This is a genomic window from Pseudanabaena sp. BC1403 (assembly GCF_002914585.1).
In the GTDB taxonomy this organism is placed as follows: Bacteria; Cyanobacteriota; Cyanobacteriia; order Pseudanabaenales; family Pseudanabaenaceae; genus Pseudanabaena.
In genome coordinates, this window is sequence record NZ_PDDM01000006.1 from 57,672 (window position 1) to 222,305 (window position 164,634).

The 164,634-nt window shown below is 42.3% G+C and carries 121 protein-coding genes, 1 other RNA gene, 1 pseudogene and 1 riboswitch (1 of these 124 cut by a window edge); of the genes and pseudogenes, 57 read left to right on the forward strand and 66 right to left on the reverse strand.

Translation table 11 applies throughout. From position 1 onward, the window contains the following. Together CQ839_RS07510 and CQ839_RS07515 are read left to right on the forward strand one after the other, a co-directional pair. Positions 1–2,032: the 3' portion of an endonuclease MutS2 gene (locus CQ839_RS07510; RefSeq protein WP_103667662.1), read on the forward strand. It extends 17 nt beyond the left edge of the window; 2,032 of the gene's 2,049 nt are visible here — the last part of the coding sequence; the start codon falls outside the window, past its left edge; the stop codon is at positions 2,030–2,032. A gap of 201 nt (positions 2,033–2,233) precedes the next feature. Next, positions 2,234–2,689 (forward strand): nitrate reductase associated protein, encoded by a 456-nt coding sequence (locus CQ839_RS07515; protein WP_103667663.1) that lies wholly within the window; start codon positions 2,234–2,236, stop codon positions 2,687–2,689. A gap of 31 nt (positions 2,690–2,720) precedes the next feature. Here the strand turns inward: CQ839_RS07515 and CQ839_RS07520 are convergent, their stop codons facing one another. Then, positions 2,721–3,398: a response regulator transcription factor gene (locus tag CQ839_RS07520; RefSeq protein ID WP_094536366.1), complete on the reverse strand. Its 678-nt coding sequence runs from the start codon at positions 3,396–3,398 to the stop codon at positions 2,721–2,723. Between the two features lie 411 nt (positions 3,399–3,809). Between CQ839_RS07520 and hemL the strand changes: the two genes are divergently transcribed. The 6 genes from hemL to CQ839_RS07550 all read left to right on the forward strand — a co-directional run bounded on the left by hemL (position 3,810) and on the right by CQ839_RS07550 (position 9,945). Beyond that, positions 3,810–5,120: a glutamate-1-semialdehyde 2,1-aminomutase gene (gene hemL / locus CQ839_RS07525; protein ID WP_103667664.1), complete on the forward strand. Its 1,311-nt coding sequence runs from the start codon at positions 3,810–3,812 to the stop codon at positions 5,118–5,120. A gap of 185 nt (positions 5,121–5,305) precedes the next feature. Continuing rightward, entirely contained in the window at positions 5,306–5,932 is a 627-nt protein-coding gene (locus CQ839_RS07530) for a hypothetical protein (RefSeq protein WP_103667665.1), read from the forward strand. Between the two features lie 147 nt (positions 5,933–6,079). After that, a complete protein-coding gene (ftsH, locus tag CQ839_RS07535) occupies positions 6,080–7,966 on the forward strand; it encodes an ATP-dependent zinc metalloprotease FtsH (protein WP_103667666.1) in 1,887 nt (628 codons plus the stop codon). Positions 7,967–8,792: 826 nt separating this feature from the next. Next, the gene (locus tag CQ839_RS07540) at positions 8,793–9,008 is read left to right on the forward strand and encodes a hypothetical protein (protein WP_103667667.1); all 216 of its coding nucleotides are present in this window, start codon (positions 8,793–8,795) and stop codon (positions 9,006–9,008) included. A 39-nt stretch (positions 9,009–9,047) separates the two neighbouring features. Continuing rightward, positions 9,048–9,500: a hypothetical protein gene (locus tag CQ839_RS07545; RefSeq protein ID WP_103667668.1), complete on the forward strand. Its 453-nt coding sequence runs from the start codon at positions 9,048–9,050 to the stop codon at positions 9,498–9,500. A 184-nt stretch (positions 9,501–9,684) separates the two neighbouring features. Further along, positions 9,685–9,945, forward strand: coding sequence for a DUF6761 family protein (locus CQ839_RS07550; protein ID WP_103667669.1), 261 nt, complete (start codon positions 9,685–9,687; stop codon positions 9,943–9,945). Here the strand turns inward: CQ839_RS07550 and rsmG are convergent. After that, positions 9,906–10,589, reverse strand: coding sequence for a 16S rRNA (guanine(527)-N(7))-methyltransferase RsmG (gene rsmG / locus CQ839_RS07555; protein ID WP_103667777.1), 684 nt, complete (start codon positions 10,587–10,589; stop codon positions 9,906–9,908). The two genes, CQ839_RS07550 and rsmG, sit on opposite strands and share 40 nt — an antisense overlap. 234 nt (positions 10,590–10,823) lie before the next feature. On the opposite strand from rsmG, the gene CQ839_RS07560 reads away from it, so the two are divergent. Together CQ839_RS07560 and CQ839_RS07565 are read left to right on the forward strand one after the other, a co-directional pair. Next, the gene (locus CQ839_RS07560; RefSeq protein ID WP_103667670.1) at positions 10,824–11,069 is read left to right on the forward strand and encodes a chlorophyll A-B-binding protein; all 246 of its coding nucleotides are present in this window, start codon (positions 10,824–10,826) and stop codon (positions 11,067–11,069) included. Between the two features lie 84 nt (positions 11,070–11,153). After that, positions 11,154–11,654, forward strand: a complete 501-nt coding sequence (locus tag CQ839_RS07565) for a hypothetical protein (protein ID WP_103667671.1) — start codon at positions 11,154–11,156, stop codon at positions 11,652–11,654. Positions 11,655–11,700: 46 nt separating this feature from the next. Here the strand turns inward: CQ839_RS07565 and CQ839_RS07570 are convergent, their stop codons facing one another. After that, complete coding sequence (locus CQ839_RS07570; protein WP_103667672.1) at positions 11,701–12,195, reverse strand: phosphoribosyltransferase; 495 nt, start codon at positions 12,193–12,195, stop codon at positions 11,701–11,703. 172 nt (positions 12,196–12,367) lie between these two features. Between CQ839_RS07570 and CQ839_RS07575 the strand changes: the two genes are divergently transcribed. After that, complete coding sequence (locus tag CQ839_RS07575; protein ID WP_258040654.1) at positions 12,368–14,116, forward strand: diflavin flavoprotein; 1,749 nt, start codon at positions 12,368–12,370, stop codon at positions 14,114–14,116. A gap of 28 nt (positions 14,117–14,144) precedes the next feature. Here the strand turns inward: CQ839_RS07575 and uppS are convergent, their stop codons facing one another. From uppS to CQ839_RS07595, 4 genes are all read right to left on the reverse strand, one after another. Further along, a complete protein-coding gene (gene uppS, locus CQ839_RS07580; protein WP_103667673.1) occupies positions 14,145–14,888 on the reverse strand; it encodes a polyprenyl diphosphate synthase in 744 nt (247 codons plus the stop codon). Next, the gene (gene cdaA, locus CQ839_RS07585) at positions 14,885–15,772 is read right to left on the reverse strand and encodes a diadenylate cyclase CdaA (protein ID WP_103667674.1); all 888 of its coding nucleotides are present in this window, start codon (positions 15,770–15,772) and stop codon (positions 14,885–14,887) included. Before cdaA ends, uppS begins: the two co-directional genes overlap by 4 nt. Positions 15,773–15,804: 32 nt before the next feature. Continuing rightward, positions 15,805–17,223: a diaminopimelate decarboxylase gene (gene lysA / locus CQ839_RS07590; RefSeq protein ID WP_103667675.1), complete on the reverse strand. Its 1,419-nt coding sequence runs from the start codon at positions 17,221–17,223 to the stop codon at positions 15,805–15,807. A gap of 119 nt (positions 17,224–17,342) precedes the next feature. Next, positions 17,343–17,864 (reverse strand): cofactor assembly of complex C subunit B, encoded by a 522-nt coding sequence (locus CQ839_RS07595; protein ID WP_103667676.1) that lies wholly within the window; start codon positions 17,862–17,864, stop codon positions 17,343–17,345. A 253-nt stretch (positions 17,865–18,117) separates the two neighbouring features. Here CQ839_RS07595 and CQ839_RS07600 point away from each other — a divergent pair, with 253 nt between their 5' ends. The 3 genes from CQ839_RS07600 to crtR all read left to right on the forward strand — a co-directional run bounded on the left by CQ839_RS07600 (position 18,118) and on the right by crtR (position 24,514). Next, the gene (locus CQ839_RS07600; protein ID WP_103667677.1) at positions 18,118–20,337 is read left to right on the forward strand and encodes a polysaccharide biosynthesis tyrosine autokinase; all 2,220 of its coding nucleotides are present in this window, start codon (positions 18,118–18,120) and stop codon (positions 20,335–20,337) included. A 1,169-nt stretch (positions 20,338–21,506) separates the two neighbouring features. Next, complete coding sequence (locus CQ839_RS07605) at positions 21,507–23,210, forward strand: response regulator (RefSeq protein ID WP_103667678.1); 1,704 nt, start codon at positions 21,507–21,509, stop codon at positions 23,208–23,210. Positions 23,211–23,629: 419 nt separating this feature from the next. Beyond that, complete coding sequence (crtR, locus tag CQ839_RS07610) at positions 23,630–24,514, forward strand: beta-carotene hydroxylase (protein ID WP_103667679.1); 885 nt, start codon at positions 23,630–23,632, stop codon at positions 24,512–24,514. A gap of 90 nt (positions 24,515–24,604) precedes the next feature. Here crtR and CQ839_RS07615 read toward each other — a convergent pair whose 3' ends face one another. From CQ839_RS07615 to CQ839_RS07650, 8 genes are all read right to left on the reverse strand, one after another. Further along, on the reverse strand, positions 24,605–24,904 hold the full coding sequence (locus CQ839_RS07615; RefSeq protein WP_103667680.1) for a DUF760 domain-containing protein: 300 nt from the start codon (positions 24,902–24,904) through the stop codon (positions 24,605–24,607). A 140-nt stretch (positions 24,905–25,044) separates the two neighbouring features. Beyond that, the gene (locus CQ839_RS07620) at positions 25,045–25,416 is read right to left on the reverse strand and encodes a single-stranded DNA-binding protein (RefSeq protein ID WP_103667681.1); all 372 of its coding nucleotides are present in this window, start codon (positions 25,414–25,416) and stop codon (positions 25,045–25,047) included. A gap of 106 nt (positions 25,417–25,522) precedes the next feature. Continuing rightward, positions 25,523–27,229 carry a DUF1565 domain-containing protein gene (locus tag CQ839_RS07625; RefSeq protein WP_103667682.1) on the reverse strand — a complete coding sequence of 569 codons (1,707 nt, stop codon included), beginning with the start codon at positions 27,227–27,229 and terminating at the stop codon, positions 25,523–25,525. Between the two features lie 321 nt (positions 27,230–27,550). Continuing rightward, positions 27,551–28,399 carry a carbohydrate ABC transporter permease gene (locus CQ839_RS07630; protein ID WP_103667683.1) on the reverse strand — a complete coding sequence of 283 codons (849 nt, stop codon included), beginning with the start codon at positions 28,397–28,399 and terminating at the stop codon, positions 27,551–27,553. Between the two features lie 63 nt (positions 28,400–28,462). Further along, the gene (blaOXA, locus tag CQ839_RS07635) at positions 28,463–29,311 is read right to left on the reverse strand and encodes a class D beta-lactamase (protein WP_103667684.1); all 849 of its coding nucleotides are present in this window, start codon (positions 29,309–29,311) and stop codon (positions 28,463–28,465) included. Continuing rightward, a complete protein-coding gene (locus tag CQ839_RS07640; RefSeq protein ID WP_103667685.1) occupies positions 29,304–29,780 on the reverse strand; it encodes a cupin domain-containing protein in 477 nt (158 codons plus the stop codon). The genes blaOXA and CQ839_RS07640 overlap by 8 nt, the downstream gene beginning before the upstream one ends. A gap of 26 nt (positions 29,781–29,806) precedes the next feature. Further along, positions 29,807–30,724 carry a carbohydrate ABC transporter permease gene (locus CQ839_RS07645; protein WP_103667686.1) on the reverse strand — a complete coding sequence of 306 codons (918 nt, stop codon included), beginning with the start codon at positions 30,722–30,724 and terminating at the stop codon, positions 29,807–29,809. A gap of 132 nt (positions 30,725–30,856) precedes the next feature. Continuing rightward, a complete protein-coding gene (locus CQ839_RS07650) occupies positions 30,857–31,195 on the reverse strand; it encodes a hypothetical protein (RefSeq protein ID WP_103667687.1) in 339 nt (112 codons plus the stop codon). A 145-nt stretch (positions 31,196–31,340) separates the two neighbouring features. Between CQ839_RS07650 and gcvP the strand changes: the two genes are divergently transcribed. Further along, positions 31,341–34,349, forward strand: a complete 3,009-nt coding sequence (gene gcvP, locus CQ839_RS07655) for an aminomethyl-transferring glycine dehydrogenase (protein ID WP_103667688.1) — start codon at positions 31,341–31,343, stop codon at positions 34,347–34,349. 52 nt (positions 34,350–34,401) lie between these two features. Here the strand turns inward: gcvP and CQ839_RS07660 are convergent, their stop codons facing one another. From CQ839_RS07660 to cbiE, 9 genes are all read right to left on the reverse strand, one after another. Further along, positions 34,402–34,767, reverse strand: a complete 366-nt coding sequence (locus tag CQ839_RS07660; protein ID WP_103667689.1) for a CpeR family transcriptional regulator — start codon at positions 34,765–34,767, stop codon at positions 34,402–34,404. Further along, positions 34,736–35,359: a chromophore lyase CpcT/CpeT gene (locus tag CQ839_RS07665; protein ID WP_103667690.1), complete on the reverse strand. Its 624-nt coding sequence runs from the start codon at positions 35,357–35,359 to the stop codon at positions 34,736–34,738. Before CQ839_RS07665 ends, CQ839_RS07660 begins: the two co-directional genes overlap by 32 nt. Positions 35,360–35,752: 393 nt before the next feature. Further along, on the reverse strand, positions 35,753–36,286 hold the full coding sequence (locus CQ839_RS07670; RefSeq protein WP_103667691.1) for a phycobiliprotein lyase: 534 nt from the start codon (positions 36,284–36,286) through the stop codon (positions 35,753–35,755). Beyond that, positions 36,286–37,167, reverse strand: a complete 882-nt coding sequence (locus CQ839_RS07675; protein ID WP_103667692.1) for a phycobilisome linker polypeptide — start codon at positions 37,165–37,167, stop codon at positions 36,286–36,288. The genes CQ839_RS07670 and CQ839_RS07675 overlap by 1 nt, the downstream gene beginning before the upstream one ends. Positions 37,168–37,534: 367 nt before the next feature. Then, the gene (locus tag CQ839_RS07680; RefSeq protein WP_103667693.1) at positions 37,535–38,284 is read right to left on the reverse strand and encodes a phycobilisome rod-core linker polypeptide; all 750 of its coding nucleotides are present in this window, start codon (positions 38,282–38,284) and stop codon (positions 37,535–37,537) included. A gap of 133 nt (positions 38,285–38,417) precedes the next feature. Beyond that, positions 38,418–39,278, reverse strand: a complete 861-nt coding sequence (locus CQ839_RS07685; RefSeq protein WP_103667694.1) for a phycobilisome linker polypeptide — start codon at positions 39,276–39,278, stop codon at positions 38,418–38,420. Positions 39,279–39,708: 430 nt separating this feature from the next. After that, the gene (locus tag CQ839_RS07690) at positions 39,709–40,380 is read right to left on the reverse strand and encodes a HEAT repeat domain-containing protein (RefSeq protein WP_103667695.1); all 672 of its coding nucleotides are present in this window, start codon (positions 40,378–40,380) and stop codon (positions 39,709–39,711) included. After that, entirely contained in the window at positions 40,373–40,858 is a 486-nt protein-coding gene (locus CQ839_RS07695) for a DUF2656 domain-containing protein (protein WP_258040655.1), read from the reverse strand. Before CQ839_RS07695 ends, CQ839_RS07690 begins: the two co-directional genes overlap by 8 nt. Positions 40,859–41,057: 199 nt before the next feature. Further along, on the reverse strand, positions 41,058–42,269 hold the full coding sequence (cbiE, locus tag CQ839_RS07700) for a precorrin-6y C5,15-methyltransferase (decarboxylating) subunit CbiE (protein ID WP_103667697.1): 1,212 nt from the start codon (positions 42,267–42,269) through the stop codon (positions 41,058–41,060). 315 nt (positions 42,270–42,584) lie between these two features. Next, positions 42,585–42,728: riboswitch (cobalamin riboswitch) on the forward strand. A gap of 21 nt (positions 42,729–42,749) precedes the next feature. Between cbiE and CQ839_RS07705 the strand changes: the two genes are divergently transcribed. The 3 genes from CQ839_RS07705 to cobG all read left to right on the forward strand — a co-directional run bounded on the left by CQ839_RS07705 (position 42,750) and on the right by cobG (position 46,056). Continuing rightward, positions 42,750–43,424 (forward strand): HupE/UreJ family protein, encoded by a 675-nt coding sequence (locus CQ839_RS07705; RefSeq protein WP_103667698.1) that lies wholly within the window; start codon positions 42,750–42,752, stop codon positions 43,422–43,424. Between the two features lie 102 nt (positions 43,425–43,526). Next, entirely contained in the window at positions 43,527–44,567 is a 1,041-nt protein-coding gene (gene cobW, locus CQ839_RS07710; RefSeq protein WP_103667779.1) for a cobalamin biosynthesis protein CobW, read from the forward strand. Between the two features lie 43 nt (positions 44,568–44,610). Then, positions 44,611–46,056, forward strand: a complete 1,446-nt coding sequence (gene cobG / locus CQ839_RS07715) for a precorrin-3B synthase (RefSeq protein ID WP_181016136.1) — start codon at positions 44,611–44,613, stop codon at positions 46,054–46,056. A 182-nt stretch (positions 46,057–46,238) separates the two neighbouring features. Here the strand turns inward: cobG and gyrB are convergent, their stop codons facing one another. From gyrB to CQ839_RS07735, 3 genes are all read right to left on the reverse strand, one after another. Further along, entirely contained in the window at positions 46,239–48,173 is a 1,935-nt protein-coding gene (gene gyrB / locus CQ839_RS07725) for a DNA topoisomerase (ATP-hydrolyzing) subunit B (RefSeq protein ID WP_181016137.1), read from the reverse strand. Positions 48,174–48,460: 287 nt separating this feature from the next. Beyond that, positions 48,461–48,775 carry a DUF4189 domain-containing protein gene (locus CQ839_RS07730; RefSeq protein ID WP_103667701.1) on the reverse strand — a complete coding sequence of 105 codons (315 nt, stop codon included), beginning with the start codon at positions 48,773–48,775 and terminating at the stop codon, positions 48,461–48,463. A 15-nt stretch (positions 48,776–48,790) separates the two neighbouring features. Next, a complete protein-coding gene (locus CQ839_RS07735) occupies positions 48,791–49,147 on the reverse strand; it encodes a DUF4189 domain-containing protein (protein ID WP_103667702.1) in 357 nt (118 codons plus the stop codon). Between the two features lie 518 nt (positions 49,148–49,665). Here CQ839_RS07735 and ruvC point away from each other — a divergent pair. After that, positions 49,666–50,133, forward strand: a complete 468-nt coding sequence (gene ruvC / locus CQ839_RS07745) for a crossover junction endodeoxyribonuclease RuvC (protein WP_103667704.1) — start codon at positions 49,666–49,668, stop codon at positions 50,131–50,133. A gap of 123 nt (positions 50,134–50,256) precedes the next feature. On the opposite strand, the gene cobJ is transcribed toward ruvC, so the two are convergent. From cobJ to CQ839_RS07770, 4 genes are all read right to left on the reverse strand, one after another. Further along, positions 50,257–51,672, reverse strand: coding sequence for a precorrin-3B C(17)-methyltransferase (cobJ, locus tag CQ839_RS07750; protein WP_103667705.1), 1,416 nt, complete (start codon positions 51,670–51,672; stop codon positions 50,257–50,259). Between the two features lie 79 nt (positions 51,673–51,751). After that, entirely contained in the window at positions 51,752–52,027 is a 276-nt protein-coding gene (locus tag CQ839_RS07755) for a TMEM165/GDT1 family protein (RefSeq protein ID WP_103667706.1), read from the reverse strand. A gap of 5 nt (positions 52,028–52,032) precedes the next feature. Beyond that, the gene (locus tag CQ839_RS07760) at positions 52,033–52,398 is read right to left on the reverse strand and encodes a TMEM165/GDT1 family protein (RefSeq protein WP_103667707.1); all 366 of its coding nucleotides are present in this window, start codon (positions 52,396–52,398) and stop codon (positions 52,033–52,035) included. A 669-nt stretch (positions 52,399–53,067) separates the two neighbouring features. Further along, positions 53,068–54,264 (reverse strand): glycosyltransferase, encoded by a 1,197-nt coding sequence (locus CQ839_RS07770; protein ID WP_103667709.1) that lies wholly within the window; start codon positions 54,262–54,264, stop codon positions 53,068–53,070. A 1,206-nt stretch (positions 54,265–55,470) separates the two neighbouring features. Here CQ839_RS07770 and CQ839_RS07780 point away from each other — a divergent pair. After that, positions 55,471–56,748, forward strand: a complete 1,278-nt coding sequence (locus CQ839_RS07780) for a glycosyltransferase (RefSeq protein ID WP_103667711.1) — start codon at positions 55,471–55,473, stop codon at positions 56,746–56,748. Positions 56,749–56,853: 105 nt separating this feature from the next. On the opposite strand, the gene CQ839_RS07785 is transcribed toward CQ839_RS07780, so the two are convergent. The 4 genes from CQ839_RS07785 to remA form a co-directional block, all read right to left on the reverse strand. Beyond that, the gene (locus CQ839_RS07785) at positions 56,854–57,183 is read right to left on the reverse strand and encodes a hypothetical protein (protein WP_181016138.1); all 330 of its coding nucleotides are present in this window, start codon (positions 57,181–57,183) and stop codon (positions 56,854–56,856) included. Positions 57,184–57,355: 172 nt separating this feature from the next. Further along, a complete protein-coding gene (locus CQ839_RS07790; RefSeq protein WP_103667712.1) occupies positions 57,356–58,672 on the reverse strand; it encodes a D-alanyl-D-alanine carboxypeptidase in 1,317 nt (438 codons plus the stop codon). Between the two features lie 146 nt (positions 58,673–58,818). Next, positions 58,819–59,385, reverse strand: coding sequence for a guanylate kinase (gene gmk / locus CQ839_RS07795; protein WP_258040656.1), 567 nt, complete (start codon positions 59,383–59,385; stop codon positions 58,819–58,821). A 105-nt stretch (positions 59,386–59,490) separates the two neighbouring features. After that, complete coding sequence (gene remA, locus CQ839_RS07800) at positions 59,491–59,751, reverse strand: extracellular matrix/biofilm regulator RemA (protein ID WP_103667713.1); 261 nt, start codon at positions 59,749–59,751, stop codon at positions 59,491–59,493. A 296-nt stretch (positions 59,752–60,047) separates the two neighbouring features. Between remA and trxB the strand changes: the two are divergent. Further along, positions 60,048–60,983, forward strand: a pseudogene (trxB, locus tag CQ839_RS07805) (thioredoxin-disulfide reductase); the annotation flags it as partial. Positions 60,984–61,027: 44 nt separating this feature from the next. Here the strand turns inward: trxB and trpB are convergent. Next, entirely contained in the window at positions 61,028–62,260 is a 1,233-nt protein-coding gene (gene trpB / locus CQ839_RS07810; RefSeq protein ID WP_103667715.1) for a tryptophan synthase subunit beta, read from the reverse strand. Between the two features lie 290 nt (positions 62,261–62,550). Between trpB and CQ839_RS07815 the strand changes: the two genes are divergently transcribed. From CQ839_RS07815 to CQ839_RS07830, 4 genes are all read left to right on the forward strand, one after another. Further along, positions 62,551–63,162, forward strand: a complete 612-nt coding sequence (locus CQ839_RS07815; RefSeq protein ID WP_103667716.1) for a ribonuclease HII — start codon at positions 62,551–62,553, stop codon at positions 63,160–63,162. Between the two features lie 111 nt (positions 63,163–63,273). Then, positions 63,274–64,383, forward strand: a complete 1,110-nt coding sequence (locus tag CQ839_RS07820) for a hypothetical protein (RefSeq protein WP_181016139.1) — start codon at positions 63,274–63,276, stop codon at positions 64,381–64,383. A gap of 290 nt (positions 64,384–64,673) precedes the next feature. Then, the gene (locus CQ839_RS07825; protein ID WP_103667782.1) at positions 64,674–65,840 is read left to right on the forward strand and encodes an exonuclease subunit SbcD; all 1,167 of its coding nucleotides are present in this window, start codon (positions 64,674–64,676) and stop codon (positions 65,838–65,840) included. Further along, positions 65,827–68,838 (forward strand): AAA family ATPase, encoded by a 3,012-nt coding sequence (locus CQ839_RS07830; RefSeq protein WP_103667718.1) that lies wholly within the window; start codon positions 65,827–65,829, stop codon positions 68,836–68,838. The genes CQ839_RS07825 and CQ839_RS07830 overlap by 14 nt, the downstream gene beginning before the upstream one ends. A gap of 171 nt (positions 68,839–69,009) precedes the next feature. Here the strand turns inward: CQ839_RS07830 and CQ839_RS07835 are convergent, their stop codons facing one another. Next, positions 69,010–70,260, reverse strand: coding sequence for a CCA tRNA nucleotidyltransferase (locus tag CQ839_RS07835; RefSeq protein WP_103667719.1), 1,251 nt, complete (start codon positions 70,258–70,260; stop codon positions 69,010–69,012). A 190-nt stretch (positions 70,261–70,450) separates the two neighbouring features. Here CQ839_RS07835 and CQ839_RS07840 point away from each other — a divergent pair, with 190 nt between their 5' ends. Both CQ839_RS07840 and CQ839_RS07845 read left to right on the forward strand, forming a co-directional pair. Further along, positions 70,451–71,164, forward strand: coding sequence for a bifunctional sterol desaturase/short chain dehydrogenase (locus tag CQ839_RS07840; protein WP_258040657.1), 714 nt, complete (start codon positions 70,451–70,453; stop codon positions 71,162–71,164). A 109-nt stretch (positions 71,165–71,273) separates the two neighbouring features. After that, a complete protein-coding gene (locus tag CQ839_RS07845; RefSeq protein WP_103667721.1) occupies positions 71,274–72,137 on the forward strand; it encodes a 3'(2'),5'-bisphosphate nucleotidase CysQ in 864 nt (287 codons plus the stop codon). 362 nt (positions 72,138–72,499) lie between these two features. Here CQ839_RS07845 and CQ839_RS07850 read toward each other — a convergent pair whose 3' ends face one another. Then, positions 72,500–74,107, reverse strand: coding sequence for an iron uptake porin (locus CQ839_RS07850; protein WP_103667722.1), 1,608 nt, complete (start codon positions 74,105–74,107; stop codon positions 72,500–72,502). Between the two features lie 416 nt (positions 74,108–74,523). On the opposite strand from CQ839_RS07850, the gene CQ839_RS07855 reads away from it, so the two are divergent. Next, entirely contained in the window at positions 74,524–74,727 is a 204-nt protein-coding gene (locus CQ839_RS07855) for a hypothetical protein (RefSeq protein ID WP_103667723.1), read from the forward strand. A gap of 110 nt (positions 74,728–74,837) precedes the next feature. On the opposite strand, the gene CQ839_RS07860 is transcribed toward CQ839_RS07855, so the two are convergent. From CQ839_RS07860 to CQ839_RS07875, 4 genes are read right to left on the reverse strand one after another with little or no spacing between them, the layout of a single operon-like run. Beyond that, positions 74,838–75,899, reverse strand: coding sequence for an iron-siderophore ABC transporter substrate-binding protein (locus tag CQ839_RS07860; RefSeq protein WP_103667783.1), 1,062 nt, complete (start codon positions 75,897–75,899; stop codon positions 74,838–74,840). Between the two features lie 19 nt (positions 75,900–75,918). Then, the gene (locus CQ839_RS07865; RefSeq protein WP_103667724.1) at positions 75,919–76,728 is read right to left on the reverse strand and encodes an ABC transporter ATP-binding protein; all 810 of its coding nucleotides are present in this window, start codon (positions 76,726–76,728) and stop codon (positions 75,919–75,921) included. Next, entirely contained in the window at positions 76,728–77,765 is a 1,038-nt protein-coding gene (locus CQ839_RS07870) for an iron ABC transporter permease (protein ID WP_103667725.1), read from the reverse strand. Before CQ839_RS07870 ends, CQ839_RS07865 begins: the two co-directional genes overlap by 1 nt. Further along, positions 77,762–78,772, reverse strand: coding sequence for an iron ABC transporter permease (locus CQ839_RS07875; RefSeq protein WP_258040658.1), 1,011 nt, complete (start codon positions 78,770–78,772; stop codon positions 77,762–77,764). The genes CQ839_RS07870 and CQ839_RS07875 overlap by 4 nt, the downstream gene beginning before the upstream one ends. 619 nt (positions 78,773–79,391) lie before the next feature. Between CQ839_RS07875 and CQ839_RS07880 the strand changes: the two genes are divergently transcribed. Further along, positions 79,392–81,965 carry a TonB-dependent siderophore receptor gene (locus CQ839_RS07880; protein WP_103667727.1) on the forward strand — a complete coding sequence of 858 codons (2,574 nt, stop codon included), beginning with the start codon at positions 79,392–79,394 and terminating at the stop codon, positions 81,963–81,965. A 40-nt stretch (positions 81,966–82,005) separates the two neighbouring features. On the opposite strand, the gene CQ839_RS07885 is transcribed toward CQ839_RS07880, so the two are convergent. Together CQ839_RS07885 and CQ839_RS07890 are read right to left on the reverse strand one after the other, a co-directional pair. Further along, positions 82,006–82,428 (reverse strand): hypothetical protein, encoded by a 423-nt coding sequence (locus CQ839_RS07885; RefSeq protein WP_103667728.1) that lies wholly within the window; start codon positions 82,426–82,428, stop codon positions 82,006–82,008. Positions 82,429–82,465: 37 nt separating this feature from the next. Beyond that, positions 82,466–83,239, reverse strand: coding sequence for a thioesterase II family protein (locus CQ839_RS07890; protein WP_103667729.1), 774 nt, complete (start codon positions 83,237–83,239; stop codon positions 82,466–82,468). A gap of 310 nt (positions 83,240–83,549) precedes the next feature. Between CQ839_RS07890 and CQ839_RS07895 the strand changes: the two genes are divergently transcribed. From CQ839_RS07895 to CQ839_RS07905, 3 genes are all read left to right on the forward strand, one after another. Further along, positions 83,550–83,828, forward strand: coding sequence for an acyl carrier protein (locus CQ839_RS07895; protein ID WP_219817741.1), 279 nt, complete (start codon positions 83,550–83,552; stop codon positions 83,826–83,828). A 397-nt stretch (positions 83,829–84,225) separates the two neighbouring features. Beyond that, positions 84,226–85,773 carry a benzoate-CoA ligase family protein gene (locus CQ839_RS07900; protein WP_103667730.1) on the forward strand — a complete coding sequence of 516 codons (1,548 nt, stop codon included), beginning with the start codon at positions 84,226–84,228 and terminating at the stop codon, positions 85,771–85,773. An 81-nt stretch (positions 85,774–85,854) separates the two neighbouring features. Continuing rightward, positions 85,855–87,174, forward strand: a complete 1,320-nt coding sequence (locus tag CQ839_RS07905) for a salicylate synthase (protein WP_103667731.1) — start codon at positions 85,855–85,857, stop codon at positions 87,172–87,174. 38 nt (positions 87,175–87,212) lie between these two features. On the opposite strand, the gene CQ839_RS07910 is transcribed toward CQ839_RS07905, so the two are convergent. Further along, the gene (locus CQ839_RS07910; RefSeq protein WP_219817742.1) at positions 87,213–88,469 is read right to left on the reverse strand and encodes an MFS transporter; all 1,257 of its coding nucleotides are present in this window, start codon (positions 88,467–88,469) and stop codon (positions 87,213–87,215) included. A 222-nt stretch (positions 88,470–88,691) separates the two neighbouring features. Between CQ839_RS07910 and CQ839_RS07915 the strand changes: the two genes are divergently transcribed. From CQ839_RS07915 to CQ839_RS07940, 6 genes are all read left to right on the forward strand, one after another. After that, entirely contained in the window at positions 88,692–90,242 is a 1,551-nt protein-coding gene (locus tag CQ839_RS07915; RefSeq protein WP_258040660.1) for a 3-oxoacyl-[acyl-carrier-protein] synthase III C-terminal domain-containing protein, read from the forward strand. Between the two features lie 51 nt (positions 90,243–90,293). Next, positions 90,294–93,785, forward strand: coding sequence for a non-ribosomal peptide synthetase (locus tag CQ839_RS07920; RefSeq protein WP_103667733.1), 3,492 nt, complete (start codon positions 90,294–90,296; stop codon positions 93,783–93,785). Positions 93,786–94,137: 352 nt separating this feature from the next. Then, positions 94,138–98,814 (forward strand): type I polyketide synthase, encoded by a 4,677-nt coding sequence (locus CQ839_RS07925; protein WP_103667734.1) that lies wholly within the window; start codon positions 94,138–94,140, stop codon positions 98,812–98,814. Positions 98,815–98,828: 14 nt separating this feature from the next. Further along, entirely contained in the window at positions 98,829–99,893 is a 1,065-nt protein-coding gene (locus CQ839_RS07930) for an LLM class flavin-dependent oxidoreductase (RefSeq protein WP_103667735.1), read from the forward strand. A 224-nt stretch (positions 99,894–100,117) separates the two neighbouring features. Then, positions 100,118–100,864: a COG4280 domain-containing protein gene (locus tag CQ839_RS07935; protein WP_103667736.1), complete on the forward strand. Its 747-nt coding sequence runs from the start codon at positions 100,118–100,120 to the stop codon at positions 100,862–100,864. A 62-nt stretch (positions 100,865–100,926) separates the two neighbouring features. Beyond that, positions 100,927–103,275, forward strand: a complete 2,349-nt coding sequence (locus tag CQ839_RS07940) for a condensation domain-containing protein (RefSeq protein WP_103667737.1) — start codon at positions 100,927–100,929, stop codon at positions 103,273–103,275. 411 nt (positions 103,276–103,686) lie between these two features. On the opposite strand, the gene CQ839_RS07945 is transcribed toward CQ839_RS07940, so the two are convergent. From CQ839_RS07945 to CQ839_RS07955, 3 genes are all read right to left on the reverse strand, one after another. After that, positions 103,687–104,004: a cupin domain-containing protein gene (locus tag CQ839_RS07945; protein WP_103667738.1), complete on the reverse strand. Its 318-nt coding sequence runs from the start codon at positions 104,002–104,004 to the stop codon at positions 103,687–103,689. A 182-nt stretch (positions 104,005–104,186) separates the two neighbouring features. After that, positions 104,187–104,423 carry a hypothetical protein gene (locus tag CQ839_RS07950; RefSeq protein WP_103667739.1) on the reverse strand — a complete coding sequence of 79 codons (237 nt, stop codon included), beginning with the start codon at positions 104,421–104,423 and terminating at the stop codon, positions 104,187–104,189. A gap of 301 nt (positions 104,424–104,724) precedes the next feature. Further along, on the reverse strand, positions 104,725–105,474 hold the full coding sequence (locus tag CQ839_RS07955; RefSeq protein ID WP_103667740.1) for a hypothetical protein: 750 nt from the start codon (positions 105,472–105,474) through the stop codon (positions 104,725–104,727). Between the two features lie 220 nt (positions 105,475–105,694). Here CQ839_RS07955 and CQ839_RS07960 point away from each other — a divergent pair, with 220 nt between their 5' ends. The 7 genes from CQ839_RS07960 to CQ839_RS07990 all read left to right on the forward strand — a co-directional run bounded on the left by CQ839_RS07960 (position 105,695) and on the right by CQ839_RS07990 (position 118,818). Continuing rightward, positions 105,695–105,919: a DUF433 domain-containing protein gene (locus CQ839_RS07960; protein ID WP_103667741.1), complete on the forward strand. Its 225-nt coding sequence runs from the start codon at positions 105,695–105,697 to the stop codon at positions 105,917–105,919. A gap of 199 nt (positions 105,920–106,118) precedes the next feature. Next, positions 106,119–106,853, forward strand: coding sequence for a Sir2 family NAD-dependent protein deacetylase (locus tag CQ839_RS07965; protein ID WP_103667742.1), 735 nt, complete (start codon positions 106,119–106,121; stop codon positions 106,851–106,853). 107 nt (positions 106,854–106,960) lie between these two features. Beyond that, positions 106,961–107,950: a succinate dehydrogenase/fumarate reductase iron-sulfur subunit gene (locus CQ839_RS07970; RefSeq protein WP_103667743.1), complete on the forward strand. Its 990-nt coding sequence runs from the start codon at positions 106,961–106,963 to the stop codon at positions 107,948–107,950. 72 nt (positions 107,951–108,022) lie between these two features. Beyond that, positions 108,023–109,111 carry a glycine cleavage system aminomethyltransferase GcvT gene (gcvT, locus tag CQ839_RS07975; RefSeq protein WP_103667744.1) on the forward strand — a complete coding sequence of 363 codons (1,089 nt, stop codon included), beginning with the start codon at positions 108,023–108,025 and terminating at the stop codon, positions 109,109–109,111. 173 nt (positions 109,112–109,284) lie between these two features. Next, positions 109,285–112,587 (forward strand): DNA-directed RNA polymerase subunit beta, encoded by a 3,303-nt coding sequence (gene rpoB, locus CQ839_RS07980; protein ID WP_103667745.1) that lies wholly within the window; start codon positions 109,285–109,287, stop codon positions 112,585–112,587. Between the two features lie 129 nt (positions 112,588–112,716). Next, on the forward strand, positions 112,717–114,753 hold the full coding sequence (rpoC1, locus tag CQ839_RS07985) for a DNA-directed RNA polymerase subunit gamma (protein ID WP_103667746.1): 2,037 nt from the start codon (positions 112,717–112,719) through the stop codon (positions 114,751–114,753). 87 nt (positions 114,754–114,840) lie between these two features. Next, complete coding sequence (locus CQ839_RS07990) at positions 114,841–118,818, forward strand: DNA-directed RNA polymerase subunit beta' (RefSeq protein WP_103667747.1); 3,978 nt, start codon at positions 114,841–114,843, stop codon at positions 118,816–118,818. 146 nt (positions 118,819–118,964) lie between these two features. Here the strand turns inward: CQ839_RS07990 and CQ839_RS07995 are convergent, their stop codons facing one another. Continuing rightward, a complete protein-coding gene (locus tag CQ839_RS07995; RefSeq protein WP_103667786.1) occupies positions 118,965–119,342 on the reverse strand; it encodes a resolvase in 378 nt (125 codons plus the stop codon). A gap of 196 nt (positions 119,343–119,538) precedes the next feature. Between CQ839_RS07995 and CQ839_RS08000 the strand changes: the two genes are divergently transcribed. The 6 genes from CQ839_RS08000 to CQ839_RS08025 all read left to right on the forward strand — a co-directional run bounded on the left by CQ839_RS08000 (position 119,539) and on the right by CQ839_RS08025 (position 127,214). Beyond that, positions 119,539–122,385 carry a pitrilysin family protein gene (locus CQ839_RS08000; RefSeq protein ID WP_258040661.1) on the forward strand — a complete coding sequence of 949 codons (2,847 nt, stop codon included), beginning with the start codon at positions 119,539–119,541 and terminating at the stop codon, positions 122,383–122,385. A 108-nt stretch (positions 122,386–122,493) separates the two neighbouring features. Beyond that, the gene (locus CQ839_RS08005; RefSeq protein ID WP_103667749.1) at positions 122,494–122,778 is read left to right on the forward strand and encodes a YggT family protein; all 285 of its coding nucleotides are present in this window, start codon (positions 122,494–122,496) and stop codon (positions 122,776–122,778) included. Positions 122,779–122,878: 100 nt separating this feature from the next. Further along, positions 122,879–124,174 carry an adenylosuccinate lyase gene (gene purB / locus CQ839_RS08010; RefSeq protein WP_103667750.1) on the forward strand — a complete coding sequence of 432 codons (1,296 nt, stop codon included), beginning with the start codon at positions 122,879–122,881 and terminating at the stop codon, positions 124,172–124,174. Between the two features lie 189 nt (positions 124,175–124,363). Continuing rightward, entirely contained in the window at positions 124,364–125,356 is a 993-nt protein-coding gene (gene hemB / locus CQ839_RS08015) for a porphobilinogen synthase (protein WP_103667751.1), read from the forward strand. A gap of 17 nt (positions 125,357–125,373) precedes the next feature. Further along, a complete protein-coding gene (locus tag CQ839_RS08020; RefSeq protein WP_103667752.1) occupies positions 125,374–126,081 on the forward strand; it encodes a pentapeptide repeat-containing protein in 708 nt (235 codons plus the stop codon). 35 nt (positions 126,082–126,116) lie between these two features. Continuing rightward, positions 126,117–127,214 (forward strand): tetratricopeptide repeat protein, encoded by a 1,098-nt coding sequence (locus CQ839_RS08025; RefSeq protein WP_103667753.1) that lies wholly within the window; start codon positions 126,117–126,119, stop codon positions 127,212–127,214. A 34-nt stretch (positions 127,215–127,248) separates the two neighbouring features. Here CQ839_RS08025 and acs read toward each other — a convergent pair whose 3' ends face one another. The 11 genes from acs to rnpB all read right to left on the reverse strand — a co-directional run bounded on the left by acs (position 127,249) and on the right by rnpB (position 147,893). Beyond that, positions 127,249–129,219 carry an acetate--CoA ligase gene (gene acs / locus CQ839_RS08030; RefSeq protein ID WP_103667754.1) on the reverse strand — a complete coding sequence of 657 codons (1,971 nt, stop codon included), beginning with the start codon at positions 129,217–129,219 and terminating at the stop codon, positions 127,249–127,251. A 146-nt stretch (positions 129,220–129,365) separates the two neighbouring features. Further along, positions 129,366–129,503 (reverse strand): hypothetical protein, encoded by a 138-nt coding sequence (locus CQ839_RS25075; protein WP_181016140.1) that lies wholly within the window; start codon positions 129,501–129,503, stop codon positions 129,366–129,368. A 51-nt stretch (positions 129,504–129,554) separates the two neighbouring features. Then, positions 129,555–131,375 carry a DNA repair protein RecN gene (gene recN, locus CQ839_RS08035; RefSeq protein WP_103667755.1) on the reverse strand — a complete coding sequence of 607 codons (1,821 nt, stop codon included), beginning with the start codon at positions 131,373–131,375 and terminating at the stop codon, positions 129,555–129,557. A gap of 45 nt (positions 131,376–131,420) precedes the next feature. After that, positions 131,421–137,630: a hybrid sensor histidine kinase/response regulator gene (locus CQ839_RS08040; protein WP_103667756.1), complete on the reverse strand. Its 6,210-nt coding sequence runs from the start codon at positions 137,628–137,630 to the stop codon at positions 131,421–131,423. Between the two features lie 55 nt (positions 137,631–137,685). After that, positions 137,686–140,034: a HAMP domain-containing methyl-accepting chemotaxis protein gene (locus CQ839_RS08045; RefSeq protein WP_103667757.1), complete on the reverse strand. Its 2,349-nt coding sequence runs from the start codon at positions 140,032–140,034 to the stop codon at positions 137,686–137,688. Between the two features lie 65 nt (positions 140,035–140,099). Then, positions 140,100–140,627 (reverse strand): chemotaxis protein CheW, encoded by a 528-nt coding sequence (locus CQ839_RS08050; RefSeq protein WP_103667758.1) that lies wholly within the window; start codon positions 140,625–140,627, stop codon positions 140,100–140,102. Positions 140,628–140,789: 162 nt separating this feature from the next. After that, positions 140,790–141,158 (reverse strand): response regulator transcription factor, encoded by a 369-nt coding sequence (locus CQ839_RS08055; RefSeq protein WP_094532768.1) that lies wholly within the window; start codon positions 141,156–141,158, stop codon positions 140,790–140,792. 593 nt (positions 141,159–141,751) lie between these two features. Beyond that, positions 141,752–143,275 carry a YifB family Mg chelatase-like AAA ATPase gene (locus tag CQ839_RS08060; protein ID WP_103667759.1) on the reverse strand — a complete coding sequence of 508 codons (1,524 nt, stop codon included), beginning with the start codon at positions 143,273–143,275 and terminating at the stop codon, positions 141,752–141,754. Positions 143,276–143,806: 531 nt separating this feature from the next. Further along, positions 143,807–144,088 (reverse strand): hypothetical protein, encoded by a 282-nt coding sequence (locus CQ839_RS08065; protein ID WP_103667760.1) that lies wholly within the window; start codon positions 144,086–144,088, stop codon positions 143,807–143,809. 570 nt (positions 144,089–144,658) lie between these two features. Continuing rightward, a complete protein-coding gene (locus tag CQ839_RS08070) occupies positions 144,659–147,085 on the reverse strand; it encodes an HD family phosphohydrolase (RefSeq protein ID WP_103667761.1) in 2,427 nt (808 codons plus the stop codon). A gap of 337 nt (positions 147,086–147,422) precedes the next feature. After that, positions 147,423–147,893: RNase P RNA component class A (rnpB, locus tag CQ839_RS08075), an RNA gene on the reverse strand. Positions 147,894–148,500: 607 nt separating this feature from the next. On the opposite strand from rnpB, the gene CQ839_RS08080 reads away from it, so the two are divergent. After that, positions 148,501–149,310: a SpoIID/LytB domain-containing protein gene (locus CQ839_RS08080; protein ID WP_103667762.1), complete on the forward strand. Its 810-nt coding sequence runs from the start codon at positions 148,501–148,503 to the stop codon at positions 149,308–149,310. 83 nt (positions 149,311–149,393) lie between these two features. Then, entirely contained in the window at positions 149,394–149,678 is a 285-nt protein-coding gene (locus tag CQ839_RS08085; protein ID WP_103667763.1) for a 4a-hydroxytetrahydrobiopterin dehydratase, read from the forward strand. A 64-nt stretch (positions 149,679–149,742) separates the two neighbouring features. On the opposite strand, the gene galE is transcribed toward CQ839_RS08085, so the two are convergent. The 5 genes from galE to CQ839_RS08110 all read right to left on the reverse strand — a co-directional run bounded on the left by galE (position 149,743) and on the right by CQ839_RS08110 (position 153,895). After that, positions 149,743–150,732, reverse strand: coding sequence for a UDP-glucose 4-epimerase GalE (gene galE, locus CQ839_RS08090; RefSeq protein ID WP_103667764.1), 990 nt, complete (start codon positions 150,730–150,732; stop codon positions 149,743–149,745). Between the two features lie 33 nt (positions 150,733–150,765). Beyond that, on the reverse strand, positions 150,766–151,062 hold the full coding sequence (locus CQ839_RS08095; protein WP_258040662.1) for a YlxR family protein: 297 nt from the start codon (positions 151,060–151,062) through the stop codon (positions 150,766–150,768). 380 nt (positions 151,063–151,442) lie between these two features. After that, the gene (gene nusA, locus CQ839_RS08100) at positions 151,443–152,684 is read right to left on the reverse strand and encodes a transcription termination factor NusA (protein ID WP_103667765.1); all 1,242 of its coding nucleotides are present in this window, start codon (positions 152,682–152,684) and stop codon (positions 151,443–151,445) included. A 155-nt stretch (positions 152,685–152,839) separates the two neighbouring features. Beyond that, entirely contained in the window at positions 152,840–153,301 is a 462-nt protein-coding gene (rimP, locus tag CQ839_RS08105) for a ribosome maturation factor RimP (protein ID WP_103667766.1), read from the reverse strand. 375 nt (positions 153,302–153,676) lie between these two features. After that, positions 153,677–153,895, reverse strand: a complete 219-nt coding sequence (locus CQ839_RS08110; RefSeq protein WP_103667767.1) for a 4Fe-4S dicluster domain-containing protein — start codon at positions 153,893–153,895, stop codon at positions 153,677–153,679. 502 nt (positions 153,896–154,397) lie between these two features. Here CQ839_RS08110 and CQ839_RS08115 point away from each other — a divergent pair. Further along, complete coding sequence (locus CQ839_RS08115; RefSeq protein WP_103667768.1) at positions 154,398–155,546, forward strand: glycosyltransferase family 4 protein; 1,149 nt, start codon at positions 154,398–154,400, stop codon at positions 155,544–155,546. A gap of 22 nt (positions 155,547–155,568) precedes the next feature. On the opposite strand, the gene CQ839_RS08120 is transcribed toward CQ839_RS08115, so the two are convergent. Beyond that, positions 155,569–159,306: a WD40 repeat domain-containing protein gene (locus tag CQ839_RS08120; protein WP_103667769.1), complete on the reverse strand. Its 3,738-nt coding sequence runs from the start codon at positions 159,304–159,306 to the stop codon at positions 155,569–155,571. 237 nt (positions 159,307–159,543) lie between these two features. On the opposite strand from CQ839_RS08120, the gene CQ839_RS08125 reads away from it, so the two are divergent. The 3 genes from CQ839_RS08125 (at position 159,544) to hepC (ending at position 164,360) form a co-directional block, all read left to right on the forward strand. After that, the gene (locus CQ839_RS08125; protein WP_103667770.1) at positions 159,544–160,644 is read left to right on the forward strand and encodes a glycosyltransferase; all 1,101 of its coding nucleotides are present in this window, start codon (positions 159,544–159,546) and stop codon (positions 160,642–160,644) included. 46 nt (positions 160,645–160,690) lie between these two features. Continuing rightward, on the forward strand, positions 160,691–162,895 hold the full coding sequence (locus CQ839_RS08130) for a polysaccharide biosynthesis tyrosine autokinase (RefSeq protein ID WP_103667771.1): 2,205 nt from the start codon (positions 160,691–160,693) through the stop codon (positions 162,893–162,895). Positions 162,896–163,577: 682 nt separating this feature from the next. Further along, complete coding sequence (gene hepC, locus CQ839_RS08135) at positions 163,578–164,360, forward strand: heterocyst development glycosyltransferase HepC (protein ID WP_258040663.1); 783 nt, start codon at positions 163,578–163,580, stop codon at positions 164,358–164,360. Positions 164,361–164,634 lie beyond the last annotated feature (274 nt).

Genomic DNA, 164,634 nt, shown 5'->3' on the forward strand with positions numbered 1-164,634 from the left:
AGATCTGTTGGAATGGAATCGTTTATGTCAGCATTTATCAACATTTACAACGACAAAGCTGGGTGCGATCGCATCGGCGCATTTACCAATACCCGATCGCTATGAAGATACATTAGAGTTACTCACTCAAACTAAAGAAGCCTATGCATTGGAAGAGCGAAATGCAGGCGTATCTCTAGATGGGATTCAAAATATTACAGAGGCGGTATTTCGGGCTGAGAAACAGGGGATTTTGTCAGCCTTAGAGTTATGGGCGATCGCCACGACTTTGGCAGGGGCACGAAACCTCCGCCGTCAGCTAGATAACGTCGATTACTGCCCAAATTTGCAAATCCTCGCTAGCGAATTGCGAACTTATCCTGATGTCGAGCAGGAAATCTATCGCTGTATAGATGAAGGGGGAAATGTTTTAGATCGAGCTTCAGCGCGTTTAGGTGAAATTCGCCATGAGTTGACCTCAGTGCGCGATCAAATTATTACTAAGCTGCAAAATATTATCCAGCGCAATGCTAGCTCGTTACAGGAGCAGATCATTACGCAACGTAGCGATCGCTATGTGTTATCGGTAAAGTCGCCCCAACGAGATCGCGTACCTGGGGTAATTCACGATACTTCCAGCACGGGGATGACCTTATTCGTAGAGCCAAACTCTATTGTGCAGTCAAATAACCGCTTGCGCCAACTTTTGAAAATGGAACAGGCTCAAATCGAGATTATTTTGGCGGAACTTAGTGCCAAGATTACTGCGATCGTTGAAGATTTACAAAGATTGCTGATTATTGTAACAAAGATAGATCTGGCTGTGGCTCGGGCGCGTTATGGATATTGGTTAAAAGGAAATCCACCGCATTTTTTGGAGGATGAATCAATCGTTCTGCGCCAATTGCGGCATCCTTTGTTGGTATGGCAACAACAAAATGAAGAAGGGCGCGAAGTCGTGCCTGTGGATGTATTAATCTCGCCGCAAATTTCCGTAGTCGTGATTACAGGGCCCAATACAGGCGGTAAAACTGCGACGCTGAAAACTTTTGGCTTGGCGGCTTTAATGGCTAAAGCAGGAATGTTTATCCCTGCTAAAGAGCCTGTGGAAATGCCTTGGTTTGATCTTGTGCTTGCTGATATTGGCGATGAGCAGTCATTGCAGCAAAATCTATCGACTTTTTCGGGACATATTCGCCGTATTGGTCGAATTTTAGACTCACTTTCGCCCCAGTCTCTAGTTTTGCTCGATGAAGTTGGCGCTGGTACTGATCCATCTGAAGGCAGCGCGATCGCGACGGCCTTATTAGAATATCTCGGTGAGCATACAAGACTCGCGATCGCGACTACTCACTTTGGCGAACTCAAAGCCCTGAAATACCAAAACCCCAAATTTGAGAATGCTTCCGTAGAATTTGATGATGCTTCTCTAGCTCCTACCTATAGGCTTCTGTGGGGTATCCCTGGGCGTTCTAATGCTCTAGCGATCGCAGGACGCTTGGGCTTGTCACAGGAAATCATCGAAGCGGCTCAAGTGCTCGTGGGCATTGGTTCTACGGAAATGAATGATGTAATCGCCGAATTGGAAGCCCAACGGCGTGAACAAACTCAAAAAACTGAAGCTGCTGCAAATTTACTTGCTGAGACTGAACGTTTGCATAATGAGATTTTGGATCGGGCGGAAAAAATGCGATCGCAAGCTAAAGAGTTGCGTGAGCGTCAAGAAAAAGAAGTGAATGCAGCGATCGCTCAAGCCCAAAAAGAAGTTGGTCGAGTAATCCGTAAGTTGCAAAAAGGTGAACAACTAGGCGAACAAGTGGCGGCTGATGTGCAACGTACTGAGCAGAGAATCGGAGAACTAACCAAGCGTCATCTACCTATTGTCCCTGAAGAAAAAATTGAGGTACAGCTTAAGGTAGGCGATCGGGTGCGGATTCCCAAATTTGGCAAAATCGCGCAAGTATTGACGGTTCCCAATAGTTCTGGCGAGTTTTCAGTACGTTTGGGAACCATGAAACTAACTGTCAATATTACTGACACTGAAAAGGTTTAAACCTTGTACACATAAAATAGCCAAGAACTCAAGTTCTGGGCTAAAAGCTAAAGTCCACTGAAGTGGACTGACTGAAAAAGATTAACCCGTTTCAACGGGTTTTAGCTCTTAGCCCGCACTTGAGTGCAGGGCGTTCGCGATATGTGCAGACAATCTAGACTTGTTTGTACACCGTAGCTTTAATGTTTGTTTTTTAAAAATATGCTGCAATTTTTTGAGTTTGAAGCCGATTTTGTCGCTGCCTTGCGTTGTATCCCTATGCAAGTACGGTACAAACTAGACACATGTGGTATCAAGCTCAAACTGCAACATTGGCATAGTTTTTCCACTATTCAACGTCAAAAACTAATTGATTTGCCTTGTGAGACTAACAAAGAGATTCAAGACTATCGAGAAAACTTGCGATCGCAAGTTTTTCAATATTTCAATACCTATCCGAGCGATTTGCCAATAGACAAAGAACCTGTATGGATGCAAATAGAATCAATCCCCCTAAGTGTGGAGCTGCACGCGCAGGAATTAAACTTTGCGATCGCCCTAAATCAATGGCAAGCTCTCACACCAATACAACGTTTTGCCCTAATTAAGCTAAGCAACTCTAATCACGAAAACAATAATTTTTTGCCAGCTCTACAAGAATTTGGGCTAATACCATAAAGAAAAAGGAGTGCTTTGCACTCCTTTTTCTTTATGAAAGTTGACTCAAACGATAGCCAACACCGTGAATTGTCTCGATCAAATTATGAGGAGCAGCAGCACCCTTTAACTTATTCCGCAGACTCTTGATCGTGGCATTGATCGTGTCCTCTCTAGGTGGATCGGTCAAAGACCAAACATGTTCCACAATTGTGATTCGCTTTAGGACTTGACGACCATGATGGAGTAGCAACTCTAGGATGTTGTATTCCTTAGGAGTCAAGTGCACAGATTGTCCTGCATAGGAAACCTCATGCATACCTGGATCAAGTTGCAGTTCCCCCCAACGTAAAACAGTGGGTTCAGCAATTTGAGCGCGACGTGACAAAGCCCGAATACGAGCCATTAACTCAGGCGGATCGATCGGCTTGACGAGGTAATCATCAGCACCAGCATCTAACCCCTGAACCTTGTCGGTGCTCATATCGAGCGCAGTCACCATCAAAATCGGTATATTGTTGCCATGCGCCCGCAAACGGCGGCATAAGTTAATGCCGTCAAGCTTTGGCAGCATGACATCTAACAAGATCAGGTTGTAGTCGTCAGCTTGAGATTTCTCCCAGCCTTCTTCACCATCTCTTGCGATATCTACAACACAATGCTGACTAGTTAGCACTTCAGCTAAAGTGTCAGCTAAGTTAGCATCATCTTCTACAAGGAGAATTCTCATTGGATCGATCAAATCTCAGTTACTTAAGGTTGATAGGTGCATATTTCTATGTTAACAAATGCCTTTGCAGGTTTATGAAGAATATGAACTTTATAAATCTCATTAACACGATTCACCCCTATCTATTTGCATCATATACGAAAGATCGAATGCTTTTTCAGAAATGCAAAAATTTTAAGTATTATTGCGACTACAACAATCTTGCTCTTTTTTATTTTAGAAAATAAAGATACAAAAATCTTGTTTACTAAGAATTCGCGAAGGAACCAATTTTGGGATGGTACGGCTTCGCCGTACCATCCCAAAATTGGTTCCTTACTTTCTCATGGAATTTTGTGCCGCTTGCATCATTGCTAAGTTAAATTGAGTCTAGAAAGAGTCAAAATTCCTAAAATAAATCTTCGTTAAAAAATGACTGCGAATTTATCTACCTTTAAAACAACCGCATCCCAAGAAATTTTTGCTAAAGCAAAACAATTAATGCCTGGTGGTGTGAGTTCCCCAGTCCGTGCATTCAAATCCGTTGGCGGTGAGCCAATCGTATTCGATCGCGTAAGTGGTGCATACGCCTGGGACATCGATGGCAACAAGTACATTGACTATATTGGCTCATGGGGCCCTGCGATCGTTGGACATTCCCATCCTGAAGTCATTGAAGCATTACATAAGGCTCTTGAAAAAGGCACTAGCTTTGGTGCGCCTTGCGTTCTCGAAAATACGCTCGCCGAAATGGTGATTGAAGCTGTACCTAGTGTGGAAATGGTGCGCTTTGTGAATTCTGGAACTGAAGCTTGCATGTCAGTATTACGCTTGATGAGAGCTTTTACAGGACGTGACAAAATCATTAAGTTTGAAGGATGCTATCACGGGCACGCTGATATGTTTCTGGTCAAAGCAGGATCTGGAGTAGCTACCCTTGGCTTGCCAGACTCTCCTGGTGTACCAAAGTCCACAACTGCTAATACTCTGAATGCGCCCTACAACGATCTCGAAGCTGTCAAGGCATTATTTGCGGCAAATCCTAATGAAATTTCTGGGGTGATCATTGAGCCAGTGGTCGGCAATGCTGGTTGTATTGCACCTAAGGAAGGATTCTTGCAAGGATTGAAAGATCTTTGTCATGCAAATGGTGCACTACTAGTATTTGATGAAGTCATGACAGGATTCCGCGTCTCCTATGGTGGTGCACAGGCTCATTTCGGCGTTACCCCAGATCTAACTACTATGGGAAAAGTCATCGGTGGTGGTTTGCCTGTGGGAGCCTATGGTGGTCGCAAAGATATTATGGCGATGGTTGCTCCTGCTGGTCCAATGTATCAGGCTGGAACGTTATCGGGTAATCCTTTAGCGATGACCGCAGGGATTAAAACTATGGAAATCCTCAAGCGGGCTGGCTCTTATGAGTACCTTGAACAAGTTACTAAGAAGCTGGCGGAAGGAATGTTGGCGATCGCTCATGAAACTGGACATGCTGCTACGGGTAACATTGTTGGAGCGATGTTCGGGATGTTCTTCACTAGTCAGCAAGTTTATGACTATGAAGATGCCAAAACCAGTGACACAGTCAAGTTTGCGAAATTTCATCGTGGAATGCTAGAGCATGGTGTATATCTTGCACCTTCTCAGTTTGAGGCAGGTTTTACATCACTTGCTCATACTGATGCTGATGTAGAAGCGACATTAGCCGCAACTCGTGCTGTATTGTCACAAATTGCCGTTTAAAATAACTTTGATGAGATGAGCAAAGCTCATCTCATCAAAAAAAGTTCATGTTGTAACAGCTTTCGCAAAAAGTCATTTACAATGTTGATTAGTTATTTCTAGGCTGATTCGCTTAAGCACATTTGGCAAGCTAGACAGTCTAGAACATCAAAGCAAAGCATTGAACTTTCTCCTACACAAACCCGATGCTGACAGAAAACTCAACTGCTAGTACTAAATCTAACAATGGTAATTACAACGGCTCCCCTGCGCCTTTACCAAGAGCCGACTACTACATGAGCTTACACAAAGAGCTAGACCATCTTGAAGAAATGGTGCTGGAAAGTGGTCCTCGCGTGATGGGGCATACCGTCATCGACGAAGAAAAACTATGTCAGCAGATCGATCGCGTAAGGCTCTCTGTTCCTGAATCGATCGCTAAAGCTGAAGAGATTCTCCTCTACAAACAAGACCTAGTTACCGAGGCTCAACAATACGCTGAAGATTTAATTAAATCTGCTGAGTTAAGGGCAAGTCAGCTATTAGAAGAATCGGCGATTATTCGCCAAGCAGAGCAAGAGGCAAGTCAAATCCGCCGCGAACTGCAAGAAGAATGCGAACAAGTGCGATCGCAAACTCTCAATGAAGTCAATCAAATGCGCCGTCAAGCTCAAAAGGATCTTGACTTGTTGCATCAGAGAGTGACGGGCGAAGTCCAAGATATGCAGCGCGGCGCAGATGAATATAGCGATCGCGTATTAGGCAATCTTGAGACGCAGCTAATTGACATGATCAAAATCGTCCAAAATGGGCGAAAAGAATTGCGCCTCTAAACCTAATATCTATCAAAAGAAAAACACCCCCATTCGGGGGTGTTTTTCTTTTGATAGATATTTATGATCGCGCTATTACATTGATTGAGGTTCATGGTAAGTTAAGTTTAGTTAAGAAATTATTTTGAACATCAGGCTCTTTGCTATATGAAATCCTCTTGGAGAACTGCACTGCTGTGGTTACTGCCCATAGCGATAATAGGCTTTTTTGGATGGCAGACATTAATTGCCCGTCCCGCACCTAGCCGCCCCACTGTAAATGCGGCAAATACCCGAATCGCCTATGGAAGATTCCTTGAATATCTCGATGAACATCGGGTACGCAAGGTTGATATTTTTGATGGTGGTCGCACGGCGGTAATCGTAGCAAGTGATCCCCAAATTGAGGGCAAAGAGCAACGCGCTAGAGTTGACCTGCCTCTATACGCTCCTGAGTTGATGGAAAAACTCAACGAAGGCGGCGTAGATCTTGCCATTTATCCTCCTAGCAACAATGGAGCAATCTGGGGCTTTATTAGTAATTTAATTTTCCCAGTTGCTCTAATCGCAGGTTTGTTTTTCTTATTCCGTCGTTCCAATCAAATGGGCGGACCTGGTCAAGCGATGGATTTTGGTAAATCCAAGGCACGTTTCGCGATGGATGCCCAAACTGGCGTAATGTTTGACGATGTCGCTGGTATCGAAGAAGCCAAAGAAGAGCTGCAAGAAGTTGTGACTTTCTTGAAGAAACCAGAGCGATTTACCGCTGTTGGCGCAAAGATTCCAAAGGGCGTGTTGTTAATTGGGCCTCCAGGGACTGGCAAAACTTTGCTGGCTAAAGCGATCGCTGGAGAAGCTGGCGTTCCTTTTTTCTCCGTATCTGGTTCTGAGTTTGTCGAAATGTTTGTTGGTGTCGGTGCATCCCGCGTCCGAGACTTATTTAAAAAAGCCAAAGAGAACGCTCCTTGTATCATCTTCATTGATGAAATCGATGCCGTAGGTCGTCAACGTGGCGCAGGTATCGGTGGTGGTAACGACGAACGCGAACAAACGCTCAACCAAATCCTCACTGAAATGGATGGGTTTGAAGGTAACTCAGGCGTAATCGTCATTGCGGCAACTAACCGTGCTGATGTGCTTGACTCAGCATTATTACGTCCAGGTCGTTTCGATCGCCAAATCGGAGTTGATCCACCTGATATCAAAGGTCGTTTGCAAGTTCTAAATGTTCATGCTCGCGACAAAAAGATCAGTCCTGAAGTATCGCTTGAAGCGATCGCCCGTCGCACCCCTGGTTTTGCAGGTGCGGATCTGGCTAACTTGCTTAACGAAGCTGCAATTCTTACTGCTCGCCGTCGCAAGGATGCGATGACCATGGCAGAAATTGATGATGCTGTCGATCGCGTTATTGCTGGTCTAGAAGGTAAGGCTTTAGTCGATAGCCGTAACAAACGCTTGATTGCTTATCACGAAGTTGGTCATGCGATCGTTGGTACATTGCTAAAGGATCATGATCCTGTCCAAAAAGTTACTCTCATTCCTAGAGGTCAAGCGGCAGGTTTGACATGGTTCACCCCCGATGAAGAGCAAACTCTAGTTTCTCGCAGTCAAATCCTTGCTCGGATCACGGCTGCTCTTGGTGGACGTGCTGCTGAAGAAGCAGTATTTGGCGCTGCGGAAGTTACTACTGGTGCAGGTGGAGATTTGCAACAAGTCGGTGGCATGGCGCGTCAGATGGTGACTCGTTACGGTATGTCGAATATTGGTCAACTTGCCCTCGAAGGTCAAAGCTCTGAGGTGTTCCTCGGACGTAGCATGGGCGGCGGTTCTCAATATTCTGAAGATATTTCCGCAAAAATCGATCAGCAAGTTCGTGAAATTGTCCAGAAGTGCTATCAGTCTGCGATTCAGATTGTGTACGAAAATCGCGCAGCGATTGATCGCGTTGTTGATCTTCTAGTTGAGAATGAAACTCTCGACGGTGATGAATTCCGTCGCATTGTTTCTGAGTACACATCTCTTCCTGTAAAAGAACGTTTTGTTCCTCAAATTTAGAATATAGCAATCCAAGCTTTGCTTAGGACATAAAACCCAAATTAATAAAAGCGGAGCTTTACTCCGACTTTATTAATTTGGGTTTTGATTTGTCCTAGCTATCTCTTACATTGCTATATATTCTGCTGATACCAAAAAAAAACAAAATGGCTACGCCATTTTGTTTTTTTCAACCCTTACTGGGTTTGGTTTTTAATTCACGAAAGTGTTGTCACACTTTTGTGAATTGGCATGAAATGTATATCAGGATATAAAGCCACAAATGGAGTAGCGGCGCTAATCTATTTGTGGCTTTGATTTTGTCCTAATACCAATTCACAGAAGTGTTGTCATACCAAAGCACAAAGTGGCGTAGCCATTTTGTGTTTTGGTATTGCATAAATTGCTATAGCTATCTCAATTAAAAGCGCGATAAAAAATTACCGTTATTGATATTGTGTAAAGACTTGCGCAAAGCCATCATTTACAGACCAATTGCAGATGACATTATCCAAACCACACAGCGTTTGCTAGCGACTAAAAGCCTATTAAGAGATCACTCTGGTGCTACTCAGAAGTTACAGGTAACTTTCGGTTGCTTATTGGTCGAACCAGCGAATCGTATTCATTGAGCCTAGAAATCAGTTTACAAGCCTGTTCTTAAAAAATCAGTAGTCCTCCTTATGAAACTAATTCTGGGATTTGCTGGGATTTTGCTGAAATCAAGCTTTCAACAAACCTAATTTTTATAATGAGAATTGCTGTTAAAAAATAATAGGGCTTTGTCTATTCCTCGTTTTGTGTTAGCTTAAATAGACTCAATCTCTAAGGGGTACAGTAGGTTAAAATGGCTAAGCGCCGCAATCAGAAAAAAGAAAAAGCTCTTCGCAACCAAGCGTATGCGCGTAAGTTTCGTAAGCGCACCCCTATGGGTCGCTTTGGACGTAGAAGACCAATGGGCAGCTATAACGATCCTGAAGATTCTGAATCCAATGGAGCAGCCGATACTGGTGCTGCCGATACTGGCGCTGCTGATACTGGCACTGGTGGCAATAAATTCTAATTTGAATTCTGGTTATTATATTCCAGCATTCTACAGATCATGACCACAAGTTTTGCCCTTGCTTTACATACAACGACTACCAAATTAGAGCTTGCGATCGCTGAACTTAACCCAAATTCTGATCGCAATCCTCAAATCTATAGCATTCACAAGCAGCAGTCATGGGAACTAGGCAGAGAACTATCTCTACAGTTACATGACTGCTTAGGTTTGTTTGTGGGTGACCGCGCATGGACTGATTTTGCTTTTTTAGCGATCGCCACAGGTATCGGTAGTTTCACTGGCACAAGGATTGGCATTGTTGTTGCAAGGACAATTGGCGAGCAATTAAATATCCCTGTATATGGGATTGATTGCCCGACAATTGTGTCTAGATCACAGCAGTCTACTCCAAACTTATCTCTGAGCGAAAGCTTGTTAGCGATCGCTCACGATCAATGGCAAGCACGAATTTATCCTAGTTGGCAAGATGCTTTGCCAATCTATGAATAAAAAGCAGAAGGGACGCTATGCGTCCCTTCTGCTTTTACGTATCTCAAAGTGATAGAATAGCAGTGCTAAAAGTACATAAAATTTGAATTTTCTTAACTAGCGATCGCTCGTTAGAACTAGAGGGGAACCATTTTATTACCTAAGCAAAACCCACTTAAGACGGTAGTTATTCCCAGCTTGACCTATGCTTCAAGACGCGATCGCCATTCGTCATTATCAAAAGATTACCGACTCTCTAGTCGAAATGTCAGAACGTGGTTATCGTTCAACCGACGAAATGAGACTTTTTTTAGACGGTTATCTCTCGGCTCTGCGCTTTACTAATGCTGTAGAAGTCCATCATATTCACCGTCTTGAAGAAGAGGTAATCCGATTTCTATATGATTCCTCCAACTTTGCATCTCCTTATGAGTTTGAGTTAGAGGTTGAACGGGGTGAAAGATAAACGCTATGGCGAATGCCTGCTGTAAGCGGAGTTTGAAAGCGATCTTGCTTAACGACTTGTAGCCCTTGTTGCTCACAAAATATATCTAGATGTTCACTCTCTTCGGGTAACCATTGACCACGATAGAGTACTGCTGTGCCGCTTTTTTTGAGAAACGGTAATGCATAATCAGCACAAATATCTGGTTTGCCTACAGCTCTTACAATGGCTAAGTCATACTTTTTTTTATAATCTGAAAGCCTATTAATATCTTCGCTACGTCCTGCTAGGGCGATCGCATTAGATAATTGCAAAGTTTGAATTGTTTCTTCGACAAAGGCAACCTTTTTTTGTTTGCTATCTAGCAAGGTGAATTGCCATGAAGGCTTGGCGATCGCGATCGGTAAGCCAGGAAATCCTGCCCCTGTTCCAATATCAATTACCTTAATATTTTCAAGATCCCAAAAAGCTAATACACCACGTAAAGAATCCCATAAATGCTTTTCCCAAAAATCATCGGCAGCTGTAATCCGAGTCAGATTTTGTTTGCTATTGCCTTCCAGAACAAGTTCGTAAAGCTTTTCAAATTGATCGATTTGATCAGGGTTAGGCGACCATTTAAGGGTAGATTGCCAATGCTGGAATAGGTGGGAAAAGTGGGGCATAAAAAACATTAAGTAGAAATAGCGCCAAGCGCGATCTCTACTTTACTAGCGATTGCGAGATCTCTCATTCGATGTTTGTTGAATTTCGACATTATGACGATAAGATCAAAGAAACATTAAGATTCATGTAGCATTGCTAAGCGATGATAGATGAAGAGCTTCGTGCAGGGCTATCACTCATAGGCTGCTACCGATATAACAAAAAAATATAAAAATATAAGAGGATGAAAACTCATGTCCGAAGAAACTAAAGTGCGTACTGCTTTTACAAAAGATGAGCGCGGCATCTTAAATAATTGGGCGATCGAACCCAAGATGTATTTTGATGACAAAGTTGAGAAGAAGGGTGAACAAAAAGGCGAAGATCGAAGGGAAGAGCCTTTGGGTACTGCAAAACTCCTAAATGGACGATTACCAATGATTGGGATTACCTTAATTGTTTTGGCAATTATTGGGATTACCTTAATCGCCATTGCATAGGTGGCTACTGGTAAAGAATTTTTACAAATTATCGGGTTCTAAAAATGGGGGAAAGCTTGGCTTTGCCCCTGTAATTATAGTGTTATGACAACTCCGCAAGATCCAATTCAGTTCTTAACCCTTGAAGAAGCCCATGCCGTAAACGGTGCGATGCTTTCAACTATGGAAAAATTTATGACCCGCATCACCATTTCTGCAATGCGGCTCATTACCAAAATTGCTCAGGAATTGAATATTCACGCTGAAGAGATCAGAGCTAGCCAAATCGTGCAATGGATTGAGCATGATTCCCAGATTCGTAAAGAGCAAGGTGAAGATGCTGCATTTTTAAAATGGACTTCACCGCATCCTGATTTAGATTTTGAAGACACTCGTCAGGATGAAGTTACACCTGCCAATCTCTCTAGTCATGAGAAATTTCTCACGCGCATGGTCATTTCGGCGATGTCAGCATTAGTTGCGATCGCGAAAGATTGCGGCTCGCATATAGAAGATTTGACCGTAGCACAAATAATTTCTTGGGTGGAACGTGATGCCAAAGTTAAGCGCGAACAAGGTGTCGAAGCTGCATTTTTGTCTTGGTAGTATGAGAAGAGTCGAAGCTTTCACTAAAGATTTACAGAATTAGGGTTTACAGATCGCTAGGATTGAGTTTTTCATATTTCTCAAAAGGCTGATGAATCCAAGGATTGTCCGCCAAAAAATCCACATAATAGTCGGGCTTAGCGATCGAGCATTCTTTGAACCATAGAACCGCCGATCTCACTTCAGTAATTGCAAATTCTTCATGCTGTTGCAACCATTCCAAGATCCTCGCTAGAGTCACACCTGAATCGACTAAATCATCCACTAGCAAAATCCTTTTGCCAAGTGTCGCCGTAGTCATGGTGATATTACTAGCGATCGTCAAGTTGCCTCTTTCCTGAAAATCTTTGCCACCATAGGAAGAAGTCGAGAGAATGGCGAGGGGTTTGTCGTAAATCCGCGAAAGTACATCACCAATACGTAAGCCGCCCCTAGCAAGACAAAGAATTTGATCGAATTCCCATTGGGATTGATGAATTTGGGCTGCCAATCTCTCGATGTTGGCGTGATATTCTTCCCATGAAACGTAAAGATCTGACATAGTAGGAGAGTTGGGTTGTAGCCCAGAAATTAAGTGGCGTTAATTCGTAAAACCACCTAATTTTTGGTTTTTAGTAGGTTACTTATAGTATCAATTAGTACAATCAATTGGACTTGTCGAAAAGTAAGCATTAGACTGGAGATAGTTGAAAATCAGATAGGGAGACAAGATCGTGGTAGATGCTGTTGAGAGTCCTTCTATTGTAAATGTTGCAGAGAAGTCGATTGAACGCCGACTCACTATCCAAGTTGCCGAAATTGCGGCTGACACGACCACAATCCGATCGCTTGATTGGGATCGCGATCGCTTTGATATCGAGTTTGGTTTGCAAAATGGTACTACTTATAACTCTTTTATCATTCGTGGCGAAAAACTTGCGTTAGTCGATACATCCCACGCCAAGTTTCGTGAACTATATCTCAAAACTCTCCAAGGTCTAATTGATCCTGCACAGATTGATTATTTGGTAATTAGCCATACAGAGCCAGACCACAGTGGCTTAGTAAAGGAAATATTGTCCTTAGCCCCCAATGTCACTGTGGTGGCGACCAAAGTGGCTTTGCAGTTTCTGGGTGAGCTGATCAATCAGCCGTTTAAGCAACAAGTTGTCAAAAATGGCGATCAAGTTGATCTGGGCAATGGTCATATTTTGCAATTTGTGAATGCACCAAATCTGCATTGGCCAGACACAATGATGACCTTTGATCTTGGCACATCAATTTTGTATACCTGCGATATTTTTGGAATGCATTATTGCAGTGATGCTGTTTACGATGAGGATTTAAAAAGAATTACGCCAGACTATCGCTTTTATTACGAATGCTTGATGGCTCCCAATGCGCGATCGGTAATTTCGGCGATGAAGCGGATGGATGATTTACCGCAAGCGGAAATCGTCGCAAATGGTCATGGGCCTTTGCTGCGCTATAACATCAAAGAACTGACCGAAAACTATCGCCAATGGAGCCAAGCACAAACTAAGGGCGAAACTAATGTAGTAGTTTGCTATGTGTCCGACTATGGCTATTGCGATCGCCTATCGCAGGCAATCGCCCGTGGTATTGCCAAAACTGGTGTGGCTGTGGAAATGGCAGATCTCAAAGCGATCGATTTACAGGAATTGCGTGAACTGGTCGGTCATGCGGCAGGTTTAGTCGTCTGCACACCGCCAGCAGCCAATAGTCATGTGGAAACGGCGATCGGCGCAATTCTTGCCGCAGCTAGTGAGAAGCAAGTAATTGGTCTGTATGAACCGCATGGAGATCAAGATTCCTCTATCGATTTGTTAAATAACAGATTTAAAGATTTGGGCGTTGTCACCGCGTTTCCAGCGATTCGGGTTCGCGAAAATCCGAACGAGGCAATCTACCAAACCTGTGATGAAGCAGGTACTGACTTGGGGCAAATGCTAACTCGTAAGCAAAACATCAAACAACTAAAAGCGATCGATGCCGATCTTGATAAAGCTTTAGGACGTTTAGCAGGTGGTTTGTATATTATCTCAGCCGCCAAAGGTGGTGCTCGCAGTGCGATGTTAGCTTCTTGGGTGGCTCAAGCCAGTTTCAAACCTCTCGGCTTTACCGTTGCCGTCGCAAAGGATCGGGCGATCGAGTCGTTTATGCAAGTAGGCGATCGCTTTGTGTTAAACGTTCTCGAAGATGGTAATTATTCCAAACTGATGCAGCATTTTCTAAAACGATTTGCTCCAGGGGCAGATCGCTTTGAAGGTGTCAAAACCCAATTATCGTCATTTGGCGCACCAATCCTCACTGATGCCCTAGCATTTATGGAATGTGAAGTGATAAGTCGGATGGAATGCAGCGATCACTGGATCATCTATGCGATCGCTGAGGAAGGCAGGGTTTCTAAACCTGAGTCTCTCACCGCCGCCCACCACCGTAAAGTTGGTAACCATTACTAAAAAAAGAGGGCGCTTCGCGCCCTCTTTTTTATACTTTACCAAATCGGCGATCTCGTTCTTGATAGTCAACCAGCGCTCGGTGAAATTCACTGCGATTGAAGTCTGGCCAAAGCGTATGGGTAAAATACATCTCCGTGTATGCCATTTGCCAGAGCAGAAAATTACTCAAGCGCATTTCGCCACTAGTGCGAATCAATAGATCAGGGTTATGATTTCCTGCCGTATAGAGATGTTGCTCAAAGAGATTTTCATCAATATTTTCAGGATTAACTTCACCAGCCAAAGTTGCTTCCGCAATTTGGCGACATACCTTCACAATTTCGCGTCGGCTTCCATAGTTGATCGCTACCGTAAAGTGAATCGCCTGATTATTTGCCGTCGCAGTTTGCGATCGCTCAATCTCATTTCGCAAAGATTTTGACAAAGAATCTAGATCACCTACAAAGGAAATGCGTACTCCTTCTCGACACATTTCCTCCAATTCACGGCGCAACATCCGCTCAAATAAAACCATCAAGAAATCAACTTCTTGCGCGGGGCGGCTCCAATTTTCCGTAGAAAAAGCATAGACCGTTAATGCCGCAATTCCCCAATCTTTACAGCAGCGCAATAAATCCTTCAGAGCATCTACACCCTGTCGATGTCCCGCAATTCTTGGCATACCCTTTTGCTTTGCCCAACGTCCGTTACCGTCCATAATTACGGCTACATGTTTGGGCAAGCGTTGGTGATCGAGGTCTAGTGGCAAAGTTTGTAATAGCTTAGCAGTCATTTCTTTTCTGACGATTTTCGACTTACCATATTTTTGAGAATTGAGTTTGACCAGAGCCAATTAAAGCGTGGTACTGTTCTTCCTAAAGAAGTTGGACGATAATTACCAAGTTTAGTTTCTAATATTTCTCGCAGACGACTACTGGAAATCGGACGATCTAAGATGCCATTTTCCGCGATCGCGATCGAGCCTGTTTCTTCGGAAACGACAATACAAAAGCAATTTCTAACGCGATCAGTAATTCCCATTGCAGCACGGTGTCTAGTTCCAATTTCCCGCGAGGCGGCTCGTTCAGAAATTGGCAAAATCACACCAGCCGCCAGAATCCGATCTTCTCGAATTAGGATAGCTCCATCATGTAAAAGCGTCGAAGTTTGAAATATTGTATGCAATAGCTCTTTCGATAATAAGGCGTTAAGTCTCACCCCTGGTACTGAAAAATCGCGATCGTCAATGGGTTCACCCGTCTCAATAATCATCAATGCCCCTGTACGGTTTTGTGATAGTTCAATCACAGCATCATTAATCTCTTCAATTACTGAGTCAACCTCAACAGGTGATCTCCGATTTGTTGGCGGTTGAATTAACGAAAGTAGATCTCCACGTCCCAGCCGTTCTAGAAATCGCCGCAGCTCTGGCTGCAAAATCACTGCCATCGCCACGGCTGCACCAATCAATAATTTATCTAGGACAAAATTGAGCAATCGCATACCAAGGCGATCGCTCAATACGCTAGCAATTAGCAAAAAGATGATCCCCCTCACCATCAATAACGTGCGGCGATCATTGCTGAGAGACAGCATGAGGTAGATCAATCCTAATACCGCAAGGATATCGATCGCCCTCATAATGAATGCAATTGAGTTGATATTAAACCACTGCATTCATCGTCCTCTCATTCACAACTGAAATACAACTACTTCCGTAATCTCTCTGGCAGACAATCTTGACGTAATAGATCCTCACGAGTTTCTCGTTTGATAATTAAACTGGATTCCCCAGTCCCCACAACGACCGCCGCAGGTTTTGGCAACCGATTGTAATTCGATGCCATGCTGTAATTGTATGCTCCCGTTCCGAATACAACGAGAATATCGCCAGATTTAGTCTCAGGCAGTTGAATATCTTTAATTAAAATATCACCTGATTCGCAATGCTTACCTGCGATCGTCACAGTTTGAGACAAGGATGCACTCATGTGATTTGCCACCACAGCGCGATATTTCGATTGATAGGTAATTGGACGCGGATTGTCAGACATGCCACCGTCAACGGTGATGTAGGTGCGAATATCAGGAACAGTTTTGCTGCCACCAATGGTATAGGCTGTCACACAGGTGGAACCGACTAGCGATCGCCCTGGTTCACAAAGCAGCTTGGGTAATGGTAAACCTGATGCAATAAATGCATCAGTTACACCAGCACTTACTGTTTGTACCCAATCTTCAATGCTAGGTGGATCGTCTGATTCCACGTAGCGAATCCCCAGACCACCGCCAATATTTAGCTCTGAAAACTTCAAACCATATTTTTCAATCGCAAGTTTAAACCATTGCACCATCACACCGCCAATATCTTGGTGTGGTTGTAGTTCAAAAATTTGTGAACCAATATGAGCATGGATACCAATGCAGTTAAGGCTAGACGCACTAACAAAAGCAAATACTGCTTCGATTTCATTGGGGTCAAAACCAAATTTACTATCAATATGTCCAGTCTGAATATATTCATGGGTATGACATTCAATCCCTGGGGTCAGGCGCAACATGATGCGTGGTGCAATAAAACTCACTGCAAGGGATTGCTCTTTGGCAAGGAGATCCAAAGTTTGTAGCTCATGCCAGTTATCAACTACGATCGTGCAACCAGACTCTAGGGCATAGCTCAGTTCATCGGCAGATTTATTATTGCCATGAAAATAAATCAAACTTGGCGAAACACCTGCCCGAAGAGCCGTCAAGATTTCACCTGCCGATACGACATCGATCCCCAGCCCTTCAGAGCCAACGATCGCACAAACAGCCAGACAGCTCCAAGCTTTGGAAGCATATAAAACCTGTGACTGTCCTTGATAATGCTTAGCAAAGGCATCCCGATATTGCTGACAAGCAGTTCTGAGGCTGACTTCATCCAAAATATATAGTGGTGAACCATATTGCCGCACTAAATCCACCACATCACAACCACCAATTTCGAGATGATCGCTAGAATTAACTACAGCAGTTAATGGTAGAAGTTGTTGATTTGGCGACAAGCTATTTAGATTCGAAGCATTACTTTTTAGGGGATTCGCCACAACAGTCTCTTGTTTTAGACTGGTTAAAACACTAGTCATGAAGCACCAATAATTTTTTGTAAAACTTTTCTAATATCTATTATAAAAAATAGCGGCAATTTTATTTGTCGCTATTTTTATTAAAGACAAAGATAGTTGCAAAGAAACTATCTTTGCCTTTAATAATCTATTTTTTCTAGGTTTAGAGATCTTTGCAATTCTTCGATTTCATCTTTGTGAGCGCGAACCTTAAGTCTTGTTTCAGGTAAAAGTTGCAGGCTAACTTTGCGCTCGCGCGGTGTACCCCGCCAATAAAACACACCAGCGATCGGTGACAAGAGCGTCAACCACAACCAAAGATTTTCTAGCTCAGGGATTAAAATACCTAAAACTACCCCCAAACAAATTAAACCAACTGCCGCTAGTATTGTCAGAAATATTGCCAAAAAAAGACTTGGTTTGACTTGACCTGAGAGATTGGCAACATCCCGTTCTGGATCAATCTCAACTACTTTGTAAGCTCTTTGTTGAAAATGATCGCGAACTTGCTTCAATAGGTGATCGTCCGTAAGGTTTTCTACAGCAAACAATGCATCAGTTGTGCGATCGCGGATTGAACCACGCAAAAAAGAAATTAACCCATAAAACAACAGGATTGTTAAGAACAGGGTGGAATATATTGTCGGAATAGTTGCAGGCATTCGATCTGAGATGTTATTGGCTTTAGATACAGTCTAATAATCACTTATTATAGGTAGACATAATTAAATATAAAACTCTAAAACCTGTTTCACCCGCTGCGCGGGCGAAACAGATTTGGGTTTTGTTTTTTAATTATGCCAATTATGCCAATGTACTTACTCAAATTTTTTAATTTGATATATTATCTTGATTTTGATATAAACATTAACGATTAAGGGCGTAAAGATTAAAGCTACTTAGGTAAAAACAACGATGACTGAATATCCTAAAGCTACCTATGTAGGCAAGTATGTCGATGACTCATTTAAACTTGCCAAATTCCTCAGAGTACTCCGCAAGCGCTGGATCGTCATCGTAGCTGTCTCGGTCACCGTATTTGCTGGAAACACTTACTACACATTTACCAGAACTCCGCAATATCGCTCAAGTGCTTCACTCTTAGTCAACTCAACGATCGCTGTATCAGATATCCAACTCCCAGGCTTGCCCACTAGCTCTACGGTTAATCTTGGTACAGAAATCGCTATTCTGAAAAGTCGGCCTTTGATTGAAATAGCCGTCTCCAAGATGCAGCAATCCCCTTCATCTGCTTACAAAGATCTAGATGCATTGACAATCATGAGCGGATTAGACATCCGTCCTGAAAAAGACACGATGGTTTTGCGTCTTACTTATACAGATAGTAATCCCAAACGAGCGCAGGGAGTTTTAAACGCATTAGCTCAAACCTATGTCGAATATAGCTTAAAAGATCGCCGTACTAAATCCAGTACTGCGATTAAATTTATTCAAGACAAACTTCCCCAAGTCAAGCAACAACTGGATAAGTCAGCTCTAGCAGTTACCCAATTTCGTAAGACCTATAACATCGTCGATCCTGACACTTATGCCGCCTCTGTCTATAAAATGCGTGAGGCTCTAGAAAATCAAGCTCAAGACTTACAAATCAAAATTGCCCAAGTCCAACAGCAATATGAAGTTCTTAGTCGTCAAGTTGGTAAATCTCCAGAAGCTGCGATCGGCGGTGCGATTTTGCAACAAGATGCTCCTTACCAATCCTTGGTTAAGCAATTCCAAGAAGTTGAAACTAACTACTTTTTAGAGCGAACTCGATTTCGAGGTGATCACCCTAGTGTTATTGCCCTTAAAGATCGTCGTGATGAACTCTATCGGCTACTGGAGACTCGCGCTCAGTCAGTAGTAGGCGTTAGAGGCAATACAGCAAATATTACCAATGAACCTAATAGCGCGATTCAACAAAACCTGGCCTCTCAGTTATTTGATGCTCAAACTACCCTTGCTGTGAGTCAAGCTCAACTAGAAAGCATCCGCAATGCCCAGACAGAAGTATCTACGGCTTTTTCTAAGATTCCCCAGATTCAACAAAAGTATGTGGAAATTCAAAGACAACTTGCCCTTGATAGCTCTACCTATAATAAGCTCAGCGAAAAACTAGAAGAATTAAGGATTTCTGAAGCTCAAGAGATTTCATCGTGGAAGGTTTTGGAGCCACCACTTATTCCCATCAGACCATCTTCTCCAGATATCGAGAGAAGTTTGATTACTGGAGCAATTTCTGGCTTAGTACTAGGTGTCCTATTTGCCCTGTTACTCAACCGCTTAGATCAGCGGATTCGTGAGGTCGGAGAAGTTAGAGAAATAATTGATATTCCTTTACTTGCCTCAATTCCGATAACAGAAACAGCCTCTTTGTCGGCAATCAACAGTCAAGGTCTATTGCCCACTAGCAGCTACTATGCTTTTAAAGAGGCGCTAGGTTCTCTCGCATTAAATTTGCGCTACTTGGGTACAGACAACATGATGAAAGTAATTGCTTTCACCTCATCTGTACCTTCTGAAGGCAAGAGTACATTGACTTATAATCTTGCCATCATTCTATCGGCTCTAGGATACAGAACTCTTTTAGTTGATGCAGATATGCGAAAGCCAACCGTTCATAAGTTGGCTGGGCTGAGCAATAAAGTTGGTTTGTCTACGGCTTTAGCAACCCCTAGTCCTTGGCAAGATCTGATTCAGGCAGGAGATGATGATGATCGTTTGCACATTTTAACTTCAGGCTCTCTTCCTCCCAACCCAATGCTATTGCTTGAGTCAAATAAAATGGCAGCCCTACTACAAGAATGGCGACAAGAGTACGATTATGTATTAGTTGACACTCCACCTGTAATTGGCATAACTGACGCTCAGTGTTTGACCTCTAAGGTTGACACCTTCATTTTGGTGGCTGCGATTAATCGCTCTACAAGAAGTGGAATTTCCCGAGCTTTAGAGATTTTATCAACAGCTAGGGCTAATGTTTCTGGATTGTTGATTAATATGATTGGCTCCTCTGACAGCGAATATCACTATGGATACTATGATCGTTATTATCTAAATCCTTCAGAAACTGTCGAAGAAGAACCTGATTCGGAAGAGGATTCAGAAGTTGAAGCAATAGAAAGTCCCTCATAAAGGCATAGCAATCTAAGAGATAGCTAGGACAAATCAAAACCCCAATTAATCAAGGCGGAGCTTTGCTCCACCTTGATTAATTGGGGTTTTATGTCCTAAGAAAAGCTTACATTGCTATAGAACCTACACCTACTACCTTCCCATCGAAAAAATAGGTGTTGTATAGCAAAACTTACATTGCTATTGTTACAGTCACTTGTCTTAGGACAAATCAAAACCCAAGAATTGATTGGCGGTGTTTCTCGCCGCCAATCAATTCTTGGGTTTTATGTGCTAGTACACATAGCGACAGTTATATAAAGAGAAAAATAAGTGGTGCGCAGCAAACAAAACATCGATTGTGACGCAAATCAGTTAACGACAGATTTACGACACAATCGATGTTTATAGGAGGACTTAATCAGACTAAGGACATGATTTACAGCATTTTTCGCTTAACACCGAACCAACAGTTTTTTGAATGTATTGCTTTGTAAAACTTTTAAAAACTTTATTATGGTTTATTTAATCAGAAATTGATGTATATATTATTTCTCATAATAATCAGCCTCAGAAAAGCCAGATAAAACTGTTATGGTGCTAATATATTCTAAGCCTGAGATTCATATCTGGTTAATACCATTACCCTAAGTTTTAATCAGATTCTAGAGAATTAAATACCCTTACTGAGTTGGATTTTTAATTCTCTAATTTACCTCTCTAAGTGGCGTTAAAGTTTTGTGAATTAGGATAACTCAGTCTTTCTAAATCTAAACGTATTGCATTTGTCATTTTTTTCAAAAAGTCTTACTCAATATAGCAATCTAGTATGTATAGCGTTTTTGTAAATGAGTACCCAATCATTTACAAAATAAAAAAATCACATTAAGGGGCGGGAGTTTGTACTTTGCCATAGGCAAAATGCAAACAGCTATAGGAAGTGTAATTTAGTGTGAGCTTCCTACAAATATTACAATCTATTAATAATTGGCAACTCTAATTATGAAAATCAGCTTTGGCAAAAGCTAAACTTTGGTTGGCTTTTACCAAAACCGATTTAGTTTTTGCTGTGCCGAAGGCACAGCAAAAACTAAATCGTATCCACAAGGTGAATTACCAATGAATAATTTTAAATTGCCATATATCAAATAAAAGTGTTAGATTTTGAAAACAGCAGTCAGCCTTAAGTTATGCAAAAAAATACAAATTTCGTTTTAGTAGTTGATGACGAGATTGAGATTCAAAGACTCTTTAAGCAACGTTTTAGAAAAAGAATTTTATCTAAAGAACTAGATTTTGTATTTGCTTCAAATGGAATAGAAGCTTTAGAAATCCTGAAAGAAACAAAACATATCTCGATGATTCTTACTGATATTAGGATGCCTAAGATGGATGGGCTATCCTTAATTTCAAAATTAATAGAAATTGATCAAAATATAAAAGCAGTAGTGGTTTCAGCCTATGGAGATATGCAAAATATTCGGATGGCGATGAATTGCGGAGCTTTTGATTTTGTTACCAAACCCATTGATTTTGAAGATTTAGAAATAACAATTGATAGAACATTTGCTTTTGTTTCTCATTTGCGGGAGCAACAAAAACAACTTGAGGAAACTCTTGCGCAGGTGAGGGTGCTAGAAATGAAGGAAATAGCTTTAGCTCATGATAAAGATTTGGCAGAAGCAGCAAATCGCGCGAAGAGTGCTTTTTTAGCCAATATGAGCCATGAAATTCGTACCCCGATGAATGGAGTAATTGGAATGACGGATTTATTGTCAACCACCAATTTGACAGAAGAACAGAGAGATTATGTAAAAATCATTCGTGATAGTGGTGATTCTCTTTTAACTATTATTAATGACATTCTTGATTTCTCTAAAATTGAATCAGGAATGCTCAAGATAGAAAGCCGATCGCTGGTTCTAGAAGATATCATCAGGTCTGTCTATGAACTTTTGAGTAAACAAGCAAATGATAAAAGTCTTAATATTCAATATTCGATACATCCTGATATCCCTCAGAATTTATTCGGTGATGCGGCAAGAATACGACAAGTTTTAATCAATCTTTTAGGTAATGCGATTAAATTTACTCTGCAAGGCAATGTTGCGATCGCGATCGAGCCTCGGCCGATCGAAAATTGCAATGAATTATGCGAATTAGTCTTTGCAGTTGAAGATACGGGTATTGGTATTGAAGTTAATCAGTTAAATTTATTGTTTCAACCATTCACACAAGCTGATTCTTCCATCAGTCGTCAGTATGGAGGAACAGGATTAGGGCTTGCCATTAGTAAGCGTTTAGTTGAGTTAATGGGAGGGACTATTTGGGTCGAGAGTTTGGGGCGAATTGGGGGGAATCCTCCTGATAGTTGGACATTGGATTCTGAAGCTATCCATCAACAAGGATCAGTATTCTACTTTACTCTTATGCTGAGAACAGCACCTACAGAATCCGATCATTCTTCAATATCTAGCACCACTCAACCAATTTTATCTCCTGTAGCTCAAGCAACTACTCCATCAAGCAGTTTACAAGTTCTTATCGCTGAAGATAATCTCGTTAATCAGAGGGTGCTACAACTATTCTTGGAAACACTAGGTTATATCCCAACGATCGCAAACAATGGGTTAGAAGCTTTAGAGGCAATGAAAACTCAAACGTATGATGTAATTTTTATGGACATGCAAATGCCGAAAATGGATGGAATTACGGCTACTAAACAGATTCGTCAAGATTGCGGCCAACAGCCTTGGATTGTGGCTTTAACTGCTAATGCTTTGCCAGAAGATCGCCAATTATGCATAGATGCAGGTATGAATGACTTTATTACTAAGCCAATTCAGATTGAGAATATTGTGAATATTTTTAATAGATATAACAATCCTAAATAGTTTCTAGAAGAACTTTTAGCCAATAAGTTGGAGTCCTCGGCTAAAAGCTCAAGTCTACTAAAGCAGACTAAATAATACTTCTAAGCACCCCGTTGACAAAAGTGCTTTCACACTTTTGTCATATTAAAAAAACAAACCCAGTAAGGTTGTAAAGACACAAAATGGCGTAGCCATTTTGTGTCTTGGTATAAGTCCTGAGTTTGAGAAAGAGCGATCGCTAACAAAAATAACGAATGGGAAATATTGCCTCAAAATCACAGTTGCAATCTTGCTCTGTTATCGGTAGCATAGGGGATAATAAAAAATGTAATAAAACGCAACAAACAAATATATTTTTGCAATATATTTGAGTTTGTCAGTTGACAAACTCAAAATGCATACATGATTAAAGATAGGAAATTTGAGTAAGGAGTGAAACAATGCAGCAGCAGGGCAAACCCCTAACTGTTCCAATCGGTGTGATGGGTGCAGCACAGGGATTTAATCCGACGATACTACTGCTACTGGGTTCGATCATTTTAGGAACTGCATCGACAACAGGGTATTGGGTATGGGGCTGGGCGCACTGGCTCGTATTTGTTTGTAATTTTTCGGCTCTCTATGTATTAGGGACAGTAATTCATGATGCTTGCCATAATGTTGCTCACCCCAATCGCATCGTTAATGCTGCGATCGGGCATATTGCCGCAATCTTGCAAGGATTTGTGTTTCCCGTATTTACTCGCGTCCACATGCAGCACCACGCCCATGTGAATGATGAAGAAGATGACCCAGACCACTTCGTTTCCACAGGTGGCCCATTGTGGTTGATAGCAGCTCGCTTTTTCTATCACGAAGTTTTCTTTTTCCAGCGTCGGCTATGGAGAAAATACGAGCTTTTAGAATGGGCAATTAGCAGGTTGATTGTAGTAGTCACATTGTTTGTGGGCTATCATTACGGGTTTCTTGGATACATGATGAACTTCTGGTTTGTGCCAGCAGCCGTTATGGGACTTTTGTTAGGCTTATTCTTTGACTATTTGCCCCATCGTCCTTTTGTTGAGCGATCGCGCTGGAAGAATGCCAGAGTTTACCCAGGACGATTTTTAAATATCTTGCTATTAGGTCAGAACTATCACTTAGTTCATCATCTTTGGCCAAATGTGCCTTGGTATTATTACGAAAAGACCTATTATCAAATGAAACCTTTGCTCGATGCTAATGGCTCACCTCAGACATTAGGAATTTTCAAGATGCCTGATCTAGCTGGTTTTATATACGATGTTTTCTTAGGTATTCGTTTTCACGGTCATAAACACAAATAAAAAAGGGAGCGCTAAGCGCTCCCTTTTTTATTTAGAAACCCTAAAAAGTAAAGGCGGCGCTTAGCCGCCTTTACTTTTTAGGGGCAATAGCTATAGTGTTTCTAATGAATGATCTAGCTGCATTCTCGTTTCCATTTGCCGAATGAAATAACCTGTCATCATCGCTGAGCCTATTAGTCCAGCTAAATTTTCGCGATCAGTGGTGATGCTGACGTTGAAATGCTGTGGTGGCAATATGCCCAGCAAGTTTTGAATATTTTGGTTGATAATTTGTTGCGCTTCAGGGGTGACGGACTGAGCAACTGTGGCTAAGGTTTCAGGCGATTGATTTTTGAGATAATCGAGTAAAAGGTTGCTGCTGCTGGAGTTAAGTTCGCCTAGGTTAAACATATGTAGGTTCCTCGAATCTTGGATTCGCTAAGAATATCTACATATATTCTTACTGATGCAATCGCTAAGTTTTGAGTAGGAAAACCGTATTTCAACCGAATAGAGAAGTACAAGAGCCTTGGTTATCAAAGCTCTCGTACTTAAAAATCGTCGTCATAGCTGCCGCTACTACTGCTAGCTGCTTCATTGTCTTTGCGAGAGCCAAGTAGATCTAGCCGATCCACTCGAATTACTGGTTTTTGGCGCTCATCACCAGTAGTTCGATCATTCCAACGATCAAATTTAAGCGATCCTGATATGCCAATTAAGCTTCCTTTTCTGACAAAGTTTTTGGCAACTTCGGCAGTTTTGTCCCACATTTCTAAGTCAAACCAATCGGGTGGATCATCGCGATTGCTGGTATTTCGATTAACAGCGATCGTGAAGTTGCAAACCACTTTGCCAGACTCAAAGTATTTAACTTCAGGATCACGTCCTGCGCGTCCAACTAGGTGAACTTTGTTTAAGGTCATAGGACTATTATCAAAAAAGATTTAGACATCTGTATTTTATCTGTTTTTTAGCAAAACCCAAAAAGGAGATACGTCACTTCGTGACGTATCTCCTTTTTGGGTTTTGCTAAGGATTGATAGACTCAATTCTTGCGGATAAACCTTGTTGCGCGAGGCGAGAAACTTGGACTTCAGCGATACGGCGATCGCTATAGGCTCCAATCTGCACCACTAAATAACCATTAAGTCTAGACGCAAAGGAATTTGGCACAAGCTGCCGTACTTGGGCAACGGCATTTGCCGAGGATACAGGCACAACCACACGATAGCGTGGTGAGTTTGGGGGCTTAAAACTGGTATTAGCGAGAGGAGCGATTTGGATCGGTTGATTGACAGGTTCACCGCTGGGTGGACGCGATCGCACAGGCGGCAAACTAGTACTAATTTCAGAATTAGCGGGGATCGGGGAGCTAAAGCTCTTGGGCGTAATTCTGATGATCACAGAAGTAACAGGCTCATACCAGAAAGGATTATTTGCTTGATTTCCTTGGTTTAATTGATTGTTTGGATTAAGACTATTGCTTTGATTTGAAGAGTTCGTTCTAACCAATGCTGGTGGAGTATCAAGATTAGGCGAAAGATTCATGGGCTGACTGCTGGCAATCTGTTGTTCTAGTTGTTGATTGATATTGGCAAAGCGATCGCTTTTCGGCGTATTGATTGGCGTATTGATTGGCGAAGCCTTACTTACAGCCACAGCTTTTGTAGTTGCCGCATTTGCCGAAGGATTATTAGCAAATAGATTAGATGGCGGCCGCACACCCGACAATTGTAAATTTCCCTTCACTCTTTTACTATCCAATTGATTGCCATTCACAGCAACAGCATTACGGCTGACATTCTGCAAATCAAATGTGCCATTTCCCTGAAAAGTATTGTTGCCCTCATCATTAGGTTTGCCCAAATCTGGCATCGCCATATCAGAAATAGTTAAGCCGTAATTGCGATTATTGACGATCGCATTGCCACGCAAAACTGGTTTAGCATTAGCTTGAATTAAGATTCCATTTTGATTTTGCGTAAAAGTATTTTCCGTAATTTGCGGCGCTGCCTCTTGGCGAATACTCATGCCAAAAGTAGTTTGCTGAAAGAGATTGCCACGAATATCTGGACTAGCCTCACCCTCGATCGCTAAGCCACTTGTGCCATTCCGAAAAAATTGATTTGTCGAAATGATCGCAGTTGATTTGCCTGTGATTAAGCCGCCATCTTGCTTATTATCCAGAAAAGTATTATTAGCGATCGCAGGACTAGCGTTCTCAATCCATAGTCCATAGCCTCTGGGATTAGGATTGGTCACAGTCACGCCTCGCAGTTCGGCGCGATCGCCAACAGAGATCGCCACATTTTGAGGAAATCCTGATCCTGTCCGCAAGGTTCCGCCGCCCAAAATGACGATATCTTTGCCTTTATTAGCTTCATTGCCTCGCAAAGTTACATCCGATCGCAATCGTAAGGGAAACTGCTCACCCGTAGCGCTGCTGTAGGTTCCATAGGCGAGCTGAATAATCTGTCCAGCCTGAGCGCGGCTAATGGCGTAGGTGATTGTCTTAAAAGGGTTGGTGTTGCTACCTTGATCAGCGCGATCGCTACCTGTTTGAGGATTTACATAGATAATATTTTGCTGGGTCGTTAATGAGCTTTGAGTTGTTTGTGATTGCGCGATCGCTGGGGTGGCGATCGCTATGCTGGGAGAAAAGATTGCGATCGGAAGCAAATAAATAAGGTTTTGAAAAATAAAGCCTTGAAATGTCTTACAGATGCTCATTTTCATGTACGAATTGCTTCCCTTAAATTTGCTGAAGTTGCTGAACAGGATAGTTGGCAGAGTGACTAGAAATATTAAATCTAGATTAAATTTAAAACCCAAGTCTTAAGAATCATAAACTACCCTAAGTTCAAAACTATGGCAAGAGCAACAAGTCAAAGGCAGTAATTCTCATTATAAAAATCGGCTTTTTGAAAGCACGCCGTAGGCGTGTTTTCAAAAAGCCGATTTTGGTTTTGCCAGCGCCTTTGGCACTGGCAAAACCAAAATCGGCTTCATAATGAGAATTGTTGAGTCAAAGGATAAAGACGACGCAAAGCGTCGTCTTTATCCTTTGACTCCGATACTAGCTTCGGTAGGAATGATGTAGCGTTGCAAAAATACAAACACGATAAATACTGGAAGCATCGAAATTGCTGAGCCTGCGGCGATTAAACGCCAATCCTCAGAAAAAGCGCTAGCAAGACTGGCAATCCCGCGCGGTAATGTGTAAAGCTCAGCTTTATCAACGATCGCTAATGGCCATAAAAAATCACCCCACATCGCCACAAAGGTAAATACAGCAAGAGTTGTGAGGGCAGGACGTGCCGCAGGCAACATAATGTGCCACCAAATCCCTAAGCTAGAGCAGCCATCCATTCGTGCCGCCTCTTCCATCTCCTTAGGGACGCTTTGAAAGGCTTGACGAAGTAGAAATATGCCAAAAGCAGAAATTACATAGGGAAAAATCAAGCCAGCGTATGTGTTCTTGAGATTTAGCTGAACTGCCAAGATATACAAGGGAATCATCGTGATTTGAAACGGAATCATCGTTGTACCGACGATCGCCCAAAAAATCGGATCACGTCCTTTAAACTCTAGTCTGGCAAGAGGAAAGGCGGCGAGAGAGCAAAATAGCAAATTTAAAATGACGGTGATACTAGAGACAAAAAAGCTATTCCAGAGATAAAGATCGAAACGGGAATTTTTCCAGACCTTGATAAAGTTATCAAAGGTAGGTTGGGCAGGTAATAGCTGTGGTACAGATTGGAAAATATTTTCGTTAGGCGATTTAAAAGCAGTACTGATCAGCCAGAGTAGAGGAAACACCGTTAAAGTTGCGATCGCAATTAAAAGCATAAATTGCGGAATATTTTTAAGGAGATTGAATGATGATTTTGGATTTTTCTTATTCATGATTAAGGGCAATGTGATTTCATAGTATTTCTAGAGAAGAGCCGCGCTTTGCGCGGCTCTTCTCTAGTCAACGAGTTGTAAATCTTTCAAAGTATCAAACAAAATCTTTTTGCGAATAGGAATCATGTCAAACTTTGGATCTTGATTTGTCATATTCAAAGCATAGAAATAGACATTGTCACCTTTTTCAACATAGCCAACGTACCAACCAATATTTTGTAATCCATCAACATTAGTACCCCAGCCAGTCTTCCCTCTAAGTGTGTAATTATCTTGACGCTCAATGATCATGATGTCTTTAACCGTTTTGATCACCGCAGAAGAGAAGGGTAAATCTTCTTTATAAAGTTTGACTAAAAACTTAATCTGCTCCTCAGGTGAAATTCTTAGCTTACCTTTCAACCAAAAAGTATCAATTTTATCTTCTATATCTTGATTGCCATAACCAGCAGCTTGAATATACTTGGTCATTCTTTCCTTGCCAATACGCCGCGCTAAGTCTTGATAAAACCAGACTACCGATCTCGTAAATGCAGTTCGCATGGTTTGGTCTTGATTCCAAGCTAGAAAGGACTGATTACTAACACCATCCCAAGGAATTACGGTATTTTCATCAGCGATCGCTTTAGTTTCTAGGGCAACCAGTGAGTTAAAAATCTTAAATGTGGAGGCAGGAATAAAGCGTTTTTGACAGTGGTTTGAGTTGTAGCGAATATAGCGATCTCGTTTTAAATCATATAAAATAAAACAACCCTCAGATTTTGCTTCTTGGAAGTTCTTCCCAAGATTTCTAGAGAATTGTGATTGAAATATAAGATTAGTTTTGGGCGAAGTGTTTCGAGAGTCTTGAGCCAAAACTGATGGGGCGATCGCTAAAGAAAGCCCTAACATGAATGCAAAAGTTTTAAGCATCAGCAATATTTCCCCAATCTACAATTTGACGTTTCTGATGAATACGGAAATTACTTTTTTGCTGTCTTGGATATTTAGACACATCAAAGTCTAAACGTTCTCCACCCATCAAATATACCAAATCTTCTTCAAAGGGATTTCGCATTCCGTGCGGCAGGGACGGGGCAGTAAATCCCATAAAATCACCTGTGCCAACTTCAATTTCGTGATCGCCAATTTCGGCAATTCCGCGACCAGAGATAATGTAAATAAATTCCTCTTCATACTCATGAAAATGAAACTCAGTTGTTTCTTTGCCAGACTCAACTCTTACTAAATGAACACCCAAGTTTTTCATACCCAAAGTGTCACTGAGAAACTTTGTATTTCTAATAACATTGGAATTGAGGAAATGAATATTTGCAGTTTCAGGCAAATTTTTAATATCATTTGCAGTTAGTAAATGGGGGGAAGTGTTGTTGGTATCCATAGATTTGAAATTGTTGGTCTGTTCTTCTAAGAAATTGTTTGTGCTGGATTAATAAATTTGAAAGTTAGAATCGAAATAATAAAAATAATTAGAAACAAAAATACTCCGATCGCAGAAGCATATCCCATTTCTAAACTTGTAAAACCTTTATCATACAAATAATAAACTACGGTTTTTGTACTATTGGCGGGGCCACCCTGAGACATGATATAAACCTCTTCAAAGACCTTCATTGCCCCAATCGAAGAAATTACAGCTACGAGAATAATATAAGGACGCATTAACGGAATTGTGATATCCCAATGCTTTTGCCAACCATCAGAACCGTCAATTGCCGCCGCCTCATATAAATCTGCGGGAATCGCCTGTAAACCTGCCAGATAAATCACCATATAGTAACCAACGCCACGCCAAATTACGACCGCAATGATTGCAAAGATGGCAGTTTTAGGATCAGTTAACCAAGGGATTTTGACGGATTGCCAAGAGATGATGGATAGAAAATAATTTAAGAGCCCATTCTCTGCGTAGACCCATTTCCAAGCAATTCCTGCAACCACAACCGAAACAATGACAGGGAAATAATAAACAGCTCGAAAAAATTTAATACTACGTAATTTTTGATTCACTAATATCGCTAAAGCAAGCGGCAAAATTACGAGACTAGGAACGGCAAAAACGAGATAGGTTAAAGTATTACCTAATGTCTTCCAAAAAGTTTGATCTTTCCAGAGATTTAGATAATTCTTCCATCCAATAAATTCAGGACTACCAACAAAATCATAATTGGTAAAACTTAAATATATTGCTTGGAATACAGGTAAAAAAGAAGTCAAGCAAAGAAATGCGATCGCAGGCAACAGAAATAGATATGGAGTCCAAGAAAATTTCTTGCCAAAATTTTGCTTTTTGATTTTGAAATTGAGCTTGGCATTGGGCTGCATAGAAAATCTCAAAAGTTATGAGCAGTAAAGGTTTTACGATTTAATAAAGAACCAATTTTTTGTGGCGCGGCAAAGCCGCGCCACAAAAAATTGGTTCTTTATTTTATTCCAAAATGATTGCCTATCGCCTTATCATTCTGCTTTTTGATAGCCACGCTCAGTTAACCATGTATTCAATGCCTCTTCATCAGTTTGAGTATCTTCTTCAACCACTGTAAGCAATTTAGCTTTGCTTTCTTCATCAGCTTTCTGCTCAATTACCTTAGCTTGAGGAGGTTGAGGATAAAGCTCTACACCAAGTACTTGATAAATTTGCCATTTTTGTGCGATCGGCAAAGTCTTTATCACATTCAGCAGGGCATCAAAGGATACTTGAGTTGCGATCGGGATTAGCTCAGATTCATCAAATTTCTGAAACTGTTGAGATTGCTTAGTGTGCCCTGCAATGCTTGGTACTTTTTTGCTTTGCATAACTGCCTCTTGGTGAGCCTAATTATTTAGATTATAGCTATACTCTTTTGGGGCATGGATATAACTAATCTTGGTTATGCTTAACACTCTGTAATGAATTTGTAATAGCATAGGGCTTAACTCTACACAATAACCAATAACCCCTATGTTGGAACCTTCTCTAGCCGTGATAACTCAAGACTCGACCATTGCAGAAACCACCGAAACACCATCATTGAAGGTTCCAGATCTTTCTTTAGCTAAAACAAATCAAGACTATATTGGCGAGACTCTTAGCGATGATGACTTCGCGCCAACCGATAGTTTTGTTAGCCGTCACATTGGCGCAAGTTCTTTAGAAATTCAGCAAATGCTTACAGCGATTGGCTGTGATTCTATCGATGAGATGATTGCCAAGACTGTGCCTGATGCTATCAGAATTAAGCAGCCATTGCAGCTAGGGGAAGCAAGAGGAGAATATGAACTATTGCAAGAACTGAAGGCGATCGCTTCCAAAAATCAAGTATGGCGATCCTATATTGGTACTGGCTATTACAACTGCATTACGCCGCCAATTATTCAGCGTAATATTTTGGAAAACCCTGGTTGGTATACCCAGTACACACCTTATCAAGCCGAGATTGCTCAAGGAAGATTGGAAGCTCTGCTTAATTTCCAAACCATGATTATCGATTTAACGGGTTTAGAAATTGCTAATGCTTCTCTCTTAGATGAAGGAACTGCCGCCGCCGAGGCGATGACAATGGCAGCAGGACTAGCTAAGAACAAGGGTAGTAAATTCTTTGTTTCCGCCGATTGTCATCCACAGACGATCGCAGTGGTTAAAACCCGTGCAATTCCTTTGGGAATAGAAGTAGTTATTGCTAAACACGATCAGTTTGAATTTGATAAACAATATTTTGGGGCTTTATTTCAATATCCCGCTAGCGATGGCGCGATCTATGATTACAGTAAATGTATTACTCAAATTCACGCGCATGGCGGTTTGGCGATCGTGGCAGCGGATTTATTAGCACTAACATTGATTAAGGCTCCTGCTGAGCTTGGTGCGGATATTGCGATCGGCAGTGCTCAAAGATTTGGAGTTCCCTTTGGCTATGGCGGACCTCATGCTGCTTACATGGCAACCAAGGAAGCCTACAAACGTCAAATGCCAGGACGCATGATTGGAGTTTCTAAAGATGTGCATGGTCGTCCTGCTCTACGTTTGGCACTACAAACTCGCGAGCAGCATATCCGCCGAGACAAGGCAACCAGTAACATTTGCACTGCTCAAGTATTGCTAGCAATCATGGCGAGTATGTACGCGGTTTACCACGGTGCAGAAGGCTTACAGCGAATTGCTAAGCGTGTCAATCTGTTAACTGCAACCCTTGCCCAATCCCTAGAGAAGTTAGGTCATACTGTTTCCCATCAAGCCTTTTTCGATACGATTCGGGTTGAGTTAAATGGAATCTCTAGCGATGAAATCAGAACTAGAGCCGCTGCTAAACAGATTAATTTGCGTTACTTCGCCGATGGTGCGATCGCAATTAGCCTCGATGAAACCGTCTCTAAGCAAGATTTACTAGATCTAATGGCTATATTTTCTGGAGATCAATTAGGAATTACGAATTACGAATTACGAGTTCCTGAGGATCAATTCCCAATTCGTAATTCCCAATTCGTAATTCCCAATTCCCTAATTCGTAATTCTCCCTACCTCACCCATCCCGTATTCAATTCCTACCATTCCGAATCAGAACTACTTCGCTATATTTATCGTCTGCAATCAAAAGACTTATCGCTAACTACATCCATGATCCCTCTGGGTTCCTGCACGATGAAGTTGAACGCAACTTCAGAAATGCTGCCAGTTACTTGGGCAGAATTTGGTAATATCCATCCATTCGCGCCTTTAGAGCAAACTCAAGGCTATCAAGTTCTATTTAAACAGCTAGAAAATTGGCTAGCTGAAATCACAGGCTTTGCGGGTGTATCGCTCCAGCCCAATGCAGGCTCACAAGGTGAATATGCAGGTTTGTTAACAATTCGCGAATACCACCAACATCGCGGTCAAACTAATCGTCATATTTGCTTGATTCCGACTTCAGCACATGGCACAAATCCCGCTAGTGCAGTCATGGCTGGAATGAAAGTCGTCACGGTGAACTGTGACAATGAAGGGAATATTGATATTGATGACTTAAAGTCTAAAGCCGAAAAGTATCAGCATGAACTTGCCGCGCTAATGGTCACCTATCCTTCTACTCACGGAGTATTTGAAGAAGCAATTAAGGATATTTGCGACACCATTCACTATTACGGTGGACAGGTGTATATGGATGGTGCAAATATGAATGCTCAAGTTGGTCTCTGTCGCCCAGGGGATATTGGTGCAGATGTATGCCATTTAAACTTGCACAAGACCTTCTGTATTCCTCATGGCGGTGGAGGACCTGGGATGGGACCAATTTGTGTTGCTCCTCAGCTAGTTCCATTTCTGCCTAAACATCCTTTTAACGGAGAGCCAGAGCAAACCACAATTTCGGCAGCTCCTTGGGGTAGTGCTAGTATTCTCACAATTTCATGGGTGTATATTGCGCTGATGGGAGCGAAGGGTTTAAAACTTGCTACTGAAGTCGCGATCTTGAATGCTAACTATATGGCTCAACGGCTTGCACCACATTATCCAATTCTCTACACGGGCAAAAATGGCTTAGTTGCCCATGAATGCATTATTGATTTACATGATTGCAAAGCGATCGCAGGGATCGAGGTGGATGATGTTGCTAAGCGGCTTATGGATTATGGATTTCATGCTCCCACGATGTCTTGGCCAGTTGCAGGAACAATGATGATCGAGCCAACGGAAAGTGAATCGAAAGCGGAACTCGATCGCTTCTGTGATGCGATGATTTCTATCAAAGAAGAAGTCAATGCGATCGCTGCTGGAGATATGGATAAACTCGATAATCCGCTAAAAAATGCTCCTCACACTGCTGAGACGCTTCTTGCTGATTTGTGGAACCATCCCTATACACGCAATCAAGCTGCTTATCCTGCGCCTTGGCTCAAGGATCATAAGTTCTGGACAAGTGTTGGACGCATTGATAATGCATTTGGAGATCGCAATTTTGTATGTTCTTGTTTACCGATAGAAGCTTACGAATAGCCTAAACCAAAACAAGAATTGCGGTGCTTCGCGCCGCAATTCTTGTTTTGGTTTAGGCTTGATCATCAAATCTAGTCCGAAAATTTCCATACTTAATCCAATATTGCTTAAGTTGGTGATGAGGAGTATGCAAACTAGCTTTGGAACGATAGAGTAGTACTTGACGGTGATCGCCCATCCAAATCTTACCGACAGGCTCGACAGATATTACAGTTCCACCCAAAGCAGAAACACACTCTCCAAACCGCTCAACAGCACTATAGTCAACACTTTCAAACACAAAGAAATTACCCGAACAAATTAAATGCCGGCTGCGAATCCAGCATTGCATTTTCTTTTGCGCTTCTGGTGGCAGCATTTTGGCTTCATTTGACTCTAATTGGATTTCAGGAAGTTTGTAAGACAGTTGGGACTTCATTGGCAAAGCTCTCCCTTTTTTCAAATCTTAATGGACCAGTAGTGGAACCCCAAACTTGCTTGTGGGTATTAATATCTAAGCCTTTATCAAGACTTAACCAAGTTGTTTCCGTAACTTCGACATAGCTATCGAGATAGGTTTGACAGCCATTCTTCTCAATGAAGCAACTATTCCCCTCAACTCCGCCGATAAAGCGATCGCCATCTCGTTTAAATACCATTGAGCAGTTATAGCGTCGCTCAATTGCATCAGTTGAGATAGTTTTGAGAATATCTAAATTGCGCCCTGAGCCTGCATAAAACATGGCATTTTTGAGGCTGAAGTTTTCGATATAGATATGATCATCGCGCTCGACTAGGCGATGCACACCTTGCCGATAGGGAGTCCAGAGGTCATAGTCATATACCTGTTCGGAATAAAGACCTATTCCTGAGAAGAACTCAAATGGTAAGGGACGAAAAAAGATATGAATATGGGCGTAATCTTTTGGGCTAGCCGATGCTTGCTGATAATTGCTAAAGTCACCTGCCATCCATTGCGCAAGGATAAGCAAATCACTAGAGATCGCTTCAGATTTATCTATCAGATTCATAAATATTTATTAATCTTTTGATTTTAGAAACTATTTAAGAATTACTTTCTGGCGCTAAAAGCTCTATGAGATTCCCCTCAATCACCCTTTGTAGAGAGCGAAGCTATTAAATTCTCCCCCTTCTACCAAAAAGAGGGTCTGGGGGGATCGAAAGCAATTCTTACAGCAGTGTTCGAGCAAACGCGCCACAAAAAGTGTCACAGGGAGAAGCCCTGTAATGCGCTTTATATTCTATTTGTGGTGGACTTGAAAGCAAATTGCAGTAAATAGATTCTTAGGTATTGCTGCAAAGTAATTTTTGAGTAATTGCGTTGGGTGCGCAAAACGCCCAACGCACAATTACATTGCATAAATACCCGACTTCAAAATCGACAATACATTGCAAGATCTATTCTAATTTTTGGGTGTTTGACGAATTTCTGAAGAGAAGGAAGCAGTGATCACACCAGTGCCTGTATTAGTTTTAATCAATGACACCCGACAACGCAGATTTGGATTAACAAACCAGATTTTTTCCTCAGCGGCGGCGCGATCGTAGGACGTGATTAACACAAATGTTCCATCATCGGTGAAACTATATTCACCAATGGCAGGCATTTCTTCAGCATATCCACGTTCGCGGAGGAGTTTGCCGCAATTTGGGCGATCGCTATCAGGAATTGGGATCAAAACGCAATTACCTTTAACCGCTTCGCTATCTTCCCAATCAGATTGCCCTTCCCAAGCCATCCGAAAAGGTGATACAGCGGTTTGCGGATCGACATCATTAGCTTTGCAAAGTTCAATCACTTCTGGCGCATCAATTGAGAGAGAAGTAATATCAATCTCAGATTGGACGGCTTCAAAATGTCCGAAGGCTAAATGATGAGCGCTGCGTTGCGATCGCCAATTGCCGATCGAATTGCATACAAATTCTTGAATGTCCATTAACTTTTTGGCTGCTTTGGCGCTCTGGGTGATTTGGTGTCACTTTTGGGTTTATTAAAACCATGTCCTGATTTACTCGAGTTTCTGGGCGCTTTTACCTTTGCCAAGGGTGCGCTTGGTTCTTGAGATTCAGTTTTAGGAGGTGTTGGTGAAGTTTCTTCAGATATAGTCTTGAGGCTTGTCTCTGGAATAATTGCACTGATTGACTCAACAACAATTTCTGGCTCAGATTTTAAAACTTGCTCAGATACTGTAATTGTTTCAGCTATTGAGATTGGGGCTTGAGCTTGAGAGATACTATCTTGTTTACTAGATCCATGACTGGCTTTAGTAGTCGCTTTCGTCTTTTTGGAGCTAGTCGTTGATTCAGAGGTGTTTTTTTTCTTCTTGGGAGTAACTACCTGTGATGGTGCTGAGATAGTTTCTGAACTAGCTTCAGAAACCTCTTTAGAATTAATCTCTGAGATGGTCTGAGAAGTAGGTTCAGGAAAGGCTCCTGACGTTATTTCATCAACCTCAACAGCTCCATTTTCTAGAGTCTCAGCAATAGGCTGTTCAACAGATTTTTTAGGTGATTTTTTAGGTGAGATCTCATGATGAACTGCAAGAATGGGTTCATTGATTTGCTCAGAAGCAGTATCTTCAGGATTGACCTTTAATACTTCAAGCTGAGGATGAATAGATACATTAATAATCTTGCCACCAAGTCGCTGGATTGTTTGTAGCTTTCTAGAAAGGGAACTGTAGGGAACAATAACTGTATGAGTTGTAGCGCCTTGAAGTCTTTCTGTGAAATTGCCACCTGTAAATTCAATCAAGAAGCGGCGACTGTTGTAAGCACCAAAGTTTGTGCTAGCAGTATTAATGTCTAAACTTTTCATGTCAAACTCATCCTAGCGATCATAAAAATGCGATCGCGCATCAAAAATATTTTATCTAAACAATCCATATTAACGCGATCTGCAACTAAAAGGCTGGAACCTTTATTTTCCGTATTGAGTTGATCGATTTTTGGGATTCTGAATAGTTCATACAGCCTAAAATCAATAGCTCACAAATAGTTACACATCTCGTTATATTAATTACTCTGTAAAGATGTCTCTGAGGATAAGCTCTTTAAATCAGCAGTATTAAAAGAAAGATTACTTAACAATCTTTCTTTTAATACTGTGTCAGCTGCGTACCAATCAACATAGCAAGAATTGCTTAGAGGGCTAGAAGGTGCACCTCTTTACAATCAGCCTGCAATTAAACAATTTCAGTAATGCTAACGATCTTCCCAGAAGTGCGGTTAATCCGTTGGATTTGGGGAGTCATCTTGCTTGCCGAAACGGTGTACTCGATGGAGCTGACGCGACGACGAGTATCGAATTTTGAACCAGATACCAAAATCTTGAAGCGTTTCTCTGTGCCAGAACCGATGACGGTCGATGTCGAAGGCTTAATGACACTGGTGCTGTTGGTAGCGACAGCATATACAAGCTGTGAGGCTTGGACAGAGCTATCAACTTGAGCTGCGCCGCGATCGAGTGCAAACATGCGATTGTAGCCAATTTGCTTGGCATTACTGGCGCTGCTTGTACCGCGATTGTAAGGTACAACGTTTTCACCAAAGGCTGTTTGATACTCATCACTATCGACATAGGAGTCGATTTCTGCGTCATAGCCTTCAGCTACGGCTCGAACGATATGCGCCGAAACTTCAGTCTGATCTTGAGGAGCACGACCCAAAAGATGCATAAAGTTAAGTTCCACAAAACGATATGGAGCACAGGATGTGAAGTAGCGATCGCGATAAAAATCAGATTTTGCAACTGCGCGTACAAATTCACGCACGGTGATCGAGCGATCGGTGAGCTTAGACTCTGCTGAGGTCAAGCGCTCACTTTCCATAACATGCGGATTGCCCAAAACTTGTTTATAAACTGCACGAATAACAGTTTGGACATCTTCCAAGCTGCTATTTGGCCACAATTCGATAGCTGTTAAAGTTGCCATAAATCTCCTTTTAAATAAGTTGATATTAGGATTCAGAATTAGTGAGGCAAAGCATCGCTAATCCTTCTAAAAAAAGTTTTTAATCAAATGTTGAATAGTTAACGCATTACATTAACTATTCAATGAAGAACAATTACACAGCAGTGATGCTGGCAATTACGCCGCCTTGTTGGTGGATGCGTTGGTATTCTTGAGAAAGTTGGTCGAAAGCCACCAAATAAACTTTGTTGCTACGACGGAACTTGGAAATGCTATTGACAGACTTAGCACGGTAGCCAGTGACTTCAATACGGTAAACCTTGCTGTTAGGAGTACCAAATGAACCACGACGGGTCAAAGGTGCATCAGCAGGATTACGGAAGGTTGCGCCATTGCCAGAAGGTGAAATGACAGCAGTAGCAGTGGGGTTGATCACCAATGAATTAAGCTTGGGTGTAATCCCTGACAGATCGCCCTTGAGGCTGCTGCTAGCCGCGCCGCGCACCAATTCAAAAGTATGCGTAAACTGCACCATACTCTGACAAGCTTCGGTCTTATAGCCACGGATATAAGGAACGAAGTTTTCGCCAAAGGTATTTTGGTACTCATCGCTATCAATGTAGGTGTCGATATCAGCAGCAAATCCTTTGGTGTCAAGAGTTGTGCTGTGTCCGCGCATTTCTTCGAGGTCTAGTGGTGGACGACCTAGTAGATGGCGGAAGTTAAGCTCGATCGCACGATAGCGTGGGCAGTTTGAGAAGAAGCGTGTCATGTATAGATCAGATTTGGCGACGGCTCTGACAAATTCACGGACACTCAATTCACCGCGCTTGAATTGGGATTCAGGAACGGTGAGTCTTTCGCTCTCCATTACATAGGCATTGCCCAATACTTGACGATAGACAGCAAGAATGATCGTTTCGGTTTCTCCTGAAGATTGACCGAGTACCGATTCAATAGGAGGAGTTTCATCAAACAGGCTGACACCCAAGCGTGAAGCTGGTCCAAAAGGCATTACACAATATCTCCTGATTTAACGAAAGGATTTAATAAAAGTGTTTATGAATTGGGCATTTCAGAAGCTATCCTAAGCAAATAATGCTTACTTGAGCCTCTAAATGGTTAAGGTTACTAGCGTAGTAATTTATACGCTTCGTTATAATCGATTTTCGTATAAGTCCGTAACCTTAATTATCAAGATTTGTGAATTTTGATCGGTTTTGCACAAGATTTACACAATCAAGTTTATTCAAACAAGGAAGAGTTGTTGCTGTGCAACGACTCTTCCTTGTTTGAATAAATAGGTAGCTACTCCCTTCCCAGCCAAAGATTAGCGTTGCGGCGCTTCGCGCCGCAACGCTAATCTTTGGCAAGTTAAATATAAGCATCCAAAAACCTGCACCTCTCGCTACGCAGGAGGTGCAGGTTTTTGGATGCTTAGCTACCTATTTAGGTAAGCCTGCTTCTAAGGCTGCTGCGACTACATAGTGGTTTTCGTCTTTTTGGAGCTTAGCAAGTAGTGGCTTGGCTCTGAGATTAGAAGAGAGACTGAGGGTGGTAGCGGCTCGCCAGCGATCGCGCCAAAACTCGGCACTAGCTAATTCGGTCAGTAAATCTAAGGCATCGGATTCATATGGGCTTTTTAGCAGACTACCTAAAGCTAAAATCGCCGTTTCTTTGACGGTTGGAGTCGGATCGAGCAGGGCTAGATTAATGGTGTTCAGCAAGATATCTGGGCGATCGCTATCCATCAAAATCGCCAGAATCGTTTGACGGGTGAGCCAGTTTTGATTACGTTCAAATAAATTTTGGAGAAATGGTATTGAGCGATCGCCAAATTCAAACAGCGTATTTGCAATCTCGGAGATCACGTTGTCATCCTTCTCTTGCTCTAATAGACTAATCAAAACTTGAAACGACTGTTCGGTGCGATGATTGCCTAAACCCATTACCGCAAAGCGCCGACATAAAAAATCAGTACTAATAGTTAGTCCTTGCAAAAATGGCACAACTTCGTCAGATGGGGCTTGTGACAACTCGTCAAGGGCTAACTTGCGATCATAAATCGAACCACTGCGAAATAACAACTCTAGTTGAGCCAAGCGATCGCTATCCATAAGTTAAATCCTTTAGTTCTACCTTAAAAATCTCATCAACGGGTTTCGATGCGATCGTCGATTCCCAAGAAATACCCTGCAAAAAGGTAGCCCCCACTGATGTCTCAACAACATCTACACCCCAATCACCAGTCTGCAAAGCGTCTGGTGAGTCACTGGTGGGAGGCGTGGTTTTGACACCGCCTAAGACTAAAATTTCTGGCAAAGATTGACGATCTAGCCCTTGACGGATACGTTGGTCGGCAAGAGCCTGAGCACAAAATTCGCCAATTTGCTTGGGCGAATTTTGGTCGTGATCGAACAAAATTTCGACAGTCCAATGGGGATGATTAACTAATCGCGTCTGGCAAGATGGGCGATCGCCTAAACCAAGCCGAAATACTTCAGCAAACTCTTCACGGCTAAGGGCTGGTGCTATGTTGGTTGAAACATCAAAGTTGTGGGAGAGCAGCATTCGCCCTTTAGCTGAATTACTCAAGATAGTCCTCAAGGTTTTTAGTGTAGCTATTGCCTATTTTACTTCCTTCCCAGTCAAGAAATAGCAGTGCGTGGCAAAGCCCCGCACTGCTATTTCTTGGTTTTGTATGTCTATTTCGGGAGTAGGGCAGAATCAAAACCAAAAGAATAGTTGTGGCGCTTTGCGCCACAACTATTCTTTTGGTTTTAAAGAGTAATAGTCAAGGCTTAATTGTCTTCCATTGGGTTACAGGTCTCATTGGTTTCCAGCCAAGAAAAGAGCCGATCGCTTCAGCACGACTAATCGAAATTTGGGTCAGCATCCCACCATATTTTTGTTGCCATTGAAATAATTTTTGTTCGCCCTCAAGGGTGACTACGTTAGCAACTAAGCGACCCTGCGATCGCAACTTTTCCCAGCAAGTCTCGAACAAATCGGGAACAGTCGCACCACCACCGATAAAGATTGCGTCAGGAGTGGGTAAACCTTGCAGCACTTCAGGAGCATTCCCTTCGATAATTTTGAGATTGGGAGTACCAAGAGCGATCGCGTTTTCAGCAATGAAATGGGTACGAGATTTTTCGATCGCGATCGCTTGGCAACGGGGATGACTTCGCATCCATTCAATCCCAATGGAACCACAACCAGCCCCCACATCCCAAAGCAATTCTCCAGCATTTGGGGCAAGAGTGGATAGCGTAATCGCTCTAACTTCCCGCTTAGTTAACTGTCCATCATGACAAAAAGCATCATCGGAAAGCCCTACCATCCGCGATAAAATTCTGGCTTCAGGATTGGGAATACATTCCACTGCGATCGCATTAAGATCGACAAATTCAGGAAAGCTTTGATATTGATTAGCAATCGTAGAAATAATTCGCTCTTTAGTTCCGTTTAGATGTTCTAAGACATTAATTTTGCTATTCCCGAAATGGCGATAGCAGAGCATATTTGCCACAATCTGCGGCGTTTCTTTTCCCGAACTCAGAATCAGCAGTTTAGCATTTGGATAAATATAAGACTGTAAAAGTGAAGCAGGACGACCGCACAGACTCAAGGTTTCTACTTCATTCAATGACCATCCTAATCGCGCACAAATCAAACTAAAAGTGGAAGGTGATGGAATAATCGAAATTTCTTCTATGGGAATTCTTTTTAATAAAGTAGTACCAATTCCAAACCAGAGCGGATCGCCACTGGCTAAGACACATACTAATTTGCCGCGATAATTGATGGTTTTCTGAATTGTTTCTTCGATCGGAGATGTCCAAACTAATCGCGATCGCTGATCTTCGGGAAGCATCGCTAAATGGCGATCGCCACCGACTAAAATTTCGGCGCTATCAATTAGCGATCGGGTGGCTGAGCTAAGTCCTGACAGTCCATCTTCACCAATACCAATTAATTTGAGCCATTTTTTATTACAAGTCATTGAGTTTGAATTAATTGAAGGAAGATAATTGATATTTTTTTTGCAGAATCATAAATGTAAGGATAGACAGCAATGCGACTTCATTAATACTACTAAATCATGGGTTTCCATAAAAAAAAGTACCGTAGCCGCACCCACAAATTGCAGAAGGTTTCCATAAAAAAATCTCAAATATCTAGATCAAAAACAACAACAAAACATTCCTCATCCTGCGAAGCTTTGTAAATCTATGAGTATTTGTAAACAAAAAACTACGAATTATTGTAGAGTCAGAAAGCTGTTCTAGTTTTAACGGGGATCAGCCGTTAAAAAAGTGAAATTAAGTAGATAATTTGTATTTGCTTAGTTTTAAAAATGGGGAAAGTTTGGTGAAAGTCCAACGCTGTACCGCAACTGTAAAAGTAGTCAAATTCTAAGCTGCTTAAAGTCAGGATGCCCGCTAGAACTAGTTGCATTGTCTATATCTGCGAGTTACAGAATATGAATTTATCGAAGCTTTTTGCATCAATCCAGTCTAAGGCGATCGCAATCTCGATCGGTTTTAGTCTCTTGGTTGTGGCTAGTCCCGCCTCAGCACACCACGCCATGGACGGCAAAATGCCCAGCACCTTTTTTGAAGGTTTGCTATCGGGCTTAGCCCACCCCGTGATTGGATTTGATCACCTTGCATTTATTGTTGCAGTTGGCTTATTTGCTGCACTTAAGCCCCAAGGTATTCTGATTCCAATTTCCTTCGTTTTATCGGCAATGCTCGGTACAGGAATTCATTTATTAGGTGTAACCTTACCAGTAGTGGAATTGGTCGTATCTGCATCAATTTTGTTGTTTGGGGTTTTGATGGCACTCAAGAATAGCCCTAACGTTTTGATGATGGTTGCGCTCTCCATAGTCGCAGGTTTATTTCACGGCTACGCATACGGCGAAGCGATTTTTGGCGCTCAAACCACAGCTTTAGTAGCTTATCTGTGTGGATTTACTGTAATTCAGTTAGTCATTTCAGGCGCAGCATTTTTTGTTGGTCAAAAAGTCCTGAAGGGCGATTTTGCTCAGGTTGCTCCTAACTTGAGATCGGCTGGATTGGTAATTTGTGGAATTGGTGGAGCATTCCTAGCTTCCAATATTTCATCTCTTATTCTTCCAGCCCCTAAGGGTTAGAGAAGTTTTTCCTTGACAAAAGTAGGGGCAATTCATGAATTGCCCCTACTTTTGATTCCCTACTTACAAAAGAGGGAGCTTTTAAATTTTTTAGAGAAAATTATGGCAGCAAAAATACCTGTAACTGTGATTACTGGATTCTTGGGCAGTGGTAAAACTACCCTCATAAGAGAACTGTTACAAAATAATCAAGGACGGCGCATTGCTGTACTTGTAAATGAATTTGGCGAGATTGGCATTGATGGCGATTTACTTCGTTCTTGTCGTGTGTGCGATGAAGATGGCAAGGAAATCACCCCAAATATTGTGGAATTGACCAACGGCTGTCTTTGCTGCACCGTGCAGGAGGAGTTTCTGCCAACCATGCAAGAATTATTGAAAAGACGCGATCGCATTGATTGCATCCTCATCGAAACCTCTGGTTTGGCTTTACCCAAGCCCTTAATTCAAGCCTTCCGTTGGCAAGAAATTCGCAATGGAGCAACTGTTGATGGCGTAATCGCAGTCGTAGATTGCGAAGCAGTAGCTAGTGGAAGATTAGTAACTGATATTGATGCGTTAAATTCTCAGCGTCTGGAAGATCCTAATCTCGATCATGAGACTCCGATTGAAGAACTATTTGAAGATCAGTTAGCCTGTGCGGATTTAGTTTTATTAACTAAAACAGATTTGGTCGATGCTGAAGCCCAGAACAAAGTACATTCATGGCTCAAACAAGAATTGCGTGATGGGGTTAAGGTTATTGCTTGTGATGAAGGCAAAGTTAGCTCTGAAATTCTGTTGGGTTTCAATGCGGCTGTTGAAGATGATCTTGATGCGCGTCCTAGTCATCACGATACTGAAGAAGAGCATGAGCATGATGATGATATTAATTCAATTAATATTGTTACAGATCAAGCTTTTGAGCCAACTCAGTTACTCGCCTCTCTCAAACAAGTGATCGCCGATCAAGAAATCTATCGCATCAAGGGTTTTGTAAACGTGCCGAATAAACCGATGCGCATGGTCTTACAAGGCGTAGGCGATCGCCTTGAAACTTCCTACGATCGCCTATGGACAAGTGATGAAACTCGCCAAACCCGCTTAGTATTCATCGGTCAAGCCTTAGAGCGATCGCAAATTGAAGCGGCGCTAAGTTTATAGACATTGTGAAGGCGCGTTGCGCCTTCACAATGTGATTATTTTTTTGGAATTTTCTCAATTGCAATCTACTACAGCTATTTGTCCCAGTCTCTTTAATGCTGCCACTGCCCAAGATGGCATTCTTTCGCGTATCCGTTTACCTGCGGGGCTGATTAGCTCTACACAATGCGAGGCACTTGTACAAGTTGTTAATCAATTTGGTAATGGCGAAATCCAAATTACTAACCGTGCGAATCTGCAAATCCGCACCAGTCACGCCCTGAGTTTGGAAATTCTCCAAGATCTGCAAGACTATGGGCTTGCATCCAGTGAGTCCAGCACTGACGGCTTGAGGAATATAATGGCTAGCCCTACCGCAGGCATTGATCCTCTTGCCAAAATCAATACAATTCCCTTTGTCAAACAATGGAATCTTTATTTAGTAAAGCATCCAGAATTAGGAATCCTATCTAATAAATTTAGTATCTGCTTTGATGGTGGCGAAACGATTAGCGTAGGCGATCGCCCTAATGATATCTGTTTTAAAGCCGTAGAAATTAATGGCGAGATTTACTTTAGCCTGCATTTAGGAATAGGCGATCGCGGTGATTCTCCATCGGCAGTAGGTAGATTAATTCACTCTAAACAGACTTTAGAGGTTCTTACCGCATTAACCGAAGTTTATCGCGTCTATACGGAACAAAAATTAAATCAAACCCATTCTTGCGCTCGTCCTCCTCGATCAAGAGAAATGATCGGGGCTTGGGGTGTAGAAAATTATTTGCAGCTTGTTGAAGAGAATTTGGGCTATTCATTAAAGCCTTTACCTCTATGCTCTCTCCCGCAAGAACGGAGTACAAGATTCGAGTATAAACATTTGGGTATTCATGCTCAAAGCCAATCAGGACTCGCTTATATTGGTGTGGCGATTCCATTGGGAAGATTAACTGCAATTCAATTTCAAGGATTAGGAGATTTGGCGAGACAATATGGTGGCGGCGCTCTGCGGTTAACTCCTTGGCAAAACATTCTGATTACAGATATTGCGGAGGCTCAAGTTGAACAGCTAACGCGAGAAATTAATGGCTTGGGCTTATCTATTTCTGCCAATCATCCCTATGCTGCGATCGCAGCTTGTTCTGGTTACATGGGCTGTAAAGCAGCTCATACGAATACACAAGTGGATGCTAAACAAGTTGCCGTTTATTTGGAAAGCTGCATCCAACTTGATCACCCAATTAATATCCATTTTTCAGGATGTGATAAGTCTTGTGCTCAGCACCATCCAAGTGATATTGCTTTGGTGGGAATTCAAGGAAAAGAAAAAAAGTGTCCCGAAGCTTACAGAGTTTATGTTGGCGATGGAAATACTAATTTTGGCAAAGAACTATATACAGAATACTCTGCCCAAGATATCCCCAATCTAATCGCACAATTATTAAAGACCTATCAAAATAATCGTCGCGATCATACACAGACCTTTCGAGAATTTGTCAATCAACAATCATAAAAAACAGCAATTCTCATTATAAAAATCGGTTGTTTGAAAGCCCGCCGTTGGCGGGCTTTCAAACAACCGATTTTAGTGTTTCCAGCGCCGAAGGCGCTGGAAACACCAAAATCGGTTGCATAATGAGAATTGCAAACAAAAAAGGCGGCGCATTGCGCCGCCTTTTTTGTTTGCATATCAAACTAAATATCTAGATCCGCAAGTCCTAGCTTCGAGCCATAAGTTTCAATAAATTCTCGACGCGGTGCAACCTTATCACCCATCAAAATTGTGAAGATGTGCTCAGCTTCGGCAGCATCTTCGATGGTCAGACGTTTTAGCGATCGCGTAGCAGGATTCATCGTGGTTTCCCATAGCTGCTGCGGCATCATTTCGCCTAGCCCTTTAAAGCGCTGAATGTTGTAGTTCGCATTAGGAGGGAAAGATGCGATCGCCGCTTGTAAGTCGTTATCGGTGTAGCAGTACTGAGCAGTTTTACCACGCTCCAATTTATATAGCGGAGGGCAACCGATATAGATAAATCCGCGATCGAGTAGTTCTCGTTGATAACGATAGAAGAAGGTCAGCAGCAATGTGCGAATGTGCGCCCCATCCACATCCGCATCAGCGAGGAGAATAATTTTGTGATAGCGCAGTTGTGACTCATTAAAGTCTTCACCTTTAATACCCAAACCACAGCCTGTAATTAGCGCTTGGATTTCATTGTTTTTATAAATCTTGCTATCATCGGCTCTCTCAATATTGAGAACTTTACCGCGCAATGGGAGGATAGCTTGATAATGGCGATCGCGTCCTTGTTTGGCACTTCCGCCCGCAGAATCTCCCTCAACGATAAAAATCTCTGATTCTTTAGGATCGCGAGAACTACAATCAGCGAGTTTACCTGGCAAAGTCGAAGACTCTAGCGCCGACTTACGTCGAACTAGCTCACGGGCGCGACGAGCAGCTTCGGCGGCATTAAAGGCTTGCAGTGCTTTATCAATAATCGAAGTGGCTACCGCAGGATGAAACTCCAAATATTCATTGAGAACCTCACCAACAAAAGAATCAACAATACCGCGTACTTCTGTATTACCTAACTTCGTTTTGGTTTGCCCTTCAAATTCTGGATCAGTAACCTTAACCGAAATTACGGCTGTTAAACCTTCACGAACGTTTTCTCCAGCGAGATTCGATTCACCCTCTTTGATCTTTTTCAGTCTTCGCGCCGTAGCATTCATCGTGCGCGTGAGAACCGTTTTTAAGCCCTCAAGGTGAGTACCACCATCGATGGTGCGAATGTTATTGGCAAAGCCAAGAACGTTGTCGTTGTAGGAATCAATACACCATTGCAGGGCAACTTCCACTACGACATTATCGCGTTCGCCATTTACATAAATAATGTCAGGATGGATTGGCTCTTTGTCGCGAGTCATGTAGGCAACATATTCGCGGATACCACCTTCATAGCAATAGATATCGGTGCGAAGTTCTGCGCCACGGCGATCGCAATATTCAATTTTTACGCCCGCATTGAGGTAGGCAAGCTCTTTGAGGCGGCTAGCGAGAATGTCGTATTCAAATTCAGTTTGGGTTGTAAAGATTTGGGGGTCTGGCTTGAACCGTACCTGTGTGCCGCGCCTTACTTCCTGACTCTTACTAGGAATGAGTTCGCTAACAGGAAAACCTCGCTCATATCTTTGGGTATAGACTGTTTCCAATCGCCATACTGATACCTCTACCCATTCCGATAAAGCGTTAACTACGGAAATACCAACGCCATGCAAGCCGCCTGAAACTTTGTAGCCCCCATCGCCAAATTTACCACCAGCATGAAGAACTGTGAGTACAGTCTCAAGGGCAGATTTACCAGTTTTGGGGTGAATATCAATGGGGATGCCGCGCCCATTATCGGAAACTTGGACAGAGCCATCGGGCATTAGCTCTACTAGGATGCGATCGCAATGTCCTGCAAGGGCTTCGTCTACGCTGTTGTCAACAACTTCAAAAACGAGGTGATGTAATCCTTTTGGCCCCGTTGTGCCGATATACATCCCAGGTCGTTTACGAACTGCTTCTAGACCCTCAAGTACTTGGATCTGATTGGCATTGTAAGTTTCTGTAATGATCTCAGGCATGAAGGTAAACAACTCCAGAAATTATGTCGTTTGCAAGAGGTTTTTAAGAAAAGTCTTTGATATTAAGAAAAACTTTGTAGACGCTCTTGATAGTGTTTTTAGGATGTGTTTTGAGCAAAGACTCAAAAACACTCTGCCATTATAGCTTAAAAGCCTTACAGATATATCAAAACCATCTCAGATCAAGTTTTTACATGCCTTATGCAAATACAAAAAAGCAAAAAAAATAAAAAAATAGAGGAGGTGCTTTGCGCCTCCTCTATTTTTTTGGAATTAAAGACTTTACTTTAGCGATCAGTACAAGCCCAAACAGCGAGCTCACAACTACCATTACCGCAACTTGCTAGAGCGTTGGCTTGAGCTAAGTCTTTGTCAACGTTCCAAGCCCAGCCTAAGTAGCCGCCGCCTTTGGCGACAGCGCCACAAGCATTTGCAAACCAAACTTGGACATCACAGCTACTACCGCAATTGGCAAGTGCTGCATTTTCTGCTTCTGCTATAGCTCCTAACGCTTCAAAAACGAGGTGATTTAATTCTTTTAACCTCGTTTTGCAGATATACATCCTAGTTTGTTTATGAGCCACCGTTATTTTTGGAGGCATGTCCTAGTCAAAAAACTAATGATCAGTACAAGCCCACACTTGAATAGCGCAGCTACTATCGCCACAGTAACCAAGGGCATTGTCTTTAGCAGTCGCTTCGTCACCAGCAGCAGCCCAGCCAAAATAGCCACCACCTTTCGCTACAGCAGCACAACCATTGCTAAATGTAACTACTTCTGTACAACTGCCCTCACAGGCGGAAAGTGCATAAGCTTTTGCATCTTCTCCATTATCAAAGTTATAAGCCCAACCATAAGCCCCACCAGGTCCAGTGGCGACAGCACCATATTTGCCCCCTGCGATCGCAGCTCCAGCACCAACACCTTCAATTAAAAGAAAAGCTGCTGCAATAAATCCTAGATATTTTTTCATTTGTTCTCCAATTTGCGGGTAAGTTTTCTACCAATTTGATGCTTTCGTTTAAATAAGCCGACTATTCCCATGCCCTTGTAAATTGTACCCATTAAAAAAAGATTTCTTTTCACTTTAAAAAATTTTTTCAAATGGTTACATTCGAGAAGCCCTGCAATGGATTTTGTGTTTTTACTTGTGATGGATTGGACAGTAAATTACGGCAAAGTTTATTTTTTTATCGAAAATTGCTGTTATTACTATACTTTTGTCGTAATTTTCGAGGAAATTACGACAAAAATTTTTGAAAGTGTTGCAACACAACACTTTCAAAAATTTTTTTGGTTTGAGTTTGAGTTCAAAGCGCTGTAAAGAATCTGCGATTTAATAAAGTACCAAATATAAAACCAGAATTCAGTGGGGCAGCGAATCCGCCCCACTGAATTCTGGAAAATCTAGATTGGCACTTTATTTTTTCGCAAGTCCCTAACATAGCAATTGCGATATATCAGGATTTGAATTCTGGTAAGATTACCTATATGAAAATTTTAGGAATCGACCCAGGATTAGCAATAGTTGGATTTGGTTTAATTGAGGTTGAAAAACCTGCTTCACCAAAACTATTAGAATTTGGCACAATCGTCACCCCCAAACACACACCAATTGGCGATCGCCTTAAGACTATTTATGAAGATATGCATACTCTAATCGAGCAGTTTCAACCACAAGTGGTGGGAATGGAGAAGCTATTTTTTTATCGGATGGGAAACTTAGTTAATGTGGCTCAGGCTAGGGGCGTGATTGTATTAGTTCTCAACCAACACAATATTGAACCGATTGAGTTTTCACCTCCGCAAATCAAGCAAGCGTTGACGGGGCACGGTAATGCAGATAAAAGCGATGTACAGGAAGCCGTGAAACGAGAACTCAGTCTCGATGCAATTCCGCGTCCTGATGACGCTGCGGATGCGATCGCAGCGGCGCTCACTTGTTGGCTAATTGCGTAATCAAGGAAAAAGGAAAAAACAAAGCTAAAACCTGTACCTCCTGATGCGCAGGAGGTACAGGTTTTAGCTTTGTTTTTTTAATTATGCCGAGGTACTAATGTTTAGAGAACTAAGAGCATAACCCTAATCGTATTTGCGGGGAGTATACACTCGTATGCGATCGCCCCATGCCAAAGTCTTGGTTTTGCTAGAACCAATAATAATCACAGTTTGCATATCCGCAAGTTCGGGTGTGAGTTCCGCTAACGTAATCACCTGCACATTCTCTCCTTTGCGCCCCATCCTATGACCTAAAATCACAGGCGTATCAGGCGATCGCCATTGTAATAAAATCTCTTTAGCCATAGGGAGTTGCCATCTACGCTGAGAGGAAATCGGATTGTAAATCGCGATCGCAAAATCTGCTTGGGCGGCGGCGGTTAACCTCTGCTCGATAACTTCCCAAGGTTTGAGAATATCCGAAAGAGATATCGTACAGAAATCATGCCCGATGGGAGCACCAATCGCAGCGGCGGCAGCTTGAGCAGCGGATATTCCTGGGGCAACATGAATATCGATTTGATTCCATTTAGGATTGGATTCATGATCTAACACTTCAAATACGGCAGCAGCCATGCCATAAATCCCAGGGTCACCAGAGGAGACGATCACAACTGATTTACCCTCAGTCGCCAGATTCAGGGCAAGACGGGCACGATCTAATTCCACACGATTATCGGAAGCATGGATAGTCTTTCCCTTCGTAAATTCTTTTACCAAATTGATATAGGTTTTATAACCAACAAAATCCGTTGCATCTTCCAGAATTGCTTTGACTTCAGGAGACATCCATTTTGCCGCACCTGGCCCCGTGCCAATAATTGAGAGCTTGCCAGTGATACTCTGATTTAGGATCGGATCGGTTTGATAAATTAAATAAGTGGAACTTAATTTCGAGGCGATCGCTTCCAATGAAATTTTATCGGAAATCACTTCAATTCTATGGGTAGCATGATCTGCAAAGGGAAGATTACTTTCGCTTAACCAAAGTGCATCTCCAATTAGTTGTACTGATTTGCCAGCCAATAAATCCGCTAAAAATGTCTTCGCTTGTTGATCATTATTTAGCAGTCGATAGCCTAATGGAGGGGCTAACAATGCAGTTTGAAATCTTAAGTCGCCTGTGGTGGTTATCGCCGCTTGGACTTGCAATTCTTTTGCGATCGCCCTAGCGAGATCGTTTGCTCCATTCAGACCACCCAATAGCGGAACTACGGCACTACCATCTTCCGCGATCGCAATTACAGGTGGTTCAGCGCGTTTGTCTGAGAGTAGGGGCGCTAGCGATCGGATGAGGATACCTGCGGCACAGATGCCAATAATCGGATGTCCTTGGCTAAATAATTCGCTGACGATTTCGCTGAATTTGTCGTATTGGCGATCGGCAGTTTGAGTACGCGATGCCAATCCATAAATAAGAGACTCAGGAATTATGGTTTGGATCTGTCTTGCGATCGCAATACTTTTCTCTCCTAAAATGATGATGGCAAGAGGTTTCATGGTTTGTGGCGTACATATTAGCAACCAATTATAAAGGCAAAGCACATGCTAAGCTGGCGCTTTGCCTTTTTGGGTTAAGTTAGTCGCCATCATTCATAAGCAGGCGCATTGCCATAATCGCAAACAACAACGCTGCGATCGCCTTGAGCAATTTTGTTGGTAAAAGCACAGAAATACTGTCGCCAAGAAATACCCCAATTGAGCTAGCTACTAATAGGGCGGCAGCTGAGCCAATAAAAACAAATCTTGGAGCTGTTGAGCTACCACTTAAGCTCAAGGTTGCTAATTGACTTTTATCGCCTAACTCAGACAAAAAAATCGTACCAAAGCTGAGAAATAATAATTGCCAGTCCATATTTTTTAAGCGATCGCTTCCCACAATAAACTAAGTGACAGAATCAGAAAACTCAAGCCAGCAAGGGTGTTTAACAAACTTGGCGAGAAGGTTTTAGCTAGCCATTTACCTGCGATTACGCCTAATAAGCTAGTTGAAACTAAGGCGATCGCGGCTCCAGCAAATACTATCCAAGGCTGATGTGACTGCGCCGAAATCACTAAAACACTTAGTTGGGTTTTGTCTCCAACTTCAGCAAGAAATACGGTGATAAAAGTTGTCGTAATAATTTGCCAGTGTTCAGATTTGATCTGAGATTTTACTGGTGATGTCGTTATTACTTGAGCTTGCTCAAGCTCTTGGTTGTTCAATTCAGGCTTTGCAGACATCATTTATGAGCGTTATTCAATCTTTTCATAATCCTTTCATAGTCTACGCTATAAACCAAACCAAACCCATATTTTTTGTAAAAGCGAATCGCTTTTACAAAAAATATAATTATTTAACCCAAGTTGCGACCTATGGTTAGCAGTTCTCATTATAAAAATCGGTTGTTTGAAAGCCCGCCAAAGGCGGGCTTTCAAACAACCGATTTTGGTGTTTCCAGCGCCTTCGGCGCTGGAAACACCAAAATCGGTTTCATAATGAGAATTGCTGACCTATGGTAAGAAGAGAAAAATGCTGCTACAAATGACAATTGTCGAGTAGCAGCAAGAAAAATGAATAATGAAATTATAGCGATTTATTTCCTATGTGACGACATTGTGCACGCGACGACATTTTGCGCACAATAAATCATCAATGCGATATACAGCAACAGATGAGTGATGCCGAAGTAATGAACACAGCCATAATTGCAGTTCTGTATTTACTCCTTTCCCAGTCAAGAAATAGCGGTGCGGGGATTCGCCCCGCACCGCTATTTCTTGGTTTTATATGTCTATTTCTTCGGTGGGAAGGGAGTAAGTGGAAATTAAAAAAAAAGAGAGAGTACCGCCCGTGTAGCGGACGGTACTCTCTCTTTTTTAATTATGCTGAACTACCTAATTCACCTAAACAAGCTAAGTATTGAGCATCTTTGTGTAAAGATCTTGAGTAGCCACAGCGATATTGTCCCAAGAGTTTTCTTCTGCATATTCTAAAGAATTTTTAACCAATTTACTCTTCAATACGATGTTTTCATCTAATTTCAAAATCTCCCAAGCTAGTTCTCTTGGGGATTCTGGAGATACTAAAAGCAGACATCGCTTATTTTGATTCAGTTCAAGGAAAGCAGGAATTCTACTTGCAATAACTGGTTTACCAGAACTTAAAGCCCAAGTTATCGCTCCTGAAGCTGATAAGAGAGATGAAGGTAAATAAGGAGCCAGAAATATGTCTGTAGCTTTGCTATACAATTTGAAAGTCTCAAAATCAACGTATCCAGTGATTACTACTCTGTCAACTAGTTCCAAATTATTAATTAACTCTAAGATTTTATCCAAAAATCCATCTTTTTTTTCATAGGGGTGCGTACCTCCAAGAATAACTAATTTATAGTTATTAGGAAGGTACTTTAACGTACTTATAGCAGTAACGTAGCCTTTATTTTCTGATATGAAGCCAAATATGGACAAAAGTTTAGTATCGCTTGAAAAATTAAGAATTGACCTATAGTCAAGTTCAGTTAACGATTCACGTATTTCCCTTAAAGAAGAAGAAACTCCGTGGCTTACTAAGTGTACCGATTTAGCACTAAAACCACTTTCGAGAAGATTTAATCTCGATCTGGTTGTGTGAGAAATTGCAATAAACCTACTTGCATTACCAAAAAATGGACTAATCTTCGTACTCCATTTCCATGTTTGGAATGCATTACTTAATATCCTTAAAGACCTCTCTAATTCACCTATATCATTGCGGTCTAGTTTTTGAACAAAAATAGGATCTGCGTGAAAAGTAACAATTACTCTACTGTTATTTTCCTTTAAATGACTTAGCATCTCGCTAAAGATATCGATAGATTTATATAGGGGATAAGAACCATTAAAGAAAGCGTGCTCATGCTGTATATGAACTATATCAAATTCTCTGGCTTTTTCACAAAAAAGCTTAAAAAAATCTCTAATTTCTTTTAATGATAGATGTTGAATTTCCTCTCTTTTGATTGGATAAATTTCACTGTCAACATCTTTGCTATTTAAGGAATTTACTAGATGGTTTGTATAAGCGGAAATCCCACAAACTTCTTTCCATGTACTTAAATGAATTGCTCTCATTAATTTAATGCAAATAGACTTTATATAAGTAGATAGACATAATTAAAAGCCATAATCAAAACCTTTAGTATGTTTGTAATCTAACATCAGTTCTGGTTAAGCTTACAAATTTTACAAGTCCAGAAACAAAAGCCTTGCTAAGCAAAGCTTTTGTTTCTGGACTTTGAGAGAGGGTTTGCTACGCAAACCCTCTCTCAAAGTCCGTTTGAAACTGTCCCGAGCTGTCGTTAATCTAGGCTTCGGGCTTTTGGGTATTATATTTAATTTCACATAGCTGCTTATTGTGAAAAAATGAGACTAAGTATTCGTATCGATATTGATTATCCCCATATTAAGGTATTGGAAACCTAATTTCGGTTTAGATTAAGTGAATCAGACCCCGATGTCGTGAGGGTCTAAAGGTGATTCTTAAACATCCCCGCAAGGGATTGGAACTGTATAACCTAATGTGAAGGAAGCTGGTAGACCTATTAGACTAATCAGGATGACTGCGATCGCTAAAGCGGCTAAACTGTTATTCAAGGATTTAGTTGATATACTTCATTAAATTAAAAGGTAATTTTCATATCATTGAAAATTACCTTTTAAAAATTCAAATAACCTATCTAGAGTGAAGTCGCATCTCAAGAAAAACCCATGATAATTTTTTTGAAGATATCCAAAATAACCACCAAAATTACCGCTAAAATACAAGTATGTTAGATTTATGATGATGTAGAGTTTATGATTCATAAAAATCACAAGCTCTCAGGTAACCACTATCTAGATACTCACAAGCATCAACTAGCATTCACCTTTAACTTATTGAGAAACTTAAAATCAAGGATTTTGATGGGGGCATATATAACTGATATAGGAGATTGGATGCTACTTATAGCATCTGGGAAAGCTATAAGTAGCTGGGCAGAATTACAACCAAGACCAAAACCTATAGCGCAACCTGCGCTTTCATTACAGGTTTTAGGATTTTATATTTAGTTGAGCTTAGCCACTTCGTTCACTATAGTCCTCATCCATAAGCAAATTGCTAGGAATTCCCCACGGGCTTTATGATATCGCAATCCTTCTGCAAAGCGCTGGATTTCAATACCCTATATTGACTGGAGTTCTTTTAGCAAGAGCATCCTTCTACCTTCAATCAATATGTATTCCACATTCTACTAACTTCAATTCTTAAAGTTGATTGAACTATTCTAATCTGCACTTATGAAAGCATTGTTTGTATTTGATCGTCCCTTGTATCCTTTGAGAGGTGGGGCTGAGTCTAGAGCTTTTGATCATCTTCATTATTTAGAGTCCAGAAATATAGAATATGACTTATTTTTGATAGATAAATACTTCAACTATAATCAATGGAATAAAGACAGTATAGAGATGCTATTAGATCAGAGGCGCGTCAATAAAGTCTTTTTGCATCAGGTACTGGGCAAAAGCTCTTTTGATGCTGCTTATCATAAACTGCTATCAAAATTCTATAAATATATAAATAAGGAACCGAGTGTATTATCTTTAATTCATTTTCTACCATTCATGAGAAGAAATTTTAGAAGTATCGTTAGGAATAATAGATATGATTTTATATTTTTCAACCATACTTACATCTCCAATGCTTTAGTGAGTGGTTTTTCTATTCCTTGTAAAACATATATAGATATCCACGATATACATTCTAATCTAATACAAGAATCTCTTGATTTGAAAAAACTTTATAGTAAGGTAAGCTATTCTGGTTCGCTAAGAGCTTTGACTAGAAATAAAGTTAGAGATTTTGATTATCACACAAGCTTCAGTCAAGAATTGAAAGTACTTAGAAAGTTTAACAAGGTCATCACTATTTCAAATGAAGAACTTAACATATTAAAGCAAGACGAATCGCTTTCATCAAATTCTATTTTGATTCCAAAAATTAATTTTTCAAACAATACAATAAGTACTTATGCTAAAAGCTATAATAACAGCCTAGAAGGGGGGATTAATCAAAAATTCAAGCTGCTATTTTTTGGTTCCCAATACGATCCTAACGTGCATGGAATCTCAAGCTTTTATTATAACGTTATTCCCTATTTAAATCATCAAGTAGAAATATTAGTAGCAGGTGGCGTTTCCTCATACTTTCTCAACAAGAAACATCCTCAATTAAGAGTACTGGGATTTGTAGACAACATATCAGATTTATATAAGTCTGCTGATGCTGTCATAGTACCTATATTTTATGGTAGCGGAGTCTCAATAAAAGCAATTGAGGCTTTAAGTTATGGAAAACCAGTCATATCGACATTAAAAGGAGTCCGTGGATTGTCATTAGAGTACGGAAAAGATGTATTAATTGCTGAAGATATACATGCTTTTATTCCTTTAATTGAGAAACTGAGATTGAACTCTAACTTATATAATTCATTAAGTGATAACGCTCTTAAGTACATTCAGAAATACCACTCTGAAGAAATAGTTTATAGTAAAATGGATAGTATATTTCTTAGTTAGTTTATTGATACTTATATATCATTGATATTGATATCAACAGAATCGTATATTACGGCAAACCTAGGATATTTTTTTAAACCGTAGTAGATAGTTTCATTCTTTTTGTTAATTAACCGAAGTTACACCCCATAGATTAACGCTAAGAGCAAGAACAAAGAGCATGACTTTAAGCTCAAAACCTTTTGAAGTAACAGCATGAATAGATTTAGGTAAAAGCTGGGATATCAAACTACTAGTGGTTTCGACTACTTTACGCTTATGGTGCTGGAGAAACTGAACATAGCTAGGTACAGGTCGTTTTGAATTGCTTTTTCGCATAGCTGAGAGCTTAATATTCTCAGATTCAAACAACAAATCCTCAATTTTATAATCGTTGTAAGCCTTGTCTGCATAAACTACACTGCCTTCAGGTAAAGCAAATGAAAATACCCTCAACCTCTTAACATCGGCAAATGAGCCTGAAGTTAGAAAAAACTCTACAGGTTCCGCTGCTACTCGGATTTTGTCCTTTTTAGCAGCATTTTTTTCTTCTTACCATAGGTCGCAGCTTGGGTTAGTTACTGAACTAGATTTGAAAAGCAAGGGCTGAGCAATGCTCAGCCCTTACTTATTTGGCGATTTCGTTGCGATCGCTATCTTGCCAATGTGTTTCTGCAAAACTAGCGATTGGTAATTTGGGTAAACCCCATTTAGCGACTAAAGTTTGTAATACGCGATCCTGCGATCGGTGAAAAGCATCAATATCGCCTTCACCACGATTAACGATCGCAAACCAAATTGCACCATGTTCTTGGGTTTGGACAACCCCTGATAAAGAGCTGACATCTGAGAGCGTTCCAGTTTTGACGATTGCTCCTTTCGGGATTTTACGTCCTTCGATCGTGCCGCAGTTGCATTGACTACTTGGGAAGAGATCCGCAAGGGTTAAACCCTCGATTTGGGCGCGATTATGAATCGCCATCAAGATCGCCACTGATGCACGAGGGGAAATTTGATTGGCTTGCCCCAAGCCAGAGCCGTTAATTAACCTTATTTCTGAAATTGGTATCCCTGTCGCATTAGCTGCGATCGCAGCAACTTGTTTGCCTCCACCCATTTGCGAGGCAAGAGTTTCTGCCATCTCATTATTGCTAAAGGTATTCATGCGCTTCAGAATTTGCCAAAGCGGTAACGATGCATGGCGAATCAGTAAGTTCCTAGTGGAAATATTTGCTACAGCAAGATTTGGCACAATTCGCACATTGCCAAGAATCACTAGTTGCGGTTTGGGCGTTCCTGCGGGCATCGTCGCATATTGCTCAGCAACTTCCCCCTGCCATTGGCTGCTATCAAAGGCTAAACGGAGAAAGTTTGCCGATTCTTGTAGGTCAGGCTCAAAGTTCATGGAGAACCGACCTGTAATGATCAAATTGCCTTGAATCCGCTTAATACCTAGTTGATTAAGTTTATTGCCAAGCCCGATCGCCTCTTCCCACACAAAAAATGGATCGCCACTGCCTTCAATAATCAGATCACCTTTGAGTGTATCGCCTGTAAGCTTACCTGTGGTGCTGATATTGGTAATAAAGCGATAGTTTGATCCCCAAGTTTGCAATGCTGCCAAGGTGGTGACATTTTTGGTGAGCGAAGCCGAGGGTAATGGGCGGCTCGATAGACGGCCAGCAGCGATCGCACCGTCGTGGGACTGAATCCATACACCTTGATCAGGGCTATTTACCCCCATCTGTTTAATATCATTGAGCAGATTTGCGATCGCTTGCTTTGCGACAGGATCGGACTGATTATTGGCGAGATCTTCTGAGGCTAGGACTGGGCGATTGGCATAGCTCATCACTGACCGAGGCACTGCGGCGACTTCACGACCATCGAGAGCTTGAGCCGAAACCGATAATAGCAAAGCGCCAACGAGACTCCACGTAGTCATAAGGAAAACCGCAACTAGAATGATTGTGCTTTATGTGGCAAAGCCACATAAAGCACAATCATTCTAGTTCAGCAAACCTGATTATCAAAACCAATTTTTTGAAAGCCCACCGAAGGCGGGCTTTCAAAAAATTGGTTTTAGTGATTTTAGCTAAACATGGCGCTTTCAAGTTGCTGCAAAGCAATTTCTAGATCATCATTAATGATTGTGATATCAAACTCATTTGCCGCAGCTACTTCCAATTTGGCATGGTGTAAGCGCTTGATAATTTGTTCATTACTATCGGTACTGCGATCGCGCAAACGGCTTTCTAAAACTTCCATCGAAGGTGGGGCAATGAAAATTCGTTGAGCGCTAGGAAAAGACTGCGCCACTTGCCGCGCACCTTCTAGTTCGATTTCTAACAAGACTATTTGCCCCAAGGCGATCGCTTCATCAATTGCTTGGCGGGGCGTACCGTAAAGATTTCCCGCATATTCTGCCCATTCCAGAAATTTGCCTGCATCGCGCTTTTGTTCAAATTCAGCCCGATCCCAAAAGAAATATTCGCGACCATGTTCTTCACCTGCACGGGGCGATCGGGTCGTTGCCGAAATTGAAAAGAGAATGCGATCGGGATGGCTCTCCAGAAGTCTTTGTAACAGAGTACCCTTACCGACACCGCTTGGCCCCGTTACAACTATTAATTTACCGCTCAATTTATCTTGGCTCAACGTTTCGTAATTCCCTATAGAGATAGAGTTGATAGCACTTTGCCCGTTAACCAAATGTCAAATTACATTTAAAAATCCTTGCAAAGCAAGGATTTTTAAATTGGTTTAATCTGTAGCGCCTTCTTTACTGACGACAAAACGATTAGCAACAGTTTCAGGTTGAATTGCAGATAGAACTACATGGCTAGAGTCGGTAACAATTACCGCTCTTGTGCGTCTACCATAGGTAGCATCAACTAACTTACCATGTTCACGCGCATCACTAATGATACGCTTGATCGGAGCAGATTCGGGACTAACGATCGCTACAACTCGGTTTGCCGAAACAATGTTACCAAAGCCGATGTTGATGAGCTTAATATCCATAATTTTATCGATCTAAAATCGATTTAGAGTTGATGTAGCTTCATTTTTGTAGGTATTATCACATTATCCTACAAAAATCCACTAGATGCGATATATTTTGTCACGTATAGCGAAACCTATCTTAATTAAGCAGATATACCCAGTGGATTACTATGAGTAGCCACTCCCTTTACAGTGAATGATCAGTGGTGCGCGACAAAGCCGTGCACCACTAATCATTCACTATAATAATGCCTACTTTTTGAGTGAGAAGGGAGTAGGCAAAAGAAAGCTTAAAACCCAAAAGGCAAATAATTATGTCAGATATTAGAAATGTAGTGATTATTGGTTCAGGGCCCGCAGGCTATACTGCTGCGATTTATGCTGGGCGAGCTAACCTTAATCCACTTGTATTTGAGGGATTCCAGAAGGGAGGCATCCCTGGCGGACAATTGATGACGACGACGGAAGTAGAGAACTTCCCTGGGTTTCCCACGGGAGTAATGGGACCGCAGTTGATGAGCTATATCAAGGAACAAGCTATCAATTGCGGAGCGGAATTGATAATGGAAGATGTGACTTCTGTTGATTTCAGCGATCGCCCTTTTACGATTAAATATTCATCTCACGAAGTCCAAACTCACAGCGTGATCATCGCCACAGGTGCAACTGCGAAAAGGCTCCATTTACCCAGTGAACCGAAGTATTGGAATCGTGGAATTTCGGCATGTGCAGTATGTGATGGCGCTGCGCCAATCTTTCGTGGTGTGGAGTTAGCGGTAGTTGGTGGTGGTGATACGGCTGCGGAAGAATCGATTTTCTTAACTAAATATGGTTCAAAAGTCCATTTGCTTGTGCGTGGCGATCGCATGAGAGCCAGTAAAATCATGCAAGATCGCGTATTGGCACATCCGAAAATTACGGTGCATTGGCAATCTATCCCGATTGATGTTTATGGTGAAGAGATTGTTAAAGGGGTAAAGCTTCGCCATGCTGTCACTAATGAGGAGAGTGATTTAGCTGTTGGCGGACTCTTTTATGCGATCGGGCATAGTCCGAATACAGATTTATTTGTGGGACAGATAGAACTTGATGCGACGGGTTATATCATCACAAAAGGAAAGTCAACAGCTACTAATATTGCAGGTGTCTATGCCTGTGGCGATGTCCAAGACCACGAATATCGCCAAGCAATTACTGCCGCAGGAACAGGATGCATGGCAGCACTCGAAGCAGAGCGATGGCTATCTGCACAAACCTAAAAGATAAAGGCGGCACGAAGTGCCGCCTTTATCTTTTAGAGATGTAAATGCTGAATTACTGTGTTTACATCTTTGTCACCACGACCAGAGCAGTTGATGATAATGCGCTGATCGGCGGTTAGTTGTGGGCAGAGAGTTTCTAGATAGGCGATCGCATGGGATGTTTCCAAAGCGGGAATGATTCCTTCCAAACGCGAGAGTCTTTGAAATGCATCGAGAGCTTCTTGATCCGTGACGCTGTAATATTCAGCACGACCTAGATCCTTGAGATAGCTATGCTCTGGCCCGACACCTGGATAATCTAAGCCAGCACTGATGGAATGTGCTTCTTGGACTTGTCCTTCTGAATCTTGCAAGAGATAGCTCATTGCGCCATGTAATACACCAACGCGCCCAAGCGTTAAAGTTGCGGCATGGAACTCTGTATTTGTGCCTTTACCTGCTGCTTCCACACCGATCAAGCGAACGCTTGGCTCTTCGACAAATTCATGGAATAGACCCATCGCATTGGAGCCACCACCAACACAAGCAAGCAAAATATCTGGTAAACCGCCCCATTTCTCTTGACTCTGGCGACGACTCTCCTTACCAATCACGGCATGAAAATCTCGCACAATCATTGGGTAAGGATGGGGGCCAGCAACGGAGCCAAGAATATAATGGGTATCGACGACATTTGTTACCCAGTCGCGAATTGCTTCAGATGTAGCATCTTTGAGCGTACCAGTACCAGCCTCAACGGGACGCACCTCTGCACCCATGAGTTTCATCCGAAATACATTCAGCGATTGGCGTTCCATGTCCTGTACGCCCATATAAATCACACAATCTAGACCAAAGCGAGCGCAAACAGTTGCCGTAGCTACACCATGCTGTCCTGCACCTGTTTCGGCAATTACGCGCTTTTTGCCCATGCGGATAGCGAGGAGAACTTGAGCTAGGGCATTATTGATTTTGTGCGCACCCGTATGGTTGAGGTCTTCACGCTTTAGATAAATCTGAGCAGTTCCATAGTGCTGCGTCAATCTCTCCGCAAAATATAGAGGGCTGGGTCTACCCACATAGTCTCGCAAATAGCCGTCTAGCTCGTTGTTAAAATCTGGATCGGTTTTGTAATGATAAAAGGCGGTTTCCAGTTCAGCAAGGGCGCTCATAAGGGTTTCGGGGACATATTTGCCCCCGAAAATACCAAACCGTCCTAATGAGTCGGGACGATTGACGAGTGTGGGTTGTGTAGTTGTTTTGGGTGCGATCGGCGTTGTGGTCATTGCGGTGGGTCTTGACTGATTAGTTAGCTACTATTAAAACTTGCTTGGGGTGCTTATGGCACTGTATTTAGGATAACAAATTTTGAAAGTGCCGCTTCGCGGCACTTTCAAAATTTTCACTGGGTTTTAAGTCAGCGCAAAGCGCTGTAACATATAGCTATAGCCACCTGTATCAGAACAAATCAAAACCCAAATAGTGTGAGGCGGCGCTTCGCGCCGCCTCACACTATTTGGGTTTTATGTCCTAACAAGAATGGCGACAGCTATATACCAAAAGATGAATCAGTTTCATGAATCAAGAAGACATCCGATCGCTAGAAATTGCAAATTATCCTGTAGCAGGAGTTGACGAAGTTGGGAGGGGTTGTCTTTTTGGCGAAGTTGTGGCGGCCGCAGTGATTTTGCCAATTGATAAATTTGCTTCTTTAGAAGAGCTAGGCGTGACTGACAGCAAAAAGTTGTCACCCCAACGTCGCGAAAAATTAGATCTGATCATTCGTGAAGTTGCGATCGCCTGTGAAATTGGCACAGCAACGGTTGATGAAATCGATGAAATGAATATTCTCGCAGCGAGTTTACTAGCGATGGAGAGGGCGATCGCAAAGCTAAGTCCTCAACCCAAGCATTGCCTCATTGATGGCAATCAACTTTTACGATTTAAGCTAATTACGCCGATTCCGCAAACTACAGTGATTAAGGGGGATTCTCTATCAATTTCAATTGCGGCGGCAAGTATTGTCGCAAAGGTATGGCGCGATCGCAGGATAGTAGAACTAGCAGAAATATATACAGGCTATGATCTAGCCACAAATAAGGGCTATGGCACGCCTAAACATCGAGAAGCAATCGCGCAACTTGGCTATAGTGATCTCCATCGTAAAACCTTTAAAATAAAATTATGACTTACAAAGCCCTGCACTCAAGCACGGGCTAAAAGCTCAAACCCGTTGAAACGGGTTAATTAAAAGTATTCTGTAGTCCACTTCAGTAGACTTGAGCTTTTAGCCAAGAACTTGAGTTCTTGGTTTATTCTTTATTTGATAGGAGTAGAGTCAATGCGATCGCAACTATGTATTCCATTTATCTTGCTTAATGTCATTGTTCAAGTCACTGCTTGCGCCCAACAGCCTGCTGTTAATGCAGGTATAGCCACGACTCAGGCAGAAACAACTAAAAATCTACCTGAATCTCAAACAAAAGCAGCTACAAATGATCAACAAGCCGTGATAAAAGCAGATGCAACCGATGAGAGATCGTCAGCTAAGCAAGTATCTCTAATCACAGGTGTATACAATTCAGGCTCCAGATACATTACGATCGCAAAGCAGGGAAGCCGTATCTGTTATCAAGGTGTTTCTATGCCATCTGGGCGCTATGCTGTCACAGTTGGCGAGACTACTGGCTCCTTATCTGCGAAAAAGGATTATTTTGTTGCGGATGGCTGGAAAAAATATGGAAGAACTGTAACTTTAAGTCAGAATGGTGAGAATCTCTCGATATCGCTAGATGGTGGTTCTCCCTCTGAATATAATTTCTTTCAAAAAGATAGTGGAGAGAAATATTCTGAATCACTAATGAATTGTTTGAATAGTACTGGCGAGTTTTTTGAAACCGAGCCTAATTATACTATCTCTACTTCAACTGGAAGTCAGTCAAAGAAAGAAACTGGGAATTTATTGACTTCAGAACAAAAGGCATTACTTCTGCAATTGCCAAGCCCAATTGTTGCGCCAAATTTTATTCCAGAAGGGTTTCGCTTAGTTTATGCCAAGGGAGAAGCGAACAAATATGCCAATGGTGATGACGACTCTGGTTACACGATCGCCTATCAAGGAGAAAACAATACCTGTATTAGTATCAGCTCCTCTAGCTCTGGCTCACGAGGATTGCAAAGAGCAAATGAAGTCCAGACGGAATTTGGCTCAGTGGTAGTTTATACAGATAATGCTCGTGACAGTAGCATCAGGAGTATTTCGAGCTTTTTAGTGCTGAAGGGAAATCCAGCACTCATCTCAGGTGGAAGTATTCCAGATAGTAGTGCAAATGGTGGGCTTAAGCGTTGTGAACCTGTAGGAATGGGAGTCTATTTGCAAGTGTTAAAGTCGCTAACATTGGTGAAATGATTGGATATGGCTTGCGCTACAGAATTCCTTAAGTTGCCTAATCACCATGTTTATGCTATTTCTCATCTATAAAGCAATATTCTCTGAACGTTTTACGTTCTTAGAAACCATTTAGGAATTACTTTCTGCGGCTAAAGCTCCTAAGAGATCCCCCTCAATCCCCCTTAAAAAGGGGGAAGAAGAAAATTCTCCCCCCTTTTTAAGGGGGGCTGGGGGGGATCTAGACAATTCTTAAATAGTTTCTAAAAATATTGCTTTATTAAGTTGTTCTGATGGGTAAAACCCAAAATATGCGTTTAATTCATACCTCTGATTGGCATTTGGGTAGAAAATTAAAGGGAGTCGATCGCACTCCTGAGATTGCCTTAGCATTGGAAGAAATTCTCAAATATGCTCAGGAATTTGAAGTTGATGCCGTACTCGTAGCGGGGGATATTTTTGATGTGCCGAATCCTACGACTGAGTCAGAACGTATTGCCTATGAATTTTTTTATAAGCTTAATCAGTTAAGTATTCCTTCAGTTGCGATCGCAGGAAATCATGATTCGGCAAATCGGATTGATAGTCTCGCGCATTTACTATCTCTTGCAGGAGTGAGGGCTTTAGGTAGACCAAGAATTGCCGAAGAAGGGGGCGTGGTTAGTATTGATACTGCTAATGGAAAGTTATGTGTTGGCGCAATGCCTTTTGCTTCAGAGCGGCGTTTATTAGCTGCCGAGGATATTTGGAACAAGGATGCTGTTGAGCAACGCAATGATTATAAAACCTTAGTAACCTATGTTTTGCAAGATCTGGCTACTGCATTTAAAACTGATGCCGTGAATGTGATGATGGCACATATGACCGTTGATGGCGCGAAGTTTACAGGCTCAGAGGCTGCCTTTTATAGCGGTGCTGTCTATAGCCTGTCTGGACAATCAATCCCTTCAGAATGTCAGTATGTAGGCTTAGGTCATATCCATCGTCCTCAACAGATTGCCAATGCTGCACCGACCTATTATGCAGGATCATTAATTCAAGTAGATTTTGGCGAAGTGGGTGAAGAGAAGGGCTTTAATTTGATTGAAGTGGAAGTGGGTAGACCTGCGAAAGTGCAATTTCAGCCCCTTGCTTGCCAAAAGCCACTTAAAAGAGTGGAATGTCATATCGATCAGCTTGATGAGCAATTAGAATTGCATCGTGATTATGTTGGCTATTTGAAATTTGCGATCGCTGTCGATACGCCGCCCATCGGACTCGCGGATCGGGTGCGAAAAGTCTGTCCTCAAGCGGTAATGGTGGAGCCAAAGTTAATCGTGAATGAATCAGTACAGGTTCCAGAACCTAAAGATTATGATCGCTTTGATGCGATCGCTGAGTTTCAAAAATTTTATAGCGATCGGGAAAAGAACTTGTCGCCTGATGTGATTAATGCATTTAAAGAGTTATATATGGAGTTGAGTGATGCGTCCAATTGAGTTAATTGTCGAAGGATTTACCAGTTTTCGCACTCGTCAAACACTAGATTTTTCTAGCCTCGATTTATTTGCGATTACAGGCGCTACGGGGGCGGGGAAAACTTCGCTATTGGATGCAATTACCTTTGCACTTTATGACAAAGTGGCTCAAAAGCCCAATTCATCGAGAGAACTAGTTAGCCAAGGGGCAACACAATTAAAAGTAGAATTTCGGTTTGTAATGCGGCAGACTGAATATAGAGTGGTGCGAACATGGCGCAATCGAGGTAAAACTGACATAAAGAACTTTCTGCTAGATGAATTAGTAGGAGAAGAATGGGAAAGATGTGCCACGCAAAAGGTGGAAGAAATCATTGGCATGGATTTCGAGACCTTTACCCGTGTAATCATTTTGCCGCAAGGGCAGTTTGATGAATTTCTCAAGGGTGAAGCTGGCAAACGTCGCGAGATTTTGCGGCAATTGGCAGGATTTCAAATATTCGAGCAAATGCGGAAAGAAGCAAGCGATCGCACTAGTCGTTTTAAAGCTGAGCGTGAAGGTTTAGATAAAGTCCTTGAAGGGATGCAAGCGCCAACTATTGAAGAGGTGAATGCTCAACAAACAGAATTAGAAAATCTTGAAGTTGCGATTCCTGAATTGGATATCAAAGCGAAAAATAGCCGCAAGCTGTTAGAATCCGAAGAAAGATTGTTTACTCAAATTCAGCAATATAGCCAACTTTCAGTAAAATTAGAGCAGCTTCAGCAAGATGCTCCAAAAGTCCAAGATTTAGAAGTTAAATTCCGTAATGCTCAGTTAGCTAACTCGATTGTAGGAACTTGGACAATTTTGCAAACTACTCGCAAGCGCGTAGAAAATGCGATCGCCGATCTGACAACTGCCAATAAACAGTTAGAAATAGCTAAGTTTGATCTTGAAAAGCAACAACAAATTTTGGAGCAATCTCGCACCAACCAAATTGAAGCTCAAAGCCATATAGAATCTCAAGAACGTAGCCTTGCTCTAGCGGAAGCTCTGCATACGCAACAACAGCAATGCATTGCCGAGCTAGAACGTGCTCATAAGAATGCTCTAGAGCGATCGCAACAGCTTGAAAAAGCAACAAAGGCAACAAAACAAGCTGAACTAGAATTGCAGAATTCTACTCAGCAATTACAAAAAATTGCAACTGCGATCGCTAATTCCCATAACGATCCTCAGCGTCTCGAAAGTCTGCGCCAAGTTGCCGAGCCGCTTGCTCAGCAGCAAATGTTGCAAGATGGGCTTGTGAAGCTAAAGCAAAAATCTACACAATTACAAACGGAAAGCAGTAACCTCACGCAGCAATTAGAGAAATCGAAACAAACGATCTCGAAGGCTGAAAATGAATTTCAAACTGCAAATATCGCCCTGACAAAAGCCGAAGCTTCAAATTTACAAGCCTTACAAAGTAGTCATGTCAGTGCTTTGCGTGCTGAACTCCATGATGGTGACAACTGCCCCGTTTGTAATAATCTTTATGTTATAGAGGGATTGCCAGAGCTTCTCAAAATGGAACTAATCGATACAGATGTACTCAAAAAACAGCGAGATGTCAACGAGAGACAGTTAGCAAAACTGCGTGAAGACAGGGCAAAGCTGGAGGCGAATTTAGAGACATCGCAACTACAACTGCAAATCCAAACTCAGGAAATTGCAGAGTTAGAAACTGAGGTTGCAAAATTCCAAGAACAGATCGATCGCATTCTCCAAACTGCATGGACAGCCGCAGATATTCTCCGCGATCGCCAAGAATTAGAGAGACAAGAATTAGCCTATCAAAAACTGATTAACGAGCAAAAAGAAATTGCGATCGCTTGTCGCAATGCTGAAAGCAAGCTAAATATCAATCAAGAAAACCGACAATTAGCTCAAACAGAATTTCAAAAAGCTGAACAAGAGAGAGCGCATCGTCAATCCCAACTACAAGAAATTTCGCAACGGTTGCAAGAAATTACCGCAGGCAAAAGTTATGAGTCATTGCGTCAAAGTATCTTGCAAGCAAAATCTGAACTAAGCGATCGCCTCCAAGCTATCGAAAAATCCTATCAAAAAGCTCGTGAAAACTTTGTAAAACGCGAAGAAGCTGCCACAAAAGCTCAAGAAAATCATGATATCGCAATTGCTGAACGCACTCAACAAGAGACAAACTGGCTCAATGAACTACAATCTATCAACTTTACTGAATCAGAATTTCTGGCTGCTCAAACTACGCGATCGCAAATGGAGTCATGGCAAAAAGAAATTGAAACCTATCAACGCCAAGAACAGGATTTAACTACTCGTCAGCAAATGTTTGCGGAGGCGATCGCAGATCAACATACTGATGAAATTGCGATCGCAAATCTTCGCGCAGATTTACAACAAATAGAACAGGATCTCCAACTAGCTAGTGAAAATCGTGCTTCGATCAAAGCATGGCTAGAACAAGCGCAGCAAAGGCGGCAGGAATCACAAGATTTAGAAGAGCGAAAGGTTGCTCTACAGGCTCAAGAGCAGATTTATCATACTCTCTCCCAAGATCTGCAATCCAACAAGTTCCAAGAATATATTCTCGATAGTCTGCAACAGGAACTCGCCAACCGCGCTTCAGTTCTATTGCAACAGCTTTCTGAAGATCGTTATATTCTCCAAATCGAAAGTGGCGATTATTGGGTGTCTGACAACTGGAATGGTGGCGAAAAACGTCGTATTCGCACTCTCTCAGGTGGTGAAACCTTTGCTGCTTCGCTATCAATGGCTCTAGCTTTATCAGAAAAATTATCAATGGGAATTGAACTAGGTAGCCTCTTCTTAGATGAAGGCTTTGGTACGCTCGATAGCGAAACCCTCGAATCTGTCACTCAAATCCTCGAATCCTTGCGCCAACAGGATCGTCTCATCGGTGTAATTACCCATATTCAATCGTTAGCCGAGAGATTACCCACGCAAATCCATGTTCGTAAATCTATAAACGGTTCTGAATTGGTGAGACAATAGCCCTGCACTCAAGTGCGGGCTAAAAGCTCAAGTCCACTGAAGTGGACTGAAGAATACTTTTCCGTATTGGTGAGACAATAGCCCTGCACTCAAGTGCGGGCTAAAAGCTCAAGTCCACTGAAGTGGACTGAAGAATACTTTTCCGTAACCCGTTTCAACGGGTTTTAGCTTTTAGCCCGCACTTGAGTGCAGGGCTTCCACAAAAGCGATCGCTTCTTGTTTTGATGAAATCTTGCCTTCGACTTGAGCGATTTTCACAATTTCTAATAGTTCGCCAATTTTAGGACTAGGCGCAATTCCCAATTCTTTTCGCAAATCATCGCCAGTAATTAACGCTACAGGATAAGCGATCGCATCTTGAGGATTGAGCCAGCGCTCCAACCAAGGTGCGATCGCATCTTGGTCAAAATCACTAGCTATAGCCAAAGCCGCGATCGCAGGAAAAAATTCCAAAGTTGGCTGAAAAAATTTATATTGCTCTTTGAGTGAAGCTTGCTCTAAAAGCTTGATGAATTGAGGCAGATAACGCAGAATCCCGATGAGCCAGCGCTGCTCGGCACGGCTTAATCCAAGAGATTCCAAGGCTGTCGCGCTATTGGTTAATGCAGCTAATTTGATAACCACGAGAGCATAGCGATCGCCTGATAATTGCTTACTAAAAAATGATTCTAGATTCGGGAATTTGACTGTTAAGCTCAAAATCACATGCTCAATTTTGGCAAATCGTTCTAGATTCAAATGTTGGCTTGGCAACCAATCCTCTAAAATGCGATCGCCGATAGCAGCCATCATTCCTTGACTACCATTCGAGATTGATAGCAAATAACCTAGTTCTGTCCGTACTCTTTCAGCCGCCATAGACTTTAACTTGGGCGCAAATTTAATCAAAACTTGCCGAGTCAAACTTTCAATTTCAAAGCCTAACTGAGCCGCTTGTCGATATCCCCGCAAAATCCGCAAAGGATCATCCGCCAAATTCTCAGGCGCAACCATCCTAATTCGCTTGGCTTTTAAATCACCAATTCCATCAAAAGGATCAATAAAATCTTCTCCCACCGACAATCCATCGCCAATACCCAATGACCGATTACCAATTAATTGATGACATTCTAAGGCGATCGCATTCATACAAAAGTCGCGCCGCCCTAAATCTGCTTCTAAACTACGCCCCATTTGTTGAGCAAAATCCGCCGTTCCATTTTTAAAAACAACTCGCGCAATTTGACGCTCTGCGTCTAAAATCACAAATCCTGCTTTATACTTACGGGCGATCGCATTAGCTATTTCAACTGCTTTCTCTGGCAAAACAAAATCTAGATCAAGATATTTACCTTGACGATTTAGTATGCGATCGCGTACCCATCCACCCACCAAATAAGCAGGAGTTGGTAAATCATTAAAATCAAATGGGAACTGTTGCAAAATCTATTTATAGTCCACTTTTTTAAAGGTTTTGGCTACTTAAGATATGTTATACGATCAACGTCAAACGAACCACAACAAATTTTTGAAAGTGTTGCTTTGCAACACTTTCAAAAATTTGTTGGTTCGGATTTGAGCGCAAAGCGCTGTAGTACGGTTACACTTGTTAAGTAGGGTTTTGGGTTCAGCCTTGTCACTTAAAGATAAAAGCATTGCGATTACAGGCGCTTCAGGCACAATGGGCAGAGCATTAGCCACAGAGCTTTCTAAGCAAGGAGCAAGGGTTATTGCACTAACAACTTCGCCTAATCCTAATTTTCAAATTGCAGACAGCGATAATCAGCACAATCAAGCAGTTGAAGTTTTGACTTGGCAACTAGGGCATGAAACAGAACTACGCGATCGCTTACAACAAGTCGATATTCTCATTCTTAATCACGGTGTAAATGTTTTAGGAGTAAGAGACTCTATATCAATTTATAAATCCTACGAAGTCAATACCTTTTCTGTTTTTCGTTGGATCGATTTATTCTTAGAAACTGTAACTGATGCTCAAGCAATTAGCAGCAAAGAAGTTTGGGTAAATACTTCCGAGGCTGAAGTCAATCCTGCCTTCAGTCCATTGTACGAACTCTCAAAACGTGCGATCGGAGATTTGGTGACCTTACGCCGCCTTGATTCCCCTTGCAAAATCCGCAAACTAATTTTAGGCCCCTTCAAAAGTGATCTCAACCCCTATGGGGTCATGTCAGCAGATTTTGTGGCTTGGGCGATCGTCGCTTTAGCGAACCTTGGTCTCCGCGATATTATTGTTACGATTAATCCGATTACGTTTATTGCTTATCCGCTTAAAGAATTTTGGCGATCGCTATACTTTCGCGCATTTTCTCGTTCTCTCAAATAGCTAGAACTCATGCAGTGGATAGATATGATGTGGGCAAAGCCCACACCATATCTATCCAAAAATCCCATAAATTTCAAAAAGTTACTTAAGTTTATTCTCTTTAGTTATTATGAATCCTGCATTACAAACAGAAATTTGTCAGTTTATTCGTGAAATCGGTCAAAAGGCAATTCATTTGAGAGAGTTGGGTTTTCAAGTGGATGAAAAAGGTTTTGATGATTATGTAACAAATGTCGATCGCGAACTTGATCACCTCTTAAGTCAACGTTTTCAGGCGTGGTTTCCCAATGATGGAGTAATTAGCGAAGAGAACCAGCGATCGCTAGAACTCTGGCAACAAAAATCAAAAGTTAATCAGAAATTCTGGTTTATCGATCCCATTGATGGCACTGATGACTTCATTCATGGGCGTGAATTCTATTCAGTTATGGTCGGTGTTTTAGAGTCATTTCAGCCAGTTCTCGGCTGGGTATATGCACCCAAAAGCGATCGCTTATATTTTGGCGGAACTGCAATCAATGGTTTATTTATCGCTACGAATGGAAATGTCCCTGAGGTTTTATATCCCCATGAACCAATTGGCGCAAGTTGCGATCGCATAATTGTGAGCAAAAAAGATGATCTCGCCTATGGCGATGCAATTCGTGCTGCTATTCCCAATGTCGAGTTTTATAGTCTCGGTAGTTTTGGCTTAAAGGTAATGGAAGTTGTCCAAGGTCGGGCAAGTGCATATATATACCTCAATCGCCGTGTTAAGCTTTGGGATACGGTTGGGCCCCTAGCGATCGCGAAGGCGGCAGGGTTAATTTGTTGTGATCTCGAAGGTCGCGAAATTGGATTTGGATACGATGATATTGATCCTGAAAAGCTGACTCACAATCAATTAATCGTGATTGGCTGGTCAAAATTTATCGATGAATATCTTGAGATAATTTCCCAAGAGCTAGGTAAAAAGGAAGCTAACGCATATTAATTGAAGTTCCGTGGAAGGAATTCAGGATCGGGGCTGGCACAGGGGCATAGCCCCTACAAGAACAGCAATTCTCATTATGAAACTGATTTTGGTATTTCCAGCGCCGAAGGCAGTGGAAATACCAAAATCGGTTGTTTGAGAGCCCGCCAACGGCGGACTCTCAAACAACCGATTTTTATAATTAGGACTTACGCAAATCAACCAAGAACTAAAGTTCTTGGCTCAAAGCTCAAGTCAGTTAAAACTGACTAAATAAAGCTTCAAACCAACCTGTTTCAACAGGTTTAAGCTTTTAGCCCGCAATTTATTGCAGGGCAGATGCTTTTGTGAATTAGTATTACGGGGAAGAGAGTATCTGTAAATTAGAATGAAAATACAGTTCTCAATGTACCCACAGTGATAGTGCTATTGCCACTGTTGTTATTAGGATTGAAGATCAACTGCAAATCAGGAGTGATGCTGATATTGTCAGAGATAGGGAAGCGATAGAACAACTCCACATTGGTTTGAGTGGCATTGCCCACATTGCTCTCAATGAAAGGTTGTCCAACTGCGATCGCAGCCATTGCACCTTCCTTAAACAAATCAGGGAACGCGAAACCCGCAGACCAAGTTTGAGGACTTAGAGAAGTATTACCTGAAACCGTGTAGCTGGGGAGTGCTGCGGAAATTGCATTGCTACGATTGCTGATATTGCCAAATCCATAGCGCCCAAAAAGCGCCACAGATTTATTGAAAGCCCACTCAAGGTTTACGCCGCCCGTATTGTAGTCAAGATTATTTACTGAAGCACGAGTATATTGCAAGCGGATTGCAAACGGACTCTCATCATTCGCATTTTTCGGCGCAAATTCTAGCTCAACCGTACCTTGGTAAGGATCACCAAATAAGCCTCGATTGATAGTTCCATCGGTCGTAGGACTATTAGCATTCTGGGCAACATAACCTGCTCTCAGGGTAAAAGCACTACCACCAAAGTTCCATGCGATCGCAGCACCAGCACCATCATTTACGGGCAAAATCAATGGATTATTGATAAACATGCCGCTAGAGAAATCGGCTGACTCGTCATTAGCAAAGCTATTGGCATCAAGATGATCATTCAACGACATATTTGTCCCAATCGAAGCACGGATATCTTTGCCAATCGGGAAATCGTAACGCAATCGATTTAATGTTGCGTTTGTGCCAACACCGCTGTAATCAAATCTAGAACTGTTTCCAAATCCTGTGAAACCTAATAAGCTTGCAGTAGGATCTAGCTGATTATTAAGCCCTGTGCCGCCATTGCCAAGTTCGATCCGCGTTAACAACAAATCTTCGCCCGTGAAACTGGTGTTGAAATTCAGTCGCACGCGGCTGATCACAGTTGCATTCACTTTCCCAGCATTAGTTGTAGGCGCACCAGTTGAGTCCAGCAGAAAATCAGTCCCTGAGCTTCCCGCAGAGACAGCCGCGATCACTTGACCTGTGAGCTTAGTCGTAGTTGAAAATTGCTGTGCTTCAAGTTTGGCAGTTTTAGCATCAAGGGCATCGACACGACCACGCAAAGTGGCAAGTTCGGCAGCAAATTCTTCTTGCAATTTCTGTAATGTGGCAAGGTCTTCTTTGCTAACCTTATCGGCTAACCCTGCGGAAATAATTTCGTTGATTTTGTCGAGACAAGCATTTAAACCTGCGGCAAATTCATAGCGACTGGTGGCTTGCTTTCCACGAAAGGTGCTATCGGGGTAACCTGCGATACATCCGTAGCGCTCAACAAGAGACTGCAAGGCGGTAAAAGCCCAATCAGTTGGACGTACATCACTAAGTTGTGAGACTGATGTGACATTTTGCGTTAAGACATCTTTTGTAGGTGGTAATGACTGAGCCGATACGCTAAACATGTTGCTGGGAAATACTCCGATCGCAGAAAAGGCGATCGCGCCAACCAAAGAATTTTGTACTTGTTCAAACCAAATTTTCGACATTGAGTAACTCCTCACTTGACATATTTGTGAAACTTAATAGTAATTTATCTCATTACTTAGAGAAATATTTTAAACAGATATAGAGCTTCAATTCTTACAATAAACTGAGTTTTAATGCAAATATATGATTATTACTGTCAATAATATCTCTGTTATGTCTGCCGCAATCAGCTTTTGTGTCAATAATTATATTTTACTGATTGCATCCACCAAGAATGATAATCATTATCATACAAGATGTGGTGATAGATATAGTAATTTCCCCATCTCTTTTAACACCTAAGCTATTTTTCACTTTTTTTACATGACTTATAATTATTGTTTCTAAACTCACAGAAATCAGATGTTTTTTGTAATTTTTTATACAATACAAAGGATTCAAGTATGTAATTGCAAGCCAAAAGAGATTTAGTATTATGTTTGGTCGTACCCGTATTAGAGAGACTCATTATCGAGAAGGTTTGCGCGATCGCAATGCTGGAATCCTGCCACGCAAAAATGATGCTGATTATTTAGAAGCTTATCTAAATGATAGGCCAGGTGGTTTAGATGCGGTTATGCAGTATTTTCCGACAATCCAAGAATATTTGCATTGGAAATTAAATCAATCAAGTTTTTAAGTCAGATTGCAAACCGCTAAATTTATCATCACCAAACAATTCCAATTGACTACTTCAATGGATATCCCCACCTTCACAAGGATGTAACATATTACCCCTTTCAATTCATGCTATTCACTGGTTGGTAATATCTGTTTTTTTAGTTCATTTAGATAGAGATCAGCACCAATAGAGCCTGGTAAACCTAGGCAAATATAGGTAGGAATGAAATAGACCTTTCCAGACTTGCTAACATTAAGAGACTGCGCGATCGCACTCTTTGACCAAGCTTGCTTGAGATTAGCAAGTTGCGAATCTTCAAAATTGCTTGCTTGCTTTAACTGGTTCGGTTTACTAAAGTTATTTCCGAGGAAAATCACCATATCAGCCTGACCGAGTTGAGGAAGTGTTTCTAATGAAATCGGAACAAAAGGTGCTTTCGGATTGCGGGGAAGTTGGGGTGGAGATACCAGTTCAAATCCTAAATCTTGGGGTAAAGAGCTACAAAGACCATGTTTATTGGTAACTAAAAAAATCTCTTTTAAATCACTAGAACTCAGTAACAGCAAATTTGGGGAAGTCTTTACAACTGAGGAAAAGACTTGACGGGCTGTAGCAATTTGCTGTTGCTTTTCTTTTAAAATTTGCTCGGCTTGATCAGAACGATTTACAGCTTTTGCGATCGCCTTGAGATTCATATCTGGCTCAGTCCACTTTAAAATCAATGTTGGGGCGATCCTCGCCAAGGTAGCATATTGTCTAGTATTGTTAATATCAAGTCCCAAAATCAAATCTGGTTGGACTTTAAGAATCGCTTCGATGGAGGGAGCATAAACTAGCCCGACATTTACCATCGGTTGTGTAATCCGCAATCCTATATAGGGAATCTGTTTACTAGGATCAGTATAGTCATGTCGGTGAAAGGATCCCTGATCAGCAAAGGCAACCGCTTGGACATTGAGCGCAAGTAAAGGCTCTAGAAGATAGGGGCCAAGTACGACAATCCTTTGAGGCTGACCACATACTTTGGTCTTTCCCATCACATGCTCAATGTCACGACAGTCAGTCCGCAGAGAATTAGCAGCTTGGATCGAGTCACCACGCATATAGCTGGGCGTACTTTGGCAGGATGCGATCGCAACTGTAATCACGATCATCAAGACTACCCATTGAATCGACTTCGTTAGTTTCATAGGTGTAAAAAACAGATACTCAAAAATTTTGGATAGAACTTGCTGAATTCTTGGCTCCAATGGGAATACACATGGGAGTACCTGCGATTGGATCTGGATAAATACGGCATTTCAAATTGAATACAGTTTGGACAATCTCCTCAGTAATCACTTCTTGGGGCTTACCTGATGCAAAGATTTGTCCTGCTTTGATCGCCACTAAATGGTCAGCATAGCGACAAGCCTGATTTAAATCATGTAATACCATCACAATCGTGCGTCCTTGTTGCTGATTGAGATGATGGAGCAGATCTAATATTTCAATTTGATGAGCGAGATCGAGAAAAGTAGTTGGCTCATCTAGGAGGAGTAGTTTCGTGTTTTGAGCAAGTGCCATCGCAATCCATGCCCTCTGCCGCTGACCACCCGATAGATTATCAAGAGGATGATCGCATAGTTCCATTAAGTCTGTCATTTCTATGGCTTGCTGAACAAACTTTTCATCCTGAGTTGACCATTGCTGCATCCAGTTTTGATAAGGATAGCGTCCTTGAGAAACTAGATCGCGGATGGTCAAGCCTTCGGGAGCAACTGGACTTTGCGGTAATAATCCTAACTGCTGAGCAACAGCTTTAGATGATCGCTTCATAATTGATTTGCCATCGAGGTAGACTCCACCACTTTTAGGTTTGAGTAATCGTCCAAGACCTTTCAGCAAAGTGGATTTGCCGCAGCCATTTGCGCCCACTAATACCGTGATTTTTTCCGTAGGAATTGCTAATGTCAAATCCTGAATAATGGTATTGCCTGCATAGGCTAAGGATAATTTTTGAGCAGTAAGTTCTAACATTAACGTTGGCGATTGTGAATGAGTAGGAATAGAAAAAATGGCGCACCGATCGCAGCAACTACCACGCCACAGGGAATCTCGATAGGGGCAAATAGAACCCGTCCGATCCAATCAGCGATCGTGACTAAAAATCCACCAATTAGGGCAGCCACAGGCAAAAGGTTTTGATGATTTGTACCGATCAGTTTGCGCCCGATATGGGGAGCCATCAATCCGACAAAGCTAATCGTGCCTGCGGTGGCAACTGCGGCTCCAGCCAGAGCCACTGCCACGACCACTAACAGACTGCGTTGCCATTCCACTCGACTCCCCAATCCTTTAGCGACATCATCGCCAAGGTGTAACACATTTAACTGACGTGATAGCCCCAAAGCAAAGGGAACACCACCAAGACACCAAGGTAAAAATGCAAAAAACTGTTCCCATGTGCGTCCATACACACTTCCTGCTAACCAGACTATGGCTTGGCTGACATTAGCAATGGAACCCAAGGTAATCAATAAACTGATGAAGGCACTAGCGATCGCGGACAAGCCAATCCCTAATAAAATCAATAAAATTGGTGAACTGCCACCATTCCACGCCAAGCTATAGATGATGGCTGCCATAGCCAAAGCACCAATAAATGCAGAGATTGGTAGGGCATATATCGGAACTTCGGGAAACAAGACAATAGTGGCAACGGCTGCCAAACTAGCGCCTGCATTGATACCAATGATGCTGGGATCAGCGAGAGGATTGCGAGTTAAGCCTTGAAAGATGGTTCCCGAAATCGCAAGGGTAATTCCCACCATAAAAGCAACTAAAGTTCGTGGCAATCTGAGGGTATGAATGATGAAGAGATGATCGGGATTACCTGTATCAATTGCTAGCAAGCTTTTGATAATATCAGCGATCGCAATCGGATATTCACCTTGCCCAACATCCAAGAGAATGGAAACAAAACTAAGTCCGAGCAAAATTGTCAAGATCGCTGGTAGACGACGATCCACCTGCAAGGAGACGACTGGATTGCGAATTGTTAGCAAGGATTTCATTTTCTGACCTTGGATTTTACAAGATAGACAAATACTGGCGCACCAATCAGTGCAGTCATTACTCCCACTGGCAATTCTTGAGGCTTGAGTAATACTCTGGCAGCAATATCTGATAACAACAAGAGAATGGAACCAAAAATAGCTGAGTATGGAAGGATCCAGCGATAATCAGTTCTGATAAAAAAACGGACTCCATGAGGTACAACTAATCCAATAAATCCAATTGGCCCTGCGATCGCCACCGAACTTCCTGCTAACAAAACCACACTTGCGGCTGTCAAGAGCTTAATTAAAAGGGTTTGCTGACCTAAACTAGTGGCAATTTCTTCACCTAAACTCATAGTTGTAATCTGTCTACCCAGCAGCAGCGCAAGGAGCATCCCCAAAACCATGCAGGGAAATAAATTCAAAAACAGCTCAAAATCTCTACCAGCTAATGAACCTGCTAACCAAAATCGAATTTCTTCTAAGGTTTGTTGGCTGACAATTAATATGGCAGTAGTAATGGAAGATATAAATGCGGTGATTGCCGCTCCTGCAATGGTGAGATTTAATGGTGTTAATCCTCCAGAGCCGAGCGAGGCTAAACCATACACCACCACTGCGGCGATCGCTGCACCCACAAAGGCGGCTCCTGCATAAACCGTGAGGGAAGAACTTCCCCCAATAAATAAGGTTCCAACGACAGCTAATGCACCACCTGCACTAATCCCTAAGATCCCAGTTTCCGCTAAGGGATTACGGGTTAAGCCTTGCATCAATGCACCTGACACAGAGAGTGATGCACCAACCGCGATCGCAATTAGCGATCGCGGCAGTCTTACAGTTTGGATGATCAGATGATCAAAGGAGCTATCAAAATCTGTAAAAGATTTGAGGATAGAGTCTAAGGCTATCTCACGCGCTCCCAAAGTAACGCTATAGATTAGGCAAATTATTAAGGCGATCACCCCTAGTCCTAATCCTAACATCAGCGCTATTGGTGATGGTTTTAGCTGTTTAGACATCCTCAAGAAAGTGGGGTAGGACATTGAGCAAAGTTGGGGAATGACAGTATTGCTGTAAAAACTAGACTATGTAAATCTAGCACTTAATTATTGATATTAACTTGCAATTAGTCAAAATTACTGCTATTAATTTAATTAACTATTGACAGTACTTTCTAATAAATTTCTCTAATAGTATATTACTTTAGGCTCTGTCTATAGTTTATATGAATTATAGAAATATATTAGCTATTGCTGAGAGTCTTAGAGGTGTTCTAAGAATAATTGATATCTATTCTTAATATGGAATGGGTGTTTGCGTACATTTGTATACAAGCCCCCATTCCTCATGCTCCAACTAAGCTTCCTATAGCGTTTTGGGACTAAGCGCATACTCATTCTCAAAACAATCAATCACAGTAATCCCAAAGCACAAAGTGGCTACGCCACTTTGTGCTTTGGGAACCCTTACTGGGTTTGGGTTTCAATTCACAAAAATGTCATCACACTTTTGTGAATTTGGATAAAAAGTCTGCGGCTTTCATTTTGCCCACAACAAAATGAAAGCCACTTCATAAAAAAAGGGCAAGCGCCAACTTGCCCCGAAATTATCAATATCAAATCGATACCTAACATCATAATGAAATCCGATCGCGTTTTACTCGCTAGTTTCGTCTTTGCAATCGCCAGTATTGCGTCACCCGAATTTTTTAAATTCCATATTTCCTCTGCCTCAGCCGAGAATCTGAGTAAGCCATCTAGTCAAATAGACTCCATAGAAAATGGAAAAGTTCAAAGTGTGCAGGACTTAAGACAAGTTTCCACCAGCGCTTCAGAATTACTTGCCGAAACCTCTACTAACTTAGTCCAGATCACAGGTGTCAAGCTCAACCCCACAGCTAATGGTCTTGAAGTTGCCTTAGAAACAACCAGTAGTAGCATCAGTCCACCCGCTCCACAAACTTCAGGCAAGTTGCTCTACTTTGATATTCCCAACGCCAAATTGGCACTACCCAATAGCGATCGCTTTCTTGCCGAGAATCCTGCTGATGGCATTGCAAATGTATCTGTTATTCAGGCAAATGCTAGTTATGTAAGGGTAATCGTCAGAGGAATTAATGCTGTTCCCAAAGCTATGGTGACTACAGGCAATCCCAATTCTGTCGCCCAAGTATCTAATGAGGCTAAAGAAGAAGAAGAAGAAATTACCATTACAGGAGAAACTGATCGCAAAACCACCTATCGCGAGCCGAATGCTTCCACAGCAACTCGTACAGATACAGCGATTATTGACACACCACAATCAATTCAAGTAGTTCCCCAACAGGTTTTAAAAGATCAGCAGGTTGTCCGAGTCGATCAAGCCCTCCGAAATGTCAGTGGTGTCACAGGCGAACTCTCTGGGTTTTCATCGGCTCAAAGTCTCACGATTCGTGGATTTGTCACCGAGAGCTTTGCAAATATTCCAATTTTGCGCGATGGCTTTCGTACTTATTCCAATCTTAGTCCACAGGAAACAACCAACCTAGAACGTATTGAGGTACTTAAGGGCCCTGCATCCGTACTTTATGGACAGGCTGATCCTGGGGGGATTATCAATCTGGTTACTAAACAGCCTTTAGCCAAGCCTTTCTATGATTTGCAATTGCAAGCAGGTAGTTTTGGGTTTATACGCCCTAGTGTTGATTTATCTGGGCCTCTAGATACGGATGGCAATGTCCTTTATCGCCTCAATGCGGCATATCAGCGATCGGATGGATTTCGCAATTTTGACACCAAATCTGAACGATTCTTTATTGCTCCAGTTGTGCAATGGAAAATCAGCGATCGCACCAAGATCAACTTTTTCCTAGAATATACGAACGACCAGATTCCATACGATGTGGGACTACCTGCCTTTGGCAGAGGTGTCCTTGATGTGCCACGCGATCGCATCTTGGGAGAACGTGATGACAGTCTCAAAAGCAGAGCATTTTCCATTGGCTATAAATTAGAACATCAGTTTGATGACAATTGGAAGATCCGAAATGCTTTTAGGTATTCTGATCAAAATCTCAAAGTTGAATCAACATTACCTTTCATATTCAATGAAGCCACAGGGACTTTAGCAAGGTTATACGGTAGACGTGAACTACAATCGAATGACTATTCGCTCCAAACTGATGTAGTTGGCAAATTTGAGACAGGCTCTGTAAAACATACTCTATTAGCAGGAGTGGATTTGAATTGGAGTGTGTTTAACGATGTATTCACCAAAATTAGTCGTGCTCAAATCTTGCCCCTCAATGTCTTTAATCCAACCTACGGGCTATTCTCTCGTCCCAATTTTGATACAGTGCCGCAACTTCCCGAAAGTGATACGGCGATTAGTCGCACAGGCGTATTTCTGCAAGATCAAATTGCTTTTAGTGACCAATTGAGCGTGATCGCAGGAATTCGTTTTGATGGAGTGACTAACCGCAATACCTTTGCGGGTACAAGTCGTTACGATAGCGCTTGGAGTCCTCGCCTCGGCTTGGTGTATAAACCGATTGAAACAGTAGCTTTATTCGCTAACTATTCTCAATCTTTTACGCCTAATGTGGGGCAAGATGTTAATGGTAATTTTCTAGAACCTGAAAAGGCTCAAGGTTATGAGTTTGGGATTAAAGCTGAGTTAACCAAAAAACTATTTGCCACTCTGTCGTACTTTAGTATCACCAAACAAAATGTGGCAACACCTGTATCAATACTTGAACCCTCTGTCTCAGTAGCCACTGGCAAACAACAGAGTCAGGGAATTGAGCTTGATATCTCTGGCGAAATTGCGCCAAATTGGAATCTAATTGCCTCCTATGCTTACACTAATGCCAGAGTTACAGAAGACAATAGCATTCCTGTGGGTAATCGTTTACCAGGTTCTCCTTACAATTCTTTTGGAATATGGACAACTTACCAAATTCCTGATGGTGATTTGCAAGGACTCGGCTTTGGTTTGGGTGTAAATTATGTGGGTAATCGTACAGGCGATCGCGAGAATACTTACGAAGTTGGTGATTATTTCCTTACCAATGCGGCAATTTTCTATAAGCGGGATCAATGGCGCTTTGGATTGAACTTCAATAATCTCTTTAACATTAACTACATCAGTGGTGTTGGTGGTACAAGCCGCACTTTTGGCAATTCCCCTGGAGCACCATTTTCAGTGGTTGGCTCCATTGGCATCCAGTTTTAACAAATAATATGCAGCGCTTTGCGCTGCATATTATTTGTTTTTATACTTGTAGAGAGATTAGCCATTGTTCAGCTTCTACTTGACTAGCAAATACTTGTCCTAAGCATCCAAATATACCTGCGATGGTTTTGGGAGTAGCCTTTTTGCGCTTTTCCAAATCATCGCCATCATAGACAATTGCCATACCAAGGCAGAATTGCATAATTCTGTCTTTATTTTGCTTTGCCCATTCAACAGTTAAGCGATGGACTGCTTCGATTTCTGATGGATTATGGTTGACTTCAGCTACCTGTGCTGATTCCTGTTTTTGAGAAGTCGATTGATCGAGAATTAGCCCAAATTTTTGATTAGAGGAAAGCCATTTATCAAAATGGGCTAAATACTTTTCAGTATCTTCTAATGTTGATGCATTCTCAAAATGGACAGATACAATCGGATAGTTGGATTCGTTGATGTCAATCATATTAACTATAATATTTTGCAATTAGTATCTAGTAATTTCAGACTTGATTCTCACATACTATTGATAATCTCTGCAATTTGTAATCCAATAATTGCAATAAATCAGGTTGAGCATTGTGCAAGAAAAAATGATCCCCTTGCAGCATATGCAGCTCAAACTCAGCGCTGGTTTGGGATCTCCATGCTTCGAGCAATTCGATACTTGCTTCAGGATCTTGATCGCCACCAAAGACAGTGATAGGACAATCTAGTGGAGCTTTAGGGCTATAAACATAGGTCTCAACGACAGCAAGATCTGCTCTTAGGGTGGGCAACAGCAACTGCATCAGTTCCTGATTGTCCAATACCTCTGCGGGTGTACCATTGAGGCGACGTAGTTCGGCGAAAAATTCTGGTTCTGGCAAATCATAGGTAGGCGGATTAATGCTAGGAATTTGTGGCGATCGCCGACCAGAAACATACAGATGCAATGGCGCTCGTTGGTGATTATCACGCAAAAATCTGGCTAATTCAAAACTTAATAAAGCACCCATGCTATGACCAAAGAAAGCAAAAGGCTTGTCCATCTCTGGTAAAAGCGCAGATGCGATCGCTTGTATTAGAGGTTCAAGTTGAGTAAAAGCAGGCTCTTGAATTCGCAATCCTCTACCAGGTAAATCGATTGGACAAACTTCCACATTCGTGGGAAGAGATCTCGACCAATTCCGAAAACTGAGGCTACCGCCCCCTGCATATGGAAAACAAAATAGCCGCAAAACCGCCTCAGCATTGGGCTGAGCATAGTTTATCCATCGATTTAAAGTCTGTGTCATCGTCGCGATCGCGCTCCTCCTGTGAGCTTTGCTGCCTATTAAGGCTTTACGGGGGGCAAGAAATTTTTTAATGCTTACTGTGCAAGACTTTTAAAAAATTTCTTAGGATTTAAGAAAGCGCAAAGCGCTGTAGCTAGCCAAAGAAGTGAAATGATTTACACCAATCTTATTGACATTTAGTTGTATTAGGATATAGTATCCTTATTGATAATAATACTAATAGAGATTGTACACCAAGTGATTAATAACAGATCAATTAATACCCTCATAAACTCGTGTGACAATTACTTTCCCCATAAGAGGTAATTAATTGGAACCAACAATAGATACATTGAAAGGAATTGTGGCAGAACTTGGAATTGACCAAGATCTGCTTAATGCAGACACTTTGCTGTATGCAGATTTAGGGCTTGACTCTGTTGAGGCAGTACAGCTTTCCCTAGCAGTAAAGCGAAGACTGGGGATTGACTTAAAGCTAGGAACTCGTAACGACATGACCTTAGCAGACATTTGCAACATGGCTAAAGAGGAGCCTGTGACATCTTCATACAGCGCTTTGCTCTCCAATCCAAACCAAGAAATTGTGTAAAAGTATTGCAAATGCTTTTTAAAATTACGCAAAAATGCCCCGAAAGCCTCATATAGCGTTTTTCATTTTGCCTTCTGCAAGATGAAAAACACAAACCCTTAATCTGTAGGACTTACGCAAATCAACCAAGAACTAAAGTTCTTGGCTCAAAGCTCAAGTCAGTTAAAACTGACTAAAGAAAGCCTCAAACTAACCTGTTTCAACAGGTTTAAGCTTTTAGCCCGCAATTTATTGCAGGGCAAATGCGTAAGTCCTAATCTGATTATTTTTTGTTTTGCAAATAAGTCCGCTCTCATTTACAAAACCCTATAGTTCTAAAGAAGTAATAATGTGCCGCGCGGAGTACGGGACATCATTACAACAAAATCATTACTTCTTGCTCCATCCCAAAATTCAAATGGAAAGTATTTCTGCAAGCTTGCCTAGCACCTTTAACGTGGCAGCTCATTTTCTGGAAACCAATATTAAACCAGAATGGAATGAGCGAGTTGCGTTTTACTATCGAAGCACAACCTATAGCTATGAACAGGTGAAAATATGGGTACAGCGTATGGCTGGCCTGCTTAGCGAGTTGGGACTAGAGCGTGAAAATCGCATCGCCATTCTTTTACCTGATACACCAGAGTTTGTCTTTACTTTCTGGGGATCAGTTTGGCTTGGCGCTATACCAGTCCCAATTAACACTGGTTACACTTTGGAGGAGATTCAATACATTCTCCAAGACTGTCGTGCAAAAGTGCTAGTGACCAATCAGGGCTGGTGCGAAAAGCTCGCGCCAATTCAGTCTCCGCACTTGGAGCATATTCTCCAAATAGATGGAGAAACCCCCTTACTATCGCAATTATCTCAACAGAAAGAACAGATTCATTGGGTGAAAACTCATCGAGAAGAGCCTGCCTTCTGGCTTTATACATCAGGTAGTACAGGTAAGCCAAAAGGTGTAATTCATTTGCATCAAAGCATGGTAGTCTGTGCCGAGCAATATGGCAAAGTCGCGATCGGGCTAAAGGAAGATGACGTAATTTATTCCGTTGCTAAAATTCCTTTTGCATATGGTTTAGGCAACACCTTGTATATGCCGATGTCAGTGGGTGCGGCGGCGATCCTCTCCGATGCTGCCAATGCCTTTGACATCATTACCGATATTCAATCCTATGAACCAACAGTTCTATTTGGAATTCCTGCAATCTACGCTAGCATCCTGTCTGTTCATGAAATTGCGCCTCTCAATTCCTCTTGCTTGCGTCTATGTCTATCAGCAGCAGAACAATTGCCCAAAACAATTTGGCTAAAGTGGAAAGAAACTTATGGCATGGAGATTTGCGAGGGCATTGGGACAACTGAGTTACTGCATATTTTTCTGTCCAACCGACCTAATCAATGTCAACTGGGTAGCTCTGGTTATCCAGTCGCAGGCTATGAAGTGCAGGTAGTTGATGAACTAGGAAAGCCCGTCCCAGCAGGTGAAATTGGGGATCTCCAAGTGACAGGAGATAGCCTAATGATCGGTTATTGGAATCGTTTAGAAGCTACTCGTAAAGCTCTATATGGAATGACGATGCGGACTGGAGATAAATATGTCCAAGATGCGGATGGTTATTTTCGATTCATGGGACGCAACGATGACTTTTTTAAAGTCAATGGCATGTGGGTATCACCCTTTGAGATTGAAGATATTTTACTCAAGCATGATGCTGTACTTGATGCGGCAGTTTTGCCTACTTCTGACTGTGATGAAGCTTTGACGCAGATAATTGCTTATATTAGTCTGAAATCTGGGTTTTCACCTTCGGTGGAGCTAGAAAATAAGCTGCGTCAAATGGTAAAGGCAAACTTACCTCACTTTAAAGCACCTAAGAGTATTCATTTTCTAGAAAATTTGCCTCGGACATCCACTGGTAAAGTGCATCGCCAAGCACTTCTCAAACACAAGCTTAAGAAGTGATGATGACCTGTCTGTGCTTCGCACGGGACATCATCACTTCCATATTTTTATCCTTTCATTTAGATATTTAGGTAATCAGCTATGTCTTCTACTGCTACTCAGTCTCTTGTTTATCATGAATTATTTGTTCCCACTCCAAAAGATCCACAATCGTTATTGCAGAATCTATTGGATGTTGGTCTTTTTTCTAGTTATATGCTTTACCAAAGCGATCGCGATACACGCATTGCTGGAAATGCCTTGGCTAGCGTTTCGGTTAATACTGAAACTGTGACATGCAACTACATGGGACAAACGCAATCTTTCCCCGTCACTGATCCACTCAAACAAGTAGAAACTGCTTTAGCATCTTTGCCAATCGAAAACTGGACAGCATACGGATACACCAGTTTTGATATTTCGCGTTTCTACTCTCCCTACACCAAAGCAATTCAGCAATCGCTACTGCATTTTTTCATTCCTGAAACTGAACTTCATATCACCGAGAAAGGCATCCGTATCAGAAGCATCAAGCCAATGACAAAAATTATTGAGGCTCTGTCCATTGATTGTCCACTTCGCAGCTACACAGCCACACCTCCAGTTGTTGATTTTGCTGATCGCGAAGAATATCAAACTCAGGTGCGTAATTTAATCCAAGCAATTCAAGCTGGTAAGCTGCATAAAGCGATCATCGCGCGTTCAGTCAAGATCAAAGGAGAGATTGATTTATTGGGAACCTATTGCCTCGGTTCTCAAAGTAATAATTCAGCGCGATCGTATTGTTTGCACATTGATAATGTAAGCGCTGTTGGATTCAGCCCTGAGATCTTGATGACAGTGGATGCCGATCGCCATGTGATCACCAATCCTTTAGCAGGTACAAGACCTCGCTCCCAAAATCTAGATGAAGATCAGCAATTAAATGATGAGTTGTTTACCGATGCCAAAGAAGTAAAAGAACATGCGCTATCGGTCTGGCTTGCCCAAGATGAGATTGCCGAAGTTTGTATTCCAGAAACAGTGCGCGTATTTGATTTTATGCAGGTGAAGAAATATCGTTGTGTGCAGCATCTGTCATCTCGCGTTGGCGGTGAACTGAAGCCTAACAAAACCCTCTGGGATGCGTTAAAGGTTCTTTTTCCTGGTATTACAGTCTCTGGCATTGATAAACAAAGTGCCTTGGCATGGATTGATCGATTGGAAACAGAGCCAAGAGGTTTGTATGCAGGTGGGATTGGTTGGGTTGATAGCAATGGAACCGCAGATTTAGCGATCGCAATTCGTTCGGTCTATCAATACGATGATTGCATCTATTTCAATGCTGGCGCTGGCATTGTGGGTGAGTCTGTCCCAGAAACTGAGTATTTAGAATCTGTCAATAAAATGAATACGATGCTAACAAATCTAGTTTTAAAATAAATACCAAATAGGGAAAGCGGTGCTTTGCACCGCTTTCCCTATTTGGCATCGTGATCTAGGAGCAGTACCTCTGCATTTCGGAGCGTCGGAAAAGCATAACCGCTGAAACCTATCAGCATCATGCTAATGGCTGCGATCATCAGGAATAGTGCAATTCCCGATCCTTTCCCGACACCGATAATAGGAGCAAAAAATGACGTAATGAAATTTCCTGAATTCATTGCTGGTTCAAAAACTTGATCTGCTAGTGGTCCTGCGATCGCACTGGCAACAGCACTAACCGTCAAACCAAGCGTATGTGCCGAGGCTAAAACTCTTCCTTGTATTTCTGGCGGGACTTTGGCGTACCAGACCGCATAACTAGAACTGTAAACTAAAGGGATACTACATGCTGCGAAAAACTGAGCACCGATCCAAATCCACGGAGTTTGACCTAAACCTACGATGAGGATACCGAAACCAACACTGATAAATCCGATCAGCATTCCTTGAATTTGCCGCTTAAAGCCACCGAAAACACTCAGGCTCACACCACCAACCACACCACCAATCCCTGCCGCAGTTACAACCATTCCCAAAATTTGGGTGCTGCCACCTGTCCGCGCTAGAATCATCGGTCGGTATAAAGTCTCACTGATGTGATAGGTAAACAGAAACAAGCAAAAAATGGTTGTCATCGCTAATAAACTAGGTCTAACGCGGATGTAATTGATTCCCCAAAATAGTTGTTGCCAGATGGTTTTGCTATTGATTTTGATGGTGATATGTTCTGGTTGAGGAATATTCACGATTAACACAGTGATAATCCCAACGACAAAAGTTGCGAGATCAATCAGAATGATGCCCATGAGCCCGATCAATGGATAAAGGCTACCCACTAAAGCGGGAGCAATAATTGTAGAGCTGTAATTTATGAGCGTTCTCATACTGCTCACACGAGTATATTGATGCTTGGGTACAATCAATGGGATAGAAGCCGAAAAAGCTAGTCCTTGAGTTTGTCCACAACAGCCATAGATAACGGCTAAGGCATATAGATGCCAAATCTGAAGATGTTGAGTAGAATAAAGCAACCCAATTAAAATCGTACATAGAGCCACACCAACATCACTCAAAACCATCAAATATTGGCGATTAAAACGGTCAATAATTAATCCTGCAAAAAGGGCGATCAATATTTGAGGAAGAAAAAAGAAGAAACTGAGCAACGCAATCGCTGTAGTTTCTTGAGTTTGTTGCCAAATCCAAATTGTGAGTGCAAATTGAGTCATTTCTGTCCCAATCGCAGAAGTCATCTGCCCACTCCAAAGAATTGTGAAAATACGCACAGTAGCAATCTTGAAAAGTAATATGCAGACATAATACACTTATTGATAAAGATTATTAATAATTAAAATTAATTTATTCTCCAAAATCTCTGCAAGCTTAGGTTGCAACCAGTAAACAACTATGATACTGTCAATTTACACTCTTGAGAATATTAATCAAGAAGGCTATCAACTTTTGAAAAATTTGTGATGATTATGCAGTCGGCAGGTATTCTTTCACTGGCGGTCAGATTCCCTCAGACCATTCGATCTAATCAATATTGGCTACAAAACTTTCCTGAATTATTTGTTCATGCGACTCCAAGGCAAAGAGAAAGACAGACAAGAATACCTAAACCTGTTGAGTTAGATCCCACTACTAACGGAATTGATCTCTGGTTACAGGAAGCTATGCCTTATCTAGCAGATCCATTCAGAGGTAGCGTTGATCGCCGTGTGGTGAGTGATGATGAGACTTCTTTACTACTAGAATTTCATGCAGCAGAGGAAGCGATCGCTGCCGCGAAGTTATCTGCTAATCAAATTGATTTAGCGATCGTTACTTCACTCTTCCCAGATACTGTAGGTACTGGACTAGCGGCTCATCTTGCTCAAAAATTAGGGCTAAATTGTCCAGCTTGGAATTTGGAATCTACCTGTGCAAGTGCCTTAATTGCTCTACATACAGCCCAAGCATTTCTGCAATCGGGAATCTATCAACATATCTTGATTGTAGTTTCCCATATTGGCTCTCAGGCGGTGAATGAAGCAGATACTCTCTCATGGTCAATGGGAGATGGGGCTGGAGCCTTTATTGTTGGCAAAGCTAAACCTAATCAAGGGATTCTCAGCACCAAAATTATGCCGACAACCGCAACCTGTGGTGCATATGTCCATGAGTTGGTGATTAATGATCAAGGCAAGCCCCGCATCCAAACAAGTACAGGGGAGAATGTCAGTAGCCTTGCAACAACAGCAGTAGATCAGGTGTGTCAATGTTGTCTAGAAGCAGTGAAAGAAGCAGGTGTCCGCCTCGATCGCATTGATTATTTTGCTTTTAATACCCCAACAGCTTGGTATGCCAGTGTTTGCGCTCAAGCCCTTGGAATTGACCCAGAGCGAATCATTAATCTCTACCCGATATATGCAAATATTGGCCCCGTTTTTCCCATTGCTAATCTCTATCATGCGGCAGCAAATGGCAAAATTCGGGAAAATGATCTGGTGTTGGTATATGCCAATGGAGCTTCGGCAACGGCGGCAGCAATGGTAATTCGATGGGGCGATACGGCTTTAGGCTCATCTGCTCCTGATAACTTCGTTCTGACTCAGAGCAAAACCCCAATCCCTGTAGAGATCAAGATTCCCTCAAAAAACAATGGACAAGCGATCGCTTTATCAGAAATTAAATCAGATATTCAAGAAAAACTATTTACTGCAAATCTAGGCGATCGTCATGCCATCTTGGTCACTTACTTATTGGAATGGTTAGCAAATCTTCAACAACTTACAGTTGTTGATCTCAGTTCTGACGAATACCTCGCAACGATGCTGGACTCTTTAATGGCAATTATATTTCGTCGCCAAATTGAAATGGATTTACAAATTTGCGTTCCTATGGAGCAATTCTTTGGTGACATTACGATTCATCATCTCGCTGATTTTTTACTCAACCAACTGGCTATTGCCAAAGTTATTCATACAGAAGAGATCTCTGTAGCTTCCACAAATCAGATAGCGAGAGAAGTTATCAGCCTGTAAAAAAGTTGGGATTTAACTAACATTTATTAATCTAATCTATGAATATACATTATGAATATACATTCACTTTTAAACTCGCTCTCTAAAGTCGGCATAAAATTATCGACTGATGGAGATGCTCTACTAGTCGATGCGCCACAAGGAACATTAACAACCGAATTGCGCAACCACCTGATTCAGAGCAAAGCCGAAATTTTGACATTGCTGCATCAACATAGTGTGAGTCCTCCTGAAAATGATTTACCTGCGATCGCACCTGATCCAGAGTCACGCTTCGATGCATTTCCTCTGACCGATATGCAGCACGCTTTTTGGATTGGGCGCAGTGGTATATTAGCTTTGGGTAATGTTTCTAATCATGGTTATTATGAAATCGAGGGACAGACGCTAGATCTAGAAAGACTCAATAGAACTCTGCAACAATTAATTGAACGCCATGATATGTTGCGAGCGATTGTCTTACCCGATGGACAACAACGCATTCTCAAGGAAGTTCCCCCTTATCAGATCAAAGCTGTGGATTTGCGTGGGAAAGATCAGACGGAGATCGCTTCTCAATTGGATGCAATTCGTGATGAGATGTCCCATCAAGTTCTTCCAGCAGATAAATACCCCTTGTTTGACTTTCGCGTGACCTGTTTAGATGGCGATCGCACTCGTCTCCACGTTAGTTACGACTTACTTGTATTTGATGCATGGAGCCTATTTCGACTGTTTGAAGAATGGTTCCAACTCTATAAGTCATCCGATACGATTTTGACACCCTTAGAACTTTCATTTCGGGATTATGTAATCGCTGAGCAATCTCTACCGAATACAAAACTTTATCAGCGATCGCAGGAATATTGGTTGAATCGGATTGACAAATTGCCCCCCGCCCCAGACCTACCCCTTGCCAAAAAGCCTCAAGAGCTACAACAGCACCGATGTCGCCGTTATCACTCCCAAATGGAAACAGGCGATTGGCAAAGGCTAAAGCAGAAGGCGAAAAATATTGGTCTGACTCCTTCAGGGCTATTACTAGCTGCTTTTGCGGAAATCTTAACGCTGTGGAGTCACAATCCTCAATTTACCCTTAATCTTGCTCTATTTAATCGCTTGCCCATGCATTCCCAAGTTAATCATCTCTTGGGGGATTTCACCTCTGTAACTTTGCTAGCGGTTGACAATTCCACTAGTGAACCTTTTAAAGATCGCGCCCTCCGACTGCAAAAGCAACTTTGGCAAGATCTTGAACATCGCTATTTCAGTGGCGTGCGTGTGACTAGAGAAATCACCCGTCGTAAAGGCGGGGTTCCCAATGCTATGCCTGTCATTTTTACCAGCACCCTTGGATTTGCCGCAATGGGACAGGAAACCTTGACCTTCAGTCATTTTGGTGAGTTAGTATATGGGATTAGTCAGGCTTCGCAAGCATGGATGGATGTACAGGTTTGGGAAGAGAAAGAGATATTATCTTTCAATTGGGATGTCGTTGAAGAACTTTTCCCTGAAGGAATGATTGCGGATATGTTTGCTGCTTACTGCGATTTTCTTAAACATCTCGCCGATGCTGAAGAAAATTGGATTCAAACTGATCGCCAAATAATTCCTCCTGCTCAATTAGCTCAGCGGACGGCAGTTAATGATACCGATGCACTGATCTCTAATGCATTACTGCATGAGATGTTTGCTGAACAAGTATCTCAACGTCCTGAACATCTTGCGGTGATCACCTCTCAACAATCGTTGACTTATCAAGAATTAAGCGATCGCGCTAATCAAGTTGGGCATCGCTTACGCTATCTCAATGTAAAGCCAAATCAGTTAATTGGTATTGTCATGGATAAAGGATGGGAACAGATTGTGGCAGTAATGGGCATTTTGGCATCTGGGTCTGCCTATGTGCCGATCTCGCCCGATCTACCTCCAGAACGCCTGCAATACATTCTCAAAAATAGCGACATCAAGATTGTGTTAACTCAATCTTGGCTAGATCAACAATTACTTTGGGATGAAAGCATCTGTCGAATTTGTGTTGACGCAGACGACTTAGCGATAGAACTGAAAGAATCACTTAAACCTGTACAAATTCCCGATGATTTAGCCTATGTAATCTATACCTCTGGTTCCACTGGTTTACCCAAAGGAGTAATGATTACACATCGCAATGTTGCCAATGTGGTGGTTTATACCAATCAACGGTTTCAGGTTGGACCTAGCGATCGCATTCTTGCTCTAACTGCTCTTAATCATGATCTATCGGTTTATGACATTTTTGGCATACTCAGCGCAGGCGGTGCGATCATCATGCCTGACGCGAAGCAAGTCAAAGATCCTAGCCATTGGGTCGAATTAATCCAAAGAGAAAAGATCACATTATGGAACTCAGTTCCCGCGATGATGGAAATGTTGGTAAATGAGGTAAGCGATCGCCCTGAACCATTCTCTACAAATTTACGCTTAGCCATTCTCGGAGGAGATTGGCTGCCCATTTCGCTCCCCAGCCGCCTTAGAGATATAGCGCCAAATATCAAGATCTTGAGTATCGGTGGTCCCACGGAAACTACGATCTGGAATATTGGCTATCAAGTGGAAGTAATTGATCCCAATTGGAAGAGTATTCCCTATGGTCAACCAATGGCAAATTCTAAATATTACATTTTAAATGAAGCTTTAGAGGATTGTCCTACGTGGGTTGCGGGTCAGATGTATTGTGCGGGAGTACAGGTTGCTAAAGGGTATTGGCGCGATGAAGCCAAAACTAACGCTAACTTTATCACCCATCCTCGCACAGGTGAACGACTCTATCGCACAGGCGATCGCGGTCGTTATTTACCAGATGGCACGATTGAATTTTTAGGACGTGTAGACTTTCAAATTAAACTGCGTGGTTATCGCATCGAAGCTGGTGAAATTGAAGCATCTTTAATGCAGCATCCCAAGGTGCAAACTGCGATCGTTAAAATTGTTGGTGAGCATCAGCAAGCGCATCTAGCCGCTTACATCGTGCCACAACTTCTTTCTCCCAATGAGGAGTTGCCAACTATCGAAGATCTCAGTCAATTTCTCAGTCAAAAACTCCCCAGTTATATGATTCCTTCGGTATTTCTGTTTCTGGAAGCCTTACCACTGTCAGCAAACGGAAAGGTTGATCGCCAAGCCTTACCTACTCAAGACGCTGCATTTCAAACAAGATCAGTGGTATATACCGCTCCTCAAAACGAAATTGAACAAGCGATCGTAGAAATCTTTAAGGCAGTATTAGAACTAGAAAAAGTAGGAGTTAACGATAATTTCTTTGACCTTGGCGCGAACTCTCTACTGATCACAAATATTTATCGCAAGCTTGGGATGGTTTTACCTGAAGAGAGCAAGCTGATTTCTCTTGTGGACTTATTTAGTTACCCCACGGTGAGAAGTCTGACCCAACGCTTGACACAAGCCCAAAATGCGAATGCTCTAGATCAGCAACAGACAGAATCTGCACAGAAACTCAGTGAAGGAAAGATTCGGCTCAAGCAAAGGCTAAAACAATCGAGATTGTCTCATGGACTAGCTTAGCAACCATTTAAGAAATACTTTCTGCGGTCAAAAGCTCTAAGAGATCCCCCTCAATCCCCCTTAAAAAGGGGGAAGAATTTAATTCTCCCCCCTTTTTAAGCTACGTTGTACACACAAGTCAGTTTGTGCGTGAAATCAAAGAAATTACCCCACCCTAACCCTCCCCTTGCAAAGGGGAGGGAACAAGATTTCTAGTCTTCCCCCTTTGCAAGGGGGAATTAAAGGGGGTAAGTCCGACTTGTGTGTACACGGTAGCTTTTTAAGGGGGGCTGGGGGGATCTAGACAATTCTTAAATGGGTTCTTAAATATCTCAACCTAATAAACAACAAAATATTTTTACTAAAAAACGACATGAATTCTGATCAAAACGGCTTGGAAATTGCAGTAATTGGACTTGCAGGAAAGTTTGCAGGTAGCAAGACAATTGATGATTTTTGGAAAAATCTGGAAACTGGAAGAGAGGTAATCTCTCCCTTTGATCAAAATCAACTACTCGACAAAGATCATGCATCATCACCAAAGGCGATCGCTAGAGTTGGTTCGATATTGCAAGACGTGGATAAATTTGATGCTGCCTTTTTCGGGTTCAATCCCAGAGAAGCAGAAGCAATGGATCCGCAACATCGCCTATTTTTAGAATCTGCTTGGGAAGCCCTTGAAGATGCGGGTTGTCGCTCAGAAACCGAAACTAGACCCATAGGCGTATTTGCTGGCGTGGGAATGGGAACCTATTTGCTCTACAACCTTAGCCCTAATTTGGGATTGATCGAGTCGAGAGGTTTTTTGCAGACATTAGTAGGTGTGGATAAAGATTATCTACCAACTCGTGTTTCCTACAAATTGAATCTCAAAGGGCCCAGCATGAGTGTGGGTACTGCTTGCTCAAGCTCAATGGTCGCAGTGCATTTAGCCTGTCAAAGTTTGTTGAGTGGCGAATGTGATATCGCATTAGCAGCAGGAGTCTCGGTCAAAGTCCCACAAAGTGAATTAACTCTATCTCCCGATGAAATTGTTTCTCCCGATGGGCATTGCCGCGCCTTTGATGGCAAGGCAAATGGCACTATTGGAGGCAATGGCATCGGTGTGGTGGTATTAAAGCGATTGGAGGATGCGATCGCTGATCGCGATCAAATCTATGCTGTAGTAAAAGGTTCTGCTATTAACAATGATGGAGCGATGAAGGTTGGCTACACTGCACCCAGTCAGGAGGGTCAAGCTAAAGTCATTCGCGCCGCCCAAATGATGGCAGAAGTGGAGCCTGAAACAATTACCTATATGGAAGCTCATGGCACAGGTACGGCTCTGGGCGATCCGATTGAGGTGGCGGCGATGACACAAGCTTTTCGGGCTAATACTGATCGCTATCAGTTCTGTGCGATCGGCTCCGTGAAAACCAATGTAGGACATTTAGATGCGGCAGCTGGTATCACTGGCTTCATCAAAACAGTACTAATGCTACATCACCAGAAAATTGTGCCTAGCCTCAATTTTGAAGCACCTAATCCCCAAATTGACTTTGCCCATAGCCCATTTTTTGTGAATACTAAACTCACTGAGTGGAAAACTAATGGGCATCCTCGTCGAGCGGGAGTGAGTTCCTTTGGCTTTGGCGGCACAAATGTTCATGCGGTTTTAGAAGAAGCGCCTCAGCCTATTCCAGTTTCAAGTATTCCACTTTCAAGTATCCCAAAAAGAGCATATCAAATCCTCCCCATTTCCACAAAAACAGCTACGGCTTTGGAGCAAGCCACTGTGAATTTAGGCAATCACCTCCAGCAAAAAAAAGACCTCAAATTAGGAGATGTGGCTTATACGCTAGGGATGGGACGTTGGGCTTTACCGCATCGTCGCATTGTGATTGCCCAAACTTCTACAGAGGCAGTGACAACCTTAAAGTCTGACAATGCCCAAAGTCTATTTACAGGACATACCGAAGCGAACAATCCACCTGTCATTTTTATGTTCTCTGGTCAGGGTTCCCAATATGTGAATATGGCGCGAGGACTATATACCAGTGAATCCACCTTTCGAGAAGAATGCGATCGCTGCTTAACGATTCTCCTCGAACAACATAATCTTGATCTGCGCTCTATTCTATTTAACGATTTTACCAAGGACGTAAATCAACCGTCGGCTTCCGAGCAACTAATGCAGACAGAGATCGCCCAACCTGCCTTATTTACGATTGAGTATGCCCTTGCGAAACTTTGGATATCTTGGGGTGTAAAGCCCCAATCCATGATTGGACATAGTATTGGGGAATATGCCGCCGCCTGTCTAGCAGGAGTATTTTCGCTTGCAGATGCATTATCTTTAGTGGCGGTACGGGGGCAATTGATGCAGAAACAGAAAACTGGAGCGATGCTGTCAGTTAATTTGTCTGCTCAAGATGTCCAACCCTTTCTGAGCGAACATCTCTTCCTAGCAGTTAGTAATAGCCCATCTCTGAGCGTTGTTTCAGGGACAATGGAAGCAGTTCTAGCACTACAATCACAATTATCTACTCAGGGCATTATTTCCCGTCTTTTGCATACCTCCCATGCTTTTCATTCCCCAATGATGGAAGAGGCGATCGCCCCATTTGTGGAGCATTTGCGTGGGATAACTTTGAGCCCTCCTCAAATTCCATTTATTTCCAATGTCACAGGTACTTGGATTACCGCTAGTTCTGCCACCGACCCTCTCTACTGGGCGGAGCATCTACGTCAGCCCGTAAAGTTTTCGCAGGGAATCGCTGAGCTATTAACCAACTCCGAAGCGATTTTCTTGGAAGTAGGAGCAGGACGGACGCTCAGCACTTTTACAAAACAACAAGCAAGCGATCGCATTATCCTCTGTTCCTTACCCCATCATCAAGAGAAATTATCGGATGCAGCAGATTCGGAATTTTTGCTCAAAACATTAGGACAGCTTTGGATCAACGGCGTAGAAATTGATTGGAAAAGTTTTTACGATCAGCAACCATGTCAAATTGTTTCTCTTCCCACCTATCCCTTTGAACGTCAGCGCTATTGGATCGATCCACCCTCAGAAAATCATGAAACAAATTTAAGCGATCGCCATATCGCTCAACCCTCCAAAAAGTCCGACATTGGCGAATGGTTTTATAGTCCCTCTTGGAATCGCGCCATTTTACCAACAAGGCAGAGCAACGAACAGAAACGTTGTTGGGTAATATTTAGCGATCGCGCAGGTGTAGCCTCTGCCATGACTCAACGCTTAAAACAGCAAGGACATCGAGTAATTCAAGTGCTTGTCGGTACGGAGTTTCGCCAAAATGATCGTGATCTGTACACCATAAATCCTAGCGATCGCAACCACTATGAGAATTTAATCCGCGAGATTTTCTCTTTTGAGCAATCACCGATCATTGCTCATCTCTGGACTTTAACCGCCAATCTCGAATTTACAGAATCCCAAACTCTGGGATTCTATAGTTTGCTCTATTTAGCCCAAGCGATCGGGCAACAGAATCAGGAGCATTCGCTCCACATTGGCGTTGTTTCTAGCAATATTCAAGATGTCATAGGGACAGAAGTCATTCTGCCTGAAAAGGCAACTATCTTAGGGGCTTGTCAAGTGATGCCACAGGAATACGCCAATCTCACTTGTAACATGATCGATGTCGTCGTACCCGCATCCGAAGTCATTGAACAGCAACCCTTAGTTGAGCAAATCATCACCGAGATTTTGTCTCAAGCTGGCGAAGTCTCTGATCCGATTGTTGCCTATCGTGGTAATTATCGTTGGTTACCGACCCACGTTCCCCTTTACTTAAAGCCAGTCACATCACCAGCGCCATACCGCCATCAAGGAGTTTACTTGATTACAGGTGGAATGGGAGGGCTTGGGATGACTATTGCCGAACATCTTGCTCACAATTTCCAATCCAACCTCGTCCTGATCAGTCGCACTCCTCTACCATTACAAAATGAATGGGAAGAATGGCTAGATAATCACCCTGAGCAGGATGCGACCAGTATCAAGATTCGCAAAATCCAATCTTTGGAAACGAGTGGAGCCAAAGTCCTAGTTCTTAAAGCTGATGTTTCTGATTCGGAGCAGATGCAAGCGGTACGCGAGCGCATTCAACAAACCTTCGGTGAACTGCATGGCATCTTCCATACGGCAGGAGTTGCAGGTGATGGCATCATCCAGCTCAAAACACCTGAGAATGCAGCAAAGGTTATGCGCCCAAAAGTTCAAGGGACTATCGTACTCCAACAGATTTTCCAAACAATGAACCTTGATTTCTTGGTACTGTTTTCTTCACTCAGTGCGCTTCTAGGCGGCTTAGGACAAGTAGATTATAGCGCCGCAAACTGTTTCCTAGATGCTTTTGCAAGATCTCAATCTGCAATGAACCATCGTACTATCTCGATTAATTGGGATATTTGGCAGGAGGTAGGGATGGGAGCAAATATAACAGGACTGCCAGATCGCCTCAAGCAAGAACGCTTAGAAGCACTAGAAATGGGGATTTCTCCCCAAGAAGGCTTGGATGGATTACAGCGAATCCTCCAAAATGCTGGTCATCAAATCATGATTTCCACTCAGGATTGGCAATTGGTACAGAAGCAAAAACAAAGAACCATTACTGCCCCGATTAACCTTGAGCCAGCAAATCATCCCACCAAGACAACACAATCACCAGACACAGGACATCAGCGATCGCTACAATCCACCACTTATCTGGCTCCTAGCAATGCGATCGAACAACGAATAGCCGAACTTTGGCAAGCGCAACTGGGGATAGCACAAGTGGGAATCCATGATAACTTCTTTGAATTAGGCGGACATTCCCTATTAGCGGTGCGCTTAGTATCACAGATCCGTGAAATGTATCCTGTTGAATTGTCGTTGCGAACTTTGCTATCGGAAGCGCCAACGGTATCAGGATTAGCCAATGTCATTGCTGAGCAAATATCTGAGCCTGACAACTCAGATGAAATGGCACAGATTTTGGCGGAGATTGAGAAATTGTCACGAGATGAAGTAACAGCAGAATTAGCTCAAGCTAAGGATTAAGCAGGATTAACATTATGGAATTCAGTCTATTTTATTTTTCTGGTGATGGTTCCACCACTAGTCACGACAAATATCGTCTGTTAATTGAAGGTGCAAAGTTTGCCGATCGCCATAAATTTGCGGCGGTTTGGGTTCCCGAACGTCATTTTGATGCCTTTGGTGGACTATATCCCAACCCCTCCGTGGCAGGTGCTGCGATCGCCATGATTACCGAGCATATCCAAATTCGTTCTGGCAGCGTCGTGATGCCCTTGCAAAATCCTCTGCGCGTAGCAGAAGAATGGGCGATGGTCGATAATCTTTCTCAAGGTCGAGTTGGTCTGTCTTTCGCCCCTGGTTGGCATCCTAACGATTTTGTGCTTTTCCCCGAAAAGTATGCCGACAAGAAGGAAATTATGTGGAGCGATATCCAAGTTGTAAAGCAACTTTGGCAAGGAGAAGCGATCGCCCTCACGGGGGGCAATGGTAAACCTGTGAATATTTCCACATTTCCTCGACCGCTACAGTCACGTTTACCCATTTGGATTACTGCTCTTTCTGACGAAACGTTTATTGATGCAGGAAAAATTGGTGCGAATATCCTCACTTCGCCTCTATATCAAAGCTTAGATGAAATCCTCCGCAAAATCACTCTCTATCGTCAATCACTCACCCAACATGGTCACGATCCCAAAAGTGGCAAGGTGGCGATGATGATCCATACATTTATTGATAACGACCTAGATGCTGTCCGCAGGAAAGTACGACAACCATTCAAAAACTACCTGAAAACGCATTTTGATCTGGTGGTCAAATCTGCGGGGGATTTACGGTTTTCCATCGACCCTAAGACCATGACGGCTCAAGATTTGGATGACTTACTTGATTTCAGTTTCGAGACTTATTTCAACGGCAAAGTCTTAATGGGAACTCCCGCTCATTGCCAAACCATGATTGATAGTCTGCAACAAGCAGGAGTTGATGAAGTTGCTGCTCTCATTGACTTTGGCGTTGAATTCGACTGGGTAATGGAAAGCTTAGATTTTCTCAAAGATCTAAAAAATAGTTGTGCATCACGTCAACCAGTCAAAGTTTGTTAGCCCTAAGAAACCATTTAAGAATTAATTTCTGCGATCAAAAGCTCTAAGAGATCCCCCTCAATCCCCCTTAAAAAGGGGGAAGAATTTAATTCTCCCCCCTTTTTAAGGGGGGCTGGGGGGGATCTAGACAATTCTTAAATGGTTTCTAAAAGATAATACACTGCGCAAAGTGCGGTGTATTATCTGCCCAAAGCATTACTTCATTTAGTTAAAAGAGGCTAGATATGAACATTAACTGGAGTATTTTGGTCGCCGCAATCGGTGGTGCATCAATTGATTTTTTAGAGATTGCGGTAATTGCTTATGCGATCGCCAGATCGGGCTATCAGCGAGAAGCTGTTTGGGGCAGCATCTTAGGAGTACTACTAGTTGCAGCAATTGCTTTTCCTTTTAGCGAGATCTTGGGATTAATTCCGCTCCATTGGCTAGAAATTCTGGTCGGGATAACTCTGATTTGGGTTGGTTGGCGCTGGGTGAGCAAATCGATCAAACGTCAGGCGCAGGGAAAACGCGCTGGTTGGATGTCCGATGATCCGCTAGCCGCTGAAGAGATTGTGCTAGACAAGCAAAATTCAGGCTTTAGCAATCTGAATTTTTGGGTGATGACCAAAAGTGCAATCCTCGAAGCTTTGGAGATTGCGATCCTCGTGGTCACCTTAGGATTAGCTTCAGGAGCATGGTATGAGTCTTTAGCTGGAACTGCGATCGCCCTCATATTTGCGGTAGTCATTGTCGCTGCCTTGCATAACTATTTGCTCAATGTTCCAGAAGTATTGATTAAGTTAGGATCTGGGATCTTACTAGGTGCATTAGGAACGTTTTGGTTAGGAGAGGGACTGGGAGTTACATGGATGTTTGCAGATTTCGCGATCGTGGCAATTGTCGCAGCTTACAGTGGTTTAGCCATGCTGTTCCTGTGGTGGTCAAAGCGTCAACATATGGAAGTTACCATCGCCAATCAAGTGGAATAGGTTTCTGACAGACAGATTCCACAATTAAAACCAATTAAACAGAATTGATAGAGAGTTAAAAGATGAATGATTTATCCAAACGCATTGCGGCTTTGTCTCCAGAGCAACAGGCTTTATTAAAGCGGCGCATCAGCCAAAAGCAAGTCCAACAACCTAAGTCTTGGACAATTCCCAAAAGAGATCTATCTAAACAGAATCATCTTGTCGTCTCCTTTGAACAACAAGGAATGTGGTTTCAACATCAATTAGGAACCACCAGTGCAGTCTCCAATAATGTTTCTATATCTCTGAAAATCACAGGGAATCTCAATGTAGATGCTCTGGAGCAAAGTATCCGAGAAATCATTCAGCGCCACGAAATTCTCCGCACAAACTACCAAACGACTACGGGAGAATTAACTCAAATTATTATCCCACCCAGAAACTGGACGCTAAGGATGATTGATCTACAAATGTACCAGATTCCCGAACGAGAAAGGGAAATCAATCGCATTGCATCCTTTCAAGCTTGTCAGCCGTTTGATCTAGCAATAGATTCATTATTGTTGCGAACAACATTAGTCCAAAGTGATGTTTGCGAATTCGTACTGATCTTAACTATCCATCACATTGCTATGGATGCTTGGTCTCTGGGCATCTTTTTTGGAGAATTGAATGTTCTGTATGCGGCATTTTCCTCAGGTAAACCTTCTCCTCTGGAGCCTTTACCAATTCAATATGCTGATTTTGCAGTTTGGCAGCAACAGCACTTACAGGGCAAAGCACTAGAGAATGATCTCGATTACTGGAAGCGACAATTAGCTAATTCTCCCGATTTATTATCCCTCACAAGCGATCGCCCCCGTCCTTCTATCCAATCTTTTAGGGGTAAAACCTTATCTTTTTTAATACCAAAAACGCTCGCTGAATCCCTCAAATCTCTATCCGAGCAGAATGAAGCTACTTTATTCATGATTTTATTAGCAGCTTTACAAACACTCCTATTTCGTTATACAGGACAAAATGACATTGTAGTAGGTTCGCCGATCGCTAACCGTCATCAATCAGAAATCGAAAACCTAATCGGTTGTTTTATTAATACATTAGTTCTCCGAACTGACTTATCAGGAAATCCCAGTTTCCGAAATTTACTAAAGCGAGTACGCGAAACAGTCCTAGGAGCCTTAGCTCACCAAAGCCTGCCCTTTGAAAAGTTAATAGTTGAATTTGAGCTAGGGCAGAGTTTAACCTATGCGCCATTATTTCAGGTGATGTTAATTCTCCAAAATGCTTTTTCGACAAAGAGTATTGAGTTGTCAGGACTCAAAGTTGAATATGAACGCATTAACAATCAGACATCTGATTTAGATCTAACCATGCACTTGGTGGAAGGAGATACGGGATTAATCGGGAAATTGGAATACAACACAGATTTGTTTGATGAGTCTCGAATGAATCGAATGTTAGCGCATTTTCAGACCTTGCTAGCAGCTATTGTCGAAAATCCTGATTGCACTATTTCGGCACTTCCAATCCTAACATTGACAGAACAAGAACAGTTAGCAACATGGAATCAAACAAGCTCCATCGATTTGGCAAAGCTAATAATTCCAGAATTAGCTGGACGCGAATTGCCTATTGATAAATCAGTCCGTAAGTTTAGTACCTATATTCTCGATCCATGCTTACAACCTACTCCTATTGGTATTCCTGGAGAGCTTTATATTGGCGGTCTCGATGCCGCTATCTATAAAACTGGCGATCGCACGCTCTACTCATCAGACGGAACGATTCAGTTTTTGGGACGAATTGAGCATCAAATAAAAATACACAGATTCTATATTCAACTAGAAGATATTGAAGCTATACTGATGCAACATCCTCAAATACAGGAAACTATTGTCATTGAGCAGATTGATCGTGCAGAGCTTGTAGATGATCAACAACTAATTGCCTATATTGTACCGATCTTGGGCTATACGCTCAACTCTCGCAACCTCCGCCGTTTTCTAGAAAAAAGGTTGCCGAAGTATATGATTCCTACCGAGTTCATCCTATTGAAATCATTCCCTATTGATGAGAATGGAAGAGTGAATCGTCATAGTTTACCGCTAGCAGAGTCAATTAGCATTGACTTAGCCATAGATTTCATCGCACCACGCACCGCCACAGAGAGAGAAATTGCCCAGATTTTTATGAAGGTCTTGGAAATTAATCAGGTGGGTATCGATGACGACTTCTTTGAGTTAGGAGGACATTTTTTATTGGGAAACAAATTGGTAAATCGATTACTTCTAGTCTTTCAAGTTAAGATCACCATCGTCGATTTATTTCAGTCACCCACAATTGCTGGTTTAGCAGAGCGTATTGAGCAACTCCAAAACTTGACTGCTTCTGAGAGTTTTGAACTTACGCAAAATGACAGAATATAGAACCCATTCGATATCTTGTCCATATACTACAAGCCTTTCAGGTATCTAGGTTGTATCGGTTTGGTTATACACCCCTCTTGTTCCTGATGATTGAGCAGTTGCTTGCAAACTATTAGAAATTTCTAGAACAGTTAGTCAGCAACCCCAACAAGACTTTAAGCCTCAGGACATAAAGCCCAAAAGAGAAAGGCGGCGCGAAGCGCCGCCTTTCTCTTTTGGGCTTTTCAGATTGTTGATTTGTTAGGACTCACGCATCTGCCCTGCAATAAATTGCGGGCTAAAAGCTTAAACCTGTTGAAACAGGTTGGTTTGAGGCTTTCTTTAGTCAGTTTTAACTGACTTGAGCTTTGAGCCAAGAACTTTAGTTCTTGGTTGATTTGCGTAAGTCCTATTTGTCTTACAGTCATTGAGTTACATTTGCCCATGTACTGCTAGCCAAATGCAAGGTGGCTCGATACTGGTATATTCAACACGATGCTTTGTATGCGCGGGGATGAGCAGATAGTCGCCTGCTTTTAGTTTTATCCTCATATCATCAGCATAGGATAGCTCCGCTTCGCCTTGAAGTAAAATCACCCATTCATCGGTATTTTGGTCATACCATTGTCCAGAGGTCGTAGTTTGCCCTGTAGAAATAATGCGCTCAATCTGGATGTTTTCACCAGTAACTATTTGCTCAAATTTTTCTAGATGATTTAGGTTGTTGGGAAGTTTGAAGATGTTTGTCATGGCTTCAATAAGTTTTACCTATTCTGAATTAAAGTTTCGATTTCTGCTAGTGGCTTAGCAATCTTTTTATTTTTTTAGGATTATCCCAGATCTTAGATTTTTGACTTCCCAAATGCTATTACAGGGTTTTACTCCCTCTTTCTATCTTCATTTTTTGGCGACTATCTTGCTTTCTATTCTCTTTAGACTGTCACGATAAATTTAACGGGTAGCCCTTCTTGTAGTTCTCCTTCTTGCCATTCATAGGGTTCATAGTTGTCTAAACTTGACAAGTCGCTCTCTAGCCAGTCTGTATCTTCTAGAGTGCGTGAGTTTTCAGTTTGCCAGACAAGATAGTTTAAAAAGCTAAGAACTTCTCGCAGCTTATCATCAGAAATAATTTCTAAGCGTTGTACTATCTCACTTTTAATTGTGTTCATACTACTTTTCTCGACTCACGCTCAAGTTAGTTTTAGTTTAGCAAAACCCTAATAATAAATGCGATCACCTATTCACTAATCCATAACTAGCGATCGCCTTTTGTCATCATCAAGCGCGATCGCTAACAGATCCTTACAGACAAAAATAATCGCCTAAAATGTCAGAATTTCAGTAGGGTAGAAATAGGCGATCGCACTTTTTTTAGTTCTCGTCAAGAGAAATTGATTTGCTAAAGATACCTTTATATCACTAATTATTGATTGTCATAATATACTTACAAATTTCTATTGATTGCTGCAATTAGAAAAAGTATTTTGTATCTAACTGTGTAGCTAATCCAAATACAATTTCTTCAGTTTCATGCCAACATTCCATAACTTCATCCAATGATGGTCTATACGCATATTTGTGAACTACTTGGTTTCGCAAAGATGAGACTTTCATCTTTTTTAATCTAATTAGTAGATCAGCTGTCTCTGCACCACTTGAATTTATGATATCTATATCCTTTAAATTATCAGCATAGTTCTTAAATTTCTTTTCTTTTACTTCTGTATTTAAAAAAGCTAAAATCTCATTTTTTGATGTAAATTTTCTATCATTTAGATATAGCCAAAAGAACATATCTATAAGTGGTTTAAATGTTAGCCTCTCCATCTTTTTACCAATCTCGGCATAAACAACATCAAAATCTTCTTCTCTAAGAAATTTGTTTTTATAAGGATGATATAATAGTTTAATCCAAATGCTATGATTTAAAAAGCATTCTATTGCCTGAGCTAGATTTAGGATACAATACATATACTGTTTCTGTTTTAATAGTTGACGAATCCCAAGAATTAAATACTCGTATGGCTCTCCTATTTGGTCATAGTTTATATTGAACAACTGTTCACAATAAATGCATTGAACTGTTTTAAAGCAGATTGGATCAATTGTTTTTAGATCTGTTATACGGTTATATATATTCCATTGCTTGCAAGTTGGACAGACGGCTGCAAAGTTCTCATAGTCACACTTTCTTTCAGCTGCATAGAGATAGCGATCCATTTTATATACCTTCTATATATTCTGTATATAATTTATATCATTTTAATTAATGAACATGTATAAATTTAGCTGGTTTACAATATTCAATAACTTGTCTAGGCAGAAAAAATACCGTTAAAGAAATAGATGGTTAATAGCTCCCAAAAGCACTTTATTTTAACAATGCTTAGAAATACGAAACTCCATAACTCATTTATACTAGAGAAAAGTGATAGAGAAAATGCCAGACCTACTTAAAAGAATCACCATCAGCCCCAAACAATGCAGCGGTCGTCCCTGCATTCGTGGCATGAGAATTCGCGTTTCAGACGTTCTCGACTTGTTTGTGGCAGGACTTAGTGCCGAAGAGATTTTAGAAGAAATGCCCGATCTAGAAAGAGATGACCTAAAAGCAGCAATAGCGTATGCATCTCGTAAACTTAATCATCCTGTATTAGTCGCATGACCATCTGGATTGATGCCCATTTATCACCAGCGATCGCCCCTTGGCTCTCTAGAACCTTTAACATAGCTATCTAGTCTTTTACTGAAGTGATTTAACCATAATTGGCTTAACTTTCTAGTTTATTGGTGAAGCGAACTTGTCTAGTTTGGGAATGTTATTGATAAACCTGTAACTCAATATAGATAATGCAAGCTATTTCATGAAAGCCATAAACTTTTCTCATTATCGCAAAATTGTTGTTTTAACTGGCGCTGGAGTATCTGTTGCTTCGGGAATTCGACCTTTTCGAGGTAAAGGAGGATTATGGAATGAAATTAATCCAATTGAATATGCAGATAGTTCTTTACTTAAAACCAATCCAAGAGCAATCTGGCAACTAGATGGAGCCTTGAGAAAGCAATTAGCAACAGCACAACCCAATGTCGCTCACATTAAGCTGGCACAGTTTGAAGCTAAATTGTCTCCAGATAAGCAATTCACGCTTATTACTCAAAACATTGATGGACTACATCAACTTGCAGGTAGCTCAAACGTTATTGAGATCCATGGTAACGTTTGTCGCACTCGATGCAGTAACCCTACCTGTAATCTGACAGCTTATTTAGACAGTAACCCTTATGATGATGTGCTACCTATTTGCCAGATTTGTAGTTCCCCACTGCGTCCAGATATAGTACTGTTTGGCGAACACCTACCAGTTAAGGAAGAGTGGTTAACGAAACGAGCCTTACGGGATTGTGACCTTTTTATCGCGATCGGTACTTCTGGAACTGTCTATCCAGCCTCTGGATTTGTCCGATCAGCCGATTATGCTGGAGCTAGAACTATCCTGATCAACTTAGAGCCGATGGAACCTAAGAATCCTTACTTTAAAGAGGAGTATTTAGGAGCTGCTGAAGAAATTGTCCCCCTTTTGTTTGGTGCAACATCATAAATTATGAAGAATCTATTTCCTCTTTTGAATATCTTGATCGCCCCATCCACCAAACATTGAGTTAAAGTTAAACTTACTGCACAAAGCCCGATCGCAAATAATCACCCATGAATATTACAGTCAAGCTTCGCCGCCAAACATCGCGCAATAGTGAACCCACTTATCAAACCTATCAAATCGAAGCCGACCCCGATCGCACAACTGTACTTGATGCATTAATCAAAATTCAAGGTGAACAGGATGGCTCCATTGGCTTTCGGCGCAACTGTCGCAACGCCATTTGCGGATCTTGCTCGATGCGAATTAATGGGCGATCGGGCTTAGCTTGTCAGAAACATATCAGCGAAGTAATGAGCGATCGCGATACCGAACTGGTCATCGAACCAATGCAAAATCTACCCGTGATCAAGGACTTGATCGTAGACATGACTAAGTTTTGGGATAATCTCGCCAAAGTCGATCCCTACGTCTCCACCGCATCACGGCAAATCAGCAAAACTGAATACCTCCAAACCTCAGCCCAACGCGCCAAACTCCAAGCTGCTGCCAATTGCATTCTCTGCGGTTCCTGCTATTCCGAATGTAATGCTGCGGCTGTCAGCGATCGCTTTGTTGGCCCCCACGCCCTAGCCAAAGCATATCGAGTCATGGCAGATAATCGCGACGATCGCACTGAGGAAAGGGTAGAGAAATATAACGAATCAGGATTTGTTTGGGACTGCACGCGCTGCTATAACTGCAATGAAGTCTGTCCAGTAGAAGTACAACCTCTAGATCGAATTTCTCAAATCAAACATGAGATCCTCGCTAATACAGATTTACCAGAATCCACCGCTCAGCGTCATCGACACGCGATGGTTGAGCTAGTCAAAGAAGATGGATGGATCGACGAAAGTAAATTTGGGGTGCGCGTAGTTGGTGATAACTTCCGCGATATCAAAGGATTACTAAGTATTTTTCCTCTCGGTATCCGCATGGTTTTACATGGCAAAATGCCCTATCCTTGGGAGTTTCAGAAGTCAGAAGGTGCATCTGAAGCTAAAGCTTTAATTGAGTCTATCTATTCTGCAAAAAGTAATCGTGAAAGCAAACAATAAATTTATCCAAACCGTGAACGGGACAACTCAAGATTGCATAATTATAGTTGTAATAATTTTTTAATCGCAATCATGACGAACCCTCTGAAACGCACTCCTCTTTATGATCTCCATGTTGCTTCTGGTGCGCGGCTAGTGGAATTTGGCGGTTGGGAGATGCCCGTGCAGTATAAAGGGCTGGTCGCAGAACATAATGCCGTGCGATCGCAGGTGGGGATGTTTGATGTGTCGCATATGGGTAAATTTGCGATCACAGGCGAAGGCGTTCTCGAAACTTTGAACAAACTTGTACCATCGAACTTAGGGCGCTTAAAAGTGGGGCAAGCGCTATATACAGTTTTACTCAATGAGCAAGCAGGAATTATTGACGATGTGATTTTTTATCGTCATGAACCTGATGGCGATCGCGAAAATTGGTCAGTAATTGTCAATGCCTCGACCACTGACAAAGACAAAGCATGGTTGCAACAGCATTTAGGCGATCGCTTGATTGATAACTCGGCTTCGCAAATCTTGATTGCCGTACAAGGTAAAACTGCGATCGTCACTATTCAAGATCTCGTGACAGCGGATTTATTGAAATTACCGCGTTTGCGATTTGGGCATACTCGCACCGATATTTTAGGAACACCCAGCTTTATTGCGCGGACGGGCTATACAGGGGAAGATGGCTGCGAAATCATGACCGATATCGAAACGGGTAAAGCGCTTTGGCAAAAATTACTCGATCTTGGTGTTGTACCTTGTGGCTTAGGTTGCCGTGACACCTTGCGTCTGGAAGCAGGAATGCATCTCTATGGACAGGATATGAATGACACGATCACACCTCTCGAAGCCGATCTTCAGTGGATCGTGCATCTCAAAGAGAAAGGTGATTTTATTGGGCGTGAGGTTTTAGAAGAGCAGAAACAAAATGGAGTCACCCGCAAATTAATCGGCTTAGAATTAGAAGGACGCAATATTGCCCGCCATGATTACCCAATTCGCTATGAAGGCGAAACTGTCGGCATTGTCACCAGTGGCACAATGTCCCCAACTTTGGGCAAGGCGATCGCCTTTGGCTATGTCCCATCTGAACTAGCAAAAATGGAGCAAATTCTCCAAGTCCAAATCCGCAACAATGATTTTCCTGCCAAAGTCACAAAGCGTAATTTCTTGTGATCTTTTTATGACCCAATTTTAAGATTTGTCACGACGGTGCGACAAATCTTAAAATTGGGTCATAAAAAAAATAGCTTGACAATCAGATCACAGCTGCGTTAGGATAATGTGCTTATGTCTTGAGTCAAACCTAGACATATACTCCGCCCACTAAAACTGCAGTCACTTAGTGCATGAATAAGCCTACTCTTGTTACTCCTGCCTTCGTTCTACCAGATCTTGTAGAAATCCAGCGGGAGAGTTTTCGATGGTTCCTAGAAGAAGGACTTATTGAAGAGCTTGAGAGTTTCTCACCGATTACAGATTATACGGGCAAAATGGAACTCCATTTCATTGCCAAAGATTATAAACTCAAGCGCCCAAAATATAGTGTTGATGAGTCCAAACGTCGGGATGCCACCTATGCCGTACAGATGTACGTTCCCACGAGGCTTATTAACAAAGAAACAGGAGAAATAAAGGAGCAAGAAGTTTTTATCGGCGATCTGCCTCTAATGACAGATCGTGGAACATTTATTATTAACGGTGCTGAGCGAGTCATCGTCAATCAGATTGTGCGTAGCCCTGGGGTTTATTACAAACAAGAGATTGACAAGAATGGTCGCCGCACTTACAACGCCAGCCTTATTCCTAACCGAGGAGCATGGCTGAAATTTGAAACCGACAAGAATGATCTTGTCTGGGTTCGTATTGACAAAACTCGTAAACTTTCTGCGCAGGTACTACTCAAAGCGATCGGCTTGAGTGATGCCGAAATTCTTGATGCTCTTACTCACCGTGAGTACTTCCAGAAAACAATTGACAAAGAAGGTCAGTTTGACGAAGACGAAGCACTCAAAGAACTTTATCGCAAGCTCCGCCCAGGTGAGCCACCTACCGAGTCGGGTGGTCGTGAACTTTTGCGATCGCGCTTTTTTGACCCCAAACGTTATGACCTCGGAAAGGTTGGACGTTATAAGCTCAACAAGAAATTGCGCTTAAATACCCCAGACACCATGCGGGTATTGACCGAGAAGGATATTCTCACTGCAATCAACTATCTGATCAACCTCAAGTTTGACATCGGTGAAATCGATGACATTGACCACTTGGGCAACCGTCGCGTTAGGTCAGTTGGTGAATTGCTACAAAACCAAGTCCGTGTTGGCTTAAATCGTCTAGAACGGATCATTCGCGAACGGATGACTGTGTCTGATGTTGACGCTCTCACGCCAGCCTCGTTGGTTAATCCCAAGCCGCTAGTAGCCGCAATCAAAGAATTCTTTGGTTCCAGCCAACTGTCTCAGTTCATGGACCAAACCAATCCTCTTGCTGAGTTAACTCACAAACGCCGTCTTAGCGCTCTTGGCCCTGGTGGTCTAACTCGTGAACGTGCAGGCTTTGCAGTGCGGGATATTCACCCAAGCCATTACGGTCGCATCTGCCCCATTGAAACTCCTGAAGGTCCTAACGCAGGGTTGATCGGTTCTTTGGCAACTCACGCTCGTGTTAACCAGTATGGATTCATTGAGACTCCTTACTACGCGGTCGAAAACGGCAAAGTTCTAAAAAATCAAGAGCCTGTCTATATGACGGCTGATGAAGAAGATGAATTCCGTGTCGCCCCTGGTGACGTAGCTACCAACGACGAAGGCTATATCTTCCTTGAAATCGTGCCAATTCGCTATCGTCAAGAATGGGGTACGGCAAGTCCCGAAGAAATCGACTATGTCGCGGTTTCGCCTGTACAGATTATCTCGGTGGCAACATCGCTGATTCCATTCCTTGAGCATGATGATGCTAACCGAGCCCTGATGGGCTCGAACATGCAGCGTCAAGCCGTTCCACTATTGCGTCCTGAGCGTCCTCTTGTTGGTACTGGGCTAGAAGCTCAAGCCGCTCGTGACTCAGGTATGGTGATCGTCTCGCGAGTTACAGGTGAAGTCTCCTATGTATCTGCGGATGAGATTCGCGTCAAGGCTGATGATACTGGACTAGAGAGCAGCTACCGTCTGCAAAAATATCAGCGATCAAACCAAGACACCTGCTTAAATCAGCGTCCTCTGGTCTGGGTTGGCGATACGGTGGTTTCAGGACAAGTTCTTGCCGATGGTTCAGCAACCGAAGGCGGCGAAATCGCTCTTGGACAGAACATTCTCGTTGCTTATATGCCTTGGGAAGGCTACAACTACGAAGACGCAATTTTAATTAATGAGCGCCTCGTAATTGATGATGTGTACACTTCGATTCACGTTGAAAAATATGAAATTGAAGCAAGACAAACCAAACTCGGTCCCGAAGAAATCACTCGCGAAATTCCTAACGTCGGTGAAGATTCTCTGCGTAATCTTGATGAGCAGGGCATTATCCGCATCGGTGCTTGGGTAAGTTCTGGAGAAATCCTTGTCGGCAAGGTCACACCAAAGGGTGAATCTGATCAACCACCTGAAGAAAAACTCCTAAGAGCAATTTTTGGTGAAAAGGCTCGTGATGTTAGAGACAACTCATTGCGTGTGCCTAACGGTGAAAAGGGTCGTGTTGTCGATGTGCGCGTATTTACTCGCGAACAAGGCGATGAGTTACCCCCTGGGGCAAACATGGTCGTCCGCGTCTATGTTGCTCAAAAACGCAAGATCCAAGTCGGCGATAAGATGGCAGGTCGCCACGGCAACAAGGGCATTATTTCGCGCATTTTGCCGAAAGAAGATATGCCATTCTTGCCCGACGGCACTCCTCTTGATATCGTGCTGAACCCTCTGGGTGTGCCTTCACGGATGAACGTAGGACAAGTGTTTGAATGCTTGCTCGGTTGGGCAGCCGAAAACTTGAATGCTCGCTTTAAGATCGTGCCATTTGATGAAATGTACGGAGAAGAAGCTTCAAGAGAGTTGGTGAATGGTCAGCTAGAACATGCTCGTAATCACACTGGCAAAGACTGGATCTTTAATGATGAATTCCCAGGTAAGTTGGTCGTCTATGACGGACGTACAGGTGAGCCATTCGATCAGCCCGTGACTGTTGGTAAAGCATATATGCTGAAACTAGTTCACCTTGTCGATGACAAGATCCACGCTCGTTCGACTGGTCCTTACTCACTAGTTACGCAGCAGCCACTTGGCGGTAAAGCTCAACAGGGTGGTCAGCGCTTTGGAGAAATGGAAGTATGGGCGTTGGAAGCATTCGGTGCTGCCTATATTCTCCAAGAGTTGCTCACAGTTAAATCTGACGATATGACGGGACGTAACGAAGCACTCAATGCGATCGTTAAAGGTCACGCAATTCCTCGACCTGGTACGCCAGAATCATTCAAGGTATTGGTGCGTGAGCTTCAATCTTTATGTTTGGATGTGTCAGTCCACAAGCTATCTGAGGACGGTAGCAACCAAGATACTGAAGTGGATTTGATGGTGGATACTGGCTCACGCCGTACACCAAATCGTCCTACCTATGAGTCTGTCTATCGAGGCGATATCAATTTTGATGAGGATGATGACTAATTAAATCAGACAATTCGTAATTCGTAATTCGTAATTGATAATTACGAATTACGAATTACAAATTACGAATTTATTGATAATCAGTTGAAGAATTTATAAATAGTCAATTTACTAAGGACGTTGTAACGTATGGCGAAAGTGGAACAGCGATTTGACTATGTCAAGATTGGCTTGGCATCACCCGATCGCATTCGTAAATGGGGCGAACGAGTTCTACCAAATGGCAGTTTGGTTGGCGAAGTCACAAAACCTGAAACTATTAACTACCGCACATTGAAGCCAGAAATGGATGGCTTGTTCTGTGAACGGATTTTTGGTCCCGCAAAGGATTGGGAATGTCATTGCGGTAAGTATAAACGTGTGCGTCATCGCGGTATTGTCTGCGAACGCTGCGGTGTAGAAGTGACAGAATCACGAGTACGTCGTCATCGCATGGGCTTTATTAAGCTAGCTGCCTCAGTTACCCATGTGTGGTATCTCAAGGGTATCCCTAGTTATATGGCTACTCTGCTGGATATCCCTCTACGTGATGTTGAGCAAATTGTTTACTTCAATGCCTACGTTGTCCTTAATCCTGGGATTCAGTCTGAGGTCGATGGCGAAGTTACCGTAGTCAATAGCCGTGAAATTATTGTGCGTGGCATTGATGGCGTTGAAATAGCTTACCCTCTACATCCCAAGCATACTCCAACTACATCAGAAGGAAAAATTGTTGAAGTTGGAGAAGTGCTTGCTACTGCCTATAACCTCTCTTATAAGCAATTGCTTTCAGAGGATCAATGGATTGATCTTGAAGATCAAATTTATGCTGAAGATCCTGTACTAGATGGGATTGAAGTAGGTATTGGAGCAGAAGCAATCAAGCAGCTATTGCAAAATATCAATCTTGAGAAAGAAGCAGAGCGTCTCCGCACCGATATCGAAAACTCTAAAGGTCAAAAACGCGCCAAGTTAATTAAGCGTCTGCGCGTGGTTGATAACTTTGTAGCGACAGGTTCTAGACCAGACTGGATGGTATTGGATGTAATTCCAGTAATTCCTCCAGATTTGCGTCCGATGGTACAGCTTGACGGTGGACGCTTTGCCACGAGCGATTTGAATGATTTGTATCGTCGAGTAATTAACCGTAATAATCGCCTAGCTCGATTACAGGAAATTCTTGCGCCTGAAATTATCGTCCGTAACGAAAAGCGGATGTTGCAGGAGGCTGTTGATGCGTTGATCGATAACGGTCGTCGTGGACGCACGGTGGTTGGTGCAAATAATCGCCCACTCAAGTCTCTCTCGGACATCATCGAAGGCAAGCAGGGTCGTTTCCGTCAAAACTTGCTCGGTAAACGGGTTGACTATTCTGGACGTTCGGTAATCGTTGTCGGACCTAACCTGAAGATTCATCAATGTGGTTTGCCCAAGGAAATGGCGATCGAGCTATTCCAGCCTTTCGTGATTCATCGCCTGATTAAAACAGGGCTGGTGAATAACATTAAAGCGGCGAAGAAACTGATTCAACGCAATGACCCAGCTGTTTGGGATGTCCTTGAAGATGTGATCCGCGAACACCCCGTCATGTTAAACCGTGCCCCGACGCTGCACAGATTAGGTATTCAAGCTTTTGAACCTTTGCTGGTAAGTGGTCGTGCAATTCAACTGCATCCGCTTGTCTGTCCTGCCTTTAACGCTGACTTCGACGGTGACCAAATGGCGGTTCACGTGCCTCTGTCGATTGAAGCACAGGCGGAAGCGCGTCTATTGATGCTTGCATCTAATAACATTCTCTCGCCTGCTACTGGTCGTCCGATCGTTACACCTAGCCAAGATATGGTTTTGGGTTGTTACTATCTCACAACTGATAATCCTTACAAACAGAAGGGTTTAGGACGTTACTTCTCCAACTTCAATGATGTCGTGATGGCATACGAACAAGGCGAAATCGATATTCACGCCAGTGTTTGGGTACGTTTTGAAGGAATTCTTGAAGGTCAAGGCGAAGAAAAAGACGATGAAGAACCCAAGGTCACAGTTCTAGAAGATGGTACGAAAGTAAAGGAATTTGATTTCCGTCGTATTCGTGAAGATGCTGAAGGCGGTTTGATTTCTCAATACATTAAAACCACTCCTGGGCGTGTGATTTTCAATCAAGCAATCTATGCATCCCTAGCGAGTTAACTGTTTTTAGTCACATCGCTTAGCGATGTGACTAAAAACATAGAATTTCGATTAATTACTCCAAAGATTATTTAATAGCTTAATACCATGGCAGATTTCACGACTAGCAACACGGACTCGCCTGAACAAAAGAAGCCTCAGCGCTTTATTAATCGCACAATTGACAAAGGCCAACTGAAAAAGTTAATTGCTTGGGCTTTTACGAATTATGGAACAACTAGCGCTGCCAACGTTGCTGATCAACTTAAGGCGTTAGGTTTTCGCTATGCAACTCAGGCAGGTGTTTCAATTAGTATTGAGGATTTGCAGGTTCCTGCTAGTAAGAAAGCTTTGCTAGCGGCGGCAGAACTGGAGATTGAAGAAACAGAAAGCCGTTATACAAGGGGCGAAATTACCGAAGTAGAACGCTTCCAAAAAGTAATTGATACTTGGAACGTTGCTAACGATAACCTCAAGGATGAGGTGGTGAAAAACTTCAAAAGCAACAATCCCCTCAATTCTGTTTACATGATGGCGTTCTCTGGTGCTCGCGGAAATATTTCGCAGGTGCGTCAGCTAGTTGGTATGCGTGGGTTGATGGCCGATCCACAAGGGCAAATCATCGATTTACCGATTAAAACGAACTTCCGCGAAGGATTGACAGTTACTGAATACATTATTTCGTCATATGGTGCGCGTAAAGGTCTGGTAGATACTGCGTTACGGACAGCTGACTCTGGATATCTTACTCGCCGTCTGGTAGACGTATCACAAGATGTAATCGTCCGCGAAAATGATTGCGGCACAGCTCGCGGCATTCGTCTGAAAGCAATGAAAGACGGGGAAAAGACCCTGATCAAGCTTTCCGATCGCTTATTTGGTCGTGTAGCGGCTGAGGATATTATCGATCCCAAAACAGGCGAAGTGATTGTTTTTCATAACCAAGAAATTTCTGAAGACTTGTCTTTAGCCGTAGCCAAAGCTGGTGTCGAAGAAGTTTGTGTACGTTCTGCCTTTACTTGCGAATCTACTCGCGCAGTTTGTCAGATGTGCTATGGCTGGAGCTTAGCTCATTTAGAGTTGGTAAACATCGGCGAAGCCGTAGGGATTATCGCGGCGCAGTCCATTGGTGAGCCTGGTACACAGCTAACCATGCGGACATTCCACACGGGTGGTGTATTTACTGGGGAAGTTGCAGAACAGCAACGCGCTCCCCATGATGGCACAATCAAATACAACAAAAAGTTAAAAGTTCGCCCCATGCGTACTCGCCACGGTGAAGATGCCTTTATCGTTGAGTCAAATGGTGACTTTTCTTTAGAAAGTTCTGAAGGCAAAAAAGTCTATGCGATCACCCAAGGTTCGACATTATTAGTGCGCGATGGACAGAAAGTAACTCAAAACCAATTGATGGCTGAGGTATCGATCACTGGTAAAACCTCTCGTAAAACCACCGAAAAAGCAACTAAAGCGCTGAATACTGGTTTAGCTGGCGAAGTATTATTCTCAGATCTAGCGATCGAAGAGAAAAAAGACCGTCAAGGTAATACCAGCTACGTAGCTCGTGGGGAAAAAGGTCGGGTTTGGGTATTGGCTGGTGAAGTCTATGACTTACCGCCAACTGCGGAACCAACCGTCAAAAATGAAGCCCAAGTCCAAGAGGGCGATGTGCTTGCGGAAACTCGCTTGATTACTGAGCATGGTGGAGTTGTCCGTCTTAGCGAAGAAGATAGTCGCCATAACCGTGAAGTGGAAATTATCACAGCTTCGGTCATCTTGGATCAGGCGATCGTCAAAGAAGAAAGCTATCAAGGTCGTGAGCATTATGTGCTTGAGACTCAAGGTGGTCAAAGCTTCTCCCTGAAAGCTTCTCCAGGCTCAAAACTGATTAACAATCAAGTCGTTGCTGAACTGATTGATGATACTTATCAAACTAAGAGCGGCGGTATTATCAAGTTTGCTGGTGTAGAAGTCGCTAAGCGTAGCAAGGGCAAGCAGGGTTATGAAGTCGTTAAAGGCGGCACATTACTCTGGGTTCCTGAAGAAACCCATGAGGTGAACAAAGATGCTTCCCTGTTGATGGTCGAAGAAAATCAGTTCATCGAAGCTGGTACTGAAGTCGTCAAGGATATCTTCAGTCAAACTGCTGGTGTGGTCGAAGTATTCCAAAAGAACGATATTTTGCGTGAAATCGTGATCAAGCCAGGTGACTTACATTTGGTCGATGATCCACAAACGGCGATGCAAAAGAATGGGTCTTTGGCTTATCCCGGAACGGAAATCATGCCTGGATTAGTTTCTCCTGAGCTGCGCTATGTGGAATATCTGGACTCAACCGAGGGGCCAGCATTGTTGTTGCGTCCTGTGGAAGAATACCAAGTCCCCGATATTCCAACAGTTCCTAGCCAAGAATCGGTTAATCAAGAAGGTCGTTCAATTGGTCTCCGTGCAGTTCAGCGTATTCCTTACAAGGATGGCGATCGCGTGAAGGCGATCGACAGCGTTGAGCTATTGAAGACGCAATTATTGTTAGAAGTTGATACTGATGCCCCTCAATTAGCTGCGGACATCGAGTTTATTCCTAACGACACCGATCCAGGCAGTCTACGCTTGCAATTGGTAATTCTCGAATCGTTGGTGATTCGTCAAGACAACTCTGGCGATCCTGCCCATAGCAACTCGCGGACAAGACTATTGGTAAATGACGGCGATCGCATTGAGCCTGGCGCAGTTGTCGCCCGTACCGAAATTCTCTGTAAGAAACCAGGTCAGATCCGTGGTATTCGTCAAGGCTCGGAAGTAGTTCGTCGTTTGCTGGTAGTCACTGAATCAGATTGCATTACGACACATTGTCCTAGTCCCACAGTTAAAGTTGGCGATCTCTTGCGATCGGGTGATGAAATTGGCGATGGTGTGATTACTGAAGAGTCTGGACAAGTCCTCAGGATTGAGAATGACTCAGTCGTATTTCGCATCGGTCGCCCCTACCTCGTATCCCCTGGAGCCTTGTTGCAAATCCATGACGCTGACCTTGTTCAGCGTGGAGACAACATTGCGCTGCTGGTATTTGAACGTGCCAAAACTGGAGACATCATCCAAGGGTTACCTCGGATTGAAGAACTACTAGAAGCACGTAAACCCAAGGAAATGTGTGTACTTGCACGGACAACAGGAACTGCTCAAGTTACCTACGACTCTGACGACAATCCTGAAGTGAAGATTCTTGGTGATGATGGCGTTCTGGATGATGACTATTCATTCAATGCTGGTCAGAGTGTGATTATTTCTGATGGTCAGAAGCTCTTGGCTGGTGAAGCACTTACCGATGGGCCTGCTAATCCGCATGACATTCTCGATATCTATTTCCATACTTACAAGGAATCTCTTGGAGTCAGAAAAGCGGCTCTAATCGGGTTGCAAAAGGTACAAGAGTTCTTAATGAACGAAGTCCAGTCGGTATACCAATCTCAAGGTGTAGATATTTCCGATAAACACATTGAGGTAATCGTTAAGCAGATGACCTCTAAGGTTCGGATCGAGGATGGTGGTGATACTACTCGTCTTCCTGGTGAGTTGGTAGAACTTCATCAAGTTGAACAAATCAACGAAGCGATGGAAATTACGGGCGGCGCACCTGCGGATTACACACCTGTATTGATGGGTATTACGAAGGCAAGTTTAAATACCGACAGCTTTATCTCGGCGGCGAGTTTCCAAGAGACCACTCGTGTTCTCACTGAAGCTGCGATCGAAGGTAAGTCTGACTGGTTGCGCGGCTTGAAAGAGAACGTGATTATCGGTCGTTTGATTCCTGCGGGTACGGGCTTTAATGCTTACGATACGCCAATTGTTGATGTCGATAATGGCTATGAGCCAGAACTCGGCTATGACGAAGAAGCGGATGATGTGATCATTGATGACAATACTGCACGTAATTATCAAATCATTGAGCCTCGGATCGAGCCAATTCGCGTTGTCGATAAACCACGTAGCCGTCGCAGTTTTGACGATGAGCTAGTGGATGATGATGTCGAATTTGAAGATGATGACGAGGAAGATGATGATGAGTTTGAGGATGAAGACTAGATAAAAAAGGCGGTGCTAAGCACCGCCTTTTAAAACTTATTTTGGGAGATGGTTTGCTACGCAAACCATCTCCCAAAATAAAAAAAGCCTTGCTTAGCAAGGCTTTTTTTGTTTTGTAAACTTTGCAAACTCAATCCAAACTGGTGCTAGAGATTACGCAGAGATGCGATTGCTTGGTTAAGCGATCGCATCTCTTGCAAAATTTCTCGTAATAGTCGATTAGTCTCGTTTTGGGCTGGCTCTTGTACCTGAATGGTCACCTGTTTCATTTTCAGGACATCCCTTGCAAATCTTGATACCTCGGTAGGATGAAACAATAAAGGTTCGCGATCGCTTTGGCGTAGTTCAGGATTTAATCTTGTGGGGTCGTAAGGTAAGTTCAGTAAACCTTGTGCTGGATCGGTATGGGCATAGCGATATATAGAGGCACGCGATCGCCCTAATGCCTTTTGGATCGCTTCTACATCCATTAGCTCGTAAGTATGATCAGATTTTAGTTCAGCGCGAGAAATCAGAGGACTCATATCATCGCTTATATTCATAATGCTCAAGGAAACAGAAAAAATTATGCTTTTGGAGGTAGATGTAGGCATAGCATAATAGCTACAACTATTATGCTATGCCTAAAACCTGAGTAAACTATCGCATAAGCAATAGCACTAGAAGTAACTTGTCTTGTTAGCCTGTCTATAATAAAAACTGTATTTCGTGGAGATTTCGGTGAAGCGTAATTTTATGCTCTCTTTTTTGAGTCGAGGACTAGCCACCGCGATCGCAGTGGTGATGTTCAGTAACTTGCCCCTATCTTGGCAATCATTTTTGGGGCAATTGTCTGGTGGTCAAGCATATGCTGCTCAACCTGATCTAGTTGCCAAAACTACTACAATTACTAACCAATCGCCCGAATCTTTGACAGGAAATGTGATTAAAACTGTCTTAGATAACGGTTTGACGGTGTTAACTAAGCAAGTGAATACAGCTCCTGTAGTGAGTGTGCAGGTCTGGTATCGCGTTGGTTCCCAAAACGAGAAAGCGGGAATAACAGGTATTTCTCACCAGCTCGAACATTTAATGTTTAAAGGGACAAAAGAGCGTCCGATTCAGTTTGGGCGCTTATTTAGTGCCTTAGGTAGTGACTCTAATGCTTTTACTAGCTATGACATGACCGCCTATGTGGGGACAGCAGGAAGCGACAAGCTGGATGCGATGCTTAGGCTGGAAGCCGATCGCATGGTCAATACTGTCGCTGGTGAAGCCGAACTCAAAAGTGAACGTACTGTGGTTTTGTCAGAACTAGATGGTGGTAACAACAGCCCAGGGACTCGGCTCTATCGACAGGTAATGTTAGCGGCTTATCCTGATAGTTCTTACGGTTGGCCAGTGATTGGCTATCGTCCTGATGTTGAGAACTATACAGTTGAGGATATTCAAAATTATTACCGTACTTTCTATCGCCCTGATAATGCGACTTTGGTGATTGTTGGTAATTTTGAGACAGAAGCCACGCTGAAAAAAGTGCGAGAGATCTATGGCGCGATCGCCGCTCCAACGAAACCCAAAGTTTTAATTACTCCTGAAGATCAGCAGAACAAGCCTAAACCGCCGACTCCAAAATCTACTCAGGAACCAATTCGACTCAAAGAGCCTGGTAGCGTGCCATTTTTGCAAGCAGTCTATCCAGATTTGCCTAAAGTTGATGGTGCTGATGTCGCCGCGATCGATGTGATGCATAGCATTCTGACCTCTGGAAGAAGCTCACGACTCTATCAAGCTCTAGTGGAAACAGGCTTAGCAAGTAGTGCCAGTGGTAATGCCTCATCCATGATTGGCACGGGTTGGTATTTTATGAGTGCGACACCGACAGCAGGTAAATCTCTCGAAGAGCTTGATCGTCTTTTATTAGCTGAAATTGACAAATTGCAAACGCAGTCAATTACCCCAGAAGAACTAGAACGAGCTAAAACTAGTATGCGAGCTAGCTATATTTTGGGCAATCGTGATGTTAATTCTCAAGCAATTCAGATCGGCTACAACCAAACTGTCGCTAAGGATTATCGCTATAGCGATCGCTATTTGAGTGCTGTCGATAAAGTCACGAGCGCGGATGTCAAGCGCGTCGCCAAGCAATATTTGCAACGCGATCGTCGAGTGGTTGGATATTTCGAGCCATCGGTGATTACGGCTGGGGCTGGCACAACTCCCAGTAATGCTCATTCTTCTGAAGCATTTAAACCTAGCTCTCCTGTCGATCCGTCAGAAGTAGCGAAGTATTTACCAGAAAGCGCTTTAAATAATAAAGTCGATATTCCCCCAGCGGTTCAGCCTGATAAGTTCACGCTATCTAATGGTTTGAAAGTTCTGTTATTGCCCGATCGCAGTACACCGACTGTAACCCTAGTGGGTGAAATCAATGCAGGTTCAGGCTTTGACTCAATTGACAAAGCTGGGTTGGCAGGAATTACGGCGCAAAATCTTACCAATGGCACAACCACCAAAGATGCGTTGACACTTGCATCACGTTTAGAAAATCGTGGCGCAAGTTTAGGATTTTCGGCAGGTCGGGAAAGTGTCGGTATTTCTGGCATCGGCTTAGCTAAAGATCTGCCAATTGTGATCGATCAATTAGCCGACTTGTTGCAAAATGCAACTTTTCCAGCGAAGGAATTTGACCTCAATCTCCAACGCAATCTCCTAGCCTTTAAGTCAGAGCTGGATAATCCTAATGCCTTAGTGCGGCGGATCTTCCAGTCAACGCTCTATCCTAAAGGGCATCCTTTTAATGCTATGCGAACTGAAGCAACTCTCAAATCTTTAAAACGAGAAGATTTAGCGAAGTTCTATAAAACCTATTATCGTCCTGACAGTACGATTCTCACACTCATGGGAGATTTCGATCCTGCGACTATGAGAGCCTTACTCGAAGAAAAATTGGGTAAATGGAAAGCTACAGGCAAAGCACCAAAGTTCCAATTTCCTAATGTGCCTAACCTTGCTGCAACCAATGAGAAGCAAACATCTCTAGCTGGTAAAACTCAAGCGGTCACGATCATTGGACATCCAAGTATTTCTCGCTCTGATCCACAGTACTATCCAGCACTATTGCTAAACCAAGTTTTAGGCGGTGATACATTATCCAGTCGCCTTGGTACGGAAATACGCGATCGCCTTGGTTTGACCTATGGCATTTACAGCTATTTCCAAGCGGGTAGACCGCCACAGGGCGCATTTATCGTGCAGATGCAAACCAGTGGCAAGGATACAGAAAAGGCGATCGCCGCAACGGTGGCTTTGCTTAGATCTGTCCGCGATAAGGGCATAACTCAAGCTGAATTTGATGTGGCAAAGAAGAGCTTGATCAACAATTTCTCTACTGAGTTTGCCAATCCTGATAACATTGCTAGTTCTTTACTGAGCGATGAGATCTACGGCTTACCAGTTGGCGATTTTTACAAGTTTCCTCAGCGCATTCAATCCGTGACTTTTGAGCAGGTCAATCGCGCTGCTAAGGAATTATTACAACCCGATAATCTTTTGATTGTGTCGGTAGTTCCTAAAGCTGAGAAATAAATCATTCAAGGCGGCGCAATGCGCCGCCTTGAATGATTTTAAAAAGTAGTTAAAACTGTTACGATCAATCTTAATTAAGTATTTTGAAATTTAAATTTGGTTACTGTCGTGGACGCGATCGCCATTAGCTCTTTAGCACTCAATATTGTGTTGGGACTATTCATCCTCATGTATATCTTTCGCATCGTGATGACATGGTATCCCCAGATTCCCCTCAAGCAATTTCCCTATAGTCTGATTACTTTTCCCACTGAGCCTTTACTATTTGTGCTACGGAAATTAATCCCACCCATCGGCGGCATTGATATTTCCCCTGTGATCGGTGTGGGTATTTTCAGCCTTTTGCGCGAAATGTTGCTAGGTCAGCAAGGAATTTTAACGATGATGCAATAGAAAGACGGCGCGAAGCGCCGTCTTTCTATTTTTGAGTTGTAGCTATAGCAGAGAAAATTTGCTATAGTTATAAATTGTGATTATTCCAAGAGCGTAAATCTTGATAGAACGCTATACACTGCCCGAAATGGGGCGATTATGGACAGATCGGCATAAATATCAAACTTGGTTGCAAGTTGAGGTCGCCGTTTGCGAAGCACAGGCAGAATTAGGCTATATACCTGCCGATGCCGTCGAAGAAATTAAGGCGAAAGCAAACTTTGATGCCGATCGCGTCAATGAAATTGAATTAACGGTCAAACACGACATGATCGCGTTTTTGACCAACGTAAATGAATATGTGGGTGATGCAGGACGCTACATTCACCTTGGCTTAACTAGCTCTGACGTGCTAGATACGGCTCTTGCAGTGCAATTAGTCGATAGCTTAGAAATCATCCAAGCCCAGTTAGAAGAAGCAATCCAAGCCATTCGCTACCAAGCCCAACAACATCGCTATACGATTATGTCGGGTCGGACGCATGGTATCCATGCAGAGCCAATTACTTTTGGCTTCAAGTTGGCGGGTTGGTTAGCAGAAATGCTCCGCCATCGCGATCGCCTATTGTGCTTAAGCAAAAATATTGCCGTCGGTAAAATCTCAGGTGCAGTCGGAACTTATGCCAATGTCGATCCGCGTATTGAGGCGATCGCTTGCCAAAAGTTAGGACTCCAGCCCGACTGTGCATCGACGCAGGTAATTTCTCGTGATCGCCATGCGGAATATTCGCAAGTATTAGCGCTGATCGGTGCATCGATCGAGCGCTTTGCAGTAGAAATTCGGAACTTGCAGCGTACCGATGTTCTGGAAGTGGAAGAGCATTTCACCAAGGGACAAAAAGGATCTTCGGCAATGCCACACAAGCGTAACCCAATTCGCTCGGAGCGGCTAACAGGAATGGCGCGTTTGCTACGCGGCTATGCGACGACAGCTTTAGAGAATGTGGCGCTATGGCATGAACGCGATATTTCCCACAGTGCGGCAGAACGGGTACTCCTACCCGATAGCTGTATCCTCACCCATTTCATGCTTAGGGAAATCACCGATTTGGTCAAAAATCTGTTGGTGCATACTCACAACATGGAGCGTAATCTCTATTGTTATGGTGGTGTGGTCTTTAGTCAGCAAGTGCTACTAACCTTGGTTACAAAGGGCTTGAGCCGCGAAGATAGCTATGCGATCGTCCAGAAAGCCGCGCATCTTGCATGGAATAAACCTGAAGGTGATTTCCGCAAGCTAATTAGTGAAGATGAAACCGTGCGATCGACTTTATCCGATGAAGAACTAGCAGCTTGTTTTGATCCGAATAAGCATCTCAAAAATCTTGACCAAATCTATCAACGTTTGGGGATTTAAAGAGAGGCGGCGCTTCGCGCCGCCTCTCTTTTTGGGATAGTGTTTAGGGATTTAAAAGAAAAGCGGCGCGGAGCGTCGCTTTTCTTTTTGGGATAGTGCTAGCGATTCTGATATAATACATATCTGAAAAATAAATGTTTTGCTGAATGCTTTTAAGGCAAATCCATTAAGAAAAGTTAAGAAACATCAATGCAACTCACACATCGTCCTCGTCGCCTCCGCCGCAATCCTTCTGTTCGCAGCCTTGTTAGAGAGAACTATCTATCAGTAGATGACTTTATCTATCCAATGTTTGTGATGGAAGGAGAGAATAATCGTGTTGAAATCCCCTCGATGCCCGAAGCCTATCGCTTTACTCTCGATCTATTGGTTAAAGAAATAGAAGAGATTTATGCTTTAGGAATTAAGGCGATCGCCCTTTTTCCCGCTGTACCTGAAGAGAAAAAAGACCTCACTGGTAGCGAAAGTTTTAATCCTGAAGGGCTAGCACAGCGTGCAGTTCGCGCTATTAAAGCAGTTGTTCCTGATGTAATTATTTTCACCGATGTTGCTCTCGATCCTTTCACCACACATGGACATGATGGCATCATTGATGACAATGGCGTAATTCTTAATGACGAAACCGTCGAAGTTCTTGTCAAAATGTCTGTTTCCCAAGCTGCCGCAGGAACTGATTTTGTCTCTCCTTCCGATATGATGGATGGTCGCATTGGCGCAATTCGACAAGGGCTAGATGAAGCTGGATTTGAGAATGTCGGTATTCTCGCCTATTCGGCAAAATATGCATCCGCTTATTATGGGCCATTCCGCGATGCGCTAGGCTCTGCACCTAAGTCGGGTGACAAAAAGACCTATCAAATGGATCCCGCCAATTCTCGTGAAGCAATTAAAGAAGTCTATCTAGATATTGCTGAAGGTGCGGATATTGTGATGGTCAAGCCTGCTCTTGCCTATTTGGATATCATCGCTAAGGTCAAAGAAGCTACTAACGTACCTGTAGCAGCCTATAACGTCAGTGGCGAATATGCGATGGTTAAGGCGGCGGCGCAACTCGGCTGGATCGATGAAAAGAAGGTGATGTTTGAGACTCTGTTAAGCATGAAACGTGCGGGTGCAGATATTATCTTGTCTTATCATGCCAAGTCAGTGGCGCAGTTGCTTGCTTCGGGTTATCGTTACTAATTGTTTTACCCTCAACCATGAACGCAAAAGAACTTCTTGAAAGTTACGCTTTGGGCGATCGCGACTTTAGTAGGCGATCGCTCATTGGATTGATTCTGACTGGAGCGAATTTGTCTGGAGCAAATTTTATTGAATCAGATCTCGAAGAGATTACGCTGGATATTGCTAATTTAGAGGATGCGGAACTAAATCTAGCTAATTTAATCAGAGCGAACCTGAGTGGTTCAATTTTGATTCAAGCAAATCTCAATGGCACAATTCTTGAACAGGCTTCATTGATCGGCGCAAATCTTTCTGAAGCTTTTTTGATTGAAGCAGATCTCAGTGATGCGGTCTTAGTAGAAACAAATTTTAGTCACGCTTTTTTGACTAGCGCAAACCTGACGCGATCGCGCCTATGTCGAGCGAATCTATCGAATGCTTTTTTGACAGGCGCTTGTTTGAACGGCGCGGATCTGCGTGGTGCAAACCTCACGGAAGCAGATTTAACAAGAGCAAATTTGACTGGTGCAAATCTGGCTGGTGCGGATCTTAGCCGCGCAAACTTAACTAATGCCAAGCTAAATTGGGCAAATCTTGCCAATGCCAAGTTAACTGGTGCAGATTTGACAGGAACTTATCTATCAACACTGAAAAGTATTGAAGGAACGGATTTTACTGATGCGCGTAACGCCCCGAACTCCGTCGAGCTTGTTAATATGGAAGAGTCAAACTCTGAAGAATAGAATTTTTACGGTCAATAACGTAAATTAAAAAGTTTATGCCCTTGTTTCGCTCACTCACCAAACTCACCAATCTCGCTCTAGTAATGACAATCACTACAGCGATCGCTATGCCGATTACTGAAAGTGCCTATGCCCAAGCCAAAAAAGATGCTACGGAATGGATCAGGCAGGGGCGACAACTGTGGCAAAACAATAACATTTCAGGCGCGATCGCTGCTTATCAACAGGCTGCGAATTTAGAGCCAAAAAATTCTCGCATTTTAACTAGTCTTGGCTTTTTACTCACCCAACAGAATAATTATTCTGGGGCGATCGCTGCTCTAGATAAAGCCACTAAATTAGATGCCAATAATGCTAAAGCCTTTAATGCATTAGGTTTTGTCTATGTCCGCATTAAAGACTATCCTAGCGCGTTAACCGCCTATCGCCGCGTGATCGCATTGGAACGCCAAAATATAGATGCTTACAACAGTGTGGGTTTTTTATTGACTGAACAAAAACAATATGCCGAAGCCACTAAGATTTATCGTCAAGCGATCGCGGTTGCTCCTAGAAATGCCAAGATTTATCTGAATTTGGGCTACGTTTTAAAACTCTCAGGAGATCGTAAAGGGGCTTTTGCTGCCTATAACCAAGCTGATAAAATTGCACCTTTTGACGCTGATGTATTGGTTGCTCTTGGTGGTTTATTTGCTGAGCAAAATCAATATGAAGAGGCGATCGCTAAGTACAAACGAGCTTTAGAAGTCGATCCTCGACACCCTCAAGCCAATCTTGCCATTTCTAAGGTCTTTCAAAGTGAAGGCAATTATGCTGAAGCGATCGCCTCTCTGCGCCGTGCCGCAGGAGCGCGAAATATCCCTACTAATAATTTAGTCGAGATTCAAAAGGCGATCGCTGATCTGTATATTCAGCAGGGTTCTCTATCGGGTGCGATCGTTGCCTATCGGCAAATTCTTGAGGCTGAGCCAGAGAATGCGCCGACTTATCTGGCTTTAGGGAAGCTTCTGGCAACCCAACAACGTGAGATCGAAGCTCGCAAAATGCTAGAAAGTGCTGAGCGTTTCTTTAATCAACAAGGCAATATTGATGGTTTAGCTCAAGCTCGTAAGGCTCTAGCTGAACTCAAATAAAAAAGGGGAGGTGGCTTGCTCCACCTCCCCTTTTTTAAGCTCCTTCGCGTAACTTATCTAGAACTGAACGATCTTCTAATGTAGAAGTATCACTGGTGATTTCTTGACCAGAAGCAAGCGATCGCAATAATCTTCGCATGATTTTACCCGATCGCGTTTTTGGTAAAGCTTCGGCAAAGCGAATCTCACTCGGACGTGCGATCGCGCCAATCTCCGCGACAACATGTTTCTTTAATTCCTTCGCGAGTTCATCACTAGGCTTATGATCGCCTTCAAGAATTACAAAGGCAAAGATATCTTCACCCTTTAATTCATCAGGCTTACCAACAACGGCAGCTTCAGCAACCGCAGGATGCGAAACTAGCGCAGATTCTATTTCCATGGTTCCTAAACGGTGACCAGCGACGTTAATTACATCATCGACACGACCCATCACCCAATAATATCCATCCTCATCCTTACGAGCGCCATCACCCGCAAAATAGACATAGTTGCCATCCTTGGGCGGAATATGTTCCCAATAGCTCTTACGGAAGCGATCGGGGTCGCCATAGACAGTACGCATCATCCCTGGCCAAGGATGACGGACGATCAAATAGCCACCTTCATTGTCATGGGCAGGATTGCCCTCAAGATCGACAATATCAGGAATAATCCCAGGGAAGGGAAGTGTGGCGGAACCTGGTTTCGTGGGTACGGCTCCAGGAAGCGCGGTTATCATAATTCCGCCTGTTTCCGTTTGCCACCATGTATCCACAATCGGACAGCGACCGCCGCCAATCACACGGTGATACCACATCCAAGCTTCAGGATTAATCGGTTCACCCACAGTTCCCAATAAGCGCAGCGAAGTTAAATCGCGAGTATTAGGATGATGTTCGCCCATTTTGATAAAAGCGCGAATCGCCGTAGGTGCGGTGTAGAAAACACTGACTTGATATTTCTCAATTACATCCCAAAAACAGCCGAGATTAGAAGGGCGTGGCGCTCCTTCGTACATCAATGTCGTTGCGCCATTAGATAATGGCCCATACACAATATAGCTATGTCCAGTAATCCAGCCTACATCTGCCGTACACCAATACACATCGGTATCTTTGAGATCGAAAATCCATTTGGTGGTCATGTGGCTATAGAGGTTATAACCAGCGGTAGTATGCACGACTCCCTTCGGTTTACCAGTACTGCCAGAAGTGTAGAGAACGAACAGCATATCTTCGCTATCCATTGGTTCTGCTTCACATTTAGCGGAAACACCCTGCTGCAAGTCATGCCACCAATGATCGCGCCCTGCGGTCATGTGCGTATTTTGACCTGTACGTTTTACAACTAAGACATCGGTAACGGAAGGAGCGGCTCCATTAGCGATCGCTTTATCCACCTGTGCTTTTAAAGGCACGATCGCATCTTTGCGCCAACCACCATCAGCAGTAATGACGAGTTTTGCTTCAGCATCGACAAGGCGATCGCGTAAAGCCTCAGCACTAAATCCACCGAATACCACTCCATGCACTGCGCCGATTCTGGCACAGGCAAGCATGGCGATCGCAGCTTCAGGAATCATCGGCATATAAATACCAACGCGATCGCCTTTTTGAACTCCTAATTGCTTGAGTGCATTGGCAAACTGACAAACTTCGCGATGCAATTGAGCATAGGTCAGCGTGCGCGAGTCGCCATTTTCGCCTTCCCAAATTAGGGCAGCTTTGTTTTTACGCCAAGTGGTCAAGTGGCGATCGAGACAGTTATAGGAAATGTTGATTTTACCGCCATCAAACCATTTCACCGATGGAGGTTGCCAATCGAGAACGGTGTGCCATTTCTCAAACCAATGTAGTTCTTGCTCGGCTAGTTCTGCCCAGAATGCAGCAGGATCGGCTTTGGCGCGATCGTAAATTTGTTGATATTCAGCAAGACTTTTAATATGGGCAGCTTGCGAGAACTCCGCAGAAGGCTCAAACAAGCGCTTTTCTTGTAAAACAGATTCAATCGTGGGTTGTGACATAGGTATAAGGTTAGTAATTACAACAAATTGAGTTTAGAAAGACTAATAATTCATGTAATAAGTTGATAGCTATGCCCCTAGTGTAAATTACTAAGAATACTTAATTGAGAAACGGTAAAGTTCCGCAACGATTAGCAACATAGCAATCAATAATTACTATCAGCAACACAAATACCTTGGCATTTAATGCCATTAGTAGCTGTACGCAAACAGTGATTACAGAGAATGGGTTCTTGCTTTGTCTCAGGGTTAGGTTGCTTATCAGGTTGATCTTGAGTAGTCATATATTTGATTTAGCGAGAAAGAGCATCGTTATCCGCAGCTACCTTAATATTTTAGCTACTAGCTTTGATAGCAGCAGCCTGCTCCAGTAAAGACTCAGCAAACGCGATCGCCTGAGACACCGTACTACTAACATTCTCCTTATCCAAACTTTTTCCTTTTTCCTTTTTCCTTTTTCCTTCTTTCCCCTCTTTCCCTTCCTCAACAGTCATTCCTGAAGCAATCTGAGCAAGCTCCTGTTTCCGCTCTTCTAATTCTAAGAGACGGATTTGCACTTGAGTTCGATCTCCGATTACCTGCTTACTGACATGGAAATGCCGATCAGCGATCGCCGCAATTAATGGCTGATGAGTTACACAAAGTACTTGAGAACTTCGGCTCAGTTGCCAAAGTTGGGTAGCGATCGCTTGCGCAACTCGACCTGATACCCCTGCGTCAATTTCATCAAATACCATTGTGCCGACATTCGCATGATTAAATTCCGCAGATATCGGTTGAGCTTCTTGATTTTTCTGTTTCACAAAACAAGTTTTGAGCGCCAATAAAAATCGACTCATCTCACCGCCTGAAGCAGTTTCAGCCAGAGGTTGCAAAGGTTCGCCAAGGTTAGGGCTAAACTCAAAGACAATGCGATCGCCTCCTAGTACAGTTGGTTCTGTCGGATAAATACCAACTTGAAAGCGGACTTTTTCCATTGCCAACATTTTTAGAGCATCGATTTGCACTTGTTCGAGGGCGATCGCAGTTTGGCGACGTAATTCCGTAAGTTTTTTACATGCCTTAAGCAAAGCCTGTAAATCAGCCGTCGCTTTACGTTCCAAATCTTCAATAGAAATACTTTGATCGGTTAGTTCGGCGAGTTCAAGTTGGAGCTTTTCGGTATAGGCGATCGCTTCAGGAAGTGTGCCATATTTACGGCAGATTTGCTTGATTTGATTAATTCGTTGCTCGATCGCTTCTAGCTGTTCAGGATCAGAATCAAGACGATTGGTATAATTGTTGATCTGTCGCCCTGCTTCTTCGACTTGGGCAAGGGCACTAGAAACTAATTCGAGAATGCCCTCAGCTTCGCGATCGAGTGTTGCCATTTCTGTGAGCATTGACTCTGCTTGCCCTAACAAATCTGCACAGGCATTGCCACCATCATTCTGATAAAGCGCTTCATACACGGCATAGCCTTGCTTCTGCAATTCCACACTATGAGCTAACCGATTGCGATCGCTTTCGAGATTGTCTAACTCATCAGGATCATCTAAGTTCGCAGCTTCAAGTTCTTTTAGTTGATAGCGCAACATGTCTAAATGCTGCAATCGATTGCGTTCATTTTGTTGGCGATCAAATAAAGCTTTGCGCGATCGCTCTTTTATCTCAAATAATTTTGCAACTTTTTGACGTTGCAATAGCAAAGCCTGATTAAAAGCTTGATCGCCAAAACTATCTAGCCATTCCCTCTGTTGAGCAGCTTGGCTCAGCAAGATCGTCTGACCTTGCGCCGTAATCTCGACAAGGCGATCGCGTAATTCTTGAATCTGTTGCTTATTTACAACCACGCCATTAATGCGGGTACGATTGCTCCGCGCCGTAATTTCGCGGCTACAAATCAGCGTCTCAGCATCGAGAGCATCAATTTCTTGAATCTCTAGCCACTGGGCGATCGCGTGATTAGTCGAAAAAGTAGCTTCGATATTGGCACGATCTGCACCAGTTCGTAACATTCGCGCTGACACCTTGCCTCCAAGTGCAGCATCTAGAGCATCGAGGACAATTGATTTCCCTGCTCCTGTTTCGCCTGTGAGAATATTTAGACCCGCATATAGCTCAAGCTCTAAGCGATCGATCAGGGCAAAATTTTCAATTTTGAGACTCAGCAGCATAGTTTTTTCTTAATTTAAGAATGTGCAAAGCACATTCTTAAATAGTTATATAGGCAAAGTCTCTCCAGCTAGGAGACGTTTCGAGGCACTCAGTAATTCTTCTTCGAGATATGGCTTAGTGAAGTAGCCCTTTGCGCCAAGCTGAATAGCTGACTGACGATGGCGATCGGCTCCTCGTGAAGTTAACATTGCCACAGGAATCTCTTTAAGTCGAGAATCCTTTTGTAATCTCGACAGCAGATCTAATCCATCCATCCGTGGCATCTCAATATCGCAGAAGATCATGTCACATGGCAGACCAGCACGGAGTTTTTCCCATGCATCTTGACCATCCTTTGCCTGCTCAACGCGATAGCCTACTTTCGCAAATGTCAACGACAGTAGCTCACGTACTGTAATCGAGTCATCAACAATTAGCACCGTTGGATCGACAGCAACATCCTCTTCGACTGTTGGCTGAATAGGCATTCCTGAAGTCGAAGGACGCAATCTGCCGCTAGCGATATCGAATAACTCCAACACGTTAGCGATCGCCATGACCCGACCATCCCCTAATACTGTCGCACCTGCAATTCCTGCTGGCTGAGGAATTGGACCCTCTAGTTGTTTGATTACGATTTCGTATTCACCAAGGAATTGATCAACCTGTAGGGCAAGATAACTAGTGTCATTGCGGAGAATAATGATGCAAAGTTCATCGTTTTCCTGCTTCCCATAAATGCTGCTACGGCTGAGGTGGCGGCTATAGGATAGCAAGTTAGATAAATGTTGGAATGGCAAAACTGTATCGCGCCAAGGCAAACAGGGCTGCCCCTTCTCGTTAAGAATAATCTGGCTTTGAGGAACTTCCACCATGTCCTCGAAACCATCGACGGGGAAGGCAATTCTAGCGCGATCGCTAATGCAAAACATTGCCTTAGAAATACTCAGAGTCAGCGGTAAGCGAATTGTAAAGGTCGTCCCCTTACCAACTACAGATTCCACAATAATTACGCCGCGAATATCATCAAGGCAGGTTTTTACAACGTCTAGTCCAACGCCACGACCTTTAAATTCATCAGCTTGAGCAGCAGTACTAAATCCCGCTTCAAATAGCAAAGAATAGACTTCAGTATCATTGAGACGATCAACCTCAGATTGCGATCGCACCCCCTTAGATACAGCGCTTTTCTTAACTTTGTCGGTACTGATACCAGCTCCATCATCGCTGATAGAGATAACGGTCTGGTTGCCTTGGTGATAGGCTCGCACCGTCAATTTCCCAGTTGCTGATTTACCAGCTGCTTGACGAGTAGAGGGATCTTCCAATCCGTGATCGATCGCATTATTGACAAGGTGTGTAAGCGGATCGGTAAGCTGCTCTAAAATCGCCTTGTCAATCAGTGTCTCCCGCCCAAATATTTCTAGCTCTGCCTGTTTACCAGTTTTGAGTGCGCGATCGCGAATACCTCTAGGTAAGCGATCGGCAATTTGCGCAAAGGGAACCATGCGCGACTGTTTAAGATCGTCTTGAACTTGGGTGGTAATAGTTCCTAGTTGGCGTGTTACTTGATCCGTCTCACCAACAACAAACTCAATGTCAGAGGCAGATTCACGAACTCGGACAATTAATTCGATAATCTCTTGTGATAGGACGTGGAAAGTATTGTAGCGATCGAACTCAATTCCTTCAAAATCATTGGTCACCGAGCTATTGGAGTTTGCTCCATCACTTAATTGTGATGGGCTATCAAAGCTGTAGGAGGATCGCCCACCACGCCCTGCGGTTAAAGAAGCTTCTAGCAAAGAGCGATCATATTGATCACGCATCCTCTGAGATACATCACTTAACAGCTGCACTTGATGTAATAGGTTCGTAATAAACTGTTGCAATCTTTCCTGATCTTGTTCCAAAAGATTGCGGTTTACAACTAGTTCCCCAACAAGGTTGTTAAGACTATCAAGGTACTTTACATCCACACGCATGGTTGAGTCTGTGAGCCTTGGCTTACGGGTAGCTGCAGGTTGACGTGTAGTAGGTTTAGTTTTTATCGGTCCAACATCTTTAGCAAAAGCTGTCTGAAGCATGTTCTCTAACTCATCAAACTCATCAGTTGCCTTCTGAGTTTTTTTCGAGTTATCAAAGCTGTTACTCTCACCTAGCAGCGCTTCTAATTCATCGAAATTCATGTCATGGGAATCCGCAGATGCCTGATCATTGAGAACAGTTGCTGTAGTCTGATCATCAAAAGTTCTATTACCCACAGCATCAACATCATTAGGCATATTACTAGAACTGCCTATCATTGCTTCTAAATCATCGAAGTCGAAGTTATCATCAATCCCATTTAGTTCTTCAGTTTGCAATTGTTGCTCAGGTTCTAGGTTTTTTGTTTCTGGGTCTTGTGTGAGAGAATAGTCCGTTTCGGAGATGTCTTCATCTAAGCCAGCAAATCCACTAAATTCGCCAAAATCAAGAGGGTTATTATCGGTTAGGCTGGAGCTTCCAAATTCCTCCTCAGGATTTTGCAACAAACTAACTTCTGAATCATCATCATCAACTTGGAAGAAATCCACCAAATTATCAATGGTAGTCTTTGCCGATGCATTATTATCTTCAAAATTTATATCTTCTTGGAAACTTGTCAGTCCTGATCCAATTGTTCTTAACTGCGCATCTTGGAAGTTGTCGTCTAACATACTTGTCAAGTCATTGATTTCGTCGCCTTGAGTTAGTGAAGCTGCTTGATCAAAGTTTATTTCATCTTCCACTAAATTTAAATCTTCTTCTTCAGCATCAATAAACAAGTTATCTAGATTTGAGTCAGATGGAGAATTAATTTGCTCAAAAAATCTTTCTGCTAAATCTTCAGGAGTTGCATCAGATATATCTTCATCAACCATTGACAAGAAATTGGAATTGATATCTTCAGTAGAATCATAATCAACAAAGGATTCTTGATCTTCTTTAGATATATCAACTAAGTTTCTACTATCAAGCTCATTACTATTGGTTAGAAGAGATCCAAGTTCATCAGAATCATCATTTGCAATATTTTCAGTTATACTTTGAGACTCTTCCGCTTCGTCAAAGAAATTGCCTAAATCATCAGCATTACTAATGACATTAGCATAATCATCTAGTTCATTATTATTACTAGAACTAATTTCTGAATCTTCAGAAACATCGAAGAACTCCCCTAGAGATTCAATGTTATTGAATTCATAAGTTGGTTCACTGCTATCAGGAATATCACTTGACATTGCAGTTGCATCGGAATCTGCAAAGAAATCTTCTAGGGATTCAGTATTAGCGAATTCTTGTTCAAAACCATCAATAGAATTATCACTAAAGAAATCATTAGAAGTGATTTCAGAATCTTCCGAACTACTAAAGAAATCATCCGATTCCTCAGTAATATCTACGCGATCAGTAGAATCATTTAATTCGTCATTCACTTCAATAGAAACATTAGGCTCTTCAGATTCCGCAAAGAAATCACCTAAATCATCGGTGCTAGTATATTCGCCGATCGCATTGCCGATGTCAGAAATTTCGCTAGTAATTGCTGGTTCTTCTGATTTCGCAAAGAAATCACCTAAATCATCAGTGCTAGCATATTCATCGATCGCATTGCCAATGTCAGAAATTTCGCCAGTAATTGCAGGTTCTTCTGATTCCGCAAAGAAATCACCTAAATCATCAGTGTTAGCATATTCGTCGATCGCATTGCCGATGTCAGAAATTTCGCTAGTAATTGCTGGTTCTTCTGATTCCGCAAAGAAATCACCTAAATCATCAGTGTTAGCATATTCGTCGCCGAATTCACTAGCGATCGCGTCAGAAATATTTGCTTCTGAAGGTTCAGCAAAGAAATCAGCGAGATCACCAGCATCATTAATTACACTATTGGTTTCGTTGTCTTCAGTAAAATCAGTAAAGTTTGAATAAGATTCATCTACTGACGAAGTATAGAAACCGTCTTCTAATTCGGCATTGTTGATAGCAGAGACTGGAGATTCCGTAAATTCAATGCTTTCATTAAGAAGGTTGAAAGCAACAGCTATGTCTGAGGAGTCAGTTGCAGCTATTAAGAAATTATCAGGATTTGTATCTATAATATCTGATACTACATTTGTTGAATCTACAGCTACTTGGGAATGCGATACTACTTTATCAAATTCATCATTATCAAATCCTAGCTCATCAAATACATGTAATCCAGTCGTATCAATACCATCAGAGCCGTTGTTTCTATACATTGCATCTGCGTAATCGTTAGATCCAATTTCTTCAGACTCTTCAAAGAAATTATCAACATCAGCATTGATGTCTTCGTTATTATCAACTATAAAAGATGATTCTAATAATACTTCGTCAAGACTATCATCGATCGCAAAGGGATCATCAAGAAAATCAATACCCTCTTCCTCTTCCGAAAAGGTTAAGGCAAAGGGCTCGCTAGAAATATCACCATCACGACCAGCCATTGCATTTTCTTCTCTAGCGATCGCCGCAAAATATTCTTCACTAGAGAGCGGCTGAGACTCGTCTGTATCAAACAGACCTCTGTCAACAAACTGTTCATCACTGCTTGACTGAGATTCTAATCCAAAAAAGTTATCCTCTTCAACATCTATTTCACCGATATCAGTATTATTAAACTGATTATCAATTGAAAGCTCATCATCTACTTGATCAACGCCAATTTGCTCAACAATGTCTATCCCTATATCAAGATCAAATTGATCCCCTAGAGATTCGCTAACAGTAAAATCTTCGGTAAATAAACGGTCTAGGCTAGCTTGCTCCCTTTCAGGAATAGCCTCGGAAATGATTTCCGAAATATTGTCATGAGGTTCGCCCCATGATTCATCAAGATCATCTGGGAATAGAGAACTACTATTTTCTGCGGCTGTTAAATCTTGGGCAGGGAATTCACCAAATAGTTGATCAATACTAGATTCTCCACTACTTAAATTCGGAACTGTTACATCATTATGAACAGAATTATTGTCAAGGAGATCGGCAAATTCATCATGACTGGCTGAATTTGTAGTGGAGCCATGGGCTGCTATATTCGTTTCATTGGATTCGATATCCTCCCATGCAGAATCAAAATCAATATCATCATTTTCAAATAGAATAGCCAAAGATTTTAACTCTGAAGCACCGACTTTTGGCCCATCAATATGCTGATTCTCAGTGATTTCATATTCGCCATCCATCCAATCCATTTGATTGATTTGATTTTTATGGGTGTTTGGCAAATCAAATACTTCTTCATTGACCTGATCCGCAAACAGATCGATATCTGCATCTAGATTTAAATCTAGATCGCCAGAAGTAGATTTATCAGAAACGCCAAGGCCATCTACATTGGAATCTGTACTAAAATCCCCAGATGCTGTAGTAAAGATTGTGCTGACTTCATCATCCTCCGACTCTGAAAATCGATTGGGCAAGAGATTCTGGAGTTGTATTGATACAGCAATTTCTAACTCCCGATTTGCCAATACTAGATCTTGAGCTTCTTTTAACTCTCGAATCAAAATAGGCGCTAGGGTACGATATGAATTACTAGGCTGAGCGATCGCATTTTTAATTTGAGTGACTAAATTAGTCCAATTTCGTAAATCAAAATTGTTGCCAATTTCCTGAAAGTAATTGCAAACTGCTTGTAACTGCGATCGACTCTCTGCATTATCTGTCGCTCGAAACAATTGCAGCATATCTCGCATTTTGGTCGTGATTTCTTGCTGAAATATTGACCGTTGAGAAACGACTACTTCCTGTGGTTGAGGAATGATTTCTTCTTTATGACTAGTAGATATCTCACCATCAGCATCTGATACTAACTGATTTAGGTACGACTCCAGTTCAGCAAAGACAGGCTTGACTCGGTTATTTGTTTCAAGCGTTAACTCATCAGAAATTTTATAACCGCCTTGTAATTCATCCAAAAGTTCTGATAATGGATCAAATCCAGCTAGTAATAAGCTTTTTAACCGCTCATCGACAGGCATTTGTGGATTTTCTTTGAGAATTTTGAAAAAGTCTTCTAATCTATGTGCAACATGCTGAATGCTGCCTACTCCTAACATTGCAGCGCCACCTTTAATTGAATGAGCCGCTCGAAAAAGCTCATTAACTGATTCCGAATCATTTAGCACGTCTTGCAAGTTTAAAACTCCTTGCTCAATCGTCTGAAGATGTTCACGTGCTTCTTCGATGAAGTAGCCCATGATACGCTGCTGTTGTTGTTCCGAGTTCATGACAGAATCCTCTCAAAGATTTAGGGTGTGAGTAGTATAGCTAGAGGTAATAATCCTAACGAACTCCCGTTGTTTTATCACCCGCATCAACACGGAATCGTTCCACAGAATCTTGGAGGCTGCGAGCCACACCCACCAGATTTTGGAGCGATGCTGACACCCTTTGAGACTCTTGCGAAGTTTCTTGGGCTGACAATTCAACTGACTGCATAACCTGTGATACAGTCCTTGAAGTCTCGGTTTGCTTGACTGTATCTTCTGTAATTGATAGTACCAAAGTTTCAATGCGATGGGAAACTTGGATAATGTCTGTGAGCGATTGACGAGCCTGTTCAGCGCGTCTTGTACCATCAATAACCTGTTGTGTACCGATTTCCATCGCTTGTTGTACACCACTAGTTTCACTCTGAATCTGTAATACGATTTGCTCAATTTCCTTGGATGATTTAGCAGCGCGATCGGCAAGCTGGCGGACTTCATCTGCAACGATCGCAAAACCTCTTCCCGCATCACCCGCTCTCGCCGCTTCAATACTAGCGTTTAAAGCAAGTAAGTTAGTACGTGATGCGATCGCTGAAATCAAACCAACAATCTTAGAAATTTCTTGCGAAGATTCTCCAAGACGTTTAACTTTGCGTGTAGTTTCGGCAACTGTTTCACGAATGTCTAGAATACCTGCTACGGTACGTTCTACCGCATCGCCGCCCTTGATCGCCGTTTCAGACGCGAGCTTAGCAACCTGATCAGCTTCACGCGCACTTTCAGCTACCCGTTGAATCGATTCAGTCATCATTTGCACTGAATTTAAGGTAACGCTTAACTCTTCGGCTTGACGTAACGCATCTGATGACAAACTACGGGCGAACGCTTCATTTTCGCGAGAACTCTCGTTTACCTGACGTGCCGCAATTTTTACTTGGTTAACAATCTCGCGCAGGTTTTGAATCGTGAGGTTAAATGAGTCAGCCACCGCGCCTAGTACGTCGGCGGTGACCTCTGCTTGTACAGTTAAGTCACCTCGCGCTGCGCCTTCTACGTCATCAAGTAATCTGATTACCTGACGTTGTAAATCTTCTTTGGCTTGCTCTTGCTCGGCAGCTTTGCGCTGGGCTTCGGTAGTATTTGACACAATCGACTGAATCATTTGGTTAAAACTAGATGCGAGTCTACCAAACTCATCTTCGCTATAAACGGTCGCACGAGGACTCATATCACCACGAATTACGGCTTCAAACTGAGCTTGTAAGTTTGAAGTCGATTGATCAATTAGCCTAGATGAGCGTTTGCCTAATCCCCATGCGATCGCGCCACTTGCCAAAGCTGCGGCTCCACCCATCATCCAGCCAGTATTTCGGACTTGTTCCCTTGTTGTCTTATCTGAGATTGAGCCAGTGGCAAAGTTAGTAACCACACCTGCTGCAACCATTGCGACCACCCCTGCGGCGATCGCAGTGATCACGTTTTTTGTCTTGAGCGGCATATTATCAAAAGGAGAGAATAATCCGCCCTGTTCAGAGGCCTCGGTCACAATATCGACACCTGCTCTCTTTGACCCTACTGATGAGTTAATTGTCCCTAAACCAAATAACTCTGCCTCATTTTCCGATTGGTTAAATCGTGCTGTGGGAATTTCTTGATTGGCTAATGATGTCGTATTTGAGCGCCCAGAAGTTGTAAAGTCTTGATTACTAAAATCTGACATAGATCGATCTGAGACCATCTGTGTCGCTTCTGAATCGCCAAATGAATTAGAAAAAGATGATTCGCTAATGTCATCAAAATCATCAAACTCATCCATAAAGACAACATCTGTATCTGCATTCATGTTGCCTGAAGCACTGTTAGATTTGTAACTAGAGTTATAGCTTGATTCGCCAACAAGCTCAGTTTTCGCACCATAGCTGTACTGACTAGAGCCATTCATCGAAGCGTCAGAACTAAAATCTTCAAAATCAAAATCGTCAATGCGACTTGAGCCAGTACTTTGACCACCACTATCGTCAGTAGACCAAGATCCCTGCGTATTATAATTCGATTGGTTATAGCTATTATCTTCGTAGGCGTATTGCTTATTACTAAACTCATCTACTTCGCTGCCAATAGTCCCTAGACTGTAGCTATCATTAATATCTAGCCTTTCTTTAGCTGCCGCAATACCGCTATGAGCATATTCTAGAATAGAGTTGTCGTCAGTCAAATGTAAAACAGTTTCATATTCACCAATTGAATCTTGATAGCGCTCTAAGGCGAGATTTATGTGGGCATGAAGAAGACGATACATCGGGTCGCTAGGACAGACTTTAACTAGCTCCTGAGTCAATTTGCCAGCTTGGCTATAGTCTCCTTGCATGTAGGCTAAGGAAGCCTTTTCATATTCTTTTTGGTATTGTGTACTTGATGCCATTTGCTTTCTCCTAAAATCCCTAAAATCTCTGCCATTTGCGCGAAATCATCTCGAAGCTGCTATATCTAGGATGCCCACCTTGCTGATCGTAAAATATTGACTTGATCTAGAAGCTTTAGGGGATCGCTATATTCCATTATCCACTCACCTTTAATAAACGGAGCCATACTGTCAGAGCTATTTCTTGAAACATTTAATTGTGAAGAATCAAGCCAAGCCATTACGCCAATTTGCTCTACCGCTAAACCTAACATCATGCCCTGATCCTCAATCGCAATGATCGAAATTTCGGCGCGATCTGTATTGACGGGAGGGGTCTCTCCCAAAAACTGACCGAGATCTCCTACCCAAACTACTCTACCCCGAATATTTACGGTACCCAGTAGTAACGGGGATACATTGGGCATTGGGTTGATCCGATCTGGAGAGTATTCCAAAACTTGACTGACTCCAATTGCTGGTAAAGCAAACTCAATTCCAGAAGCCACAAAAAATCTTAAGTGCAGCTCACCTTCTGGGGCTTCGATACCTTGATCAAAGTCCGTTGCCTGATCTTGTCCGATACCAGGGAAGAATTCTTGGTTTCCTACCATAATTTGAGGATCTCTACCTTGCAAAATAGCAAATTTTTAATGTCTTCAAGTTTTAGAATACAAATATTGAGAATACTGAGAAAGTATTAAAGTATTGATGTTAACCAACAGCCATTAAATAATCAAGAATTGTCTACACTTTTATCATTCTTTGTAAAACCTTTAAGCTTTTCTCAGTAACTGTTTAACAGTGCCAACTAGTTCTTGAGGCTGAAATGGCTTAGCTATATAGGCATCAGCACCCTGCTTCATCCCCCAATAGCGATCAAATTCTTCACCTTTAGATGAACACATTACGACAGGAACGCGCTCAGTTTTGGGATCTGTTTTAATTCGACGGCATAACTCATAGCCGTTCATGCGGGGCATGACAATGTCCATAACTACAATGTCTGGACAATTGCCTTGCATTTGCTCTAGTGCTTCCACGCCATCACCTGCTGTCTTAACGGTTAAACCACTACCCTTCAGTAAGTCCTCAATCATTTCTCGTTGTGTCACGCTGTCTTCAACCACCAGAACTGTACTCATACATGAATTCCCCGATAGGACTCTTCCACTAGCAAATCACCAAACAGGTATATTAAGGTTAATATGATTGGCATTTTGGCTTTACCTATCTTAAATTCTAAGTTAGCGCTTAATTATTTATTAAACTGTTCATATTTTAGTCTTCTCCAGTAAAGAGATTAATTGTCGAGCCTAAAGTCAAGACACAAAATAGCATGTATAGGGCTTTGCTCTCGCACTAAAATCAAAATAATTTTTTAAATCTTCTAAGATAATACCAATTTTCAAAAGTGCACCTGTACTTTTGAAAATTAAAAATCAAACCCAGTATGGTTTTTGGATTCTCAAAATGGCGTAGTCATTTTGAGAATTGGTATAAGTACCTTGGCATAATTAACAAAACAGAGACAAAATCTGTACCGTCCGCTAAGCAGACGGTACAGATTTTGGGGTTTTATATTTAATTGCGGTGCGGTACTTAAATGAATTAGGGATTATTCAATGCACTCTCTGGGAGCCAAAACAATAAAATCCTCAAACTGTGAGACTTTTGCTTTTATATTTGTAGATTAAAAGCCTAAATCGAAACGATGACGCTAAATGAGGCTCATTATCTAAGTGACCCGATCAAGCGTGCGGTATTGGACTGCTTCAGCAATATGAACTACTTGAATATTTTCGGCATTGGCTAGATCTGCGATCGTTCGGGATACCTTGAGAATTCGATCAGTTGCACGAGCCGATAAACCTAAACGTTTAATTGCAGCTTCTAATAAGTCACGGGAAGGGTTATCTAGTGCACACCATTGGCGCAAATGTCTGGATTGCATTTGCGCATTGCAATTAACTCTAGGTTCCTGTTGAAATCTATTTTGTTGAATTTTGCGGGATTCTTGTACTCTTTCTTTAACGGCGCTAGAGTTTTCCCCCTCGGCAGATCGAGTCATCTCCTCGGGCTTTAATCTTGCCACCGTTACCTGTAAGTCGATCCGATCCATTAACGGGCCCGATAATTTTGCCCAATATTGTTCACGTTGACGTGGCGTACAAGTGCAAGGCTGCACAGAATCACCATAATATCCACATTGGCAAGGGTTTGTACTTGCGACAAGTGTAAACTGGGCTGGGAAGGTTACGGATTGGCGAGTGCGGGAAATGCTTACAAACCCATCTTCTAATGGTTGTCTCAAAAATTCCAATACGTCCCTCTTAAACTCTGTCAGCTCGTCCAAAAAAAGGATGCCATTTGTGGCTAGGGTGATCTCACCAGGACGAGGGAAACTACCGCCACCAACCAAAGAGGGGCCAGAAGCAGAGTGATGGGGACTACGAAATGGGCGATCGCTTATCATTCCTTTACCCTTTAGCAAGCCAGCCACAGAATGAATTCTGGTCACTTCTAGAGCTTCATCAAAGTTCATATTGGGCAAAATGCTGGGTAAGCGTCTTGCTAATAGAGTTTTGCCAGAGCCAGGGGGACCAACAAAAATCAGATTATGCCCACCTGCGGCGGCGATTTCCAGAGCGCGACGGGCATGTTGTTGACCCTTAACATCCTTAAGATCTAGTTTGAATTCACTTTCATGCCATTTCAGGTCAGGATTGGCAACTACTGGCTGATATTTGTCAGGATTTGCCAAGAAATCTCCCACCTCGGTAATACTTTCTAAGCCATATACAGCTAAGCCTTTAACTAAGGCTGCTTCTTGAGCGTTTTCCTTAGGTACAATAATCCCAATTATTCCTAACCGTTGGGCAGCAGCCGCGATCGGTAATACGCCAGAAACAGGCCGAAGTGAACCGTCAAGGGAAACTTCCCCTAAGAACAAGTGATCGCCTAATAACTGCGGATCGACTTGTTCGGAGGCGGCAAGGATACCAATGCTAATGGGTAAATCAAAAATAGGTCCTTCTTTACGCAGGTCGGCAGGTGTGAGGTTAATCACGATCTTTCGCATTGGGAAAGCATAGCCCGCATTTTTGATTGCTGCCTTAACCCGCTCTCGACTTTCTTGAACTGCGGTATCAGGTAAGCCTACCAAGGTAATTCCAGGCAATCCTCCTGATACATCTACCTCTACACCCACTTGGATGGCATCGATACCTAAGATTGCTGCGCTCCAAACCCTTGCTAGCACTTTTTACCTATCACAGACTTGTGAATTCTCAATTAATTAAGATTATCACATGCAAATTTACTATGAGCTGCTTGTGGTGATTAATAGTGATCAATATAGTAATGATTGAGTTAGTTAGGATAAAACAAAACCAAAAAGAGTAATAGCGGCGCAAAGCGCCGCTATTACTCTTTTTGGTTTTAGGGAACTCCAAGAAAAAAATGATCCTTATAAAACCCCAAAATATAGCGGAGAGCTACGCTCACCGCTATATTTTGGGGATCGATTATTTTGTGTAAGTCACTTATGTCCTAAGCAAAGCTAATATTGCTAGATTAACAACCATTAGTAATTCTCAATCATTTGTAGTTTTCTATGTAGAATAGTGCCTTCTTTAGTTGCGCTATTCTACATACTATTTAGTGCTGCTAGATTTCTTTAAAATGCTTGTTTTTGACATTGGAATTATTAATAAATTTAGTAGAATATCCAACTTTATTTTGGGGCTTAGTAGATGAATTATTTATTCCAGTTAAAAGTCAATTAATCATTCTAATAATCTGAAAAGCTGAGCGATCGCATATTAATTTCTTGCAGCTCTAGGCTTTCTTCATGCGTTAGGGGGATTGTGTTATGAAAGGGTTCATGAAGTAGAGAATTGAAATCATTAGCAGGTTGCCAAGATTGCTCAAAGGGATGAGCTGCTAGGCTACAAGATTCCCAATCAGCATTGACAGGAACGTCTAATTTTCCGCAAAAACCGCCCCTTCTTCCTTCAGGATTATAGTGCTGACACAATCGACAAGCTGGAACTGAGTTGCCTGAAGTGTTCATATATCTTAAATTTGGCTTTGCCAAAAATTTATTAAATGCAATTTATTAATTAATTTAATTATGCAGGGTAGTAATAGAGCCTCAAGCAAGTCCTAATCCTGACATAGGAAGCATTTCAGCGATCCCGAATAAAATATAAACTTAATAATGTCTTAACTGATTCCTGTAATGCTTTCATAACAATCTTCTTGAGGAATTTCTAGATTCAAGGTAAAGGTTTTAATAATTAAGAAAACATAAAGATAGTTTCTATTTGTGTCTCTTCTAAGTGTTTCTACTTAAAAGTTTGAGACTTTGATAAACCAACCAATAAATTTTTTGACAGTACTGAAAAGTAACACTTTCAAAAAATTTATTGGTTGGTTTAACCAGAAAGCACTATAAAAACCTCTCTGTATTTAGTTTGATAGCTCCTCAAAATTAGAACGGCGCTTTGCATCGCCGTTCTAATTTTGAGGTTTCTTTATTTTCAAAATTTCCTATCTATAGATGGTAGAAAAAATTAAGACTCAAAAGCAAAAAAGGTGCTTTGCACCTTTTTTGCTTTTGAGTCTTACACTGTAAAAATACTTACTTCAAAGCAATTGTTTTTGATATTGCTGTCTGAATTTGTGCTGTTACAGAATCTTTTGGTTTACAAAGATGATCGGGTAAAGCTGAGCCTGATGGATCAAGTTTGTCAGCTAGGTGTGGATATTTAATCCTGCCATGATTGCGCTCTTGCCAAACCTTAATAAATACAGGTGCAATCCGATCTAAATCTTCCCATGACAAAGAGCAATCTTTGAGTTGACCATCATCCCATCGAGCTTGAAAAATTCGCATAAGCAGTTTTTTAGCCGCTTCGAGGGTTGTTTCTGTACCAAGCGATCGCAATGCAGCTTCACAGGCATCAGCTAGCATGACAATTCCTGTCTCGCGAGATTGAGGGATTGGTCCGACATAGCGAAAATCTGCCTCAACTACATGATCCGATCTCTTTTGAGCTTGACAATAAAAATAGCTAATCGTGATCGTGCCTTGATGCTCTGGAATAAACGCTTGCAGCATTTCAGGAAGGTGATATTTCTGGGCTAGTTTGATGCCCCCTGCAACATGCTCTTTGACAATTTTGGCGCTTTCCCAAGGATCGTTAAGTAGATCATGGGGGTTAGGTTGCCCCATTTGATTTTCTATAAAATATTCAGGTCTGAGGGTTTTGCCTATATCGTGATAAAGCGTACCCGTTCGCACTAAGGCTGTATCTGCTCCTAGTTCGCGGGCGGCGGCTTCGGCTAGGTTTGCTACAAATAAAGTGTGTTGAAAAGTTCCAGGGGTTTCTGTGACTAGGCGACGCAGTAAAGGGCGATCGAGGTTCGCTAGCTCTGCTAGACGAAAAGGGGTTAATGCGTAAGAAATATGCTCTAGATAAGGAATTGCCCCAAGAGCGACGATCGCAGAAATCAATCCTCCCGATGCGTACTGAAGCGCGGTAATCACGATCAGGACTGGTGGAGTCGAGCCTGCAATAAGTGCGATCGCAATATATACAGCCGCTTGTAAAAAGCCAACTAGCAAACCTGTTGCCGCTAGATGCGATCGGGTGAGAGGACGGTCAGTAACTGCCGCAGCGACAATTGCGCCAATGATTATAGGTACGAATGCTAATAAATTAGGGCTAATCGCGATCGCAAGCAAGGTTGATGTGAGACAGGTAAGCAAGACCGCAAGTCGAGAGCTGTAAAAGCTGCCAATGATTAGACCAATACTCGCTAATGGCAGGAATACAATCAAGTTGGGAGCCATAGTCACTGCGGCGAGAGCACTGCCAGTACAGATAATGCCAAGAGCCCACAGATCTTGGATATGTAATTTTACTTTTAGTAAATATTGCCATCGTCGATTGGCATAGCCAAATATGCCAAAGCCGATTGTTGTAGCTGCCACCATCAAAATCAAGCCATTGAAATTGACTTGTCTTTGCGTCATTTTTAGTTCATCTAAAATAACAAATTGCCGCTCAGTAATTTTCTCCCCACCTTTAACAATTAAATCGCCGACCTTAACTGAAATCCTTTGAGTCTGAACTGATTCAGATGCCTTGATTGCCCTTTCAGTTGTGCCAACATAGTCAATCGTCATATTTGGCTTGACCGTAGTCTTGAGCAAAGAGATCGACATTGCTCGATGCTCGTCATTTGTTGGTAAGTTGCTTAGGCCTGTTAGCCGTTTTTGCAGCATATCATCAGGTAATCCAGCTACAATTCCTGTGGATTGCAGATCGATCAATGCTTGCCGCGTCATTTTCTTACTGACCTCCCATTCTTCATTGGTCATCTCCAAGAGGCGATCGCGAAACATCTCTGGCCCTTTTGCTGCATTTTCTTGAGTCATTGCATAGGCTTGGCGAATATCAGTTACGGTATTGATTAGCTTTTGATAGTCTTGGGGAAGAGCATTGATTTTGTATAGAGTTAGCTCAGCCAATGCTACGGATGGGGCTTCTTTATCTCTATTAATAAAACTAGCTATAGCAGCCTGATTATTGACATTAGCGGCAAGTTTATTGGCTCGATCTTGTAACTGTGACCAATCCAGATTAGAAATCCGTCTAAGATATCGTTGCACGTCATCACTGAGGATTTTGCGATCGACGTATGGTAAGTTGCCAGATGATATTCGCAGGTTATCGCCTACTTGCAGGAGTTCATCTAGATGCTTTAAGGCATTAGTATCTATTTCAGGATTACTACGATAGATCGGTACTACTTGTTGTTTGGCTAGTTCTTTTGCCTGTTTAGTTGCCTCAATATCAGTCGCCGCTATCGTTCTTGGCGACCGTAAATCTTGATCGACAAACGTACCGATTCCTAAGCGTGGCTCAGAGTAAAAACGAATACTGAGGGTTGAGATCAAGCAGACAAATGTAATTCCTATAACTGCTCTACCAGACCACTTGCGAGATATGCGATGGGTCGTCTCAGGGAGCAATGATGAATGGTTGGGAGCAATTCCCATAGTTTAATTACTCTAGTTAAAATGTTTCGTAAGAACAAATGCAGTTTCAAGGATGCAATTCAAGCGATCTCATATAGATTCTAGATGTACCAGATCTTCAAGGTTAATATCAATCAAAAAACTTAAAATCTGCCTTTTGTTTTTTGACAACCTAGTACACAAAACTTGAAAAATATAAACAGATAGTGATTTTCAAATGAGTATGTGCGCATTAGAAAATCCAACCCAGTAAGTTTTTGAGTTTTTATTCTTGTCGTAAGCACAATAAAAACTGTTATTACAAAGACCAGATTTACAGCGTGAAGTTGAGCAATTTCTAGTCTTTAGAGAATTTTAATAGGAAGAGTAAGACATAAGCCGGGTTCTGTTTCAGGAGTTTTAACAACTGCCTTAGCGGTTATCTATCTGGGATATTTGTTACCAAATACCTCATGCGGCACACACTTAACTGCGATCGCCTAGTTTTCACTAGACAACCACAGTAAGCAACGGACACAAGATCAACTGAAGATCGCAACACTTGCATCCTCTCGCCTTGCTTCCAACTGGGGTTTACCGAGCCAGAGCCTCACGACTCTGCTGGTGCGCTCTTAACACACCTTTGCACCCTTACCCTTTGTAGACATAGCGCTTCGCGCTATGTCTACAAAGGGCGGTATTTTTCTGTGGCACTATCCTCACGATCGCTCGCACTGGGCGTTATCCAGCAGCCTGATCTTCATGGAAGCCCGGACTTTCCTCAAAACTTGTACTCAAAATAGCCTTTCGTTAATTTTGAGATAAATTTCGCAACCGCACGCTTACTCTTCCTGATTACCATTATGTACTAAAGGACGGTTGGGCGATATTTTTCAACCTCTTTAATACCAATCCTCAAAATGGCGTTGCCATTTTGAGGATTAAACAGCGATTCTAATTATGAAACCAATTTTGGTGTTTCCAGCGCCTTCGGCGCTGGAAACACCAAAATTGGTTGTTTGAAAGCCCGCCAACGGCGGGCTTTCAAACAACCAATTTTTATAATGAGAACTGCTGAGGATTAAAAGCCCTTATGGACAAGCGCATCAATAAAGTAATAAGTAAAGTAATAAATAAAGTACCATTCCAGATTTTACAGAATTGGTTGGGCGGCAAAGCCGTCCCACTAAATTCTGGTTTTATATTTGGTACATTATTGAATTACAAAACCCTTGCTGAGTTTGTTTTTTAATTCCTGAAAGCGAATCAAACTTCTAGAAATTGTTATTGCCTCGGTAAAATTCAGGCAAAAGCTGCTATAAGTATGCAGAAATAATGTTTATCAAAATCAGATTGTTTTGCTAAACTATCTGGTTATCCGAGGCTAAACTAAAATGCCTTAATTCGTACTCAAAATTAATTACATTCTTTGCTTACAGGTGTAAGTGACTAACTAAATGATGAAACACTTCTCCAAAGGGATGTACACGCTAATTTTGTCCTTAATGTTGGTAATTGTCGCAGGAGTCTCTCATGCTGCTGCGGCCAATTTATTGAGGGTTTTGGTTAAAGAGGAAAATGGCTCCAAAATGTCTGTAGCTGTGACCCAACCATCGACCCTACAAGCATCAGGACAGTCAAGCCGCCGTCTCGATCCTGGTAAGTGGTATACATTGCCTCTTACTTCTGCCTATCGGATTACCCCTAGCAATAATGGATTGGTGCAAGTCGGCAGCAATCTTTATCCAGGCGAGATCGAATTGCGTGCTTGGAATAACAAGGCGATCGCAGTTAATGTGTTGTCCCTTGAAGAATATCTTCGTAGCGTTGTGCCTAGTGAAATGCCTGCCAGTTGGCATATGGATGCATTAATGGCGCAAGCGGTAGCAGCTCGTAGCTATGCTGTCAATACCCAGCGTCAACGCAAATGGGGTGAAGCTCCATACGATCTAGTGAGTGATACTCGCGATCAAGTGTACAAAGGCTTCTATCGCTTTGATTCACAAACAGGTCAGGCGATCGCCCTAATTCATAGTCGTAGCGATCAGGCTGTCGCCTCAACCGCAGGCTATATGCTCAGACCTGGATTTAAGGGCTACTATCGCGCTCGTTTGCCCCGCAACTGGATTAGCTGGGGTGGCGGATATATGCCCGTTTCCGATGGTCAACACCTCGATCAAGAAATGACCCAACAAATGGCTCAAAATGGCTGGAATTGGGTACAAATCCTATCTTGGTGGTATCGAGACCAACCAATCAAAAACTAAAAAAGCGGCGACACTTTGTGTCGCCGCTTTTTTAGTTTTTGTGTGAATATAGGCTGAGCTCTATCTGTATTCATCCAAAAGACATGACTATTCAAAAATTATCTGAAGTCGAAATCTCATCTGCGATCGCACAGTTAGCAGGTTGGGCAGTTGTTGATCACAAGTTACAAAAAAACTTTAAGTTTCGTGATTTCGTCGAAGCCTTTGGCTTTATCAGTAAAGTTGCGATCGTGGCTGACAAGATGGGACATCACCCTGAACTTTTTAATGTCTATAACAAAGTCAAAATCGACCTCACTACCCATGACGCTGGGGGCATCAGCGCTCTTGACTTTGAACTAGCTCAAAAAATTGACAAACTTCTATAGCGATCACCGAGATCTACTCTTTGGCAAAAATGTAAGGGCAATTCATGAATTGCCCTTACATTTTTTAGGCATGACGCTTTTGGTGCCATTGCCATGCATGTTGCAAAATCAAATTTAAATCGGCGTATTTGGGCTGCCAATTTAAAATTGTCCTTGCCTTCTCGCTACTGCCAACCAAAGCAGGTGGATCTCCTGCACGACGATCGCCCATCACCACATTAATCGGCTTACCAGTGATTTGCTTCGCTGCATCAATTACCTCTTTGACCGAAAAGCCATTGCCATTACCAAGATTAAAAATTTCGCTCTTGTTGCCATTCAGTAAATATTGCAAACCAAGTACATGCGCTTCAGCTAGATCAGTTACATGGATATAGTCACGGATGCAAGTCCCGTCTGCTGTTGGGTAATCAGAGCCGTAAACTGTAATCGCTTCGCGTATACCCAAAGCCGTTTGCAAAATTAACGGAATCAGATGTGTTTCAGGATTGTGATCCTCTCCGATCGCCCCATCAGGATCGGCTCCTGCGGCGTTAAAATATCGAAAAATTACCGAATTCAGCCCATAGGCGACATCAAAATCCTGTAAAATTCGTTCGACCATCAGCTTGGTCGCCCCATAAGGATTAATCGGTGCTTGAGGGTGATCTTCCGTAATGGGGATTTGCTGTGGTACGCCATAACTGGCACAAGTTGATGAAAAAACAAAGGTTTTAATATTGGCTGCAACCATCGCTTCTAGCAGAGACAAAGTACCTACCACATTGTTTCGATAGTATTTATCTGGCTGTGTCACTGATTCACCGACATAAGCATAGGCGGCAAAATGCATAACAGCGGTAATTTGGAGATCACTAAATAAGCGATCAAGCAAAGTGCGATCATTAGTGTCACCAATAATCAATTCTGCTCCTAGGGTTTCCGCAATATCTTGGTGACCATAGACGAGATTGTCTAAAATCACCACCTTATAACCAACCTGTTGCAGTGCTTTGACTGCATGAGAACCGATATAGCCTGCGCCACCCGTGACCAGAATTGTTTGTTTAGTCATAACTTTGCAGATTATTGCTAATTGAATGTGATTTTAGAGACGTGATTTGAGAATGTCAAAAATTTCAGGTGGAATATGGGTGCGGAGCGATCGCCCTAGTCGATTTTTCTTTTGGGCTAGTTGTAAACACTCCAATTTTTGGCAAAGATAAGCCGATCTCCCCATGCCATGATCGAGTTGAATTTGATTTTGAACTTGATCATGTTTGGCGTTAGCCTCGTTGGGTTTATTCTCTGTTGAAGCGATCGGCACACGTACCACCCTCCAAAAAGTATCGCGAATAGCAATACTTTGGCAACTAACACAACGACGGTTTAGCTTCAGAGCCAAGCTAATTTACTCCTAAAGTACTTGTACAAAAATTATCCAAAGTTTTAAAGTTGCGCCCCTAAGGAGCGGTAATTCTAATTATGAAAGCAGTTTTGGGTTTTCCAGCACCGCAGGCGCTGGAAAACCCAAAACTGGTTTTTGGAAAGCCAGCCGTAGGTTGGCTTTCCAAAAACCAGTTTTTAAAATGAGAATTGCTACCTACGGGGCGCAACTTTACAACTTTAGAAACCATTTAAGAATTGTCTAGATCCCCCCCTTAAAAAAGGGGGGAGAATTAAATTCTTCCCCCTTTTTAAGGGGGATTGAGGGGGATCTCTTAGAGCTTTTGACCGCAGAAATTAATTCTTAAATGGTTTCTTAGGCATGTAATCTGTAGACTTTTAATCTTCATTGTTGTCATAATCATTTTCATCATCTAGATCAGATTGGTCAAGGATAGGCGCTGCCATCGCAATACTTTCTTGAGCTTTGCGATCTTCATCTTCATAGTCGTACTTTGATAAGTTCTTAATGTCAATTTTCCAGCCAGTTAAACGTGCCGCCAAACGTACATTTTGTCCTTCCTTCCCGATCGCAAGACTTAGTTGATCCTCTGGGACGATCACATGAGCAATCCTTTCATTGGCATTAATTAAGCGGACTTCATGGATTCGCGCAGGGCTTAATGAATTGGCAATATAAGTCGAAGGATCGGGCGACCATCTGATCACATCAATTTTTTCGCCGCGTAGCTCAGCAACTACTGCTTGAATCCTTGCCCCTCTTGCTCCAATGCAAGCTCCCACAGGATCAACATCGCGCTCAAGCGTATCTACAGCAATTTTAGTGCGGGGACCAACAGCTGAAGATGGAGGATTAGCTTCCCTCGCCACTGCTACTATACGGACGATTTCCTCTTCAATTTCGGGGACCTCGTTAGCAAACAGATACACGACTAATCCTGCATCGGCTCTTGACACCAATAACTGAGGACCACGCCGCGAACCTTCAAAAACCTTTTTAAGATAAACCTTAAGGGTCATATTGGGACGATAAGGTCTTTCGCCCGCAAGTTGTTCTCGTTTTGGGAGTTCTGCCTCAACTTCAGGCTGTCCAAATCCACTACTGACCGAGACAATTACGGAAGTAGTTTCAAAACGCAGTACTCGACCTTGTAAAACCGTTCCTTCAATGTCTTGAAACTCTTCTTGAATGATCTTGCGTTGTTGATCTCTCAGCTTTTGAGCTAATACTTGTTTTGTCTGAATTGCTGCCATACGTCCAAAGTCACCCTGCTCTGGGGTCACATCGACAACTACAGTTCCACCAGCTTGGGCTTCAGGAGCGACTTCGCGCACTTCAAACAAACCAATCTCATGATCGGCATCACCAACCTCATCGACAATAGTCTTCGTCGCTAGAACCCGAAACCCTTCACCTTCGAGATCTAGTTCTACATCAAAGTTATTAAAATGTTCTTCTTCAAAGTTGATTCCATCGGAGCGATAGGTTTTGCGGAAGCGCTCATATCCCTTGAGCAAAGCTTCACGCAAAGCATTTTGGACAGCATGTTTGGGGAGATTACGCTCTTTACTAATCACCTCCACCATTTGTCCTAATCCAGGTAAATTCAATAATGACATAAGTATTTCTCGCTTCTATAAAAATCAATAATTGCAATTCTCAATAGCGTTTGTCATTTTGCCTACGACAAAATGACAACTCCAAACCTTTTCTGTGATTGGCTTTCGTTTAGCAAATGAGTACACACTCATTTGCTAAACGCTATAGGTTCTATTTATTCCATTTTGGTTAATTCAACACGCTCAACAAGTTCACGGGGAATATTGACAATCCGCCCCTTGATACTAATCGTCACATGTGTCTCGTTTCGCGACATGAGATGTCCACTCCAACTTTGTTTACCTTCATGGAGGACTGTTGTACCAACGGTGACCATGAAACCTCGAAAAGCCACAAATTCGCGATCGCCCTGTAATTGACGTTCGGCTCCTGGGCTAGAAATTTCCAGCACATAGGCATGGGGAATCAAATCGGCCGCATCAAGAGTTGGCTCTAGCGATCGACTCATCCGCTCACAGTCATCTAACCCCGTATTTTGATCAGGATTGCGAATATCGACCCGCAATACCACAGGATTTTTATTGGTATGCAATACAACATCGACAACCTCCAACCCAAGGGGCGAGGCAACTTCTTCAGCAATTTGAAAAATTTGCGGAATTAGAGGATGACTCATAGAATTTAAGATTTGAGCTTACAGTGTGAACGTTTCTTTGCTATTGACGTAAGAGTTTAAGAGCCAAGCTGTAAAAAGCTATTTTAAAAACAAAAAAGTGGGACGATCGCCCACTCTTTGAGTGCTTTTATCTTTAAACCGATCACAGCAAAAAGGATCACAGTTGCGACCCTCTTGCTGCTATATATCTGATGGCTACCTGCAAAATATGCAACAAGTAGTATACAGATACATTTCTTCGGAGCTTGTGTACTACAGGAAAAACATCGTTATCTTAACGTGTTTACTCTTGATTACTTACCTGCTTTTACTGGAGTTATACTATCACGCCGATTACAGATCTAGGAGAAAAAATAGTGAAAACACACGTTTCTCTTAGGTTACTAACTCAGGGCGCTCTTCTGGCAAAATAGCCCCCTGAACTGGACAGACCTGTAAGCAAACACCACAGTCGATACAAATTGAGGCATCAATCTTAAACCAAATCGTTCCCTTAATGTTTGCGCCCTCACCCTGTTCGATACAGGCAACGGGACAAGCAGGTACGCATTCGGCTATGCCTTCACATATATTTGAGGCGATCGTATAAGACATGTGGGGAGATATCCAAATTGGAGCAATGATTATACCAAAACACAAATTGGCTACGCCAATTTGTGTTTTTAAAACCCTTACAGAGTTTTGTTACTAATTCACAGAAGTGTTGTCACACTTTTGTGAATTAGTATTAGGGGGATGGGATTTAATAAAGGGAACAATTTTACTGCTAGTCCCTTATATATATATTTTCATTATGAAACCAATTTAGGAACTTGTAGTACCGCAGGAGATGTAAATCCCTAAAATTGATGTAATGAGAATAAATTGGCAGGAGCGATTTTAGAGTTTTAAAATCACAAAATATCGTTGATTATAGCCATAAACGAAAAATATTTTTTTCACAAAAGTCACTAAAATAAAGCGTTTCATGAAAAACATATGTCCTTCTTGTCGCAAATTGCCATAAGTTTGTGGAAGATTACAGCCGAAGGTTATGCTCTTCTAGAAACCATTTAGAATTGCTGTATGTAGAGATGTCAATAGTTAATAAATTTTTATGAAAACATTACAGCTAGGTACAAGCTGGTTTTTAGAAGAAGCAGGTGGATTAGCTCGTGTTTATTACGGTTGTGTAAACTATCTACCCAGAGTTGGCGTTGAGGTTAATGGTCTGGTGGCTGGCTCCGATCGCATTTTCCAAAGTTCAGGTGGGAAAGTGCAGACATTTGCCTCGACAAATAGCTCAACATGGCAGCGATCGCTAGGTGTGAGAAAAGCCTTTAATCATGCCATAGCGAATTCCGAATTTGATTTGGTAGCATCACACTTTGCTTTGTATACATTGCCTCTACTAGATCGCTTAGGCAAATTGCCTTTAGTGATGCATTTCCACGGGCCTTGGGCACTTGAGAGTCAAGCTGAAGGCGGAGGACGATTATCGACTTGGGGTAAATGGGCAGTCGAGAAGCTTGTTTATCGAAGGGTAAATGGATTTATTGTTTTGTCAGAATCATTTCGGCAAGTTTTACATAAAACCTATAATGTGCCGTTAGAAAAGATTTTTATCGTTGGTGGGGGAATTGATACGGCAGAATTCAATCTAGATTTGACGATCGCTCAAGCGAGAGAAAAACTAGGCTGGCAAAAGGATCGGAGGATTATCCTCTGTGTACGGCGATTAGTTCAGCGCATGGGTTTGGAGAATTTGATTGCCGCGATCGCCTTGGTGCGTAAGCAACATCCTGATGTATTACTACTCATTGCTGGTAAAGGAGCAATCGCCGAAAATCTGCGATCGCAGATTCAAGAATTGCAATTGGAGGATCATGTGCAGCTATTAGGATTTGTGCCAGATCAAGACCTTGCGATCGCTTATCGTGCCTCAGAACTATCAATTGTGCCAACAATATCACTGGAAGGATTTGGACTAATCGTAATTGAATCTTTAGCAGCGGGTACGCCTGTATTAGGGACACCGATTGGCGGTATCCCTGAAATTTTGCTGCCATTTTCTCCCGATCTTGTCTTGGAAGGTAGCACAACCAATCAATTAGCTCAGGGAATTAGCGAAGCCTTGTCTGGACAGCGAAAAATTCCGAGTGCGGAAGAATGCCAAACCTATGTCAAGCAAAATTATGATTGGCAAGTAATTGCGACGCAAATGCGATCTGTGTATGAGCAAGTTATCAAATCAAATAATAGATAGTCTCGATTCGCGAAACTATCTATTATTCTTCGATCGCACCGAGGGCAAGTAGCTTAGCTTTTTGGGCAGAAGTTAAACCTGTGGCTTCAGCAATATTTAGACCTTCATAGGGACGTGGTTCACGATAGGTTTTGATACATTTACCTGTTTTAGCATCCCAGAGTTTGACTGTTTCATCACGACTACTACTAGCAATCAGATCGCCATTAGGAGAAAATGACACTGCATATATCGTGCCAACATGCCCAACTAAAGTGCCCATCACTTCACCAGTTTGCCAGTTCCAAATATTGATTTGGGCATCTTCGCCAGCACTTGCCAACAACATCCCTTTGGGATCGGCGGCAATTGTCAAGACATTGCCATCGTGACCTATAAATTCAGGGATAAATTCACCACTTTTGATATTCCAACGATAGATAAATCTTTCCCCACAGCCAAAAACCATATTGGGTTGCATTGGCATAAATGTGATATTTGAAGCAAATGAGGTAAGTTGATCCAGCGTTTGGAGGCATTCTCCTGTTTGGGTATCCCAAATTTTTACCGTTTTATCACGACTGCTGCTGATCAAATAACGATCATCGGCGCTAAAGGCGATTGCCAAGATTGCCGATGTATGACCTTGGAGAATAAGTAAACATTCACCAGTGATAATATCTCTAAGTTTAATTACTCGACTGGTTTCACCAGTCGCCAACAATTTCCCATCATGGCTAAATACTAAAGTTCGGGCTAAATCAGGATGTTCGGTAATTGTGGTTAGGCAATTGCCGCTGCTAACATCCCATAGTTTGATCGTGCAGTCTTCCGCGCAACTGGCAAGTAATGTACCTATAGGACTAAAGGCAACTTGCCAAACATGCCCTGCATGTCCATTCAAAGCTCGGATGCATTGACCAGATTGGATATCCCAAAGACGAATAATCGAGTCGTCACCACCACTAGCTAACAGGCTTTGCTCTAAGTTAAAGACAACGGAGCGCACAGCATTGGTATAACCTTGCAAAATCCGAAACTGCTTTCCTGATGTGACTTCCCAAAGATTAAGGAGATGCTCATTAGAGATATTGCCTGATATATCGGTATCACTCTGATTGCTACCTTTGACTGTCCATGATCGTCCTGTATGACCTTGAAAAGTCCGCATACATAAACCTTTATCAATTTCCCAAAGCTTTACCATTTCATCGCCGCTACTACTTGCAAGGACTAAGCGATCAGGATGAAAGGCAACTGAACGCACCCAATGGTTGTGCCCAGTTAAGCTTTTAAAGCATTGAGCTGTCTTCAGATCCCAAAGACGGATTGTGCGATCGCCACTTCCCGTGGCAAGTGTTGAACCATCATGGCTAAAACTCACAGCAAAAACAGTATGGGTGTGCCCTGTTAAGGTTTTTATGCAATTACTAGTTTCCACATTCCATAGTCGAATGGTTTTGTCTTCACTACCACTAGCTAGTACATTGCCGTTGTGACTAAAGGCGATCGACCAGACGATATCTTCATGTCCTTCAAATATTTGCAAACATTCACTAGTATCAATGTCCCACAGTCTTACAGTGCAATCATCACTACTACTTGCTAGTAGATTCCCTTTTGAGCTAAAAGCAACAGCTTCAACAATATCTTCGTGACCATGCAAAATTTTAATAGCTTGCCCCGATCTCCATAGTCTTACCGTGCGATCGGCATGGCCGCTAGCCAAGGTTATGCCATCGGGGCTGAAGGCGACTGACATCACTGCACCAATATATCCTTGCAGAGTATTCAGGCAATCACCTGTTGAGACATCCCATAATTTGATCGATTGATCAACACTACTGCTTGCTAAAACTGTTCCTTCAGGATTGAAAGCGACAGAAACCACCCATCCTTTATGCCCTCGATAAGTAAGTATTGGCTTACCATCACTGACTTGCCAAAGATGAATATCGCCTTTAGTATCTCCGATCGCTAATAATTTGCCATTAGCACTAAAAGCTACTGACAGCACACCACCAATTACCTCCGCAAATACCGATTTAATGACAGCAGTTTGAGAAAAGTTAACCCGATGTAATTTGACTTCAGACAAGTAAGCCTGACGAATGGCTAAATAAGAAAAGTCAATTCCTGTTAAATCAATGCCAAGATTGCATAACAAATTAATTATATTGCCGCCACCATAGCCAAAAGTTGATTTAAGTTCACCTTCAGGGCGTAGTTCGCGTCTGCGTAACTCTTCAAGGCTCTGTAATAGCTCTTTAGCCACCATTTGTTTGCTGCCCAAACGTCCTAAAAGCTTGGTAGCAAGAGGTTCTAAAATCAAACGGATTTGACTTTGGCGAACATAGTCCTTGGTGGTTGCTTTGATCAACGCATAGTGGCGCAAATAGAAAAGTTGCCGATTTAGCTTTAATTGGATACTTGGTAAAATGCCGAGAGGATGCTCTTGAGTGATTTCTTGATAAATTTGTTCAATCAATAAGTTGGTGACAAACTCCATAACTACAGGTTGCTGTGTAAATCCTGCGGCTGTATGTTCTACCAACGAACGTCTCTTTAGCGATCGCAAAGACATCATTAGATGATTTTGCTCAATCGTTGGCACAATATCTGAGCGTAGTTCATTTGGCTGAACTGGCTCACGATTAATTGCTAACCAGATCATAATTTGTTTCTCATGGGCAGTAAGTCTTTGATACTGCTGCTCAATCAGATTTCCAATCCCACTAAAAATAATCGTCTTTTGCTCTAAAAACCGATTAATACTACCCGAATAAAGATCCTTAATCGAAGTTGCGGCGATCTTTAGCGCTAGGGGATTACCACGATACCAGTCCACTAACCGATGCAAATCGCCCGCCAAAGCTTTAATCCCCTTAGCTTCGAGGACATGTTCTGCTGCGGATTCATCTAATCCATTCAGCAGCATGGCTCTCACAGGTAAAATATCTCCCTCTAAAGTTGCGACTTCTTCAGGCATCTCTCGGCTAGTAATCACCACGCAACTCTTATGGGCGACCTCCCCAATTCTTCTTAACAGAGCGCCATAACCTTCATAATCCTTGCGGTACGCTCCAGCTTGTGCCTCATCTCTCAAGACTGATTCAAAATTGTCCAACACTAACAAACAACGATATCGCTGTAAGTATTCCATTAATCGTGAAATTAAGGCATTGGTATCAGTGGTGTCGGGAGTTTCTCTCTGCTGAGACAAGAAATGGATCACAGCAGCCAACATTTCGCTTGGTGTTTTGGCATTATTTAGCGATCGCCACACCACAAAGTCAAATTTATCTTGCAATTGCTGTGCTAACTTCACAGACAGAGCCGTTTTGCCCAAACCACCCATGCCCAAAAGTGCTATCAATCGGCAGCGATCGTGATCTATCCATTCTTCTAGGATATCTAGCTCAGGTTTACGACCATAAAAGAAAGTGACATCGACGACCTCACCCCAGTCTTGATTGCTGCTTGACGAAGCCTGTAAGTTGGGGGCAGTCGTTGGAGAATCAGATTGTTTTTTTTGTATTTGACGGCGAATTACATTTTGCACCGTACTTTTGGTTATTTTTTCGCCAAAAGTCTCCGTTAATAAATGCCAAAGCTTATGGCTGACTAGTTTTATGTAACCTGCATCATAGCCAGTCTGCTTAGCAATCTCAGAATAAGACAAACCTTGCCATACCCCAAGAAAGACAGACTGCTCAACTCGAGTCAGACTGCGCTCTTTTAACGACAACTCTATAAATGTCACCGCCTCATCAGCCGTCATAGATGCGCCTTAAAGATATAAATATAACTTTTATATAACTTCTCTCTTGTCATTCTAAGACGTTTTATGCTTTGTTGTATTTTGTTATGCATATTACTAGCAACTCTAATTATGAAACCAATTTTGGGGTGTGCCGCTCTTACTGTGATGCACACCCCAAAATTGGTTTTGATAATGAGAATTGTGGGAATATTGCTTTTTCAAATTAGTAACCCTAGTCAGTCCCATTAAAATCAAATGAAAATTGCTCTAGTGCATGACTATCTTACACAACGGGGTGGTGCTGAAAGGGTATTTGAACTTTTGTGCAAGCATTTCCCAGAAGCAGACCTCTATACTTCTGTTCACGATCGCAAAAACACCATTGATTTAGGCGATCGCGTAGTTCACACTACATTTTTACAAAAGATTCCTGCAACTCGTAAATACTTTCGTCTGTTTGCACCATTTTATTACAGCGCATTTAATGCGCTCAATCTTCAGCAATACGATGTAATCCTTAGCAGCAGTGCAAGCTTTGCTAAAGGAGTCCAAAAGCGCTCTGATGCGGTGCATATTTGCTTTTGCCACAACATTACTAGGTTCCTGTGGGACACCAATACTTACTTGAGAGAATATGGTGCGTATAGCTTTTTAAAGCCTCTCATTGAGACCGTTTTTCAAAGAATGCGTCAACAAGACATTTTTTACGCGCAATCACCAGATTATTACATCGCTAATTCCACTACAGTTGCCAAGAGGATTCAAGAAACCTATAAAAAAGACGCTGTAGTTGTAAATTATCCAATTGATGATTGTAGGTTTACTTTTTCAGATCAAAAAGATGATTACTGTCTTGTCTCCTCGCGGCATCTTAGTTACAAACGCCTTGATATAATTATCGATGCGTTTAACAGCTTAGATATTCCGCTCCTTATCACAGGAGAAGGACCTGAATCGAAACAATTGCGAACAAGAGCGCGTCCAAATATTCAATTTCTTGGTCATGTTAATGATCGCGATCGGTGTAATCTAATGTCAAAGGCACAATTTGTAATTGTTGCCGCTTTAGAAGATTATGGGCTTGTCCCCATTGAAGCCAATGCTAGCGGTACACCTGTAATTGCTTATGGTGCTGGTGGAGTCATGGACACACAAGTCTCTGGGCTTACGGGTATTTTGTTTGAGCAACAAACTGCCGAATCTTTGAAAAATGCCATAATCAAAGCAAAAAAAGTAGACTGGAACTATGCCAAAATCCGAGAACATGCAATCTCTAATTTTTCCGAGTCGGTATTCTTCAAAAAGGTGGATCAGATTGTAGAGGAAATTTGTACCAGCAGAGGAATCAAGAAATAACTTAACAGAAGAGTTTTTAGTACTGGAACTATAAGAGTGGAAAACTATGAGTATCAATGCGGCTAATCCAACAGCTCCAGTTCTCGCTGAGCAAGATCCAGGTTACGGGAAAATCTTTGCAGTTATCTCCCGTAGGCGCTTTTGGTTTTTGGGTGGTCTATGTATAGGACTAGTAATTGCTGTTTCTATAAACATTATCTCTAAGCCTAAATACACTAGTATCATGCGCTTGTTGGTTGAATCAACTTATAAAACTGACTCCAAAGCTGCTGGAAACTCAACCTTAAATCTTGACTCAACTGTCCAGATTGACTATGCGACACAACTACAATTGCTGAAAAGCTCTTCATTATTTCAAAAAGCTGCTACTTTACTAAACGATAAATATCCTGGTATTACTGGTACGGATCTTCAATCTTTAAAAATTGGTATGCTGGGAGATAAACAAGAACCAACCAAAATTATTGAAATCCAATATACTGCCTTAGATCCTGTAAAAACTAGAGAGGTTTTAAGGGCTTTTCAAAAAGTGTATACCGATTACAATCGAGAGCAGCAAGAAAAGCGCTTACAGAAGGGATTAGCAGGTATAGATGAGCAAGTTTCCACTGTACGTCAAAGCATCTCTGAAGTTTCTGAATCAATCGAAGCATTTCGGCGTAAGAACAATCTGTTTGATGTGACTCAGCGAGTAACAGAAGTTACAGCAGCATTGAGTGGGATTGAGCAACAAAAACGCACTGCTAAATTAGAATATGATCAAGCAGTCACTCGTCTAGAATCTCTACAACAAAAACTCAACCTGTCTTCACAGGACGCTGTATTACTTACACGTTTAAATCAGTCGCCACGATATCAAGCACTCGTCATAGAAATGCAAAGTATAGAAGTTGCTCTAAATCGCGAAAAAGCTAGATTTCAATCTGCTAGTCCTATTGTTGAAGCCCTTGAGTTACGTTTTAGGCAACAGCAGAATAGTCTTGAAGAAGAAAGAAGAAGTATTTTAGGAGATTCTAATTTATCCAGCTCTCCTAAATGGAATGTTGATCAGCTAAGTAGTATTGATATAACTTTAGCAAGTCAAATCGCAGAAACCCAAACTCAAATTACATTATCTCAATCTCGACTGGATTCTTTGGAATCTCAAGAGCAAGATCTACAAGCTGAGATTAAGCGCTTACCTAAATTACTCGGTGAATACGAAACCTTAATACCTAAACTGAAGGTTCAGCAAGACACATTGCAAACATTGCTCAAAAATCGGCAAGATCTAAGTCTAGAGATTACTCGTGGTGGCTTTGATTGGCAAGTTGTTGAGGAACCAAGTCTTGGTTCTAATGATGCTGCAGATTCACTCCGCCGAAACTTATTGCTGGGTGTCGTCGCAGGATTATTTATTGGCGGTATGGCTGCTTTTGTTAGGGATATGCAAGACGATACGATGCATACCTATAATGATTTGGAGCAGCAAATTGCTTCTCTATCCTTGCTGGGTATGACTCCCCAATATTTGCAGAATGAAGAGGCAAGCTCTGGCTTTCTCCCACAGTTTCTGAAAGGGCAATCTGTTTCGCCTCTTACTGTAGAGATAGTTCAATGGGTTCCTTTTCGGGAAGGTTTGGATGTAATTTATAAAAATATTCAGCTCAATAGTTTTTCTCAAGAAATAAGTATTCGATCGCTAGTAATTACCTCAGCTCTTCCTGGCGAGGGTAAATCCACTATTGCTCTTGGGCTTGCCACTTGTGCTGCACGATTGAACAAACGAGTCCTGTTAATTGACGCAGATATGCGATCGCCATCGTTACATAAGAAGCTTAATTTACCTAATGAAAGAGGTCTATCAACATTACTTTCTAGTAAAGGCACTGTAGATAGCCAAGATGTGATCCAATCATCCAACTCAGCTATCGATATTCTTACAGCCGGTCCAATTCCTAGTGATTCCGTCACTTTGCTTAGTTCCGAATGGATGCAAAAGTTGATCTCCAGTTTTGAGCAGGATTATGACCTTGTTATTATTGACTCACCTCCGATTCTCGGCACAGTCGATACAATTCAAATAGCTTCTTGTTGTGGCGGTGTGGTTTCAGTGGCTCGGATTGATCGAATTACTCGTGGTGAATTCTCTCAATCTATCTCTATTCTCCAAAAGCTGAATTTAATCGGAGTGATTGCTAACGCAGTTAAAGAGTTGCCGCATAGTTACAACCCAGTTGGCATTGATGAGGATGATCTTCTCAAAAGTTAAAACTTAAATCCCAAAAGATAAAAGCTTCTCAAATCATTACCCTTACTGGGTTTTAAACACACAAAATGGCTACGCCATTTGTGTATTGTTATTTAAGTTGTTTTAAACGAAAAGGGACTGCCTCGAAGGGGCAGTCCCTTTTCGTTTAGGGTTGCTATTGCCAATTCTCAAAATGCCCATCAGAGAAATGATAGCTATAGCAATTTTGAAACAAGCGAGGTACAGATGGCTGTTTCTCAGCCAAAGGCGAGGTAACAGCCCCATACTGCACTAGATAGGAAAATCGCTATACATGTTTGAAGACTCTACAAAATGCAAACCAAGAATATAACTTTTATATAACTTTTGATATGACCTTTTGCTAACTTCTAGCAGTTGCTATGTAAATGGAATTGATAGATAAGTATATATATCAAGAATAGTACATACCTTCAAAGTTAATGACATGAAATTCAGTTATATGTTATTAAAATTAAATTCTTGAGATCTAAGCTGAGTCAGTTGATATTGTAAAGACTTAGAAGTAGTAAAGAGGGCAGAAATGACTGGTTTTATTGTAAGTAAAGTGCAAATAAATGAACTGGCTGTTCACCCAAAATCAATTTCTTATATGTCTAATTTAACATTCAAATCTAAGCAAATCAAAATCTCTATAGATTTATTCTTTTACACACTTTTGAGTATGTATAAATCTACTATTCTTAATAAAATATCTGCTGACTATAGCGAGTCTACAGTTAAATTAATTAGGGTTGAGCCTGAAATTGGAGAAGCTAAACTCAAGGAATTAGCTGATGTCTGTTATAGATCTGAGAAAACCGTATATTTGAACTTGCCTCATACAAATGAGCTACCGCAAAGGAATAATCCAATTACTTGGAACGCAAAACGGGCTTTGGATTGGTTAGCAGCTTTGCTAATTCTCTTAATTCTTAGTCCAGTTATGATTTCATTAGCTATGATTATTGCTAGTAGCTCAAGTGGTTCAATATTTTTTCATCAATGGCGTATTGGTGAAAACGGTAAATTATTTAGAATTATTAAATTTCGTACCATGATTACCGATGCTGACAAATTGCATCATTTGGTGATGAGTGGTCAAACTGGACTTCATAAGTGTGAAGCTGATCCAAGGATTACTAATGTTGGTCGTTGGATGCGTAAGTATAGTCTTGATGAACTTCCTCAACTCTTCAATGTTTTGCGCGGCGAAATGAGTCTGGTTGGGCCACGTCCTTGGGCTTTGTATGATGCTTTGCGTATTAATGGCGATCGCAAAAGAAGACTGAACTCATTGCCAGGCGTAACAGGGGCTTGGCAAGTTAGCGCTCGTTCAACAATGCTTGATCTAGATGCAGTTACTGATTGCGATTTAACTTATCTTCGTGGCTGGACTTTGTGGTCAGATTTGAAAATATTGTTGATGACCGTTCCCAAGGTTTTGTCTGGATTTGGAGCTTACTAGAGTTTTTGAAGCTTTTTAAGATTATGAATTGAGTTACAGATATCAATATCTTTTCAGGATTTATGATTTCTGTAGCCAATGTTTTCAAGTTTGCCCATTTATGGGCTTTTCTAAACTATGGCAATGGAAGATTGACCCAAACGAGTAATGGCGATGCGAAGCATCGCCATTACTCGTTTGGGTCTTATATAGCAAAGTAAGGTTAAGATAGGACATAAAATTGAAACAGAAGAGACAGAAAAAGAAACGAAAATGACAGCAGCTTACAGCATAG

Coding starts and splice junctions, on each gene's coding strand:
- CQ839_RS07515 (WP_103667663.1), top strand. CDS start 2,234: ATGCTGCAATTTTTTGAGTTTGAAGCCGATTTTGTCGCTGCCTTGCGT.
- CQ839_RS07520 (WP_094536366.1), bottom strand. CDS start 3,398: ATGAGAATTCTCCTTGTAGAAGATGATGCTAACTTAGCTGACACTTTA.
- hemL (WP_103667664.1), top strand. CDS start 3,810: ATGACTGCGAATTTATCTACCTTTAAAACAACCGCATCCCAAGAAATT.
- CQ839_RS07530 (WP_103667665.1), top strand. CDS start 5,306: ATGCTGACAGAAAACTCAACTGCTAGTACTAAATCTAACAATGGTAAT.
- ftsH (WP_103667666.1), top strand. CDS start 6,080: ATGAAATCCTCTTGGAGAACTGCACTGCTGTGGTTACTGCCCATAGCG.
- CQ839_RS07540 (WP_103667667.1), top strand. CDS start 8,793: ATGGCTAAGCGCCGCAATCAGAAAAAAGAAAAAGCTCTTCGCAACCAA.
- CQ839_RS07545 (WP_103667668.1), top strand. CDS start 9,048: ATGACCACAAGTTTTGCCCTTGCTTTACATACAACGACTACCAAATTA.
- CQ839_RS07550 (WP_103667669.1), top strand. CDS start 9,685: ATGCTTCAAGACGCGATCGCCATTCGTCATTATCAAAAGATTACCGAC.
- rsmG (WP_103667777.1), bottom strand. CDS start 10,589: ATGCCCCACTTTTCCCACCTATTCCAGCATTGGCAATCTACCCTTAAA.
- CQ839_RS07560 (WP_103667670.1), top strand. CDS start 10,824: ATGTCCGAAGAAACTAAAGTGCGTACTGCTTTTACAAAAGATGAGCGC.
- CQ839_RS07565 (WP_103667671.1), top strand. CDS start 11,154: ATGACAACTCCGCAAGATCCAATTCAGTTCTTAACCCTTGAAGAAGCC.
- CQ839_RS07570 (WP_103667672.1), bottom strand. CDS start 12,195: ATGTCAGATCTTTACGTTTCATGGGAAGAATATCACGCCAACATCGAG.
- uppS (WP_103667673.1), bottom strand. CDS start 14,888: ATGACTGCTAAGCTATTACAAACTTTGCCACTAGACCTCGATCACCAA.
- cdaA (WP_103667674.1), bottom strand. CDS start 15,772: ATGCAGTGGTTTAATATCAACTCAATTGCATTCATTATGAGGGCGATC.
- lysA (WP_103667675.1), bottom strand. CDS start 17,223: ATGACTAGTGTTTTAACCAGTCTAAAACAAGAGACTGTTGTGGCGAAT.
- CQ839_RS07595 (WP_103667676.1), bottom strand. CDS start 17,864: ATGCCTGCAACTATTCCGACAATATATTCCACCCTGTTCTTAACAATC.
- CQ839_RS07600 (WP_103667677.1), top strand. CDS start 18,118: ATGACTGAATATCCTAAAGCTACCTATGTAGGCAAGTATGTCGATGAC.
- CQ839_RS07605 (WP_103667678.1), top strand. CDS start 21,507: ATGCAAAAAAATACAAATTTCGTTTTAGTAGTTGATGACGAGATTGAG.
- crtR (WP_103667679.1), top strand. CDS start 23,630: ATGCAGCAGCAGGGCAAACCCCTAACTGTTCCAATCGGTGTGATGGGT.
- CQ839_RS07615 (WP_103667680.1), bottom strand. CDS start 24,904: ATGTTTAACCTAGGCGAACTTAACTCCAGCAGCAGCAACCTTTTACTC.
- CQ839_RS07620 (WP_103667681.1), bottom strand. CDS start 25,416: ATGACCTTAAACAAAGTTCACCTAGTTGGACGCGCAGGACGTGATCCT.
- CQ839_RS07625 (WP_103667682.1), bottom strand. CDS start 27,229: ATGAAAATGAGCATCTGTAAGACATTTCAAGGCTTTATTTTTCAAAAC.
- CQ839_RS07630 (WP_103667683.1), bottom strand. CDS start 28,399: ATGAATAAGAAAAATCCAAAATCATCATTCAATCTCCTTAAAAATATT.
- blaOXA (WP_103667684.1), bottom strand. CDS start 29,311: ATGCTTAAAACTTTTGCATTCATGTTAGGGCTTTCTTTAGCGATCGCC.
- CQ839_RS07640 (WP_103667685.1), bottom strand. CDS start 29,780: ATGGATACCAACAACACTTCCCCCCATTTACTAACTGCAAATGATATT.
- CQ839_RS07645 (WP_103667686.1), bottom strand. CDS start 30,724: ATGCAGCCCAATGCCAAGCTCAATTTCAAAATCAAAAAGCAAAATTTT.
- CQ839_RS07650 (WP_103667687.1), bottom strand. CDS start 31,195: ATGCAAAGCAAAAAAGTACCAAGCATTGCAGGGCACACTAAGCAATCT.
- gcvP (WP_103667688.1), top strand. CDS start 31,341: ATGTTGGAACCTTCTCTAGCCGTGATAACTCAAGACTCGACCATTGCA.
- CQ839_RS07660 (WP_103667689.1), bottom strand. CDS start 34,767: ATGAAGTCCCAACTGTCTTACAAACTTCCTGAAATCCAATTAGAGTCA.
- CQ839_RS07665 (WP_103667690.1), bottom strand. CDS start 35,359: ATGAATCTGATAGATAAATCTGAAGCGATCTCTAGTGATTTGCTTATC.
- CQ839_RS07670 (WP_103667691.1), bottom strand. CDS start 36,286: ATGGACATTCAAGAATTTGTATGCAATTCGATCGGCAATTGGCGATCG.
- CQ839_RS07675 (WP_103667692.1), bottom strand. CDS start 37,167: ATGAAAAGTTTAGACATTAATACTGCTAGCACAAACTTTGGTGCTTAC.
- CQ839_RS07680 (WP_103667693.1), bottom strand. CDS start 38,284: ATGGCAACTTTAACAGCTATCGAATTGTGGCCAAATAGCAGCTTGGAA.
- CQ839_RS07685 (WP_103667694.1), bottom strand. CDS start 39,278: ATGCCTTTTGGACCAGCTTCACGCTTGGGTGTCAGCCTGTTTGATGAA.
- CQ839_RS07690 (WP_103667695.1), bottom strand. CDS start 40,380: ATGGATAGCGATCGCTTGGCTCAACTAGAGTTGTTATTTCGCAGTGGT.
- cbiE (WP_103667697.1), bottom strand. CDS start 42,269: ATGACTTGTAATAAAAAATGGCTCAAATTAATTGGTATTGGTGAAGAT.
- CQ839_RS07705 (WP_103667698.1), top strand. CDS start 42,750: ATGAATTTATCGAAGCTTTTTGCATCAATCCAGTCTAAGGCGATCGCA.
- cobW (WP_103667779.1), top strand. CDS start 43,527: ATGGCAGCAAAAATACCTGTAACTGTGATTACTGGATTCTTGGGCAGT.
- gyrB (WP_181016137.1), bottom strand. CDS start 48,173: ATGCCTGAGATCATTACAGAAACTTACAATGCCAATCAGATCCAAGTA.
- CQ839_RS07730 (WP_103667701.1), bottom strand. CDS start 48,775: ATGCCTCCAAAAATAACGGTGGCTCATAAACAAACTAGGATGTATATC.
- CQ839_RS07735 (WP_103667702.1), bottom strand. CDS start 49,147: ATGAAAAAATATCTAGGATTTATTGCAGCAGCTTTTCTTTTAATTGAA.
- ruvC (WP_103667704.1), top strand. CDS start 49,666: ATGAAAATTTTAGGAATCGACCCAGGATTAGCAATAGTTGGATTTGGT.
- cobJ (WP_103667705.1), bottom strand. CDS start 51,672: ATGAAACCTCTTGCCATCATCATTTTAGGAGAGAAAAGTATTGCGATC.
- CQ839_RS07755 (WP_103667706.1), bottom strand. CDS start 52,027: ATGGACTGGCAATTATTATTTCTCAGCTTTGGTACGATTTTTTTGTCT.
- CQ839_RS07760 (WP_103667707.1), bottom strand. CDS start 52,398: ATGATGTCTGCAAAGCCTGAATTGAACAACCAAGAGCTTGAGCAAGCT.
- CQ839_RS07770 (WP_103667709.1), bottom strand. CDS start 54,264: ATGAGAGCAATTCATTTAAGTACATGGAAAGAAGTTTGTGGGATTTCC.
- CQ839_RS07780 (WP_103667711.1), top strand. CDS start 55,471: ATGAAAGCATTGTTTGTATTTGATCGTCCCTTGTATCCTTTGAGAGGT.
- CQ839_RS07790 (WP_103667712.1), bottom strand. CDS start 58,672: ATGACTACGTGGAGTCTCGTTGGCGCTTTGCTATTATCGGTTTCGGCT.
- remA (WP_103667713.1), bottom strand. CDS start 59,751: ATGGATATTAAGCTCATCAACATCGGCTTTGGTAACATTGTTTCGGCA.
- trpB (WP_103667715.1), bottom strand. CDS start 62,260: ATGACCACAACGCCGATCGCACCCAAAACAACTACACAACCCACACTC.
- CQ839_RS07815 (WP_103667716.1), top strand. CDS start 62,551: ATGAATCAAGAAGACATCCGATCGCTAGAAATTGCAAATTATCCTGTA.
- CQ839_RS07825 (WP_103667782.1), top strand. CDS start 64,674: ATGCGTTTAATTCATACCTCTGATTGGCATTTGGGTAGAAAATTAAAG.
- CQ839_RS07830 (WP_103667718.1), top strand. CDS start 65,827: ATGCGTCCAATTGAGTTAATTGTCGAAGGATTTACCAGTTTTCGCACT.
- CQ839_RS07845 (WP_103667721.1), top strand. CDS start 71,274: ATGAATCCTGCATTACAAACAGAAATTTGTCAGTTTATTCGTGAAATC.
- CQ839_RS07850 (WP_103667722.1), bottom strand. CDS start 74,107: ATGTCGAAAATTTGGTTTGAACAAGTACAAAATTCTTTGGTTGGCGCG.
- CQ839_RS07855 (WP_103667723.1), top strand. CDS start 74,524: ATGTTTGGTCGTACCCGTATTAGAGAGACTCATTATCGAGAAGGTTTG.
- CQ839_RS07860 (WP_103667783.1), bottom strand. CDS start 75,899: ATGAAACTAACGAAGTCGATTCAATGGGTAGTCTTGATGATCGTGATT.
- CQ839_RS07865 (WP_103667724.1), bottom strand. CDS start 76,728: ATGTTAGAACTTACTGCTCAAAAATTATCCTTAGCCTATGCAGGCAAT.
- CQ839_RS07870 (WP_103667725.1), bottom strand. CDS start 77,765: ATGAAATCCTTGCTAACAATTCGCAATCCAGTCGTCTCCTTGCAGGTG.
- CQ839_RS07875 (WP_258040658.1), bottom strand. CDS start 78,772: ATGTCTAAACAGCTAAAACCATCACCAATAGCGCTGATGTTAGGATTA.
- CQ839_RS07880 (WP_103667727.1), top strand. CDS start 79,392: ATGAAATCCGATCGCGTTTTACTCGCTAGTTTCGTCTTTGCAATCGCC.
- CQ839_RS07885 (WP_103667728.1), bottom strand. CDS start 82,428: ATGATTGACATCAACGAATCCAACTATCCGATTGTATCTGTCCATTTT.
- CQ839_RS07890 (WP_103667729.1), bottom strand. CDS start 83,239: ATGACACAGACTTTAAATCGATGGATAAACTATGCTCAGCCCAATGCT.
- CQ839_RS07900 (WP_103667730.1), top strand. CDS start 84,226: ATGGAAAGTATTTCTGCAAGCTTGCCTAGCACCTTTAACGTGGCAGCT.
- CQ839_RS07905 (WP_103667731.1), top strand. CDS start 85,855: ATGTCTTCTACTGCTACTCAGTCTCTTGTTTATCATGAATTATTTGTT.
- CQ839_RS07910 (WP_219817742.1), bottom strand. CDS start 88,469: ATGACTTCTGCGATTGGGACAGAAATGACTCAATTTGCACTCACAATT.
- CQ839_RS07915 (WP_258040660.1), top strand. CDS start 88,692: ATGATTATGCAGTCGGCAGGTATTCTTTCACTGGCGGTCAGATTCCCT.
- CQ839_RS07920 (WP_103667733.1), top strand. CDS start 90,294: ATGAATATACATTCACTTTTAAACTCGCTCTCTAAAGTCGGCATAAAA.
- CQ839_RS07925 (WP_103667734.1), top strand. CDS start 94,138: ATGAATTCTGATCAAAACGGCTTGGAAATTGCAGTAATTGGACTTGCA.
- CQ839_RS07930 (WP_103667735.1), top strand. CDS start 98,829: ATGGAATTCAGTCTATTTTATTTTTCTGGTGATGGTTCCACCACTAGT.
- CQ839_RS07935 (WP_103667736.1), top strand. CDS start 100,118: ATGAACATTAACTGGAGTATTTTGGTCGCCGCAATCGGTGGTGCATCA.
- CQ839_RS07940 (WP_103667737.1), top strand. CDS start 100,927: ATGAATGATTTATCCAAACGCATTGCGGCTTTGTCTCCAGAGCAACAG.
- CQ839_RS07945 (WP_103667738.1), bottom strand. CDS start 104,004: ATGACAAACATCTTCAAACTTCCCAACAACCTAAATCATCTAGAAAAA.
- CQ839_RS07950 (WP_103667739.1), bottom strand. CDS start 104,423: ATGAACACAATTAAAAGTGAGATAGTACAACGCTTAGAAATTATTTCT.
- CQ839_RS07955 (WP_103667740.1), bottom strand. CDS start 105,474: ATGGATCGCTATCTCTATGCAGCTGAAAGAAAGTGTGACTATGAGAAC.
- CQ839_RS07960 (WP_103667741.1), top strand. CDS start 105,695: ATGCCAGACCTACTTAAAAGAATCACCATCAGCCCCAAACAATGCAGC.
- CQ839_RS07965 (WP_103667742.1), top strand. CDS start 106,119: ATGAAAGCCATAAACTTTTCTCATTATCGCAAAATTGTTGTTTTAACT.
- CQ839_RS07970 (WP_103667743.1), top strand. CDS start 106,961: ATGAATATTACAGTCAAGCTTCGCCGCCAAACATCGCGCAATAGTGAA.
- gcvT (WP_103667744.1), top strand. CDS start 108,023: ATGACGAACCCTCTGAAACGCACTCCTCTTTATGATCTCCATGTTGCT.
- rpoB (WP_103667745.1), top strand. CDS start 109,285: ATGAATAAGCCTACTCTTGTTACTCCTGCCTTCGTTCTACCAGATCTT.
- rpoC1 (WP_103667746.1), top strand. CDS start 112,717: ATGGCGAAAGTGGAACAGCGATTTGACTATGTCAAGATTGGCTTGGCA.
- CQ839_RS07990 (WP_103667747.1), top strand. CDS start 114,841: ATGGCAGATTTCACGACTAGCAACACGGACTCGCCTGAACAAAAGAAG.
- CQ839_RS07995 (WP_103667786.1), bottom strand. CDS start 119,342: ATGAGTCCTCTGATTTCTCGCGCTGAACTAAAATCTGATCATACTTAC.
- hemB (WP_103667751.1), top strand. CDS start 124,364: ATGCAACTCACACATCGTCCTCGTCGCCTCCGCCGCAATCCTTCTGTT.
- CQ839_RS08020 (WP_103667752.1), top strand. CDS start 125,374: ATGAACGCAAAAGAACTTCTTGAAAGTTACGCTTTGGGCGATCGCGAC.
- CQ839_RS08025 (WP_103667753.1), top strand. CDS start 126,117: ATGCCCTTGTTTCGCTCACTCACCAAACTCACCAATCTCGCTCTAGTA.
- acs (WP_103667754.1), bottom strand. CDS start 129,219: ATGTCACAACCCACGATTGAATCTGTTTTACAAGAAAAGCGCTTGTTT.
- CQ839_RS25075 (WP_181016140.1), bottom strand. CDS start 129,503: ATGACTACTCAAGATCAACCTGATAAGCAACCTAACCCTGAGACAAAG.
- recN (WP_103667755.1), bottom strand. CDS start 131,375: ATGCTGCTGAGTCTCAAAATTGAAAATTTTGCCCTGATCGATCGCTTA.
- CQ839_RS08040 (WP_103667756.1), bottom strand. CDS start 137,630: ATGAACTCGGAACAACAACAGCAGCGTATCATGGGCTACTTCATCGAA.
- CQ839_RS08045 (WP_103667757.1), bottom strand. CDS start 140,034: ATGGCATCAAGTACACAATACCAAAAAGAATATGAAAAGGCTTCCTTA.
- CQ839_RS08050 (WP_103667758.1), bottom strand. CDS start 140,627: ATGGTAGGAAACCAAGAATTCTTCCCTGGTATCGGACAAGATCAGGCA.
- CQ839_RS08055 (WP_094532768.1), bottom strand. CDS start 141,158: ATGAGTACAGTTCTGGTGGTTGAAGACAGCGTGACACAACGAGAAATG.
- CQ839_RS08065 (WP_103667760.1), bottom strand. CDS start 144,088: ATGAACACTTCAGGCAACTCAGTTCCAGCTTGTCGATTGTGTCAGCAC.
- CQ839_RS08070 (WP_103667761.1), bottom strand. CDS start 147,085: ATGGGAATTGCTCCCAACCATTCATCATTGCTCCCTGAGACGACCCAT.
- CQ839_RS08080 (WP_103667762.1), top strand. CDS start 148,501: ATGATGAAACACTTCTCCAAAGGGATGTACACGCTAATTTTGTCCTTA.
- CQ839_RS08085 (WP_103667763.1), top strand. CDS start 149,394: ATGACTATTCAAAAATTATCTGAAGTCGAAATCTCATCTGCGATCGCA.
- galE (WP_103667764.1), bottom strand. CDS start 150,732: ATGACTAAACAAACAATTCTGGTCACGGGTGGCGCAGGCTATATCGGT.
- nusA (WP_103667765.1), bottom strand. CDS start 152,684: ATGTCATTATTGAATTTACCTGGATTAGGACAAATGGTGGAGGTGATT.
- rimP (WP_103667766.1), bottom strand. CDS start 153,301: ATGAGTCATCCTCTAATTCCGCAAATTTTTCAAATTGCTGAAGAAGTT.
- CQ839_RS08110 (WP_103667767.1), bottom strand. CDS start 153,895: ATGTCTTATACGATCGCCTCAAATATATGTGAAGGCATAGCCGAATGC.
- CQ839_RS08115 (WP_103667768.1), top strand. CDS start 154,398: ATGAAAACATTACAGCTAGGTACAAGCTGGTTTTTAGAAGAAGCAGGT.
- CQ839_RS08120 (WP_103667769.1), bottom strand. CDS start 159,306: ATGACGGCTGATGAGGCGGTGACATTTATAGAGTTGTCGTTAAAAGAG.
- CQ839_RS08125 (WP_103667770.1), top strand. CDS start 159,544: ATGAAAATTGCTCTAGTGCATGACTATCTTACACAACGGGGTGGTGCT.
- CQ839_RS08130 (WP_103667771.1), top strand. CDS start 160,691: ATGAGTATCAATGCGGCTAATCCAACAGCTCCAGTTCTCGCTGAGCAA.
- hepC (WP_258040663.1), top strand. CDS start 163,578: ATGTATAAATCTACTATTCTTAATAAAATATCTGCTGACTATAGCGAG.